Annotated in this window: 167 protein-coding genes, 1 other RNA gene and 2 pseudogenes; 72 read left to right on the forward strand and 98 right to left on the reverse strand. The window is 31.6% G+C overall.

The annotated features are described in order from the left end of the window. Positions 1-170 precede the first annotated feature (170 nt). From Q0828_RS19895 to Q0828_RS20010, 24 genes and pseudogenes are all read right to left on the reverse strand, one after another. On the reverse strand, positions 171-1,322 hold the full coding sequence (locus Q0828_RS19895) for an MFS transporter (RefSeq protein WP_298425499.1): 1,152 nt from the start codon (positions 1,320-1,322) through the stop codon (positions 171-173). 24 nt (positions 1,323-1,346) lie between these two features. After that, entirely contained in the window at positions 1,347-1,907 is a 561-nt protein-coding gene (locus Q0828_RS19900) for a carboxymuconolactone decarboxylase family protein (RefSeq protein WP_298425503.1), read from the reverse strand. Positions 1,908-1,976: 69 nt separating this feature from the next. Beyond that, the gene (locus tag Q0828_RS19905; protein WP_298425506.1) at positions 1,977-2,294 is read right to left on the reverse strand and encodes a helix-turn-helix transcriptional regulator; all 318 of its coding nucleotides are present in this window, start codon (positions 2,292-2,294) and stop codon (positions 1,977-1,979) included. A gap of 187 nt (positions 2,295-2,481) precedes the next feature. Beyond that, complete coding sequence (locus Q0828_RS19910; RefSeq protein ID WP_298425509.1) at positions 2,482-3,036, reverse strand: NAD(P)H-dependent oxidoreductase; 555 nt, start codon at positions 3,034-3,036, stop codon at positions 2,482-2,484. A 347-nt stretch (positions 3,037-3,383) separates the two neighbouring features. Continuing rightward, positions 3,384-3,818 carry a hypothetical protein gene (locus Q0828_RS19915; protein ID WP_298425512.1) on the reverse strand — a complete coding sequence of 145 codons (435 nt, stop codon included), beginning with the start codon at positions 3,816-3,818 and terminating at the stop codon, positions 3,384-3,386. A 127-nt stretch (positions 3,819-3,945) separates the two neighbouring features. Then, complete coding sequence (locus Q0828_RS19920; RefSeq protein ID WP_298425515.1) at positions 3,946-4,683, reverse strand: hypothetical protein; 738 nt, start codon at positions 4,681-4,683, stop codon at positions 3,946-3,948. 185 nt (positions 4,684-4,868) lie between these two features. Continuing rightward, positions 4,869-5,249 (reverse strand): nuclear transport factor 2 family protein, encoded by a 381-nt coding sequence (locus Q0828_RS19925; protein WP_298425518.1) that lies wholly within the window; start codon positions 5,247-5,249, stop codon positions 4,869-4,871. 65 nt (positions 5,250-5,314) lie between these two features. Beyond that, positions 5,315-5,998 carry a YafY family protein gene (locus Q0828_RS19930; protein ID WP_298425521.1) on the reverse strand — a complete coding sequence of 228 codons (684 nt, stop codon included), beginning with the start codon at positions 5,996-5,998 and terminating at the stop codon, positions 5,315-5,317. After that, a pseudogene (locus Q0828_RS19935) lies at positions 5,995-6,078 on the reverse strand (hypothetical protein); the annotation flags it as partial. The gene Q0828_RS19930 and the pseudogene Q0828_RS19935, both read right to left, overlap by 4 nt. A 371-nt stretch (positions 6,079-6,449) precedes the next feature. After that, entirely contained in the window at positions 6,450-6,905 is a 456-nt protein-coding gene (locus Q0828_RS19940; RefSeq protein WP_298425524.1) for a hypothetical protein, read from the reverse strand. A 156-nt stretch (positions 6,906-7,061) separates the two neighbouring features. Continuing rightward, on the reverse strand, positions 7,062-8,279 hold the full coding sequence (locus Q0828_RS19945; RefSeq protein WP_298425526.1) for a WG repeat-containing protein: 1,218 nt from the start codon (positions 8,277-8,279) through the stop codon (positions 7,062-7,064). Between the two features lie 129 nt (positions 8,280-8,408). Continuing rightward, positions 8,409-8,909, reverse strand: a complete 501-nt coding sequence (locus Q0828_RS19950; protein WP_298425528.1) for a hypothetical protein — start codon at positions 8,907-8,909, stop codon at positions 8,409-8,411. 48 nt (positions 8,910-8,957) lie between these two features. After that, positions 8,958-9,335, reverse strand: coding sequence for a VOC family protein (locus Q0828_RS19955; protein ID WP_298425531.1), 378 nt, complete (start codon positions 9,333-9,335; stop codon positions 8,958-8,960). Between the two features lie 137 nt (positions 9,336-9,472). Beyond that, positions 9,473-10,285: a helix-turn-helix domain-containing protein gene (locus Q0828_RS19960; RefSeq protein WP_298425533.1), complete on the reverse strand. Its 813-nt coding sequence runs from the start codon at positions 10,283-10,285 to the stop codon at positions 9,473-9,475. Next, on the reverse strand, positions 10,278-10,757 hold the full coding sequence (locus Q0828_RS19965; RefSeq protein ID WP_298425536.1) for a DUF6194 family protein: 480 nt from the start codon (positions 10,755-10,757) through the stop codon (positions 10,278-10,280). The genes Q0828_RS19960 and Q0828_RS19965 overlap by 8 nt, the downstream gene beginning before the upstream one ends. A gap of 6 nt (positions 10,758-10,763) precedes the next feature. Further along, a complete protein-coding gene (locus Q0828_RS19970) occupies positions 10,764-11,153 on the reverse strand; it encodes a hypothetical protein (protein ID WP_298425539.1) in 390 nt (129 codons plus the stop codon). 59 nt (positions 11,154-11,212) lie between these two features. Next, positions 11,213-11,464: a WYL domain-containing protein gene (locus Q0828_RS19975; RefSeq protein ID WP_298425542.1), complete on the reverse strand. Its 252-nt coding sequence runs from the start codon at positions 11,462-11,464 to the stop codon at positions 11,213-11,215. Between the two features lie 124 nt (positions 11,465-11,588). Next, positions 11,589-11,876: an HTH domain-containing protein gene (locus Q0828_RS19980; protein ID WP_298425545.1), complete on the reverse strand. Its 288-nt coding sequence runs from the start codon at positions 11,874-11,876 to the stop codon at positions 11,589-11,591. A 143-nt stretch (positions 11,877-12,019) separates the two neighbouring features. Beyond that, positions 12,020-12,718 carry a winged helix-turn-helix domain-containing protein gene (locus Q0828_RS19985; RefSeq protein WP_366523623.1) on the reverse strand — a complete coding sequence of 233 codons (699 nt, stop codon included), beginning with the start codon at positions 12,716-12,718 and terminating at the stop codon, positions 12,020-12,022. A 12-nt stretch (positions 12,719-12,730) separates the two neighbouring features. Beyond that, positions 12,731-13,201, reverse strand: coding sequence for a DinB family protein (locus Q0828_RS19990; protein ID WP_298425548.1), 471 nt, complete (start codon positions 13,199-13,201; stop codon positions 12,731-12,733). A gap of 297 nt (positions 13,202-13,498) precedes the next feature. Then, positions 13,499-14,326 (reverse strand): hypothetical protein, encoded by an 828-nt coding sequence (locus tag Q0828_RS19995; RefSeq protein ID WP_298425551.1) that lies wholly within the window; start codon positions 14,324-14,326, stop codon positions 13,499-13,501. A gap of 79 nt (positions 14,327-14,405) precedes the next feature. Beyond that, on the reverse strand, positions 14,406-15,089 hold the full coding sequence (locus Q0828_RS20000) for a hypothetical protein (protein ID WP_298425555.1): 684 nt from the start codon (positions 15,087-15,089) through the stop codon (positions 14,406-14,408). A gap of 307 nt (positions 15,090-15,396) precedes the next feature. Then, positions 15,397-16,494, reverse strand: coding sequence for a hypothetical protein (locus tag Q0828_RS20005; RefSeq protein ID WP_298425557.1), 1,098 nt, complete (start codon positions 16,492-16,494; stop codon positions 15,397-15,399). A gap of 79 nt (positions 16,495-16,573) precedes the next feature. Beyond that, positions 16,574-18,856 (reverse strand): family 20 glycosylhydrolase, encoded by a 2,283-nt coding sequence (locus Q0828_RS20010; protein ID WP_298425560.1) that lies wholly within the window; start codon positions 18,854-18,856, stop codon positions 16,574-16,576. A 42-nt stretch (positions 18,857-18,898) separates the two neighbouring features. On the opposite strand from Q0828_RS20010, the gene Q0828_RS20015 reads away from it, so the two are divergent. The 6 genes from Q0828_RS20015 (at position 18,899) to Q0828_RS20040 (ending at position 27,839) form a co-directional block, all read left to right on the forward strand. Then, positions 18,899-21,835: a GH92 family glycosyl hydrolase gene (locus tag Q0828_RS20015; RefSeq protein WP_298425563.1), complete on the forward strand. Its 2,937-nt coding sequence runs from the start codon at positions 18,899-18,901 to the stop codon at positions 21,833-21,835. An 86-nt stretch (positions 21,836-21,921) separates the two neighbouring features. Beyond that, the gene (locus Q0828_RS20020) at positions 21,922-22,932 is read left to right on the forward strand and encodes a N(4)-(beta-N-acetylglucosaminyl)-L-asparaginase (protein WP_298425566.1); all 1,011 of its coding nucleotides are present in this window, start codon (positions 21,922-21,924) and stop codon (positions 22,930-22,932) included. Positions 22,933-23,052: 120 nt separating this feature from the next. Continuing rightward, the gene (locus Q0828_RS20025; protein ID WP_298425568.1) at positions 23,053-24,375 is read left to right on the forward strand and encodes a sugar MFS transporter; all 1,323 of its coding nucleotides are present in this window, start codon (positions 23,053-23,055) and stop codon (positions 24,373-24,375) included. A gap of 71 nt (positions 24,376-24,446) precedes the next feature. Continuing rightward, on the forward strand, positions 24,447-26,444 hold the full coding sequence (gene ligA / locus Q0828_RS20030; protein WP_298425571.1) for an NAD-dependent DNA ligase LigA: 1,998 nt from the start codon (positions 24,447-24,449) through the stop codon (positions 26,442-26,444). Then, complete coding sequence (locus Q0828_RS20035) at positions 26,445-27,140, forward strand: hypothetical protein (RefSeq protein WP_298425574.1); 696 nt, start codon at positions 26,445-26,447, stop codon at positions 27,138-27,140. Positions 27,141-27,143: 3 nt separating this feature from the next. After that, a complete protein-coding gene (locus Q0828_RS20040; protein WP_298425577.1) occupies positions 27,144-27,839 on the forward strand; it encodes a hypothetical protein in 696 nt (231 codons plus the stop codon). A gap of 17 nt (positions 27,840-27,856) precedes the next feature. Here Q0828_RS20040 and Q0828_RS20045 read toward each other — a convergent pair whose 3' ends face one another. Continuing rightward, entirely contained in the window at positions 27,857-28,255 is a 399-nt protein-coding gene (locus Q0828_RS20045) for a DoxX family membrane protein (RefSeq protein WP_298425580.1), read from the reverse strand. 130 nt (positions 28,256-28,385) lie between these two features. Here Q0828_RS20045 and Q0828_RS20050 point away from each other — a divergent pair, with 130 nt between their 5' ends. Together Q0828_RS20050 and Q0828_RS20055 are read left to right on the forward strand one after the other, a co-directional pair. Further along, positions 28,386-29,027, forward strand: coding sequence for a hypothetical protein (locus Q0828_RS20050; RefSeq protein ID WP_298425583.1), 642 nt, complete (start codon positions 28,386-28,388; stop codon positions 29,025-29,027). Positions 29,028-29,101: 74 nt separating this feature from the next. Then, on the forward strand, positions 29,102-29,788 hold the full coding sequence (locus Q0828_RS20055; protein WP_298425586.1) for a hypothetical protein: 687 nt from the start codon (positions 29,102-29,104) through the stop codon (positions 29,786-29,788). On the opposite strand, the gene Q0828_RS20060 is transcribed toward Q0828_RS20055, so the two are convergent. After that, positions 29,778-30,695, reverse strand: coding sequence for a metallophosphatase (locus tag Q0828_RS20060; protein ID WP_298425589.1), 918 nt, complete (start codon positions 30,693-30,695; stop codon positions 29,778-29,780). The two genes, Q0828_RS20055 and Q0828_RS20060, sit on opposite strands and share 11 nt — an antisense overlap. Before the next feature lie 10 nt (positions 30,696-30,705). Then, positions 30,706-31,455 (reverse strand): 5'-nucleotidase C-terminal domain-containing protein, encoded by a 750-nt coding sequence (locus Q0828_RS20065; protein WP_298425591.1) that lies wholly within the window; start codon positions 31,453-31,455, stop codon positions 30,706-30,708. A 283-nt stretch (positions 31,456-31,738) separates the two neighbouring features. On the opposite strand from Q0828_RS20065, the gene Q0828_RS20070 reads away from it, so the two are divergent. The 16 genes from Q0828_RS20070 to Q0828_RS20145 all read left to right on the forward strand — a co-directional run bounded on the left by Q0828_RS20070 (position 31,739) and on the right by Q0828_RS20145 (position 51,627). Further along, positions 31,739-32,272 (forward strand): hypothetical protein, encoded by a 534-nt coding sequence (locus tag Q0828_RS20070; protein WP_298425594.1) that lies wholly within the window; start codon positions 31,739-31,741, stop codon positions 32,270-32,272. Beyond that, a complete protein-coding gene (gene dapA / locus Q0828_RS20075; protein WP_298425597.1) occupies positions 32,272-33,153 on the forward strand; it encodes a 4-hydroxy-tetrahydrodipicolinate synthase in 882 nt (293 codons plus the stop codon). Before Q0828_RS20070 ends, dapA begins: the two co-directional genes overlap by 1 nt. 7 nt (positions 33,154-33,160) lie before the next feature. Next, positions 33,161-34,081: an ion channel gene (locus Q0828_RS20080; RefSeq protein ID WP_298425602.1), complete on the forward strand. Its 921-nt coding sequence runs from the start codon at positions 33,161-33,163 to the stop codon at positions 34,079-34,081. A 526-nt stretch (positions 34,082-34,607) separates the two neighbouring features. Beyond that, complete coding sequence (gene bamD, locus Q0828_RS20085; protein WP_298425605.1) at positions 34,608-35,402, forward strand: outer membrane protein assembly factor BamD; 795 nt, start codon at positions 34,608-34,610, stop codon at positions 35,400-35,402. Between the two features lie 9 nt (positions 35,403-35,411). Beyond that, positions 35,412-35,738 (forward strand): DNA-directed RNA polymerase subunit omega, encoded by a 327-nt coding sequence (locus tag Q0828_RS20090; protein WP_007094529.1) that lies wholly within the window; start codon positions 35,412-35,414, stop codon positions 35,736-35,738. A gap of 4 nt (positions 35,739-35,742) precedes the next feature. Next, positions 35,743-36,954 (forward strand): bifunctional phosphopantothenoylcysteine decarboxylase/phosphopantothenate--cysteine ligase CoaBC, encoded by a 1,212-nt coding sequence (gene coaBC / locus Q0828_RS20095; protein ID WP_298425613.1) that lies wholly within the window; start codon positions 35,743-35,745, stop codon positions 36,952-36,954. Beyond that, a complete protein-coding gene (locus Q0828_RS20100) occupies positions 36,947-37,837 on the forward strand; it encodes a DUF4835 family protein (RefSeq protein WP_298425616.1) in 891 nt (296 codons plus the stop codon). Before coaBC ends, Q0828_RS20100 begins: the two co-directional genes overlap by 8 nt. 71 nt (positions 37,838-37,908) lie before the next feature. Next, positions 37,909-39,564, forward strand: a complete 1,656-nt coding sequence (gene recN, locus Q0828_RS20105) for a DNA repair protein RecN (RefSeq protein WP_298425621.1) — start codon at positions 37,909-37,911, stop codon at positions 39,562-39,564. A gap of 92 nt (positions 39,565-39,656) precedes the next feature. Next, positions 39,657-40,472 carry an SDR family oxidoreductase gene (locus Q0828_RS20110; protein ID WP_298425623.1) on the forward strand — a complete coding sequence of 272 codons (816 nt, stop codon included), beginning with the start codon at positions 39,657-39,659 and terminating at the stop codon, positions 40,470-40,472. 319 nt (positions 40,473-40,791) lie between these two features. Beyond that, entirely contained in the window at positions 40,792-42,522 is a 1,731-nt protein-coding gene (locus Q0828_RS20115) for an FG-GAP-like repeat-containing protein (protein WP_298425625.1), read from the forward strand. A 145-nt stretch (positions 42,523-42,667) separates the two neighbouring features. Then, positions 42,668-46,618 (forward strand): fibronectin type III domain-containing protein, encoded by a 3,951-nt coding sequence (locus Q0828_RS20120; protein WP_298425627.1) that lies wholly within the window; start codon positions 42,668-42,670, stop codon positions 46,616-46,618. A gap of 72 nt (positions 46,619-46,690) precedes the next feature. Next, positions 46,691-47,698 (forward strand): glycosyltransferase, encoded by a 1,008-nt coding sequence (locus Q0828_RS20125; protein WP_298425628.1) that lies wholly within the window; start codon positions 46,691-46,693, stop codon positions 47,696-47,698. Between the two features lie 2 nt (positions 47,699-47,700). Beyond that, positions 47,701-48,663: a CdaR family protein gene (locus Q0828_RS20130; protein ID WP_298425631.1), complete on the forward strand. Its 963-nt coding sequence runs from the start codon at positions 47,701-47,703 to the stop codon at positions 48,661-48,663. Beyond that, positions 48,660-49,244, forward strand: a complete 585-nt coding sequence (gene coaE / locus Q0828_RS20135; protein WP_298425634.1) for a dephospho-CoA kinase — start codon at positions 48,660-48,662, stop codon at positions 49,242-49,244. The genes Q0828_RS20130 and coaE overlap by 4 nt, the downstream gene beginning before the upstream one ends. 81 nt (positions 49,245-49,325) lie before the next feature. Then, entirely contained in the window at positions 49,326-50,909 is a 1,584-nt protein-coding gene (locus Q0828_RS20140; RefSeq protein WP_298425637.1) for a HAMP domain-containing sensor histidine kinase, read from the forward strand. A 4-nt stretch (positions 50,910-50,913) separates the two neighbouring features. Further along, on the forward strand, positions 50,914-51,627 hold the full coding sequence (locus Q0828_RS20145; protein WP_298425640.1) for a response regulator transcription factor: 714 nt from the start codon (positions 50,914-50,916) through the stop codon (positions 51,625-51,627). 77 nt (positions 51,628-51,704) lie between these two features. Here the strand turns inward: Q0828_RS20145 and Q0828_RS20150 are convergent, their stop codons facing one another. From Q0828_RS20150 to Q0828_RS20200, 11 genes are all read right to left on the reverse strand, one after another. Then, positions 51,705-52,211 (reverse strand): cupin domain-containing protein, encoded by a 507-nt coding sequence (locus Q0828_RS20150; RefSeq protein ID WP_298425644.1) that lies wholly within the window; start codon positions 52,209-52,211, stop codon positions 51,705-51,707. Positions 52,212-52,290: 79 nt separating this feature from the next. After that, positions 52,291-53,193 (reverse strand): tRNA (adenosine(37)-N6)-dimethylallyltransferase MiaA, encoded by a 903-nt coding sequence (gene miaA / locus Q0828_RS20155; RefSeq protein ID WP_298425647.1) that lies wholly within the window; start codon positions 53,191-53,193, stop codon positions 52,291-52,293. An 8-nt stretch (positions 53,194-53,201) separates the two neighbouring features. Next, positions 53,202-54,032 (reverse strand): ion transporter, encoded by an 831-nt coding sequence (locus Q0828_RS20160; RefSeq protein WP_298425650.1) that lies wholly within the window; start codon positions 54,030-54,032, stop codon positions 53,202-53,204. A gap of 101 nt (positions 54,033-54,133) precedes the next feature. Beyond that, positions 54,134-56,095, reverse strand: a complete 1,962-nt coding sequence (locus Q0828_RS20165) for a DUF3857 domain-containing protein (RefSeq protein ID WP_298425653.1) — start codon at positions 56,093-56,095, stop codon at positions 54,134-54,136. A gap of 3 nt (positions 56,096-56,098) precedes the next feature. Then, the gene (locus Q0828_RS20170; protein WP_298425656.1) at positions 56,099-57,463 is read right to left on the reverse strand and encodes an exonuclease domain-containing protein; all 1,365 of its coding nucleotides are present in this window, start codon (positions 57,461-57,463) and stop codon (positions 56,099-56,101) included. Between the two features lie 58 nt (positions 57,464-57,521). Next, entirely contained in the window at positions 57,522-58,190 is a 669-nt protein-coding gene (locus Q0828_RS20175) for a YggS family pyridoxal phosphate-dependent enzyme (RefSeq protein WP_298425659.1), read from the reverse strand. Positions 58,191-58,241: 51 nt separating this feature from the next. Next, positions 58,242-59,480, reverse strand: a complete 1,239-nt coding sequence (locus tag Q0828_RS20180) for a DUF1015 domain-containing protein (protein WP_298425662.1) — start codon at positions 59,478-59,480, stop codon at positions 58,242-58,244. A gap of 1 nt (position 59,481) precedes the next feature. Continuing rightward, positions 59,482-60,105 (reverse strand): M23 family metallopeptidase, encoded by a 624-nt coding sequence (locus Q0828_RS20185; protein ID WP_298425665.1) that lies wholly within the window; start codon positions 60,103-60,105, stop codon positions 59,482-59,484. Further along, on the reverse strand, positions 60,102-60,542 hold the full coding sequence (locus Q0828_RS20190; protein ID WP_298425668.1) for a YcxB family protein: 441 nt from the start codon (positions 60,540-60,542) through the stop codon (positions 60,102-60,104). The genes Q0828_RS20185 and Q0828_RS20190 overlap by 4 nt, the downstream gene beginning before the upstream one ends. Continuing rightward, the gene (locus tag Q0828_RS20195; protein ID WP_298425671.1) at positions 60,542-61,429 is read right to left on the reverse strand and encodes a 3-hydroxybutyryl-CoA dehydrogenase; all 888 of its coding nucleotides are present in this window, start codon (positions 61,427-61,429) and stop codon (positions 60,542-60,544) included. Before Q0828_RS20195 ends, Q0828_RS20190 begins: the two co-directional genes overlap by 1 nt. A gap of 127 nt (positions 61,430-61,556) precedes the next feature. Continuing rightward, on the reverse strand, positions 61,557-62,522 hold the full coding sequence (locus Q0828_RS20200; protein WP_298425674.1) for a Gfo/Idh/MocA family oxidoreductase: 966 nt from the start codon (positions 62,520-62,522) through the stop codon (positions 61,557-61,559). A gap of 278 nt (positions 62,523-62,800) precedes the next feature. Between Q0828_RS20200 and Q0828_RS20205 the strand changes: the two genes are divergently transcribed. Together Q0828_RS20205 and Q0828_RS20210 are read left to right on the forward strand one after the other, a co-directional pair. Continuing rightward, positions 62,801-63,442, forward strand: a complete 642-nt coding sequence (locus Q0828_RS20205; protein WP_298425676.1) for a protein-L-isoaspartate(D-aspartate) O-methyltransferase — start codon at positions 62,801-62,803, stop codon at positions 63,440-63,442. A 394-nt stretch (positions 63,443-63,836) separates the two neighbouring features. Next, entirely contained in the window at positions 63,837-67,397 is a 3,561-nt protein-coding gene (locus Q0828_RS20210; RefSeq protein WP_298425679.1) for an amino acid adenylation domain-containing protein, read from the forward strand. 78 nt (positions 67,398-67,475) lie between these two features. On the opposite strand, the gene Q0828_RS20215 is transcribed toward Q0828_RS20210, so the two are convergent. The 6 genes from Q0828_RS20215 to Q0828_RS20240 all read right to left on the reverse strand — a co-directional run bounded on the left by Q0828_RS20215 (position 67,476) and on the right by Q0828_RS20240 (position 71,402). After that, positions 67,476-68,012 (reverse strand): GNAT family N-acetyltransferase, encoded by a 537-nt coding sequence (locus Q0828_RS20215; protein ID WP_298425682.1) that lies wholly within the window; start codon positions 68,010-68,012, stop codon positions 67,476-67,478. Between the two features lie 171 nt (positions 68,013-68,183). Then, positions 68,184-68,912: a hypothetical protein gene (locus tag Q0828_RS20220; protein WP_298425685.1), complete on the reverse strand. Its 729-nt coding sequence runs from the start codon at positions 68,910-68,912 to the stop codon at positions 68,184-68,186. 48 nt (positions 68,913-68,960) lie between these two features. Next, a complete protein-coding gene (locus Q0828_RS20225; RefSeq protein ID WP_298425688.1) occupies positions 68,961-69,383 on the reverse strand; it encodes an antibiotic biosynthesis monooxygenase family protein in 423 nt (140 codons plus the stop codon). A gap of 11 nt (positions 69,384-69,394) precedes the next feature. Continuing rightward, positions 69,395-70,228, reverse strand: a complete 834-nt coding sequence (locus Q0828_RS20230) for a hypothetical protein (protein WP_298425691.1) — start codon at positions 70,226-70,228, stop codon at positions 69,395-69,397. 37 nt (positions 70,229-70,265) lie between these two features. Further along, a complete protein-coding gene (locus tag Q0828_RS20235) occupies positions 70,266-70,697 on the reverse strand; it encodes a MarR family transcriptional regulator (protein WP_298425695.1) in 432 nt (143 codons plus the stop codon). Between the two features lie 315 nt (positions 70,698-71,012). Continuing rightward, positions 71,013-71,402, reverse strand: a complete 390-nt coding sequence (locus Q0828_RS20240) for a nuclear transport factor 2 family protein (protein WP_298425697.1) — start codon at positions 71,400-71,402, stop codon at positions 71,013-71,015. Between the two features lie 135 nt (positions 71,403-71,537). On the opposite strand from Q0828_RS20240, the gene Q0828_RS20245 reads away from it, so the two are divergent. Then, positions 71,538-72,428 (forward strand): LysR family transcriptional regulator, encoded by an 891-nt coding sequence (locus tag Q0828_RS20245; RefSeq protein WP_298425699.1) that lies wholly within the window; start codon positions 71,538-71,540, stop codon positions 72,426-72,428. 69 nt (positions 72,429-72,497) lie between these two features. On the opposite strand, the gene Q0828_RS20250 is transcribed toward Q0828_RS20245, so the two are convergent. The 3 genes and pseudogenes from Q0828_RS20250 to Q0828_RS20260 form a co-directional block, all read right to left on the reverse strand. After that, a complete protein-coding gene (locus tag Q0828_RS20250) occupies positions 72,498-73,028 on the reverse strand; it encodes an SMI1/KNR4 family protein (RefSeq protein ID WP_298425701.1) in 531 nt (176 codons plus the stop codon). Positions 73,029-73,279: 251 nt separating this feature from the next. Beyond that, a pseudogene (locus Q0828_RS20255) lies at positions 73,280-74,017 on the reverse strand (SDR family oxidoreductase); the annotation flags it as partial. Next, on the reverse strand, positions 74,014-74,883 hold the full coding sequence (locus tag Q0828_RS20260) for an SDR family oxidoreductase (protein ID WP_298425704.1): 870 nt from the start codon (positions 74,881-74,883) through the stop codon (positions 74,014-74,016). The pseudogene Q0828_RS20255 and the gene Q0828_RS20260, both read right to left, overlap by 4 nt. Positions 74,884-75,004: 121 nt before the next feature. On the opposite strand from Q0828_RS20260, the gene Q0828_RS20265 reads away from it, so the two are divergent. Beyond that, a complete protein-coding gene (locus Q0828_RS20265) occupies positions 75,005-75,460 on the forward strand; it encodes a helix-turn-helix domain-containing protein (protein ID WP_298425707.1) in 456 nt (151 codons plus the stop codon). 206 nt (positions 75,461-75,666) lie between these two features. Here the strand turns inward: Q0828_RS20265 and Q0828_RS20270 are convergent, their stop codons facing one another. The 5 genes from Q0828_RS20270 to smpB form a co-directional block, all read right to left on the reverse strand. Continuing rightward, complete coding sequence (locus Q0828_RS20270) at positions 75,667-75,939, reverse strand: TfoX/Sxy family protein (RefSeq protein WP_366523620.1); 273 nt, start codon at positions 75,937-75,939, stop codon at positions 75,667-75,669. Between the two features lie 89 nt (positions 75,940-76,028). Continuing rightward, positions 76,029-76,403, reverse strand: a complete 375-nt coding sequence (locus tag Q0828_RS20275; protein ID WP_298425709.1) for a VOC family protein — start codon at positions 76,401-76,403, stop codon at positions 76,029-76,031. A gap of 84 nt (positions 76,404-76,487) precedes the next feature. Continuing rightward, a complete protein-coding gene (locus Q0828_RS20280) occupies positions 76,488-77,345 on the reverse strand; it encodes a helix-turn-helix domain-containing protein (RefSeq protein WP_298425711.1) in 858 nt (285 codons plus the stop codon). A 195-nt stretch (positions 77,346-77,540) separates the two neighbouring features. Beyond that, positions 77,541-78,548, reverse strand: coding sequence for a HEPN domain-containing protein (locus Q0828_RS20285; protein ID WP_298425713.1), 1,008 nt, complete (start codon positions 78,546-78,548; stop codon positions 77,541-77,543). Between the two features lie 320 nt (positions 78,549-78,868). Then, positions 78,869-79,327 carry an SsrA-binding protein SmpB gene (smpB, locus tag Q0828_RS20290; RefSeq protein WP_298425715.1) on the reverse strand — a complete coding sequence of 153 codons (459 nt, stop codon included), beginning with the start codon at positions 79,325-79,327 and terminating at the stop codon, positions 78,869-78,871. A 158-nt stretch (positions 79,328-79,485) separates the two neighbouring features. Between smpB and Q0828_RS20295 the strand changes: the two genes are divergently transcribed. Both Q0828_RS20295 and Q0828_RS20300 read left to right on the forward strand, forming a co-directional pair. Further along, complete coding sequence (locus Q0828_RS20295) at positions 79,486-80,139, forward strand: OmpW family outer membrane protein (protein ID WP_298425717.1); 654 nt, start codon at positions 79,486-79,488, stop codon at positions 80,137-80,139. A 171-nt stretch (positions 80,140-80,310) separates the two neighbouring features. Next, positions 80,311-80,517 (forward strand): hypothetical protein, encoded by a 207-nt coding sequence (locus tag Q0828_RS20300; protein WP_298425719.1) that lies wholly within the window; start codon positions 80,311-80,313, stop codon positions 80,515-80,517. Positions 80,518-80,574: 57 nt separating this feature from the next. Here the strand turns inward: Q0828_RS20300 and Q0828_RS20305 are convergent, their stop codons facing one another. The 5 genes from Q0828_RS20305 to Q0828_RS20325 form a co-directional block, all read right to left on the reverse strand. Next, positions 80,575-81,084, reverse strand: a complete 510-nt coding sequence (locus Q0828_RS20305) for a phosphoglycerate mutase family protein (RefSeq protein WP_298425721.1) — start codon at positions 81,082-81,084, stop codon at positions 80,575-80,577. Positions 81,085-81,102: 18 nt separating this feature from the next. After that, on the reverse strand, positions 81,103-81,801 hold the full coding sequence (deoD, locus tag Q0828_RS20310) for a purine-nucleoside phosphorylase (RefSeq protein WP_298425723.1): 699 nt from the start codon (positions 81,799-81,801) through the stop codon (positions 81,103-81,105). Positions 81,802-81,804: 3 nt separating this feature from the next. After that, on the reverse strand, positions 81,805-82,470 hold the full coding sequence (deoC, locus tag Q0828_RS20315) for a deoxyribose-phosphate aldolase (protein ID WP_298425725.1): 666 nt from the start codon (positions 82,468-82,470) through the stop codon (positions 81,805-81,807). A 333-nt stretch (positions 82,471-82,803) separates the two neighbouring features. Further along, the gene (locus tag Q0828_RS20320; RefSeq protein WP_298425727.1) at positions 82,804-83,292 is read right to left on the reverse strand and encodes an acyl-CoA thioesterase; all 489 of its coding nucleotides are present in this window, start codon (positions 83,290-83,292) and stop codon (positions 82,804-82,806) included. A gap of 55 nt (positions 83,293-83,347) precedes the next feature. Next, positions 83,348-83,944: a TetR/AcrR family transcriptional regulator gene (locus Q0828_RS20325; protein WP_298425729.1), complete on the reverse strand. Its 597-nt coding sequence runs from the start codon at positions 83,942-83,944 to the stop codon at positions 83,348-83,350. A 138-nt stretch (positions 83,945-84,082) separates the two neighbouring features. Between Q0828_RS20325 and Q0828_RS20330 the strand changes: the two genes are divergently transcribed. The 4 genes from Q0828_RS20330 (at position 84,083) to mqo (ending at position 86,718) form a co-directional block, all read left to right on the forward strand. Then, the gene (locus Q0828_RS20330; RefSeq protein ID WP_298425730.1) at positions 84,083-84,277 is read left to right on the forward strand and encodes a hypothetical protein; all 195 of its coding nucleotides are present in this window, start codon (positions 84,083-84,085) and stop codon (positions 84,275-84,277) included. Between the two features lie 27 nt (positions 84,278-84,304). Further along, positions 84,305-84,547, forward strand: a complete 243-nt coding sequence (locus tag Q0828_RS20335; protein WP_298425732.1) for a hypothetical protein — start codon at positions 84,305-84,307, stop codon at positions 84,545-84,547. Between the two features lie 324 nt (positions 84,548-84,871). Next, positions 84,872-85,102 (forward strand): hypothetical protein, encoded by a 231-nt coding sequence (locus tag Q0828_RS20340; RefSeq protein WP_298425733.1) that lies wholly within the window; start codon positions 84,872-84,874, stop codon positions 85,100-85,102. A 122-nt stretch (positions 85,103-85,224) separates the two neighbouring features. Next, entirely contained in the window at positions 85,225-86,718 is a 1,494-nt protein-coding gene (gene mqo, locus Q0828_RS20345) for a malate dehydrogenase (quinone) (protein WP_298425736.1), read from the forward strand. A gap of 118 nt (positions 86,719-86,836) precedes the next feature. Here the strand turns inward: mqo and Q0828_RS20350 are convergent, their stop codons facing one another. The 3 genes from Q0828_RS20350 to clpB all read right to left on the reverse strand — a co-directional run bounded on the left by Q0828_RS20350 (position 86,837) and on the right by clpB (position 90,667). Beyond that, on the reverse strand, positions 86,837-87,133 hold the full coding sequence (locus tag Q0828_RS20350; protein ID WP_298425739.1) for a hypothetical protein: 297 nt from the start codon (positions 87,131-87,133) through the stop codon (positions 86,837-86,839). 4 nt (positions 87,134-87,137) lie between these two features. Further along, positions 87,138-87,881 (reverse strand): DUF6794 domain-containing protein, encoded by a 744-nt coding sequence (locus Q0828_RS20355; RefSeq protein WP_298425742.1) that lies wholly within the window; start codon positions 87,879-87,881, stop codon positions 87,138-87,140. A 179-nt stretch (positions 87,882-88,060) separates the two neighbouring features. Continuing rightward, positions 88,061-90,667, reverse strand: coding sequence for an ATP-dependent chaperone ClpB (gene clpB, locus Q0828_RS20360; protein ID WP_298425745.1), 2,607 nt, complete (start codon positions 90,665-90,667; stop codon positions 88,061-88,063). A 168-nt stretch (positions 90,668-90,835) separates the two neighbouring features. Between clpB and ytxJ the strand changes: the two genes are divergently transcribed. From ytxJ to Q0828_RS20390, 6 genes are all read left to right on the forward strand, one after another. Continuing rightward, positions 90,836-91,231 (forward strand): bacillithiol system redox-active protein YtxJ, encoded by a 396-nt coding sequence (ytxJ, locus tag Q0828_RS20365; protein WP_298425747.1) that lies wholly within the window; start codon positions 90,836-90,838, stop codon positions 91,229-91,231. 123 nt (positions 91,232-91,354) lie between these two features. Further along, positions 91,355-92,476, forward strand: a complete 1,122-nt coding sequence (locus Q0828_RS20370) for an AraC family transcriptional regulator (protein ID WP_298425750.1) — start codon at positions 91,355-91,357, stop codon at positions 92,474-92,476. Between the two features lie 151 nt (positions 92,477-92,627). Further along, a complete protein-coding gene (locus tag Q0828_RS20375) occupies positions 92,628-92,822 on the forward strand; it encodes a hypothetical protein (protein WP_298425754.1) in 195 nt (64 codons plus the stop codon). A gap of 279 nt (positions 92,823-93,101) precedes the next feature. Next, complete coding sequence (locus tag Q0828_RS20380) at positions 93,102-93,356, forward strand: hypothetical protein (protein WP_298425756.1); 255 nt, start codon at positions 93,102-93,104, stop codon at positions 93,354-93,356. A 407-nt stretch (positions 93,357-93,763) separates the two neighbouring features. After that, on the forward strand, positions 93,764-94,888 hold the full coding sequence (locus Q0828_RS20385) for an AraC family transcriptional regulator (protein ID WP_298425758.1): 1,125 nt from the start codon (positions 93,764-93,766) through the stop codon (positions 94,886-94,888). Between the two features lie 190 nt (positions 94,889-95,078). After that, on the forward strand, positions 95,079-95,258 hold the full coding sequence (locus Q0828_RS20390; RefSeq protein ID WP_298425760.1) for a class I lanthipeptide: 180 nt from the start codon (positions 95,079-95,081) through the stop codon (positions 95,256-95,258). A 316-nt stretch (positions 95,259-95,574) separates the two neighbouring features. On the opposite strand, the gene Q0828_RS20395 is transcribed toward Q0828_RS20390, so the two are convergent. The 3 genes from Q0828_RS20395 to fahA form a co-directional block, all read right to left on the reverse strand. Beyond that, complete coding sequence (locus Q0828_RS20395) at positions 95,575-95,793, reverse strand: hypothetical protein (protein WP_298425763.1); 219 nt, start codon at positions 95,791-95,793, stop codon at positions 95,575-95,577. A gap of 138 nt (positions 95,794-95,931) precedes the next feature. Continuing rightward, entirely contained in the window at positions 95,932-96,096 is a 165-nt protein-coding gene (locus Q0828_RS20400; protein ID WP_298425766.1) for a hypothetical protein, read from the reverse strand. A gap of 247 nt (positions 96,097-96,343) precedes the next feature. After that, on the reverse strand, positions 96,344-97,633 hold the full coding sequence (fahA, locus tag Q0828_RS20405) for a fumarylacetoacetase (protein ID WP_298425769.1): 1,290 nt from the start codon (positions 97,631-97,633) through the stop codon (positions 96,344-96,346). 122 nt (positions 97,634-97,755) lie between these two features. Between fahA and glyA the strand changes: the two genes are divergently transcribed. Both glyA and Q0828_RS20415 read left to right on the forward strand, forming a co-directional pair. After that, positions 97,756-99,030 (forward strand): serine hydroxymethyltransferase, encoded by a 1,275-nt coding sequence (gene glyA / locus Q0828_RS20410; RefSeq protein WP_298425772.1) that lies wholly within the window; start codon positions 97,756-97,758, stop codon positions 99,028-99,030. Positions 99,031-99,114: 84 nt separating this feature from the next. After that, positions 99,115-100,827: an FG-GAP-like repeat-containing protein gene (locus tag Q0828_RS20415; RefSeq protein ID WP_298425777.1), complete on the forward strand. Its 1,713-nt coding sequence runs from the start codon at positions 99,115-99,117 to the stop codon at positions 100,825-100,827. Between the two features lie 10 nt (positions 100,828-100,837). Here Q0828_RS20415 and Q0828_RS20420 read toward each other — a convergent pair whose 3' ends face one another. The 6 genes from Q0828_RS20420 to Q0828_RS20445 form a co-directional block, all read right to left on the reverse strand. Beyond that, on the reverse strand, positions 100,838-101,194 hold the full coding sequence (locus tag Q0828_RS20420; protein WP_298425780.1) for a hypothetical protein: 357 nt from the start codon (positions 101,192-101,194) through the stop codon (positions 100,838-100,840). Positions 101,195-101,334: 140 nt separating this feature from the next. Next, positions 101,335-102,909 carry a hypothetical protein gene (locus Q0828_RS20425; protein ID WP_298425783.1) on the reverse strand — a complete coding sequence of 525 codons (1,575 nt, stop codon included), beginning with the start codon at positions 102,907-102,909 and terminating at the stop codon, positions 101,335-101,337. A gap of 139 nt (positions 102,910-103,048) precedes the next feature. Beyond that, entirely contained in the window at positions 103,049-104,800 is a 1,752-nt protein-coding gene (locus Q0828_RS20430; RefSeq protein ID WP_298425786.1) for a LytTR family DNA-binding domain-containing protein, read from the reverse strand. Between the two features lie 97 nt (positions 104,801-104,897). After that, positions 104,898-106,091 carry a carboxypeptidase-like regulatory domain-containing protein gene (locus Q0828_RS20435; RefSeq protein WP_298425789.1) on the reverse strand — a complete coding sequence of 398 codons (1,194 nt, stop codon included), beginning with the start codon at positions 106,089-106,091 and terminating at the stop codon, positions 104,898-104,900. A 132-nt stretch (positions 106,092-106,223) separates the two neighbouring features. Beyond that, positions 106,224-107,393, reverse strand: a complete 1,170-nt coding sequence (locus Q0828_RS20440; protein ID WP_298425792.1) for an MFS transporter — start codon at positions 107,391-107,393, stop codon at positions 106,224-106,226. A 255-nt stretch (positions 107,394-107,648) separates the two neighbouring features. After that, positions 107,649-107,933 carry a hypothetical protein gene (locus Q0828_RS20445; protein ID WP_298425795.1) on the reverse strand — a complete coding sequence of 95 codons (285 nt, stop codon included), beginning with the start codon at positions 107,931-107,933 and terminating at the stop codon, positions 107,649-107,651. Positions 107,934-108,162: 229 nt separating this feature from the next. Between Q0828_RS20445 and Q0828_RS20450 the strand changes: the two genes are divergently transcribed. The 4 genes from Q0828_RS20450 to Q0828_RS20465 are packed head-to-tail and all read left to right on the forward strand — an operon-like array spanning position 108,163 to position 110,995. Beyond that, positions 108,163-108,936 carry a hypothetical protein gene (locus Q0828_RS20450; RefSeq protein WP_298425798.1) on the forward strand — a complete coding sequence of 258 codons (774 nt, stop codon included), beginning with the start codon at positions 108,163-108,165 and terminating at the stop codon, positions 108,934-108,936. A 12-nt stretch (positions 108,937-108,948) separates the two neighbouring features. Next, positions 108,949-109,611, forward strand: coding sequence for a hypothetical protein (locus Q0828_RS20455; protein WP_298425801.1), 663 nt, complete (start codon positions 108,949-108,951; stop codon positions 109,609-109,611). Next, positions 109,578-110,348 (forward strand): sensor histidine kinase, encoded by a 771-nt coding sequence (locus Q0828_RS20460; RefSeq protein ID WP_298425804.1) that lies wholly within the window; start codon positions 109,578-109,580, stop codon positions 110,346-110,348. The genes Q0828_RS20455 and Q0828_RS20460 overlap by 34 nt, the downstream gene beginning before the upstream one ends. Beyond that, a complete protein-coding gene (locus Q0828_RS20465) occupies positions 110,345-110,995 on the forward strand; it encodes a response regulator transcription factor (protein ID WP_298425807.1) in 651 nt (216 codons plus the stop codon). The genes Q0828_RS20460 and Q0828_RS20465 overlap by 4 nt, the downstream gene beginning before the upstream one ends. A 169-nt stretch (positions 110,996-111,164) precedes the next feature. On the opposite strand, the gene Q0828_RS20470 is transcribed toward Q0828_RS20465, so the two are convergent. After that, complete coding sequence (locus tag Q0828_RS20470; RefSeq protein WP_298425810.1) at positions 111,165-112,229, reverse strand: glutaminyl-peptide cyclotransferase; 1,065 nt, start codon at positions 112,227-112,229, stop codon at positions 111,165-111,167. A gap of 86 nt (positions 112,230-112,315) precedes the next feature. Between Q0828_RS20470 and ffs the strand changes: the two genes are divergently transcribed. From ffs to Q0828_RS20495, 5 genes are all read left to right on the forward strand, one after another. Next, positions 112,316-112,413, forward strand: an RNA gene (ffs, locus tag Q0828_RS20475) — signal recognition particle sRNA small type. Positions 112,414-112,490: 77 nt separating this feature from the next. After that, positions 112,491-113,297, forward strand: a complete 807-nt coding sequence (locus tag Q0828_RS20480; RefSeq protein ID WP_298425813.1) for an SDR family oxidoreductase — start codon at positions 112,491-112,493, stop codon at positions 113,295-113,297. Positions 113,298-113,477: 180 nt separating this feature from the next. Then, complete coding sequence (locus tag Q0828_RS20485) at positions 113,478-115,307, forward strand: transglutaminase-like domain-containing protein (protein WP_298425815.1); 1,830 nt, start codon at positions 113,478-113,480, stop codon at positions 115,305-115,307. Then, the gene (locus Q0828_RS20490; protein WP_298425818.1) at positions 115,273-117,303 is read left to right on the forward strand and encodes a DUF3857 domain-containing protein; all 2,031 of its coding nucleotides are present in this window, start codon (positions 115,273-115,275) and stop codon (positions 117,301-117,303) included. Before Q0828_RS20485 ends, Q0828_RS20490 begins: the two co-directional genes overlap by 35 nt. A gap of 552 nt (positions 117,304-117,855) precedes the next feature. Then, on the forward strand, positions 117,856-119,244 hold the full coding sequence (locus Q0828_RS20495; protein ID WP_298425820.1) for a hypothetical protein: 1,389 nt from the start codon (positions 117,856-117,858) through the stop codon (positions 119,242-119,244). 58 nt (positions 119,245-119,302) lie between these two features. Here Q0828_RS20495 and Q0828_RS20500 read toward each other — a convergent pair whose 3' ends face one another. Next, complete coding sequence (locus Q0828_RS20500) at positions 119,303-119,839, reverse strand: hypothetical protein (RefSeq protein WP_298425822.1); 537 nt, start codon at positions 119,837-119,839, stop codon at positions 119,303-119,305. Positions 119,840-120,048: 209 nt separating this feature from the next. Between Q0828_RS20500 and Q0828_RS20505 the strand changes: the two genes are divergently transcribed. The 6 genes from Q0828_RS20505 (at position 120,049) to fsa (ending at position 124,248) form a co-directional block, all read left to right on the forward strand. Continuing rightward, positions 120,049-120,609 (forward strand): hypothetical protein, encoded by a 561-nt coding sequence (locus Q0828_RS20505; RefSeq protein WP_298425825.1) that lies wholly within the window; start codon positions 120,049-120,051, stop codon positions 120,607-120,609. 11 nt (positions 120,610-120,620) lie between these two features. Further along, the gene (locus Q0828_RS20510; RefSeq protein ID WP_298425828.1) at positions 120,621-121,022 is read left to right on the forward strand and encodes a hypothetical protein; all 402 of its coding nucleotides are present in this window, start codon (positions 120,621-120,623) and stop codon (positions 121,020-121,022) included. Next, complete coding sequence (locus Q0828_RS20515) at positions 121,015-121,242, forward strand: VF530 family protein (RefSeq protein ID WP_298425831.1); 228 nt, start codon at positions 121,015-121,017, stop codon at positions 121,240-121,242. The genes Q0828_RS20510 and Q0828_RS20515 overlap by 8 nt, the downstream gene beginning before the upstream one ends. A 403-nt stretch (positions 121,243-121,645) precedes the next feature. After that, positions 121,646-122,482, forward strand: coding sequence for a LytTR family DNA-binding domain-containing protein (locus Q0828_RS20520; protein WP_298425834.1), 837 nt, complete (start codon positions 121,646-121,648; stop codon positions 122,480-122,482). A 116-nt stretch (positions 122,483-122,598) separates the two neighbouring features. Further along, positions 122,599-123,261 (forward strand): type II CAAX endopeptidase family protein, encoded by a 663-nt coding sequence (locus tag Q0828_RS20525; protein ID WP_298425837.1) that lies wholly within the window; start codon positions 122,599-122,601, stop codon positions 123,259-123,261. 333 nt (positions 123,262-123,594) lie between these two features. Then, entirely contained in the window at positions 123,595-124,248 is a 654-nt protein-coding gene (fsa, locus tag Q0828_RS20530; protein WP_298425840.1) for a fructose-6-phosphate aldolase, read from the forward strand. 98 nt (positions 124,249-124,346) lie between these two features. On the opposite strand, the gene Q0828_RS20535 is transcribed toward fsa, so the two are convergent. Then, positions 124,347-125,765, reverse strand: a complete 1,419-nt coding sequence (locus Q0828_RS20535; RefSeq protein ID WP_298425843.1) for a thioredoxin-like domain-containing protein — start codon at positions 125,763-125,765, stop codon at positions 124,347-124,349. 170 nt (positions 125,766-125,935) lie between these two features. Here Q0828_RS20535 and Q0828_RS20540 point away from each other — a divergent pair, with 170 nt between their 5' ends. Beyond that, the gene (locus Q0828_RS20540) at positions 125,936-127,561 is read left to right on the forward strand and encodes an ATP-binding cassette domain-containing protein (RefSeq protein ID WP_298425846.1); all 1,626 of its coding nucleotides are present in this window, start codon (positions 125,936-125,938) and stop codon (positions 127,559-127,561) included. 14 nt (positions 127,562-127,575) lie between these two features. Here the strand turns inward: Q0828_RS20540 and Q0828_RS20545 are convergent, their stop codons facing one another. The 7 genes from Q0828_RS20545 to Q0828_RS20575 form a co-directional block, all read right to left on the reverse strand. Beyond that, the gene (locus Q0828_RS20545) at positions 127,576-128,214 is read right to left on the reverse strand and encodes a response regulator transcription factor (RefSeq protein WP_298425849.1); all 639 of its coding nucleotides are present in this window, start codon (positions 128,212-128,214) and stop codon (positions 127,576-127,578) included. Positions 128,215-128,216: 2 nt separating this feature from the next. Then, positions 128,217-130,052 (reverse strand): ATP-binding protein, encoded by a 1,836-nt coding sequence (locus Q0828_RS20550; RefSeq protein WP_298425852.1) that lies wholly within the window; start codon positions 130,050-130,052, stop codon positions 128,217-128,219. 20 nt (positions 130,053-130,072) lie between these two features. Continuing rightward, the gene (locus Q0828_RS20555) at positions 130,073-130,582 is read right to left on the reverse strand and encodes a hypothetical protein (RefSeq protein WP_298425855.1); all 510 of its coding nucleotides are present in this window, start codon (positions 130,580-130,582) and stop codon (positions 130,073-130,075) included. A gap of 196 nt (positions 130,583-130,778) precedes the next feature. Continuing rightward, on the reverse strand, positions 130,779-131,168 hold the full coding sequence (locus tag Q0828_RS20560) for a fucose-binding lectin II (protein ID WP_298425858.1): 390 nt from the start codon (positions 131,166-131,168) through the stop codon (positions 130,779-130,781). A gap of 367 nt (positions 131,169-131,535) precedes the next feature. Then, positions 131,536-131,688, reverse strand: coding sequence for a hypothetical protein (locus tag Q0828_RS20565; RefSeq protein ID WP_298425861.1), 153 nt, complete (start codon positions 131,686-131,688; stop codon positions 131,536-131,538). 402 nt (positions 131,689-132,090) lie between these two features. Further along, positions 132,091-134,520 carry a phenylalanine--tRNA ligase subunit beta gene (gene pheT / locus Q0828_RS20570; protein WP_298425863.1) on the reverse strand — a complete coding sequence of 810 codons (2,430 nt, stop codon included), beginning with the start codon at positions 134,518-134,520 and terminating at the stop codon, positions 132,091-132,093. 78 nt (positions 134,521-134,598) lie between these two features. Further along, entirely contained in the window at positions 134,599-135,282 is a 684-nt protein-coding gene (locus Q0828_RS20575) for a hypothetical protein (protein ID WP_298425866.1), read from the reverse strand. Between the two features lie 307 nt (positions 135,283-135,589). Here Q0828_RS20575 and Q0828_RS20580 point away from each other — a divergent pair, with 307 nt between their 5' ends. The 3 genes from Q0828_RS20580 to Q0828_RS20590 all read left to right on the forward strand — a co-directional run bounded on the left by Q0828_RS20580 (position 135,590) and on the right by Q0828_RS20590 (position 139,833). Beyond that, the gene (locus Q0828_RS20580; RefSeq protein WP_298425869.1) at positions 135,590-136,078 is read left to right on the forward strand and encodes a DUF2306 domain-containing protein; all 489 of its coding nucleotides are present in this window, start codon (positions 135,590-135,592) and stop codon (positions 136,076-136,078) included. 99 nt (positions 136,079-136,177) lie between these two features. Continuing rightward, entirely contained in the window at positions 136,178-137,407 is a 1,230-nt protein-coding gene (locus Q0828_RS20585) for a TlpA disulfide reductase family protein (RefSeq protein ID WP_366523621.1), read from the forward strand. 320 nt (positions 137,408-137,727) lie between these two features. Further along, on the forward strand, positions 137,728-139,833 hold the full coding sequence (locus tag Q0828_RS20590) for an endonuclease (protein WP_298425871.1): 2,106 nt from the start codon (positions 137,728-137,730) through the stop codon (positions 139,831-139,833). Between the two features lie 73 nt (positions 139,834-139,906). On the opposite strand, the gene Q0828_RS20595 is transcribed toward Q0828_RS20590, so the two are convergent. Then, entirely contained in the window at positions 139,907-140,434 is a 528-nt protein-coding gene (locus tag Q0828_RS20595; protein WP_298425874.1) for a hypothetical protein, read from the reverse strand. Between the two features lie 311 nt (positions 140,435-140,745). Between Q0828_RS20595 and Q0828_RS20600 the strand changes: the two genes are divergently transcribed. After that, positions 140,746-141,651: a hypothetical protein gene (locus Q0828_RS20600; RefSeq protein WP_298425877.1), complete on the forward strand. Its 906-nt coding sequence runs from the start codon at positions 140,746-140,748 to the stop codon at positions 141,649-141,651. 202 nt (positions 141,652-141,853) lie between these two features. Next, positions 141,854-142,960 carry a DUF2911 domain-containing protein gene (locus tag Q0828_RS20605; RefSeq protein WP_298425880.1) on the forward strand — a complete coding sequence of 369 codons (1,107 nt, stop codon included), beginning with the start codon at positions 141,854-141,856 and terminating at the stop codon, positions 142,958-142,960. 178 nt (positions 142,961-143,138) lie between these two features. Here the strand turns inward: Q0828_RS20605 and Q0828_RS20610 are convergent, their stop codons facing one another. Together Q0828_RS20610 and Q0828_RS20615 are read right to left on the reverse strand one after the other, a co-directional pair. Then, the gene (locus Q0828_RS20610) at positions 143,139-143,510 is read right to left on the reverse strand and encodes a VOC family protein (RefSeq protein ID WP_298425883.1); all 372 of its coding nucleotides are present in this window, start codon (positions 143,508-143,510) and stop codon (positions 143,139-143,141) included. A gap of 132 nt (positions 143,511-143,642) precedes the next feature. Then, on the reverse strand, positions 143,643-143,831 hold the full coding sequence (locus tag Q0828_RS20615; RefSeq protein WP_298425886.1) for a hypothetical protein: 189 nt from the start codon (positions 143,829-143,831) through the stop codon (positions 143,643-143,645). 783 nt (positions 143,832-144,614) lie between these two features. Here Q0828_RS20615 and Q0828_RS20620 point away from each other — a divergent pair. Beyond that, entirely contained in the window at positions 144,615-145,352 is a 738-nt protein-coding gene (locus Q0828_RS20620) for a helix-turn-helix domain-containing protein (RefSeq protein ID WP_298425889.1), read from the forward strand. Here the strand turns inward: Q0828_RS20620 and recG are convergent. The 12 genes from recG to Q0828_RS20680 all read right to left on the reverse strand — a co-directional run bounded on the left by recG (position 145,349) and on the right by Q0828_RS20680 (position 155,272). Further along, the gene (recG, locus tag Q0828_RS20625; RefSeq protein WP_298425892.1) at positions 145,349-147,454 is read right to left on the reverse strand and encodes an ATP-dependent DNA helicase RecG; all 2,106 of its coding nucleotides are present in this window, start codon (positions 147,452-147,454) and stop codon (positions 145,349-145,351) included. The two genes, Q0828_RS20620 and recG, sit on opposite strands and share 4 nt — an antisense overlap. A 115-nt stretch (positions 147,455-147,569) precedes the next feature. Further along, positions 147,570-147,812 (reverse strand): GlsB/YeaQ/YmgE family stress response membrane protein, encoded by a 243-nt coding sequence (locus Q0828_RS20630; RefSeq protein ID WP_298425895.1) that lies wholly within the window; start codon positions 147,810-147,812, stop codon positions 147,570-147,572. Between the two features lie 70 nt (positions 147,813-147,882). After that, positions 147,883-148,344: a hypothetical protein gene (locus tag Q0828_RS20635; RefSeq protein ID WP_298425898.1), complete on the reverse strand. Its 462-nt coding sequence runs from the start codon at positions 148,342-148,344 to the stop codon at positions 147,883-147,885. Positions 148,345-148,351: 7 nt separating this feature from the next. Continuing rightward, positions 148,352-149,461: a hypothetical protein gene (locus Q0828_RS20640; protein ID WP_298425901.1), complete on the reverse strand. Its 1,110-nt coding sequence runs from the start codon at positions 149,459-149,461 to the stop codon at positions 148,352-148,354. A gap of 97 nt (positions 149,462-149,558) precedes the next feature. Next, positions 149,559-150,305: a helix-turn-helix transcriptional regulator gene (locus tag Q0828_RS20645; protein WP_298425904.1), complete on the reverse strand. Its 747-nt coding sequence runs from the start codon at positions 150,303-150,305 to the stop codon at positions 149,559-149,561. Positions 150,306-150,456: 151 nt separating this feature from the next. Beyond that, on the reverse strand, positions 150,457-150,954 hold the full coding sequence (locus Q0828_RS20650) for a hypothetical protein (protein WP_298425907.1): 498 nt from the start codon (positions 150,952-150,954) through the stop codon (positions 150,457-150,459). 198 nt (positions 150,955-151,152) lie between these two features. Continuing rightward, the gene (locus Q0828_RS20655; protein ID WP_298425910.1) at positions 151,153-151,722 is read right to left on the reverse strand and encodes a hypothetical protein; all 570 of its coding nucleotides are present in this window, start codon (positions 151,720-151,722) and stop codon (positions 151,153-151,155) included. Positions 151,723-151,757: 35 nt separating this feature from the next. After that, positions 151,758-152,108, reverse strand: coding sequence for a ribose-5-phosphate isomerase (locus tag Q0828_RS20660; RefSeq protein ID WP_298425913.1), 351 nt, complete (start codon positions 152,106-152,108; stop codon positions 151,758-151,760). 82 nt (positions 152,109-152,190) lie between these two features. Then, positions 152,191-153,705, reverse strand: a complete 1,515-nt coding sequence (locus tag Q0828_RS20665; RefSeq protein WP_298425915.1) for a M20/M25/M40 family metallo-hydrolase — start codon at positions 153,703-153,705, stop codon at positions 152,191-152,193. A gap of 65 nt (positions 153,706-153,770) precedes the next feature. Beyond that, positions 153,771-154,082, reverse strand: a complete 312-nt coding sequence (locus Q0828_RS20670; protein ID WP_298425918.1) for a hypothetical protein — start codon at positions 154,080-154,082, stop codon at positions 153,771-153,773. A gap of 37 nt (positions 154,083-154,119) precedes the next feature. Continuing rightward, positions 154,120-154,503 carry a DUF3037 domain-containing protein gene (locus Q0828_RS20675; RefSeq protein ID WP_298425921.1) on the reverse strand — a complete coding sequence of 128 codons (384 nt, stop codon included), beginning with the start codon at positions 154,501-154,503 and terminating at the stop codon, positions 154,120-154,122. Continuing rightward, positions 154,493-155,272, reverse strand: coding sequence for a HipA family kinase (locus tag Q0828_RS20680; protein ID WP_298425924.1), 780 nt, complete (start codon positions 155,270-155,272; stop codon positions 154,493-154,495). The genes Q0828_RS20675 and Q0828_RS20680 overlap by 11 nt, the downstream gene beginning before the upstream one ends. Before the next feature lie 80 nt (positions 155,273-155,352). On the opposite strand from Q0828_RS20680, the gene Q0828_RS20685 reads away from it, so the two are divergent. Beyond that, a complete protein-coding gene (locus tag Q0828_RS20685) occupies positions 155,353-155,595 on the forward strand; it encodes a hypothetical protein (protein ID WP_298425927.1) in 243 nt (80 codons plus the stop codon). Positions 155,596-155,624: 29 nt separating this feature from the next. On the opposite strand, the gene Q0828_RS20690 is transcribed toward Q0828_RS20685, so the two are convergent. Continuing rightward, complete coding sequence (locus Q0828_RS20690) at positions 155,625-156,419, reverse strand: hypothetical protein (RefSeq protein ID WP_298425930.1); 795 nt, start codon at positions 156,417-156,419, stop codon at positions 155,625-155,627. A gap of 427 nt (positions 156,420-156,846) precedes the next feature. Between Q0828_RS20690 and Q0828_RS20695 the strand changes: the two genes are divergently transcribed. The 5 genes from Q0828_RS20695 (at position 156,847) to Q0828_RS20720 (ending at position 165,727) form a co-directional block, all read left to right on the forward strand. Beyond that, entirely contained in the window at positions 156,847-159,081 is a 2,235-nt protein-coding gene (locus Q0828_RS20695; protein ID WP_298425933.1) for a TonB-dependent receptor, read from the forward strand. An 18-nt stretch (positions 159,082-159,099) separates the two neighbouring features. Next, a complete protein-coding gene (locus Q0828_RS20700) occupies positions 159,100-160,725 on the forward strand; it encodes a PQQ-dependent sugar dehydrogenase (protein WP_366523622.1) in 1,626 nt (541 codons plus the stop codon). 116 nt (positions 160,726-160,841) lie between these two features. After that, the gene (locus tag Q0828_RS20710) at positions 160,842-162,557 is read left to right on the forward strand and encodes a peptide-N-glycosidase F-related protein (RefSeq protein WP_298425936.1); all 1,716 of its coding nucleotides are present in this window, start codon (positions 160,842-160,844) and stop codon (positions 162,555-162,557) included. A gap of 72 nt (positions 162,558-162,629) precedes the next feature. Then, entirely contained in the window at positions 162,630-164,837 is a 2,208-nt protein-coding gene (locus tag Q0828_RS20715; protein WP_298425939.1) for a M1 family metallopeptidase, read from the forward strand. After that, complete coding sequence (locus tag Q0828_RS20720; RefSeq protein ID WP_298425941.1) at positions 164,834-165,727, forward strand: patatin-like phospholipase family protein; 894 nt, start codon at positions 164,834-164,836, stop codon at positions 165,725-165,727. Before Q0828_RS20715 ends, Q0828_RS20720 begins: the two co-directional genes overlap by 4 nt. A 174-nt stretch (positions 165,728-165,901) precedes the next feature. Here Q0828_RS20720 and Q0828_RS20725 read toward each other — a convergent pair whose 3' ends face one another. Next, positions 165,902-166,426 carry a hypothetical protein gene (locus Q0828_RS20725; RefSeq protein WP_298425944.1) on the reverse strand — a complete coding sequence of 175 codons (525 nt, stop codon included), beginning with the start codon at positions 166,424-166,426 and terminating at the stop codon, positions 165,902-165,904. Between the two features lie 247 nt (positions 166,427-166,673). On the opposite strand from Q0828_RS20725, the gene Q0828_RS20730 reads away from it, so the two are divergent. Then, positions 166,674-167,144: a hypothetical protein gene (locus Q0828_RS20730; protein WP_298425946.1), complete on the forward strand. Its 471-nt coding sequence runs from the start codon at positions 166,674-166,676 to the stop codon at positions 167,142-167,144. 21 nt (positions 167,145-167,165) lie between these two features. Then, a complete protein-coding gene (locus Q0828_RS20735) occupies positions 167,166-167,681 on the forward strand; it encodes a hypothetical protein (RefSeq protein WP_298425949.1) in 516 nt (171 codons plus the stop codon). Between the two features lie 34 nt (positions 167,682-167,715). Here Q0828_RS20735 and Q0828_RS20740 read toward each other — a convergent pair whose 3' ends face one another. After that, positions 167,716-169,266, reverse strand: a complete 1,551-nt coding sequence (locus Q0828_RS20740; protein ID WP_298425952.1) for an FMN-binding glutamate synthase family protein — start codon at positions 169,264-169,266, stop codon at positions 167,716-167,718. Between the two features lie 129 nt (positions 169,267-169,395). Further along, positions 169,396-170,715, reverse strand: a 1,320-nt coding sequence (locus Q0828_RS20745) for a hypothetical protein (protein ID WP_298425955.1), incomplete at its 5' end; no start/stop codon positions are given.

A 170,715-nucleotide genomic window follows, 5' to 3' on the forward strand; every position in this document is an offset into this window, starting at 1 on the left:
TATTTATCTGTTAATTCCTGAATAATACTCATTCGTTCAAAGTTTTCTCAAATTGCGCCTAACGGACTTGTGTATGATTTCGTTGCGTGTTTCAGCAACTAATTCAGCAAATACAAACCGAATAGAAAATCCACGAGAATTTTCTTAAGTAAGCCTATACTAGCAATGAATTATACACGGTGTTGTATGCTGTTTTTTGTTCTGATAAATAATAAATATACTACTAATGATAGTATTATCCCAATTCCTGAAGTTATCAAAAAGTTTATTTCCTCACTATTTGTAATAAACTCAATAAAAGTGGCTGCAAATTGTCCTGCAAATACCATCATAGAATAATACCCTAGATTTTTTCCACGAGTTAAAGGTGTGCTTATTTCTATAGTTAGATGATTTAAAATTGGTATAGTAAACCCAAAACCTATTCCAATAAAAATTGCTCCCACATACATAATTTCAGATAATGATGTTGTTGCAAACAACACATATCCCAAAGAAAAAGACAAAAAACCTAATGCTACTAAATTTCTAGAGGAAATATAATTTGAAATTTTAACCAATTGACTAGCTACAATTACAGCGATTAATGAAATAAACGACATTAAATAACCTGTACTTGATTCTGAAAAATTAAACTTTTTTAATAAATATTCAGGTAATGATATAAAACAAACAAAGAAGATAGCCATTGAAAAGAATGAACTGAGCATTATTGGAAATAAATCTTTACTGTTTTTTCTTATTTCGGTTAAATCATTGACATTTTGTTGAAGTCTTGTTCTAGGTAAAGTAAACCAAGAAAAAACAAAAAATAAAATAGCTATTAAATATATATAGAAAGGGTAAGACCATTTCTGTTCTCCAAGATAACCTCCTAAAGATAAAAATATAACACCTCCCAATTCAATTGCTACACCTTGCCAAGCAATTAGTTTTAAACGTTCTTTTCCTTTAAATAATTCTGCTATTAGCGTTGTTACCGATACTTGAATTGCTACACAAGCTCCACCTAAAAATAAGCGGTCTAACATAAGCATATAATTATTGGTTAAGTATACGCCTATAAAACCAAAAAATGCATAAGGTAACATTCCTAGCATTAAAAGTTTAAAAGCACCAAGTTTATTAATAAGTTTACCAATTATTGGTGAAAACAAAATCACTCCCAATGAAGGTAATGTAACTAATAGCCCAGAATTAAAGCCAAATTGTAAGTTTTTAGAAATGGATGGCAAAACCGGAGCAATTACAGCTCCTACCATTATTGTTAAACTACTATTTAACAATAAGGTTATAATTGTAAATTTTGATGCTTTTTGCATTTTGTAATAAGGTGATTCGTAATTTTAGTCCACAATTTCCTTTCCTACAGCAAAAGGTTTTAGTTCATCATTAATAACATTTTCTGTAATATGATTAATATAGTTACTAATCGTTTTTATAGATATTCCAACAATTAATTCCATTACATTTTCTGGAGAAAAACCTTGTTTATAAAAAGCATCTAAATCTTCTGCTTCAATATTACCACGAGTAACTGTTATTTTTTGAGTAATCTCAATCAAAGCAGATAATCGCTCATCAGTTACTTGTTTTTCTTTTCTAATAGCATTTATAATTCTAGAAGGGATACCATTAGCTTTTGCAGCTCTTGAATGCGCTGCAGTACAATAATCACATTTATTAACAATACTTACTGCTAACATAATTAAATGTTGTTCGCCAACAGAAAAACTAGTATCATTAAATATTTTAGATAAACTAATATAGGCATCTAATGTTGCAGGAGCTCCAGACATATATCTGAATAGATTTGGTAGCATTCCATATTTATTTTTACCATATTGAAGATTTGACTTTGAATCTTCTGGAGCACTTTCTATTGTATGTTTTGTGAATTTTTTCATTTCTTTCAAACGGTTTAATTTATTAGGCAAAACTAATTTGAAAGAAATAGATAAACAATGGATAAAGGTTCACTCTTTGGTTCTTCGAAACTCTGAAGGAGAAACTCCTGTTTTATTTTTAAATAACTTACTAAAATAATATTGGTCTTCAAAGTTCATTTCAATAGCAATCTCTTTGATTGTTTTTTGAGTATTTTTAAGAAGTTGTTTGCTGAACTCTATTTGTTTATTAATGAGTACCTGACAAGGAGGAGCAGTATTATGTTTTTTTGATAGTTTACTTAAATATTTTGATTTTAAATCAAGTTTTTTCTCATAGAATGAAATGTTATGCTCTTCTTTGAAATATATGTCAACTAAGTCGTTAAACTTTTTAATTATTTCCATTTTTTTTAATTACATACAAAGTTAGTATAAGAAGCGTAGGGAGGTGATAAGCGATACGTTTCGGATTGGTACTAAGCCAAATATAATATTTTGCTTTTATCTTTTTTGTTGAAAATGCCAAATTTTATATTTGGCGACTTTGTAATAAACATAGACCTTTCGGCAAGCCTAAACTGCCCTATGTTTTTTATACATTGTTACCTGCTGGCTTTTCTATCAGAGTGTTAAACGATATAATTAATTTCCTTAATCTATTCTCTGTATCTTTATTAATAATTTTTCCGTTTTTGTCAATTTTCCCTTTTATACCTTGAATTAAAAGTGTTGTTTCGTTCGTAAATTTTGTCTGAATAGTCTTCATAATCAACTTCAATTCTTCGTGTCCTTTTTCTCCACTTGCAGAAGCCGTAATAATTCCAATTGGTTTGTCAGAAAATACAGTTGTCGACACACACCATTCAATCATATTTTTTAAACAACTTGGAATACTGAAAACATACTCAGGTGTACAAATAACAATTCCGTCTGAATTTTTTATTTTATTCCGAAAGTCAACAATTTGTTTGGGTACATTTTTGTCAGTCAGTTCCGTTTTAAAATGTGGTAATTCGGTTAGATTATCAATAATTTCCATCTCGAAATCAGAATTATTTGATTCGGAAATCCAATTTAGAATTGACAGGTTTTTAGAATTCTGACTTGCACTTCCACAAATTCCAATTATGTTCTTCTTTTTTATCATTCAGTTCGAGTTCAGAGTAGTTTTATGCTTGCAGGTAACGTATATATAACAGGAACTAATTTTATAACAACTTCCCGTTATCTTCTGTAAATGTAAAACAAAGATTATAGCTATGCAATACGGTTTTCCGTAAAAGCTACAGAAATGTTATAAGATTATGTATAGAATTGTAGTTGTAGTTTATTGTAAGGGAAAAATAGGGGGAGAGTGTATAATGGTAAGTATAACCATCAGTTACAGTCTAAAGTTACTAATTTTAATTAAGCACGAACGTATTTTGAATCCACCGTAATTGTGGTTATACATTGTTGTGCGTTTGGTGCTTTATATATTTTAAAAATTCCGATTTAATAAACTCGACTAACAAATCGTTTATTTTTATCATTATTCCATTGTACTTGATATGTTGTTCCTTTTAATTGATCAAGTAATATAAAATTATACATATTTTTAGTAGGGTAAAGAATGAATCTACCGTTTATTTCTTTGTTATCCCATACAAGCGAACTTGAATTTAAGACTAATTCACCTTCGTAACCGTCTTCAGATATAGTAAAATGTACCTGCCACATTTTACCATTCCGTGTGTCCAATTTAATGAAAGTCCAATAGTTTTCAGTTGAAAATAATTGGTAAATAGGAACTTCCAATTGTTGAATTTCAGTCTGTTTTTTGACTTGCTTTTCAACTTTTTGTATTGTGTTTATACTATCTTGTTCTGTTTGTCCGTATGAATGAAAAACAGTTAAAGTCAGAAAAAAAAACAATATAAAATTCCTCATATTTTTAATTTTATGTCTTTGTTGTGTTGCCTTTTCATCGTGGTCGTTGCTGAAGCACAACGCCCTTTGATTAAGTACTAAACCGCAATTATTTTTATACGGTGTTGTAAAACGTTTTTTAATTCAGTTATAATTTATATTGCAATTGATATAGTTCGTATTTGTCCGAGTTAAAGTCTATGTCAACGCTAAATTCATTATTTTGTTTGTCTCTAATAATGGCGCCAGAAATATGCATTAATTCCTTGTCTTTTATTTCCATTATTTTAAATCCAAATAGTCTAAATTCAAGTATGTTTCCAAATTGTGGTTCAACTTCTTTTAAGCGAGGAATCAATTCGTCTTTGTTAAAAGCAACAAGTTCATTATTTAGCATTTCTTTTAATTCTTCGAACTGTTTTTCCTTTAATAGACTAACTGTTTTTTCCGCAACTTTAATTCTTTTTTCCGCTTTTTCTAGCAGAGTAATCGGAAAGTCAAATTCTTGTTTTTTGTTTTCTTTGGAAATCAATACAACTTTAATTTCGTCATAATTTTTCTTTTCCTCTTTTAAGTTTTTATAGAATCTGTAAGCAATATTTGAAGAAGGAAGATAAACTTTGTCTAATTGTTTATCAATTGCATCACTTTGGCTCATTTCAAGTTCAAAGTATTTTTTACTTCCATCTTTAGTCGAAACAGATGCTCCAATTGCATATTTGCATTGTCCCCCATAAAAGTCAAGAATTTCTTTAACTCCAGCATCTTCATTATCAGTTATTTTAACAAAATTTGAGAGTAATCCAGTTTTCTGTTCTCCTTCACGTTTGTTTCCGCAAGATATTAGTAAAAAGGCACAAATTATAAGGCTTAAAATTCGGTTCATTGGTTTTTCTTAAATGTTTTACAACGTACTTGTGTATGAGCAGTAGCGGATTTATAGCTACTACTTTTCGGTAAGCAATATACTTAAATAAACGCAATAGCCGTTCGAGTTAGTACTCAAACCGCTATTGCTTGTACACGTTGTTGTGCCCAGTTACTTTTCTAGTTGCAGTTTAACTTTAGTTCTTAAAGCACACTTTGCCAAAGGGTTTTATCAATAAGCCAAGAATCATTTTCTTTTACAAGAAATAAATAATCACACCCTTTTCTATTTTCTGCCCAGTACAAATCTATTTTAACTACTGCTATCTTATCCTGAATATCAAGAATTTTCAATTCAATTTCGGATTCGGGCATTATTTTTTCTTTATTATAAGTCAAAACCCACTGTTTAATCTCGTCAATTCCAACTGTAGATAAGTCAAGCCATTTCTGGGATTCATAATCATACATAAAACCTGTTTTCGTTGCTCCTTTAGTAAAGTATTTGTCTATTAAAGATGTATCTAATTCTTTAAAGGCTTTAGGGTACATTTTAGACACTTTTGTAATTTCATTTTGATTCATTTCTTTAAATATTTATTTTAATAATGAAACAAAAGTAGAAAGTGTGTATGACAGCCTTATGTCAACTAGGTTTGGAAACTTTTGAAATATTCTTGAAGTTCAAAGTTGTTTTCTGTTTCAAAACATTTTGATGTTGTAGTTAGCTTATTTATTCTATCTAATCTAAATTCTCTTACGTCCTCTCGAAGTTGACAATGGGCGATAACAATCCAAACATTGTTTACAAAACATATGGCAAGCGGTTCGATATTTCTGTTTGTTAATTCTTGTTTGTAAATTGAATTATAGGTTATTTTGATTGTTACTTTATTGGAAATACTTTTTTGTATTTCCGAAAGCCAGTTGCTCTCAACTATTTCATTTGTATCTAAGCTGAATGTCCTAGAGGATAGTAATTCTACTTTATCCTTCTGGAAGTTTTTAAGCGTTGCCTTAATTTTTATAAGAAATGAGTTGAAGTTTTTCAAAAGTGATTTATCACCTTGTTTCTCAATAAGTTTTTCTAAAACCGCCAAAGTGTTTGCTTCTTCCTCAGTTATTGATATAGGCGGTAGGCGATAACCATCAACAATAAAATAGCCACCTCCAATTTCCGAACCAATAGGAATTCCTGCATCTTGCAAAGTCTTAATGTCTCTATAGATTGTTCTAAGGCTTACCTCAAATCGTTCAGCAATTTCTTTGGCAGGAACTATTCTTTTTGATTGAAGTTGAATTAAGATTGCGGTTATTCTTGTAAGTCTGTTCATATGGCAATAGTTACGTCAACAATATCATTCAATTCCAAGGTCGCTTTCTTTCGAATATTAGCTTTTAGGGGAAGAAGATATGTATTGTGTTTGTTATCAAACTAAATGGCTGTATTCCATTCAATTTCTTTAATAGTAGCAGTGGCTTTCATTCGTCTCCAGCCTTCTTCTTACCATTTTAAATGTTCTCGAATTTCTTTAAAAATATCTTTTGGCAAAGAGACAAAAAACCATCCTCCATCCCATATTTTACCTGTAAAGTTATATTTAATTTTAGCTTGCAATTATTATTCTGTTCTTGGTTTTTTTAATTGGGCACAACGTGTTTGTATATAGTTTGTTGCGTGATTTAAGCACTTAATTTAGTAAATACAAACCGAATAGAAAATCCGCGAGGATTTTCAGAAGTAAGCGAGAACAAGCAATTGTTTATAGCCATTGTTGTGCATAGTTATTTTATATTTATTTCTTTCAAATTTAGTTCAAATAGATTTCCAAACTTGTCATTGTCAAGTTTACTAATTTGAATATTATTCCAAGTTAATTCTATCCGTATTTCTTTGGTTTTTCCGTTCTCGATGACTGTAATTACGATAGGAATATTTTCTTTTTTTTCTTTATATAATTTGAGTAAATTTTCCGATTTTCCATAAAGATGAGAGGTCAGATGCGAAGCTAATTCGATATCAATTTCGTTTTCGATTGGTTTGATTTCGATAAAACCCCTTTCCGAATTTTCTTCTTCTAATCCGTGCAGAAATTCAATTGTCGGAAGTTTTATTTTCTCAATTTTTATTGATTCCGAATTTATTTTTCCTACATATTTTATCCTGTATATTCCACAAGCTTGCCCAAAAGAATATTGGATTGTAAGACTTAAAATTAACAGTATAAATATTCTTTTCATTCGTTCTCTCTAATTATGCACAGCGGTCTCGTATAACCGTCAGTTACGGGTTTATATGCGTTAATTTTCGGTTTAATACTGACTTTAGTAATTCCGAGTGGATTCAAACGGAATTAAATCCGCCGTAATTGTGGTTATACATTGTTGTAACCAGTTTTATTTATTGAATTTATAAATTATTTCTCCTTTTTTATTAATATAAACTGTGCCAACACCTTTTAATTTAACTTTGGCTAATCCATTTTCAAATACAGAGCCATATTGAGAATAATTGATATCAAAATCTAATTCAATAACTTTTTCATTTTTTTTATTAATGTAAAAAACATCTTTTTTAATTCTATCATAGACCATAGCAATTCCCTCTGAAAAATCACCTACGCTGTAATATTTTAAATCAATAGTTACATTACCTTGAATATCTAAATAACCACATTTCCCAACAGTTTTACAGGCTACAATAAATTCGTTTGAATAGTATTTATCAGAAATAAAAGTATATTCAGGTTTTATTACGTATTCGCCTTTTTCGTTTATGATACCATATTTTTTTGTATTAGCATCTTGAACTTTTGCATACCCATTAGTAAAATTAGTCGCTTTTGAAAACTTAAATGGTATTATAATTTTACCGTATTTATTAATATAACCTGCTTTTTTATTATCCTTGGATATAGCTAATGCAATTCCATTGTTAAATTCATGAATCTGACTAAACTCTTTCAATTTAAAAATTAATTTTCCTTTAGTATTAAAAACTCCTGTTCTTATAGGGTAATTATCTTTGTTTATTTTAAATGAAATTAGGCCTTCTTTAACATGATTAGAAATAGCTATATATTCTCCTCTTCTTTTATTTATTTTAAGTCCATGTGCATCCAACATTATTTTTTTTGGATTTAAAACAACTTCTCCTTTTTTGTTTATAAGAATTTTTTCTCCATTTAACTGTACAACGGCATAACCTTCTTTAAACTCGTGTGCATGACTATATTTAGGGGCAATAATCATTTCTCCTTGCTTATTTATATATCCACAACTATAGTTTTTATCTTTCACAACAGCTAATCCTTCTGAGAATTGCCTTGATAAATTATTGTTTGAAACGAAAACAGGCTCAACACTGATTTCACCATTAAGATTGACATAACCAGCTAAATGATGCCCTATCCCTTTCTTATATATTTCAAAATATGCAAGCCCTTCTTTAAATTCTCCAACTTGAAAGAACTCTGGTTCAACTATAACATTACCTAGATTATCTATCAAGCCAAATCCATTATTGCCTTTTATTTGATATAGGAAACCATCAGATTCTTGACAAATACATGTGTATATGTTTAACATTAAAAATAAAAGAAGTAGTTTTTTCATTATTGTGTTAGATGTATTTTAAATTGGTTACGGCGGTTATGTATAAGAGTAGCAAACGTACAACGGCCTTTTGATTTCGTTAAAAATAACATTTTTTTATATATGGTACTCCTACTGGCTTTATTTTGTTTATTTTAATTTTTTTCCAATTCCTCTTTCAAGATCTTTTAAGGTACTGCTTTCTGTCAGTTCCAATTCCGATAATATTTTATTCGTAACAGAGCTGCAATAATCAATATCATTTTCACTTCCTGCAAAATTCAAATACCTTGAATTATTATAAAAGATATAACTATTATTTATAATTAAATCTCCACCAAGATGCGAGTCAAGACAACTTGAAGATATTTTTAGTTTTCTTGACAATTTCTCATAATACTTTAAGTCCGAAATATTATAAATGACAAAAGCCATTGTAGGATACCAATTTTCATTATAGGTTTCTTCTCTTAATTTATCTTTTATATATTTTGTTCTCAGAAATTCAATTCTTCCAATCGGTTTTATAGAATCTTTACTTTCAATTTCATAATCAATTTCATAAGTCCAATGTTTTGGATTATTTGTGTCAGGTTTCGAATCACATGAAAAAAGAAACAGAGTTAATAAAATGAAAAGGATTTTCGGCATTCTCAATGTTGGTTTTCAGTTTTATACAATGTTGTACATAGTGCTTTATTATTCAGGTTTTGTATATGTGACTATATCAATACCAATTCCGTTTGGATCTTTGATTGCAAAATGTCTGTCTCCCCAAGATTCGTCTCGAATTTCAATTTCCAATTTGATTCCTTTTTCTTTTAGTTGTTTATAAACTTTATCTACATCTTCAACTTCTATGGTTAAATAGACTCCTTTTCCATTAAATGCCGATTGGAAAATGGCTTCTTGGCTTGGGTGGTTCGGTTGTAAAAAACTAATCTCTGCCGAGTGGTTGGCTGTGTGAAGTAAGAGGTAAAATTCGTTTTCAAAACTTACTCCAAAGTCCAAAATTTCTGTGTAGAATTTCTTGGTTTCCGGTAATTTTCCAGTAATTATTCCTGCGTTAAGTTTCATTTTTCTTTTTGTTTGTGCATTTGTTAAACTTACTGTCAGAACAAATACGATTAATAACAGTGCTCTCATTGTCAATGATTTTGTTGCGACAAATTTAGATTGACAAAAAGCTAAGGAATTGTAAAAATCGGACAAACTTAACGAAAGGCTTCAGAAGGTGTTACACCGTAAAATGTTTTGAAATTTTTAATGAAATGAGCTTGGTCAAAAAAGCCAACATCAAAGTATAGTTTATTTTCTTTAAGGCTTTGTTTTGAGGGTTTTGCATTCAAAATATGCTGAAAGCGTACAACATTACTAAACGATTTTACTGTTGTGCCTATATAAAAATTGAAAACTCTACGAAGTTGTCTTGCGCTTAAACCTGTATTAAGGTCTTTTTCGATATCCAAATATCCACTTCTTTGGAAAATCAAGTTTAAAGCGTTTAAAAAACGGTAATCGTAATAAATCTCGTTACTTTTTGAAAGCTCGATTATTTTTTCGTTCAGCGTTTTAACAATTGTATTAAATGAATTCGAAAGTTTGATTTCTGTATTAATCCATCTGGAAAAATTTGGTAAAACTTTGTTTAATTCCTGGGATTGATTGCTTAAAGTTTTGGTGTCAACTGCGAACAAATGTGGAAATGCAGCGGGTAAAAATCGAATCCCTATATAATCAAATTCTTTTCCAATTGGGAATTGAACGAACCTTCGGCAAAAGCCCATTACAAAATTTTCTGTCGGTTGTTTATGGTCAAAAAATATATCAATACAACCGTCTGAAACCACTCGATAATTATAATTCTTTTTTAAGGGTTTCAGCGTTTTAAGTTGCCAAAAACAGTAAATGAAGTTTTCAATTTCTTTATTTGGTTTACTTTCTTGATAACTTATTTCGTTATCGTTAGCCGAAACTGATGGTTGAATCGGTTTATAATTTTCTCTTATGGATTTTAGTTTATTCACTGCGTTTTCCTGCATTGTTATGCCCTTTTACTTTCTTTTCATATTTCTTTAACGCTAAATGATATCCTTCTTCGATTAGTGGGAATAATTTATTAAAAGTTTCCTTTGTGGGATTTAAAATACAAATCCAACTCATCCAACCATAAATCGGATGAGGCATTATTTTATTAAGTTCTGAAAAGTCATAAGGCATATCAATTATTTTACCTGCCTTTGGTCTTTTTGGTCTTTCTCCAAATAACCTAAAAAAGGTATCTTTTGATATTCCAATGTTTAACCTAAATACGCCATTTCTATCAGTATTTGATGCTTTGTCATTTAAACCATCTTTTTCTTTGAATGTCAATAGATAGACTCCTTTACTTAGTTTATTTTCTGGATTGTAAAATAGTCCGACTTCTCCCCAATTTTTATTTAGAACAAGACCATCAAATTTTTCCTGAACCCTTTCAATTATGTCGTTTTTAGTCATATCTTTTTATTTAACATCAATTACAGGTTCAAGATGCATAAATTGCATAGTTTCTTGATTTATCATTCCAAAGAATTTTTGACAAGTTTCACTTTTCAAAATTTCTTGTGCAGCATGCTCAGCTGATTTCAGGTCAGTCCAATAAACAATATCAGTCCATTTACCGTTTTTGTCCACTGTTAGTTTCCTTCCAATGTAGCCATCAAATTTTTCTACTACAGGATTTACTGCTTTTGCTGCAGCTATCACTTCTGCTTTGGAATATTGAGGATAGGTATCAAAAATAACCAATTCCACTGTCCCTACCTTTTTACTTTGTTCGCTCATATTTGTTTTGTTCTGGGGATTACAGCTAATCAATACGATAGTTATAATACCAATTAATAAATGCTTCATTTGATATATTTAAGTTTATGGTGCAAATGTAAATGGGAAGAGTGACAACCCTATGTCAACTATACTTCAATAAATTTCTTGAAATAATCATTTAATGAGAAATCTTGTTGATAATCAAATGTTTCAGAGGTAATAAAGAGTGTTGAAATTCTATCTAATCTAAATTCACGTAAGTTGTTTCGTAAGCGACAGAATGCGACTAAAACCCAAGAACTCTCAGTGAAATAAATTGCAAGAGGTTCAATTTCACGAGTTGTATGTTCATTCTTGTAAATTGAGAAGTAATTGACTTTTGAATTGAAGACAGCCAAATACTTTTGTTTTTTTCGTTTTTCGTTGAAGGCTCTATTCTATTCTCTAGTTTTGAAATTCCTTCCTTTTCAAAAGCCCTAAGAGTCGATTTTATTTTTATTAATAAGGAATTGAAATCTTTAATCAAGAAATGTCTCCTTGGTTTAGAATTAATTTTTCCGAAACAATTAGAGCATTTGCTTCTTCTTGAGTAATCATTATTGGTGGTAATGAATATCCATTCACCATAAAATATCCAACTCCGTTTTCAGAACCTACTGGAACTCCAGCTCTTGAAGTGTTTTTAATGTCTTTGTAAACAGTTCTTAAGCTAATTTCAAATCTTTCAGCTATTTCACTTGCAGTAACAATCTTTTTAGATTGTAATTGAATTAGAATTGCTGTTATTCGAGTTAGTCTATTTATTTTCAATAAATTGGATGTAACGTCTAGTGTATGGTTAGTGCGGGAATAAAAAATCAGATATATTCAATTTAGCACTTAGTAAAACACACAAAACTTTTAATTAAACACTAAACTCTGCATTAATTATACGCATTGTTATGTGACGTTTTTTATATCTCTAAATTCAATTTGTTTTTAAATTCTACTTTTCCTTTTGAAGTAATAATTAATTCTCTGGAATTTGATTTTCTACGTATCCAATCTTTTTTTATCATCATTTCAAGAAGTGATGCTCCTAATGCTCCTGCAATATGATGTTTCCTTTCACTCCAATCTAAGCATTGATGAGCGAAAGAACGTTTTTTCTGTTGGATAATATTAATATTCAATCCTACTTTATTAAACCATTCGTTTCCTGATTTAGTAACTTTGTAATTTTTCCCTGAAATTTCAATTATTTTATTGTCTAATAAAGACTTTGTTATTTTAACACCAAGACTACCGGCTAAATGATCATAGCAAGTTCTGGCGAAAGTAAAATCATTTAGTTTTGGTGTTTTTATTTCTTTATATTCCTTGGTTAAAGAAATTAAGCTTGCCATTGATTCTATTGTTTGTGCAACATCATCGCTTGCAAATTTAAAGTAACGGTGTCTTCCCTGTTTTTCAACAGATAAGATATTTGCTGTAGTCATTTTTTTTAAATGATTACTTGCCGATTGTAATGAAATATTGGCGCTTGTTGCCAATTCTGTAGCAGTATATGCTCTACCATCTAATAAATTCCATAAGATGATAGAGCGAGATTTGTCTCCTAAAATAGAAGCTATTTGACTGAATTGATTTTCTAATTCTTCGATACTATTAATTTTTGTGTTTTTCTAATCCCATATTTGAGGTCGTTTAATCCCAAGTGTTCTTAAATAACTTAACATTTGACCAGTATGTACAGACTCGTGATAAACAATTCTATTTAAATAATCTCCTAGTTTTTTGCTTTGACCGACTTCTTTTCTTTCAATTCGTATATTATCTAAATCAGATTTATTTAATACTTTAATCATATTAATAAAATTCTCTCGGTATTTTTCAGCAATATTAAGTTCGTTTTTTAAATCTGAGTATTCTAAATTTTTCCAAGGTGATTCATAATTTCCTAAATCACCTCTTTTTTTTATAATGATATGAAATAGATGTTCTGCTTCAAGTGTATGCCTTATCATTTCAATAATAGAGAAAGCTTTTTTGTCAGGTTTCCAGTTTAAATACTCGTTTGGAATTCCTTCCCATAATTTTATACTTCTTCGTCTTGTTTCTGAAAAATTCAATAATATAATTTCTATTGAGTTCATATTTTACCTTTAAATTTATTGTTATTTATTTGAGTGTAAAAGTAAATGACGTTTTTATATTATACTTCATCCTAGAATGTAGTGTGCAAGTTTTTTTAATGACACATAACGGTCTTGTGTATGTGTAGTACGGATGTTTGAAAGCGCTAGTTTTCGGACTTCGCATGGCTTTTAGCGAGCTTCTTGTTATTTATTTTATTTTCAAAACTAATACACAAATTGCGATCGGAATAGGAGTAATGACCTTTGGATTTTATTTTGCGCACATTACGTATAGCTCGTGTGAACTACAGTATTTTAGTTAAATCTAACGCTGTTTATAATGTTCGGTTTTATTTCGTTTCTTATAATACTTAAAGGATGAAAAGGAAAGAAAGAGTCAAACTCCTCTTTTTCCGATATATTCATTAGATTTCCTTCTTTGAATTCTTTATTGTAAGGGTCTTGTCTGTATAAAGACATTAGTTCTCCAATGTCAGTATCAGTTATATCACAAATAGGATGCATTGAAATGTTATCCCTTAATCCAGTTGGATTCATTTCGAATATCATAACTCTAAACTGATACATTTTTTGTTCTTTGTAATCATTTAAGTTAAGAAAATAGGTGTAATCCATTCCTCTGCCTTCTCTTTTGGGAATTTTAGTTATACTTTCATATCCAACTATTCCATTCTCAGTTAAAACTTCTTCGCACATAATTAAGCCACCTCCAATTTTTACAGTTTGCTTCCTTGTCCAATCTCTATATGCTAACATAATAGCTTCAGAATTTTCCTTTTTCATTTCGCCGTTTGGTTCGAATATTTCAATGACCATTGGATCTGAATCTGGACTTATATATTGTAATTTGGTTTCTGTTGAGTCTATTGAATTCCAACTCATATCGTTAAATATCAAGTTTCCAAATTGAGTCTCTTTTGTTTTATAATTTCTGGAATAATTTAACAGCTTATCTACCTGCTCCTTTTCGAACATTTTTTCAAAAATTGAATTAAATGAATTTTTAAACTTTGATTTATTTTCCTCCGTCAAAGGAAACAATTCATTGAATAAATCTCGATTAGAAAAATTAGATTGAACTGGTTTTTCTTCTTTTTTACTTTTTAAAAATCTTTTAAACATTAGTTTTATGGTATTGTAGCTAACGTTTAATGTAAAATGCGTTTTAATGCATTTTTACATTGTGTTACCTGCTTGCTTTTTATTTCCAAAATTTCCATTTACTCTTTTTCTCATTTCTCCCATTATCACTTTTAAAGTCATACGGATAGTCAATTTCAATCAAATCCCTTTCAAGTTGTTCCCAATCTTCAAGTTCATCAACGATTGATAAAACCATGGGTTTAGTTAAAGTTTGTCCATCATAGATTTGCGTAACTATGTCTAACGGGATGCCACTTTCCTTATAACTCTCTTCAAAATATTCAGTTGCCCAATCGATATAACTTTTAGGTTGTCCGTCAAAGATACTTAACATCTCTTGCGAGTTGTTTTCATGATTTTCAATTTCTCCAGTCTGCCAATTTTTTAGCTCAGTAGACCATAAACAAAATGTCGTTCCTATTGATTTTACTGGTTCTCCAGTCATAAATTCAGAAAAAACAGCGGGTAAGTTTAAGGTCAACCTATCTTTGTTGGATTGACCAAACTCGTGAGCAAAACCATTAATTGCACAACCTTCCTCTCGAAACAATATGTGCATTTCATCCCCAGAACCATCTCGCATTTGTAAACAACGTTCATTGACGTCCCATTTCGAATTAAACGAATAGTATCGAAACTGCCATTCTTGGGAAAGAATGGCATCCATAACCGAAATGGACTTGCATATGTTTTCCAGTTTTTTTCTATCTGGTAGTAAAGTAAGGTCTTTAGTTGAAATCATTTCGCTCTTTAGTTTCTATTCATTTGTTCAGCTTGCAGGTAACGTATGTATAACAGGAATTCCTGTTTTTATGCTAATTTTAAAGAATAACAGAAACTAATTTTATAACAACTTTCCGTTATTTCTTGTAAATGTAAAATAAAGTTTATATGTGTGCAATGAGATTTTTCGTAAAAATTATAGAAGTTAATAGAAAGATTGTTTTGAAGTTTAATTTTCTATTTCTAACACAAATATGTTATATTTTGGTTGATATGTTTCAAAACAGTCTTAATTGTATATAGTTGCGTTCATTAGTAGTTGTTGATTATGCCCACAAATTTTTTAGTTTTGACCAAAATCTTGATTTACTTTTTATCGAAATTGACCTATGCTCATTAGAATGTTTTTTCATTCTTTCTATTGTAGGGGCTTTCAAATCATATTTTTCAATTATATCTGTTCCAATTTGTTTATAGTGTCCCAAAGGAATTTTCTTTTCTTCAAAATCTATTACTCCAATTTTACCTGATTTGAAATCATTCCTAAAATTTAGTAAGTTTTTAGCTTGATTACTATCAATGATGAATTTAAACTGATTATCTGACCAAGATTTTCTTTGAATCAATTTTTTTATCAGACTATCTTTAATTTTGATATTCGAATTAAGGAACACTTTTACTTCATGTAAACTTTTCATTTTATGAATATCAAGCGCTAAGGAAGAAATAGAATTCTCAGAAAGATTTAGTCTTTCTAATTTTTTTAGAAGGTCAAGGTTTGAAGGTGTTTTTAGAAGTTTGTTATTACCCAAGTTTATCTGTTTGATATTTGTTAGTTTACCAATTGTAGGTGTAACTTTAGATATGTTGTTAGATTTAAGATTTAGCCATTCAAGTTGGTTAAGTTGATTGCAACTGATTTCGAAATTTGATAATTCATTTTTCGATAAATCAATTCGAGTTAAACTAGTTACTTTTTCTAATTCGTTTGGTATTTTCTGAAGTGTATTATCTCTTAGGTCTAAAATTTCAAGTTTACTTAAATTTCCAATTGATGTTGGAATTGTATTCAAATTGTTCTTAGAAACTAATAGCCTTGTTAACTTTTGTAAACTACCAATTTCATTAGGTAATTCTTTTAACTTATTATTTTCTAAATTTAAAACTGATAATTCTTTAAGTGTATAGAATTTTTTTGAAATGAATTCAATTTTATTAGAATCGAAATATGCTACTTTTAAATTCTTAAGCTTAGAAATTTCATCGGGTATTTCTGAAATATTATTATTTCTTAGATTTAAGTTTGTAAGAAAATCAAGTTCAAAAACCTCAATAGGAATTGTCTCTAAATTCATTCCAGATAAGTTTAGTAAAGATGCTTTTTTATCTTTTACGATTCTTATTTTTTCTAATACTTTATTCATTGAATTTACCATAAAATTCTATTAATATGTAATAAAGATTACGTATTTGAAAGGTGTATTTTTCTTGATCAATATAAGATTACTTCACTATAATCTCATCCAAAAATGTCCAAGCCTTATTTCCTGCGCCTTGAAAACCATCAGGAATGATTCCATAGTTTTTAATATGGATTTCTAGATGTTGTGTTGTTATTTCTTCAATTTCTAATTTGAAAGGAATTAACGTAGCATCATTATTTTGAATTTGTGCTATTTTATGTAATGTTCTACCATCTTCAGTATTCACATAACTGACTCCGATTTCCTTTGGCGCATAAACCCATTGTCCGTTTGCATTGTAAAATCGTGTGGAAACGGAACTAATTTTCGTTGGTTTGTCAAATTCAATGGTAATTGTTACATCTTTTCCCCAAAAGCCTAACCATTCTTTGTCTCCATAACGTGTGTCATTCCCAGAAACTCCATTGATCAATCCAATTTTTCCACTTCCAGGATATGCTTTGTGAGGTTTTGGATCGAGTGTAATTTTTGTTCCAACAGCTTTATGTTTGTTAAAAATTAAAGTGAAATCACGCCCAAGCTTTTTTGTATCATCAAATACAGCAGCTTTTAATATTGTTGAATTTTCAATAGGAAGATAGCTTTTATATTCCGTAGAACTCATATTTGGAGACGATTCATCCACTGTATATCGAATGGTTTTATCTCTCACAATTGTTTGCAAATCAAATACTAATTGATTGTTACGTGTGGTAACTTCTCCTTCAATTTCATACAAGTGATTTGCATAATTTATATTCAGTGCATCCAAACGTTTGTGAAAGTGTGATAGGCGATAGGTAAAATCTTGATAATCTCGTTGTCTACTTTTAGACCAAGCAGTTTCTGCCATTGCAATTGCTCTAGGAAATGCCATATATTCTACTTCTTCTGAAGTCGAAATATATTCAGTCCAGATATTTCCTTGTACACCAAGTACATATTTAGCTTCCTCTTTAGTTAACTCTTCAGGAATCGGATTAAAGTTGTATACTTTCTTTAATGGTAAAAAACCACCAATAGCTAACGGTTCGTCTTCATTATCCGATTGATAATAATCAAAATACGCATGTGAAGTTGGTGTCATCACAACTGTATGACCAGATTTTGCAGCTTCTACAGCACCTTTTGTCCCACGCCAAGACATTACAGTAGCGTTTGGTGCCAAACCACCTTCTAGAATTTCGTCCCAACCAATAATGTGTTTGCCTTTGCTATTAATATACTTTTCCATGCGAGCAATGAAATAACTTTGCAATCCATGTTCATCTTTTAAATCCTCTTTTTTGATAAGTTCTTGGCAGTATTTACAATCTTTCCAACGAGTCTTAGGTGCTTCATCACCACCAATATGGATGTATTTTCCAGGGAACAGCGGTATTACTTCATCTAAAACATTTTCTAAAAAAGTAAAGGTTTCTTCTTTTGGACAATAAATGTCTTCAAAAACGCCCCATTTTGTTGCTACTTTGGTATCTTTATTTGTACAACCTAAATTTGGATACGCAGCAATAGCTGCTTGCGAATGGCCAGGCATTTCTATTTCAGGAATTATTGTAACATAACGTTCGGAGGCATATTTTACAATCTCTTTGACTTCTTCTTGCGTATAGAATCCACCATATTTTTCACCATCAAATTGTTGAGGTGAATCGCTGTAGTGACCAATTAATGTTTCATCGCGAAAAGCGGCAACTTTTTGTAATTCGGGATATTGTTTAATCTCAATTCGCCAACCTTGATCGTCTGTCAAATGCCAATGAAATGTGTTCATCTTTAACATGGCTATCATATCAATATATTTCTTAATGAAATCCACAGAAAACATATGTCGTGAAACATCTAAATGCATTCCTCTATATACAAAACGTGGCGCATCTTTTATAGTTAGATTTCTAATGGAGATTTGATCATTTTTAATATTCACAGGAAGCAATTGACGAAAAGTTTGTAATGCATAAAAAGCTCCTTTTTCAGTTTTTGCTTTGATAGTTATTTGAGAAGTATCAACAATCAATTCATATCCTTCTTCATTCACAATTGATTCATCATATTGAAAATAAATTGAATTTCTATTTGGGATACTATGCATGATCAACTTAAAACCAAGCGTTTCTTCTATATAATTGTTAAAGAAATTCCCTGTAGTTATCAATTGTATGTCTGAATGAAACGAGACATTTTTATCCAATATAAAAACACCTTCTTGCATATTAAATTCGTTGGGAATCGGTATAATATAGGGTCTAACTGCAGGTTGTGGTTTTGAACAGCCAAATAAACATAGGAAAATTATGAATTTGAAAAAAATATTGCTTCTCATTTTAGTATATTAGATGCCATAAATTTAGTAATCTATAATTTAATGAAACTTCAATACTTTACCTTTTTTGTAATCATCTCACTATTTTTTAGTTGTACACCTGATGAAAAAATACAAATAGCAAAAAAAGATAAAAACCTAATTGCGTATGTAGACCCATTTATTGGAACTGGAGGACATGGACATACGTATCCAGGTGCAACAATGCCATACGGAATGATGCAACTGAGTCCAGATACACGTTTGGATGGTTGGGACGGTTGCTCAGGTTATCACTACTCTGATGAATATATCTATGGTTTTTCGCATACGCATTTAAGCGGAACAGGTGTTTCTGATTATGGAGATATTCTACTAATGCCAACCAATGAAGTAAATTTTAATAATGGTTCAAATGGTGAAAAAGGCTATCGCGCACATTTTTCTCATGATAATGAAATTGCTGAAGCAGGATATTACAAAGTTCATTTAGACACTACCAATATTGATGTAGAACTAACCGTTTCTAAACGAAGTGGAATGCATAAGTATATGTTTCCTTCCGCAAAAAATCAAGTTGTGATGTTAGATTTGGTACATCGTGATAAAGTACTAGATGCTAAAATTGAAAAGATTTCTGATACTGAAATCGTTGGCTATCGATTTTCGGAAGCTTGGGCAAGTAATCAACGTTTGTATTATGTTATAAAAACATCACATCCTTTTAATGATATACTGCAATCGCCACCAAAACAAGGAATGCCAGGTGCAAGACGATCTGCGTTAACATTTAAGAATCCAAATAACGAACCAATTATTATTAAAGTTGGAATCTCTGCAGTTGATGTGGAAGGTGCCCGAAAAAATTTAGAAACAGAAATAGGAACGAAAACATTTGAAGAAGTTAAACAGTTAGCGCAAGAAACTTGGGAAACGCAACTCGAAAAAATTGTAATAGAAAGTGATAATGTAGATTATAAAACTAATTTCTATACTGCATTGTATCACACGATGATTGCGCCAAATTTATACCAAGATGTAGATGGACGGTATCGCGATATGGATTTAGAGATTCACCAATCAGACGATCATACGCATTATACAGTATTTTCTTTGTGGGATACCTATCGTGCAGCACATCCGTTGTATACAATTATTGAACAGGATAGAACAAACGATTTCATAAAAACATTTATAAAGAAATATGAATCTGGCGGAATCATGCCAATTTGGGATTTATCTGCAAACTATACAGGTTGTATGATTGGATATCATGCGGTTCCTGTCATTTCAGATGCGTACATGAAAGGTATCCGCGGTTATGATGTAAACAAAGCTTTTGAAGCGATGAAACACAGTGCTACGCGTGATAAGTTAGGTTTAGATTATTATAAAAAGCTTGGTTATATTCCTGTTGAAAAAGAATCTGAATCAGTTTCTAAAACCTTAGAATATGCATATGACGATTGGACCATTGCACAAATGGCAAAAGCCATGGGGAAAACTTCGGATTATGAAGTATTTACAAAACGTGCACAGTACTACAAGAATGTGTTTGATCCAGAAACACAATTCATGCGTGGACGTTTTAGAAACACATGGTTTGCACCTTTTGATCCGTATGAGGTAAACTTTAATTATACAGAAGCAAACTCTTGGCAGTATAGTTTTTATGTACCACAAGATGTTTCAGGTTTTATTGAATTGTTAGGTGGAAAAGACAAATTAGAAGCGCAATTGGATAAACTATTTACAGCAAACCAAGAGACTTCGGGACGCAATCAGGCAGATATTACTGGATTGATTGGTCAATATGCACATGGAAACGAGCCAAGTCATCACATGGCATATTTATATAATTTCATCAATAAACCAGCAAAAACACAAGAATATATACATCAAATCTTAACCACTTTATACAAAAACGAACCTGATGGAGTTTCTGGAAATGAAGATTGTGGACAGATGAGCGCTTGGTATGTATTAAGCAGTTTAGGATTTTACTCTGTAACACCGGGAACCAATGAATATATTATCGGGACACCGTTATTTAACAAAGCAACGATTAATCTTGAAAATGGGAAGACGTTTACGGTTGTCGCGAATAACATCTCTAAAGAAAATAAATATATCAAATCGGCAATGTTGAACGGACAAAATCATCCAAAAACATACATCAATCACCAAGATATTATGAATGGTGGAACTTTGGTTTTTGAAATGACAAACGCAGCAACCGATTGGGGAACACAAGATGAGAACATTCCGGTAACGGAAATTACAGAACATACAATTGTTCCACCACCGTTTATTGCCAAAGGAGATATTGCTTTTAAAGGTGAAACAGAAATTACACTTGGTATGCCAACAACTCCAGCAGAAATATTTTATAGTATTGATGGCTCTGAATTTAAACTGTACAAAAAGCCTTTTATAATTTCTGAAGCTTGTGAGCTAAAAGTATATGCAAATGATGGTCATGGAAATGAAAGTGTGAAAATAGCAACCGACTTTTTTAAGATTGATCCAAACTTAAAAATAAAACTCGGAACAGAATACGCCAATCAATACAATGCTGGTGGACAAAATGCACTAATTGACGGTATTTTTGGAACAGAAGATTTCCGTACAGGAACATGGCAAGGGTATTTTGATAAAGATTTGATTGCTACGGTTGATATGGGAAGTAAAAAAAGCATTAGCAATGTCACAGTTAACTTTCTACAAGATCAGAAATCGTGGATATTTTTACCAACGGAAGTTGAATTATTCATTTCTACTGATGGAAAGAAATTTACAAGTATTCAAAAGTTAGTACAAGAAAAACCGAAACCTACTGAAAAGCCAAGAGTTGAAAAATTAGGGTATGCCTTTAAAACGAAAAAAGCACGTTATGTAAAAATAGTTGCTAAAAAACTAGGTGAACTTCCAGAATGGCATTTAGGATATAAGCATGATGGACGTTCATGGCTATTTGTAGATGAAATAGAAATTAAATAACATTTCGATTCCGCTCATTTCGAAAAGCTCAGTACGCTTGATTTTGAGTTTTTTTAATACATGCATCAATCTAAAAATATTATAGTTTGAAAAGAAGAAAATTTATACAAAATGCAGCATTAACTACTTTAGGAGTAGCTGTTGGAGCTACACTTACTGGATGTACAGACGAAAATAAAGAAACTACAGGAACAGCTGTGGCAAAAGAAGTAACAACTTCAAAACCTGTTATTCCAATGGTAATTGCAACTTGGAATGTGCCAAATGCTACAAAAAAAGCATGGGACGTATTGCAAGCAGGGAAATCAGCTTTAGATGCCGTAGAACAAGGAGTTATGATTGAAGAAGCTGATGAAAACAATCAATCTGTAGGAAAAGGCGGTTTGCCCGATAGAGACGGAAACGTAACGCTTGATGCGTGTATAATGAATAAAGAAGGTAATTATGGCGCGGTCGTTTGTATTGAAAATATAAAACATCCAATTTCAGTTGCCCGAAAGGTTATGGAAGATACACCGCATGTACTTTTAGCAGGAAATGGCGCAAAGCAGTTTGCTATAGAAAGTGGTTTTACACCAGAAAATCTATTAACAGAAAAGTCGAAAGAAGCTTGGAATAAGTGGAAAGTAGAAGCAAAATACAAACCGATCATCAATGTAGAAAATCATGATACCATAGGAATGTTAGCCATTGATAAAAATGGAGACATTTCTGGCGCATGTACTACAAGTGGATTATCATACAAAATGCAAGGTCGTGTTGGTGATTCGGCAATTATTGGTTCAGGATTGTTTATTGATAACGAAATTGGCGGTGCAACGGCAACAGGAATGGGTGAGGAAGTATTAAAAACAGTCGGAAGCTTTCTTATCGTTGAGCTTATGCGACAAGGGAAATCGCCACAAGAAGCCTGTGAAGAAGCAGTAAAACGTGTCATAAAGAAAAGTCCAAACTACAAAGATTTTCAAGTTGGCTATATTGCAGTTAACAAGCAAGGTGAAACAGGTGCATATTGTATTCACGAATGGTTTAATTATACCACGTATCAAAATAACGAAAACAAAAATCACAAAGCTGATTTTTACAATAAAGCTTAAAAGCGAAACAACTTACGCTCTAATGTAAAACAGTAGTGCAAAAGAAAACAATATCTGTCATATCGATCGCAGTCGAGATGAAACAACAAACAATAAACCAAAACCTAACATCAATTCAACATGTCAACCAACAAATCGTATAAAAGTGCTTTTATATTTTTAACTACGTTATTTTTTCTTTGGGGATTTATCACCGTATTGGTAGATAGTTTAGTGCCAAGATTAAAGGATGTTTTTGAAATGACATATGCCAAAACAGTTTTGGTACAATTTGCCTTTTTCTTTGCCTTTTTTGTCTTTTCTGTCCCTGCGGGATTAATTTTAACGCGAATTGGCTATAAAAAAGGAATTATCTTAGGATTAGTTACGATGGCTATTGGTTGTCTATTATTTTATCCTGCTGCAGAATACAGAACATTTTCAGTATTTTTAATAGGATATTTTACGCTTGCTGCTGGAATTACAGTATTGCAAGTTGCCGCCAATCCGTATGTAGCTTTATTAGGAAGTGAAGATGGTGCAAGTAGCCGATTAAACTTATCACAAGCATTCAACTCTTTAGGAACAACAATTGCGCCTGTTGTTGGTGCTTTATACTTATTGAGCGATTCTGTAAAAACATCGGAACAAATAGAAGCGTTAAGTGTTGCTGAAAAAAGCAATTATTACATGGTTGAAGCTGCAACTGTGCAAACTCCATTCTTGTTAATTGCAGGATTCATAGGATTGTTAGCGTTGTCTTTTTTCTTTATAAAATTACCTGTAATTATTGAGAAAAGCCCTGAAGGCGGTTATTTTACATTGCTAAAAAACAAAGTAATGCTCATGGGCGCATTAGGGATTTTTGTCTATGTTGGTGCTGAAGTTTCTATTGGAAGCTTCTTGGTAAACTACTTTGACGATATGAATTTAGGTGCAGTCGTTGCTCAAAACGAAACCATGATGAGTATAGCCAATACAATTGCAGATGTTTTTGGTAAAAATTTCGATGGAACAGATCCAAAATCATTATTAGGTGTGTTCATTATCTTCTATTGGGGCGGCGCAATGATTGGTCGTTTTGTAGGTGCGTATTTGACGAAAATAATGTCGCCAGCCAAAGTGTTAAGTATTTTTGCAACTCTTGCAATTAGCATGATTACGATTTCCATTACAACTACAGGATTACTCTCTATGTGGTCAATATTAGCAGTTGGATTATTCAACTCAATTATGTTCCCAACAATATTTACATTAAGTCTTGAAGGTTTGGGCGATTTAAAAGCACAAGCTTCCGGATTGTTATGTATGGCAATTGTTGGAGGTGCTATAATTCCATTTATGTTTGGAGCATTAATTGATGCTGTTGGTTTCAAGCTTGCATTCATATTAGCAATAGTTTGTTATGCGTATATCATGTTTTACGGATATACGAAACGAAAAGGTTCAGTAGTTGCAGGATAATCTAGTGTAAAATTATGGTTGTCAACCTGTAGTTTGTTATATTTGTTATATACACAATATCACAAGACTACATGAGTAATATTCAAGAGAAGTTAAACGCTTTGCGCGATGAATTACGCGAACACAATTACAATTATTACGTATTAGATAATGCAACAATTTCTGATTATGACTTTGATATGAAACTCAAAGCATTGCAAGCATTAGAAGCGAAGCATCCTGAATTTTATGATCCAAATTCACCAACGTTGCGTGTTGGTGGCGAAATCACAAAGAACTTTAATACCATTGCACATGAATATCGCATGTATTCGTTAGATAATTCGTATTCGAAAGAGGATTTGTTAGATTGGGAAAAACGTATTGAAAAAATTTTAGGTGTTTCAAATGTAGAGTATACCTGTGAATTGAAATATGATGGTGCTTCGATGAATTTGACCTATGAAAATGGAAAATTGATCAAAGCTGTGACACGTGGAGACGGTTTTCAAGGTGATGAGGTTACAAATAATATCAAAACAATAAAAACGGTTCCGTTACAACTAAAAGGTGACTTTCCACCAAAGTTTGATATTCGTGGTGAGATCATTCTTCCGCTTGACGGATTTAATAAAATGAACGAAGAACGTATTGCCAATGGAGAAGATCCGTATATGAATCCTCGAAATACGGCTTCAGGAAGCTTGAAACTACAAGATAGTAGCGAAGTTGCTAAACGTCCGTTAGAATGCTTATTATATAGCTTAAAAGGCGAAAAATTGCCAATTACAACACAATTTGAAAGTTTAGATAAAGCTAGAAATTGGGGATTTAAAGTTCCGACGGTTGCAAAAGTTGCAAAAAACGTAGATGAAATTTTAGAATTTGTAAATTATTGGGAAAACAATCGTCATGAACTGCGCTATGAAATTGACGGTGTAGTAATTAAAGTGAATAATTTACAATACCAAGACGAACTTGGATATACGTCCAAAGCACCACGCTGGGCAATGGCATACAAATTTAAAGCAGAGCAAGTTTCTACAGTTTTAAATGAAATAACGTATCAAGTTGGACGTACAGGTGCTATTACACCTGTTGCTAATTTGGAGCCTGTTTTATTGGCTGGAACAACAGTAAAACGTGCTTCCTTGCATAATGCCGATCAAATTGCTAAATTAGACATAAGAGAACGTGATACGGTTTTTGTAGAAAAAGGAGGAGAAATTATCCCGAAAATTGTAGGTGTAAATTTTGATGCACGTCCAGAAGATTCTACTGAAACTATATACGCAACTGAGTGTCCCGAATGTAACACACCATTAGAACGAAAAGAAGGAGAAGCACAACATTATTGTCCTAATATAACAGGTTGTACACCACAAATTGTGGGTAGAATTCAACATTATATTTCGCGAAAAGCAATGGATATAGAAGGCTTAGGAGGCGAAACAGTTGCATTATTAGTACAAGAAGGGCTAATTACTAACTATGCCGATTTATATGAATTAACCAAAGAACAGGTAATTCCGCTTGAGCGAATGGCAGAAAAAAGTGCTGAAAATTTAGTAAATGGAATTGAAGCTTCGAAAAAGATTCCATTTGAGCGTGTTTTATACGCGTTAGGAATTAGATATGTAGGTGAAACTGTTGCTAAAAAATTGGCAAAACATTACAAATCTATAGATGCACTAATGAACGCTTCGTCGGAGGATTTAGTTAATGTCGACGAAATAGGCGTGAAGATCGCCGAAAGTGTAGCGCAATTTTTTGCAGAAGAGACTAATTTGCAAATGGTTGAGCGTTTGAAACGATTTGGAGTACAATTAGAATTTTCAGCAGAACAGTTGGAAGGGCTTACCGAAACCTTACTTGGTAAATCATTTGTGGTTTCAGGAGTATTTGAAAATGTATCACGTAATGAACTTAAAAAACTCATAGAAAATAATGGAGGAAAAGTATCTTCTTCCATATCTTCTAAAACATCTTTTGTGGTAGCAGGAGACAAAATGGGACCTAGCAAACGTGAAAAGGCAGAAAAATTAAACATTACAATTTTAACAGAAGATGAGTTTTTGAATATGGTATAAATGAATTTAGAAAAACCGACACATATAGCCTTTTTAGTTGCAGGAGCAATCGCACTATTAGTGGCTATGTTTATGGAAAAATTTGCTTTAATCTATGCACAACCTTTTACGGTGCTGACCATATTAATTATTTATTTTGCTGAAAAAAAGGAACCGACAAGTGCTATTTATATCCTAGCACAAATTATAGGACTAGTAGGAGGAATTCTTTTAATATTAGGATTGCGTAACTATTTAAAAGCTGTTTCGGTATTGTTTTCGTTGTTTTATGTGCTTTATTTACGCTTAATGTATGTTCGGAATTTACAGAAAAAAGGTAGTGCTAAAACATACATTTATGTCGGATTAATTTCATTGCCGATTCTGTATATATACTACAACGTTATTCAAACAATATCATCAGAGCTTACGGAAGCTGCAATATATTTTGGATTCTTAATGTTTTTCATGCTTAGTTATGTCATTACTGCTCTATATTATTATATAGAAGATAAAAATCAGTCGAATCTTTGGATGCTCATTGCTGCCATGAATTTGGGTTTTATGAATATCATTATAGGTTTAAATGAATTGTATATGTACGAAACTATATTTACCGTAATTGTTGTATTTTGTAGTCTATGTATTCAATTTTTTGTATTGAAATTTATGTTACATGATAAAAAAGATGATACAGATTTATTGCATATGTTTTGATAAATGAATTACAGACAACCAGCACATATAGCCTTTTTTATAACAGCTTTTATTTCATTGCTGGTAGCGTTAGTGTTTGAAAAAATAGATTTGTTATACATATATCCACTTACATTTGTTGCTATTTATTGGATGTATTTATCAGAAAAAAAGAAACCGATAAGTATTTTATTTTCACTAGCAATGATCTTAGGACTTTCAAGCGGAATTCTTTTAATTATTGGGTTTGGACAATTTGTTCGAGAAGTATCCATCTTAGTTTCGTTATTCTATTTAATCTACTTGCGATTGATGTATTTGAAGAATTTAAAAATGAAAACAACAGCCAAAATATACTTTCGACTGTTGGTTATATTTCTTCCTGTTTTATATATTTATGATAGAGTTATTTGTTTAATATATAATGAATTAGAGTATGGTTTTACATACTTTGCAATGATGGCTGTTTTGATGTTAATTTATATTATAGCTGCATTGTATTATTATCTAAGAAATAAAAGCCAATCCAATTTATGGATGCTTATTACAGCTGTAAATTTGGGAATTATGAATATTATAGTGACCATAAATGAGCTTTATATGTATGAAAAGATGTTTACAGTAATTGCTATTTTTTGCAGTAACTTTATGCTTTTCTTTTCGCTTAAATTTATGCTGGAAGATGACACAGATGATGCTTCACATATCTTAGAAACATAAATATGTTCACAATTCTATTACGAAAACTTTTTACCCATAATAGGAATGTTTTTACGTTGTAACCAAAGCGTTATTGCACTCAATAAAAATACAACGACAGCCGTAATAAATAATGTGCCACCATCTGGTTTTCCTTCAAAAGGAACTTCAATACCTAACTGTGTTAAATGCATCATAATAGCACCACCAATAATTCCGAGTGTTAGTGTAGCGCCTAACCAAGCCGTTCTTGGAATTACAATCAAAATTCCTGCAATCAATTCCGTAATACCAATTCCAATTCGCCCAATAGGTTCCAAACCTACTTGTTCAAAAATATAAACGCTATCAGGATGTGCTGTTAATTTAAATCGTAAGGTCTGAATCAAAATGATAGCAATAGCTAATCGGATGATAAATGGAATATATTTTTTCATAAAGTGTTGATTATTAGTTTTTAGATGTGACAGTAGTCGATAAAAAAAAATATTGCTTACAGAACATTAGTGAATCATTAAAGTTATCGAAAATATTTTTGTAACTTATATGTAGTTAATTTTCTATTGAATGCCGAAACGAAAAATTCTCTTATCACTCTATTTTATTACACTTTTCTTAGATGCACTTGGTGTTATGTTCCCTGAATGGATTGATAGAAAGTTTACTACTTTTTTTCCAATACCAATTCTAGGATTGTTATATATATGCACAGTCAAAAAGGTAAATTTGCTATATATTATTTCATTAATTGCAACGTTTTTAGGAATCGTCTTTTTCAATATTCAATCATATTTTAAAATAGCCTTAGTTTTCTATGGAATAGGTGTTTGTATGTACGTAGTTATAAGTTTAAAAACTGCTGAAGTAATTTCTATAAAAAGCATTTGTATAGCAACAATTCCTTTTTTAATAGTGTATTTGGTTCCGCTAATTTTGTATTCAGACGCTGTACAATCCGATATATTTAACTACATTATTTTTTATGTATTCTTTGTGGGCTTATTCTTTTTCATTTCCATACTTGTGTTTATTAATAAGAAAGATGAAACCAATCTGTGGTTACTTTGCTCAGGAGTTTTATTTTTAATTTCTACCATTATTCACGGTTACAATCTTTTTTTTGAATACATAACCTCCATAAGAGTAGGTGTCGTGTTTACATTTTTGATAATGCATTTCGCAATGTATAAGTATGTTAGTAGACAATAAGTGATTAATGAACTGTTAATAAAAAATAAAAATTATAGGAAATCAAGGTAGAAATAATTTATTTTGTGTTGTTAATGAAAAAGATAAATGTACTTCTAGTTAGCCTGCTTATCTGTATTGCATCTATAGATATCCTTTGGTTCTTTTTTCCTGAATTAACATTAAGAAGATATGCCTTAATGTTACCTATTCCTGTAATTATATTATGTTACTTTTTACGTGTTGAGGTAAAAAACATATTGTATTTATCAGCATTAACAGCTTTTATGATCGGGGATTACTTTTTTATTATTGGTGAAGAGTTAGAAAAAGGAATTGCAAGTAGTGCTGTAGGCTTGTCTATTTATGGAGTAATTGTATTAAAACAATCACATTACATTTCTACAAGACGATTGTTGATCAATACAATTCCTTTTCTACTGATATATACAGTACCTTTTATATTTTTTATAGATCAAATTAATGACGACATTTTTGGTGAAGTCGTGTTCTATACATTTGCTGTAGGTTCTTTTTCATTTATGTCAATACTTGCTTACGTTAGTAAAAAAAATGCTGTGACACAAAAGCTCTTACTAGCTGGTATTTCCACAGTTTGTATGGGAATTGCTTATGGAATCTATTTATTTATGGGATTCAATAGTATATACAACGTATTAGCAAATACGCTTTTTATGTATTCTAACTATAAAATGTGGCAATATGTAATTATAAAAGATTCAACTACGAATGAAGGTGAAAAAGAATCAATTACACTATAATTGATTTCCCATTCGCAATCACATTTTTTTCATCATCAAAATAAAAATCAACTCTTCCCACATAAATACCATACGCACCAACCTGATTTACTAAAACAGAATCACCATTTAAGTTTTTCTCAATAGTAGGTTTTTTCAAAAATGTATGTGTATGTCCTCCAATAATTAAATCAATATCTTTAGTCTTACGCGCTAACATTAAATCTGAAGGTCTTTCAGGATTTTTCGTGTAATTGTATCCTATGTGTGATAAACAAATGACCAAATCGCACTTTTCTTCTTCCTTCAAAATACGACTCATATCTTGTGCAAATTCAATTGGATCGTGATATACCGTTTCTTTGTACATACGTTTATCTACCAAACCTTCTAGTTTTACACCAAGTCCAAAGATTCCGATTTTAATACCGTCTTTTACAAATATCTTATACGGTTTCACATGTGTGTCCATTACCGTATTCTTAAAGTCATAATTGGCAGAAACAAACTCAAAATTAGCATTTGGTAATTGTGAATATAATCCGTCAATTCCGTTGTCAAAATCGTGGTTTCCAATCGTAGCTAAATCGTACTTCATCATACTCATTAACTTAAACTCCAATTCACCACCATAATAATTAAAATAAGGCGTTCCTTGGAAAATATCTCCAGCATCTAACAACAATGTATTTGGATTTTCTTTTCTAATCTTAGAAACTAACGTAGCCCTTCGGGCTGCACCACCTTGATTCGGATTTCGTGGATGATTTGCTCCGAAAGGATCAATATGACTATGTACGTCATTTGTATGTAAAATAGTAATATGTTTCTTGGCTGAACTCGCGGTAAAACTTTGTAAAGACAAACCACCTAAAGTTACAAAAGCACTAGTTGCTAACGAATGTTGTATAAAATCTCTTCTCTTCATAATATGTGGTTTATAATTTTACAAATCTGCCATCAAGTTTAGCAGGAATCGTGTCTACAGTTTTAAAATAATCAATCATTGCGTTTCTAATCTTGTAATCTAAAATCTCTAAGGTTACAGGATTTTGAAGGAAATACATTCGATCTCCACCATGTTGTAAGTAATCAGAAGTAACTACAGTATATGTTTTTCCGTCTTCAATAGGTTTTCCATCAATCAACGCTTCATTTACGGTAAAATCGCTATTCAATTTAATCGTTAAGCCAGCAATTGGGTGTGCTCTTTTCGCTTTCGCTAGATAATCCACAAGTACTTTCATATTCTCAGAAGTTAATTCGGCAACCACAATAGAGTTTTCAAAAGGCATTACATTAAAAGCAGTTTGTGTAGTAATTGGCCCTTGTGCAATAGGTGCACGAATCCCACCATGATTTAACAAACATACATCAATACTTTTTCCGGTTCGTTTTTTATATACAGGTTCAGATTGTAATTTTACAAAATCGGCCATTAAATTTCCAATCGTAGTTTCAAACTCACCATCACGTTTATGCATATCTTTCGGTGCATAACTCAGCACTTTTTGCATATCTTCTTGTATACGCTCACGAAACGGTTGGATATATGCTTCAATTTCTTGATTGGCAGTAATAGAATCATTGATGTTAATACGTTTTCCTTCAATTCGGGAAACTTCTTGCTTTTCTTTAGCACAAGCAACAACTAAAAAAACAGCGAATAGTGCAATAATTTTTCTCATATGAATAAAATATGCGGCAAATTATGAAAAATCATAGATACAATTAGTCCTATCTACACTAAAAAATTGTAAACACACACAGTTTTTTTGTGATTCTATGGCAAAAATCAACGTTCGTTGTTAAAAATTGACGCTTATGAAGTATATTTTTCTCTGTCAAAACTTCCTTGTAATTTGCGGTATAACTAACGTTTATGAGGGTAAAAGTTAGATTTAGGTTAGGTTGAATGAGATGTATACATTTTTGGTACATCTCATTTTTTTGTTTAAAAAATGTACTTTTGTGAAGAATCAAATAGCATACATGTTTTTAAAAGCATTACAATACAAGTCCTCTGAAAAAGTATTAACGAAAAAAATAGCGAAAACGATTGCAAAAGAAGTTAATACAAAGCCAATAACTAGCATTGGAATTCTTATCAATGCAGATGAAAATCAGCATGTTCAAGAAGTTATAAATAGTATTAATATCAAGGCAAAAATAAAAGTACTTTGTTATCATAAAAAATTTGTAAAAACACGTGCTGTTGATTACCCTGTTTTTTATGAAAAAGATTTTGGCTGGAAAGGAAAACCCAAAACTGAAATATTAGAAAACTTTTTAAAAACACCGTTAGATTTACTGATTAGTTATTACAATACAGATACATTACCATTACAATTAGTTTCGGGCTTGCATGCGGCAAATTTGAAGGTTGGAATCGCAGGAACAGATCAAGCAATTCAAGATATGATTATTCAAACTAAAGCAACTGAAACAAATATTTTTACAAAAGAACTACACAAATATTTACACATACTTAATAAACTATCATAATGAAGAAATTCATCGGAACTGGAGTTGCATTAGTTACCCCTTTTAATGCAGATCATTCAGTAGACGTTACAGCACTAACAAACATCGTAGCGCATGTTATTGAAGGCGGAATAGAATACTTAGTTGTTTTAGGAACAACTGCAGAAAGTGCTGTCTTAACAGCAACAGAAAAGCAATTAGTAGTAGATACTATTGTAAAGGCAAATAATAAACGTTTGCCAATCATTTTAGGTGTTGGAGGTAACAATACCGAAGCTGTTGTAAATGAACTAAAGACAGCTAATTTAGAACACGTAGATGCAGTATTGTCCGTTTCTCCATTTTATAACAAGCCAACGCAAGAAGGAATTTATCAACATTTCAAAGCAATTGCAGAAGCAAGTCCAAAACCGATAGTTTTATACAATGTGCCAGGTCGTACGGCAAGTAATATGTTGCCAGAAACTGTAATTCGTTTGGCAAATGATTTTGAAAATATTATTGCTGTAAAAGAAGCTGCTGGAGATATTGTACAAGCAATGCGTTTAATTCAAAATGCACCAAAAGATTTCTTAGTGATTTCTGGTGATGATATGATTACATTACCAATGGTTTTTGCAGGTGGAGCAGGTGTGATTTCTGTAATAGGACAAGGATATCCAAAAGAATTTTCGGAAATGGTACGGTTAGGTTTGGCAGGAAAAGTTACTGAAGCAAACAAGCTACATTATAAAATTATGCCTTCAATTGATTATATTTTTGAAGAGGGAAATCCAGCGGGAATCAAAGCCGTATTTGAGAAACTTGAATTGTCAACTGCTACAGTTCGGTTACCATTAGTAGAAGCCTCTCAAGCGCTTAAAGAAAAACTACATACTTTTACAGATCAATTGAATTCATAAAGTTGGAATGGCAACAAACAAAGTAAAAGATCCAGGGCTAGGCGAATCAACGATTACATCGGCAAAACGAATCGTAAACAAAGACGGTTCGTTTAATATAAAACACCTCAATGGAAAAGTTGGAATATCAGCTTTATATGCGTATTTGGTAGATATAAGTTGGTCGCGTTTTTTCTGTCTAGTATTCTTGGCATACTTTGTATTAAACATATTTTTTGCAACTATTTATGTGAGTATAGGAGTTGCATATATTGGAGTAACGCCAAAATCATTTATTGCTGATTTTGTAAGTGCTTTTTTCTTTTCTTCCCAAACGGTAACAACTCTAGGATATGGAGCAATGGCGCCAAAAGGAATATTAGCAGGAATTGTTTCCAGTTTTCATGCATTAATCGGATTGTTAAGTTTCTCGTTTGTAACAGGTTTGTTATACGGACGTTTCTCAAAACCAAAAGCATCTATTGAGTTTAGTGATAATATCATTTACAGAGATTTTAAAGAAGGGAAGGCATTAATGTTTCGTTTGATAAATAGTAAAACAGATGTAATGATCAATCCGCGAATTGTCGTTACACTTGCAATTACAGAAGAAGATGAAGCAAATACATACAAACGTAATTTCTATCAAATAGACTTAGAAAGGGATAAAATTACTTACTTGCCAACAACTTGGACGTTGGTTCATGAAATCACGGAAGATTCACCATTGGCAAAATTTTCAAAAGATGAATTAAAAAAATTAAATGGAGAGTTCCTAATCATGATTACCTATTATGATGAAGCTTTCAATGAAGAAGTATACAAACTTCATTCTTATACATTCAAAGAACTTTTAATGGATGTTACTTTTGAAAAAGCATTCTATTACGATGAAGAAGGCTTTACTGTTTTAGATCATGAGAAATTGAGTAATACAGAGAAAATGTAATGGTTCGTTAATGTAGTGAAGAATCAATATATAAATGTGTTGAGTTCGTGGATTTGAGAATAATAATTAAATCTGACAATTCCTCATTATGAACAATATTTTGAATATCTACTAAATAAATCAAAATGCTTATGCTTGTCAGAAGAAATAAAGACCAAGTAAACACAAGTTCCAAGCGAAGTGTAACGCATGGAGTTTAGTAAATAAATGATGCATTGTAATTTCCTGCAGAGAGGATTGATTTTTGCTTCTTTTTTATCAAAAAAAAGATGAGTAATGAGTTGATTTTAAAAGTGTTACATTGAATATTTCGATTGTTGTGTAAGATAAGCTAATATCGAGATACACTCGTAATCAATCAATAAAAAATCATTAATCTTCCAATGCTTTTAATCATTCTATCTACATTAAAAAGTTAAAACTATGATAAAGACTATAAAAAACAAATATCTAAAGTTAATTTAGCGGCTTAAAAATGTTTTTATAATACATAATAAATACATACTTTTGCAAGATGTTTAAAAATATGAGGAAGTTTCTTTACATACTATTAGTGACAATCACGTTAGCTTCGTGTAGTGAATATCAAAAGGCGTTAAAGTCAGAAGATATAAAGGTTAAATACGAATTGGCTGAACGTTTATATAAAGAAGGGAAATACAAAAAATCGAGCAGACTTTTTGAACAAGTCGTTCCAAGATATCGTGGAAAACCACAAGGAGAACGTGTTACATACATGTATGGACGTACATTATTTGAAATAGAACGTTATTTTGTTTCCGCATATCAATTTGAACGTTTTGCGAAATCATACCCAAAAAGTGATAGTGTACAAAGAGCTTATTTCTATGAAGCAAAAAGCTATTATATGGAATCACCTCGTTACAGTATAGATCAAACTGAGACGAAAAAAGCAATCAATAAATTACAAGCTTTTATCAATAATTACCCAGACTCAGAAGACATGCCAGAAGCAAATAAAATGGTAAGTGAGTTGACGACAAAGATTGAAAAAAAGGCATACGAAATAGCAAAGCAATACAATACAATCGCAGACTACAAAGCATCTATAAAGGCAACTGAAAATTTCCTTTCAGATTTCCCTGGAACTTCATTTCGTGAAGATGCAATGTTTCTTAAATTAGATTCAACGTATAAACTCGCGATAAAGAGTTTTGTTTCTTTGATGGGAGAACGTTTCGAAGAAGCTTCATCAGCTTACAGAACGTTGATAAAATTCTATCCAGAATCAAAATACAAAGAAGAAGCTGATGAAATTATGGCTTCAATTACACAAGAATTAGAAAAACTTTCAAAATAACCCTGAATTATGGTTGATATTAAAAACTTAGACGCTCCAATTAGCACAACAACAGTTGAAAGAAATCAATTTGATGCGCCAACAGACAACATTTATGAAGCGATTTCTGTAGTTGCAAAAAGAGCAATACAAATCAATTCAGAAATTAAAAAAGAATTAATCGAGAAATTAGACGAGTTTGCTACACACAACGATAGTTTAGAAGAAATCTTCGAAAACAAAGAGCAAATAGAAGTATCTAAATTCTATGAAAAGCTTCCTAAGCCACATGCAATTGCAGTACAAGAGTGGTTAGAAGAAAAAATCTACTACCGTAACACTAAAGAAGAAGCATAGTAGTATGTCTATATTAAGCGGCAAAAAAGTTTTATTAGGAGTTACTGCCGGAATCGCCGCTTATAAAACAGCTTCATTAGTACGGTTATTCATAAAAGCAGGCGCAGAAATCAAAGTGATCATGACGCCTGCTGCTAAAGAATTTATTACACCGTTAACTCTATCTACACTTTCTAAAAATCCTGTGCATTCGTCGTTTACCAATGAAACAGACGAAAATGCCGTATGGACAAACCATGTAGAACTTGGTTTGTGGGCAGACTTTATGTTGATTGCTCCAGCAACAGCAAATACAATGTCTAAAATGGCATCAGGAAACAGTGATAACTTATTACTTGCTACATATTTATCGGCAAAATGTCCTGTATATTTTGCACCAGCAATGGATTTAGATATGTACAAACACGATTCTACTAAAAACTCTTTTGAAAAACTAACCAGTTTTGGAAATATTATGATTCCTGCAACTAGCGGAGAATTGGCAAGTGGTTTGGTTGGAGAAGGAAGAATGGCAGAACCTGAAGATATGATTACATTTATTGAAAATGATATCTTAGGCAAGCTTCCGCTGAAAGGAAAAAAAGTAGTCATCACTGGAGGTCCAACTTATGAAGCAATTGATCCTGTACGTTTTATCGGAAATCATTCTTCAGGAAAAATGGGCTTTGAGTTGGCGCGAGCAGCTGCAAACTTAGGGGCAGAGGTTATATTAATAGCTGGACCAAACAATCAAAGTATCAAACATTCTTCTGTAAAAGTAGTGGATGCAATTAGTGGTGAAGACATGTATAATGCTGCACATCACGATTTTCCAACAGCAGATATTGCTATATTATCAGCAGCAGTTGCTGATTATAAACCAAAAGATGTTGCCTCTCAGAAAATAAAAAAGAAGGATTCATCGTTAACTATAGAATTGGTTAAAACAAAAGACATTCTAGCTTCGTTAGGAGCTATTAAAAAAGATCAATTTTTAGTTGGTTTTGCATTAGAAACGAATAATGAATTAGAAAATGCAAAAGGAAAACTCACCAGAAAGAATTTAGACATGATTGTATTAAATTCACTCAACGACAAAGGTGCAGGTTTTGGAAAACCAACAAATAAAGTAACGATAATTGACAAAAAAATGAATACCTTAGCTTTCGGATTAAAATCGAAGGCTGAAGTAGCCAACGATATATTTAGTGAAATTTTAAAGCGAATCAATGCGTAATCTTGTTTTAAGTATCTTATTATTTGGTGCGGTATGTTTTTCTACAGCACAAGAATTGAATTGTCAAATTACAATTGATGCACAACAAGTCAATCAGACAAATCAACAAATTTTTAAAACATTAGAACGTTCATTAACGGATTTTGTAAACAAAAGACAGTGGACAAACAAGAAATATGCGCCTTCTGAACGTATTAATTGTAGTATGGTGATTAATGTTTCACAATACAATTCAGATGAATTTGTAGCTACAATTCAAGTACAATCATCAAGACCGATATACAATTCGTCTTTTGAGTCGCCAGTATTCAACTTTAACGACAAACAATTTAAATTCATATATCAAGAATTTCAACCATTAGTATACAACCCAAATGCGTTTACGGATAACTTAGTAGCAGTAATTGCTTACTATGCTTATGTAATTTTAGGAATTGACGCAGATACATTCAAACTTCGTGGAGGATCAGAATACTATGCGCAAGCACAACAAATTGTAAATCTAGCGCAGCCAACATCATTCTTAGGATGGAAAGAAGCTGACGGAAATCGTACACGTTGGTTATTGTTAGATAATTTACTAAACAATACGCATAAAGAATACAGAACAGTAATGTATAATTATCACAGAGTTGGAATGGACTTAATGGCTGATGATACACGTGCTGCGAAAGGTACAATTGCAAAAAGTCTAGAAATTTTTAAAGCGTTAAACAACAGACGTCCAAATTCTTTTTTATTACAAACTTTCTTTGATGCCAAAGCAGAAGAAATTCAAAGCATCTATTCTGGCGGGCCAAAAGTAAATGTAGTACGTTTGGTGGAAACCTTGAATAGAGTAGCTCCATTTCATGCAACAAAATGGGAAAAAATTAAATTCTGATTCTGGCAAATATTTGATGCAATAGTCTATTTTTGTAACTGAACAAGTTCATCTAATAAAAAACTGTTGCATTGCTCACACAACTATCTATAAAAAACTTCGCGTTAATTGATTCTTTACAAGTCGAATTTGATAAAGGATTAACTATTATTACAGGAGAAACTGGTGCTGGAAAATCAATTTTACTTGGAGGTTTGGCACTTATCTTAGGAAAGCGTGCAGACTTATCTTCTTTAAAAGATACAACACGAAAATGTGTGATTGAAGCCGAATTTTCGATAAAAAAGTACAAGCTAAAAAACTTTTTTGAAACCAATGATATTGATTACGATCATCATACGATTGTACGACGTGAAATATTACCTTCTGGAAAATCAAGAGCATTTATAAATGATGTTCCAGTTCGTTTGGGTGTGTTGAATGCTTTGGGGGATCAATTGATAGATATTCATTCGCAACATCAAACATTACAACTTACGGACAATCAATTTCAGTTTCAAGTCATAGATACATTGGCGAATGTTACGGAAGAAGTTGTGTCATACCAAACACTATTAAACGCGTATCAAAAAAGTAAAAAAGAACTTCAGAAAGTACAAGAAGAACAAGCTGATTTAGAAAAAGAACATGATTATAATATGTTCTTACTAAAAGAATTAGAAGAAGCAAAATTAGAAGGATTGGTTTTGGCAGATGTAGAGGCGCAATACGAACGTTTGAATAATGCAGAAGATATTAAAACTAATTTAAGTGCTTCCGAACAATTATTGTCAGATGAACAAGTTGGAGTATTACATCTAATTTCAGAATTACAAACAACTTCAGGAAAGCTCTCAGATATTGCACCTGAATTTCAACAGCTATCTGAGCGAATCAAAAGTGTATATATAGAATTAGATGATATTTACAGTGAAGTTACCAATCTGCAAGCAAATGCAGAATTTGATCCTGAAATGTTAGAACAGATAGCAGGAAAACTTCAAAAAATATTCGATTTACAAAAAAAGCATAATGTATTAACGGTTGAGGAATTGCTAAGTATTCAAAATGTCTTAGCTGAAAAAGCGCAAGTATCCGAGAATATTGATGATATCATTATTGCAAAAGAAAAAGAATTACAACAATTGCAATCGCAATTAAAAACGATTGCAACTACAATCCATAAAAAACGTATTGCAGGAATTCCAACTCTTACAGAGCAATTAGAAACTATGTTGGGTACTTTAGGAATGCCAAATGCACGATTCAATATAAAAATAGCACAAACAGATCAGTTCCATGCAAATGGAATGGATGATTTAGAATTCTTATTCGCTGCTAACAAAGGAGGGAATTTTAACGAATTGAAAAAAGCGGCTTCTGGAGGAGAGCTGTCACGAGTAATGTTGTGTATTAAAGCAATCTTATCAAAATACATGCAATTGCCAACTATTATGTTTGATGAAATTGATACAGGAGTTTCTGGTGAAGTTGCTAATAAAATGGCAAAAATCATGCAAAATATGGGGAAAAGTATGCAAGTATTCTCTATTACACATTTACCACAAATTGCAGCCAAAGGAAAACAACATTTCAAAGTGTACAAAGAAGATGTGAATGAAGTAACTACAACACATTTAAAACAACTTCAAGACGATGAGCGTGTTCGGGAAATAGCACAAATGTTAAGCGGTGCAAAAATATTAGATTCGGCTTTAGCCAATGCAAAAGAATTACTAAAATCGTAAAACAAAATATTCGATACTTAGAAATCGATCAATTCAATCTTTTACCATATATTTGAACTACCAAACAACTAAAAAGACTAAAATTAACAAGCATGTCATATAACTTATTAAAAGGAAAAAGAGGAATCATATTTGGTGCTTTAGACGAAAACTCTATTGCATGGAAAACTGCTGAACGTGTACATGAAGAAGGAGGAACGTTTGTATTAACAAATGCGCCAATAGCAATGCGCATGGGGAAAATAAGAGATTTAGCAGAAAAAACAGGTTCTGAAATCATTCCGGCTGATGCAACAAGCGCGGAAGATCTTCAAAACTTAGTTGATAAATCAATGGAAATTTTAGGTGGAAAAATTGACTTCGTATTGCACTCAATAGGAATGTCTGTAAATGTTCGTAAGGGAAGACATTACACAGACTTAAACTATGACTGGATGACAAAAGGTTGGGACGTTTCTGCAGTATCTTTTCATAAAGTAATGCAAACATTATACAAAGCTGACGCAATGAGCGAATGGGGAAGTATAGTAGCATTGACATACATGGCTGCGCAACGTACATTCCCTGATTACAATGATATGGCAGATAACAAATCATACTTGGAATCAATAGCGCGTAGTTTCGGATATTTCTTCGGGAAAGATAAAAAAGTACGTGTAAATACGATATCTCAATCACCAACACCAACAACGGCAGGACAAGGTGTAAAAGGGTTTGGCGGATTTATCTCATATGCAGAAAAAATGTCACCACTTGGAAATGCAACAGCATTAGATTGTGCAAACTACACAGTAACATTATTTTCAGACTTGACAAAAAGAGTTACAATGCAAAACCTTTACAATGATGGAGGATTCTCTAACACAGGAGTAAGTCAAGAAGTAATAGAAAGATTCACAGAAGAATAAAAATACGTTACATACATAACACAAAAAATGTCTCTAATAACTTAGAGGCATTTTTTTTGGACTTAATTGTAAGCTTAGATATGTAAAATGTAAACAAATTTCAAATTAATAACTTGTATGATTTCCCTTTATTTATAGGTGTTGAGAAAGTGTTAAAATAGAAGTGAATAACTAAATAGCTAAGTGTTTATATAGAAAAAAACAAGAATTAATATTTGATAGTCAAACAGATAGGTGTAATTAATATTTGTAAAAGAACATATCTTTTAATAGATTAGATATCTCGAACTCAATTTTTTCAAGAAACCAAAAACCGACTATGAATAAACTACTACGTTTCTTTCTTATTATCTGTATTACAATTTTTTCAACAAAAACGTACGCGCAAGCATATTTTGAAGACCAAGCAACGCTGCTTGGAGTAGGAGATATGTGTGGAACAATCTATCTTGGAGGAGGAATTTCTTTCTGTGATTTCAATGATGATGGATGGGATGATATCACAATAGCAACACAAAGTGGCGATCCTTTAAAAATCTATAAAAATAATGGCGATGGGACGTTTTCATTAGAAACGACACTAGATCCAAGTAATAATACACAACAAAAACAAGTCGTTTGGGTTGATGTTGATAATGATGGAGATAAAGATTTATACATAGCAAGTGATGCAAGTGGAAGTAGGCTTTATAGAAATGATATAACGTCTTTAGTAGATATCACAACAAGCTCAGGTTTGCCAACAAATGTATTAGATACTTATGGCGCTTCATGGGGAGATTTTAACAATGATAGTTATTTAGATGTATTCTTATGTAATAGAGGAGAGTTTCAATCACGACAAAACTATCTATATAAAAATAATGGCGATGGAACATTTACAGATGTAAGTACAACAGCAGGAATCAGTACAGGAAGTCATTTGTCATTCTGTTCAGCTTTTTTTGATTACAATAATGATGGTTGGCAAGATATTTATATGGCGAATGATAAGGTGAATACAACGAACATTCTTTATAGAAACAACGGAGACGAAACGTTTACGGATGTGAGTGCTGCATCCGGAACAAACATAGCTATTGATGCAATGTCGGTTACAATTGCAGACTATAACAACGACACTTGGTTTGATATCTATGTAACCAATGGAACAGACGGAAATTACTTTTTAAGAAATAACGGAAACGGAACCTTCTCTAACATTGCGCCAAATACAGGTACTATGTTTAATAGTATAGCTTGGGGATCCGTATTCTTAGATGCAGAAAATGATGGAGATTTAGATTTGTATGTAAGCGGAATGTTTGATGGAAGTAATCCAAGTTTTGCTTCTGCAGCTTTTTATACAAATGGAGGAAGTGATCTTTTTACGATAGAAAGTAGTGCAGGGTTTGTAAATGACGCTAGAGAAAGTTATTCAAATGCAATTGGAGATACCGACAATGATGGTTTTCCAGAAATAGTAGTGAACAATTCAGGAGATGAAAACATATTTCTATGGAAAAATGAAACAACTACCACAAATAACTGGTTAAAAGTAAATCTAGAAGGTGTAGTGAGTAATAAACAAGGAATTGGGGCTGTAATAGAACTTAAGTCAGGAGGATATTCTCAATATCGTTACACAGTTTGCGGAGAAGGTTATCTTGCTCAAAACTCAGGCTCAGAATTTTTTGGAATAGCTGGAAACACACTTATTGACTATGTTAAAGTTACTTGGTTGGGTGGAGCACAAGATATTTTTTATAATGTAACAGCAAATCAAACAATGAATATACTAGAAGGTAGTAGTCCATTAAGTATAGAAGAATTTGAAGAAAACAATAGTTTTACAATATATCCCAATCCAGCTTCTGATGATATATGGATAAATACAGAAATTCAAGAAGACTTTCAATATAAAATTTATGATATGAAAGGTCTTCTTGTAAGTAAAGGAAAAATTGATCATACAAAGTATATAAATGTGTCAAATTTATCAACAGGATATTATCACCTAAAATTGATATCTTCAAGAGGTATATTTAACAAAAGTATAATGTTAAAATAATCTAAAATTAATTGTAGGAAACTCTGTATTTTATGCTTTTCGTCGATAAAAAACAACTTTTTATCGATATTAACATAGTCAAACCGAAAAAAAGGTCGTACTTTTTGCTGATATTCAACTAACTAACAAAAATCAAAACTTTTTTATGAGAAAAATTACATTATTATTTTTAATATTAGTAACAAACTTGGCATTTTCACAGGTATCAATTGGTACAGGAAGTGATGGAGGAAGTACTAATTCTCCCCCAATAAACCCCTATTATGGATTTAGTTATGGGCAATCTATTTATTTAGCTTCTGAAATAAATGCAAATGGTAGTATTACATCTATTGATATTCAGTTAAATGCAGGTGCAGATATATCTTCTGCAGATGAAACTGTAGACGTATGGATTGGTCATACGACAAAATCTATATTTGATTCTACTACAGATTGGGTAGATGTTTCAACATTAACACAGGTACTAACTAGTGGGACAATTACTTCTGCGAGTGATGTGTTGACAATTACATTTACAACTCCTTTCGCATATAATGGAACAGATAATTTAATTATTGCAATAGATGCAAATGAATCAGGTTTTGGAGGAAGCTCTGATTATATAAGATCAACTAATGGACCTACTTCAGCAGTGACATTAATGTATAGAAGTGATAGTACTAATCCTGATCCAACTTCACCTCCAACTGGAACGTTACGTCAGAATAGAGGAAATATAACTTTTAATGGAATCGCTCAAGCTTGTCCATCACCTAGTGCACTTGGAGCAACAAATATCACTTCAACTAGTGCTGATTTAGGATGGACAGAAAATGGAACAGCTGCTCTTTGGAATGTTGAGTTGGTAGATATAACTGGAGGAGGAACTGTAACTGGTACAGCAACTTCTACAGGAGTTACAAATTCATTTAATATTATGGGATTATCTCCAGCAAATGATTATGAATATTATGTTCAGTCAGATTGTGTTGGAGGTGGATTAAGTTCATGGGTAGGTCCTTATGCTTTCACAACAGCCTGTGCAGTTTTTACTCCAGAATACAATGCGGATATGTCTACGAATGTACCGAATTGCTGGGAAGAAGCAGATAATGGAGATTCGTCTTCAGGACCGATGGATTTAGGGAGTGGTTCTTGGACTTCTTCTAATCATGGAGGAACACCGAGTAATAGATTTAATCTATATTTAGCTAATAGAAGTGATTGGATTATCTCTCCAGAATTCGATTTATCAATGGCAGCGCCAAGTGAATTAAAGGTATATGTGGCATTAACAGAAGGTGGTACAAGTGGTTCTGGAGCTGATTTAGGTTCAGATGATAGAGTAAGCTTATTAATGACAACTGATGGAGGAACAACTTGGTCAGCATTAGATGCTTGGGTGCAAGGAAATGTGCCAACTGATATTGGTGAAGAAATTACATATGACTTATCTGCACAAACAGGTACAGTTCAGTTTGCTTTCTTAGCACAAGAAGGACCTGTAGATGATGCAGAAGATATTTATTTCCATGTAAGTAAGTTTCAAGTAAGAGAAACTCCAGCATGTAATGAAATAACAGCTTTAAGTGAAACAGTAACTTCAACAACAGAAGTAACAATCAATTGGACAGCTGGAGCTTCTGAAACTGAATGGACTTATGAATATGGAGTTTCGCCATATACGCAAGGTGGTGGAGGAATGTCAGGTACAGGTACTGTGATGACAACACCTACGCTTGATTTAACAGGATTAACAGAAGGAGAAACATATGATATATATGTACAGGCAAATTGCGGTGGAGATGACAGTTTATATGTGTCATTAACATGGACACAGCCATCTCTTGGGGAAACATGTGCTTTACCAATAGCACTAACAGTAGAAGCGGATTGTTCTACTGCAACTCCAACTACATTAGATTATTCAGCATCTTTTAACTTAGGAACTACGGATCTTTCTTGTGATGCATTTGGAGTAAATGCAGGATCATGGTATGAATTTGTAGCACCAGCTACAGGTAGTGTTTTTGTAAACCTTGTTGGAGAAACAGCAGAATATGCAGTTTACAATGGATGTGGAATGGAAGTAGTATGTAATAGTACAGCCACTAACCAAGGAGAAGTAACAGGCTTAACAGCTGGTACAACTTATCAATTGGCTGTCTGGAAAGATAGTGCTACATCAGGTACTACAGATATATGTCTAGAAGCAATTACTTGCCCTAACCCATCAACTTTAACAGCAACAACTATAACTACAACAACTGCTATTTTAGGTTGGACAGAAACTGGATCAGCTACTGCATGGAATGTTGAAATAGTTGATGTTACTGCCGGAGGGATGGTTACTGGAATGGCTACCAATACGGGAGTTATGAATCCATTTAACGCTACAGGATTGAATGCAAGTAGTGAATATCAATTTTATGTACAAGCTGACTGTGGTGGAGGTGATACAAGTGATTGGATCGGTCCTTTTACCTTTACAACAGCTTGTGATGTTTTTACACCAGATTATGATGCAGATATGTCAGTAAACGTGCCAACTTGTTGGGAAGAAGCTGATAATGGAGATTCTTCTACTGGACCTATGGATCTAGGTAGTGCTTCTTGGTTTGCATCTAACCATAATGGAACAGCAAGTAATGTATTTAATCTTTTCTTAGGAGGAAGAAGCGATTGGATTATCTCTCCTGAGTTTGATTTATCTATGGCTGCACCAAGTGAATTAAAAGTATATGTAGCTTTAACAGAAAATACAACGAATGGTTCTGGAGCAGATTTAGGATCAGATGATAGAGTAAGTTTATTAATGACAACTGATGGAGGTGCAACTTGGTCAGGACTACAAGCTTGGGTACAAGGAAATGTGCCAACTGATATTGGTGAAGAAATTACATATGACTTATCTGCACAAACAGGAACAGTTCAGTTTGCTTTCTTAGCACAAGAAGGACCTGTAGATGATACAGAGGATATATATTTTCACGTAAGTAAGTTTCAAGTAAGAGAAATTCCTTCATGTATAGAACCAAGTGCTTTAACAGCTACAAATATTATGGAAACTAGTGCAGATTTAAGTTGGACAGAAAATGGAACAGCTACTGCATGGAATGTTGAATTAGTAAATTTATCGGCAGGAGGTACAGTTACAGGAACGGCAACATCTACAGGAGTTGCAAATCCTTTTAACCTTACTGGATTGATATCTGCGACTAATTATGAGTATTACGTACAGTCAGATTGTGCTGGAGGGGAAAGTGTTTGGGTTGGACCATTTGCTTTTTCTACACCATGTCCTGGATCTTTTTCAACTTTCCCTATTGATACTGATTTTTCTGTAAATCCTCCTTTATGTTGGACAGAAGCAGAAGACGGGGAAGTAGCAGCAGGACCAACAGGTACAACTTCTGATTGGAAAGCAAACAGAGCATATACAGATGAAGATACAAATGTTATAAATAGTAATGTTATAAATCTATACCAAAATGTAGATAGAGAATGGTTAATTTCTCCTGTATATGATATTCCAATGGGGACTTCTTATAGTTTAGATTTGGAAGTAGCTGTTACTAATTACAGATTTTCAGGAACTAGTACTGCTACAGATACAGATACTATGGGAAGTGATGACGAAGTTCAGCTTTTACAAACTATTGATGGAGGAACAACTTGGACAGTTATTACCACTTGGAATGCTACAAATCAACCTTCAGTTACTGGTAGTAGATTTGTTCATACCTTAACTGGTGTAAGTGGAAATGTTCAGTTTGCTATTTGGGCAAGTGATGGTACTACGGATGATCTTGAAGATTATGATTTCCATATTGGAAAATTCAGTGTGTTGGAAACAGCATCATTATCTGTAAATGAAGTACGTATTGAAGGATTTAAATATTATCCAAATCCAGTAACAAATACTTTGACATTAAAAGCGCAAAAGAATATTCAAAACGTAGCATTCTACAATATGTTAGGTCAAGAAGTGTTAAGAGTTTCACCTAATGCAGTAAGTAAAGAAATTAATACAGCTTCACTAAGAGCTGGGACTTACTTTGTAAAAGTGACAATCAATAATGCAACTGATACTATAAAAATTATTAAGAAATAGTTTCTTAAATAAGTTATTAATAAAAGCCACCAATCGGTGGCTTTTTTTATGTGATTAATTTACTTTTGCGACATGCATACAAAGTTTTCAATAATTGTTCCTGTATATAACAGACCTGATGAAGTAGAAGAACTACTCGAAAGTATTGCCAAACAAACATTTCAAGAAGCATTTGAAGTAGTGATTGTTGAAGATGGTTCTACAATTCCTGCAAAAAATATCATTGAAAAATATAAAAACAAGCTAGATATTAGTTATTTTTTTAAAGAAAACTCTGGACCTGGAGACTCCAGAAATTATGGAATGCAGCGAGCAAAAGGAAATTACTTCTTAATATTTGATTCCGATTGTATATTACCACCACAGTATTTAAGAGAAGTTTACAATGCATTAAAGGAAAACTATTATGAATGTTTCGGTGGACCAGATGCAGCTCATAGTTCATTCACAAGTATACAAAAGGCAATTAGTTATGCAATGACCGCTTTCTTGACTACAGGAGGAATTAGAGGAGGGAAAAAAGCAGTCAACAAATTCCAGCCAAGAAGTTTCAACATGGGGATTTCTAAAGAAGTATTTGAAAAAACACACGGTTTTGGTCAAATTCACCCAGGAGAAGACCCAGATTTAACCATTAGAATATGGAAAGCAGGGTATAACACAACATTACTTCCTGAAGCTTATGTGTATCATAAACGTAGAATTTCATGGGAAAAATTTCATACACAAGTACGTAAATTTGGAATGGTACGCCCAATTCTAAATATATGGCATCCTAAAACAGCAAAACTTACCTATTGGTTTCCAACATTATTCTGTATCGGATTTATAATTTCAATAATTGCAAGTATATTTTTTAAATTTCATTGGTTTTCATTCGCATATGGCGTATATTTTATAGCAATATTAATAGATGCATTAAGAAGTACAAAAAGTATTAAAATAGCAATATTAGCAATGTTGGCAGTTTGTATACAATTTTACGGATATGGAATAGGCTTTTTAAAATCAACAATTGCTCTGAAAATATTTAAGCACGATCCAGAAAAAAGATTTCCTAAACTATTCTTTAAAAAATAACTATGAGTAAAGGGATTAAAAATGTAGTTGCAGAAATGTACAAAGGAAGAAAAATCAATACATTCCTGATTTTCTTCATCATCTCTTTTATGATATGGACGCTTATCAAATTGTCTAATACTTACACGGATACCATCACAATGGATGTAGCGTATACCAACTTAGCTGATGATAAAATTTTACTAGGAAATCAAAAAAACATTATTGAAGCACAAGTAAAAACTACAGGTTTTCGAATGTTGCGACAAAAATTCTTCAAAAATACCATTGAAGTTGATCTTAAAAAAGTAAACAAACTCAAAACAGAAGAAGCATTCTATGTATTAGCTGACGATGCTATCAATAAACACCTCTATCAGGAAACTGAAATTTTAAAAGTATCGCCAGATACATTGTTTTTAAAACTGGGGAAAAATAAAACAAAAGAGGTTCCGGTAATACATCAATTAGAACTCGCATTTGAAAACGGTTATAACTTATATGATTCATTACGAATAGAGCCAAAAAAGATTACGATATCAGGCCCAGAAGATGTTGTAGATGCTCAAAAAGTGGTATATACTGAAATCAGACAAATAGAAGCTATCAATAAAGACATAGCGTTAGATATAAAATTACTGAAAAATGATACCTTAAAGCGTTTAATGTATAGTACATCTAAGGTAAAAGTTGTTGCTAAAGTTGATAAATTTACAGAAGGGAAATTAAGTATTCCATTAACTGTTATTAACTTGCCTAGTGGATATTCTATTAAGTTATTTCCGAAAGAAGTAAACATAACATTTACGGCTAATGTTTCTGACTTTAATGAAATTACAAAAAACGACTTTTCTATTCTCTGTGATTATAAGGACATTCAAAATACAAATGCTTCCTTTTTTATTCCTAAATTGGGAAAACGACCAAAAACAGTAAAAACGTTTCGAATTGATAATAAAAAAATAAATTTCTTAATTAAAAAATGATTGTAGGACTAACTGGAGGAATTGGAAGTGGGAAAACCACAATAGCTAAAATGTTTCATGAACTAGGTGTTTCTATATACATCGCAGACATAGAAGCTAAAAAGTTAATGAATACTTCTGAAGTCATACAGAAAGAACTAATCGAAGCGTTTGGAAAAGAAACCTATAAAAACGGCAAACTGAATAGAAGTTACCTATCTAATATTGTATTCAACCAGCCAGAAGAATTAAAAAAAATAAATTCCATTGTACATCCACGTGTCGGTCAGCACTTCAAAGACTGGTATGCAGCACGTAGCAATGAAAAATATATCATAAAAGAAGTTGCTATTCTATTTGAAAACGATTCATACAAGCAATGCGATAAAATAATAACGGTTGTAGCACCTATTGAAGAGCGTTTTCGTCGAATTATACAAAGAGACAATACCACACGCGAAGCGATACAAGGCAGAATGAATAACCAATGGAGTGATGAGAAAAAAATAACACTTTCTGATTATATCATTCATAATGAAGATCTCGAAAAAGCAAAAGAACAAGTAGCAAAAATTCACCAAGAAATATCGGTGTTTCGCTAGAAAATCTGACAAAATTAACATATTTGTTAAGGTTTGGTTAAAAAGTTAAAATAACCGAGATTAAGCGTTAATTTTGATCAAATGAGTAAACGATTATTTATTGTTCTAGTCATTTTGATGAGTTTATCGCTCATCGGAATTATATTTGTCCAAGGATATTGGATTGCTTCTGCTGTAAAAGAAAAGCGAGAATCTTTTTCCTTAAATGCAAACCAAATTCTAACAAATGTTTCTGAAAGTGCGAGGAAGTCAGAATACCTCAAATACTATACGCAATTTGAAAGAATAAAAGATAGCATAGAAGAACCAGGAAATTCGCAGCTAATCAATATATTCCAAATTACAAGTAGAAACGAAAAAAATAATGAAACTAGTATTTATACTAGAGGAATTTTAGAAGAAGATTACAATATTTTCCCTACGTTCATTGATAACATAAGTGAAGACGATAGTACGTCCATCAAAAATTTTAAACGTGTGCAAACACGTACCATATATAAAGAAGATTTGTTGGATGACGCTAATGCAAGTAGTTTATCTTTTGTACAACGCATGCGTGAAGTAGATAATGTTTCGCGAAGCATGGTACAATACCAAGATGTGATAGATGAATTTACAAAGCAAATTCCTATTCATAAACGAATCTCTACAGATCTCTTACAATATTTCATAGAAGAACATCTATTGAAATTAGAACTAGATCTTGATTATGAGTTTGGTGTATATGACGACGGATTGGCAACAAAAATAAAGTCGAGCAAATTCAAAATTACAGACAGCGGAATGTATGATGTTCCTCTTTTTGATAATAATGGAGAAGAAAGTGGTTTTACGTTATTTGTAAGCTTCCCCAAAAGAAGTAAATACGTTTTATCGTCTATCATGGGAATGGCAATAATGTCTATTGTGTTTACCTTAATTATAATCATTGCATATTCAAGTGCATTGTATCAACTAATAAAGCAAAAACAGATATCAGAAATAAAAACTGATTTCATAAACAATATGACACACGAATTCAAAACGCCAATAGCTACTATTAATTTAGCACTAGATGCCGTTCAGAATCCGAAAATAATTGATGATAGAGACAAAGTAAAACGCTATCTGCGAATGATTCGTGAAGAAAATAAACGAATGCATGCACAAGTAGAAAATGTATTGCGAATCTCTAAATTAGAGAAAAATCAATTAGATATAAGTAAGGATGAAGTAGATGTCCATGACCTAATTGAAGATGCAATGTCACATATAGAGTTGATTGTTGAAGACCGAAACGGGTATGTAAAACTGCATTTAGGAGCTAAAGACTCAATGGTTATGGCAAATGACACGCACTTTACCAATGTATTAGTAAATGTCTTAGACAACGCTATCAAATACACGGAAGGAGAACCAAAAATTGACATTCACACCGAAATGGTGAAAAATAATATAGTAATAAAGGTTCAAGACCAAGGACAGGGAATGTCCAAATCAGTACAGAAAAGAATATTTGAAAAATTTTATAGAGAACATACAGGTGATATCCATAATGTAAAAGGACATGGACTTGGCTTAGCTTACGTAAAACGAATCGTAGACGACCATCAAGGTGAAGTATTCGTTGAAAGTGAAAAAGGCAAAGGAAGTACCTTCATTATCAAATTACCCTTAATATCGTAACCACATGGAGATTCAAAACAAAAAAATTTTATTAGTAGAAGATGATCCGAATTTTGGAACAGTATTAAAAGACTATCTATCAATGAACGATTATGACGTTGTTCATGCAAAGAACGGAATGGAAGGATTTGAAAAATTCAAAAAAGACAATTACGACCTTTGCATACTTGACGTTATGATGCCGTACAAGGATGGTTTTACACTTGCGAAAGAAATTCGTGAGAAAAATACAGAAGTTCCAATCATTTTCCTCACAGCCAAAGCATTAAAAGAAGATGTAATGAAAGGATACAAAGTAGGCGCTGACGACTACTTAAACAAACCTTTCGATTCAGAAGTATTATTGATGAAAATCAAAGCAATAATGCAACGTAAAACATCTGATTCTGTTGCTGATAGCAAACAATTCGAATTCGTAATTGGAAGATTTAGCTTAAACTCTAAATTAAGATTCTTAACATTTGATCAAGAAGAACCGACCAAATTATCGCCAAAAGAAAACGAATTATTACGTTTGTTAGCTTTACATGAAAATGATTTAATGCCTAGAGAACTGGCGTTAACGAAAATTTGGAGAGATGATAACTACTTCACATCAAGATCAATGGATGTGTATATTGCGAAACTACGAAAGTATCTGAAAAGAGATGAAGACGTAGAAATTCTAAATATTCACGGAGAAGGATTTAGATTGGTTGTTAAAAACAAAGCGGAGTAGTAGAGATCTACACGCTTAGTTTCCCCACAAACCAAATGAAAAAAATAGTCGACTACCCCGAATGTCGACTTTTTCAGTTATTGCCTAGTAAGTCTATAGATAATACTTTTATGAGAAGGATATACAGCTGTTAGCGCTGTGCGTGTTGCCAATTCAAAATCATCAAAATCAAATCCTGGCGCTACAGTACATCCTACAAAAGCATACGAATCTTTTTTAGATACGCTTGACGCGAACCAACAACCTGCAGGAACAACAAGTTGCGGTTTTTCACCATTACTAAAATTCATTCCAACTTTATGTTCTGTGTACACTCCGTCTTCATCTATTACATGTACAGATAATGAACTTCCTCCATAAAAATGCCAAATTTCATCTTGCTTAATTCTATGAAACGCAGAAAAATTCTCTGAAGTCAATAAAAAATAAATGCTTGTGCAATAATTTCGATCGCCCGAAAAATCAGCTGCTAATGCATCTTTAGGAATTACAGATGCACTTCTGTATACTTCTTTGTAAAAGCCGCCTTCAGGATGTGGTAATAATTCTAAGCTTGTAACTAATTTTTTTATTTCGGATTTCATATTTTTCAGTATTCAGTATTCAGTATTCAGTATTCAGTATTCAGTATTCAGTATTCAGTATTCAGTATTCAAAGAGTTATTACATTAAAATATTGATTTGATCAATGATATTAGAAACTTCTTCTTGATAATCAAACCAACTTGTATTTGTATCTCTGCGAAACCAAGTTCCTTGTCGTTTGGCAAATCGGCGTGTATTTTTCTTAATTTCACTAATAGCAAAATCTAAAGTGAAATCTCCGTCGAAATAACTGAATAATTCACGATAGCCTACAGTTTGCAATGCATTTAAGCTTTTATGTTTGTACAATGCTTTTGCTTCTTTAAGCAAACCTTCGTTCATCATAATATCAACACGTCTGTTAATACGATCGTATATAATTTCTCTATCTGCAGTGAGTCCAACTTTAATCGAAGTAAAGTTACGCTGTGTCATTTCTGCTTTCAAAAAACTAGAATATGGTTTTCCACTTCCAATACAAATTTCCAATGCACGAATCAAGCGATGTGGGTTTTCTTTGGCAACTTTTTTATAATACACAGGATCAAGCTCTTGTAATTGTTGTTGAAGTGAAGTGATTCCTTTTGTGGTTAATTGTTGGTTTAAATCTTCTCTAATTTGTGGATCTACCTTTGGAAAATCATCCAAACCCTTTAAAACTGCATCTACATACAAACCGCTGCCACCAACCATAACTACAATATTGTGTCTTTGAAACAATTCATCAAGTTTTGCAATAGCATCTTTTTCAAACTGTCCAACATTATATTCATCAAAAATGCTAATATGTTGAATAAAATGATGATTTGCTGCGTTTTGTTCTTCTTGGGAAGGAACAGCAGTTCCGATTGCCATTTCTTTAAAAAACTGACGTGAATCGCACGAAATAATCTCTGTGCCGAAATGTTGTGCAAGCTGAATACTCAAAGCTGTTTTTCCAATGGCTGTAGGGCCAACGATAGAAATAAGATAGTTAGACATGTGTAGATTTAATCAGTTTCTTTAGGATTCAAACTCTCACCACAATCAAAGCAAAAATCAGCACCATTTCTATGTCCTTCAGCAGCACAATTTGGACACGATTGTGTGTTTAAATGGATGTCATCTTTATCCATGGTAGCTAACTCGGCAGTAACAATTCCCGTAGGAACGGCAATAATTCCATATCCCATAATCATAATAATGGAAGCAATAAATTGTCCTAAAGCTGTTAACGGAGCTATATCTCCATACCCAACAGTGGTTAAAGTTACAATTGCCCAATAAATACTTCTAGGAATACTTGTAAAGCCACTATCTTCACCGCTTTCTACTAAATACATTACAGAGCCTAAAATTGTGCAAAGAATTAAAATAAACATAATAAAAACACCTATTTTAATTCTACTCGCTTTTAGAGCACGCAAAATATTGTTTGATTCTCCAATGAAACGCGCCAGTTTTAAAATACGGAAAACACGCATCAAACGTAGTGCTCGCAATGCAATTAATGATTGTGAACCAAAGATAAATAAAGATAAATACTTAGGAATAGTGGAAAGTAAATCTATTATACCATAAAAGCTAAAAATATATTGTGTTGGTTTTTTTATGGAAATAATTCGGGCAAAATATTCAATGGTAAACAAAACAGTAATGATCCATTCAGAAATATTTAGAAATTCTCCATGAGCTAATCTAAAGTCTTCTACACTTTCAAGCATAACTAGTAAAATACTAGCCAGAATCAGTATTAATAAAACAACATCAAAAAATTTACCTGCAGGTGTATCAGCTTCGTAAATAATTTCGTGAAGTTTTGCTTTCCAATTTTTTGCCATAGCTGCAATTTACTATTTATTTTAGTGAAACTCAATTTAGAGCAATCTTTTACACAATGCTCAAAGTTCTATGTGAAACAAATCTTATTAAATAAGAGCGTTTAGTTTTTCTTTTTAATAGTCAATCGAGTATTACTTTCTAACGTAGCTAAATTGCTGAAAAATGTTTTCAATTCTTGATATTCCTCTGCTGTAAAATGGAAATCATTAATCACTAATTTATAAGTCATATTTAATTGTCCATTTTGAACAATCGTTTTCATTCCACAAATAGCTTTAGTTTCCGCTAATTTGAACGTTTTGTTTTCGGGAATATTTACATACTCATATGAATCAGGAATTGACATTATAAAACGCATTGTATAGATACGTGAATAGGCAAAGTCTACTGGATATTTTCGTTCTTCTAATCGAAAAGGATTTGATGGAAATAGTTTGAAAAAGAACGGATCTAAAAAAGTGTTTTTGCTTGAAAAATTATCATTAAACGCTAAAAAGAAAAATTCTTTTGTTGGTTTTCTAATATCATTACGAGCTTCAATTTTATAATCATCAATCTCTACAAAAGGAATTTGTTTTTCAATACCATCCAAATAACTGTCTTCATCAGTATTAGCTAATTCTTTACGTTTTTCATAAGCTAAATATCCTGAGTTTACTTGCGAAATCTTACCTTTTGCATTTCCTTCTTCATCTACAGAAATATTAATTAATGTATTTTGACGGTTTTCTGCAAACGGATTAATGGTATGCCAATAGCTAGGTTTTTTAAAATCCATAGCTCTTCCTATATAATTCAAAGCACGTACTTGCGTCAGTCCAAAAGAAAGCAACTTATCAGTAGCATCTAATAAAAATACTTCTTGTCCGATAGTAACTTTTGCTACCAAATAATTAAATTCAGACATTACGGGATGAATTTGTGTAGGCAATCCTCTTGATCGGGTAGATAGCATTACGGTTTCTGCTTTGATGTTTGCAGCAAGTAAACTATTCACTAACGATAAGTTGACTTCTGCAACATTTCCCGTTTTGTTTTGAAATGCCTGTCGCACATTTGCATTATTAAAAATACCATATTCGCCATTCCAAGTATAATGTTCCCTAATGAATTCAAATACTTTTTTTGCACGTTGTAAGGTTGATTGTTCCTTTAAAATTTCATCTGAAAGTTGATTCTTAAAGAAATTTTTACGCTTTACCTGCGCACCAATATCTTTATCAGTTCGCATTTCTTTGTCAACAGCTTTCCACGTTTTTGTATATACATCTTTTCCTCCATCAAAACGATAATATTCAGACATTTCAAAAGCTATTTTTGACATGTAATTATTTTTGGAAAGCATATAGGCTTCTTCTTTAAACGCAGGAATGTCTCTCATTGCATACTTAAACACTTCACAATCAGCTCTATCAACAAGACCAGGAACATAAAAACATCGTTTTTTTACATTTGATTTGTTGATAGCTAATTTTAAAAATCCTTTTAACGATCTGTTGTAGCGATAATTACCAGGTATTTTAGCACTAAATTCACTATATATTTTTGGAATATCTGATTGAAAATCCCAACCTTCAAAATTGTAGACAAATGGGGTTTCTAAGGTATATTGATATTCTAAAACACTTCCCGGTTTTACATTTGAAAATGTAAAGCGTTTTTCAGACCAATTTTCTGTATGATCTATTGTGAATATTTGAGTATCTGCAAGTCTTTCTGTACCTTCAGCGTTGTGAGTTACCGCTTTTATATCTTTTATCTTTTCTTTAGATTTTCGATTGTGATAGTAAGGAATTTCAATGTTTGCATACTTCTGACCTTGTTTATCTAAAACTTTAATTTTGGTATAATATTGTTTAATCAAAACGATTCGGTCTTTCACCAAGTCAAAATAAACATCTCCATATTCTTCCAAAACAACTGCATGCGCTGTGGTATCTTTTTCATACGTACGCATGTTTATTTCTTTTTTGGAAACGGTTCCAAATTTTTTACTCAATAAGTCTTGTCCAGCACACACATACGTGATTAGGAAAGCAAAAAGCAAGCAATATAATTTCATAATTTACTGTAAAGGAATAATTTTAAATCTATTTTTTCTACGAAGATGACTTTGAATAATATGTTGTACATCTCTGTTGTTTTGCATTGGAGTAATAATTGATTGTAAAACATCAATGTTGGTTATTTGGTAATTTAAGTTATAAAAACCATAACCTTTGTAAACACCATCCTGAATAAGAATAGCGCTACGTTCGTCATGTGCGCGACCTTTATCAATAATCAACATATTTTGATTTTGATAGCTATATTTTGTAATCGCTTCTTGTACACGTTTGTTGTAGTTTGCTACATCTTCTTCTACAATACATGCACCGTCACATTCTTTAATTGTATATTGAAAACAGTGCGACTGTGAAGTGTATAATTCATTTATTTTTTGACACAAACGAAACTCCTCTGTCAATTTAAACATCACATGCTTAGCTTGTGACATGTTGGTAAACGTTGTAATATGTTTTTTACGTCCGTCTGCTTTTTCAATCTTTAAACCAATATAGCCGTTTTTATCTTTGTACGAAGCCATTGCATATTGAAAAATAGTTTTGCGTTGTGCTCTGTTATAAATAGGTTTTTTGCGCTTTATTTCTTCACTTTCTTTTAAAAGTGCAACTAGTTCACTTCCAGTACGTTCAAAAGTTACTGTAGCAACTTGTTTTTGAATCTTTTTAGATTTGTTATTCGTTCCTGTAAAGTGCTGATTAACGCGTTTTTTGATATTTTTACTTTTTCCAATGTAAATAATGTCACCTTTACTATTGTGCATATAATATACGCCAGTTACGGAAGGTAAACTTTCAACAATATCAAGCAGACGTGTAGCTACTTTTTTTCGAATTTCTGTTTTTACAGCTTGTTGAATGATCGTTTTATCAGAATCTTTATCAAGTAGTAATTTAAATAGTTTTACAGTTGCCAAAGCGTCGCCCGAAGCTCTATGTCTGTCACTCATTGGAATTCCTAATGCACGCACGAGTTTTCCAAGTTTGTACGATTCCATGTTTGGAATTAACTTTTTAGATAATTCTACAGTACACAAAGTTTTACGTTTATAAGCAAACCCTAAGCGTTTGAATTCTAATTGTAATATGCGTGAATCAAAACTAGCATTGTGTGCAACTAAGATGCAACCTTCTGTAATTTCTACAATACGCTTAGCAACTTCATAAAACTTTGGTGCATCGCGAAGCATTTTACTGTTAATTCCTGTCAAATTCACCACAAAAGGTTGAATTTCACGTTCTGGATTCACTAAACTTATAAACTGATCTACAACTTCATGACCATCAAATTTATAGATCGCAATTTCTGTAACTCCTTCTTCATTATATTTTCCACCAGTGGTTTCTATGTCTACTATTGCGTACAAGCTATGCGTTTTCGTTTTAAGTTTAGGGTATAAATATAAAGATATCTTAAGAATTTACTTAGATTGCTGGCGTATAATTTCGAGCACCAAAAATGCTACTTCCTATTCTGACCATCGTACTTCCTTTTTTTATTGCCAATTCGTAATCGCTACTCATTCCCATTGATATGATTTTCAGTGTAGTATGCTTTTCTTGTAATTGATCAAAAGTAATTTTTAAGTTTTTAAATTCTTGTTGAACTTGTGCTGTGTTTTCTGTAAAAGTTGCCATCCCCATAACACCAACAACTTGGATGTTTTCTAACTGAGTAAATTCTGCGGAAGCGAGTAAATCTATAGCATCAGTGGTATTCATGCCAAATTTTGAGTCTTCTTCGGCAATTTTAATTTGGAGCAAGCAATTGATAGTTCGATTGTGTTTTTTTGCTTGTTTGTCAATTTCTTTTAATAATTTCAAGCTATCAACCCCATGAATTAAATCTACAAACTCGGCCATGTATTTTACTTTATTACGTTGTACATGACCAATCATATGCCAAGAAATATCTTTAGGCAACACAGCCCATTTTTCAGCCATTTCTTGAATTTTATTTTCTCCGAAAACACGTTGTCCAGCATCATACGCTTCTAGTAAATCTGCTACAGGCTTGGTTTTGGAAACAGCAACTAAGGTAACGTTTTTAGGTAGGCTACTATGTAATTCCTGTATTTTTGATTTTATTGACATTCTGTAAGTTTACTGTTTTTAATAGATTATAATAATTGAGTGCAGTCAAAATTAAAACTCATAAATTGTAACGCCACTTCGTAATTTTGGTTCTATATACGTACTCTTTGGTGGCATGGTTAATCCTTCGTCAGCAATACGTTTCATTTCATCAACATTTACAGGAACTAAACCAAAGCCAACAGCAAACTCTTTTTGATCAATTAGGTTTTTCATTTCAATAACATTGTGCTTGTCATATCCATAGTCAATGCGTTGATCGTTGCGCAAATCGGTAATTCCTAAAATTGGTTTCAGAATGGTTATGTATAGAATATGTGTGTCGAGTTTACTTAGCGAATCTGTAAATTCATAATTAGTCTTACGTAAGTATAACGAATAGAATTCACCATCTAAATACATGCTAAAATGATGTTTTTTTGAAGGTTTGTATAATTCTACACCACGATTTTCAATTCTAAAAATTTGATCGAGTTTTAATAAGAATTGCTCTTTCGTCAATCCATTTAAATCTTTCACCAATCGATTAAATTCATAAATGCGCAATTCGGATTCAGGAATTAAATAACTCATAAACGAATTATACGCTTCGTTTCCAGTATGTTCTGGATTAGAATTTTTCAAATCTTCTCCTAGTAAACATGAAGAAGCTGATCGATGATGTCCGTCTGCAATATAAATTTCGTCCATACGCTCAAATTCTGTTTGAATTGCTACAATATCTTCTGTTTTTTCAACTTTCCAAAGATAATGTGTATCTCTATAGGTTGTTGTGAATTCGTATTCAGAACGTGTTTGCGTATATTTTTGTAAAATATTGTTAATTGCTTCAGAATCAGGATAGGTGAGAAGTACAGGTTCTGCGTTAAATCCGACAGTTTTTAAGTATTCTTTAAAAACTTGTTCTCTGTATTCAATAGTATCTTCATGTTTTTTGATGATGTTATTCTTATAATCTTCGCTACTCGCTGCGGCAACAATTCCTGTAAAGGTTTGCTTTTCGCGATTCACAATTCTATAAATATAATAACAAGGCGTTTCATCTTGCTTAAAAATATCATCTTCTTTAAATTCTAAATATCTATTTCGAACCAATCTGTAACGTTCCTTTCCAGAGATTTCTTTATGATATTTATAGCCAGGATTGACAATATGTAAAAATGAAAACGGATTGTAATTTAAGCGAGCTTCTCGTTGATTTTGTGTATAACTTTGATACGAGCGTGAAGCTACTAAACTTACTTTGTCTCTTGTTGGACGAACCGCTTTGAATGGTTTTATAATTGCCACGTTAGTTTCTGTTTGAGTTTATAAATTTGGTAGGATCTAAATATCCTGTTGTATTTTTACTATATCCGCCACCGATATCCATGAGAATACTATCACGAATTTCTAAGTGTAAATGAGCATAGTACGTACCATGTGCATTTCCAATAGTGCCTATTTGCGTTCCTTTAGTGACAAAGCTACCGTTTTTTACGGAAATTGTATCACAATGCGCATATAAGGATTCGTAATAATTTCCTTTGTATTTGTGGATAATTCTGATCACATTTCCCCAACCACCTTCAATATCTTCTGCAAAATTGACATATCCGTTTCCGATGGAATAGATTGGATCGCCTAAATCGGTATTGCCACCACCTTTTCCATTCCAGTCATCGCCTAAATGATCATTTACAGTAAATTTCTGCGCATTGTAATAACCGTTTGCATTGGGTTTTCCTATAGGGAAATCGAAGCCAGAAGCAATATATGTTGGTTGATTGGTAAATAGTGAATCAAAAAAGACAAACGAATTTTTGGGTACGTTTGTCTTTTGTTGTCTTTGTTCAGAAGTAGGCGTGTTTTTGTTGTTAGCTATTTGTTGACAGCTAAGAAAACATAAGCATGCTATAGGAATAAGTTGTTTCAAACTTTTAAATACGATTTGAATGCAAGCTGATCTTTTTCAGTCAAGAAAATATTTTTCGGCACATATATATAGTCTGTATTTGTATTATATACTAACCAATACTTTTTTTCTGCAACAACTTTTTTAAGTCTCTCAAAGTACCATTTTGAAGTGTTATTATTTTTAGAAAAATAGATAAACTCGGCATCAAATTGTATATGTGTTTCTGTAAAAAAGGGTTTTAAATTTTTCATAGAAAGAAATACCAATATGGCAACACTCAATAAAAACATTGCTAAAACTGCATAAAGCGTCAAGAAATATCCAACATACCAACCTAATAACAAGCCCCAAATCAATACAAAAGGAATTAATTTCAATACATTTTTACGCAAAGTATTGAAAACAACATGTGTATATTGTTTTTGAGTGAGTTGATACGTTTTTGTATCGATCATTAGCGAAACATTTTTGCTACAGTCTCTGCTTTTCTACTTTCAGAATAATCATAAAATCCTTCACCAGATTTTGCACCTAATTTTCCAGCCATTACCATATTCACTAACAATGGACACGGTGCATATTTTGGGTTTTTGAATCCTTCATACATTACATTTAAAATAGATAAACAAACGTCTAATCCAATAAAATCAGCTAATTGTAAAGGTCCCATAGGATGTGCCATTCCTAATTTCATAACCGTATCAATTTCTTGAACTCCAGCAACGCCATTATATAATGTTTCAATAGATTCATTAATCATTGGCATTAAAATTCTATTGGCAACAAATCCTGGGTAATCGTTTACTTCTGTTGGTACTTTCTTTAATTGTTTTGAAAGTTCCATAATAGTATTAGTAACTTCATCCGAAGTATTATATCCACGAATGATTTCAACCAATTTCATAATTGGAACAGGATTCATAAAGTGCATTCCTATTACCATTTCTGGGCGTGAAGTTACGGCTGCAATTTGTGTAATAGAGATAGAAGATGTATTTGTTGCCAAAATGGTATCTTCTGGACATAATGCATCTAAATCTTTAAATATTTTTAACTTCAAATCTACATTTTCTGTAGCCGCTTCTACGACCAAACCAGCATATTCCACACCTTCTTTAATAGAAGTGTATGTTGTAATATTATTTAATGTATTTTGTTTATCTTCTTCAGAAATTCGCTCTTTTGCAACCATACGATCTAAGTTTTTCGTGATTGTTGCCATTCCTTTATCTAAAGAAGCTTGAGAGATATCTATCAGTTGAACTTTAAAGCCAAATTGAGCAAATGTATGAGCAATTCCATTGCCCATTGTTCCTGCTCCGATAACAGCTATATTTTTCATAATATTAAATTTATTTAGTCAGTAATTTTAGTTTTGTATGCTATTAAAAGAATCTTGAATAAACGAAAACGTTATCGTGATTGCAAAAAAATAGCATTCAATATATTTGATAAAATACGAATGTTGTTTATTTATTAAATTTTTCAATAATTTGAATCGCGATACGCAATGCTTCTGTTCCTTGTTCTAGCGAAACAATTGGTGTAGAATCATTATTGATAGCATCAGCAAACGTTTCCAACTCATCTAGAATGGCATTGTTTTCGTCAATTTCTGGATTCTCAAAATAGATTTGCTTTTTAACGCCTTCTGCATTTTGAAGAATCAATGCAAACTCATCTGTTTCTTTTGGAGCATCTTTCATCTTAACAACTTCAACTTTCTTCTCTAAGAAATCTACAGCAATGTAAGCATCACGCTGAAAGAAACGACTTTTACGCATATTTTTCATAGAAATACGACTTGAAGTCAGATTGGCAACACAACCATTTTCAAATTCCAAACGAGCATTCGCAATGTCTGGCGAATTACTAATAACAGAAACACCACTTGCGTTAATTTGCTTCACTTTAGAATTGACAACACTTAAAATAGCGTCGATATCATGAATCATTAAATCTAACACCACAGGAACATCTGTTCCGCGCGGATTGAACTCTGCCAAACGATGTGTTTCAATAAACATTGGCGAATTGATTTTGTCTTTCACTGATGTAAATGCAGGATTGAAACGTTCTACATGTCCTACTTGTCCTTTTACATTAAATTCTTTTGCTAAGGCAATTAATTCTTCAGCTTCAGCGACAGTATTTGTAATTGGTTTTTCAATAAAAACATGTTTCCCTTTTGTGATTGCTTTTTTAGCACATTCATGATGTGAAAGAGTTGGAGTTACTATATCAACAACATCTACGGCATCAATTAATGCGTCAATTGAATCAAAATAAGTATAACCAAATTCTTCCGATATCTTTTGAGCATATTCAGGATTTGCGTCATAAAAACCAATAAGTTCGTATTGTGAAGATTGTTGTAATAATCGAAGATGAATTTTTCCTAAGTGTCCAGCACCTAAAACTCCAGCTTTTAGCATAAAAAAAGTGTTTTCAACAAAAATAATTTATTTTTCGAAAACCTTCTAGAGATACGTAACATTTATTAAAGAATTAAATGATTTAAATTTGAATGTTTACAAAAACTGTTGATTTTTCTCTGTTCTCTATTTATTTAAGCCTGTTACAAATCCACATATTGTTACATTAATTCATTCCTGTATTGTAAAATTAATGAACCGCTTCGTACTCAGTAACTTGGATTTTTAATGATTTATTTCTATTGTTAGATGAAAAATACGTTTATTTTTGCGATTGTATGAAGGATACGTTTAAACATAAAGGAATGCGAAATCAGTTAGCACAAGTTGTTGCTGGTAAAGGAATTACAAATAGTAATGTGTTAGAAGGAATTCGAAATATTCCACGTCATTTGTTTATGGATTCCAGTTTTGAAGCGCATGCGTATCAAGATAAAGCGTTTCCTATTGGAGCGGATCAAACCATTTCACAGCCTTTCACAGTAGCTTTTCAAACACAATTGTTGGAGTTGACAAAAGGTGCTAAAATTCTTGAAATCGGTACTGGAAGCGGTTATCAAACAGCAATGTTGCTCGAACTTGGCGCAAAAGTATATAGTATTGAACGTCAAAAAGAATTATTCAAACGTACGAGTTTATTTTTACCAAAATTAGGATACAGACCTAAACGTCTCATTTTTGGAGATGGTTACAAAGGATTGCCTGAAGAAGCTCCATTTGACGGAATTGTAGTAACTGCTGGTGCGCCATTTGTACCAAAGCCTTTATTAGCACAATTAAAAATAGGCGGAAAGCTTGTAATTCCTGTAGGTGATAAATCACAGATTATGACCTTGTTTGTGCGAACTTCTGAAAAAGAATTCACAAAAAAAGAATTTGGCGAATTTCGTTTTGTTCCTATGTTGGAGAATAAAAATTAAAAACCTACTCAATAATTTCCAGATATCTATTGAATACTTGAGAGACTTTTATCAAGTATTAAAATATCCTCTTCTTATTTTGAATTTGAGTAATTAAATCATAGCTTTATTCACAAACGATATTGCATGAATAATTACTTTTAGAGACATACGTTTTTAAAGAACAACGATGGTGATTTTTTTGTTTCATTTTCTTTAGGCATACAAAGAAAACGAAAGATAGAAACTGAATTTTTAATTAATAGTTATTTTACTCATAATACCTACAAATATTATTGTGTAATTTTAAAAATAGAACGATCGTTATAGAATAAAAATATTTTTTGGACTTCCCTATAATCCATTTTGACTTTTAGAAGATTAACTTAATAATAACTAATAAAAGAAAAATGAAATGGACAAATTAATTCAAAGCATGGAAGACAATCCTGCAATTACAATTTGTGGATTGATTAAAGAACAGATGCTAGCACATCCTGAACGAATAGCAATTGTTGACGGCGAAACCAACATTGAATATCAACGTTTGATGAAAAAAGTGAGTGAAGTTGCTGGCGAACTTAAAAATAGAGGAGTAAAACCAGGAGCCTTAGTTGGTATTTGTATGAATCGTACTTGGGAATTAGTTGCTACGCTGATTGGTGTAATGCAAGCAGGTTGTGCGTATGTGCCGCTAGATCCTGCATATCCAAAAGATCGTATCAAATATATGTTGGCGCATTCCAAAGCGGAAGCAGCTATTGTAGATACTGATATCACTGCAAATTTATGCAATGAAGTTCGTGAGTTAGTGTGGATTCAAAAAATAGGAAATCATACCGATACTGTTGTACGACCTTCTGAGTACGATTTGGCATATGTAATCTATACTTCTGGATCAACAGGAAAACCAAAAGGAGTTGCCGTAGAGCATAAAAGTGTGGTAGCTATGCGACAATCTGTGCGTAATCTATTTAGCGATGAAGAATTAAACGGAATGTTAGCGGCTGCTTCAGTTTGTTTTGATACATCTGTGATGGAAATCATGGGAACATTGTCGTTAGGTGGGAAAATAATTTTGGTAAAAAATGCTTTAGAATTGACTCAAATTCCAGCCTTAGACCAAGTCAGAACATTTGTAATGGTTCCATCATCAGTACAAGCATTGCTTTCCACTGAAAAATTGCCAGAAAATATTAAATGCTTAATCTTTGGAGGAGAAGCTTTAAAAAGATCTTTAGTGGAACAAGTATATGCACATGCGTCCATTTCTAGAGTTTTAAATGCGTACGGACCTACGGAAGATACCGTATATTCTACCATTTCAGAAGTTCCGCGTGACGCAAAAGTGATTACAATTGGGAAATCGGTTCCAGATTCACGCGCATATATTTTAGATGATCATTTACAACCTGTTTCTAACGGTGATGCAGGAGAATTACATTTGGCAGGAACAAAATTAGCGCGTGGTTATTTATATGATGAAGAAAAAACAAAGGAACGTTTTATAGAAATAACTCCTACAGATTTAATTACTGATCATCGATTGTATAAAACAGGTGATTTATGTCGTTGGGCAGAAAATGGAGAAATTGAATTTCTAGGTAGAGTAGACCAACAAGTAAAAATACGAGGTTTCCGAATAGAACTCGAAGAAATAGAATCCACATTAGAATCTATGGAAGGCATAAGTGCTGTAGCGGCGGCGGCTGTAGAAGGTGGAATAGGTCAAAAAATGTTGGTAGTATATGTTGTAAAGAAAAATGAATCAATTTCTACAGAAAATATTAAATCGTACCTATCAGAACGATTGCCAAGATATATGGTTCCACAAGTTGTAAAATATTTAGAAGCATTACCATTATTACCAAATGACAAGCTCGATCGAAAGAAATTAATGCAAATGGAGAAAATACAAGTTTCACAAAGTGAAACTGACGATCTTCAACAAATTTTAGCAGATTCTAACAATGAATTAGAAACAGTAATTAGAACTACAATTTTAAAAGAAATTACGACGATTCTAAATCTTGGTGATCCAAAACAGATCTCGCCAGACGAATCATTTAACGCACTTGGATTAGATTCATTAACCACATTAGAATTTAGCAGTAGACTTTCTAAATTAGTAGGTAAAAAGATAACTGCACCAACCATTTTTGAATATCCAACGCCAAATAGTTTGGCAAATTATATCGTACATATAGAAAGTGGAAATGTAACTAATTCAACACATACACTATCTACTATTACTACGAATTCATTGGCTAATTTCCAATCGCATATACAATCAAGTCATCCTACGTTTCAAGCAGCAAAAGCTATGGCATGGAATGTAACGGATAAAAGTAAGCTTGTGCAAGAAGTAATGCGTATGGTAAATGATAATCGTAGAAATCCATATAGTAAAGTATTAAAAACAGGAAGTGCAACCAGAGGAATTGTTGGTGATGCGTATAATGATGAGGAACAAGAAGCAATTATTTGGACAACCAATTTGTATCTTGGTTTAAATCGCGATAAAGAAGTGATGGCAGAAGCTTCAAAGGCGTTAAATCGTTTTGGAACAGGAATGGGAACTTCTGCAGCAGCATCTGGTATGACGAATCAACATTTAGAATTTGAAACTGAGTTTGCTGATTTAGTTGGAAAACCTAGTGCTTGTTTATTCCCAACAGGATATACAGCCAATGTAGGAGCTGTAGCAGGGCTTTTAGGTAGAAATGATGTAGTTGTAATTGATCAATTGTGTCATGCTTCTATTGTAGATGGAGCTCGCTTATGTGGCGCAACAATTAGAACATTTCAACATAATAATGTAGAAGATTTAGAAGCCGTTTTAAAATCAGAAATATCTCCGTACCGTAGTATTTTAGTTGTTTTAGAAGGTGTATATAGCATGGGAGAAGGTGCTGCGCCAGTTGCTAAAATTGTTAGAACAGCAAAAAAATACGATGCACTTGTATTGGTAGATGAAGCACATTCTTTTGGTTTTTATGGAAAAGGTGGTGCCGGAATTTGTGCAGATCAAGGCGTTACGGAAGAAGTAGATTTTATCATGACAACCTTGAGTAAAGCATTAGGAAGCCTTGGTGGCGTTGTGGCGGCAAGTCAGGAACATGTTGATCTCTTAAAATCCTCTTCGAGAGCGTATATATTTCAAGCTTCTGTAAGTCCGGCTGATATGGCTGCAGCGCTGACGTCATTACGACGTTTGCGTTCAGATGATGCATTGCGTGGGCGACTTTGGGAAACAACACGCTATATGCGTAAGCAATTTGAAGATGCAGGATATGATTTAGGTACAGGTGATGGACCCATCGTAACACCGCATTTTAGTGATAAAGATAAACTGTATGCCATAGTGCAGCATATGTACAAACGCGGTGTACAAACTTCTGCGGTAACCTATCCAATTGTCGAAAGTGGTAAAGGACGTTTGCGGTTTATATGTTCGGCAGCACATACAAAAGACGATGTTGATAAAACATTAGCAGCATTAATAGCAGCTGAGCAACAAGTAGATTCAGAAGTAATGATGTTGTCCAATGAAGTATATGATACAGATATAACGAATGCTGATCTTGAAAATTGGACACATATGTTTATTAACTATATGAAAAAAGTATTAGCTGAAAGTTCAGCGCCAGTTCCAAATTTGGGAATTTCTATTCATATTAAAGACGCTACTCATCCAATTTCATTTTTAATAAAAGACAAAGAAGTTACTTTAAGTTTTCAAGATAATTTTGATGTTTCCTATTGTTCTTTGCTATTGATGGATAAAGTAGCGGTTTCAGCATTGCAAACGTTTAATATTCAAGGATTATTGGATAGTATTTGTAAAGGAACCTGTGTTTTAAATGGACAAATAGAACCATTTATCTGGTTTGTTGGGCGCATTGTAGATTATCAAAAAGAAGTACAAGAACTTTCAAGTTCTAAACATACAACATCAGAAGAAGCAATAGCGTAGAAAATAGGAATATATCTAAAGTTGAGTACGTTCAGAAAATTTTGTTCGTGCTCAATTTGATGTATGTTAACGTGTGTTTTAATAAAGTTTATTGTTTGTAATAAGTTTTTTATCGCACCAATACCAAACAACATCTTCACCATCAGGTTCATAAGGTGCGAACTTATCGAATTCCATTCCAACTTTTTCCATCACTCTTATAGAAGCTTTATTATTCTTCATAGCAATTGCTATGATTCGTTCTAATTTGAGTTCATCAAATCCGTATGTCAAAATTGCTTGAGATGCTTCTGTAGCAAAACCCATTCCCCAATATTTAGGGAAAAACCTATAACCAAGATCAATTTCATTAAATTCTGGTAGATATGCTAAACCAGCCCAACCAATAAACTGCATTTCATTTTTAAAAAAGGTAGCCCATCTTCCATAACCATACTTCTTATAGTTATCAATTCTTATCTGTATTGCACGTTCCATTTCTTGCATAGATGCAATCAGCGGTTCGCCTGTATACTTGTGTACATCAGGATTAGAATACAATTGAAACATGTCTTCTTTATCATCTAAGGTAATTTCCTTTAGCACTAATCTATCTGTTTCTATTAAAGTTTTCATTTTGTTGTTTATGAAGGCTCAATGTATGATTTCGTTCTGTGCTTAAACAACTAATTTAGTAAATCCAAACGGAATAGAAAACTCTTGTGGCTCTTGAACTTATTGAGATGAGGATTTTCGTAAATAAGAAAGTTCTTAGTTAATAATTCTATAAGGTGTTAGCAGTAGTAATTATTTTACTCTATTCCATTTCAAGCAGTTCATGTAAAACTTATTAATTACACCTTTATTTTTATCTGACAGCAAATCAATCCAATCTTCATATGATAAAACCTTGATGTTACATTTTTTAGCTCGATTGATTAACTCCATATCGACTGTTAATTCAGATAGTTTATATCGATTTGAAATTTGATGTATTATTTTATCCCTTTCTACTTGACTTTTGATATCATGTTTATCAATCATTTTGCGTGGAGCCACAACAGTAAAAAAAGTTTGACAAGATTCATTTTTGACATTTTCAGCAATGCAAGCTAAGTTTCTACTAGCTTGATTATAATTAAGTGCGTTCGTAGTTCTTTGACTTAAATTACTTTTCATTTTTGCTTCAATAATACCAAAGGTAGTCGCTTTTTTAGCTACTATAATGTCTCCACGATTTTCATAATTAATTGTAAAATCACCCAAAGCTATATCAGTGTGTGTGTATCCTTCTTTATTTTTTTTAGTTTTTACAAATGGGCTTGAAATAAGTCCTTCGGATGACCAGTTTTTTACTTTACTAAAATCAATTAGTCCATCAATTTTTATTTTTTCCTTTATAGATTGATGCACTAATAATCTCGTCATCCAACCTTCATTAAATATTTCCGTAGGATTGACATTTGAAACGTTATTTTTAGTCTCACTTTCTATTGAATGCAATATTTGTTTGAAGAATTCTACTATTTCTTTCACTTGATTCTATAGATTCATTATTAGTTTTTTCATTGAGATGTACATTTGTTATTCTCTAATTACGGTATAAAGTGAAGGTGTCGGTTTTAATCCATCAACAGGAACGATATTGGGTTGTTGCATCATTTTTTTAGTCGCTTCCATAAACGCTTTCGGACTTTCCCAAACTGCTACATTTATCAGTTCAAATTTAGCATCGTCTTTTATTGATTGATGCAACTTTGTAGATATATAACCTGGTTGTGTTTTTAAAAAGTCTCTACACGCTTCCCAATATTTAATTGAAGCTTCTAATTTTCCTGCTGGCACTTCAAATGGATTTATAAGTACTGTGTGTTTTTTGTTCTCACTTGTCATTTTTTTCTCGTTTTTAGTTGTTGTTTTAGTTTTTTTCTCGTTGTTACACGATGTTATTCCTAAAAATAATAAGGTAATAAAAATTGCTTTTGTGATGTTTAAGGTTTGTTTCATATTGTTTAATTTTAATTGGTAATACCTAAATAGCTAGCCCCTAAAAGTGCTATTGAACCGTCTATAAGTATATTATAATGAAAATCTTTTTTTGTTAATTTAGTTGATATGATTAAGAGTATTTGGATTAACACAGCTGAAAGAAATAATGGTATTGGTAAATAAGAGTTAGCGTAAATATTGATTAGTAAAGCGGTAATAATTAATAAAACTACAGCTAATATTTTTGCGTTTTTCACACCGATTACTTGCGGAATTGTTTTTTGTGTTGGCAAATCGTGTTTTAAATCTCTAATGTCAAAAGGAATTGCAATTGCCATAAAGTATAAATAGTGCGCGGGAATAAAATATAATAAAACCTGTGAGTTCAATACGTTTTCATTCATTATTGGAAACAAAACAATAATTGCTGTCCAAGTAAAAGCTATAGAATGTATTTTTAAATAGGGTAGTTCTCGTATATTTTTTTGTCCTAAACGAATTACATAAAAAAATGCGATACAGACTGCAACGATAATTAAAGCTATAATTGTTATGCGTATTTCGTTGATGAGTTTTATAAAGTATAAAACAGATATCAATCCACTTAAAACGCTTAAATTTAAAATTAGTTTTTTATGTCGACTAACCCATTTTAACCAAGGTGTTTTTGTTTCAAAACTTGCTTTAACCAATCGATGCGAGTTGTACACACAAAATGTTGCAAAAAAACCAAAAAAACCATATTCAATAATGTTTTCGATGCCAAACAGATTGGTAATTCCTGAAATAAGTACACCAGCCGAAGTAGCAATAACAACATTTAAGTAAATAATGTAGTTTAGTATTGTTTTAAAATAGTGCATTAAATTGGTATTGCTTGTGTTGGCGTGTATCAAAATCTTAACTAATGTTTTGCTTTATTTTATTAATGACAGATAAGAATATGTCTATTTCACTTTTCGCTATATCTTTTGTAGCATTGTCTATAAAAATCTTTGCAACTTTATTTGCTTTTGTTACTTCGATTGTTCCTTTTTCTGTAATACAGATGAGTTTTAACCTTCGGTCTGTTTTAGATTGCTTTCTTTTTACAAATAGTTGTTTTTCAAGAATATCTACCATTCGTGTCGTTGCAGAGTTATCTTTCTTTGTAATAGTCGTAATTTCTTGCATCGAACGGTTGTTTTTTTCAAACAGGACGTTGAGTAACTCTAATTGTTCTGGTGTTATTTTTAATCCATTCTCTTTTAAATGCCTTTTAAATTCTTTGAGAATAATTATTCTTGTTAATGCTATTTGATAAGTTGGGCTTTGCTCTCTAAATGAATTCATATTAATTTGACTAATCAATGTTTGATTATGCAAATATAATAAAAAATGATTAACTATTGTAAACAGACTATATATTTGGATTTGTTCTTACGTTATTTTTAATAACTGATCATTCGAGTTTGTGGTTTATCGGTAACGTGTTCGTGCATGGTTAGTTGCGGATTAAAAAACATCTACTTTTTTAAGTAATATGCATAATTAAATAAGAAAACGGTGCAAGTTTGCACTTAAACTGCTATTGCTTTCATACTTTGTTACCTGCTGGCTTTTTCTTGTCAAATATTCAGAAAAATCAAATTTACAGTAGTTATGAGTTTAGTCTATTACTTTTTCCAAATGCCATATTTTGGAAACTATCTGCCATCCATCCTCTCCATTAACAAACCCTAGATGGTCTACAAAGACATTATTATGTGCTCTAATTCTTATTTTTACTGTTGCACAAGAAGTTGATAACCAATCAATCAATAAAATTTTTGCTTCAGGTTCTTGTCCTTTGCTGTGAGGAGACACTCTTCCTCCAACATCTTTACTAAAACTATCGATTGGTTCAACGAAAACTTTTCCTTCATCGACATCAAATAGACTAGAACTTTTGTGAAATATTTTATTGAGCATTTCAGTATCACAATAATAAAGGGCATCGAAATAAGTTTGTACAGCACTTAGTAAATCGGTAGTTAAGTTCATTTCTTGTTTTTGCATATTTTTTTAAATTTATTTTCCGTCAAAATTAGTTTGAGTATTGAACTATTTTAAATTTGGAAATTGAGCTTTTTTAATTTTTAGCTGAAATTTTATCAGTTAAGCTATAATGACAAATCACTAACTTTGTCACTTATGGAAATCAAATATTTTAGGCTCATAAAAGCAATCGCTGAAGAAGGTAGTATTGCTAATTCTGCTGAAAAATTGTTTTTAACGCAATCGGCTTTGAGTCACCAATTAAGAGAACTGGAAGAAAGGTTAGGATTTAAGGTGTTTATCAGAACTCGAAATAAATGGGAATTTACAGATGAAGGTGTTGAACTATATAAATTAGGGAATACAATTCTTGAAAGTATAGAAAAAGGTTTTCAAAATATTGAGCAGTTACGAACTGGCTCTGTTGGTACAATCAAAGTAAGTACAGAATGTTACAGTTTTTATCAAGGCCTTTCTGCTTTTATACAAAAAATGGGGCTTTTATATCCCGATATTAATGTTGATTTAATTCTTGAAGCAACACACCAACCAATATCAAAAATTTTGTCAAACGACATTGATATTGCAATAACTACTTCAAAGCCAGAACATGAAATTTTATCAAGCATTGAAATCTATGAAGACGAGATTTTTGGAATTATTCATAAAGAAAATACGTTGAATAAATTAGATTTTTTAGATGCAAATGATTTTTCTAATATACATTTGATAATTCATTCTTTTCCTTTGGAAACGGTCTCGGTATATGACCAATTTTTAAAACCGAATAAAATTACTCCACTCAAGATTTCCGCTATTCCTCTTACTGAAGTCGCCTTAGAAATGGTCAATGCTAATATGGGCATAATGTGTATGCCTAAATGGGCATTAAAATCTTTTAAATTGCCTGATGATTTGATTTTTAAACAAATTGGTAGGAGTGGATTAAAAAGGAAACATTATTTAGTTTTCCGTAAATCCGATAAATCAAAGAAGTATGTTAATGATTTTATTTCAAACTTTAAAGATGATTTTTCAAAGGCTTAAGTGATTTTTAACTTGCAGGCAACGGTTTAGCACTTACTAGCTATGTTTTATAGACCGTGTTGTAGTGCGTTATTCTTCTTTTTGTTCTTCGTGTTCAATAGCTAATTCCTCAAGCATATTTTCAAAATTCGAGTATTGAAATTCAAATTGATCATAAACTTCGTGGTCCCAAAGAACAATTGGGTAATCATTGTTTTCACATTTGGCTGTTGTATCAAAACATAGTAAACCCCAATCACTCCAATTGGCAAAAGGAATTCGACCGGTTTCGATTGGATATCCATCAAAAATCATTTCCATTAGTTTAGCTCTCCAAGTATTGATTGGATGCGAGCAAAAAGAACATTCCGCTATGTACAATTCATAAAAATGTTTGATCTTCAGGAATTTCTTATAACTATCAGGAAGTCTATGTCCAATTTCATTTTCCAATTCAGATAATTCTGAATCCGTTACTGTGCTCTGGATTGGTAGCCAGTTTTTCCATTCCTTATTGTTGTCAGCACTACTGTCCAACATTTCGGTTTCAACATCGCCAGGTTTTGAGTTTATTTCAAGAGAAACAATCTCATTCAGATATTTATTTATAATTTCTTCCATTTTTCTAATGCACTACAACGGTTCATGTATAGTTTCGTTACTGAAACACTAAGTTAGTAAAAAGAACTGGATCATTTTTCAGCCGTTATGATTTTCTGATAGGAAAATCAGCAAGTAATGAACAATACATTTTGTTATACAAAGGCTTTTTTCTTTAATTGAGTTTTCACATCATTTATTTCGGAGATAGAGGCAATAGAAAATTGAATTTCAGTATTATAATCTTCCATTTTATTCTTATTTAATTTTTGAAATTCTTGCATAGTAGGACGAATTACTAGTTCGTTAATATCTACATCCGCAGGTTGATCAATAGCGTAGGCCACAGCTTTTGCAATTGAAATTGCAGGAATAGCATCTTTGTATACTTGCTGTATAAATTGTGAAGTTGCCTCATCTGAACTTCCTAATCGTAGTTCAGACTCTATTAAACCAGGTGTTAATATTGTTGTTCTAATATCCTTACCAACTTCTTGTCTCAATCCTTCACTTATTGCACGTACTGCATATTTAGTACCACTATAGACCGCTCCGCCTGGGCTTATTTTTAATCCAGCGACAGATGCTAAATTGATAAAGTGACCTGATTTTTGTTTTTCAAATTCCGGTAAAGCTGCTGCAATACCGTATAACACACCTTTTATATTAACATCAATCATACTGTCCCATTCGTCAATTTTTAGAGCACTTAATGGTGCTAAAGGCATAATACCAGTATTATTAACCATAACATCAATTTTGCCAAAAGTGGCAATGGCTTTTTTCACCAAAGCTTTTACATCATCAACACTGGTAACATCTGTTCTTAAAATTTCAACAGTTCCTCCATTTTTTTTAATTTCTGAAGCAACTTTTTCTAATTTGTCTATTCTACGAGCACCTAATACTACTTTTGCCCCTTTTTCTGCCAAGTAACGAGCTGTAGCTTCTCCTAATCCACTACTTCCTCCTGTAATGACTACTACTTTGTCTTCTATATTATTTTTCATTTTATTTTTGTTTCTAATAAATAATCCATTTTGTACGCTTGCAAGGAACCATCTTGTATTGGTTGTGTTAATTCATTAACCTTATCTGCTCCTAGTGGTAATCCTACAGTAGTTCTGGTTGGTCTAGAACCTTGAGGCATTTCAGCAAGCTTCAAATAAGCCTCAGCAACTAAATTAGGCTGTGGAAAATCTTCTGATTGTAGTAAGGTAGTAACACCTTCCATCATTCCATTCAAAATTGATTGTTGTTCTGAATACTCAGCTAACACTTCTGTTCTAGCTTCTGGAGTAAATGAACCGGCCAAGTTTGTTGCAAATGGTCCTGGTTCAACTAAAATAGTTTCTACACCTGTAGGAGCTAATTCGTATTTTAAACTTTGAGTGTAAGCTTCAACAGCAACTTTAGAAGCACAATAGGTAGCTGCAAAAGGTGCAAATACTCTACCATATGCAGATGTTGTATTAATGATTAGTCCTTTTCCTGCTTTACGCATAACTGGTAATACTGCTTGAGAGGTTCTAATAATACCATAGTAGTTTACGTTCATTAAGTCATTAGCTTGCTCTATACTAAAAGCCTCTGCAACTCCCATATGCATAATACCTGCATTGTTTATTAACACATCTATTGTACCTTCTTCTTTAATTATATTGTCCATTGCTTTTTTAACGGATTCATCTTTAGCAACATCCATATCTACAACTTTTACGTTAGATGAATAATTTTCTAATTCTTGTTTTTTTTCAGAATTGCTACCTTCAGTATTTCTCATTGTTGCATAAACCTTGTATCCGTTATCTGCAAATAGTTTTGCTGAAAGGTATCCAAATCCGTTACTGCTTCCTGTGATAATTACATTTTTCATTTTTTCTTGTTTTATACGCTGTTTATTACTTTTAATTTGCAAGCAAAAATATGTAAATCACTTTTATTATACAAGTGAAAATTAATTTCATTTTGCAAGTAAAAAAATAAAAATTGTACCTTTGCAATCAATTGATAAAACATTAGATATAATGGATCATAAATTCAGATGTAATTGCCCTATAACTGTTGCGCTTGATGTTATTGGCGATAAATGGGCATTAGTTATTGTTAAACAAATATTGACTGAAGGAAAAAAAACTTTCAAAGATTTTATTGAAAGCGAAGAATCTATTGCTACTAACATATTGTCTTCAAGATTAAAAATGCTTGAAGAATTTAAGATTATCACAAAAGATAAACTGCCAGATAATAAGAAAACAAATATTTATACTTTAACCGAAAAAGGTATAGACCTAATGCCAATAATAGCAGAATTATCTATTTGGAGCGATAAACACCTTAGAGAATTTCATCCAGAATTATATTCTGGTGAAGTGCTTGAAATTGTAAAAAGTAATAAAGAAGATTTTATTAATAAAACAATTGAAGACTATAAATTAAAAAATTGGAAATAGAGCGAAATTTATATAAAATCCGAATAGTTAATTTAATTCTAGGCGGTGAAATTTTTCAGCTTGTTGCCCAACGATGTCGTGTATGAGCAGTAACGGATTTATAGCTACTAACTTTAGGTAAGCAATATATTAAAATAAACGCAATAGCGGTTCAAGTGCAAACTTGAACCGCTATTGCTTATAAACAATGTTAGCCGTTCGTTGTTTTACTTCTTCTTTCCTTTCTTTGATGATTTTGCCATTTTATTGTAGTCAAGGCATAGGTTTAAATAAAATTCAAAGTCATTTCTGTTTTTAAATCCGAATGGATTTATGTAACAATAGCCTTTATATTCTTTACCTTTCATGAACATCGTCTCATAACCATCTCTTTCAGAAAGTTCTTCCTGTCGGCTTGGGTCAAAACGCAACATTAAGTTTTCACCACTTATACAAACGCAGGTCTTTCCATTTATTATAAAGTTTAATACGGCAAACATTTTTTTTCCTCGATTTCAATGTCTGGAATTTCCGCAAGATATTCTCTAACTCTGTCAACAAGATTTGTGTCATAAGCCATAAATCAAAATCATTTACGTGAATGAAGCCCTACTGTATTACCTTCTGTATCTATGAAAATCGAAATAAAACCGAATTCACCAATGCTCATTTTAGGTTGTACCATTTTGCCACCAGCCATTTCAATTCTTTGTTCTTCTGCAATGTTGTCTTCGGTTTCAAAATAGACAACTGTGTTATTGCTACTTGGAACAAAATCGGTTTTTTCCACTAAAGCACCAGAAATATTTGAACTTTCGTGGTTAAACGGGAAAAATGATTGCTTTCCCCATTCAATAGGTGCATCTGATAGCTTTAAATTGAAAACTGTTTCGTAGAATTTTTTTGCTCTGTCTAAGTTTGCTACGTTTAGGTCAAACCAACCAACTGGATTTGTATTCGTCATTTTTTTATGATTTTAAGTTTTTGCATTATTGCTATGCAAAGATAAAATCAGCTCAAATGACAAAATTGTAAAAATGGGACAAGGCTACTCCTTATCAAAAATCAAAGACATTTTTAAGTCGTCTCCAAAAAATTCCTTTGGTGTCAAGCCTGTGAATTCCTTGAATTCTTTTATAAAATGCGCTTGGTCAAAATATTCGTTCTCATATGCCAAGTCGGTTAGACTTGTGATTTCTTCGTTCAGTAACACTTTCAAGGTTGATTGAATTCTAATTGTTTTTGCGAGTTGTTTTGGGCTTAGTCCTATAATTGCAGAAAATTTACGTGCTAATTGTCTTCTACTTACATTATTAGTACTTGAAAATTCATTTACTGAAAATTGTCCATTAGCACTAAAAATTGTTTCAACCGTTGATTTCACAATATCATCAACCTTATTTTTATCAGATAATTCTTTGAAAAGAAAGTTTTCGATGATTTGTATTCTTTCAGATGTAGAGTTTGCATTTAAGATTTGATTGCCAAGTTTGACTCCTTCTTCTCCGAATAATTTGTTCAATGGTATCGCCTTGTTTTCCAATTCTTTGATTGGAATTGATGTAAAGGGTAAAAAACCATTTGGTTTGAATTGTACAACAAAACTACCAGTTACTCCAATGGGTTCAATCACGTAGGGCTTTGTTAGTTGGCCAATTAGAAAGCATTTTGGTAAAATTATTATTTCGCCATTTTGTGAATGATGTTTGTAGGTGTCACCATAATGAAAAATCAATTTCACTGTTCCGTCAGGCACGATTGTGTTTTTTAGAGGTATATTTTCTTTTTCACCATCTAATGTCCAGTATCGTTTGACAAACTCTGTGAGTTCGGTATTTGGCTCATATGTTTTTGGATTTAAGTCCATTGTCAATTTTTGTGAGGTGTCTTTTACAATGACGGTCAACGGTCTTGTGTATGAAACGTAGCGTGCAGAAAGACACTAACTTTTCGGATTAACACAGAGACAAATTTTTATATTTTATTTTTAATTTTTCTCTTTTTAAAAGCCAAATTAAAAATTTGGCGGACTTTATAAATATACACAAACCTTTCGATTAAGCACTTATTAGCTATGTTTTATATACCGTGTTGTACGCAGTTATTTATTTATCAACAGCCAATTTGTAATTGACATTTTGCTCAAAAGAATTACTTCCATTTGGTTAATGAATTCTTCATCTTTTTCTTCTTGAGGAAGTTCAGTCCACAAATTTTCCGTTTTGAATTTCATTCCTGTATGTACAATCTTTGAACGAAGACCATACAATGCGTTAAATTTCTTTTTGTTGTTTGGATTATCTCCAATATACTTTAACAGATAATCTCTATATTTTTTAGAAACTTTATATTGTAATTGACCACATTCATTACATTTTTCAGCTTTGAAATCTCTATTCTCATAATTAACCATCGTTTCGATTGAGGTAAAAGCAGAAATTACAGATAAAGTCTTTTTGTACTGTCTTAATTCCATTGCAGAAACAGTATGTGATATTGCTGTGTCTAAAACATTTTTAACTTCATTATCCAAGTTATAATATGAATCTAAACCTAGGAAGATGTTGTTCGGGAATGAAATTTCTTTATCACGATAATAATCATAATTCGGATTTATTTGATAATATTCCATAAACGGAATAAATTCTACAGGTTCATATTTTAATTCTATATCCGTAAAATTTTCAATTTTCAATTGTTCAGGTAGTTCTGGCCAATGGAACATAGTCATACTCCATTTAGAAACCCAAGTATTAGCTTCTTCTCCTGCATTATCTTTTAAAATTGGCATTCCCCAATTTCCAGTCAAATCATAATATCTAAAAAACATATGATTTGTGAATAGAGTTAATAAATTTAATATTTCATCTTGTTTCGATAGAGTAGAAGCAGTAAGCGTTCGTAAATCTTTTAATCCATCGTCTTTTTGTGGTTCAATTACCTCGTGTTCCTCAATAATATATTCTAAAACAACAGGATAATGTTCTTGTAGTTCCGATTTTGGCATTCCGATTAAGTCAGCTGGATAAATTTGGAACTTTTTTGGATAGAGAAAGTACTTTTTAAGAGGGACTTTTGTGAATATAATTGTCTTATGAAATCTGTTCATTCTTGGTTTTCGGTAATTGCGTACAACGTATATATTCCTGTTTTTATATTGATTTTGGTAAATAACAGGAACTACTTGTATAATAACTTCCTTTTATTTTTTCTAAATGTAAAACAAAGATTATACATATGCAATGAGATTTTCCGTAAAGCGAGAAGTGTAATTCGTGAATCAGTGTTAGGAATAGATTCCTGCCTACGCAGTAATGACAGTATTGTTATAAAGATAATGAGATCCTTAATCAAGTTCAGGATGACGCAAAAAGTGTGATTAAAAAATCATGTTGAAATAACATAATTTACTTATTAAATAATAGGAATCTAACGGAAGTTCTTTTTGATACGATCCAAATTACGCTTATTATCACGATCTTTCATCGTTTCACGCTTGTCATGAATCTTTTTACCTTTTGCAAGTGCAATAGATAATTTAGCCAATCCTTTTTCATTTAAAAATAAACGCAACGGAACAATCGTTAATCCAGCGTTTTTGATGCTTTTTTCTAAGCTTCGTAATTCTTTTTTGTTCAATAACAACTTTCGTGTACTACGCGGTTGGTGATTGTAATGCGTTCCAAAAGCATATTCTTCAATATACATATTCACTACAAAAAGTTCGCCTTGCTCATTAAATTCACAGAAACTCTCGGCAATGGAAGCTTTGCTCATTCGAATAGATTTAATCTCAGTTCCGGTCAAGACAATTCCTGCCGTGTACTTGTCTAAGATTTCATATTGAAAGCGCGCCTTCTTATTTTGTATGTTGATATTTTTTTGCATCGGTTGACAAAAGTACTAACATTTCTTGAAATGACAAGAAAGTGAGTGTTTATGATGAATTAAAAAGATTTTTTTTGTTTTGAAATACTATGACTTTTGTCATTTTTCTCCCAGAAATACTGCGATACATTTGTATTATAATTTTAAATATAGACGTAATGAAAAAAGCAGTTTTAGGTGTTTTTTTAATGTTAGGAATGTTTCAACTAACAGCACAAGAAGATGTACAAGATGTAAAACAAGATACAGACAAAAAATGGCAGGTTCGCGCACGTTTTATCGCTGTAACTCCAAGTGAAAGCGCTTCTATTCAGGCAATTGGTGGAGATGTTTCTATTTCTACATCGTATGTGCCAGAATTAGATTTCACATATTTCTTTACAGAAAATTGGGCGGCAGAATTAATTTTAGCAACCACAAATCATGATGTTGAAGCAATCAACACTGCGGCAGGGAATATAAACTTAGGTGATGTTTGGTTATTGCCGCCGACATTAACTGTTCAGTATCATTTTCCGATAGGAGATTTCAAACCATATATAGGAACAGGATTGAACTATACTATTTTTTATGGCGCTGATGAAGGACCAATTGCAGATGATGTAAGTTATGATAACAGTATTGGATTTGCCTTTCAAGCAGGATTAGATTATGCATTAAATGACACTTGGTTTTTAAACCTTGATGTTAAAAAAATACTACTTCAAACTGATGCTACTGTAAATGCTAACACAGCGTTGGGCGCGACTGTAGGAGCAGATGTAGATATTAATCCTTTGGTGATAGGATTTGGTATTGGAATGAAGTTTTAGTAGTTGTTTTAAGTTATGGGAATGAAAAACGTCACTTTGAAAAGAGTGGCGTTTTTTTAGTTTTAGATCACTAAGAAAATGTGTCTTATTTAAATAAATACGACTTATGATTGTTGCTTTTTTTTTAAAATGTTATGTTCTTAGATTCATGTTTAACTAAAAATTTATATCATGAAAAAAAAGAATCTTAAGTCATTAAAGATTAACAAAAAATCAATTTCTAATTTAAACATTGAGAATGTTAAAGGTGCTGGATTCACTGGAGGTTGTACAGATGGTTGTACACCTTTTCAAACAGCTTGGAATTGTACAGAAGGTGGTGCATGTACAGGAGATTGTGATGGAGGAATGTCTGGGCTAAACAAATGTCCATACTAAAAAAACAAAAGCCCTCAAATTTGAGGGCTTTTAATTTGTATTTTTTTAAGAAACTAGTTAATTAATAGTCAATAACTGAACAGATTTTGTATCTCCAGTAATAGTTACAATGTATACATTTCCGTTATTGTTATCATCTATGGATTCAAATTTTTCCTCACCAAGTAGTTTATTGGTAAAAGCTGGCGTCGTATTACTATGTCCAACAATTAAAACTGTTTTTCCTTTTGTATCCTTTAAGAAATCTTCAAAGTTAATTTTATATGGATGATATGTAATAACTTTCAATTCATTTGTTTTTGCCGTTGGTGCTGCTGTTTGTTGTGTTCTATTGTATTCTGTAGAATACACAGCGTCAAATGTTATGTGTTGAAACATTTTTGCCCAGTTATGTGCTCTATTTTGTCCTTTTTCTGTAAGATTTGGATTTTTGTTTGTTTTATCGCTACGATCTTTTTCAGCATGGCGAATTAAATAATACACAGATGTTTCCGAGTCTTTAGCCTCTTGTGCAAAGCAATTTAGTACAAGAAAAAGACTGAATAATAATAGAATGTTTTTTTTCATCAATAAGTTGTTTATGTGTTAGCTGATGGCTAGTGCAATTTCAATCATTTCTTTGAAAGTTTGTGCACGTTCTTCTGAAGTTGTTGTTTCATTCGTGACCAAACTATCCGAAATAGTTAATAAAGATAATGCTTTTACATTAAATCGGGCAGCAAGTGTATATAAAGAAGCTGTTTCCATTTCAACACATAACACACCATACTTAGCCCATTTTTTATAATATTCAGGATCTTCTTGATAAAAAATATCACTTGTTAAAATGTTTCCAGCTTTTACAGGAATATTCTTTTCTTTCGCTGTATTAATGGCATCTAAGAATAATTCGGCATCAGCCGTAGGAGCAAAGGTTTCTCCCTGAAAAGGCAAATTATTCATATTACTATTAGAAGAAGAGGACATGGCAACTACAATATCACGAATGTTTACATCTTTTTGATAGGAGCCAGCGCTGCCAACTCTAATTAGTTTTTGTACATCATACTCATTGATCAATTCATGTACATAAATACTAATAGAAGGTGCGCCCATTCCTGTACCTTGAACAGAAATAGGTTTTCCTTTGTAAGTTCCTGTATATCCATACATTCCACGAATATCATTATATAATGTTGGATTATCAAAATAAGTTTCCGCAATCCATTTGGCACGTATAGGATCGCCAGGAAGTAAAACAGTAGGAGCAATTTCTCCCTTTTTTGCGTTGATGTGAATGCTCATAAATTAGTATGTGTTTTTTGATGGTGTTCCAGTTATAATAGCAATTCCATTAGAAGTTCCCAAACGAGAAACACCAGCATCTATATATTTCTTAGCAGTTTCATAATCGCGAATACCACCAGAAGCTTTTAACTTGGCTTTTTCATTAACGGCAGTTTTCATGATTGTGATATCTGCTAAAGTAGCGCCACCAATTCCAAAACCTGTAGAGGTTTTTACAAAATCAGCGCCAGCTTCTACAGCTAGTTCTGAAGCTTTAGTTTTTTCTTCATCTGTTAAATAACAAGTTTCTATAATTACTTTTAAAACTTTGTTTCCTGCAGCTAATTTGAGTTGTTTGATTTCTTCTTTGACTAAATTATATTTTCCAGATGTTAGCCAACCAATATTGATAACCATATCAAATTCGTCAGCACCATCTTCGTTTGCTAGTTTCAATTCGGCAACTTTAGCAGCTGTACTCATCGCGCCAAGCGGAAAGCCAATAACACTACAAACGTAAACAGAATCATTATTTTGCAAGCATTTTTTAGCAAGCGTTACATGACAACTATTTACACATACAGAAAAGAAATCGTGTTCAATGGCTTCATTACAAAGTTGTTGAATATCTTTTTCTGTTGCTGTTGGTTTGAGTAAGGTGTGATCTATGAATTTATGAATCTTCATATTTTTCAAGTTTCTTTCGTAAATATTTTAAGTATATAGAAAATAATTTTCATCAATCATAAATAGAACTGTAATTATAATCTGATACATTTTTTCTTGATAAAAAACGAGCTAAAAATCAAGTCTGAACATAGGAAATTGTTTTGCAATTCGCTCTTAAAGTTACATGCTAAAAGCTTCGCTATGCAGTTTCACTTTTCCGTTCATTATTTCTTAGTACAGACAATTGAAACGGTATGTAATATTTAGCTTGTTGATTTTTAGAAAATTAAGTTTCTGTTATTTGATTGATGTAAATATATTTAAAATATATTCATTCAAACCTGATAATTATCACGAAACAGTTGCCATACGTAAACTTTTAACACGTTCATTAAAACTTGTTTCTTCTACAGGAAGTATAACATTTGTAAATAATTCCATAAACTTTTCATTATGTTCATGGGCTTTTCCTTTTGAAATGTTGAAATGTATAAAAGAACTCCACATCACAGATTTGAGTACTGTTTTTTCTTCATTCCACATGCGAATTTCTACTAATAATTGTTTGTTGCTAAATTGAAGTAATTGTGAATCAATTGTTACGGTTTCCATTACAAATGCTGGACGTATGTATGCAATTTGATGCGAACCTACAACCCAAGTTGTACCTGTTTTTTTTGCATTTTCAAAAATATTTACATCATAATGATCAATAAGTTGATCTTCTCTGGCATTAATTAAATAATCTAAATATTTACTATTATTTAAATGGTTTAGTGGATCGCAATCTTGAAATCGTATTTTACTTTTGCTTTCTAAAATTTTTGGTAATTGTTTCATTATAACTTGTTTTTGACAATATACCGTTTGGTATATTTTGGGTTAAAAAAATAGTTTATGCTCTTAATTCTTCGTTAATCATTTTATCTATTTGATTCATGGTATCTTTAATATAGAAATCATCATCCATTGTATATGTCATAAAAATAGCACCTTGAATCATGGTGTCAATGCGTTTGGCTGTGTACATGGCATTTATTTTTGTAGAAATTTCCCCAATTTCGATTCCATCTTCAATAATAGTCGCCAATTGATCTTGAATACGTTGAATAATAGTACGTACTTTTTGTAATAACAATGTATTTTGATTATTCGCGTCCACGCCAATATTTAAAATAGGACAACCGCCCATTTTATTGGCATACATATAATAATTACGATAAAAATCAGAGATTAATAAGAGCTTTTTAATTGGAGAATCGCTTTGGTTCATATGTTTGACAATTTCCTTCATCAAACTTTTTACCATGAACTTAAAAGCAGCGATAGCTAATTGTTCTTTGCTTTCGAAGTTGCCGTAAATAGCACCTTTTGTCAAACCAGTTGCTTTGGTAATATCAGCAATACTTGTTGCTGCATATCCATTTTTGTTAAAAATAGGAGCGACCGTTTCAATAATATATGCTTTTGTTTTTTCTGCTTTGGTTGTCATAAAGACAAAGATAATTAAAAAAATATACCAATTGGTATAAAAAATATTTTTATTGTAAAAACGTAGTTCAAGTATTGTTTATGTGTATTTGTAAATGATTGATTATTAGTAATTTTAAATAACAATAATAGATTTCACATGAAAAAAATGAACCTGAATACCAAATTGCATTTTAACAAACAAAAAGTTGCTTTTTTAGATTTAAGAAATGTAAAAGGAGGAACTGACCCTGCAAATGATCCGACAGCAACTGAATCACTTGGAAAGCAGAGTACGTGTCCTATTGAAACCTGTACTTGTTTGGCCGATGCTCCAAGTCCTGTAAAGCTTTAATTTTTAATTATTTTAAATATCATTACCATGAAAAAAAAGAGTTTACAAAGAAAATTACAGCTTAAAAAGAAGTGTGTAGCCATATTAGATAAAGAAACGATTATTGGTGGAACTGGTTATACCGCAGATTGTCCACCATATACTATTGCAGCTTTGTGTAATCCTGGTGGAACAGGGACAGCAGGTTGCGGAACTCAAAATACCTGTTTAACAGATGCAGCATTGAGTTGTACGCCAAGAGGTTGCGGAAATACATTGTTTAATTGCTAAAACCTGAATTATATACCTACTATAATTATAAATTTTGAGTTAGTTAAAGGAGATAGAAGTTTATGTTAGCATATGCTTCTATCTTTTTTCTGTTAATACCAATTCATCTTGACTTTTCATATTCTCTAAAAATAATAGTTAATGATGTTATAATAAAACACGTATGTTTTTCAACTACGCTTAAAGTGACAAGTATTGATTTCATTGTTGTTTTTAATGATTTCTTTTATTAAACTCATATCACATACTATTTTACACTTCTATTATTGGGTAACAAGTTATTTAACTTGAGAACTATGAAGTAACATTAAAACTCAAAATATTATGAAGAAAAAAGCATTTAAAGGACAATTGACTCTTAAAAAGCAAAACGTAGCTACATTTGAAACGGCAAAGGTTTTAGGTGGTTCTGTAAACTTTTGTTCTCCAGCAACATTTAATAGAGATTGTAGAACAAGGAATGACGAAGCATGTAATACGCAAAATACATGTTTAACCTGTATTGCTGCAAGTTGTTCTCCACAAGGTTGTGGTAACAGCGTATTTAACTGTTAGAAGCGTAACAGTAGTTTCTAAATAACAAATAATGGGTAGAAGTATATATTCATATATGCTTCTATTTTTTTATGGGTAAGAAATAGGAAAAGGTAGTATATTTACTTTCGTAAACAACTATTATGACTTCAGAAAAGATTGATGTAAATACCGATTATGACCTTATTTGTGTTGGTGGTGGTATTATGAGTGCTTCTTTAGCTTTATTGACAAAATTAGTACAACCAAAACTGAATATTTTAATTTTAGAGCGATTGGATAAAGTTGCTTTGGAAAGTTCTGCAGCATGGAATAATGCAGGAACGGGACATTCGGCGTTATGTGAATTGAATTATACACCAGAAAAAGAAGATGGTTCAATAGATATTACGAAAGCATTAAAAATTTGTAAACAATTTGAAATTTCAAAACAATTCTGGTCATATTTAGTAAAAAATAATTTGATAGAAGATCCAGGTGAATTTGTGCAAAAGATGCCACATTATAGTTGGGTTAGTGGAGAAGAGAATGCAACGTATTTAGAAAAGCGATTTCAAACATTAAAAGATCATTTTATGTTTGACAAGATGGAGTTTACAAAAGATGTTTCTAAAATGATGGAATGGTTTCCGCTTATCGCGAATGACAGAAGCGAAGACGAAATACTAGCTGCTACTAAAATGGAACGCGGAACTGGTGTGAACTATGGAAATTTAACTCGAAAACTGTTTGAAATTCTAGAAACTGAATACAATACCGAAGTGCAATGTAATCATGAAGTATTAGATATTGATCCAGATGATGAGGTAGAATGGTCAGTAAAAGTGAAGAATACAGTAACGAAAGAAATTCAACACCTAGATGCGAAGCATGTTTTTATTGGTGCTGGCGGTGGAAGTTTATTGTTGTTACAGAAAGTTGAAATTGATGAAAAAGATGGTTATGGAGGATTTCCTGTAAGTGGCGAATGGCTAGTTTGTAAAAATGAAACACTTATTCAGCAACACTTAGGAAAAGTATATAGCAAAGCAGGAGTCGGCGATCCGCCAATGTCTACACCACATTTAGATACACGTTATATTAATGGAAAACGTGAATTGTTATTTGGTCCTTTTGCAGGATTTAGTCCGAAATTTTTAAAAGAAGGTTCACATTTAGATTTAGTAAAATCTATTAAGTTTGATAATATTTCGGCTATGTTTGGTGCGTTTTGGCACAATTTACCATTGACCAAATATTTGGTAGAACAGGTACTAATGTCACACGAAGATCGTATGGATTCATTGCGCAAATTTGTCAAAAATGCTAAAAATGAAGATTGGGAATTGATGGTTGCTGGACAACGTGTGCAAATTATTAAAAAAGATGAATTTGAAGGTGGAAAGCTTCAATTTGGAACCGAAGTCGTGCATAGTAAAGATGGTAGTATTACAGCGTTGTTAGGCGCTTCACCTGGCGCATCTACGGCAGTTCAGATTATGTTAGAAGTGTTGGAAATTGCTTTTCCAGAAGAAGTACATTCCGATCACGGAAAGAAAATTTTAGCAAAATTAGTGCCTTTTTGGAAACAGGAATTGACGAAAGAGTTGTTTGATGAACAGTTAGCCGAGGTTACAAAGATTTTAGGATTGGAGTAGATTTATGCTTTCAGTTCTCGGTTTTCAGTTATTTAGTTCCTAGAATTGAAACATTCAGCTTAAAATTTACCTTTCATTATTCATTATTCATTATTCATTATTCATTATTCATTATTCATTATTTTTTTGATATTCTTTCTTGATACCTATCATTAACAAAAACCAAATAATTTGACATACCTAACATGTCATTATTTCCTTTAATTTTAGTAATTAAGTACCATTTTTGATTATTGAAAATTTGTGGAGTTTTCCAATCAATTTCGATATAATTTGGTTGTATGTTTTGAACATTTTCAATAGATATACCTTGTTCGAGAGTATCTACCCATTCAATAGTTTCATTGTAATAATTTTTACAACTAAAAAGGAGAAATGAGAAGATTAGTATGGAAGTGATTTTATAGCATTTCATGTAATCACTGTATTTTCCATGATGTATTTAAATTAACATTAAATTCTTCACCAATTTGTGCATCATTCATAAAAATTAATGGAGTTATATAATTTCGTTCTAAAATTTGAACGTCAAAGAAAAACTGTGCTTTATCGTATAAAGAGTCTTTGTGCTTATTCATAAGTACAACTTTCATAGAAAGATCTTTCAATTTATCAAAATTCCATTCAATATTAGGACAATTTAGATCGTAACCATTGTTTGCATCATTCACAGGAATTTTAATGGTTAGTGTATCACCAATTCTATACTTTGCATACATAGCAAATGCTCGTTCTTTTTGCTTTTCTTCACATTCAAAAATTGGTTTCCAATAGGCTTTATAGGAAGTAACTTGCTCTTTTAGTTTAATATTTTTTTGATTTAAATTTCTATAATAGGAGGTTAAGATAATGGAAGACATATCATCGTAGTGCTGTATTCCGAGTGAATCAAAAAACTTTGTTATGTTTTTCGATTCTTCATGATGTCTTAGCAAATTATTTCTTAAGTGCATACCAATTCCAAAGTGATAATTTCTTGGTGTAGTATCATTTTCTGAAATATTTTTAAAAGTTTCAATAGCTGTTGCATTCCAATTTTGATCAAGATATTCAAACGAAATTTTTAACTCTTTAGGAATTTTTTCTTGTCTATTACATGATTGTAGTAGGAATGTCATTATAATAATGAGCATTATTTTTGATATATTTTTCCAATGATTCATATTGCATAATTTTATTACTTATGATTATTTTATTTCTCAAAACTTTAACTTTTTTCAATAAAATAAAGCCTTTCAAGTAGCGTTTATATAATGAATCTTGTAGTTCAGGAACTATACAATAGTTTCTGTCTTTGTTAGTAAAAGCGAAGCGCAACTCATCTTAGTTGCGCTTTGTTTCTTTAGGATGGATCAACAATTAAATCAGTTTGATTTCGGAATACGAGTTCGTCATCAAACTCGTCTAATAAAATGATACTGTCTACAGTAACTTTTCCACTAAGAATTTCCTTTGATAGCTGATTTAATACTTTACGTTGAATGACACGTTTTACAGGTCGCGCACCAAATTGTGGATCAAATCCTTGTTTTGCTAAAAATGAAATCGCTTCTTCAGTTGCATCAAGTGTAATTTGCTGTTTAGCCAGCATTTTAATGATATTTTTAAATTGTAATCGTACAATTTCTTTGATGTTATTTTGTGATAAAGGCGTAAACATAACAATATCATCAATTCTATTTAAAAATTCTGGTCGTACCGTTAACTTTAACAATCCTAATACTTCTACTTTTGCAGCTTCTGTAGCACTATAGGCATCTTCTAACGCTTTGAATTTTTCTTCAATAATATGACTTCCTATATTTGATGTCATAATAATGATCGTATTTTTAAAATCAGCAATTCGCCCTTTATTATCTGTCAATCTTCCCTCATCTAACACTTGCAATAATACATTAAATGTATCGGGATGCGCTTTTTCAATTTCATCTAATAAAACTACAGAATACGGTTTTCTACGAACAGCTTCCGTTAATTGTCCACCTTCATCATAACCTACATATCCTGGAGGCGCTCCAACTAAGCGACTTACCGAATGTGACTCTTGGTATTCGCTCATGTCAATTCGTGTCATAGCGCTTTCATCGTCAAATAAATAAGAGGCAAGTGCTTTGGCTAATTCTGTTTTTCCAACACCAGTTGTTCCTAAGAATAAAAACGAACCAATAGGGCGATTTACATCTTGCAATCCTGCACGGCTTCTACGAACAGCATCTGAAACAGCAGTAATAGCTTCTTCCTGACCAACTACACGTTTGTGTAATTCGGTTTCCAGTTGTAATAACTTTTCACGTTCACTTTGCAGCATTTTTGTCACAGGAATTCCTGTCCATTTGGCTACAACTTCCGCAATATCTTCATTGGTTACTTCTTCTTTAATCAAAGCGTTTTCTTCTTGTAGCGCTAATACTTCTTGTAAAGCGTCTAAGTTTTCTTGCGCTTCTTTAATTTTTCCGTAGCGTAATTCGGCAACTTTCCCGTAATTACCTTCTCGTTCTGCTCGTTCCGCTTCCGCGCGATAATTCTCAATAGCTTCTTTCGTAGCTTGTACTTTATCAACCACATCTTTTTCAGATTGCCATTTGGCAAAAATCTCGTTACGTTCTTCTTTGATGTTTGCTAGTTCTGCATTTAGTGATTTTAATTTGGCTTCATCATTTTCGCGTTTAATGGCTTCAATTTCAATTTCTAATTGCATAATTCTCCTGTCTAAGACATCTAAGTCTTCAGGTTTTGAATTGATCTCCATACGAAGTTTAGAAGCAGCCTCATCAATTAAATCAATTGCTTTATCTGGTAAGAAACGATTTGTGATATAACGTTGAGAAAGTTCTACAGCAGAAATAATAGCTTCATCTTTAATACGTACTTTATGGTGTGTTTCGTATTTTTCTTTAATTCCTCTTAAGATAGAAATTGCACTTTCTGTATCTGGTTCGTTCACCATAATTTTCTGGAAACGACGTTCTAACGCTTTATCTTTTTCAAAGTATTTTTGATATTCATCTAGCGTAGTTGCACCAATTGCTCTTAGTTCTCCACGTGCTAATGCAGGTTTTAGAATATTTGCAGCATCCATAGCACCTTGTCCGCCACCAGCGCCGACTAAAGTGTGAATTTCATCAATAAAGAGTACAATATCACCTTCTGCAGAAGTAACTTCTTTGATGACTGCTTTTAGGCGTTCTTCAAATTCTCCTTTAAATTTGGCTCCAGCAATTAAAGCACCCATATCTAATGAATATATTTGTTTGTCTTTTAAATTTTCAGGAACATCACCTTGAATGATTCTGTGTGCCATTCCTTCTGCAATAGCAGTTTTACCAACACCAGGCTCACCAACTAATATTGGGTTGTTTTTGGTTCTTCTTGATAAAATTTGTAAAACTCTACGAATTTCTTCATCACGACCAATAACAGGATCGAGTTTTCCATCGTTTGCCAATTGGTTTAAGTTATTTGCGTATTTATTTAAGGAATTATAGGTTTCTTCCGCATTAGCAGAAGTGACACGTTCTCCTTTACTCAATTCTTGGATTGCTGCTTTTAACCCTTTTTCTGTAACTCCTTGATCTTTTAAAATTTGCGCAATTTTACTATTCGATTTAAAAATAGCTAATACCAAATGTGATGTAGAAACAAATTCATCGTCCATATCTTTAGCAATAATGCTAGCATCTGTCAGTGTTTTTCCAGTTGCAGGAGATAACATAATATTTCCACCACTAACTTTTGCATAACTCTGTAAAGTGCTTTCTAATATTTGATGTAATAAAGAAACATTTACATCTAGTTTTTTTAATAGAAATGGTAAGACATTGTCATCCACTTCCATGATTGCTTTGAATAAGTGATCATTTTCAATAAGTTGATGTCCGTATGTTTGTGTAAGCTGTTGGGCTTGTTGCACAGCTTCTTGTGATTTTATGGTATAATTATTAAAGTTCATAACGTTCTAATGTATGTTTTTTGATAATTTTGCAATTGTTATTCCAATTGTGAATACACGACAAAATGGCGGTTAAAGCGTTTGTTTATAAGACATTTTGACAATTTTATTTTTTTTGAAAGTTTTTGAAACCACTTTCGACTCATTGTTTAAATTTAGTGCATACTTATGGGATTATTCAATAAAATATTCGGAAGTTCTAGTCCTTCTGAAACTCCAGAGCCTTCAAAACTACGTTGGACACCATTAACAAATGTAAATCAACTTAATACTATTGTTGAAGAGTCGAAAACGCAACCAGTTGCTATTTTTAAACATAGCACACGTTGTGGAATTAGCAGAATGGTTATTAAACAGTTTGAAGGATCGTACGATTTGGAAGAAAACCAAATGAAGGTTTATTATTTAGATTTGTTGAATTACCGTCCAATTTCAGAAGAAGTAGCTGCTCGTTTTCAAGTATGGCATGAAAGTCCACAACTGATTATGATAAAAAATGGAGTTACTGTAGCGCATGCTTCTCATAGTCAAATTAATGCAATTCCGTTAGAGCAATTCGTATAAGAATTTATAGATTTTTCATTTCAGCTTAAGAATTAAGAATTTTTTAAGAAAGATTTTACTTTCTTATTTGTACATTGAAATTATCATCATTCAATCATTCAAAAAACGTTCTTAAAGCTGCTAATGAAAACTACCATTAATCTATGGATAATGCTTTTTTTTGCATTTGCCATACAGTCGTTCGTACTCGCTATTTTATTTTTTTTAAAGCGAAAAGGAGATCGAATAGCTAATAGTATATTCGGAATTTTTCTTCTATTGTTCTCGTACAATCAAATTTTCAATTGTGCGTATTGGTCTAACTATCAAAGTCCTCCCGTAGAGCATTTGTCTTTTACCAATTTTATTCCATGGGTTTCTTATGGCCCATTATTGTATGTTTATATAAAACGCGTTTTAAAACAGAGTCCATTTACTTGGGCAGATTTTAGACATGCTATACCTATTGTTTGGATATTTAGTGTGTTTGGGCGTTTCTATTTTTTACCCTACGAAACTAAGTTAAAAATTACCAATGCCAATACATATGAAAACTATGTAAATTGGTGGCCAATTCCTAGAGAGTATATGGTCTATACTGTAATGTTGCTAATGTTTTTATACGTTTTTAAAATTTATAATTTGTATAAAAAAGAAAAAGGGAATGTAACTGAGTCGCAACGTTTATGGGTAAAATCGTTATGGATGTGTTTTTCAGGATATGCATTTGTATTCTTTGTCTATTTCATGTTAATCTATTTTCGATTAATGACTATTTCCAATGATTATTTAATTGGATATGCAATGGTATTCTTTATAGGAATTGTTTCTTATTATAGTTTTATGCAACCTGATATTTTTTCAGGCACTATAAAATTTCCTTTTACAAAGTATCGGAATAATGGTTTGTCTTCCTCTATAGCCAATGAAATGAAAGATAAGTTGGTTTTTTTAATGGAATCAGATAAATTATTTTTAGATAATTCGCTTACGCTAGATGTGTTATCAGAAGAATTAAACTTATCTCGACATCATACTTCGCAGTTGATCAACGAACATTTTCAGGTAAACTTCTTTGAATTTGTTAATAATTATCGGATTGACGAAGCAATTAAGCTTTTGCAAGATCATAAGAATAAGTTAAATATCAATCAGATTATTTACGCTGCAGGATTTAATAATAGAACTTCATTTTACAACGCATTCAAGAAAAAGACAGGTATTTCGCCAAGATCATACAGAAATAAGCATAAGAAACTTTCTTAATATTCGCTATTTTTTTTTGTAAATCTTTATCGGTGTGGATTATTTTGTTGACTTTTCTAGTTTACTTTATGATAGAAATAAACGGCCATTTGTTTTGTAAAGTGGAAGCCGAAAAACTTATAGAGTAGGCATTACTATTACATATTACATCATGAAAAAACGAGAGTTTACACCACTAAAATTTAAAAAATCGGTAGTCTCTAGTTTCAGTACCGCAAAGATAAAAGGCGGAACTATTGGAATAGAGTCTGTTGACAGATTGAATTGTGAAACAGAAGATTGTACACAAGATTGTATTACACTTTTATATACAAATTGTTACCAATGTCCTAACACAACTTGCTAAAGCTAAGATAGTAAAAGCCGAAAAACCTACGAGTAGGTATTTTTTAAATTTTAGAATTATAAAAAAACCAACTAAAATCAACCTAGCTAAAGCAACAGTTACACAATTAAATAATATAATACAAAGCCAAGTAAAAGGTAATGTTACACGTTCATTTTTGAACTATCATACACGTGGGCTTTGTACTGTAGGAACTGGAGTTTTATGTTACTAATTATCAAATAAAAATCACTAATCATCATTCAAATTTTTATTAATAAACATTAAAATCAAAACATTATGAAAAAGTCAGTTATCAAAAATTCATTACAAATTAATAAATCAACAATTGCACATTTAGTACAACAACAAGTTAGAGGAGGAGGAACATATACATGTCATGGTCATTCTTGCTGTCCTGAATTAACACAGGATCCAACTTGTGCAAACACTTGTGCTAATACGTGTGCATATACATGTAGTCCAGTTTGTACTGATGAAACTATCAATCCAAGAAGATGTGCAACAGAATCTTTTAGAACTTGTCCAGTATAATCTCTAAAGAGATGCGACATTATATCTAAAATTCAAAATTGTTTTTTTCAGCACAAGCTGTTTTTCTAAGTTAGAACAGTGTAATCATTGATATAAAGAATTAAGTTAATAATTCCCCTTTTGGTTATTTTATGATTGCGTTTTGTGCTCAATAGATTGATTAATTCAATTTTTGTGATGACAACTCCAAGCTTCGGTTTGGAGTTGTTTATTTTTTATCAGAGTATACTAAATTTTTTATAAGTGTTTCGTTTAACTAATATCAAAGCTTCCAAATTTAAAACTTGGGAGTTTTTTATCAAATCATAAAAATTTATATATAGAATTTAATACTTATATACTTTTTAAGTATCTTACTGAAAGTTGCTAATTATTTTGATAAAATTTTCATGTATTAACCGATAGTAATGAAGCTTAACATTGACATATGGATTTTGCTATTTTTTGCATTTTCTATGCAAGCTTTTATTTTAGGGTTTTTCTTTTTTATAAAACAGAAAGGAGATAAAGTAGCCAATAGACTTTTTGGAATCTTCTTATTGTTATTTTCATACAATTTACTTTACAACTGTGGTTATTGGGCTACTAACGGCGGTGTATATCATCCACATTTTGTATTTACTAATTTAATTCCTTGGATTTCTTACGGTCCGTTATTGTACTTATATATTCGTCGTGTGTTATATCAAAATAAATTTGGACTAAAAGATGGTGTACATGCAATTCCACTAGTATCTATTTTTTTAGTTTATGGAAATTTTTTTCTATTACCAGCTTCTGAAAAACTACAAGCGTTAAGAACTACTGTATTTTCTCAAAATATAACATTGATTAAATTATACAGAGAGTATGTAATAGTAGTAGTTATTTTTGTCATGCTTTTTTATGCAGGATTGATATGTAAAGAGTATTATAACTATAAAAAAGAAACACCTCCAGTTCAAAAAAAACTTTGGATTGCAAGTTTATTAATTTGTTTTGTAGCATATGTATTTGTTTTCATACTATATTTTGTGTTGAATCATTTTAAGTTAATGACAATTACAGGTGATTATATTATAGGGTATTGTATTGTAACGTTTATTGGAGTTGTCTCTTACTTTAGTTTCATGCAGCCAGATATCTTTTCCGGAAAAAAAATCATCCCATATATAAAATATCGAAAAAATGGAATGCTAACATCTTTTGCACTTGAAATGAAACAGCAATTAGAAGATTTAATGGAAACAGAAAAAGTATATTTAGATCATACATTAACGCTTAGTAAACTTGCAGATTTATTAAATCTTTCCAAGCATCATACATCTCAAATTATTAATGAATACTTTCAATCAAACTTCTTCGAATTTGTAAGCAGTTATCGTATCAAAGAAGCGATTACTTTACTATCAGACACTTCCAATACCATGAATATTAATGAAATTATTGATGTGACAGGATTTAATAATCGTTCCTCATTCTATACTGCTTTTAAAAAGAAAACAGGAATGTCGCCAACAGCGTATCAAAAGCATTTTTCTAAAAAGTCTTAAAAGTATTTTCTAAAACATAAAGTAAACAATGATCGGGACTGTTCAATATTTGTCAATCCTTATCGGCTCACGTGTGTTTTCTTACATTTTTGATTTCCTTTGAGAAAGAATTGTTCATGGCCAAAGACATTCGCAATAGCGGAACCCGAAAAGCTAATAGAGTAGGGATTTTACTTTAATTTTAATTATTATGAAAAAAAAGAGCATCTCAAATATCTTAGTACTAAAAAAGTCAGTTGTAGCTGAATTAAGCGATAAAAACCAACAAGCGATTGTCGGTGGATCTACTGTTTCAACTTCAGTTATACGTGCATTATGTGGAACTATTAATCCATTAAACTGCTCAATGAGTGCATTTTGTGCTTATTAATAAATTTTTGAAAAAAAAGATCGCCTAAAAACTATTTAGGCGATCTTATCATTGTTGTTTTTTAAGTAATTATATGGTATTTATTTGATATACTTGACTAACTTTTTTAAATCTTTAAAATTTATTTTAGTTTTTGCACTTACAGAAACAACAACACCATTTGAAGGTAGAAATGTATAAAGAGCTTCATTAGTTGTTGAATCATAAATAGCATAATTTACAATGGATAAAGTTCCATCATTCTTGTTAATTACATCATCAATTACTTCTTTACTTACAATTTTATAATCATATTTGTAAATTGACTTCAGTTTCTTTAAAGTTTTTTTGTTAGGGCGTTTTCTTCAGTTAAAAGCGTTTTATTTTTTAATATTCCCAAACCATTTAATTGTTCCCCATATGATTTCATAACTTCTTTTCGTTTCATCTTTTTATATTTTTTAAATGAAACAATGTTAGATTGTAGTTGTTTAATAGCAAATAGTAAATCAGCTTCTGTAACTTTATCTAAACTACTTTTATCTGATATATCCATTATATCGTCATTGAATATAATATATAGGAGCTACTTCTCCTAAAAACTTATTTTGACTACATTTTTTGGAAAAAAACCGAGTTGTTCAGATTCCAGATAGTTCAAATATGCATATGCGTCTCTTTCTTTCTTATTTTTCTAAAGTACTTTAAACTCTTCTTTAGTGACAAATTTCACTTGTTCGTTAAAAGTCCATATATTTTGAATAGCACTTTTAAGACGTTTTCCAAATTCAGAATCTTCAATAGGAACTAAAAGTGTTTTCTCTTTTAACAAATTAGATTGCTTTACCTTTTTTTTCATTCCTGGCTGTGCAAAAGCACTTGTGATAGAAATTAGGGAGATGAATACTAGTAGTATTTGTTTTTCATATCAATGATTATTGAATAATTTTAAGTGTGTAATGTTACGAAGATAAACCCCAAAAACGATACAGTTTATACTATTACAACCCGTAATTATCTAATTATGAGGTAATAACTTAAAAATAAAACAATAAAAAAGACCAGACTAAAAGCCTGATCTTTAATATGATTGTTATAATAAATTGTTACTTTTTCTTTGGTTCGAAAACTGGAAGTAATTTTGAAGAAACCTCTCCAAAACCAATACGAACATGCTCATTTTTACAATGTCCACGCATAGTTACGGTATCTCCATCATTGATAAAAGTACGCTCAGAACCGTCATTTAATTTTACAGGATTTTTTCCTGCCCATGATAATTCTAACATAGAACCATACGAATCAGGAGTTTTTCCCGACAACGTTCCACTTCCCATCATATCACCAGAATTTACAGGACAACCATTTACAGTATGATGTGTTAATTGTTGTGCCATATTCCAATACATGTATTTAAAGTTAGAACGAGAAACAATAGTTTCTTCACTGTTTTCAGGCGTAATCCCTACTTCTAAGTGAATATCGTAACTTTTCTTTCCTGTATACTGTAAATATTCTAATTGTGGTTTTAAAGGCTTAGGAGTCTCTACTCTAAAAGGTTCTAAAGCATCCATTGTTACAATCCAAGGTGAAATTGACGATGCAAAACTCTTTCCTAAAAATGGTCCTAAAGGCACATATTCCCACTTTTGAATATCACGTGCGCTCCAGTCATTAAAAACAACAACTCCAAAAATATAATCTTCAGCCTCTTCAATAGGAATTGGCTCTCCTAAATGATTGGCGTCTGTTGTAATAAATGCCATTTCTAATTCAAAATCAACACGCTTAGAAGGTCCAAAAATCGGTGTGTCTGATCCAGCAGGTAATGTTTGTCCTTGTGGACGATGAATTGGAATTCCAGAAGGAATGATAGAAGAACTTCTTCCATGATATCCTACAGGTACATGTAACCAGTTTGGCATTAATGCATTTTCTTTTCCTCTAAACATTACACCAACATTGGTAGCGTGTTCAATACTAGAATAGAAGTCTGTATAATCACCAATTTGAACTGGCAATTGCATTTCTATTTCATCTAGTGTAAATATAATTGTATTTCTATGTTCTGGATTATCGCGTAAACTTCCATTATCAGCATCAAAAATATCTCCAATACGGTTACGAACCAAGCGCCATGTTTTCTTTCCATCAGAAATAAAATCATTTAAGCTATCTTGAAGAAAAATATCATCAGTTAAAGGAATTCCTTCAAAGTATCCAAGTTGATGCAATGCACCTAAATCGATGGCATAATCACCGATACGGGTACCAATAGTAATTACATCATCTCTTGTAAGGAAAACTCCAAAAGGTATATTTTGTATGGGAAAATCGCTATCAGTAGCAACTTCTAGCCATGTTTTTCTATTGGGATTATTAGTAGTATCTGGCATAGTTGTGTTGAATATTTATAATTTGATAAAATTTGTTATTTCTATTCAAATATATGAGTTTTCTATATGAGTTATGGAATCTATATCATATTTTTGGATTTTATTAACATAGACTCAAAATAATGCAACGCGACGAACAAATTTTTGAATTAATTCAAGCCGAAAAAGAAAGGCAAATAGAAGGATTAGAGTTGATCGCTTCTGAAAACTTTGTAAGTGATCAAGTAATGGAAGCTGTAGGCTCTGTACTGACAAATAAATACGCCGAAGGATATCCTGGAAAGCGTTATTATGGCGGCTGCGAAGTCGTAGATGAAGTTGAAAACATTGCCATAGATAGAGCAAAAGCTTTATTTGGAGCAGAATATGTAAATGTACAGCCACACAGTGGAAGTCAGGCAAACACAGCTGTATTTGCAGCATGTTTGAAACCTGGAGATAAAATTTTAGGATTCGATTTGTCTCATGGAGGACATTTAACACACGGATCGCCTGTAAACTTTTCTGGAAAATTATACAATCCTGTATTTTATGGAGTAGAGAAGGAGACTGGTATATTGAATTATGATAAAATTCAAGAAATTGCAACTCAAGAGCAGCCAAAAATGATTATTGCAGGAGCATCTGCATATTCAAGAGATATTGATTTTAAACGCTTCCGCGAGATTGCTGATAGCGTAAACGCATTATTATTAGCAGATATTTCGCATCCTGCTGGTTTGATTGCCAAAGGATTACTAAACGATCCAATCCCGCATTGTCATATCGTAACTACAACTACACACAAAACATTACGTGGACCACGTGGAGGTTTGATCATGATGGGGAAAAATTTTGACAATCCATTCGGAATCAAACTAAAAAATGGAAACTTACGTAAAATGTCTTCCTTATTAGATAGTGGTGTTTTCCCTGGAAACCAAGGTGGACCATTAGAACATGTAATTGCAGGAAAAGCAATTGCTTTTGGTGAAGCATTAACGGATGAGTTTATGCATTACATTTTACAAGTTCAAAAAAATGCCAAAGCAATGGCAGCTGCATTTGTAGCAAAAGATTATAATATCATTTCTGGAGGAACTGACAATCATATGATGTTAATCGATCTAAGAAATAAAAATATCACAGGAAAAGATGCTGAGAAAGCACTCGGAAAGGCTGATATTACTGTAAATAAAAATATGGTTCCTTTTGATGATAAAAGCCCATTTGTAACTTCTGGAATTCGTATTGGAACTGCAGCTATTACTACAAGAGGGCTAACAGAAGAAGATATGGCGCTTATTGTTGAATATATTGATGAAGCGTTAATGAATTACGAAAATGATGAAAAATTAGAAGGAATTGCATTTAAAGTGAATGTAATGATGTCAGATAGACCATTATTCAAAGCATAAATCATAAAAAAACAGCAATAGTATAATATTTTAACATAAAATTAAGATTTACTATATTTGCAATGAGATGTAAAAATTGCGAATATGAAAAGTTATACTATTGCTGTATTAACATGTTTGTGTATCTTCCCGATGAATGCACAAATACTCTTCGAAGACAAAGCAGTTGAACTAGGTATCAATATTACAGGAAACGCAAGTACACAATTAGGTGGCGTTAGTTTCTATGATTATGATAATGATGGCTGGGACGATTTAACCTTTGCAAGTAAAGAAAATTTCCCTGTACGATTTTTTAAAAACAATTCAGGAACGTTTGTCGAAGAAACGTTCAATATTACCATTGCCAATCATTCCAAACAAGTGTTATGGGTTGATTATGATAATGATGGTGATAATGATTTGTTTGTAACACGTTTTGACGACTCAAATAAATTGTATAATAATGATGGAAACTTCAATTTTACAGATGTTTCTGGAATTGCAGGACTTCCTTCAACGACTTTATACTCTTTTGGTGCTTCTTTTGGCGATTATGATAATGATGGTGATTTAGATTTGTTTTTATGCAATAAAGATGATGCTAAAATTATTCCAAATCAATTATACAGAAACAATGGAAACGGAACATTTACAAATGTTTCTTCATTTGCCGGAATTAGTCCGGTTGGACATTTATCATTCTGTTCTTCATTTTTTGATTATAATAATGATGGATTCTTAGATATTTACATCTCTAATGATCGATTCGCCAATACAAATATCTTGTATAAAAATAATGGAAACGGAACCTTCACAGATGTAAGTTTGGCTTCTGGTGCTGGTGTTGCAGCCAATGCAATGTCTACAACAATTGACGATTACAATTACGATGGTTTTCTGGATATTTATGTGACAAACACAACTGAAGGAAATCATTTATTAAAAAATAATGGAGACGGAACATTTACGGATGAAGCAACTTCTACAGGAACCATTTTTAATAGTATAGGTTGGGGCGCAAACTTTTTAGACGCCGACAATGATACTGATTTAGATTTATACGTTTGTAGTATGATCAATGATCCTGCTTCTGGATTGTTAACCACAGGATTTTATCAATGTGATACAGGTTATAATTATACAAGTCCAACAATGGCAGGGTTTGCGAATGATGCATATACGAGCTTTTCAAATGCACTTGGAGATATAAATAATGATGGATATCAAGATTTTGTAGTGATAAACTTGGCGCCAGACAATCATTCATTATGGAGAAATACTGGAGGAACGAATAACTGGTTAAAAATCAAGCTTGAAGGAACCATGAGTAATAAAGCTGGAATTGGAGCAAAGATAAAAGCAACTGTAAATGGAGAATCAATGTACAGATATGTATTGTGTGGAGAAGCTTTTTTAGGACAAAACTCAGCAACAGAAATATTCGGATTGGCAACAGCGACTACCATTAATACTGTAGAAATCTTTTGGCCAAGTGGACTTGTTGATACATATACAGATGTAAGCGCCAATCAAGTATTAACCGTTGTCGAAGGAAGTACATTAGGTATAAACGAAGAAAACGCTGAAAAATTCAGCGTTTATCCAAATCCTGCAAAGGATTATATTTTTGTAAATACAACAATATCAGAATCGTATACGCTTACAGTTTTTGATAGTTTGGGCAAACAAGTATTCTCTCAAAAATCGCAAGGTTTGCAATCAAAATTGGATGTTTCAAACTTATCTAGTGGAATTTTCTTTTTAGAAATTCGCACCGAAAAAAGTAAAACGGTTCAGAAAGTTGTGATTCATTAAAATCTATTTTCTAAAAAATATGTAAGATTGCTAAGATTAAAAGTGCAATTCCTACAATTACTTTAAAGGGCATTAATTTCTTTGAAATTTTTACCAAAGCACCACCAATTGCTGGAACTTGACTTAGTACATGAGTTAATAATAACAAACCACCTGCAATTGCTACTGCGCTATAAATTATGCTATGAAAACCTAATAGAAACCAAACACCTAATCCTAAAGAAGCACCACCGATTGCTGTTGTAAACGGCATTAATTTTTTAGCGATGTTGTTAAAGAAATCACTTTCTCCATCTAGTTTGTCAAGCGCTGTAATACCTAATAGAATTCCTGCTAAAATGTTAGCAATATCAAAAATAAGTCCCATTGTTTTTTAAAATTAAGTGTTAAACTATTCTTTGTTTTTATTGTTTACACCAATATACAAATAAAAAAAGCATGATAAAACTGAGTTATTGTTTTATCATGCTTTTCGTTGTATGGTTATATTTTTTTGTCTAAAACATCTTAGTCATCACCAAAAGGAATATTTTGATACGCTCCAGCATCTGTTTTGCCATTTGGTGCAGACGTTCGCATGGTTCCTAAAATATCAAAAGGAGCAAACATTGTAGTTGTTGATTCATTTCCTATACCAACAGCGCCAGAATTAGTTCCAATTATGAATTCGTTTGCTTCAGGATTTTTGAAATCAAAAGTAGTAGAGTTTGTCACAATATCAACTTCATCGAAGATTGTATCGTTATTGAAGTTGTATAACGCATCGTTGGCAAATCTGTTTTGAAAATCATCAAATTTAATGGAACAGTTTTCAAACTTATAAATTAAGTCAGTACTCTCATTTTTATCAAGAATCAATTCAATTCCGTTGTTTCCATCAATAATACAATTAGAAAAGTTAGCTTCTAAAACTTCAGTAAGTATCGGGCTTCCATCTCCAAAATCTATATAATTATCTAACAATACTGTTGGGAATACTCTAAAACTATTTCTCCAATAGTTCGCAAATGTACAGTGTGTAAATGTGTATTTTCCGCCCAAATTACAATATAAAGAAGCTTGTCCTGCACTTCCAATCACTGTATTAGTAGCTTCTACATTACCTGTGCGTGCCAATAAACCAACAGTAGCACTGTTATGAATTTGAGAACTATTAAGTGTTAAGGTTGGATTACTTGTTCCATCGCTATTTTCTGTTAGGATTCCTACAGAAGCATTTTTTATAGTTGCATGATTGATTATGTTGTTGGTACTTCCATCAGTTAACCAAATTGTTCCCCATTGTCCAGGAACGTTTGCAAAACCAGGTTCTAAACGATCGCCTTCAAAAATGACTTCACCTTCTAAATCTTCAGTTGTACTTGTAGTTCCATTGACTTGTAATGAACCTTCATTGGCAACAATTAAACCAGAATTTGCATGAAAATGTATTCTTGCACCAGCATCAATATTTAATACTTTATTTTGCCCAATAGCTGCATATCCATAAATTACATAGGGTTTATCGTTGGTCCAGTTGAGTTCGGTATCTTCCAAAAAGAAACCTTCAATTCGAGTTTCATTTCCTTCATCATCTACCCCAAGAAGTAAAGTTTCAATAGTTCCATCATCAAATTGTTGCGGATATAGGAAAACGGCATCTTGTACAAGTGTAACTAATTCTACTTTTTGCTGATTTCCTCCATTATCAAATTCTATTGCATCTGTATATAAAAATTGATCACCACTTGAAAAATCATTGACATCAACAGTCGTTTCTACAAAAATGAACAAGCTATCATTTGCTAACAATTCAACATCTTGAAATACTTTTCCAGCAATTCCATCCACATTTAAACGATATTTAGACGTTTGTCCTTCTCCTAATTGAATGGTTGGAATATGAATATCGTCATCACTTCGATTGTATACTTTTAGGTTGTACGTGCTTGATCCAATATTGCTAAAAATAGTATCAAGATATACAGTATCTCTAGAAAATTCTAATTGTCCAGAACTTGGAACGGTTACAAAATCTTTTCTACATGAACTCCAAAGTATAGCAATAGCAAGAATTAAAAAAGTATATAAAAGTTTCTTCATTGTAATGGTTTAATAATTATATGTCTTTACTAGACATATATAGCTGTAAAAATATAACTTTTTGAAATTCTTATTATTGTTTAAAAGAATTAATTTTAGTCTATTATGCCTACTTTATTTGTTTAGTATGGTAATATGACTAAGAAACCACGTTCTTTTTGAAAGTTCGTGAAATAGGAATTTCAATATCAGGGAGAATGTATAAAACCGTTCCGCTAATGGACTTGATTTGATTTTTATTTACAATATACGAACGATGCGTTTGAATAAAATTTGGCGGTAATTGAGCAGCAATTTCATTTAATTTATTTCTATCAACAATTGTTTTTTCAATTGTGTGTACTTCTATATAATTTCGATCAGATTTTATATAGGTAATTTCGTCTAAATAGACTTTCTGTTTGTTGTTGAGAAAAATACTTTTGCGTTCTACTTTTTTAGCGATGATTTCTTTCTCTTTTTCTACTTCTATTTTTTCTTTTGCGCTCGATTTATACTTTTTATACACAAAAACGAGTAATGCTAATAAGCTGATACTTAATAAAGAAAGTACAAAGAAGTTATTTTCTAAAAATGATACAGAATCATTCAAATTAGTGTTTTCGTCTTGTAAATTTTCTACCTCTTCACGATATTTTACAATATTAATGAATGCTTCTTTTTGATTATCAATTATTTGACGATTAATGTTATTAGCATAGGTTTGATATTGAATGCTTTTGTCTTTTTCAGAACTTGTATAGTGTTTGGCTAATACATTATAGGTAAAGTATAAATAATCTAAAAATTGAGTCGTATCAACCTTTGACAGATTTTCTTCCAAACGCAAAGCATAGTATGAAGCAGAATCTTTTGCATTGTTTTTTATAGAATAATCCAATAAATAATTATGAACATTTAAGGAAACAAACGCCCGGTTAGTTTCATAAGCAATTGGTTTAAATTTTAAAGTATATGTTCTATATTTTTCTAAATTATTAGTTGTTTTTGCAATTTCGCATAACTGTTCATATTTAGAAAACACAATGTTTTTAGGCATAGAATCACTAATATTTAATAAAATTTCTTCGCTTTTTGCATAGCTCGTTTCATGAATGTAAAACTTGGCTAAGTATAATCGTGTAAACATTAAAATATTCAGAATATCATTTTCTTCCATAAATGTTTCTGCTTCAATTGCTTTTTCAATCAAAGGTTTTACATCTTCTGCTTTTATAGGTCTAGGAATCAGTTGATAAGAAAGATCGAGTTCAGTAACTCGTGAAGCTGCAATTTTATATGAATCATTACTTTTTTTTGCAAAAATGATCTCTTGTGTATTGTAATTTAATGCTTTTCCAATTTCTTTTCTATTTCTGTGTAATAAAGAAATTCTACTTAAGGCTTCCGTGATTAAATCATATTTATCAGTATCTTTTACATCATTAAAAATCTTTTTATACTTCACTAAAATACTGTCTGAGCTTGCATTTTTATACCGATTTAAATACGAAGCGTATTTCATTCTATTTGCAATATAAACATCATTTAATTGCGGAATTTTAGCAGTTTTTGCTAAAGAAAAAAGCTCTTTGTATAAGTTTGAAATTCGAGCAGTATCATTTTTAATCAATGAACTTTGTATTTGAACCTGTATTCCTTGTATTTGTAATACAGGAATTTGCGCACGATTAGCATATTTTACAGCAGAATCTGCGTATTGTTGTTGTGCTGTAAAATCTTTTATAAAATCTGACTTTTCAGAAAGCTTGAAATATTCATGGCTTTTAATAGAATCATTATCCGTTTCTTGAATTTTTTGAAGAGAAGTTGCAACATCTAATTTAGATTCAGCTTGTCCAAAAGACAATTGGATCACAAAAAAAAGTAATAATATGTAGCGTTTTTTCACGAATGAAACGGAGATTAATATTGTGACAGCAATAGTTAGTTCTTCATAAAAGTAAGTATTCTACAGAAAAAAACATAACTTTTTAACTATTACACAATCAACCTTTATTTTTAGCGTGTTTTGCAGCTTTTTCAGCTTTACGAGCTGCTCTTCTGGCACGTCTTTTTTCACGTTTCTCTTTCCATTTTTTCTTTTGAAAAGCAAAATAGTTTTCGATACGTTTTTTGTTTTCTTTCTGTTCTTTAGTTAATGGTCTATCATGATGTTCTATCCAACGTGGAGATGTAACAGCTCCAACAACTAAAACAATTTCTGCCAAACTATTGTCAGATGCTAGTTGTGCATTATGTGTATTTTGAGTAACTTTAATCTCAGTAGATTCATACCCAATATAACTAATGACTAAGATATCATTTCTCTTCATGTTTATTTTGTAGTTGCCGTCAAAATCTGTACTCACACCATTTGTTGTATTTTTAACTATTACAGTTGCGCTTGGCAATGGCAAACCTGATTCATCTGTAATTACTCCGCTAACAGTAATATTATCACTTAAAATTGTTATGTCTTCTGGATTTATAGTGGTAACTGAGCCAATTACTTTTCCTAATCTTTGAGTATGATATGGAAGTATCTGAACTTCAACTAGGCTATTATCTTGTTTTAATGAGAAGTTATGATTTTTATTCGTTACTTTTATTTCAAGAGATTCATACCCTGTATAACTTGCTATTAAGACATCGTTTATTTTTGTAACGATGTTGTAATTACCATCAAAATCTGTAGTCGTTCCAGTATTAGTACCTTTAATCTTTATAGTTGCACCAGGTAATGGAAGTCCAGATTCATCAGAAATAATTCCACTAACAGTAATAGCATCTTTTTTAGTTTTTTTAGCAACTTCTCCTTTTTTGTGAAGCGATCCAATATTTAAGGACGTATATGTACCAGTATTTGTCTGTTCCGTTTTAGGAGTATTTTTAGTGTCTTTTTTTATTTCTTGTGAGAAAAGCGTTATTGGTAACAAAAATGAAGCTGCATAAGATAACCAATGATTTCGTTGCTTTCTGTCTACAATTAATTTACGATCTAATTGAGAAGTTAAGAAACGTCCACAAACATTGTCATTTTTTTGAAAATGTTTCACAACGTTTTCATCACTGCTAACTGTAAAATCAACCACTTCTTTTGTGCAAACTCCACAAAACTTACCTTTTTGTGTTGGTGTCATTTCATTCCAATCTTCTTGACAAGGTTCTGGAATACTGATCATTATTTTTGGATGTTTCATAGTTACGTTTTAAATACAATTCAAATAAAACACAAAAAACATAGGTGTAAAACCAATAATGAGTGAAGTGGTGTTTTTAATGAGCTAACTATCTTGACATAGCTTTTTAAACGATTTAAAAGAAATTCATGGTTACTTCTTTCTTTTCCGTATCGCAATTAAACCAAATATTGGGCCTACTGCTAATATGATATAAATAATTGGCGCATCGGTATAGGTTCTTAATTCATTTAATAATTGAATACTAAGTATGGTAATCGCAAATCCAATAGAATTTACAATCGTCAGTGCTGTCCCTTTTAAAGCTGCTGGCGCATTGTGAGCAACTAATGTTGAGAAAAGCGGAGAATCTGCAATAACAACCATTCCCCAAAAAAGGAGAAAAATAATAAAAAATACTTGTGACGAAACAAAAAGCATAAATGGTAATAAAAGACAACATATACACGATAGAAACAAAGAAATAAAAGCAATTTTTTTAACGTTGAATCTTTGTGCTAAATAACCACCTATAACGCAACCCAAACTACCAATTCCAATCACTATAAACGATAAAAAAGAAACATTGATTGCTGTTTCTGCATGTTTTTCTGTGTACATACTTAGTATGATTGGAACAAATGCCCAAAAAGCGTACAATTCCCACATGTGTCCAAAATACCCAAAGGCAGCAGCTCGGAAACTTGGTTTTTTAAAAATGTTAGGAATTGAAGAGAGATTTATGTGTTGACTTTGTTTTCTATAAGGTCCATTAGGAACTAAACTAACCATTAATATACCGCCTAATGTTGCTATGGTAGATGTAATAACTAAAACAAATTCCCAAGGTAAATTCCCTTTGATGTCTTTTAGTAAATGTGGAAGTGCAGTTCCAATAACTAAAGCACCAACTAAATATCCTAGCGATTTTCCAAGTCCTTTTTCAAAATAGTCTGCGGCAATTTTCATACCTACAGGATAAATGCCCGCAAGGAAGAAACCTGTTAAAAGTCGAAAAGCTAGAATGGAAGCATATGTATTTCCTTCCCAAATGATACAAATATTGAATGCAGCTCCTAAAAAAGCACACATCATAAAAACTTTAGATGATGAATACCGATCAGCTATGGATAACAAAGCAAAAATTAATGTTCCAATAATAAAGCCAAGTTGAACACTAGAAGTTAGGTATCCCAAAGCGCTTTCTGCCAAATTGAAATTAGATTTCAATTCTGACATAATTCCATTTCCTGCAAACCATAATGAAGTACATAAAAATTGTGAAATCACAATGATTGGAAGAATATGTTTAGGAACTTTCATGAATTTGATGTTGCTATAGTAGCTTTATGCTTCTAAGATTTTGTTATGTCTAAAACTACAATATTCTTATCCAATGTGAAAGTGAACTGAAGAGTTTTACTCGATAATCGAGATTAAAAACATTCCAGAACTTATTTGTTTATATTAAAGAGGATTCTTGGATATCTCTCTTGAGGGAATAAATAGTTTTCATAAAAAAACTCCTTTACTTCAGACAGAGATAAAGGAGTTAAATACTGTAATATATAACACTAATTATACTTCTTTTACAATGAAATTAAAGCTACTAGCTGTAGGTGTATAAACACCATTTACATCTTGAAATACTTGCATTGTAAATCCTCCTGTATACGAATACAATATGTATGATAGCCCTGGGACTTGTAGTGTTGGCGACACTACAACTGCTGATTCTCCAGAAACTTTTCCATTGTAAGCAATAGTATATTTCTGTTGACCTTGATCATATTGGCAAGTAAATTTACTGTTGTCAGCATCAAGAACTCCATTTGATGAGACAACTCCTCCAAAATTTGACATAATTTGATAGTTTTTAAATGATTAATAATAGTTAGTTGTATATCAATTTTGTTCTTAGCGCTAAGTTTTTAATTTGATATGATTCAAAAGTAGAAAGTTCTTAAAATGAATAAAAGATAGTAATTACGTAATTTTAAATACGTGTTTTAAGTAGCGCAAACACGTATTAATACTTGTTGTTAATTATCTTATTTACAATAATTTAGTGTAAACTTTAAAACAATAGATTATGGCTTTAAAAACAATTGGAGATTTTAGAGAAATTGAAATAGGGTTTGCTGCTGATATGACAAAAGCGTGGCAAGAAAAATACCTTTTGAAAGCATTTTTGTTTCATGAAAATGATATTACATGTTTAGAAAATGAAAGCAATGATGAGCAGAAAGTAATTGGAGTTCGTTTTTATATGGGAATTGAAAAAGGAAGTAATGGAGAAGAACCTGATATGATGGTTGTTGGTGTAGATGAACATCATCTTGATATTATTACTAGAACAGCAGAAACTGAAGAAGAAACTGTCAGTGGTATTTATAATTTTGCATTACCATGTCCAAGACTTTGTGATAAAGAAAGCGACTTGTTTTGGGGAATAGATAGTGGAACAACAAGTTATGAATCTGTTATTACAAAAACACCTTATGATGCTACGACAAGTGATTGTCAAATTGAAAAATATTCTATCACTAACGAAGTTGCTATAAAGCGAGTAACAGAATGGCAATGTGTTAAAAATAATGAGTTAAAATCTATTTATTTTGATATTAATGATTTAAAAGCAATTTTCAATGAATTAGGAAATCCAGATGCAGTACGTATATACTTTGCTTTGGAAGATGAAGCACATCGTGTCATTTTGATAGGATGTAAAAAATCAGATACTGTTTCAGATTTGTATGAAGATTTTGATACAGAATATGTATATATTAATACAGCGGCTCCATGTACCGGAAATGGGGAATTATCATGTGATATTACAAGTGAATTATATCGTAATTGTGAATAACACTAAACTTATATGTTTACAGCATCTTTTTTACGAACTGTTAGTGAAATAGCTCAATTATCTATTTTAGTTCCATTACTCATGATACTAATTCGTTTCAAGCGTTTTGGTAAACCTTTTATCACTTTAAGTGTATTGTTAGTTATGGCTTCTATTATTTCATTTATGGCGTATATACATTACGCTAAAGAAGAAAATAATATGTATTTATTACATATATATACGATTCTTGAATATATAGGTTGGACATTTTTTTATTATCAACTATTTGAAAGTAAAATCATAAAAAAAGTACTTGTAGTTCTTATTATATTATTTGTATTGTTTTCAATAGCAAATACGATTTTTTGGCAACCATTAGAAATAAATAATTCACATAGCAGATCGTTAGAAGGCTTTTTATTAGTCTGTTTTGCTGTTACTTGGTTATATAAAGTATTTGTAGACAGTGCGATAAAAAATATAGAAAAACATCCTGTTTTTTGGATCAATACTGCAGTTTTAATCTACTTTTCAGGAAACTTTGTATTATTTACGGCACAAGATTTATTACTTGAAATTACATTGAAAGAATTCATTGTAGCTTGGACATTACATGGATTCTTTTTAATACTTCATTATTTATTAATTTCCTTAGGTATATGGTTGAAAAAGCACAGGACAGCGCATCATTAGTGCTATACATGGGAATGTTAGGAATGTTTTTCCTTGCCGTTGCTATTGTTGGTTTTGTATTAATCTATAAAAAACGATTGCTACAACAGCAAATAGCACATCAACAACAATTATTAAACAGTACGATAGAAATTCAGGATGAAGAACGAAAACGCTTTGCGGCTGATTTACATGATGAAATTGGAGGTGGAATTTCTACAATATTATTAAGTACTGCCAAATTAAAAAAAGAAGCTGCTAAAAACGAAAAAATTATAACACAATCTGAAACAATTCGGAAACAATTAGATGATGTATTGCAAAAAGTACGTGAGATTTCATACAATATTATGCCGCCAACATTGGAAGATTTTGGCTTGAACGAAGCGTTAAGCGATTTATGTTACACTATAAATGAAACAGGTTCACTCACTGTTCAATATGAATGGAGTGGAAGTGAAAAACGATTAAAATTTTCAACAGAACTTGCTATTTACCGAATTACAAAAGAATTAATAACGAATACCGTAAAACATGCAAATGCACAAGTAGTCACAATACAAATTACAAATACTACAAAATATTTCAAACTCATAGTGAATGATGATGGAAACGGATTTGACCAAAAAACGATTAAAAAAGGCGCAGGATTACGAAATATACATGATAGAGCGTTGATTTTAGGAGCAAATCTTACAATTTTATCTAGTATAGGGAAAGGAACAATAACAACATTAAATTTAAATAAGTACATATGATACGAATTGGATTGGTAGACGATCATTTATTATTTAGAGAAGGTTTAAAAGCAATGTTTCATGATGAAAAAAATATGGAAATCATCTTGGAAGCTTCTAATGGGCACGATTTTTTAGAAGTATTGCGAAATTCTGTTATAAAACCTGAAGTAATTCTATTAGATATTCGAATGCCAATTATGGATGGATACGAAACAGCAAAAATATTGCTAGAGAAATATCCAGATATGAAAATAATTGTCCTAACCATGCATGAAGAAGAGCGCCATATTATAAAAATGATTGAATTGGGCGTAAATGGATATTTAATGAAAAATGCTAGCCCTGAAGAAGTAATTGATAGTATTCGTTGTGTAATGGAATACGATTATTATTTCAACAATAAAATAACAAACATCATGCGAAAAGTAATGATGTATCAAGGAAAACGAAATGGAGATCATCCAATAGTACAACTTTCAGAACGCGAAATAGAAGTACTCGAATTAATATGTAAAGAATTTACAGCCAAAGAAATAGGAGAGAAGCTCTTTATAAGTTTTAGAACTGTAGAAGGACATCGAAAAAAACTACTTGCTAAACTGAATGTACGAAATACAGCAGGTTTGGTTGTATTAGCAATTAAAAATGAAATAGTAAAGATCTGATTTCGACTAGCTCAGTCACCAGACTTCGAAAAGCTCATTTACCAGATTTGGATAAATCTCAGTCGCAAGGTTTCTAATATTGACGAATAAAGAAAAATAAATCAACAGCAAAAACTGCGAAATGCTTTCTATAATCTAAAATATGTTACATTCAAATATAGTTCAGGTGCTATTTCTCTACAATTTTTACTTCAAAAAGTTTATCCCAATATTTTCCAGTTACGAAATATGTATTTGTCTTTGAGTTATAAGCAATTCCATTAAAATAGTCAATAGCTGGATGATTGGTTACTTTCTCTTTCAGTCCTCTAAAATCAATAATTCCTTCCAAAGCTCCATTTTTAGGGTTAATAATCATCATGCTTTGTTTTTGGTAACTATTGGCAAAGATTTTCCCATCTATATATTCCAATTCATTTGCTTTTACATACGTGCGTTTATTATCGCAGACTTGAATTGCGTATTGTTCTTGTAAATTTTCAGGATTTAAAATCCAAATTTTTTCGGTTCCGTCACTTTTATATAGCTTTTCACCATCATTACACAATCCCCAACCTTCTTTACTCTCTTGATATAAAAAGGTATCTAAACGTTTTAAGGTGTTTGGATCAAATACAAAACCAGCTTTTGCTTGCCAAGTAAGCATGTATAATTTATCATTCAAAACAGTAATTCCTTCACCAAAATACACACGATCTAAATCAATTTTTTGATATATTTTTCCTGTTTTGTAATCTACTTTGCGTAAAGAAGATTCGCCACGTTGTCCTGTACTTTCAAATAATGTATCTCTATAAAATTCTAGCCCTTGTGTATATGCTTTTTGGTCATGCGGAAATGTATTTACAATAGTATAGGTATAAATTTTAGGAGATTTGTTTGATAAAAGCATCAACTTTTTAGAAACAGTTGCTGTTTTTCCATCTGCATAAGTAATCGAAGCTTTCAGAATTTGATTCCCTAATAAGAAGTTTTCAGGGATAGTGGTATCCAAAATCAATGGATTTGAACTAGAATTTTTCAATTCTTGATCATTTATAGTATATCGAATTGCGCTTACAGTTTGATTATTTTTATTAATTACGGTAGCCTTTAAACCTGATTTTACAGGGAATTTTGTCGATTTTCCATCAAATTTTAAAGAAAATTGTGGTGCGTTAGAATTTTTTTCTTCACTACATGCAAAAAATGTTAAACTTAAAAATATGATTATGAATACATTATATAATTTCATTGGAATACTTTATTTCTGGCAAGGTAATTCATAAAAATCAGTTTAAAAAATGGTTGCTTAAATGTAAAAACATTTTATCTTTGCAGCGGCAAGTCCTACACAACCAGCTCCTGTTGAATCCTCCAGGGCGGGAACGCAGCAAAGGTAAATGGTTGAGCGGTGTGATGTAGGTAGCTTGCCTTTTTTTATTCCCTAAAGTCAAGGTTCCAATTCTCCTTTTTTTTAATCATATTTGTAAAAAATTAACCTAAACACAATAGCATGTCAAAAGTGGTCTTGATTACTGGTGGTTCATCAGGAATTGGAAAATCTATCGGAGTTTTACTAGCGTCAAAAGGATATATCGTTTACGGAACAAGTAGAAACCCAGATAAATTCACAAACTTTAATGAGTTTAACTTGCTAGCTTTGGATGTGAGAAATACAGAAACCATTCAAAAAGCAGTAAGTACTATTATTGAAAAAGAAGGACGACTTGACATATTGATTAATAATGCTGGTGTTGGAATTACAGGACCAATAGAAGAAACGCCAGATGATGAAATACACAAAGCGTTTCAAACTAATTTATACGGACCTATTGCTGTTATGAAAGCGGTTTTACCACAAATGCGATCACAAAAAAGTGGTTTAATCATCAATGTAACTTCAATTGCAGGTTATATGGGATTGCCATATAGGGGAATTTATTCAGCTTCCAAAGGTGCTTTAGAAATAGTAACAGAAGCCATGCGAATGGAAACTAAAATGTTTGGTGTTGAAATTACAAATGTAGCACCAGGTGATTTTGCAACAAATATTGCTGCCGGACGTTATCATACGCCAGTTTATGACAATTCTCCATATAAAGAAGTATACAAAAATATGCTTACTGAAATGGACGCGCACGTAGATGAAGGTTCAGATCCTAGCATAATGGCGGATTCTGTTTTAAAAATTATAGAAACCAAAAAACCGAAAATTCACTATAAAGTAGGTGCGTTTATGCAAAAATTCTCCATCGTGTTAAAACGAATCTTACCAGACAAAATGTACGAGAAATTATTAATGAATCATTATAAATTGTAAGAACACATAATAAATGGTATGCAGTTGTGATTGCAAATAGATAAAATAAAAATAGTGAGCTTTAAAGGTGTATAACTCAAATTAAAAATTGTAATTTTATTCCTATCTATTTTAATAATCCCAATAACAAGTATCTTTAAGAGTTTTAAAAATCATCTTGAAAAGTGCTTATACTCTTATATGAAGCGTATCACTCATCCACTTATTTTACTATTTTTTGTTTTATTCAATTTTGTAGGATTTGCACAAGGTCTTGATATAAAATCGCAGATGGAGCGAATTATAATTCAGGAAGATTCTTCTTTTGTAAACGAAATCACCATTATTTTTGAAAAAAGTGATGCATCAAGAGTGTATCCAATTTTTTATGATACAGAATTAGAAAGAGTATTTGATATTAAACTTTTTGCTAAAAAAAGAAAACGTTATAAAGAACTTCCTTTTGTAACAACTTACAATGAAGATGTTGAATTAGAAGATATTACGAGTAAGAAGATTAATTCTGTTAAAATTCCAGCAGCTAAAGAAATACAATTAACATACTCTATATCTTGTAAAGAATTAATGTATTTTACAAGTCTTCATTTCTTTTCGTATTACCAAATAGATACATTAAGCTATCAAGTAAACGTCCCTAAAAGTTTTAAATTAATACATAATACAATCTATAAAGATTCACTAGATTTTTATGCTATTGATTCTACAAAAACTGATATTGGTGCTGTATGGAATATAAAAGTTGTTCCCAAAAAAGTTAAGCCAGATCCATTACAGTATTTTAAAATATATAAAAACATGAAAGTTCCATTAATGCGAACTCTTGTGATGCCAAATTCATATGAAAAAGGACCAAAGGAATATATGAACGATTGGTATTTAATGAATGTAAACCGCAAAAAAGGTTTGGACGATTCTGTAAAACAAAAAATAGACGAACTCACAGCTAATGTAACTGATCCAATGGAAATTGTACATATTTTATATAACTATGTACGGAACAATTTTAAATATGTTGCAATAGAAATTGGTATGGGCGCTTTTATTCCTTCTCATGTGAATGAAGTCTATTTAAACAAACAAGGCGATTGTAAAGATTTATCTAACTTTTTATCAGAAGCATTGCAATACAAAGGTATAAAGAGTGATATCGCTTTGGCAGCTACGTTTAACCATATTAGTGACTGTGATTTTCCTAGCTTAAGTTCGGCAAACCATGTAATTGGTATAGCATATATAAATGGCAAAACTATTCTGTTAGATCCGACAGATCCTATTCATTATGAAGGAACGCCCGTTCAAAGTCTACAAGATCGTACCATATTAATTGTAAATTCTGAAGGCGGTTTATTCTATGAAATAAAGCCATTTAGTGCTGAACAAAACGAAATATTATATCAATTAAATCTAACATTGGACGCTAATAAAATGCTTATTGATGGAGCTTTTGCTATTGATTATAAAGGAATATCAAACAATTATTTAAGACGTTATTTAAAAAATGAAGGCGAAAAAGAATTTAAGAATTTCGGTAAAACATTCTATGAAGAAATTTTTGGAAATCAGTCAATAACAAACTTAAAAGTAACAAACGAATCAAAAAAGCTACATATTGATGGTAATGTTACAATTAATGGAAAAACATTTAATGACGGTTTAAACAAATATCTATTCATTGACTTTTTGCCTAGACTCATAGAAACAGAGACTAGAGAAACACTCATAGAAGATACATATTTACGGAGTCCTTTTTACAAAAAAATACGAGCAAGTATAAAAATAGACGAACCTATTGAAATGTTTGAACCTATTCAGCATACATATTCAGGTGAAGGAATATCGCTAAATATCACCATAAAAGCAGTATCAAACTTGGAAATAGTATGTAACTATGATTTTATTTTTGATCATATATTCATCAACAAGGAAAATATTGACAAAACAAATGAAATTCTAAAATCATTTAAAAAAATAATTAATGAACCTATTGTTCTCAAGAAGCAAAAAAGTTAGTGTATGTGTCATATGTTTATGTGCACTTTTTTATAGTTTTAAATCCTTTGTAAAGGATGAAATAAAAGATCCTTTTTTAAAATATTGTAAAAATTCAGATGCCTATTATGTGCATTCATACCAAGATGTTACATATACAAAATCATGGATAGGATACAAGCGATACATTTCCATAAACAACAAATTAGTTGTAAATACGACGAAAGGTGTGGAAAATTATGCATTTCTAAATTTAGATGAATATACAAGTAATCGGATTAAAAACATCAAAGTAAGAACGCTTAAAGCAGATGGTTCTGTCGTTGAATTAGATTCTAGTTTGGTATTTAAACGCAATTCAAAAAGAATAAGGTTTGGCGCAATAAACTATCCTATTCCAGCTGTAGAACCTGGTGATACTATAGAAACGAGCTACGTGTATTATGAAAGTATTCAAAAATCTGATTTAAAGAGTTATGTTAACCTATATTCAAGTGTACCAAGTATTAATACACAATACACGGTAAAAGCAGGAAAAGACTTCGCGGTTCGCTACAAAACATATAATGGATTTCAAGAACCTGCAGTCGTTTCTAATGATTCGTTAGTGTATTTACAATTCTCTGCAGATAAAATAAAAGGACTAGAAGTCAATGGATATAACTGCTTACCTTGTGAAAAACCATACGTATATTACTCATTAGAAAGCAAAAAAGATAAGTTGCGAACTTGGAAAAATGTGTATAATGAAGAATTCAATTTTCTAACACAACCAATGGCAATAGACAAACAACGATCTTCATATTATAAACGTTGGAAACGAAGAGTTATAGGAACAGCGAAAGACAGTTCTAAATTCTATAAATTAAAGTTGTTGTATAAAGAAGTATTAGACAATTTTACAATGGGATTACCAAAAGAAAAAGAACTGATAAAATCTACTGGTTATTTTCTAAAAGAAGAAAGATTTGATCCCATAAGTATCAGAAGATTTTACAGACAATTGCTAGAAGATTTAGAAATTGACTATTGGGCAGTATTTGGTAAAAATAAACAAGACGGAACTATTGATACTGATTATATAAGAAAAGGGGAATTTGATCACATATTTTTTGCTTATGAAAATGAAAAAGGATCTGTAAAGCTTTTATATCCACATGAAAATTTTTACAAATATCAAATAGACGAAATTCCAACAGATCTTTACAATACGAAAGCTGTACTCGTAAAACCATATTTAAAAACAAAAAAGAAGCGAAAAGATAAATTCATTAAAAGAAACTTAAAACTTGCTACAGTTGATTCTGTCTCAGTCGCAACGATTAATTTATCTGGAATGGATTACAATTATAATTTCATGCAGCAAACGGTTTTTAGCAATGTTGATATTGATAAAAAGACAGCTAATTTTAAATACAGATTTAAAGTTTCTGGCGGATTATCTACCGAACTGCGAAGCTTTTATGATATGCTAAGTAGAAACAAAGATCTCAGTGAATTTTATGATACTTTATCAGAGTTTGAAGGGAAAGATGATACTATAGATATTGATTCTGTTACAAAAAGAGTACAGAATACGAAAAAACCATTTGCATTCACTATAAGCGCAGAAGGAAAGCTAAACAATGCGCTCACGTTTATAAATGATAGCCTTGTAAGTGTTTCTATAGATAAACTAATTCAGCACAATCAGTTAGAAAACAGTTCGGATACGTATGATTTAAACTATTACTTAAACTATAACTATGCTGATTATTTCATGTTTTATCTAAACTTTCCATGTAAAATTGAAGTCTTAGGTCTTGAAAGTGGAAATATAGATTTTAAAAATGATTTTGGAGAATATTTCTTTGAACTCAAACAGAGTGCGGATAATCAACTTAAATTTCAGTCAAACTATAAAATTTTGAAAAGCTTAATTCCAAAAGAAAATCTTGAAGAAATAAAGTTGCTCAATGAAGAAGTTAAAAACGTAAAAAGTAAACGGTTAATTATAAAATTAAAACGTACTGAGTAATTCCATAATGTGAATAGAGCTTATAATTTTTCATCAAAAATATAAATGAAATATACCACAATGAAAACATATAAGGTTATTTGTATGCATAATGACACTAACTGTAACAGTACAAAGAAAGATTGAAATTCCAAAAGAATGTACTGCTCAAGTCGTAAATATGGTTAGTAAGTTAGAAAACTTAAATAGTAGAACAACCTATAATGGATAAACTTTCTTTAGAAGAAATAGACTTTCTGTTAGATAACGATACAAACAGAATAGGACTATGATTCTTCATTTGGTAGCTACCGAAAAATACGATCAAATGTATACTTTTGAAATAATGTAAACTTACAATGCTCTCAGCATCTTTTTAGGGAACCAAAACCTTAAAACACTTTAATATATAGATTTTCACCTTGATTGGGATAGTTAATATTTCTAATATCAAATAGATAACTTTGATTTTGGACAGGAATAGTGTATTTTTAGATGTAATAAAATCTTTAAATAAGTAGATTAATTACTGTAGAATGATAGAAATTTCTGCTAAACTTATAATATAGATTAATGGCAGTTTATACCATTCTCAAAATTCCAACTAGAAAAGATTACTACATGTATACACAAAAACATAAGACAATCGAAAATCAGAAAGCTTCGGCTGCTACTCCATTTATTCAGAAACAAGAAGGATTTGAATTAGTTGATAATCGACCAGAATTTATAGTACAAAGAAAACAGCAAAGGACAATTAATAAAAGCCCATACATGACGCAGTTACAATTTTTTAAAGGTGCTCCAATTCAACGAAAACCTGATGCAGTTTTTGAAGATGATATGAGTAGGCGAAATAAAGAATTGCAAGATGTAAAGGATTTAGATTTATTCAAAGGATCAAAATCTGATACAACTGTGACTCCAGGAGGAATGAGAGTCAAAACGAAATCAGGAGGTATATTTAGTGAGTTGGAAGAAAAACTAAATCACTCACAACTCTCTCGTGATATTAGTAAAACTGAAGTTGATCATGATGCACTTATTTCACAGGCGCAGCAAGCAAAAGATGTTAAAGGTGCAGAAACTAAGACATTACTTAGTGAGCATAGTAAAAAGAAGCCTGGAGATAAAAAATCTCCAGAATATGTAAAATGGGATAGTGAGAGAAAGGGAATAATAGATGAGAATAAATTATCTGGAAAAAAATTAACACAAGCACAAGCTAATAAAAGAACTGCTATTGAAGATAAGAAAAACGAAAAACCAAATCTTAAAAATAGTGCTGCTTTAAGTTGGATAGATCGCCACAAAGCAGTTGAAAAAGCCGCAAAAGCTGCTGATCCTTTAATGAAAAGTTTATCGAGCGGAGGCGATCTTTCTTCAACACATGAACGTAATGTAAATGCAAGAGAGCAGGATGGAAGCCTAAAAGGAACGCGATCCTTTGGAGATGATGGTGCCACTATGGAATCAGGCAATCCACTTTCTATTGTAGGAGCCGATGAGTTTTTAAACAAACCAGATAGTGCAGACAGAGGCGCACCAATACTGCCAGAATTAACCAAGTCAGATACGGGCAGTCGTAAACATACAGATGCATTAAAAAGTACTGTAGGAGCTTGGGGCGAAGCAGATGTAAACAGACTTCAAGGGAAAGAACGTGATGCAACGCGCTTGCTTCATACAAAACCTAAAAGTAAAGTAAAAAGGACAGATGGTGAAAAAGCTGAAAAAGTAGATTCCCAGTTTTATCTTAGTGTAGATCATTATGAATCTGCAATGCCTATATCACCAGTGGAAACAGATTATAAACGTAAAAAAAAGCCACTTTATGAGGTAAAAGATGGTGGGTCTTCTTCATTAGAACAATACGACAAAGAACAAAAAAGTCAAGAAAATCGTAAAAAGCTAAGAGAAAAAATAAATGCATTCAGAGCTGCTCGCCAAGGCAAACACTAAACACTAATTAGAAGTAGTTTATATAAAATAGCACTAGTTTTTCCGTTTAGTATATATCTTATGAATTATGATTCCTTTGTGTCATAAAAAACAATTCTTTTTCAAGATCAATTGCAGTATTCTTGACTCGTTTTTTAATCACGAAATAAGGAATTCCATACATTAAAAACGCATGAAAAATAATAAATACTAGCAGAATTCCACTCGACTCAACATTAGTCATTATCATAAAAATGAAAAATAAATAAAACACTGTAATGATTACATAAAATGGAATTAAAAAGTTACTAAATCCATTAATTTCAGTATCAATTACGATATGATCATTCTGTTGTCTAAATGATCCAGTAGCATGCGCTAAATAGCTAGTTCTATCAAAAAACTCTCTACGTCTTCTAATTTCAAATGTATTCTGTGTAATATTTCCTTTGTATCTGTTTTTACTAGAAGAAAAAGCTTCAAACATACTTGAAAATGCACCAATATGACCTTCGTCTACATGTTGTTTAAAGCTTCTAATAAACTCAGACTTATTTACAGGAAGCTTAATTTGTGTATGTTTTATCAGTTGTATATTCTCTAAAAAATTCTTCATAATCCTACTTTTTATAAAATATATGTGGTGAATTTTAGGAAGATGTTACATGTTATAATGAAATAAAATTACAGAAGTAATTATTGAAAGCCTTTAAAATTAGTGTAACATTTTTTTAAAATAGGCGTCGTATGAACGCAATACTTAATATATTGTGAATATAAAATTTACATGGTTCATTTATAAAATAACTAACTTAGCAATCGAATATGAGCAGTTCAAGCACTTTTTTACTAGAATCAAAACTAAAACGCTTAAAGATTTCGTTTTCAAAAGAAAATGGTAAAATCATTATAGGAAAATCCAAAGTTGATTATATGGTATTATTCGGTTTTATCATTTTACCAATAATTATAGGAATAGCTGCTATAATATTTATAAACATAACAACTTTTGAAATTGCTCTAAGAGCAGAAAATAAAGTTATAGGAGTTAGTGTTGCTTTATTGATTGTTGGAGTCATAAATATTTTTCGAATGCTATCAAAAAAGAAGGCAAATCAAAATAAAAAAATATTAGAAGATAACGTCATTAAAATAATTGAAGATGAACAAGTACAACGTTTTGAAGCTTCAAATATTAGTGACTTTGAATACGCAACCAAACAACTTGAAGATGAATCTTTTGAAGCGAAACTATTTTTAGTAGATACTAAGCATCAAAAACACTTAATACTTGGGTTTGATGGTGAAAATGAACAATATGTATTAGATGACGTCTTTTGGTTTATTGACTATTTTAAAAAACACCTTGGATTGCAAACTACTTAAAACAAACATATATGCGTATCGGAATTATACTTTTTTTACTAGTTGGACTAAATTTAGCTACCGCACAAACAAACTTTGAAAAAGAGATCATTGGTTCATGGAAACTAAAAACACAAGTAAAATCTTTCAAGGCTACTGGAAAGTCAAAAACAGCTAATCAACCTGTTCATGTAGAAGTTGATCCACTAATAAGTTCAGATGTGTTACTCAGGTTTGAAAAAAATGAAAAACTAGCAATTGATAAGCAACAATTTCTTCTAGAAGTTACGTATACGCTTAAAAATAACATGCTTACTATTGGTGATCGTACATTTGAAATTTTAGAGATAAAAAATGATATGCTAATCCTAAAAGATATATCATTATCAAACGATATGCGTTACGAATACAAAAGAATAAAAACGGATGAGTAACACACAGCCAAACAATCCGTTGCATGGAGTAAAATTAGCTGAAATAATAGAAACCTTAGTTGATTATTATGGTTTTGAAGAATTAGGAAAACGGATCAATATCAATTGCTTTAAAAGTAATCCTTCCGTTAAGTCAAGCTTAAAATTTCTCAGGCGAACACCGTGGGCTCGTACTAAAGTTGAAAACTTATACCTAAGAGTAATTCAGAAAGTAAATTAAGACGATGAGTTTACCATCTTTTGTTTTACAAAAAAATGAAAGATAAATCTTAAAAAATACCAACTCTACATTCAAACATGACAACTATACATGTTTTGGTCAAAAATCAATTCATTTTACCGTAATTTATAGTATAAATAGATTATTTATTTAGTTGTTATAAAATCAAAGTTTCAAAAAAAAGAAGCAAATTGTCACTCAATACAATAGCATACTACTGTTGAAAATCAGTAGCATACTTTGAAACCTCGATTGTAAAGCCTGTGTGATGCAGGCTTTTTTTAATTCTATTGATTTTGAATGCTGAAATTTACATTCAATTCACTTTTCATATCTCTTAAAAAAACACATACATAAAAATATTTTTTACTTTTGAATTTCTATAAAAACAGGTTTTCAATTCATGAGTAAAACACAAAAAGAAAGAACAAAATCCAACACGTTGATACACAGGTTTTCAAATTTTTTTTCATGGAGTTCTATTCGGAAATTACTAGTGTTAAGTATCTTCTCGCTGATCGTTAATCATCTGTCGGAACGAAATAGTTTTCCAGATAGTGACGCATATGCTTTTCCAATTGAAGGAATTATTGCCTCTATTACGCTAGGAACTATTATTGGTATTGTGGCTGATTTTAATTTTAAATTCTACAAAAAAAAATATTTCTCAAAACAAGTAGAAACAGGAAGGATTGTGCGCTTTATAGTGTCAACACTAGGATACATTACATTAATTTATATTCCGGTGTATTTAATTGCAAATAAGGGAGAACTACAATTATATTATTTGTTAATTGGTTTATTACTCACACTACTGATTTGTTTTGTTGCTTTTATCCTCTTATATGCTGCGGATATATACAAGTTGTATAGAGTTTCTATTGAAGAAGCAAAGATAACTATTGCGCATGGAGCAAAAACAACTAGACTTACCTATGAAGATATTGCTTGTTTTTATAGTGAAAACAAAGTTGTATATGCAGTTCAACAAGATGGCAAAACCATCACAACTGATTTTACACTAAATGAATTAGAAGAAACCATCAATAGTCAATTATTTTTTAGAGCAAACCGACAAATTATTCTTCATATAAATTCTATTGATCAAATTGAAAAAATAGAAAATGGAAAGTTATTAGTGCGGTTAAAAATATCTATTTTGAACACTGAAATCTCGGAAATCAATATCAGTCGTTACAAACGAAAAGCTTTTATGGATTGGTTTGAACAAAAGGTATAAAAAACACCAGACTATTCAGTTGTAAATTTACGACCATTCAGTAAAAACAATAGTATTTATAGGGTTTTTCAAGAAGATAGTTCATTATTTCGCTTTGAAATTAAAAACGAAAAACAATGAACAAAAACACTTTACAACACGTATTAACTCCACTAATTGCAATTTTTCTTATCTTCTTTATATGGTTTGGACCTATTCCAACGCCATATGTAACAACTATTGTAATCTCTATATTAATCTTTGTAGCAAGTTATATAGAATACAAAGGGAAACTATTTTCTTCTCTCGGGTTTCAACGTTCCAATTTTAAATTTAAAAGCATTTTTGTTATTGCTCCTTTGGTGGCGCTTGGACTATTTTTATTTTATCTTTTTGTATTGATACCTTTAGCAACCAAGCTTACAGGAATTCCAATAGATTACTCAGATTTTGAAGGATTAGAAGGTAATTGGGCCTTGTGTTTATTTGCTTTACTATTCATATGGATTTCCGCAGGATTTGGAGAAGAAATTGTCTTTAGAGGATATTTTATGAAGCAATTTGTAAAGTTTTTTGGAGATGGTAAAGTAAGTATTGTTATAAATATTATAGTATTTGCTTGTTTATTTGGCTATTTACACGGAACTCAAGGAATTACAGGGCAAATTGTTACAGGTACTATTGGTGCTATTATTGCTACTATATTTTACCTACGTAAGTATGATTTATGGTTTGTTATTGCGATACACGGATTTTTTGATACTATTGCTTTGATTTGTATTTACTTAGGTTTAGTTTAATAATTTATAAATGATAGGGGTTTTACTATTTTCAGATTCAAAAAAATGTTAATAACTCACGGACTATTCTATTTATGAAGTTGATTATAACGTTTGATAATATTGTAATTTTACGCCAAATTTGCGTTCAGGATTGATGCGGCATCCTTTTTTTATTTTGATATGTCATTACAAGGAGAAACGACGAAGTAATTTGTTTTTCAATACAAAGATTGTTACGAGTTTTTTGAAAATTCTTGCAAAGACGTTTGATTTAAAAAAAGATAGAGCAGAAAGCCTGACAAAACGCCCAAAAAGGAAAACACAACTTTCATATATTAAAATAGACAACAAATGAAATTTTTTATCGACACAGCTAATTTAGATCAAATTCGTGAAGCACAAGCCTTAGGAATTTTAGATGGTGTAACAACGAATCCGTCATTAATGGCGAAAGAAGGAATTACTGGAAAAGAAAACATCATCAATCATTACAAAGCAATTTGTGAAATAGTTGAAGGCGATGTTTCTGCTGAGGTAATTGCAACGGACTTCGAAGGAATGGTTAGAGAAGGAGAAGAGTTAGCAGCGTTAGACCCGCAAATTGTAGTAAAATTACCAATGATTGCTGATGGTATTAAAGCGTGTAAATATTTTTCGGACAAAGGAATTAAAACAAACGTAACCCTAGTTTTTTCTGCAGGACAAGCTTTGTTAGCAGCTAAGGCAGGAGCAACGTATGTATCTCCATTTATTGGTCGTTTGGATGATATTTCTACAGATGGATTGAATCTTATTGCAGAAATCAGAATGATTTATGATAATTACGGATTTGGAACTGAAATTTTAGCAGCTTCTGTACGTCACACAATGCACGTAATTGATTGTGCAAAAATTGGTGCTGATGTTATGACAGGTCCATTAAAGTCAATTGTTGGATTGTTAAAGCATCCATTAACAGATATCGGATTGGAAAAATTCTTAGCAGATTACAAAAAAGGAAACTAGTATTTTAAATATAAAGTAGTTGAATACTACTTTTACAACATAAAAAGCATCTTAGAAATTTCTAAGATGCTTTTTATGTTTATATAGATTTATTTTTACTACTTTTTTAACTGATCTCTTAAATCTGTGTTGTATACGTTTGAAAACGCATCCAGAATTCTTCCACTCTGATCTGTAATAATCAATTTATTAATACTGATTAAAGCAAAATCTCTTGAAAGGCTTTCTTCATTCACAACTCGATATTGCTGGCTTACAGGAAATTCAAGTTCTCGTAAAGCGCGTTTCCAACGTTTATGATCGGTGTCTAAACTGATTCCGACAATATTTAGCTCTGGAAAATCTTCAGCCAATACTTTAATTTTACGAGTAACCAGCTTTTTATGTCCAGTTTGTCTAGAAGTCCAAAAATAGAAAACAGTCTTTCCTTTTTTAGAATTTAAAGTATTTACAGGAATCTTATTATATTTTGTGTCTTGTACATGAATTTTATCAGAAAAGAAACTTCCTTTTTGCAAATCCTTAATTCCTTTATGCAAGTTTGATATTTCTTTTTTAGACTCTGAATTATGCGATATTACTTGAAACATTTTAAAGAAATCATTGTTCTTATCAATGTCAGTATGATTATTTCTAAAATAAGAATAGGCGGTATAACGTAACAGTTTATCACGTACATTTGGTAACGTAACTAAACTGTCAATCATTTTCAATTTATTTTTATTGTAAATAAGAGAAGTATTTATTTTAGAATTTTCTTTTAATGACTTCTTAATACATTCACTATACGATTCATTATTAATATACTGCATTGCATATCGAATATATGGAACGTAATAATTTAATGTAGAATCATTCAAATTGACGTTTTTTCTATAATTAAAAAAATCTTTCGGTATTATAATAGAATCATTGACGCGTTCATTAATTGTGTTTTCATACGTTTCTTTGCAACGATACTTTGTATAGGTGACTACATTATTAATGAAATCTTTAAAATCTGCTGAAATTGTAGGGTTTTGAGAGAAAAACTCTTTTGTTCGTTGTATTCTATCTTTATAAACAGAATCAATACGCTTTTCAAAAGAAGCCGGATCTAATTTACAATCTTTATATAAGTTGTTGTCTCTATATTGTTGTTGAACTAAATATAAATCAGTGTAAAAATTATTTTTCTCAGCACCTTTTCCTGTATAAAACAAAGATTCATCAAACGCTAATGTATTCAAACGCAATAAAATACTATCGCCTTTTTCTATGTTAATGTATTGATGTTCAGGGTTGTGGTAGAATTTGTATAAGCCATTTTCATGATCTTTAAGTTTAACCAAAAAACGATTGTCCTCATCGAGTTTTAAAGAATCGACAAGTTTATCTTTATGATACAACAACACATATTCGTCACTAGGATTGATAATTTCACCACCAAAATAGGCAACATTTTTATTGCTTTCTTTCTTAGGTTTACTACAACCAAAGCAGACTAGAATAAGTAATAAAGGGGTAATGTATTTCATAGTAATTTAGTCAACTTTTTCAAGTTTTAACAAATCTAACCAACACAAATACAATATGCTGTTAACAGGCTGTTAAAAATCTATGTTAAAACGTTAAGACAAACCATGATAATATTCAATGTAATTGTTACTTTTGCGCAATATATAAAAAGTTTAAAAAATAATAAAGAATGTTATCTGTATCTAACTTATCCGTACAATTTGGGAAACGCGTTTTATTTGATGAAGTAAATACATCGTTTAATCAAGGAAATTGCTATGGTGTTATCGGAGCCAATGGCGCTGGTAAATCTACGTTTCTAAAAATTTTATCAGGAAAGATGGACCCAACTTCGGGACATGTACATCTCGAACCTGGAAAGCGAATGTCTGTTTTAGAACAAGATCACTTCGCATATGATGAATTTCCTGTATTGGAAACTGTAATTATGGGAAACAAACCATTATTTGCTATCAAAAAGGAAATGGATGATATCTATGCAAAAGTAGATTTTTCAGATAAAGATGGAGAACGCGTAGGAGAGCTGCAAGTGGAATTTGAAGAAATGAATGGTTGGAATGCCGATTCTGATGCTGCCGCTTTATTATCAAACTTAGGAATTGCAGAAGCAAATCATTATTCATTAATGAGTGAGTTAGATGGTAAACAAAAAGTACGTGTATTATTAGCACAAGCACTTTTTGGAAATCCTGATGTACTAATCATGGATGAGCCAACAAACGACTTGGATTTTGAAACAATCTCTTGGTTGGAACACTTTTTAGCAAACTATGATAACTGTGTAATTGTGGTTTCGCATGATAGACACTTTTTAGATGCAGTGTGTACACATATTTCAGATATCGATTTCTCCAAAATAAACCACTATAGTGGAAACTACACATTTTGGTACGAAAGTAGCCAGTTAGCAGCAAGACAACGTGCACAACAAAATAAAAAGGCAGAAGACAAAGCAAAAGAATTACAAGAATTTATTCAGCGTTTTAGCGCCAATGTTGCAAAATCGAAGCAAGCAACTTCTCGTAAAAAAATGTTGGAACGTTTAAAAGTAGAAGACATCAAACCATCAAGCCGTCGTTATCCTGCAATTATATTTGACAGAGAACGAGAAGCTGGAGATCAAATATTAAATGTAGAAGGCTTAGCGGCAAGTGCAGATGGAGAAGTATTATTCAAAAATGTAGATATTAATCTTGCAAAAGGAGATAAAGTAGCGGTAATTTCTAAAAACTCTCGTGCTACAAGTGCTTTTTACCAAATCATTAATGGAAATGCAGAGGCTGAAGCAGGAGAATATAAATGGGGAGTTACAACTTCTCAAGCGTATTTACCAGTTGATAACTCTGAATTTTTTGATAATGATATGACTCTAGTTGATTGGTTACGTCAATGGTCTAAAACGGAAGAAGAACGCGAAGAAGTATTCGTTCGTGGATTCTTAGGGAAGATGATTTTCAGTGGAGAAGAAGCTTTAAAAACAGCGCGTGTACTATCGGGAGGAGAAAAAGTACGTTGTATGTTATCTCGTATGATGATGATTAGAGCAAACGTATTAATGTTAGATGAACCAACAAACCACTTAGATTTAGAAAGTATTACTGCGTTTAACAACTCATTAAAAAACTTCAAAGGAACTGTATTGTTTACAACGCATGATCATGAGTTTGCACAAACAGTTGCTAACAGAATCATTGAATTGACACCAACAGGTGTTATTGATCGTTATTTAACGTTTGATGATTATATGGGAGATAAAAAGATAAAAGAGCAACGTGATAAAATGTATAACGTTTAAAGAATATTGAATTTTTAAATATCAATAATTTTTTTTTCAATAGCTAACTTTATAAGTTCGGCAGAAGTTTTAACATTAAGCTTATGCATAATGTTTCTTCGATGCGTTTTTACAGTATGTTTGCTTATGAATAAGGTTTCGGCGATGGCATTACTATTCATGCCATCTGCCAAACATTTAACGACTTCTTTTTCACGACTAGATAACTCGTCAACAATAGTATTTGCTTTATTTCGTCCTCTAAAATAATCAAACACTTGATCGTTTATTTTGGTATGAAAATAGTTTTTTCTTTCACTAGTAGCTTTTATAGCTTCTATGAGTTCTGGTTTGGATGCATCTTTAATAATATAACCCTGCGCGCCGCTTTTTAAGGAATCTCTGATTTTTTGGATTGATAAATGCATTGTAAGCATTAATATTGGTATGTCAATCTCTTTTTCCTTTAACAAATGCATTGTTTCTATACCATCAATAACTGGCATATCTATATCCATTAAAATGACATCAACTTCTGTTTCTTCTAAAATAGAAGGAGCAATATTTCCATTTTGCGTATGTGCAACAACTTTAATACCGTCTTCAGGTTTGAATAAAGATGCTACACCTTCTGCAAATAAATAATGATCATCTATTATTAACACCTTTATCATAATTATATCAAATTTGTTTTAATTGTAACGGGTAAATCTATGTTCACGGTTGTACCACTAATTGAATTACTATCAAATGAAATAACTCCATTATGTTGTGCAACAATTTCTTTAATGCTTTTTAAACCCATTCCGTCAAACTCTTTATTTGTATCAAATCCTTTTCCATTATCATTCACTAAAATATTGATAAGGTTTTCATCACTAAAAAAAGTAAGCGAGATGGACAATTTAGTAGACTTTGCATGTTTGAGCACATTACTAACGAGTTCTTGTACAATTCTATAAATTATAATTTCGTTTTCAAAATCAATAAGTCCATCATCTATAGAAGCTGAAAATTCAACATTCAATTCTCTAGATTGCTCTAAATGAATCGTTAACTCTCTTAAAGCATGAATAAGTCCAAAATCTTCAGAAATACCTAAATGCAAAGAATGTGACATATTTCTAATATCTGTACAAGCTTTATCTACTAATTCTGTAAGTGTATTATAGTTGGGAATAGCATGTTCTTCTATTCTGCTTACATTTACTTTTATTGTCGCTAATAAACTTCCAAAATGATTGTGTAACTCTTTTGCTAAACGTTTTTTTTCATTGTCTTTCCCCTGAATCATTGATTGTAAAACTCTCGTTTCGTGAGATTTAAGTAAGTTTTTAATCTTATCATTATGTTCTTTCTTTTGATGAGAAGCAATAAGCTTAGTCGTTTTAAATCGTTGTCTAAAATACAGAAGAATTGTGATTGATAAGACTAATAATATAAAAGCAATTATAATGTAATAGGTATTTAGTTTTTCTCGTTTTTCAAGTAAATCTATTTCTTTCTCTCTTAAGTTGACTTCAAAATTGGTACGTATATCGGCTATCTTTTTTGTCTGTTCTTTGTTTTGTACACTGTCTTTATATACAATATACTGTGCCTGATACTTCAATGCTTTTTGGTAATCTTCTTTCTTGGTGTATAATTTTGAAAGTAATAATGAGGCATCTCTTATTTGTTCTTTTAAACCAACATTTTCAGACATTTCTAAAGACTTTTGTGTGTGAAATATGGTTTCTTTAATCTTATTTTGCTCTAAATAAATATTTCCCAATTGATTGTGATAATCAGCCATTCCAAACTGATCTCCAAGAGGTTTAAGCATATCAATTGCTTTGAATAAATCTTCTTCAGCTTTTGAATAATCTCCTTTCTTCCAATAAATTAAAGCTCTGTTGCCAATTGTATATGCTTTCCCTATTGACATGTTTATTTCATCAAAAATGGGTTCTGCTTCATTATACAATTTTAAAGCAGTATCCAATTTACCTACTGAATAATAATTAAAACCAGTATTTAATAAAGCAATACAAAGACGTTTGTTAATTTTTTGTTTTCTAAAAATATCAATTGCCTTTGTCTGATAAATCAAAGAATTACTAAAATCATCATTAGCGATATACGTATTTGAGATTTCACTATACGCCTCAGCTTCAAAAATGGGATATTTGTTATCACTTGCTAATGCAGCACTCTTAAAAAGGTTTTTTAAAGAATTTTCTAAATTTCCTTTAAGTCGATACGCAACACCTTTAGCATTATAGACTTTTATTGCATAATAAATTGGTCTGTACTGTTTAGATCTTTTTAATAATACATCTGAATATTCCAGCATTTCTTCAGGAGAAGAGGACTTTATAACAATTTGAGATAATAAATCAGTGGCAACTGAATCTGAAAGCATTTCTTTTTCCTTGAATATGCGTTTTAAACTATCTGCCTTCTTTTGATTTTGTCCACACAAATTGAAGCATATAAGTAAAAAGAAAAATGATATGGTTTTTAAAGTCATTATATAGTATTCATAAAATCTTAGTCTTGAACAACTCGAAGTACAGGATCTACAGTAAAGTCAAATGTTTTTGTAATTCCATTAGTATTTAAATACTCTAGTGTTATATCTAAAGAGAATGATAATGGTTTAGGAATTTCTTTTGGATCTACATCTATATAAAAACTAACTGGTTCATTTTCCTTTCCTAATTCGGGAACAGGTGTAAGGTTTTTGTTTTCACAAACGAAATCTTTAAAATGTAATTTATGACGAACAAAAAGGAACAATGGTAATATGGTAAAGTAAACTCTTTCATTTGAATGCACATCAATAGCAAACTGTTTGATTGGATCACCTAACGACATGGATCCTTGAGAAAATATAAGAGTACTGCTTAGTACTTCTTCTTTGAAATCAATAAGTGCTTTTGACTTTAACTTGGCTCTCTTTTTTTTCTTGGTACTATTCAGAAATTCTGTAAAAGTTGTGTAACTTTTAATAATGTTATCGGTATTTGCTTGAAGAAAAATATGTTTAGATACTTTCATGTGATATTAAGTTTAATTGTAAATATATTGAAAATATAATAGTTAACTCATTGTACGATTTTTATCAAAAAATAGCGCTAACAAACATTGTAAAAACTAGCCTAATCCGAAGTAGTTTAATGTTTTTTAAAAGAAAGTTGCTCTTAAATTTAAAGAGCAACTTCTTTGGCTATAGTTTGGAGATAATAAGTACTTGTTATCCAACAAGTGCTACAGACATCTGCATAACAGTATCATTATAATCATTATCTGAAGCATCTTCAGAAGATATTTTATATAATGAAATACCTTTTGCCATAAATTCTTCTGTTTGTTGAGATCTACTTGCTGGTTCTAATGTAGCTCCACCATCTTTTGAAAATTTAAAATCAAATTCAACTGATGCTGGTAATTGAATTTTCTGTGTATAAAATTCTTTCATTGGTTTACCTTCTCCTGATCCTGAGAATTCTTGAGAACTTGGTCCATCATTAGCATTAATAAATGCCGCTACATGTTGTTTATAAGTTGCATTTGTTAATCCTGTAATAGAAACTAATGCATAACCACTTCCTTTAAGGTTTACTGTTTGTGAATTATTAGCCATACTAAATTTATTTTATATTTCTTACTCTATTTAAAAATAGGCTTTTCAGATACCGCCTTGTTGTAATTTAAGTGCACGTTATAAATTATGAACAGGACAAAATTGCAGTATTTTAGGAATCAAAACATCATACGAAAGAGGTGTTTTAATAATACCCCAAAAGAAGTATTGTATAATACGGGTTTTACGTAGTACGAATTGTAAAATGCATAATTTGAGGTGGTTAAGTTGGTGTGGTTATTACATATATCTTAATTGAAATACTTAATAAAGTAAAATGTAATCAATTAAAAAGTCCCTTGAAATGATTTTCAAAGGACTTTTTGTATAAATGGATTGGTTGATATTGTCTTTTCTGAATATATACTTATGGAAGTCTACAAATTCCTTGATAACAAGCATACGGGAAATCACAAGGTCTGCGATGACTACAAAAACGTGGCGCGCCACCAATAATGTTTCGTTGTCCTTTTTTAGCGATATAGCTAAAACCATTAAGATTTGCGATTTTGTCTAACATAATTTTTATGTATTAAGATTTTTAAAAATACAAAAAAATTATTAATAGCTAATTACGGTTTTACCGTACTATTTATTTTTAGTTTTTAATGCTTGATTTTGAAGTGTTTTGCCTTTAACAATATGAGTTGGATAAGTGTTTTGAATACAAAAACCTATTTGTATTTCTGTAATTTTAGTAATCCTGCGTTTGCGTATAGAATTTTATATCGAATATAGAGCTGTTCGTTTTCTAAAAATCAAAGCAATCTGTCACTTAATCATTAAAAATGTTACTTCAAATGGTTTTTCTAGAAAATTGTATTGAGAAGTACTTTGAAAACAGTAAAATAAAAAAACGCTTTCTACCGTAGTAAAAAGCGTTTTTTTGTGTTGTTGTGTTACGCAGAGCATAGTCGAAGCGTTATCTCAATTCAGCACCTAATTGTTTTTCAAAACTCTGCTGAAGTTTGTTCATGATTTTATCAATTTGTTTATCAGTCAAGGTTTTGTGTTCGTCTTGCAATGTGAAACTTACCGCATAACTTTTCTTGCCTTTAGGTAAGTTATCACCTTGATATACATCAAACAAATTCACTTCCTTCAATAAATTACGTTCGCTTTGCTTTGCAATATTGTGAATTTCGGCAAACGTAGTTGCTTCATCAATTAACAAAGCAAAATCTCTACGAACTTTTGGAAACTTCGGAATGTCTTTAAACTTGATTTTTCTATTTTTAGCAACTTCAATCACATTATCCCAGTTGAAATCAGCATAAATAACTTCTTGTTTGATATCAAAAGCTTTTGCTACTTTACGTTTTACAATTCCGAATTCTACTAATTTAGTTTTTCCTAAACTTAAAGTCAATCCTTCAGAAAAGATATCGTTTTTAATTGGAGAAGTTTTTAAAGAATGCAATCCTAAACGTGATAAAACAGCTGTTACAATTCCTTTTGCATAGAAAAAGTCACTCGTTACAGGCTTATTTTGTCGCCAAGTTTCAGTGTTGGTATTTCCTGTAATTAATAATGATAAATGTTTGCGCTCTTCACGATTTTCATTATAAGCATGATATGTTTTTCCAAATTCAAAGAACTTTAAATCAGCTTGTTTTCTATTGATATTGTGTGAAATTGCTTCTAATCCTGAGAATAATAACGATTGACGCATTACTGATAAATCGTTACTCAAGGGATTCAGCATGCTAATGTTATGTTCAGCTTTTAATTGTTCAGAAAGTTCTACATATGATGCTGTTGTTAATGAATTCGCCATGATTTCATAAAAACCTTGTGAAACTAACTGCGCTCCAACAACGTCTTGCAATTTATAATCTTCATAACGAGACGTATTTGAAACTGAGATATGCCATTTTTCATCAAACTTGATGTTGTTGTAACCATATACACGTAAGATTTCTTCAATAACATCAGCTTCACGCTGTACATCAACTCTGTAGGCAGGAATTGTCAATCCTAATCCACCATCAGTAACTGAATTAATTTTAATCTCTAAAGATGATAAAATATTCTTGATGGTTTCTCTAGGCAATTCTTCTCCGATCAATTTGGTGATATTTTCGAAAGAAACACGTACTTGAAAATCTTCAATTTTTGTTGGATAACTATCGGTAGCATCACTTGTAATTTCTCCACCAGCCAATTCTTGAATTAGCAAAGCAGCTCTTTTTAATGCATATTCCGTAATATTTGGATCAATTCCACGTTCAAAACGGAAAGAAGCATCTGTATTTAATCCGTGACGCTTTGCCGTTTTACGAACAGAAACAGGATTAAAGTAAGCGCTTTCTAAGAAAATATTTGTTGTATTCTCGGTCACGCCAGATTTTATTCCTCCAAAAACACCAGCAATACATAATGGTTTTTCAGCATCACAAATCATTAAATCATCTTCATGCAATTCGCGTTCAACTTCATCTAACGTTGTAAACTTCGTTCCTGCTTCTAATGTTTTTACAATGATTTTATTTCCAGAAATATAATTCGCGTCAAACGCATGTAATGGTTGTCCTAACTCATGTAATACATAATTAGTAACATCAACTATATTATTTTTTGGTGTTAAACCAATTGCTTTTAAACGATGTTGTAACCAATCTGGAGATGTTTTTACTTGTACACCTGAAATGGTAACTCCACAATACCGTGGCGCTAAAGTTTTATCTTCAATATCTACGTCCATTTTTAAAGTTCTATTATCAACTCTAAAACTACTTGTAGAAGGTGTAATTAATTCTAATTTGATATCTTTTTGCGTCAGTCCAGCTTTTAAATCTCTGGCAACTCCATAATGACTCATTGCATCTGCACGGTTTGGCGTTAATCCAATTTCAAAAATGATATCATTTTCAATATCAAATACTTCACTTGCGAGTGTTCCAGGTACAAGAGTTTCATTTAAAATCATAATTCCATCATGACTTTCACCCAAACCAAGTTCATCTTCGGCACAAATCATTCCGTTAGAAACTTCTCCACGAATTTTCCCTTTTTTGATCTTAAATCCTTTTCCTTCAGCATCGTATAAAGTTGTGCCAACAGTAGCTACAGGCACTTTTTGTCCGGCAGCAACATTTGGCGCACCACATACAATTTGTATTGGTTCTCCTGTTCCTAAATCAACAGTAGTCACTTTTAAACGATCTGCATTTGGATGTTGTACACAGGTAAGTACATGCCCAATTACAATTCCTTCCAATCCGCCTTGTACAGATTCATATTTCTCTATTCCTTCAACTTCTAAACCTAAATCGGTTAAAAGTTCTCCAGTTTTTTCAGCGTCCCAATCAAGTTGAATAAATTGCTTTACCCAATTATATGATATTTTCATTAGTATTAGTATATTGAATAGTCTGCAAAGATAAGATAATGCGGTAAGTTGACAAATAAGAACGCATCAAATTAGAGATTAGATTTTAGATAGTTTTTTATATACATCAGTTCCGCAATCAATACAAATACCAGCGCCTTTAGTTAATGTTAGTAATCCATTAGTTTTAATTGAAATTGCATAGATTCCACGTTTACTAAATTTAATATGATGACCTGTAGCCGTTTTTCTTAATAACGTATATTTCTCTTCAGAAACTAAACGCCCATTTTTAAAGAATTTTACAGTTTTATTTTTGTCAAATTGAATTTCTTCATTGATCTGTCCTTTATATGGAATCATCATATTTGTTTTTGTTTCCCAATTCCACTTTCCTATTAATTGATGTATTTTTAGGATTCTTTTTTTCTCTCTTATGTTTCTAACTCGATCAATTGCATACATTGAAAAATATGTATTTGGATATTTTTTTGAAAAATTTAAATATTCTAGAGTAAGAATAGAATCTGTTGTTTTTAGTTCATTTTGATGTATTAATAAAATATACTCACTAGTAGATTTAGCTCGTAAAGAATCGATTGAAATATCTTTAGAAATGATACTTTCAAATTGAACACTTGGTAAATTTTTTAAAGAATCTAATTTGTAATAAAGAGAATCTATAGTAGTATTTAACTCAATATTCTCAGCTTTTATAATTTCTATTTCATTAGTGCAAGAACAAAGAGAGATTATCAATAAAAAAAATATGGTATTTCTCATAGTTGATTCTAAGTTTTAATGATCGTTTGTACTAAATAAAAATCCTCAAATATAGTACCAAAATCAATTTTCATATTCGTTATGCTTTTTGGAAGTTGTGATGTGAAAAAATAATAAATAACGTGATGGAAGTTCAGTTTGTTCCTGTGTAAGTGAGAACTTCTTAGACAGTATTTATAGTAGATTTTAGACTATTTTATGTAAAGTTAAAGCATCACTTTACAATTCATCATAAAATTTCTACAACTCAGTTACAATAAATAGTAAATATGTTGAAATAATAACACCTTTAGCATAAAAATAAAAGATGCCACACGATATCACAGGATGGATTCATACAATAGCAGCTTTGATAGCATTGCTTACAGGGAGTATCATTTTAGCAAAAACAAAAGGGACATTGTTACACAAAAGAGTAGGCAGATTCTATGGAATTGCAATGATGATCGTATGTGTCACATCTTTTATGATGTATCGTTTACACGGAAAAATAGGAATATTACACTTTTTTGCTTTTGTAAGTACAGTAACATTATGTTTAGGCATGTTACCGTTATATTTTAAAGGTTTCAAAAGCCCAATTATGAATCATTTAGCTATGATGTATTGGTCGGTAATAGGTTTATATTCTGCATTTGTTGCTGAAGTTTTAACGCGTTTACCAATGATTTTTGAAATAGAAAACACCTATGGAATCTTTTATGCGATAGTTGGATTTTCTGCGGGAGTGGTTTCCATGATTGGAGGATTCTTTTTCAAAAAAAAGAAACTAATTTGGCAAGAACAATTTACTTGATAAACGAAATTGAGTTATCTTCTTGAAACTTCTCCAATTTTAATTGTAATTTGCTTCATCATTATACGAACAAATCAATTCACAATTACAATTGCATAAATGAAAAACATACAAAAATTATATATACTTTTTTTGGGAATTCTGTTAGTTTCCTGTGGGAAAAAAGAAACTAAGAAAGAAGTATTATCTCTAAAAGATGGTTCTTGGCGCGTTGCTTTAACGGTTCAGGATGGAAAAGAATTACCATTTATATTTTCAACAACAAGTAAAGGAATTGAAATTCACAATGCAGAAGAACGTATTTCGGTAAATGATATCACAATCAAAGATGACTCTGTTACGATAAAAATGGATGTGTATGAAGGTGTATTAAAAGGAAAGTTTACAGATGCAAACACGATTAAAGGCGAATTCATCAAAGTTTCGTTGGATAGATATGTTCCATTTACGGCTACCTTTGGAGAAAGAACTCGTTTTACAAATACTAAAGGAGATGCAAAAGCAAACATAACAGGAAATTGGGAAACTGTATTTAGCCCAGATGTAGAAGTTGATCGATATATTGCAAAAGGAATCTTTAAACAAACTGGAAATACAGTTACAGGAACGTTTAGAACTACAACGGGCGATTATCGGTATTTAGAAGGAACGCTCAATGGAGACAAATTACAACTCTCTACATTTGATGGTGCACATGCATTTTTATTTACGGCAACAGTTACAGATAGTACAATGGTGGGTGAATTTCAATCAGGAAATCACTGGAAAGAACCATTTACAGCAAAACGTAACGAAACTTACGAATTGCCGAATGCGAAAGATCTAACATATATAAAAGAAGGGTATAAAGAATTCAATTTTTCTTTTCCAGATAGTTCAGGAAAAAATATCTCACTAACGGATGAAAGTCTAAACGGAAAAGTACGTATTGTGCAAATCATGGGAACTTGGTGTCCAAACTGTTTAGATGAGTCAACATATTATTCGGGCTACGCAAAAAATAATACGGAAGTGAAATTTGTAGCCTTGGCTTTTGAATATGCAAAAACCAAAGAAAAAGCATTTGCAAATATCAAACGCTTACAAAAACGTCTCAATATTCCATATCCAATCTTATTAGCTCAATTTGGAACATCTGACAAGAAAAAAGCACAAGAAAAATTACCAATGCTAAATCATGTATTATCTTATCCGACGACTATTTTTATAGATAAAAAAGGAAAAGTCCGACGCATTCATACAGGTTTTAATGGACCTGCAACAGGAGACAAATATGTAGCGTTCAAAAAAGACTTTGAAAATTTTGTTTCTAAGCTTCAAAATGAATGAAAAGTACGGTTTAAGTAGTTGATTCGTAAGGGATAAACGTAGAAATAAAAAGCAAACAATTTGTTAACATAAAATTACTAGCATAGTTCCTAAAACCTACCTATTTTTAGAGTGTAGAAAGAGAAATTATGCAAACGACATTTTTACCAGCAATCACGAAAAACACTAATTATTCTATCAAATAATTTACAATCATAACGTCTTACTTCCTTTGGGAATTAAGGCGTTTTTTTTGATCTCTAATAAATAGACTCGTTTTGTAAGCTAAAAAATGTTTTGCGTATAATTTCAAACTAATAAACCTAACCAAAATATACTACATGAAAAAACTTTTACTCTGGCTATTTCTAGCCGTAAGCATTACAGCGTATGCGCAAATTCCATCGTATTACAATGACGTAAACTTATCACAATCGGGAAACAATCTAAAAGACGAATTGGCAACCAAAGTTATTGCGACACATTCAACGTTTCTATCATATACGCCCGGCGTTTGGAACGTATTACAGCAATCGGATTTAAATCCAAACAACAGTTCCGAAGTATTATTAATTTATGGTCACAATGATACTGACGGAAATGTAAAAACCGATAGAACTCGTGGAAAGTTTGACAATGGCGGTAGCGTTGGCGACTGGAACAGAGAGCATGTGTTTGCAAAATCATTGGCAAATCCAGATTTAGGTACTTCAGGCGCAGGAGCAGACGCACACAACTTACGTCCGTGTGATTTTCAACAAAACTCAACACGTAACAATCGTAAATTTGGAACTGGAAGCGGTGCAGCTGGATTCATAAACTCAAATGGCGATTGGTATCCTGGAGACGAATGGAAAGGTGATGTTGCACGTATGATTCTATTTATGTATATCCGTTACGGAAATCGTTGTTTGCCTATATATGTAGGAACAGGAAGCTCTGTAAGTAGTGATAATAATATGATTGATTTATTCTTACAATGGAATGCTGACGATCCAGTTTCTGCATTTGAATCAAATCGTAATGATGTTATTGCAGGAATTCAAGGAAACAGAAATCCTTTTATTGACAATCCAGCATTTGCCACACAAATTTGGGGCGGACCACAAGCCGAAGATAAATTCGGAAACGGCGGCGGTGGCACTGATCCTGGTACTGGTGGAGGAAGTACAGACGATCTATTCTTTTCAGAATACATTGAAGGTTCATCAAACAACAAAGCCTTAGAAATTGCAAACTTTACAGGAAACAGCGTTAATTTATCAATTTATACCATAAAAAAACAAACAAATGGCGCAGGAAGCTGGTCTTCTCCTTATGCATTAACCGGAAGCTTAGGAAACGGAAATGTATATGTAGTAGCTAACAGTTCGGCAAATTCTTCTATACAAAATGAAGCTGATGCTACAACTGGTGGTGCTGTAGTAACTTTTAATGGTAATGATGCTGTCGGATTATTTAAAAATAATGTTTTAATTGATATTATAGGAGATTTCAATGGTGGAAGTTCAAACTTTGCTCAAAACGTAACCTTGCGAAGAAAAGCAAGCGTTACAAGTCCAAACACAACTTATACGGAAGCAGAATGGGACGAATATGCCACAGATACAACTACTGATCTTGGTTCACATACTGTAAATGGTGGAGGAAATACTGGCGGAACACCTGGAAGTACAACAGTTTTACATGAAGGTTTCTTCGAAACTGGCTTAGATGGTTGGGTTGATGGCGGCGGCGATTGCTACCGTTATTCAGGAAGCAGATCGTATGAAGGAAGTAGATCTATGCGTATTCGAGATAACTCAGGAACGGCTTCATCAATGACATTAAATGATGTAAATGTAGCCGCGTATGACGAAGTAGAAGTAGAGTTCTATTTCTATTCATATAGTATGGAAACTGGCGAAGATTTCTGGCTACGTTATTACAATGGATCAAGCTGGCAAACGGTTCGTGCATATGTAAGTGGAACTGATTTCCAAAACAATAATTTCTTAAGTTCAAAAGTAACTTTAAGCAAAGCAAACTATAATTTTGTAAATAATGCGAAGTTCAGATTCCAATGCGATGCTTCGTCAAATGCAGATCAAATTTACATAGATCAGGTTACGATTACAGGTATTGTGAACGCTTCCGCGAGAATGCACTCAGAAGGGACATCTTCAAAAACAGATGTTATCTTACTTTCACGTTCTCCAGAAGAAGAAGACGTATTACTTGAAGAAGAATTTACGGTATATCCAAATCCTGCGGTGAATCAAATAGAAGTGAGAATCTTTGCAGAAGAAAACGCTTCATACCAAATTCATTCTATGTTAGGTCAGGTTGTAAAAGTTGGAACATTATACAGTAAAACAATCAATATAAACAATCTAAAAACAGGAATGTACATATTACAAATCAACGATGGAGATGAAATCTTAACAAAGAAATTTGTAAAGAAATAATTATCTACATGAATAATATTAGAAAGCCTTTCCGTTATGGAAAGGCTTTTTTATTAAAATACGATCTTTTACTCTATTGATAATAAAGTTTACCAGTTGAAGGATCAATAAAAAGTGTTTCTAATCTACCTGGGTTTGGAGCTATACTCGCTTGTGGAATATTTAAAATAGAAGTTTGGTAACCTTTTACAACTGTCAACATGGTACATCTTGCGTTTCCATTGACATCTAGCATTGCTTGCAGACTTGAAGTTCCTACTCCAAAATTACCACCATTCGTATCTACATTTACCCAGCTACTTCCACCGCCATTTAGAGCTACAGCTACCTTTCCGTCAATTCTTTTCACTGCGAAGTTTCCATGACCATTACCTCCTTGCATAAAGGCAATGATGGAATCGCCAGTATTTGCATTTGTAATATTAAATGTCTCATTTGTATAACCATTTACGGCTTTTATACTTAAACGTGCAGTAGGAATGTCGGTTCCTATTCCAACTTCAGAAGTACTCACCGAAATATTACTGTTATTTCCATCTTGATCTTTAATAAATTGAGAAGCTGCAGAAATCGGATTTGTTACTTGAATATCTAATGACATAATGTATGAGTTAATTTCCCTACTCTATTTAAAACAGGCTTTTCGGATTCGACCTAAATACTCAAAAAACGATAGTAGCTACTCAATCGAATGTTTCGTTTTTGTACCAAACAAATATATTTTAATACTTTGATTTTCAGTAGCGCTAAAAAGCGTAATTTGTAAATCAGGTTGAATCGTTTGTTCTTTATTTTTACTTTAGAATGAGTTTTCAATAAGCAAAATCTGATCAAAACAATAAGAACAATAAATACTTTTGATTTTAGTTAATATTCATATAGCTTTGATTATCAGTCAAAAACCAAAACGTTATGCATTTACTCAATAAGTATCTATTTTTCAGTTTATTCATTTGTTTTGTTGGATATGCACAAGAAGCAGCTGGCGACTTTAAGTATATTGGACAAAAAACACCATCATTGACTCCAGAAATATTTGCGCCTGATTTGATTTCTAAAAAAAGAGAATACGAATTTGGTTCAGTATTCAACAAATCAGCGACTGCGTTTTACTATGGCGTTGCTACTGGAAATACATCTGAAATACGTTTTACAGAACTTATTGCCAATAAATGGACAATACCAAAAACAATTTTATCAAATAAAAATTATGGTTTTAATGATCCGTTTTTATCACCTGATGAAAATCGATTATATTTTATATCGAAACGTTCATTTGATGGGAAAGGTGCTAAGGACGATCACGATATTTGGTATGTAGAAAAGAAAGGGAATATATGGTCAAATCCTATAAATGCTGGGCCAAACATAAATACAAAACAAAATGAATACTATATTTCATTCACAGAAACTGGTACGATGTATTTTTCATCAAACAAGCATAATGCTAATAACAAACAACAAAGTTTTGATATTTATTATTCAAAATTTAAAGATGGAGTTTTTCAAAAAGCAGTTGCTCTTAGTGAAGCCATAAATACAAAATATTACGAAGCCGATGTTTTTATTGATCCTAAAGAAAAATATATCATTTTTTGTGCAAATCGTCCCGAAGGATTGGGTAAAGGAGATCTTTATATTAGTTTTAAAAAGGAAGATGGAACTTGGACAAAGTCGATCAATATGGGAGATAAAATAAATACGAAAGGTCATGAACTCTGTCCTTTTGTATCAAATGATGGTAAGTATTTCTTTTACACAAGCAATCAGGATATCTATTGGGTGAGTACAAAAGTTTTTAACGAATTAAGAAAATAGTTACGTTGGCGTAATGTCATTAATAGATAAACAATGGTGATTTTAAAAATGCCTATAATATAACTTTTGCCCTTTATTAATGAGGCTTTCTTACAAATGTTAATTAACATTCGTTTCTTTAACATTAACAAAGCTATAACAAGTGTGCATAGTTTGAAAAAGTAACTTGTTCCATAAACTTTACTAACTAACACCAAATAGTATGAAATTAAAAATTACACACATTGCTAGTGTGGCTGTTTTAATGTTTCTAATGCTAACTATTACAGCATTTGCGCAAATCAACACACCTCGCGGAAGTCAAAAAGCAACGGTTTCTCAAACTGTTGGAACTTCTGAAGTAAGTATAACCTATTCAAGACCAAGTGTACGTGGACGCGAAATTTGGGGGAAATTAGTTCCTTACGGAATGAATAATTTAGGGTTTGGAACAGCAAAGGAATCACCGTGGCGAGCTGGAGCCGATGAAAATACAATCATAACATTTTCGCATGATGCTACCGTACAAGGAAAAGCTATCAAAGCAGGAACGTATGGTTTACATATGAATGTTAGAGAAAATGGCAATGTAACTATTATTTTTTCTAGCAATAGTACTTCTTGGGGAAGCTATTTTTATGAGCCATCAGAAGATGTATTGCAAGTAGATGTTACTTCAACAGAAATTCCACATGAAGAATTACTAACATATGATTTTATAGCGGTTAAGCCGAATAGTACAACTTTGGCATTACAATGGGGAAAGAAAGAAATTCCTTTTACAATTGGTTTTGACGTAAACAACATTGTACTTGCTGACATACGCAACAAGATGAGAGATCAGCCTGGGTTTAATCGTCAAACATGGGAACAAGCTGCAAATTATGCTTTAAATAATGGAGGCGATTTAAATGAAGCGTTAACTTGGATTAATGGCGCAATTGCAGGAAAGTTTTTTAGCAAGCAAACATTTATCAATACACAAATAAAAGCTGCTATTTTGATGAAACAAGATAAAAAGACTGAAGCATTAGCAGCTATGGAAGAAGTACTACCAGTAGCTACTGTTTTTGAAATTCACCAATATGGACGTCAATTACAATCGTTAGGAATGAACGATGAAGCTTTAGATATTTTTAAATACAACGCAAAGAAAAATAAAGGAACTTGGCCTGTACATTACGGAATGGCAAGAGGATACTCTGGAAAAGGAGATTTTAAAAATGCAATAAAGCACTTAGAAAAAGCGTTAAAAAATGCACCAAATGCTGCTAGTAAAAGTAGAGTGCAAGCAAATTTGGATAAATTGAAAAAAGGAGAAGCTATATAAAAATCACACAAAAAACTGCTAAAGAAATAAGAACAATCACCGTCATTCATCACATAAAAAAGCATCTATTTCAACAATAGATGCTTTTTTAATTTGTTTTTTTGATCTGTTAATTTGTTTGGTTGAAAATTTATTGTCAAACTCAACAACTAACTACTAAAGCATCAGGGCGTCCATATTATACATGCTGATCCATTAAAATTACATTCCCATCCGGATCTTTTATCATAAAACTTGCTGGTCCTGAGGTACTTTCGTCTGCTTCTGTGGAAAACTCAAAGTTTTTACTTTTTAATTCTTTTTGAATTTCTCTAATATCTGTAAATGATTCTAAATTTTGAGCATCTTGCGACCAACCAGGGTTGAAAGTCATCAAATTACCTTCAAACATCCCTTGAAATAATCCAATAACAGTTTGATCATTCTTCATAATCAACCAATTCTGTTCTATCTGTCCATGAAAAACAGAAAATCCTAAATTCTCATAAAAAGCTTTGGAAGCGTGAATATCTTTTACAGCAAGACTCACAGAAAATGCACCTAATTTCATAGTATTGTTTTAGACAAAAAATTTATTAAAGTTACATAATTTCATTGGAATGATATGAATTCAATGTTTAAATATCAAAAAGACAAAGCGAACCGAAGTTCGCTTTTGAATTTATGTTTTAAAATCAAAATCCTAGCAATGAGGAAATATCGAATGTAATTTGAATAACTCATAATCTATTTCACATCCTCTGGTATGTGCAACGTAACATCCGTTTGCGAAATAAACAAAGCTTTGCAAAGTATCAATATCATTAGGATCTGTAATATCCATATTTGGACCATCAGTTACATATATTTCTCCTCCTGAAACTTTATCCAAATTAGTAATTGATCTTTTGTTTAATTTCAATGTTTTAAGACTCTTTTTTTTCATTATAAATATATTTTTCCCTTACTCTATTATTACAGGCTTTTCAGGTTTCCGCCTTGAATCATTAGATGTACAAGTAGTAAAAGTGAAAGTTAATTGTTTAATAAATGAATTAAAGATCACGCGTTACAGGAATTGTACAGGAACAAATTTATATATGAAAACAAGATTGCTATCCCGATTCTGTAAGTAGTTAATGAATTAGGATAAATACGATATCATAAGGAATGGTTGAAGTTTTATGTTCAACAAAAAAAAGTAATATGCTTGTTCAAAAATATTTATGTGTGATAATAACTTTTATGTTTAAATCGTTTAAATAATTTCAAACTTCATAAGATAATATCTAACATACTAATGCTATTTAACCCTTTTAATATATTTATTTTTAGTGCAAGTATTCATGGTTTTATTTTTGGATTAATTGTTTTGTTTTCGAAAAGAAATAAATATCTTGCTTATTTCATTATTTTAGTTTCTTTAAATAATATCTATTTTTGGTTTTTAGATACAAAAATTACTACGTATCTAGGATGGAATTATTACTGGTTATTTCCTGTGCAGTGGGATTTATTAATGTGTCCCATATTTTTTTATTTCGTTTCAAATTATTTAAGAAAAAAAATAGAAAGGAAGTATTACATGTATCCTTTTTATATAAGTTTTCCTTTTTGTTTATTTTTCTTATTCCAACAAATTTTTTTAATTGATGTGATACCAATATCTCGTACTATGGTTGTGAATTTTTATTCCATTTTGAGTTGCATATCTATTATTTTTACGAGTATAATAATTTATAAAGGATATAAACTTATTGTTGACTATCAAAATGAAACAGAAAACTTAGATAGCGTTAAAATAGAAGTAAGCTGGTTAAAACGTTTGTTATTAATAGCAATGTTGGTGTTTTTCATTTGGGCATTAATAACTGTAGGCAATTTATTTATTTCGAATAATGACTATATAGAGCGTTTAGCAACGTATACTTTATGGATAGCGATGTCATTTTTAATTTATTGGATGGGATATTTGGGTGTATATCATTTAGGAATATTTAATCAAAGGCAACGTTTAAGAGTTAAAATTAATTCAGAGAATAGAAAATCAAATTATAAGAAACACACAGGTAGTACCAATCGATTTAATACTATTGATCGTACTATAAAAATGGATAGACTATACATGAATCCATCAATTAGTCTATCAACAGCTGCTACACATTTTAATTTAAGTGAAGGGTATATTTCTCAATTAATAAATAAACATACAAATACCAATTTTTCGACATATATAAATAACTTACGAATTGTTGAAGCAAAGCGAATTTTAATTGATACTACTTATAAAGATTATACTATTGTTGCAATTGCTCTAGAAGCTGGTTTTAATTCAAAATCGGTATTTTACAGTGCATTCAAGAAAAATACAGGAATCTCTCCGTCTGAGTATAGAAGAAAATCTCGCATTTAACTTATATAATTCCAAATATTCTTATGCTTTACCAATTGGGCAAAAGTATATCGAACTGCTTTGTGTTCTTCTAATGTCAAACTCGGGTCTACTTTTAATACTTGTTGTGCATAATAACGCGCCGTTTTTAGAATATCATTATCTTTTACAATATCGGCGATTTTTAAATTTAAGACTCCACTTTGTTGCGTTCCCATAATATTTCCAGGACCGCGAAGTTTTAAATCGACTTCAGCAATCTCAAATCCATCACTCGTACGAACCATCGTTTCTAAACGTGTTTTTCCATCTGAACTCAGTTTATGACTCGTCATCAAAATACAAAAGCTTTGTTCAGCTCCACGGCCTACACGACCGCGCAACTGATGCAATTGTGACAATCCAAAACGCTCAGCACTTTCAATAATCATCACAGAAGCATTCGGAACATTTACACCAACTTCAATAACTGTTGTAGCTACCATAATTTGCGTTTCACCTTTGATAAAACGATTCATTTCAAAATCTTTATCGGCGGGTTTCATTTTTCCGTGTACAATAGATATTTGGAAATCAGGCATTGGAAACTCGCGTGCAATACTTTCGTAACCATCCATTAAATCTTTATAATCCAGTTGTTCTGATTCCTGAATTAACGGATATACAATATAAATTTGTCTGCCTTTGGCAATTTCATCACGAATAAATTTAAATACTTTTAAACGATTACTATCATAACGATGCACGGTTTTAATCGCTTTTCTGCCTGGAGGCAATTCATCAATTACAGAAACATCCAAATCGCCATACAAACTCATCGCAAGTGTTCTTGGAATTGGTGTTGCTGTCATTACTAATATATGTGGAGGAAAAGTATTTTTATGCCATAGTTTTGCTCGTTGTGCTACTCCAAAACGGTGTTGCTCGTCAATAATAGCGAGTCCTAAGTTTTGGAATTTTACTTTATCTTCCAGAATTGCATGTGTTCCAATGAGAATGTCCAATGAACCATTTTCTAACATTTCATGAATTACACGTCTATCTTTCGTTTTTACAGAACCTGTCAATAGTTTTACGCTCAATCCTAAAGGTTCCACAAGTTCCATGATTCCATGATAATGCTGAATTGCCAAAATCTCCGTAGGAGCCATAATACAAGCTTGAAAATCGTTGTCAATGGCTAACAACATTGACATTAAAGCTACAATTGTTTTTCCGGAACCTACATCACCTTGTAGTAAACGATTCATTTGTGCATTGCTACCTAAATCGTTTCGAATTTCCTTAATTACACGTTTTTGTGCATTCGTTAAATCAAATGGTAAATGATTCGCATAAAAATCATTAAACTTTTCACCAACTTGATCAAATGGAAATCCTTTTATTTTGCTTTTATGGATGAGGTTTTTAGTGATGAGTTGTATTTGAATATAAAATAACTCTTCAAACTTTAAGCGATATTGTGCTTTTGCCAATAATTCCTGACTTTTTGGAAAGTGGATATTGAATAAAGCTTCCGTTTTAGAAATCAATTTCAATTCACCTAAAATAGTAGGAGGTAAGGTTTCATAAAACTGCGTACGCGATTCTATGAATAGTTGTTGCATCAACTTATTGATGACTCTGTTTGTAATTCCTTTGTTATTGAGTTTTTCCGTTGAAGGATACACAGGTTGCATCGCCGTTCGTAGACTTTGCTCATGTTCTTTTAATAATTCCATTTCTGGATGTGGCATTGAAAACGTTCCGTTGTACCAATTCGTTTTGCCAAAAATCACATATGGTGTATTCAGCTTTAAGCTGTCTTTAATCCATTTGTGTCCACGAAACCAAATCAATTCCATTTCACCTGTTCCATCTGTAAACGTTGCTACCAAACGTTTTCCACGTTTTTGTTGCACCATTTTTATATGAACAATTTTTCCAACGACTTGCACTTCAGAAGAGTTTCGTTGCAACTCGTTAATTTTAAAGTAACGTGTTTTATCAATATATCGATTTGGAAATAAATTGATAAAATCTTGATAGGTATGTATTCCCAACTCCTTACGAAGTAAATCGGCACGGTTTGGACCAACGCCTTTTAGGTAATCAATAGGAGTTTGTAATACATTTTTATTCATCAATTCAAAAGTAAGTTATTGTGAATTGCGAAGCAAACTAGATTTGTTATTCTTGTATAGACAGCTTTTTTGAATGGAAAAATATCTAAAAATAAAGAGTACGTTAACTCACTTTTTATTTTTTAAGCAAGTTTGCTATAAATAGAATGATAGAAGCTCCAATAGCTCCTTTTAGAATATCACCAAGTATACCATTGCTTAAGCTGACACCTAACTTTCCAAAAAGCCATCCTGCTAAGACACCGCCTAAAATTCCCAGAATAATATTCATTAATAAACCGAATCCGCCACCTTTCATCAATTTTCCAGCTAACCAACCAGCCAAAGCACCTATTAGTAAAGAATAAAGTAATCCCATAGTGTTAAGAGTTTAAGTTCTTTTTAAAGATAGAAAATTAACAGACAGTAAGCAATCGGGATTAGTATAGTTACATTTTTAATCCAAATATTTGATAGGTATCTCCATCAAAAATTGTATATATTCGTGTTTCATACAATATATCGTTATGTCTGAAATAGATGGTTCCGTCCAAACAATCTAAGCCATATGATACATTTTTTTCATAGGTAAAACTTACAAATTCTATATTGTTCCAAACGATTTCATTTTCTTTTCCACGCTCTTTAAAATTTTCATATTCACGTTCTCTAAAACGATTCCATTGATAATCAGTTACGGCAAGAATTTCATCCTTATAAGTTTTGTCAATATTTTTGTTGACAGCTAATGCTTTGTAATCTTCTAAAGAAAAGTATTCTTTAAAATACTGATCATATGATAATGTATCTAAGCTTTTTAGCACATCAAATGATCTTTGTTGAATTTCTGATTCTTTATTATTGCAAGAAATTAATAGGAAGATAGAGAAGAAGGCAATACAATATTTCATAATTAACTTAGTTTTTTAAATAAATTTCAAAAGGAAGTGTCTCTATATGTCTGCCCAACTTACTTTCGAACAGTTGGCATATCGTTTTTGATTCTGAGATTATAAGTCTTAGTTTTTGTGATTTTACAGTTACATTTTCAACTTCTTTCTCAGCTTGAACAGCTTTATTAATTTTTACATCTATTGATGATTTACTGTTAAAATCGATATATAAACTTTTATTCTTAAAGTCAACATGAATTTCAATTTGTCTTACAGGAAATGACTGATGTGTTGTGTTAGTGATATCAATGATTTCTTTCGGAATGCTTAAAAACGCTTGTTTAGAGAAACCAATTTGTATTGTAGGTTGTAAAATATTTTTTTCAACCTTTTCTATGGCATTTTCATCATTAAATAATTGATTAATGTTTTTCTTTGTTTTATCATCATTAGTTTCGTCTAATATGTAATGATTGAAAAGATATTTGATAATATCTTCATAGTCAACTTCCTCCAAAATTTCATCAAGCATTACTTCTTCTACATCACTATACGTGAGTTTTTGCTGTTCTTCTTTGCTGACTAACTCTTTAAAATTAGGAATTTCTTCAAGATTTAATCCTTTTGAAACTTCTTCAAAAAAGAGAATTCGTTTGGTTTCATGATTCAAGTCAGGCATGTAATCTCGGAGTAATTTATTAACTAATCTATATTCATCATAATCGTAATGCTTTATAGCAAGATCAAATAGAGAATGTAGCGAAAATGTATCATCGGTTAATTCGAATTCATCAAAATAATTCAAATAATTGAATGCATAGGTGATGTAAAAACTAACATTTGTAGCTGCCTTTTTAGTTTTTATATCAAAAAAATGAAGTAAAAACTTGTCTTTTAGCGGTAAATTAAGGTGTAGATCATTTTCTGATTTTTGATCAAATTGATACGATCCGTTTCCACCAGAGATAAAATTATACATAAAAATACCATCAGACATTTCATTGATGAATTTTTTACTTTTTTCCATTTCATCAGGAAACGAATCTAAGTTGTATAAACTCTTCAATGAGTTTTGAGAATTTATAATTGTTGTAGAAATGATAAGTGCAATAATGAAAAGCGTATTCTTGATCATATGATTGTGTAGTGTGAAGTTTTAATATAACTTCTGTAAATAATTAGAAATCAAAAATACAGTATTGTTTTCTTACCACAATCATCAATTATATAATTTAATATTCATTATGACTCATTGTGTTTTCTATATACCAATTTCCATTTTTTAAACGCCATTGCGTTAAAAAATTTCCTGTATAGGATTCATTACTATTATTATTAATATTATAGCCTTCCCAAGCACCTTTCTCTATGGCTATGGAATCCGAAATGACAACAAAAGCTGGTTTGTTAGAATTTAAACGAAATCCAATCCTATATACATTTTCATAAAATTTTACAATTTCAGTTCTCCCATTTAATTCTTTATGGTCAACAGGGAAAAAACTAGCGTTCTCTAAGAATAAAGTTCCAATAGAATCAATTTGCCCAGAATTGTAGAATTTAATGAAAAGTGCACTTGTCTCGGATATGTTAGATCGTTTTACATTGGAATCATCAAAAGTTCTCTCTCTTGTAGCCATTACTATAAACATCAAAATGATAGAAAGTATAGGAATAAATAGAATCAGTAATTTTTTCATAGGATTTGTTTTAAAGTTAAACAGTTTCCCAGAATGATTCTTAGTTCTTTTTTGTGTGGAATCTTTTTCAAGACTAGTTACTTCAGCACTTTCATATTCAATTTCTAATGCTTCAAAAATCAACTTTATAGTTGAAATTCTTGGTATAACTTCTCCAGCTTCTATACGTTGTAATGTACGTACATTTAAATTGCATTTTGCAACCAATTCTTCTTGAGTGAAGCCTTTTGATTTTCGAAGTTCTGCAATTTTTTTACCTAATGCTGGTTGTTGAATCATTTTTGAAAAACTTTAGTGCAATGTTACTTGCTAACTTTAAAACATTCCACGAATTTCTGTGGATTTATGCCCGACATTTGCCCGACATTTTATTTATGTTATTGAAAATTAGTTATTTGTGATTTCATAATCAGTTTGAAACAAATATTTTTCATCTCTTAAAACTCTTCAAATTTAATACTTTTAGAAGACCAAAAATTGTAATTACAAAACAAATAATGACATCAATCCACCAAAGTATTTCATTTGTTGGTGTTAGAATAATTAAGAGTCGCTGTAATACAAATAGGAGTAATAAGTAGTGAAGAAAACCTTTGTTTTTATCATTAATCGCTTGTAATACTAGGTTGATAAATAGTAATAATCCAGCTATCATGACGAGTTCGGTTGCGAATGGCCAATGTTGTATTTTGAAGAGCATTCCAATTAATAGTACAAACCAAAGTATGTATCCAATAGTTTTGGGAAACTTTCGTTTAATATAGCTTACTTCTATCATACAGATAAAAATAATGAGTATGAGTTTTAGAAATGCTTTGTCGACAAAATTATTCAGTATTCGTTCTTGAAAAATAATATTGAGAACCGTTGGAATAGAGATAATTCCAAAAGCAATTGTGATAAGTATATGGTATAGTTTTTTAGACATAAAAATAAGTATAGTTGAAAATACATATTATTTTCAAGATAAAAATAAGATAAAGAATCTAAATGGAGTAATAAGCTTTTGCTTATGCAATATTTTTAGACAATATATCTATCGTTATTTACATTTCTTTTTTTACGTTTTTTAATTTCTTAAGAGCACTTCGATTCGCTTTCGTATTTTAAGATTATGAGCCTATTTTTATACATGTATTTCAATACGATGAATATTCGTAAATGGTTCTGTTTCTTCAGCGAACTGTAAATTATCAAAAGCAATTGCTGATTTTCCTTTTTCGATTTCAGTATTTACAACCGTTTCTAAAAATTTAATACTTGAAACATCAATAGCATAATAATCAAGTAGGATACAATCATTTTTTTGAAATAACGCTTTAATAATTAGTGCTCTCTTTTTTACAAATTCAATGTGTTCAAAACGATCTTTTAAATTGATATTGAGATCAGTAGCAATTTGTATAGCTATATGTGTGTCGAGCTTCATTTTGTGCGTTAGATAACGTTCAACTGTTAACGGACGTATCAATTCTATATAGCGATTTGGAGAATAATGTTTTGCCCAGTATAAGTTTGGTTGTAAATTTTGAAAATGCTCTATAATTCGAAGTGTTAAGTCTAGGTGTAATGGCACTCTTTTTTGAGAATAAAAAGGAATATACATACGAATTAATCTTCCTTTAGTAGCCGTAATTTCAGGAATTTGGATTCCTTCTATATCAAATGCTTCTGCATGAAAAGTAATTTCTTTCATTTATGTGTTTTTTAAAGAGAACATTACTATAATAATCAATTAAACCAAACAGCATAGCCTTTTCGGCGTAATTCTAATGCTAATATTTTTTCCATTTGTAACGCTTGATGTCGTGTTGGCAAAGGATCAATATGATTGTACAAACTTGGACGCAAATACATTCCATATTTCTGAACAATATTAGAAGAAAGTTTATATCCTTTTTTGTTTCGATATCCTGTTTTATGTTGCTGAAGTCTTTCCTTAGGTGTTTTACTCGTCATACCAACATATAAACACTCTAATACACCATTGAATTGTGGGTTTGCTAAACGAAATTTTGTATTCTCCGTAAACACACGTTTCGAAAGTTCTACAACATACACACGATATTCTGTTCTGGGCATTTCTTTTTAGTATTACGGATTTAGTAATGAGTATAAAGTTTTACATTTCAGTATTCAGTAGATTTGTTAATCCGTTTTAACTCTACAATTCCATTGACAAAATTGCTAAGCACATTTTAATTCCTTGTGAAATATTTCCGATGCGAATGTTCTCATTAGGATTGTGTTGATTGTTATCCATATTCACCATCGGAACAATAATCGCGGGAATGTCCAATACTTGAATGGCTGGTGTTATTGGAACTGTTCCACCCATCGTACGAATCATGATTGGATTTTCGCCAAACTCATCCGAAATTGTTTTGCGAAGCTTTTTTCCAATGAATGAATTGATATCCGTTCTAAAGGCATTTACGCCTGCATTAGTAGAAATTGTGGCAATTTTAGTGTATTTTAAACGTTCTTCGTCTGTTGGTTTGCGATCTAATACTATATATCCTTGTAATTCTATATGCCTTTTTACTTTTTCAAGTTGAACAGCACCGTCTGTTTCTTTTACCAAACGTACATCTAAATATGCAGTTATAATTTCTGGAATAATAGTTTTCAACCCTGGACCTTTCCAAGAAGTTTCAATATGACGCACATTTAATGATGGATATTGTAATGCTTCTTGATAGTTATAACCAACATTATCAGGTGTAGAAATTCCTAAATCCGATTGAATTTTAGCATTATCGTCAGGAACTTGTGATAATAGTTCTTGTGTTTTTGCATCTAATGTTATTCCATCGTAAAAATTTGAAATGACAACTTTTCCAGTTTCATCTTTCATACTTGCTAATAAATGCGACATGCTAAATACAGGATTAGGCGCATAGTTTCCGTAATGTCCGCTATGTTGCGGTAATTTGGCTCCGTAAATACTGATATTACAGGTAGCAATTCCGCGACAACCAAAAGTTAGTGTAGGTTTGTTTGTTGGATGTGCTGGTCCATCCATGATGATCATGTAATCGGCAGCATATCTGTTTTTGTATTTTTCAAGTGTGCTTAAAAAACCTCTGGAACGTGTTTCCTCTTGTAAATCGAGAATAATTTTTACATTATAGTTTAGGTTTTGTTGTTGCTGTTGCAAGAATTCCAAAGCAGATAGCATCATGATGATTGGTGCTTTGTCATCAGCGGCTGCGCGACCAAATACACGCCAATCAGGATCAATATATGTTTTAATACGTGACCAATTGATAATTTGCCAAACACCATTAGCATCTTGTTCCTTTAATACAGGACGAAACGGATCTTTCTGATTCCATTTTGCTGGATTTACTGCTTGTCCATCTAAATGTAAATAAAATAAAATTGTTTTAGCATTCGGATTCACTACTTTTTCTGCTAAGAATACAGGCAATGTTGAAGTTTCTAGGATGGAAACCTTAAAATCTAATTTCTCGAATGCATTTGTAACCCAATCTACATTCTTCATCATATTCACTTCATCAGAAGCCACATTTGGAATACTTACCAAATCTCTATGTTTCTCAAGAATACTAGGAAGTTCTTCTTTTATTTTTGTATCCCAATTGGTTTGTGCAAGTGCTGAATTTGCAAAAAAGTAGAGTAGGAGTAAAAATGTATGTTGGAGTCGTTTTTTCATGGTAAAGAAAAGTAGTTTTTAAGTTTTTTACTTTCTCTACCAAGATACTAAAATTGAAAAGATTTTTATAAAAAATGATCTGTCATCACTTCCCATTCATACATTTCATTAAACTCGGGCAATGTTTTTGGGATTGCTTTAAATTCAAAAGTAGTTACTTTTTCGGTATTAGCATTGATATTACCAGCTCTTACAGTTAATTGGTGATTTTTAAAGTCATATGCATTGCCAAAGAAATCATCAGAGACATCGTCAACAACATAGTTTTTAGCATTTGTAATCACAAATTGATCATTTTTGAATTGAAAAGTATAAAAGTCTTGCTCATTTACTTCAAAGTCTATTTCATTAAAATGTACAAAACCATCGATATACATATGTTAATACTTTTTTACATTTTCTATTATTTAGAGACTACTTTACACACTTCTGAAAAATATCATCTAGTTCTTTTGTAGGATCATTACATAATCCTGAATGTGTTGGAGAACATAAAATCATGGTGCTTTTGGAAGCTGCCAACCAACGGAATCTGTCTGAAGTTTCAAACTCGCCAATAGCGCCACCATGTGGCGCGCCTTTACAAATAGATTCCCATGCTTTTAAATATTCAGTGACTTCTTCCAATGTGATTTCGCATGAAAATGCAGCTAACTTTTCAGGATTGATATGATATTTTAGACCTAAAAACCTTTTTCGTTTCGAGAATAAAATGACGCCAATATTGAAAAATTCTTCACGTTCTACTTTTGGCATAAATCGTATAATGGCGTATTCAAATGTAACTTTATCTTGCATCTTCCGCTTCTTTTACGAGTGAATCAATCATGCTTAATTTGGCTTCTAAATAATGCATATATGCAGTTCTCATTTCGTCAGTAGATAAATCGTCTGCTTCGTGTTGCAACCAATCTTCAGGAATGGTTTGTACAATTTCAGTAATTTTTTCTTTGGTAATTAATTTCGGGAATTCTTTGGCAACAGTTTTCAATTCAGATGCTTGTGCTAACAACACATGATTTTTGATCAATGGAAATGTACGTGTCAAATGATTTTCCCAAGTAGCCCAATTGTGATGAAAGTAGAAACTTGCACCATTATCAATAACCCACAATTCATTATTCCATTGTAATAGGTTTGTGTTTTTCACAGTTCTATCAATATTACTAATAATACTGTCTAATAATACAATTTTGGAAGCTGTAATCGCGTCAACAGTTGTCACCAAAGGATCAAACGTAATAGCACTTGATAAAAAATGCAATCCTAAGTTGAGCCCAACACTAAACTTTAACAAATCTTGAATTTCTTCATCAGGTTCTGTTTTACTGAACGAATCGTCTAAGTGCATAAACACTAATTCAGGAATTTTTAAGCCTAAAGCACGCGCCAATTCACCACCAATCAACTCAGCAATTAACGCTTTTTTTCCTTGTCCTGCACCTCTAAATTTGAGTACATACAAAAAGTCATCATCTGCTTTTACAATAGCTGGTAGCGATCCACCTTCGCGTAAGGGTTTTATATATTGAACTACATGTACGGTTCGGATATCAAGTGTATTCATTATAGCGAAGATATAGAAACTACAGCATTCAAAAAATAGAGATGCTGATTAATGATTCATTATTTTTTATATTTGATCCTATGAAAAAAGTTTTCGGATATATCTTTCTGGTGATAGGTGGTTTTATTGGTATTTCTCTAATTATGAGATTTTTCCAGAATATTGAAAAGCTTACAGGCAAATATCAATCTCACGAAGCAATGGATAGCGCTTATATAGCTGGTGTAATTACAGCAATAATTTTAATGGGATTGACTTCCTTCTTTTTAATACGATTAGGTTTAAAGTGGGTTAAGAAGAAAGAAACACCAAAGAAATTATAACTTTTTTATCATATTGAAAACCTGTACAATTATGAGTTTTCTGTTTTTGATTTTATAAGACTGCTACGGCCCAAAATATAACCGGAGATGCCACCAATTAATGCGGCAATTTCTTTTCCGCCAAGGACTTCTGTAATACCAAATAAAATAATAGCTATAATAATAGAAAAGATTGTAATAAATTGTAAACCAGCATCTCCAGAAAAAATGGTTTTACGAATTTCATCGTCTCTATATGCAATAATGAAAAAGCCAACAATTACAATACCCACTAAAAAAGCAAAAGACCAACTAATTTGTTTTTTAAAATTTTGACTTACGTACGAAGTATTATTTAGTTCAGTAACTTTTGTTCCTACACTAGAAAGCTGATCCGTTTTTCGTAAAATTTCCTGAACTTTATTTTCAATAATTCTACGAAATCCTTCAGTTACTGACATAGATTTCATATCATGTAAATCTTGCCCACCAACTGTTCTAAGTTCTGGAAGAATAATTTGTGATTTAATATCTTCTAATCGCTTAACATATTTCTGTCTTAAAATAGAACTTGAATCTTGACTATTTGATAAATCGTGTAAACGAATTGATCGTTCCAAACTTTCGGAACGTTCCAACTCTGTAAACAAACCACTAATCTCATACATTGCTTCATACATTTCTCTAATAATTCGCAATCGTTCATTTTCTAACTCATGAAAGTTATTTAGTTGGGTTATTTCTATTTGAGATTCAAAGTTTTGATTCGTTTCCTGTGCAAAAACAGTATTGGTAAGAAGTAGCGTGTTAATTACTATTAGTAATTGGATGGTTAGTTTTTTCATTAGTACGTTATGTTAATTATGAATATTGTATTCATACATTCTTAAGCGATGAAGAAAGGAAATTGGTAAATTCCTTAAAGGATCAAGACAATAACAAACACTACTATTTCGGGTGTTTTTAAGATGGGAAAAAGGTAGTTTTCATTTTATAAATGTTGCAATACGATTTGTAATATACAACAATTAAGTTTAGAGAGTAATGCTTTGATTTATAGTTAATTTGTGTTTGTTTGTCAATTTCGTTAAATTAAAAAAACACATGCGCAAAATCCAACATTTAAAATAAGAAGTGTTAAAATTATGAGTACGATTTATAAATCATCTAAAATCTGCGTAGCTTCACGCTTTTAAATACTAAAACGTGCCAACTAAACTTACACAAACTTTTTTCCTTCTTATATTATTTTTATGTTGTTCAAATTTTGTAATGGCACAACGTACAATTGAAGGAACTGTTATAGATCAATCTACAAATATTCCATTAGCAAATGCAGTAATTACGAATGTTGCAACCAATATTGAAATCAAAACGAATACTAAAGGAAAGTTTTCAATAGTGGCAAAGTCAGCAACAGAAACACAATTTATAATCTCTTTAGTAGGGTATCAAACAAAAACGATTCAAATTACTACAGAAAAAAATACGATTATTACGTTATTTCCAACAACAAATGCTTTAGATGAAATTGTTATTAATGGAATAACGATTCAACAAAAACTACAACAAGCCGCAGAATCGGTTGCAATTGTAACAGAAAGTGAAATTAACAGTGAAAATACTGTACAATTAGCGCCAATTTTAAACAGAGTCCCAGGTGTTTTTATGCAAAGTGGTTCGTTAAATACCAATAGAATTACTATTAGAGGAATTGGCGCACGAAGTCCATTTTCTACCGCAAATATTCGAGCGTATTATGCAGATATTCCACTAACAGATGGAAATGGAGAATCTGCTATTGAAGATTTAGAACTTGCAGCAATCTCACGAATGGAAATTCACAAAGGACCTTCATCAAGTAATTATGGCGTTGGACTTGGAGGAACAATTTTATTATATCCTGAATATGCAAAATACAATGCGTCAAGCGCGAATGTATACACAACGGTTGGAAGTTACGGACTATTTAGAACCGTTGCCAAACTCATGCATGGTGGCAAAAAAGCGAATGTGAATGTAGTTTATAGTAATACACATTCCGATGGATACAGAGATAACAATTCCTTAGACAAAGCAACGGCAACAATTACATCTAATTGGTTGATAAACGATAAAAATGAATTATCCTTTATAGGAAACTATACAAGTCTCAAAGCATTTATTCCAAGTTCATTAAACCGAGAAGACTTTGACAATTCGCCAAGAAAGGCGGCAACATTTTGGGAAAATGCACGTGGTTTTGAAGATTTTAAAAAAGCCTTACTTGGATTAAATTGGAGTCATAATTTTAATGAAACTTACACACAAAAAACTAGTATATTTACAAGTTTTAATAATAATTACGAACCACGACCTTTTAATATATTAGAAGAAAAAGCAACAACATTCGGAATACGTACACGTTTGTTGGTAACACATGACTTTGAAGAAAGTACTATAAAATGGTCAGTTGGTGGCGAATTGTTCTTTGATAATTACAATGCGAAACAATTTGATAACTTATATCAAGATTTTCCAGATGGTACAGGAAGTATAGCAGGCGATATACTATCAGACCTAGATGAAAATAGAAACTACTTTAATCTGTTTGCAGAGGCAATTTACACCAGAAAAAAACTATCTATTAGTTTCGGATTACATCTAAATCACACAAAATATACGGTTGAAGATCAAATCAATACTTCAGAAGGTGAACAAGAGTATAAGTTTGACGCGATTGTTTCTCCAAAATTGGGAATTAACTATGAGGTAACTAAAAATGTAAATGTATTTGGAAGCATAGCACATGGTTTTTCTACACCAACATCCGAAGAAACGTTATTACCAGATGGTGTATTTAATCCAGAAATAAAAGCTGAACGTGGTTGGAATTTTGAGATTGGTTCACGTTTTCATACGACGAATAGAAAACTATCAGGTTCGGTTTCAATCTATACAATGGCAGTAAGTGATTTACTTGTAAACAGAAGAACTGAAACAGATCAAAATATTACGCTAAACGCTGGAAAAACATCACATAAAGGAATAGAAGCAATCATTCGATATGAACTCTTTAAAAACGATTATTTTGAATTAAATTCATATGTAAATGCAAGTATCAATGATTTCAATTTCAAAGAATTTACGGAAACCAATGCAAACTTTTCTGGAAATGACCTAACAGGAGTTCCAAAATCTGTTGTAAATTTAGGAATTGAAATGCTGATGGAGAAAGGATTTTACGGACGATTAGATTTTCAATCGGTTGGAAAAATGCCAGCAAACGATGAAAATACCGTGTATAGCGATGCTTTTGAGTTGCTAAATGGTAAAGTTGGCTATACAAACACAATTGGAAAACAATTTAGTTATGACATATCAGTAGGTGCAAACAATATATTTGATATTGCCTACGCATCACAATTACAAGTAAATGCATTTGGAAACGATACGTCAGCACGTTATTTTTATCCTGGATTGCCATTCAATATGTATGGTGGAATTCAGTTAAACTATAAATTTTAAACTTTTAACATACACACCATGAAATCATCAATAGGTTTATTTGTATTGACTTCTATGCTCTTCATCTCTTGTGGACAAAAACAAAAGGAAGTTGCAAAAGTAGAAACAGAAAGCAGTATTCCGCTTGTTGCTATAAAAACAACGGAGAAAATTACGTTAGATCAGCAAACATATACTTCTGAACTGGTAGTGGATGGAATAGATGTTCCTTGGGGAATGACATGGTTGCCAGATGGAAGTATGTTGGTTACAGAACGTTCAGGAACATTATATCATGTGAAAAATGGAGAAAAAACAGCTATCAAGAATGTTCCAGAAGTATTTGCAAAAAATCAAGGAGGATTGTTAGATGTGATGTTGCATCCAAAATACAATGAAAACGGTTGGATTTATATTACATACTCCATAGTTGATAAAAAAGAAAAAGGAAGCCATACAGCATTAATTAGAGCAAAACTAGAAGACAACGCGTTGGTTTCTATTGAAAAATTATATCAAGGAGGTCCAAATGTAAATACGGCACATCATTTTGGTTCACGTATTGCATTTGACAAAGATGGCTATGTATACTTTACTATTGGCGATCGTGGAAAACGAGATGTAAACCCACAAGATATTACTAAAGATGGTGGAAAAGTATACCGTTTACACGATGATGGACGCATTCCTGCAGATAATCCATTTGTGGGGCAAAAAGATGCAAAAGAAGCTATTTTTTCTTACGGACATAGAAATCCACAAGGAATGGCAATTAATCCACGTACAGGACAAATTTGGGTACATGAACATGGTCCACGTGGTGGAGATGAAATCAACCCTATAACGAAAGCTGTAAACTATGGTTGGCCAGTAATCACATATGGAATCAACTATAGCGGAACCACTATCACGAAAGAAACAGCCCGTGATGGAATGCAACAACCTTTATATTACTGGGTTCCATCTATTGCGCCAAGCGGAATGGCATTTGTAACAAGTGATGCATATCCAGATTTAAAAGGTCATTTACTTGTTGGTTCGTTAAAATTTCAATATTTAGAATTAGTAATCTTAACAGAAGATGATAAAGTTGCAAGACGTGAAAAATTACTAGATGGAATTGGTCGTGTACGTTCAGTTCGTCAAGGTCCAGATGGTTATATCTATGTAGGAATTGATGGAAAAGGAGTTTTTAAAATGGTTAAAAATTCATCAGAGAAAAGCTCTTGGACAACAAGTGCAGGTAGTAAGGAAACAAGATCAGAAACTACAGAAAAAGTTGAGGTTGAAGAAACAAAACCAAAAGCTGCTAAAGAATTTGATAGTAAAAAAATGGAAGCAAGTCAACGACGTGGAAAAATAGTGTATACAAATGTATGTATGCAATGTCACATGGCAAATGGAGAAGGAGTAGCCAATGCGTTTCCTCCATTAGCAAAATCAGATTGGTTAAAAGATAAAGTTACAGAAAGTATCCGATCTATTAAGTATGGTTTACAAGGAGAAATTACAGTAAATGGTAAAAAATACAATGGCGTAATGACACCTTTAGGACTAAGTGATAAAGAAATAGCAGATGTGATGAATTACACATCTAATAATTGGGGAAATAGAAGCAATCAAATGTTTACTGCTGAACAAGTTAGTGAGGTTAAAAAAGAATAACCTCTATACCGTTTAATTAGATTTAAAATTTATATAAAAAAACCTCAAGACATTGATTTTGAGGTTTTTTTGATTTTCATGTTTTTTACTTACTTTTAGCTTCAAATTTAATTCACATGAAAAGAAAACCAACCATTAAAAACTTTATTTACACCCTTTTAGCATTTGCACTTATATTTAGTGGATGTAAGTCTGATGATGGCTCAGAAGCTGCGCCGCCATCGTTTACATCAGCACAAAATAGCTTGTCATTTACTGCGGTTATTGCAGGTCAAGTATCATCAAGTCGTTCCTTGTCTGTAACAGGTGCACGATTGACACAGTCTGTAAACATTACTGCTACGCAGCAATTTGAAGTATCAAAAGATGATACAACATTTAGTTCTAGCATAAGCTTATCAACAGCAGAAGCAAATCAATCACAAACTATATATGTTCGATTTGCACCAACAACAACTTCATTAGGAGAAGTAACAGGAATCTTAACAATGTCTTCTTCTGAATTCAATTCAGTTCAAGTAAACTTAACAGGAAATTCACTGGAAATTCCAAGAGAAATTCAGGTTGTTGGAGCGGTAAGTAATTTTGGCGATGTAAATATCGGTACAATGTCTACTGCACAAACAGTACAAGTAAAAGGATTAGACCTAGAAAATAATGTAACAGCTACAGTTGCAGGTTCTTTTGAAATTTCAACAGACAATGTTACATTTTCCAATACAGCAGCATACGATTACACAGCCATTAATACAACTGCTGAAGATTTATATGTACGATTTATTCCAAGTACAACTGACTTAGGAGCGCAAACAGGAACGATTACTTTAGCAGCTACAGGTGTGCCAGATGTGGTAATTAACTTATCAGGAACGGGAACTGCGGTACGACATAATTATCAAACATTTGAAGACCAGAGAATTGCTTTTGGTGGCGGATTCAACCAAACAGTTACCAATACATACACATTACACAACGATTTATCAAACATTGAACAAATATTAATGTATGTAAAATTGCGTTGCCCATCTGGTGGATGTAATGCTTGGGATGTATATGCTAATATTAAAGTAAAAGATACAGATTCAGGAGATTTCTATGAAATTGGACGCTATATTACACCTTATGGAGTAGACAATTCACAAGTGGCTAGAGGTTTTGAAATTGATGTAACAGATTTCAAATCGTTATTACAAGGAAGTACAGAATTGTATGCACGTATTGAAACTTGGGGCGCTGACGGATGGGAATTATCTGTTGATTTTGACTATGTAGAAGGAACTCCAGATTATCTTTATTATGCGGTTGCAGATGTAATTTCATATGACGATTGGTCAACTTCAGGTGTACCTTACGGTGTAACAAATGATCCTGCAACGTGGGATTTAACAAAAACGATTGCAATTCCATCAAATGCAGAATCAACGGAATTACGTACAATTATTTCAGGTTGGGGACATGCTACACCTGTAGATAGTGATAACAGACCATGTGCAGAATGGTGCTTTAGAACACATGATGTATTAATTAATGGAACTGCAACATTTCAACACAATATGGGACCAATGGGTTGTAACTCTAATCCTGTACAACCACAATCTGGAAACTGGACGCCTGATAGAGCTGGTTGGTGCCCAGGAATGGCTGTGCCGGTGCGTAAAGATGTTTTTAGTACACCAATGGGAGGAAGTTCATTTACATTTGAATACGATTACCAAGATTGGACTTCTGATGGAGGAACAACTTCTGGGCAAACAGGAGCATATTATGCAACATCAACTTTTGTTGTTGTAAAAAGTAATACACCAATTAGTAAGCCAACTGTGACAAACTAATTTTATATAACAAATTCAATAAATAATACACCAAAACGTTTATTTTGGTGTATTATTTGTTTTACACCTTTTATGAAAGATATATTTTCCTTCTTTATTTACTTTATATTGTTTGCAGGATTTGCACAACAAACTGAATTTGTAGACTTTAAAACCGCTAAAGTTGATATTGTATTACGACCAACGTTAAAAGAAATTGGTATTGATATTCAGTATGAATTTGAAATACTTCAAGATGTAGATTCTATTTATTTTGATCTGCAAGCACTTGATACGTATAAAGTATACCAACAGAGTTTTGAAGGAAACAATTTCTATCGGGATAAAAAAATCATTCTAAAAAGTAATTTTAAAAAGGGTGAAAAACATAGTATCGGATTGGCAACATTTACACATCCCAAAAAAGCAATGTATTTTATTGATTGGAATGAAGTTGGAGGTAGAAAACAAGTATGGACGCAAGGACAAGGAAAATATACAAGTAGTTGGTTGCCAAGTTTTGATGACGTCAATGAAAAAGTGGAATTCGATTTCAGTATCACATTTGACAAGCGTTATGAAGTCATTGCGAATGGGAAATTGCTCAAAAAAGAATCGCCAAACGATTCCTTAACTAAATGGTATTTTGATATGAAAAAGCCAATGAGTAGTTATTTAGCGGCAATTGCCATTGGAAAATATAAAAAGAAAACCATCACATCAGAAAGTGGAATTCCACTTGAAATGTATTATTATCCAGAAGACGATGCCAAATTTGAACCAACATATCGCTACACGAAACGTATGTTTGATTTCTTAGAAGAAGAAATTGGTGTTCCATATCCTTGGCAAAATTATAAACAGATTCCTGTAAAAGATTTTCTATATGCAGGAATGGAAAATACGGGAACAACTATATTTTCAGACAGTTTTGTGATAGATAGTACAAGTTTTATAGATAAAAATTATGTCAATGTAAATGCACACGAACTAGCACATCAATGGTTTGGTGATTTGGTAACGGCAAAAAGCGGAACACATCATTGGTTACAAGAAGGCTTCGCGACGTATTATGCACTTTTAGTTGAAAAAGAAATCTTTGGCGACGACTATTTTCATTGGAAACTCTACGAATCAGCTTTGCAATTAAAAGCATTAAATGACGGAAAAGGAGAATCGTTACTAAATCCGAAAGCAAGTAGTTTAACGTTTTACCAAAAAGGAGCGTGGGCATTACACGTATTGCGTATGAATGTTGGAGATGAAGCATTTAAAAAAGCTGTAAAGCGATATTTAAATACCTATAAATTTAAAAGTGCAGAAACTAGCGATTTTATTAAAATTGTAGAAGAAGAAAGCAATACAAAATTGGACTGGTTTGTAAAAGCTTGGTTAGAAAATCCGAAATTACCAGAAAATATATTTGATATAAAAGATTTCCTAGCAATTGGGAGTTTGCCAAGCATTAGTATATATAACTATTTAGGAGGTGTAAAAGGAACAGCTTTTCAAATAGAACTATTAAAACACAAGCAACAACAAAGTGAATCAAAAATTAAGAAATCAAAACAATCATTGGATTTACTTTCAATAAGCGCGGAAACTAGGCGAGCAATTGGATTATTTTCAAATAAAACTGCACAAGGGCATGAATCTATTTCTGAAGAGTTAATAATATATATGTTGAAAAACTTAAAAGTTTCCAGTTTAGAAGAACGACTCAGCATTTACAGAGAAGTTTTAAAAACAAACAACATAAAGATTAGGCAAACGATAGCAAAAGCTCCACGACAAGTGCCAGAAGTATTTAAAACAGCTTATGAAAGTTTGTTAAATGACGATTCGTATGTAACCAAAGAAGTTGCTTTATTTACACTATGGAAAAGCTTTACAGAAAGCCGTAAAAGCTATTTAGATCAAACTAAAAACATAAAGGGTTTTAATGATAAAAGTTTCCGAACACTCTGGTTAGCGTTGGCTATTGTGACCAAAGATTATAGTGGACACAGAACACCTTATTATTATGATGAATTGGCAGGATATACGCATGAAAGAAATCACTTTGAAGTACGTCAAAATGCATTTAGATTCTTAAATGAGTTACAATCATTCAGTGATAGAAATTTAGCAGATTTAGTTAATGGAGCCTTGCACCATAATTGGCGATTTGCGAGGTTTTGCAGAGAATTATTAGACAGTATGATCAAAAATCCTGCGTATACAGAAAACTTAAAGCGTGTAGAAAAATTACTTAATGAAAAAGAGAAAGCATATTTAACTAAAAAGATTACAACTAAATGAAAGCAATAGTCATTTCTGGAGGTGGAAGTAAAGGTGCATTTGCAGGTGGAGTTGCTCAATACCTTATAGAAGAAGAACAAAAGAAATATGATATGTTTTTAGGAACCTCTACAGGTAGTTTAATAGCTCCTTTATTGGGTTTAGATAATGTGCCAAAGCTTAAGGAAATATATACGTCCGTAAATCAACGAAGCATTTTTAGTAATAATCCTTTTGTTGTCCGAAAGAAAAAAGGAGAAACATTTATTAGTATTAACTATTTCAATGTTTTTACTCAACAACTCAAAGGAAAGCGAACGTTTGGAGAAACTAAAAAGCTCAGAAAATTAATCAAAGTAAAATTTTCAAAAGAAGAGTTTACGAGTCTAAAAGCTTCAGGTAAAGAAGTTGTAGTAACTGTAACCAATCTTACTAAAAATAGAGTTGAATACAAATCGATTAAGGATCATAACTATGAAGATTTTTGTGATTGGATCTGGATTTCATGCAATTATGTTCCATTTATGAGTTTAGCTACAAAAAATGGTGACGAATACGCGGATGGTGGTTTTGGCTGTATTGTACCTATTCATGAAGCAATTAAAAGAGGCGCAACGGAAGTTGATGCTATTATATTAGAAACAGAATCTGGTGTAGCAAATAAAAAATTAGGAAGAAACCCTTTTTCTTTAATGGTAAATTTGTTTAGCTTTTTAATTGATCAAGTAGAACGACATGATATAAATATTGGAAAGTTATCTGCAAAATATAAAGATGTAAAATTGAACCTTTATTTTACACCAACTAAACTAACGGACAATTCATTGATTTTTAATAAAAAACAAATGGCCGAATGGTGGGAACAAGGCTATCATCATGCAAAAATGAAAAATAAAGAGCTAGAAGAATAAAACTATAAACCACTTTTTTTCATGGTATTGGTGTTTAGTAATAAGTGTTCATACTTTATGGGTACTTAGTTGCCTACGTAAATGGCTAATTTAGTCCATAAAAATAGAATAGAAATTAGGAACTAGGGAAACACTCGGTAATTAATTTGATATCTTATTAACTTTTAACTAGAACTAGGCATGTAAAAAATCAGCAACTTCTTTTTTAATGTATGATAAAGCAGTATCACTAGGTGCTTGTTGTTCCATCATTTCTGTTAAAATAACTTCCCGTAATTTATCAGCAGAAGTAACTTTCTCAGACAAACTAGCTTTTCGTATTAACTGTATCGTTGAATTTTTAGAAGCAATGATAATATTCCAACATTGATCACTCATATAAATTTGTTGAGATAAATTATGATCAAACTCTTGCTCAATACTCATAATTAGTAAACGTTCGTAATCATTCTTGTCAGAAGAAGTAGGAGAGACACGTACTAACAATTTGGAAGGTGTAATACGTTCTAAAAATAATGAAAGACGTTCATAGGCTTGTAAGCGTAGTGGCAATGCTTCTTTTTGAGCATCTTTGTGTAACAAATAACGTCTTCTTTTATCTTCATTAGCCATATGATCTCTAAAGAAAAAATAAGCAATTCCTCCCGTAATAATTGCAGGAATCGTATACATTATCAAATCAAAAATTTTGTCTTCCATAAATAATAGCAGTTTTAGCAAACATAATACGTTTTTACTAACTAGGCAAATAAAGATTTATTGTATCCAAATGCTATTTATATATTGAAATTAGATGTTTATTTTTTATATATTTTTGTTGACTTTTTTATTGTTTTAAGAATCGATAAATTTTACCGTTCTTTACTCTATAATCGAGATTTAAAAATGATTTTAAGGTTTTCCTTGAGATAATTAACTTTTAAATTTTACAGAAATCATTCCCTATATGAAAGCAGTTACCGTATCAGTACTAAAAAAAGAATTGAAACATCATACGCAGGAAGAATTGATTGAGATCTGTTTAAAACTAGCAAAATTTAAAAAAGAAAATAAAGAACTACTTACCTATATTTTGTTTGATGCAACTGATGAAGATACTTATGTTCGTGAAATTAAAGATGAGGTTGATGAAGCCTTTTCAAAGCTAAATCATGATAGTTTATACTATGTCAAAAAAAGCGTTCGTAAAATTTTACGGTTAATTAAAAAATATATTCGATATTCCAAAAAGAAAGAAACAGAAGCTGATTTACTACTTCATTTTTGTGCGAAGTTGAAAGAATTAAAACCAACTCATAAAAAAAGTCTTCAAATGGTAAATATCTATGAACGTCAATTGAATATGGCAAAAAAAGCGATTGACTCATTGCACGAAGATTTACAATACGATTTTCATTTGATGTTGGAAGAGTTATAATCATAAAAAAAGCTATCAAATATGGATATAGCATCTAAAAAAACATCGGACGGAAAATTAATAGTTGACTTTATTGAGTCAGTTGAACCTAATAATGGAAGGTTGTTATTTAAAATAAACGTGATTCATAATAACATAAATATCAATGAAAAATTATTTTCTAATAATTGGAACTATATCAACTTTAGGATTGATAAATGGCAATTAGAAGGATTTGGATATGTGTATATTCCTGTGGAAGGAACTCCGAAACTACTACATGTAGATACTCTTGAAATACATGACCTATCATATAGAAGAATTTCTACAGTTTTATTTTTAGGTAATATTTTTGAATTTAATATGCTAGTAGAAATTTATAGTGATGTCATTGAAATTACCGATTTAAATACATTAAACACTAGAATTATTTTTAAATACAAAAGTATAGAGAGTGTTGAATGGGTTCGTTTTCTAAACGAAAAAGAAATTGAAGTGACTTTAGTAAAGAACACAAGAGGAAAACGCGAAAAACGTTCAGAAATTCGTAGGATATAACATTAAATAATTTTTTTTAATAAATTAATAAGCACTACTTTCCTCCTAAATGCACACAATCTTTCAACGTTTGCATACTTGTAAATGGCACAGGTGTTTTTTCATATTTGTATGTAGAACTCAATTCTTTTGATAGATTATGATCGTCTACATTTACTTCAATATCTCTCATATCAAATTGACACGGATGTTCATGTCCTGCTGCATGCGTAATTTCTATAAATTCTTTTCGAAACGTTTTAAAATACTGCGCTAAGCGAACAGATTTTAATGTTGGGTCAATTCCGTTTTGCAACCATTTATTTTGCGTAGCAACTCCAGCAGGGCATTTATTTGTATGACAAATTTGTGCTTGTATACAACCAATACTCATCATTGCTTCACGTGCAACATTGATACAATCAACGCCCATTGCAAACGCCATAGCAGCTTTGGCAGGAAATCCTAATTTTCCACTTCCTATAAAAACAATGCGCTCTATCAATCCTTTTTTCTGAAAAAGCTTATATAAATCCGAAAACCCATAAACCCAAGGTAGAGATACATGATCTGCAAAACTTGGCGGCGCTGCTCCAGTTCCACCTTCACCACCGTCAACAGTAATAAAATCAGGTCCTTTTCCTGTAGCTTTCATAATATCAGCCAATTCTTCCCATTGTTCAAGCTTTCCAATAGCAGCTTTAATTCCAACTGGTAAACCCGTTGCTTCTGCAATTGCTTCTACAAAATCCATCAATTCAGGAACATTTGAAAATGCTTTGTGATTTGGTGGAGATAATACATCTTTTCCAATTTCAACACCTCTAATTTTAGCAATTTCAGGTGTAATTTTTGCACCAGGTAATACACCACCTTTACCAGGTTTTGCACCTTGTGATAATTTTACTTCAATGGCTCTAATGAATGGATTCTCTTCAACTAGTTTGACCATTTTTTCCATAGAAAAACCACCATCTTCCGCACGAACACCAAAATATCCTGTTCCAAAATGAAAAACGACATCACCACCGTTACTGTGATATGGTGACAAACCACCTTCTCCAGTATTATGATATGCGCCAGCCATTTTTATACCTTTGTTCATTGACTCTACAGCTTTGGCAGACAAAGAGCCAAAACTCATAGCAGATATGTTTATTACAGATGCAGGACGATATGGACGTTTTCTTTTATTGAATTCTCCCATCACTTTAGCGCATGGTAAAAATGTTTTATCAATCGTATTTGGATGATTTTCTCCCACTTGATATGGCATCATAGCATTATTGATAAACACATGATGATGCGCATAAATATCTCTATCAGTACCGAAACCTTCATAGTTGTTTTCTTTTTTCGCGGAAGCGTAAATCCAACCACGTTCAATACGATTAAATGGTAATTCTTCTCGATTGTTCGCTACAAAATATTGGCGAATTTCTGGACCAATACTTTCAAACATATACCGTACATGTCCAACAATAGGGAAGTTGTGACTTATAGTATGTTTTCGTTGAAAAATATCGCGAATAGCAATAATTACTAACACAATAATAACCCAAAGCCACCAAGAAATTGAGCTAAGAAAAGAAAGTATGGTATCCATAGTTATAGAAAGATTTGTTCAAAAATAAGAATAATCTGTTTTGAGAACCTATTCTTTTATTTTTTTTGCAATAAAAAACGTCTAAACTTAAAGTTTAGACGTTTTATGAATTTATAATTTGAATTCCTTCTAATTTTCAGGTAATTGTTCTTCTATTGGATACGTACTAAAATTCAAGAAATTTCCAGGATGCGCTAGTACGTTTTGTAATATAAATGGTGTGTCTGGTGTTGTTCCACTATACTGCGTACTTCCATTCATATCAATATCATTTGTATTATAACCTGAAACCGAATATGTTGGGAAGTTTAAAAAGTTCCCCGCATCGTTTAGTACGTTTGATAAGATACTTGGCGTATCAGGACTCGTTCCTGAATATTGAACTATTGTGTCTCCATTTGCATTTCCTGCCCAAAGTGCTAACACATTTGGTGTATCAGCTATAGTTGCTTGCGCATTTGTACCAAAGGTAATTGGAGTAGTGGATTCTGTAAAGTTTATAGTTGTGGCTGTTCTGTTTAAAGTTATTGTATTTGTTGTCATAACGGCTAAGTGATTCCGATGTTTAATTGCTAAATAATAATTACCACTTGCTTGATTAAAGCTTACTACAGATATACCATCTATACTTACAACATCACCATCACGCTGTAATAAAGCAGACTGCCCATCAATTACTAAGGTGTTATCTGTAGCATCGCGTAATTCTATCCAAACCCAATCTACAATATCATTATTTGTATTACCTGTTCCGTTAGTTCCTCCAGTATTAAATACCGATGCATCACAAGTTAAGCCATCTGTATATGGTGATGTCGTTGGTAAATAACCTAAAGACCTTAAATCGTCTCGCATTACGCTTGAATTTCCATTAGATAGTAAAGCACCTTGTAAAAAGACTACTGGACTTAAAGTAATTGGAATTATTTCTAAAATAACTTCTGTTGCTGTATACCTAACATCCCAATTGTAACCTGCTGGCAAGTTTATTGTATCAAAAGTTCCTGAAATATTCCCTGCTGTTAAAATTGTAAAAGTATCGCCTACTATTGGTGAATAATTATCTAATAAAGTAACCTCTAGTGTACCGTTTATAGCTGCTGTGCCAGTTACTGTTACGATATCGAATGTGGTAGCATTTTCTAATTCTATTTGTAAGTTAGCAGTTGTTTGTGCTGAATAATTGTTATTGAAAGTATAGGTGCCAGGAGAATTCCCAGGACTTAAGGTACCTGCATTTGTAAAATCTTGGGTATGACTTGTGTTGATTCCAGAAAGTGTCCCTGGATTACTAAATGTTCCTGAGTTATCAAATATACTATTATTGGTAAACGTTCCATTATTAACTAATGCACCACTATTAGTATAGATACCTGTGTTTATAATAGTACCGTCGTTGATTAAGGTAGAAGGCGTGCCATCATCAAATACATCTATGACTAAAGTAGC

The organism is uncultured Kordia sp. (genome assembly GCF_947496985.1).
GTDB lineage: Bacteria > Bacteroidota > Bacteroidia > Flavobacteriales > Flavobacteriaceae > Kordia.

Bases quoted from the DNA above. Each gene is read 5' to 3' on its own strand.
- Q0828_RS20340 (WP_298425733.1), top strand. From the start codon at position 84,872: ATGAAGAAAAAAGCATTTAAAGGACAATTGACTCTTAAAAAGCAAAAC.
- Q0828_RS20695 (WP_298425933.1), top strand. From the start codon at position 156,847: ATGGCACAACGTACAATTGAAGGAACTGTTATAGATCAATCTACAAAT.
- Q0828_RS19965 (WP_298425536.1), bottom strand. From the start codon at position 10,757: ATGACTAAAAACGACATAATTGAAAGGGTTCAGGAAAAATTTGATGGT.
- Q0828_RS20725 (WP_298425944.1), bottom strand. From the start codon at position 166,426: ATGGAAGACAAAATTTTTGATTTGATAATGTATACGATTCCTGCAATT.
- Q0828_RS20295 (WP_298425717.1), top strand. From the start codon at position 79,486: ATGAAAAAAGCAGTTTTAGGTGTTTTTTTAATGTTAGGAATGTTTCAA.
- Q0828_RS20500 (WP_298425822.1), bottom strand. From the start codon at position 119,839: ATGAAGAATTTTTTAGAGAATATACAACTGATAAAACATACACAAATT.
- coaE (WP_298425634.1), top strand. From the start codon at position 48,660: ATGATTGTAGGACTAACTGGAGGAATTGGAAGTGGGAAAACCACAATA.
- Q0828_RS19895 (WP_298425499.1), bottom strand. From the start codon at position 1,322: ATGCAAAAAGCATCAAAATTTACAATTATAACCTTATTGTTAAATAGT.
- Q0828_RS20160 (WP_298425650.1), bottom strand. From the start codon at position 54,032: ATGGCAAAAAATTGGAAAGCAAAACTTCACGAAATTATTTACGAAGCT.
- Q0828_RS20230 (WP_298425691.1), bottom strand. From the start codon at position 70,228: ATGCACTATTTTAAAACAATACTAAACTACATTATTTACTTAAATGTT.
- Q0828_RS20285 (WP_298425713.1), bottom strand. From the start codon at position 78,548: ATGAACAGATTTCATAAGACAATTATATTCACAAAAGTCCCTCTTAAA.
- Q0828_RS20380 (WP_298425756.1), top strand. From the start codon at position 93,102: ATGAAAAAGTCAGTTATCAAAAATTCATTACAAATTAATAAATCAACA.
- Q0828_RS19930 (WP_298425521.1), bottom strand. From the start codon at position 5,998: ATGAACAGACTTACAAGAATAACCGCAATCTTAATTCAACTTCAATCA.
- Q0828_RS20425 (WP_298425783.1), bottom strand. From the start codon at position 102,909: ATGAAGAAACTTTTATATACTTTTTTAATTCTTGCTATTGCTATACTT.
- Q0828_RS19900 (WP_298425503.1), bottom strand. From the start codon at position 1,907: ATGAAAAAATTCACAAAACATACAATAGAAAGTGCTCCAGAAGATTCA.
- Q0828_RS20400 (WP_298425766.1), bottom strand. From the start codon at position 96,096: ATGAAAAAAAAGGTAAAGCAATCTAATTTGTTAAAAGAGAAAACACTT.
- Q0828_RS20735 (WP_298425949.1), top strand. From the start codon at position 167,166: ATGGATATAGCATCTAAAAAAACATCGGACGGAAAATTAATAGTTGAC.
- Q0828_RS19970 (WP_298425539.1), bottom strand. From the start codon at position 11,153: ATGAAGCATTTATTAATTGGTATTATAACTATCGTATTGATTAGCTGT.
- Q0828_RS20335 (WP_298425732.1), top strand. From the start codon at position 84,305: ATGAAAAAAAAGAGTTTACAAAGAAAATTACAGCTTAAAAAGAAGTGT.
- Q0828_RS20005 (WP_298425557.1), bottom strand. From the start codon at position 16,494: ATGAATAAAGTATTAGAAAAAATAAGAATCGTAAAAGATAAAAAAGCA.
- Q0828_RS20545 (WP_298425849.1), bottom strand. From the start codon at position 128,214: ATGATAAAGGTGTTAATAATAGATGATCATTATTTATTTGCAGAAGGT.
- Q0828_RS20130 (WP_298425631.1), top strand. From the start codon at position 47,701: ATGAGTAAAGGGATTAAAAATGTAGTTGCAGAAATGTACAAAGGAAGA.
- coaBC (WP_298425613.1), top strand. From the start codon at position 35,743: ATGTCTATATTAAGCGGCAAAAAAGTTTTATTAGGAGTTACTGCCGGA.
- Q0828_RS20515 (WP_298425831.1), top strand. From the start codon at position 121,015: ATGAGTAACACACAGCCAAACAATCCGTTGCATGGAGTAAAATTAGCT.
- Q0828_RS19920 (WP_298425515.1), bottom strand. From the start codon at position 4,683: ATGAACCGAATTTTAAGCCTTATAATTTGTGCCTTTTTACTAATATCT.
- Q0828_RS19995 (WP_298425551.1), bottom strand. From the start codon at position 14,326: ATGTTTAAAAGATTTTTAAAAAGTAAAAAAGAAGAAAAACCAGTTCAA.
- Q0828_RS20320 (WP_298425727.1), bottom strand. From the start codon at position 83,292: ATGAAACAATTACCAAAAATTTTAGAAAGCAAAAGTAAAATACGATTT.
- Q0828_RS20045 (WP_298425580.1), bottom strand. From the start codon at position 28,255: ATGAAAAAATATATTCCATTTATCATCCGATTAGCTATTGCTATCATT.
- Q0828_RS20100 (WP_298425616.1), top strand. From the start codon at position 36,947: ATGCGTAATCTTGTTTTAAGTATCTTATTATTTGGTGCGGTATGTTTT.
- Q0828_RS20025 (WP_298425568.1), top strand. From the start codon at position 23,053: ATGTCAACCAACAAATCGTATAAAAGTGCTTTTATATTTTTAACTACG.
- Q0828_RS20245 (WP_298425699.1), top strand. From the start codon at position 71,538: ATGGAAATCAAATATTTTAGGCTCATAAAAGCAATCGCTGAAGAAGGT.
- Q0828_RS20535 (WP_298425843.1), bottom strand. From the start codon at position 125,765: ATGAAATACATTACCCCTTTATTACTTATTCTAGTCTGCTTTGGTTGT.
- Q0828_RS19990 (WP_298425548.1), bottom strand. From the start codon at position 13,201: ATGAACTCAATAGAAATTATATTATTGAATTTTTCAGAAACAAGACGA.
- fsa (WP_298425840.1), top strand. From the start codon at position 123,595: ATGAAATTTTTTATCGACACAGCTAATTTAGATCAAATTCGTGAAGCA.
- bamD (WP_298425605.1), top strand. From the start codon at position 34,608: ATGAGGAAGTTTCTTTACATACTATTAGTGACAATCACGTTAGCTTCG.
- Q0828_RS20240 (WP_298425697.1), bottom strand. From the start codon at position 71,402: ATGCAAAAACAAGAAATGAACTTAACTACCGATTTACTAAGTGCTGTA.
- Q0828_RS20260 (WP_298425704.1), bottom strand. From the start codon at position 74,883: ATGAAAAATGTAATTATCACAGGAAGCAGTAACGGATTTGGATACCTT.
- Q0828_RS20015 (WP_298425563.1), top strand. From the start codon at position 18,899: ATGAAACTTCAATACTTTACCTTTTTTGTAATCATCTCACTATTTTTT.
- Q0828_RS20580 (WP_298425869.1), top strand. From the start codon at position 135,590: ATGCCACACGATATCACAGGATGGATTCATACAATAGCAGCTTTGATA.
- Q0828_RS20655 (WP_298425910.1), bottom strand. From the start codon at position 151,722: ATGAAAGAAATTACTTTTCATGCAGAAGCATTTGATATAGAAGGAATC.
- Q0828_RS20700 (WP_366523622.1), top strand. From the start codon at position 159,100: ATGAAATCATCAATAGGTTTATTTGTATTGACTTCTATGCTCTTCATC.
- Q0828_RS20050 (WP_298425583.1), top strand. From the start codon at position 28,386: ATGCCGAAACGAAAAATTCTCTTATCACTCTATTTTATTACACTTTTC.
- Q0828_RS20385 (WP_298425758.1), top strand. From the start codon at position 93,764: ATGAAGCTTAACATTGACATATGGATTTTGCTATTTTTTGCATTTTCT.
- Q0828_RS20145 (WP_298425640.1), top strand. From the start codon at position 50,914: ATGGAGATTCAAAACAAAAAAATTTTATTAGTAGAAGATGATCCGAAT.
- ligA (WP_298425571.1), top strand. From the start codon at position 24,447: ATGAGTAATATTCAAGAGAAGTTAAACGCTTTGCGCGATGAATTACGC.
- Q0828_RS20690 (WP_298425930.1), bottom strand. From the start codon at position 156,419: ATGAAAAAACTAACCATCCAATTACTAATAGTAATTAACACGCTACTT.
- pheT (WP_298425863.1), bottom strand. From the start codon at position 134,520: ATGAAAATATCATATAATTGGGTAAAGCAATTTATTCAACTTGATTGG.
- Q0828_RS20605 (WP_298425880.1), top strand. From the start codon at position 141,854: ATGAAATTAAAAATTACACACATTGCTAGTGTGGCTGTTTTAATGTTT.
- Q0828_RS20275 (WP_298425709.1), bottom strand. From the start codon at position 76,403: ATGACGAATACAAATCCAGTTGGTTGGTTTGACCTAAACGTAGCAAAC.
- Q0828_RS20595 (WP_298425874.1), bottom strand. From the start codon at position 140,434: ATGTCATTAGATATTCAAGTAACAAATCCGATTTCTGCAGCTTCTCAA.
- Q0828_RS20730 (WP_298425946.1), top strand. From the start codon at position 166,674: ATGAAAGCAGTTACCGTATCAGTACTAAAAAAAGAATTGAAACATCAT.
- Q0828_RS20175 (WP_298425659.1), bottom strand. From the start codon at position 58,190: ATGTCAATAAAATCAAAAATACAGGAATTACATAGTAGCCTACCTAAA.
- Q0828_RS20350 (WP_298425739.1), bottom strand. From the start codon at position 87,133: ATGAAATGCTATAAAATCACTTCCATACTAATCTTCTCATTTCTCCTT.
- Q0828_RS20520 (WP_298425834.1), top strand. From the start codon at position 121,646: ATGAGTAAAACACAAAAAGAAAGAACAAAATCCAACACGTTGATACAC.
- Q0828_RS20710 (WP_298425936.1), top strand. From the start codon at position 160,842: ATGAAAAGAAAACCAACCATTAAAAACTTTATTTACACCCTTTTAGCA.
- Q0828_RS20125 (WP_298425628.1), top strand. From the start codon at position 46,691: ATGCATACAAAGTTTTCAATAATTGTTCCTGTATATAACAGACCTGAT.
- Q0828_RS20660 (WP_298425913.1), bottom strand. From the start codon at position 152,108: ATGCCCAGAACAGAATATCGTGTGTATGTTGTAGAACTTTCGAAACGT.
- Q0828_RS19910 (WP_298425509.1), bottom strand. From the start codon at position 3,036: ATGATAAAAAAGAAGAACATAATTGGAATTTGTGGAAGTGCAAGTCAG.
- Q0828_RS20250 (WP_298425701.1), bottom strand. From the start codon at position 73,028: ATGGAAGAAATTATAAATAAATATCTGAATGAGATTGTTTCTCTTGAA.
- Q0828_RS20120 (WP_298425627.1), top strand. From the start codon at position 42,668: ATGAGAAAAATTACATTATTATTTTTAATATTAGTAACAAACTTGGCA.
- Q0828_RS20620 (WP_298425889.1), top strand. From the start codon at position 144,615: ATGGTTGTGAATTTTTATTCCATTTTGAGTTGCATATCTATTATTTTT.
- Q0828_RS20355 (WP_298425742.1), bottom strand. From the start codon at position 87,881: ATGAATCATTGGAAAAATATATCAAAAATAATGCTCATTATTATAATG.
- Q0828_RS20115 (WP_298425625.1), top strand. From the start codon at position 40,792: ATGAATAAACTACTACGTTTCTTTCTTATTATCTGTATTACAATTTTT.
- Q0828_RS20225 (WP_298425688.1), bottom strand. From the start codon at position 69,383: ATGAAACAAACCTTAAACATCACAAAAGCAATTTTTATTACCTTATTA.
- Q0828_RS20300 (WP_298425719.1), top strand. From the start codon at position 80,311: ATGAAAAAAAAGAATCTTAAGTCATTAAAGATTAACAAAAAATCAATT.
- Q0828_RS20370 (WP_298425750.1), top strand. From the start codon at position 91,355: ATGAAAACTACCATTAATCTATGGATAATGCTTTTTTTTGCATTTGCC.
- Q0828_RS20210 (WP_298425679.1), top strand. From the start codon at position 63,837: ATGGACAAATTAATTCAAAGCATGGAAGACAATCCTGCAATTACAATT.
- Q0828_RS20080 (WP_298425602.1), top strand. From the start codon at position 33,161: ATGGCAACAAACAAAGTAAAAGATCCAGGGCTAGGCGAATCAACGATT.
- Q0828_RS20435 (WP_298425789.1), bottom strand. From the start codon at position 106,091: ATGAAACATCCAAAAATAATGATCAGTATTCCAGAACCTTGTCAAGAA.
- Q0828_RS20495 (WP_298425820.1), top strand. From the start codon at position 117,856: ATGGCAGTTTATACCATTCTCAAAATTCCAACTAGAAAAGATTACTAC.
- Q0828_RS20675 (WP_298425921.1), bottom strand. From the start codon at position 154,503: ATGCAAGATAAAGTTACATTTGAATACGCCATTATACGATTTATGCCA.
- recG (WP_298425892.1), bottom strand. From the start codon at position 147,454: ATGAATAAAAATGTATTACAAACTCCTATTGATTACCTAAAAGGCGTT.
- Q0828_RS20055 (WP_298425586.1), top strand. From the start codon at position 29,102: ATGAAAAAGATAAATGTACTTCTAGTTAGCCTGCTTATCTGTATTGCA.
- Q0828_RS20065 (WP_298425591.1), bottom strand. From the start codon at position 31,455: ATGAGAAAAATTATTGCACTATTCGCTGTTTTTTTAGTTGTTGCTTGT.
- deoD (WP_298425723.1), bottom strand. From the start codon at position 81,801: ATGAGCATTCACATCAACGCAAAAAAGGGAGAAATTGCTCCTACTGTT.
- Q0828_RS20110 (WP_298425623.1), top strand. From the start codon at position 39,657: ATGTCATATAACTTATTAAAAGGAAAAAGAGGAATCATATTTGGTGCT.
- Q0828_RS20715 (WP_298425939.1), top strand. From the start codon at position 162,630: ATGAAAGATATATTTTCCTTCTTTATTTACTTTATATTGTTTGCAGGA.
- Q0828_RS20740 (WP_298425952.1), bottom strand. From the start codon at position 169,266: ATGGATACCATACTTTCTTTTCTTAGCTCAATTTCTTGGTGGCTTTGG.
- Q0828_RS20635 (WP_298425898.1), bottom strand. From the start codon at position 148,344: ATGAAATATTGTATTGCCTTCTTCTCTATCTTCCTATTAATTTCTTGC.
- mqo (WP_298425736.1), top strand. From the start codon at position 85,225: ATGACTTCAGAAAAGATTGATGTAAATACCGATTATGACCTTATTTGT.
- Q0828_RS20480 (WP_298425813.1), top strand. From the start codon at position 112,491: ATGTCAAAAGTGGTCTTGATTACTGGTGGTTCATCAGGAATTGGAAAA.
- Q0828_RS20465 (WP_298425807.1), top strand. From the start codon at position 110,345: ATGATACGAATTGGATTGGTAGACGATCATTTATTATTTAGAGAAGGT.
- Q0828_RS20540 (WP_298425846.1), top strand. From the start codon at position 125,936: ATGTTATCTGTATCTAACTTATCCGTACAATTTGGGAAACGCGTTTTA.
- Q0828_RS20640 (WP_298425901.1), bottom strand. From the start codon at position 149,461: ATGATCAAGAATACGCTTTTCATTATTGCACTTATCATTTCTACAACA.
- Q0828_RS19940 (WP_298425524.1), bottom strand. From the start codon at position 6,905: ATGAAAAGAATATTTATACTGTTAATTTTAAGTCTTACAATCCAATAT.
- Q0828_RS20470 (WP_298425810.1), bottom strand. From the start codon at position 112,229: ATGAAATTATATAATGTATTCATAATCATATTTTTAAGTTTAACATTT.
- Q0828_RS20195 (WP_298425671.1), bottom strand. From the start codon at position 61,429: ATGAAAAATATAGCTGTTATCGGAGCAGGAACAATGGGCAATGGAATT.
- Q0828_RS19950 (WP_298425528.1), bottom strand. From the start codon at position 8,909: ATGCCGAAAATCCTTTTCATTTTATTAACTCTGTTTCTTTTTTCATGT.
- Q0828_RS19915 (WP_298425512.1), bottom strand. From the start codon at position 3,818: ATGAGGAATTTTATATTGTTTTTTTTTCTGACTTTAACTGTTTTTCAT.
- Q0828_RS20040 (WP_298425577.1), top strand. From the start codon at position 27,144: ATGAATTACAGACAACCAGCACATATAGCCTTTTTTATAACAGCTTTT.
- Q0828_RS20090 (WP_007094529.1), top strand. From the start codon at position 35,412: ATGGTTGATATTAAAAACTTAGACGCTCCAATTAGCACAACAACAGTT.
- Q0828_RS20720 (WP_298425941.1), top strand. From the start codon at position 164,834: ATGAAAGCAATAGTCATTTCTGGAGGTGGAAGTAAAGGTGCATTTGCA.
- Q0828_RS20525 (WP_298425837.1), top strand. From the start codon at position 122,599: ATGAACAAAAACACTTTACAACACGTATTAACTCCACTAATTGCAATT.
- Q0828_RS19925 (WP_298425518.1), bottom strand. From the start codon at position 5,249: ATGAATCAAAATGAAATTACAAAAGTGTCTAAAATGTACCCTAAAGCC.
- Q0828_RS20325 (WP_298425729.1), bottom strand. From the start codon at position 83,944: ATGACAACCAAAGCAGAAAAAACAAAAGCATATATTATTGAAACGGTC.
- Q0828_RS19905 (WP_298425506.1), bottom strand. From the start codon at position 2,294: ATGGAAATAATTAAAAAGTTTAACGACTTAGTTGACATATATTTCAAA.
- Q0828_RS20420 (WP_298425780.1), bottom strand. From the start codon at position 101,194: ATGGGACTTATTTTTGATATTGCTAACATTTTAGCAGGAATTCTATTA.
- Q0828_RS20505 (WP_298425825.1), top strand. From the start codon at position 120,049: ATGAGCAGTTCAAGCACTTTTTTACTAGAATCAAAACTAAAACGCTTA.
- Q0828_RS20440 (WP_298425792.1), bottom strand. From the start codon at position 107,393: ATGAAAGTTCCTAAACATATTCTTCCAATCATTGTGATTTCACAATTT.
- Q0828_RS20305 (WP_298425721.1), bottom strand. From the start codon at position 81,084: ATGAAAAAAAACATTCTATTATTATTCAGTCTTTTTCTTGTACTAAAT.
- Q0828_RS20600 (WP_298425877.1), top strand. From the start codon at position 140,746: ATGCATTTACTCAATAAGTATCTATTTTTCAGTTTATTCATTTGTTTT.
- Q0828_RS20390 (WP_298425760.1), top strand. From the start codon at position 95,079: ATGAAAAAAAAGAGCATCTCAAATATCTTAGTACTAAAAAAGTCAGTT.
- Q0828_RS20670 (WP_298425918.1), bottom strand. From the start codon at position 154,082: ATGTATATCGATGGTTTTGTACATTTTAATGAAATAGACTTTGAAGTA.
- Q0828_RS20215 (WP_298425682.1), bottom strand. From the start codon at position 68,012: ATGAAAACTTTAATAGAAACAGATAGATTAGTGCTAAAGGAAATTACC.
- Q0828_RS20150 (WP_298425644.1), bottom strand. From the start codon at position 52,211: ATGAAATCCGAAATAAAAAAATTAGTTACAAGCTTAGAATTATTACCA.
- fahA (WP_298425769.1), bottom strand. From the start codon at position 97,633: ATGCCAGATACTACTAATAATCCCAATAGAAAAACATGGCTAGAAGTT.
- Q0828_RS20445 (WP_298425795.1), bottom strand. From the start codon at position 107,933: ATGTCAAATTTTGGAGGAGTTGTCTCATCAAATGGAGTTCTTGATGCT.
- Q0828_RS20680 (WP_298425924.1), bottom strand. From the start codon at position 155,272: ATGAATACACTTGATATCCGAACCGTACATGTAGTTCAATATATAAAA.
- Q0828_RS20555 (WP_298425855.1), bottom strand. From the start codon at position 130,582: ATGAAAGTATCTAAACATATTTTTCTTCAAGCAAATACCGATAACATT.
- Q0828_RS20560 (WP_298425858.1), bottom strand. From the start codon at position 131,168: ATGGCTAATAATTCACAAACAGTAAACCTTAAAGGAAGTGGTTATGCA.
- Q0828_RS20330 (WP_298425730.1), top strand. From the start codon at position 84,083: ATGAAAAAAATGAACCTGAATACCAAATTGCATTTTAACAAACAAAAA.
- miaA (WP_298425647.1), bottom strand. From the start codon at position 53,193: ATGTCTAACTATCTTATTTCTATCGTTGGCCCTACAGCCATTGGAAAA.
- Q0828_RS20460 (WP_298425804.1), top strand. From the start codon at position 109,578: ATGGTTGAAAAAGCACAGGACAGCGCATCATTAGTGCTATACATGGGA.
- Q0828_RS20585 (WP_366523621.1), top strand. From the start codon at position 136,178: ATGAAAAACATACAAAAATTATATATACTTTTTTTGGGAATTCTGTTA.
- Q0828_RS20140 (WP_298425637.1), top strand. From the start codon at position 49,326: ATGAGTAAACGATTATTTATTGTTCTAGTCATTTTGATGAGTTTATCG.
- ytxJ (WP_298425747.1), top strand. From the start codon at position 90,836: ATGGGATTATTCAATAAAATATTCGGAAGTTCTAGTCCTTCTGAAACT.
- Q0828_RS20415 (WP_298425777.1), top strand. From the start codon at position 99,115: ATGAAAAGTTATACTATTGCTGTATTAACATGTTTGTGTATCTTCCCG.
- Q0828_RS20235 (WP_298425695.1), bottom strand. From the start codon at position 70,697: ATGAATTCATTTAGAGAGCAAAGCCCAACTTATCAAATAGCATTAACA.
- Q0828_RS20685 (WP_298425927.1), top strand. From the start codon at position 155,353: ATGAAAAAAGTTTTCGGATATATCTTTCTGGTGATAGGTGGTTTTATT.
- Q0828_RS20000 (WP_298425555.1), bottom strand. From the start codon at position 15,089: ATGATTTCAACTAAAGACCTTACTTTACTACCAGATAGAAAAAAACTG.
- Q0828_RS20590 (WP_298425871.1), top strand. From the start codon at position 137,728: ATGAAAAAACTTTTACTCTGGCTATTTCTAGCCGTAAGCATTACAGCG.
- Q0828_RS20200 (WP_298425674.1), bottom strand. From the start codon at position 62,522: ATGCTAAAAGCTGGAGTTTTAGGTGCTGGACACTTAGGAAAAATTCAT.
- Q0828_RS20190 (WP_298425668.1), bottom strand. From the start codon at position 60,542: ATGATCGATACAAAAACGTATCAACTCACTCAAAAACAATATACACAT.
- clpB (WP_298425745.1), bottom strand. From the start codon at position 90,667: ATGAACTTTAATAATTATACCATAAAATCACAAGAAGCTGTGCAACAA.
- Q0828_RS20165 (WP_298425653.1), bottom strand. From the start codon at position 56,095: ATGAAATTATATTGCTTGCTTTTTGCTTTCCTAATCACGTATGTGTGT.
- Q0828_RS20035 (WP_298425574.1), top strand. From the start codon at position 26,445: ATGAATTTAGAAAAACCGACACATATAGCCTTTTTAGTTGCAGGAGCA.
- Q0828_RS20610 (WP_298425883.1), bottom strand. From the start codon at position 143,510: ATGAAATTAGGTGCATTTTCTGTGAGTCTTGCTGTAAAAGATATTCAC.
- dapA (WP_298425597.1), top strand. From the start codon at position 32,272: ATGAAGAAATTCATCGGAACTGGAGTTGCATTAGTTACCCCTTTTAAT.
- Q0828_RS20375 (WP_298425754.1), top strand. From the start codon at position 92,628: ATGAAAAAACGAGAGTTTACACCACTAAAATTTAAAAAATCGGTAGTC.
- Q0828_RS20565 (WP_298425861.1), bottom strand. From the start codon at position 131,688: ATGTTAGACAAAATCGCAAATCTTAATGGTTTTAGCTATATCGCTAAA.
- deoC (WP_298425725.1), bottom strand. From the start codon at position 82,470: ATGAAGATTCATAAATTCATAGATCACACCTTACTCAAACCAACAGCA.
- Q0828_RS19945 (WP_298425526.1), bottom strand. From the start codon at position 8,279: ATGAAAAAACTACTTCTTTTATTTTTAATGTTAAACATATACACATGT.
- Q0828_RS20205 (WP_298425676.1), top strand. From the start codon at position 62,801: ATGAAGGATACGTTTAAACATAAAGGAATGCGAAATCAGTTAGCACAA.
- Q0828_RS20645 (WP_298425904.1), bottom strand. From the start codon at position 150,305: ATGATTCAACAACCAGCATTAGGTAAAAAAATTGCAGAACTTCGAAAA.
- smpB (WP_298425715.1), bottom strand. From the start codon at position 79,327: ATGCAAAAAAATATCAACATACAAAATAAGAAGGCGCGCTTTCAATAT.
- Q0828_RS20395 (WP_298425763.1), bottom strand. From the start codon at position 95,793: ATGGATATATCAGATAAAAGTAGTTTAGATAAAGTTACAGAAGCTGAT.
- Q0828_RS20510 (WP_298425828.1), top strand. From the start codon at position 120,621: ATGCGTATCGGAATTATACTTTTTTTACTAGTTGGACTAAATTTAGCT.
- Q0828_RS20665 (WP_298425915.1), bottom strand. From the start codon at position 153,705: ATGAAAAAACGACTCCAACATACATTTTTACTCCTACTCTACTTTTTT.
- Q0828_RS20490 (WP_298425818.1), top strand. From the start codon at position 115,273: ATGAACCTATTGTTCTCAAGAAGCAAAAAAGTTAGTGTATGTGTCATA.
- Q0828_RS20010 (WP_298425560.1), bottom strand. From the start codon at position 18,856: ATGAGAAGCAATATTTTTTTCAAATTCATAATTTTCCTATGTTTATTT.
- Q0828_RS19955 (WP_298425531.1), bottom strand. From the start codon at position 9,335: ATGAAACTTAACGCAGGAATAATTACTGGAAAATTACCGGAAACCAAG.
- Q0828_RS20270 (WP_366523620.1), bottom strand. From the start codon at position 75,939: ATGTTTGCCGTATTAAACTTTATAATAAATGGAAAGACCTGCGTTTGT.
- Q0828_RS20455 (WP_298425801.1), top strand. From the start codon at position 108,949: ATGTTTACAGCATCTTTTTTACGAACTGTTAGTGAAATAGCTCAATTA.
- Q0828_RS20060 (WP_298425589.1), bottom strand. From the start codon at position 30,695: ATGAAGAGAAGAGATTTTATACAACATTCGTTAGCAACTAGTGCTTTT.
- Q0828_RS20630 (WP_298425895.1), bottom strand. From the start codon at position 147,812: ATGGGATTACTTTATTCTTTACTAATAGGTGCTTTGGCTGGTTGGTTA.
- Q0828_RS20650 (WP_298425907.1), bottom strand. From the start codon at position 150,954: ATGTCTAAAAAACTATACCATATACTTATCACAATTGCTTTTGGAATT.
- Q0828_RS20485 (WP_298425815.1), top strand. From the start codon at position 113,478: ATGAAGCGTATCACTCATCCACTTATTTTACTATTTTTTGTTTTATTC.
- Q0828_RS20550 (WP_298425852.1), bottom strand. From the start codon at position 130,052: ATGACTTTAAAAACCATATCATTTTTCTTTTTACTTATATGCTTCAAT.
- Q0828_RS20575 (WP_298425866.1), bottom strand. From the start codon at position 135,282: ATGAGAAATACCATATTTTTTTTATTGATAATCTCTCTTTGTTCTTGC.
- Q0828_RS20450 (WP_298425798.1), top strand. From the start codon at position 108,163: ATGGCTTTAAAAACAATTGGAGATTTTAGAGAAATTGAAATAGGGTTT.
- glyA (WP_298425772.1), top strand. From the start codon at position 97,756: ATGCAACGCGACGAACAAATTTTTGAATTAATTCAAGCCGAAAAAGAA.